The sequence below is a fragment of the Natronobacterium texcoconense genome, assembly GCF_900104065.1.
In the GTDB taxonomy this organism is placed as follows: domain Archaea; phylum Halobacteriota; class Halobacteria; order Halobacteriales; family Natrialbaceae; genus Natronobacterium; species Natronobacterium texcoconense.
On sequence record NZ_FNLC01000002.1, the window covers coordinates 1,059,346 to 1,245,734 of the forward strand.

Genomic DNA, 186,389 nt, shown 5'->3' on the forward strand with positions numbered 1-186,389 from the left:
CGTTGTCCATCAGGTCCGACCAGTAGTCGAGGTAGTCGTCCTCGCCGAACATGTCGATCGTCCAGAGGAAGAACAGCAGTCCCGTCGTCGAGTCGTGCGGGTTCGAGAGCGCGATCTGTCCTTCGTACTGGTCGCCGAGCAGGTCGTCGAACGTCTCGGGCTCCTCGACGTTCCGGCCGTCGTAGACGATGCCACAGTGACTGCGGAAGACCGGAACTGCGCGGTCGTGTGGGTCGAAGTAGTACTCGTCGCCGATGTCTTCGGCGTTCGAGAGCGCGCTCTCGTCGGTCGTGGTGAACAGGTCGCCGTCGACGCGTTCCTCGACCCGGACGAGGTTCTGTGGCCTGACACCGACGTAGAGTTCGGCCTCGATGTCTACCCCTTCGTTGTGGCGCTCGGCGTAGTAGTTCAGTTCCTGCTCGGGGAACTCCCACTCGAGTTCGACGTCGTAGCGGTCCTCGAACTCGTCTTTGATCCACTCGCCGGGACTGTCACTCGGTGCGTCGACGAACGAGGAGTAGGTACCGACCGTGAGGACTGGGTCCTCGTCGACCGACCCCTCGGTACTGCCGGTTTCGTTGCTCCCGTTGCCGTTCTCGACGTCGATTGCGGAACAGCCCGCCAGTCCAGCCGTGGCGAGTGCCCCACTCGTCGTCAGAAACGTTCGTCGTCTCATTACCGGGTGGTCTCGCCCGGTGATACGTAAGGGGATCGTTTTCGATCGTCGCTATTCGAGTTCGGTTGGAAGCCCGATATGGGGGGCTGTAGGCGTCGAAGCCTCCGAATCAGAAAACTCGAGTCGATCGGTCGCCGCGAGCGTCCGGAGCGCGTAGAAGTTCCGCGACGGTGGAACGGCCTCGAGGAGGTCCTCCGAGAGAGTGCCGTACCACGCGAGCGGGTGGCTACCCGGCTCACCCCACGCCGACCGCGGGGCGAGAAACGGTGGGCTCCAGTCGCCGTCGCGTTCCGTGAACTGTCGTTCGGGCGTGTGCCTGACCAGACTCAGGTGACGCTCGAGCGGCGACAGCGTCCGGTCGGTGACGTCGGCACGCTCTCGCGAACCGTCGGCTGCCCGGGCGTAGTACCGACGCGCGAGTTCGGCGTGGAGTCCCTTCTCCCGTCGCAGGGAGAGCGGAACGCGTTCCCAGGCTCGGACGTACGCGGGATCCCACAGCGGGAGCCACCAGTCGACGCCGGCGTCCTCGTAGGCTCGGAGGTCGCCGTTGGTGAACGTCGACATGCGTCCGCGCCACTCCCAGCGTTCGTACGCCGCAGCCGCCGTCGCTGGATCGGCGACCGATTCGGGCGCTCGAGTCCCCAGCAGTCCCCGTCGGATCCGCTCTCGAGCGGCGTCGCGAAACCGGTCGTCGTCCCACTCCCAGAGCGAGTAGTGGGTCTCGAGGACGTACTCGACCAGTTCGTCGACCGTCGGTTCGGTCGCGGCCTCGTCGACGTCCGAACCTGTGGACCCACAGCCGACCGAAACCGCAGCCGTTCTCTTCTCGTCGCCGACGAACGGCGGCAACCGCTCGCTCGGCGTCGCAACCGTGTGGCCGGGACAGTAGAGCGCGTCCGCCGGAAGTCGGCCAGCGTCGACGAGCGTTCGCAGCGCGGGCCACTCCGCGAGAAACGGGAGCGCGTCGCCGCCGAACGCCCGCTCGCGGTAGCGTCTGCAGTCGTCACCGTGGTACCACTCCCACCAGGCAGACTCGTCGTAGGGGACGAACTCCCAGTCGATACCGAGTCGGGACGCGACCTCGCGGCTCACCTCCACGTCGGGGTGGCCGGATCGACCGAAGGTGTAGCCGACCACCTCGCGACCGCGTTCGGCCAACGCCGAAGCGAGTAGCCGCGAGTCGTACCCACCCGACAGCGGCACGACGATCGGACGCGCGCCGGCGACGCGCTCGAGACGATCGAGCGCGGTCTCGAGGGCGTCCTCGAGTCGCTGCAGGTGATTGGTACGGCTGGCTCGGGACTCCGAAGAATTTCGATCCTCGGGTCCGGCCGGCCAGTACTCGCGATACGTCCGCCTCGAGATTTCGTCGTCGTCGATCCGGACGACTTCGCCCGCCTGCGTGCTGTAGACGCCACGCCAGATCGTCTCGGGACCGGTCACGTACCGCGTCAGCAGAAACTCGCTTTCCGTGACGGGATGCGTTGCTGTCTCGAGGCGCTCGCGGACGAGTCGCCCCCGATCGGAGACGAACGTCCCATCGACGCTGTAGTACAGCGGTATCGAGCGTGCACCGTCGGCGACCAGAAACGTCTTCCCGCCGTGAACGGCGGCGACAGCGTAGAACCCCTCGAGAGCGGCGGCGACGGTCGCGACGGCCTCGAGAGAGGACGCGTGTTCGGCCGCTCTTTGACCGTCGTCCGCCAGCGCGTCGCGAAACCGCCTCGCGAGGTCGGAACCGGCGAGGACCTCGTCACCGTCGAACGCCCGGCCACGGACTGCGACTCCGTCGACGTCTGTCCAGTCAGTCGCTCGCAGGGCCGTTTCCATACCCGTGCTTCCGGCGAGGCGTATATAGAGTCGGCGGTGGGGAGACCGCAGCCTGTCACTCCCGGAGTAAATTTCAAGAGTCGGACAATGGAACGCCCAAATATGGGGATGTCTGGTTCGATCGATCCCGCAGTCGTACCGGTACTGCTTCAGATCGACGCCACGATCGCAGTCGCCGCGATCGTGACCGTCGCAATGGCCGCCTTCAGCGTGTTCCTGCTGTATCTCGCGTTCGGGTCACACGCACGCTCGCTCGAGAGTCCGACTGACCGCAGCGGGGCGTCGGTCGACGAGGACTCGAGCGACTCTCCCGAAGACGTCGCGGACGCCGAGACGGAGACAGAGCCGGTAAACGAGCGCGGCGACTCGGCCGGCGGGGACTAACGACGGGACCGGTCTTCGACGGACGTGTCTCGAATTGGAATGTCCACCGTCGACGTTTCGTCGAAGTCGGCCTCGAGGCCGATCGTCGAGGGAGTCGTCGGCTCTTCGGTGGCGTGTCCGATTCCGTCGTCGGGTTCGACCCGGCGCCGTTCGGCCGCGTCGTAGGACGAACCGAGCGCGATCAGGAAGCCGGTCATCGCGGTTACGAGGGCGACGCTTCCGATGGCGACGATGGCGATCGATACCAGCGCGCCCGAGAGCACCTGTCCGGCCGTCAGGAGCGACACCGCCGTCACAGCCGCGATCAGGGTCAGGAGGCGGGCGAGCCGTCCCGTATCGAGGCCGTGAAACTGCTTCTCGCCGGTTGTGTCGCGCAGCACCGACAGGATCCCATCGTAGCTGCCACCGGCCCGTGCGTTCCCGAGCGAGTGGATCGACTGGGCGATCCACACGCCGGCAGTGAAGTTCAGCAACGCGACGAACGAGACGACTCCGAGCTGGCCGTCGACGAACAGTCCCGCTGCGATCGCACCTGCGAGTGAGAGCGCCATGATACCGTGGGTCAAGAGCGATCGGGTACCGAAGTCTTCGAGGCTGTGAGCGTATCCGGAATTCATACTACACTTAGGTTCCCGAAGAGTATAGTCCAGACGCCTACCAGTGCAACAGTTCGCAGGTCGGAACGGTCGTCGGTACCGACCTCTCCGGTGCGGGGACAGTAACGAGAGCCAATACCAAGCACCTTGGTGTTGGATACCGAACACGTGACCATGGCGCTCCCCGCCTGGTTCCGAGACCTTCCGACGTGGGCAGCCGTCCTGAGTGGACTGCTCGGCGTGCTCGTCCTGATGACGGGACTATCGATGGTTCTCGGGGTCGTCTTCGCCGGCATCGCCGTCGGCATCGAAATCGGGAGTCTCGCGGTCGGCGTCGTCGCCGCACTCCTCGGCCTGACCATCGTACTCGCTCCAGTCGTGGCGGCCGTACTCGCACTCTCGAGTGACGATGCTGGCGAGAGCGAACAGTTCGACGGCGAACGTGAGAGCACCGATCCTCGAGTCGAGACGCTGCGCGAACGGTACCTGTCGGGCGAACTCGACGAGGAGACGTTCGAACGGCGACTCGACGACCTACTCGGCGACGCCGGTACCGACCACCGAGACTCCAACTCGGAGACCAGCACTTCCTCAGAACGGTCGTTACTGGACGAACGCAACGGCTAACACCGGATTTTCAGGAACGGTTCGGTACCCGAACGTGGCTGGTTCGTCGCGACCGGAGAAAATGTGACTAGCACAATAATAAATGAGATATTGATAGATCCCCACCCCAAACAATCACTAGCTATTATATATGGAAATAATTTCGAGATATTCATGTGCCTTGATTGCAATGGGCATGGAACTGGCGAACGGCACTCCGAACGAAACGGTGACTCCAGATCGACCGCAGAGAGCGACGGGACGAACTGGAAACGCCGGTCGCTCCTGCAGGCGACGGGCGTAGCTGCCGGGACTGGCGTACTTCTCGGTAGCCAGTCCGATCGCGTCTCGGCGTCACACACGGAGTGTGATTCCGCGGATCGCTGGGTAGAGGCGGCGAACCACAGCGCTCGAGACCACGGCATCGACTGGATCGTCATTCACGTCACTGCGGGTGCGTACCAGGGCGCGTTGAACACGCTGACGAGTTCGGACTCGGGCGTTAGCTCCCACTACCTCGTGAAAAACTACAGCTGGACGGACGGACCAGAACCGGGCCACGTCGACCAGCTCGTCCACCACGACCGGGCGGCCTGGCACGCACGATACATCGCGAACCATCGGTCGATCGGGATCGAACACGAGTGGTTCGACGACAACGGCATCACCGACGCCTGTTACGAGGCCTCGGCGGAACTCGTCCGCTGTATCGCCGACATGCACGACATCCCGCTCGAGTTCTACACGAGCAACACCTGCATCCAGAACGAACCCGGCGGGATTATCGGGCACACGCACGTTCCGGACGGCGACTGTAGCAGTTTCCACCACGGCGGGCGGACCTGTCCATACCCCGATTGGGACATGGACCACTTCGCGGATCTGGTTCGCGACGGCGACGGCGGCGGCGGTGGCAACGGGTTCGAGGACGGGGATACCGTCGAGACGACGGTCGATCTCAACGGCCGCGAGGGGCCGGGACTGCACTACGACGTCGTTCGGACCTATCCGACCGGGACGACCGGAGAGATCATGAACGGGCCGGAAACCAGCGACGGCTACACCTGGTGGGGAATTCACTTCCCGAGTTACAACGAGTGGGTCTGGTGTGTCGAGCAGTACCTGACCCACGCCTGAAACGGGTAGTCCCCGCGGTGTAGTCCGCGAATAACAGCACCTTTTAGCGGGCCGCCCGGTCTGGGTGGGGTATGCAGATCAAAGACCGGGAACAGCTCGAGGGTGGGCGCGAACGGATCACCGCCGTCCCCGAGAGCGTCGACGATCCTGCAGTATCGATACACCACCGAGTCCGGTGATTGGGCCGACAACAGTGAGTTCACGAAGGTTGTCGCCCAGCAGTTGTGGAACGGCCCGACTCAGGTACACTCGCTAACGCACGTGCCACAGATGACAGACGGCGTCCCGCAAGTGTGAACTAAACAAAGTACACAGCCTGTGACACCGATACCCGTCCCGATGACGCCAACGCACATTCCAGCGCAGGCCCCGCAGATCGTCGCTGTCGAGACACAGTTCAAACAGAGCGTCGGGCAGGGTCCGGCGATTTGCGTTTCGACGACTTCCCTCGCCTCAGTGATGTCGGAGTCAACCTGATAACGGGTGGTCGGATTTGCCTCACCTTCTGCTTCGGCGTGGGTACGACTTCCATCGTCGGCCTCGTCGTCCTCTCTGTGCACTACCCTGTAGCCCTCGGTGCGAGTATCGGACGTCGCTATAACGGCATCCGGACGCACATCAATGACGGCTGCAATTTCTCTACGCTCGTCGGCGGTGACGCTGTGGGAGAACACCGTCTCCCCATCAGCCGCGATCAGCACCGGATCGAGCTCCGGAGAGATGTCGTGGATCAGTTCCGGATACGCCGAGTCGTCGTCGAAGAGGAGGTACGCTTCGTCGTGTTCCCGTTCGTAGTGAACCGTTCCTTCCGACGCCGAGAAGCTAACATACTCTATGAGTAGTTCGCCATTTGCATTCCGTACAGTCGTCTGCGTCGCATCTTGGGGACTCGGATTGAATTTCACTCCGGCTTCACTGTTGCCACCGTTTCCAAGCTGTGGCCGCTTCAGTTCGCGTTTAATCGCCTTGACTGGTTCTGAACGCAACGCTCGGCTGATTAAACGGCCGGAAGCGTCGTTCGCACGAATCCGAACGTCTCCCTCCGCTGCAGCACCCACACCGCTGGCAAACCCGCCGACTGAAGCCGCTGGGACACCTGCACTCGCCGCTTTCAGTACTGTTCGTCGATCAACCTCATTGTCCGTTTCGTTCGACATTCCATTTGTGCTCAATATCAATTTAGAATAAATATCTTGGGCGACCGCCAGTTAAATTGCATCATATATTCTGGTCGAATATACCGGAAAACTCTTTCGTAACCATATTTCATTCTGAATGTAAATGGAAATAGCAAACCTCGGGGTCAATGCACTGTATATAGCCCTGTTCTGGGGACCATTTATCGTCGGTATTTACGCCCATGCGCGCCGGCGTGGAATCGCACGGCCGTTCCTGCGGGCGATCCTCTTCGGTGCGTTCGGACCGGGCGGAGCGGTAGTCTACTGGATACGACACGGACAGAACGATCCGGTATCCGATAAGTCGTCCGAGGCGAGTCAGTAGCTGCTGGAGGATCGCAGCCCACTTACCGACACCGTTCGAACCCGTTCTCATGCAGATCAAAGACCGGGAGCAGCTCGAGGGCGGGCGCGAACGGGTCACCGTCGTCCCCGAGAGCGTCGACGACCTCTGGCACCTCCAGTACGTCCTCGAGCCCGGTGACCGCGTCGCGGGCGATACGACCCGACGGATCCAGCGCAACGACGACCAGATGCGGGATACGGGCGGCGAGCGCGAACACATGTGGGTCGCCATCGCCGCCGAGGACATCGAGTTCCACCGGTTCGCCAACCGGCTGCGGGTCGGCGGCGAGATCGTCGCCTGCTCGCGCGAGGATCAACTCGGCTTCCATCACACGCTCAACGTCGAGGAACGCGACGAGATTTCCATCGAGAAGTGGTTCAAGCCCGACCAGGAGGCTCGCCTCGAGGAGGCCGAAGAAGCCACCGAAAACCCCGACGTCGTCATCGCGACCGTCGAGGAGGGGAAGGCTCACGTCCACACGGTCGCCCAGTACGGCGCCGAGGAGCGAGCGTCGATCACGGGCCCGACCGGAAAGGGCGAGTACGCCCGCGAGCGTTCGGAGCTGTTCGCGGAACTGGCCGACGTGTTGAAACGCCAGGACGCGGACGCGATCATCCTCGCCGGCCCCGGATTCACCAAACAGGACGCCCACAAGTACGTCGAGGACGAGTACCCAGAGGTCGCCGAGAAGATCACGATGGTCGATACGGCAAGCGTCGGCGACCGCGGCGTCCACGAGGTGCTCAAACGCGGCGCCGTCGCGGACGTCCAGCAGGAGACACGCATCGAGAGCGAGGCCGAGTACATCGACGAACTCACCGAACGCATCGCCCAGGGTGCGAAGGCAGCTTACGGTCCCGACGAGGTCCAGAAAGCCGCCGAATACGGTGCGATCGACCAGTTGCTGATCCTCGACGACCGACTCCGCAAGGAACGCGGTCCCGACGGCGAGTGGGCTATCAACGTCGACGAAATCGTTCGCACAACCGAGCAGAAAGGCGGCGAGGTAACCGTCTTCTCGAGCGAGTTCCCGCCGGGCCAGCAACTCTCCAATCTCGGCGGCATCGCGGCGCTGTTGCGGTACCGACTCGAGTGATAGTGTGACCCCCGAGGCGACGCTCCTGTGGCTGCTCGCAATCGGGTTCTACGGCGTCGGCGACCTCGTGACGACGGCCGTCGGGATTCGGCTGGGACTGGCGGAGGGACAGCCGTTCGTCCAGCGAATACTCGGTGAGTCGCCCACACTCTGGCGGTTCGCTCTCTTCGGAGCGTTCAAAGCCGGGCTACTGGGCGGGTTCTATCTCGGATACGTCGCGCTCGAGGGTGTCCGATACCGAGTCGTGGTTCCGGCTGGCATCGCCGTGATCGGACTGTACGTCGTGTATCGCAACGGTCGCGCGATTCTCGGAGTAGTGAATCGGTAGCCGAGATCGTCTATCTTCCCGCTGCTCGTTCTTCGTCGGTCTCGAGCGGATCGATCTCGATGATCCCGTAGCTCTTGACGGTGATCTCGTACTCGAGATACTGGAATGCGACGACGCAGTCACCTGTTCTGTGGCTGGTGATCTGGGTTCGTACTAGAGCATCGAGTGCCCCCGGATCGATGGCCTCGTAGAGCGATGGCTCGACGTCCAGTGGCTCGACGCCGCGTATTGCGGCTACCGCTTCGACGACCGCGACGCTGGGAGCGAGTTCCGTGCTGTCGAACGTCGCTTTGTACGTGTTCGTCTCCCGATCGTACTCGACCGAAACCGTCGTGCTGCCGTCTCTAGTCAAGATCATCCCTCTCTACGAGATGCTGTCCGAAGTGGCTGAACGGCTGTGTATAGGTCTCCTTGATGATTTTCGTATTGATGACTTCTAACCCGATGTCGCTGAGTTCGTCGGTGATACGGGCGACGTCGTCGGATTCCGTCCCGACCGCGTCGATCTGTACGTTCTCCTGTCCGTTGAGTACTTCTCGTAGAGCGATGACGCCGTTTACGTTCCGCCCCTCCTTGACGAGCCGTTCTCGTTCGGGGTTGGGAGCACTACAGATTATTTCGACGTACAGTTGGAGCCCCGCCTTGTCGTAATCGACGTCGGGATAGTAGCCACGGATGATCCCTTTCTTTTCCATTCGATTGATACGGTTGCGGACGGTGCTCGCCGAGACGCCCACCTGCTCCGCCATCTCCTGGGTAGTGAGACCGCGGGCATCGCGCTGGAGTAAATAGAGGATTCCTTTGTCCGTGCCGTCCAATTCCATAATCCGAAATTGAACGGCGTTCTGTTATCTTTTTCGCAATGATACGACCATCAGAAGCTAAAACAGCATACGCGAATGAAAATATACTAAATTAGCAAATCCAGCTGGATAAAGAGAAAGTTTCTAACCGATAGTTGCGAAACTAATAAATCACTGTGTGAAGTATTATCACAGGGGTATGGCCAGGACGACTATCGGACACCTCCCGAAAAAGTATGCCCGAATCTGACGCCGATTCAGTCGATTCCGTTCTCGAGGCGGTAGCCGAACAGCACCGACGACTGACGCTCCGATACCTGGAAGGGGCAACGGACGGAGTCGCGTCGATCGAGGAAATCGCGGAGTACGTTGCTGCCGAGAGTTCGAAACACCGAACCCCAGAACGAGCGACGATACGCCTGCATCACGCCACGTTGCCGGCGCTGGAGAACGCGTCTCTCGTCACGTTCGATCCCCACAGTGGAGCGGTTGAGTATCATCGCGACCCCCTCGTCGAGAAAGTGTTGGCCAGTATCGACGACGATAGCTGACTGTCGGTCCCCCGCTACTCGTCGGTCACTTCCTCTCCTGCTTCGATCAACTGAACCAGCACCGACGCGAACAGCGACCCCGAACTCCAGATTGCCGTCTCCGTCCCGTCGTCACCGACCACGCTCAACAAAATGCTGTCGTCGTCCGCGATCACGATCCGACCCGAACGCTGGTCGCTCTCCCGGTAGACAGGCGGTGAATCGATCGTCACTCCCTCGAGCGCGCCGAGCCGATTTCGGACCCGAGCAGCGCGACTAACCGCGGTCACCGTGACGTCGTCGGTCGCACGCTCCTCGAGCGTCCGTTCGATTCGTTCCGTGACGAGTTGGGGGAGTCGCGTCCCGAAGACGATCCGGTCCTCGGCTCCCGAGAGCAGGTCGACGACGCGGTCGTCGACGCGATCACGACCGCGAACCGTCCAGATATCTTCCTGAGTTTCCTCGACGGTCGATTCCTGCCGGACGTCGTCGACGTACTCGAAGGCACGGTCGCGTTCGCACTCGAACCGCTCCTGCAGCGTTTTCTGGGCCTCCTCGAGACTCACCGGCCGATACCGGATCGGACTCGACTGCTGGAGTTCGAGCAAGCCCCGGTCTTCCAGGCTCTCGGCGACGCTATATACCTGGGAACGGGGTACGTCGGCGATGCGAGCGACGTCGCGTGCAGTCCCGGTTCCCAGCCGGTGAAGCGCGATGAACACCTTGGCCTCGTAACTGGTGAGTCCGAGGCGTTCGAAGGCTTCGACGGCCTCGTTTTCGTCGACGGTCATCGTCGATCACCCTCGTTGTCGATGCGGTCCGTGTCGTCGGTCTCGGGAGTGTCGCCGGGCTCGCCGGTGACCTCGGGCGTTCCACCGTCGCTCGCGGTCGTCGCCGGCGGTCTCGTTCGCTGGCGAGCGAAGGAAACGTCCGGCCCGAAGTAGCGCGTCCACAGCACCAGAAGCGTCGGGAGTACGACGACGCTCGCCAGGAACGCGTACGCGATCGTTAGCCCGGTGATGATCCCGAACTGTCGGAGAACGGGCAAGATCGCGAACGCGAGGGTGCCGAATCCGCCGATGGTCGTCGCGGCACTTCCCAGGAGTGCACCGCCGGTACCGGTGACCGTCGTATGCAGCGCCGACCAGACGTTGCCCTGACGCTCGAGTTCGAGCGTGTAGCGGGCGCTGATATGGATGCTGTAGGCGACGCCGAGGCCGATCGTGAGGCTGGTGATCATCCCGGTCAACACGTTGAACGGCATGCCGATGAGGTACATCGTCCCGAGGATCCAGCTGGTCGCGAACGCGACGGGCAGCAGGGTGACGGCTCCGAGCGTGGCGCTGTTGCCCGTCAGCCAGTAGGCTCCCGTCAGGAACGTGAAGACGGCCACGAGCGTGACCATGAGGCTCTGGAGGACGGTGTCGAACAGATCCTGTTCGACGATGTAGTTGACGATCGGATCGCCGGTCGCGATCGCGACGAGTCCGTCGTCCTCGTGCTCGCGGTCGTCGCCCACGTCGCCGTCGTCGATCGTCGCTGCAATGTCTCTCATCTCGGTGGTCGTCTCGTCGAAATCCGCGTCGCCCTGGGTAGCGACGAGCAGTCGAACGGAGTCGTACTCGCCATCGTCGGTACGGTGGATGACGTCGCGTGCAGCGTCTTCGTTGACGTCGAACAGTTCGTCGTATAACTCCTCGACGTTCTGGTCCGGGACGTCGTTACCCGTCGTATCCGCGTCAGTGAACGATTCGTTGAACGACTCGTTCTGGGCCGCCGTCTCTTCCATCACCGAAATCGGTCCCTCGACGTCGGCCTCGCCGTCGGGGAGCGTGTAGACGACGTCGCTCTCTGCGGCTTCGTCCTGTGCGGCCTCGAGGCGCTCTAACGTCCCGTTTTCGGCGACCGGCCCCTCGACGAGTAGCTGTACCTGGAGGTCGTCACGCTGGAAGTTCTCGTTGACGTAGTCCAGGTTGTCGGCTGCCTGGTACTCGCCGGGAGCCATCGGTCCGGGCAGGGAGTTCGTCCAGTCGGGTGGACTCTCCGCGAGGAAGTCCTCTTCCTCGAAGCTGGTGTCGATCTGGCTCGCGCCGTAGACGCCGCCGGCGGTCAACAACAGGACGGCCACGAGGAGGACGATCGGGATTCGTCGCGCGGCACCGGAGCCGATTGTGAGGACGCTGGCGAGGCGACCACCGCCAGTCCCGAACGCCCGCCTGTGACGGTCGAACCCACGGGACTCGAGGAACGCGTCGATCTCGACTTTGGCCGCGGGAATCAGTCCGCCGAAGACGATCAGTGCCGAGAGGATACCGACGGCGCTGACGACGCCGAACTCCTGGATCGGACCGATCGGACTGACGAGATTCGCGAGGAAGCCGATCGCCGTCGTCGCCGTCACCCAGACCAGGGCGACGCCGACGCCGGCGAGTGCGATGGCCATCGAACCTCTGACGCCGTTTCTCGTCGCGAGTCCTGCCGAATCCCCGTCCGCATCTGATCGGTCCTGCCTCTGTTCCCGGTGGCGCATGAACACGTGTATCGCGTAGTCGATCGAGAGCCCGATCAGTAAGACGGGAACCGCGACGAACATCTGGTTGAACGCGATATCCGCCCAGCCCATGAAGCCGAACGTCCAGATCAACACCGCGACGATACCGGTGACCCCGAGAACGATGTCCAGCGGATCGCGGTAGGCGATCAGCAACGCCGCGACGACGAACGCAAGCGCCAGCGGTCCGACGATCGCCAGACTGTCACCCATCGACCGGTCGATCTCGTCGGTGATAATCCCGGCCCCGAAGACGATCTGATCGTGGTCGTGTGCGGACGCGAGATCGCGCAGATCCAGCTGTGCCTCGATCACCGCGTCGTCGCCCGCCCCCATCTCGAGACCCTCTTCACCCGCATCCTGGCTGACCGCGGTCATTCGAGCGTCGGCTTCGGTCGAGCCCGGATCGTACTCCGACGGCATGAACGCGAGTCCGGCCCCACCGTCGTCGTCCGACAGGGTGTCCTCGAGGGCGTCCTCGAACTCGTCATCGTCCAGCCCCTCGAGGATCTCGATCTGTTCGTCGACCGATGGTCGCTCGTCGTCCTCCTCGAGTTCCGTCCAGTCGTCCTCGAGTCGCTCCTGATCGGCCTCGAGTTCGTCGAACTCGTCTTCGAGTTGCTCCTGGTCGTCCGCTAACTCCGCGGAGTCGTCCTCGAGTTGTTCGTATTCGTCCTCGAGGACGCCCATCGTCGCGCCGGTGTAGATACCCTCGAGTTGTTCGTTCAGTTCCTGATACTCGGGAACGTCCTCGGGGTCATCGGTCGTCTGCTCTATCTCGAATAGCTGAGACTCGATCTCCTGGGCCTGGCCCGCAAGCTCCTCGTACTCGGCGGCCTGTTCGTCGTCGAGACCGGCAGTGACCTCCTCGAGGAGCGCGTCGTACTCGGCCTCGAGTTCGGCGGTTCCTTCCTGGTACTCGGGGTCGTCCTCGTCGTACTCCGCGCTCAACTCCTCGTATTCGCGCTGGAGGTCGCGCGCTTCGTCGATTCCGGTCTCGAGTTGCGCGCTGGTCGCGTTCAGTTCGGCCTCGCGCTCCCCGAGTTCCTCGCCACGCTCTTCGAGTTCGTCAGCGCGTTCCTCGAGTTCCTCACCACGCTCCTCGAGGTCGTCGCCGCGTTCCTCGAGTGCCTCTATTTCCTCGTTCGTCTCCGCCGTCATCGCGACGAGGTTCTCGACGCCGGTAATCGCCTCCTCGTCGACTAACGTCTCGTTTATCGACTCGTTGTCCCTGATCTCCTGCTGGAACTCGAGTGACTCGATCAGCGACTCCTGGGTGAGGACGTTCTCGCCTCTGGTTATCAGTTGAACGCTCGTCGTGTTCTCGTCGTCGTCGGTGCCGAACCGATCCTCGATGTCCTCGAGCGCCTCGGCTTCGGGCGAGTCGGTCTCGAACTGCTCGAGCGAGGAGTCGTCGTCGACCATCGGCGCGCCGGCACCGACCAGCGCGGTCGCAAGCAGGAGGACGACGAGCACGATCCGTGACCGACCCGTGACGACGTCGGCGATCCGTTCCGGAACGCTCATTCGACCGTCACCACCGGCTGTCCGTCTGCTGTCGTGGGGACCATGCTGTTGTTATGATCCTACAAAATCCCCGCGCTTATACGTGTTAGGAGGTTTATACTTTTGTGAACGTCGTCGGTCGTAACCAGTTAGATCGCCAACGAACCGACCAAAACCGAAAGCAAGAGAAGGAATCGAGGATGGTTTCTCGAGGCACTACGCGATCGGAAACACGTCAAGAAAGCGTACGGTCGTCATTCGATACTGATCGTCTTCAGGTCCTCCGCGAACCGGACGTCGCCGTCGTAGTGGGTGCCGATCGACTCGAGCATCTCCTCGTGGCGATCGTCCGTGTGTGGATAGAGGTGCGTGAGGTAGACGCGGCCGATGTCGCGGCCCGAAAGAGCCTTTCCGAGCGTCTCGGGCGTCGGGTGGTTCGAGACGTCGACGTCGTCAGGGAACGAACAGTCGTGAGCGAGGATCGCCGACTCGTCGGCGAAGTTCGCCAGGCCGTCGAAGGCCTCGCTGTCGCCGCTGAAGGTAAAGCGGTCGTCGAATCGGTAGGCCAGACACGGCAGCGAGTGACGCGTCTCGTAGGCCGAGACGTCGAATCCGGCGACGGCGAACTCGCCGGCGACTATCTCCCGAATCTGCAGGTCGATCCGACCCTGCATGTAGTCGTGGACAGAGAGCAGGTCGTCGACCAGCCCCTTGGTTCCCTGCGGGCCGACGATCTCGAGGTGTTCCTCGCCGGCGAGCCATCGAGCCTTCATCAGCGGCAGCAGGTCCGCCACGTGGTCGAGGTGGTGGTGAGTCAGCAGGACCGTCGAGACGTTCTCGTAGCCGACGCCGGACTGCTGAAGTCGGTGCAACACACCCGAACCGCAGTCGATCAGCAGGTTCCGGCCCTCCTCCTGGACGAGGATACCGGTCTGGAACCGCTCGCCGGTCGGCATCGCACTCCCGGTGCCGAGAAAGGTGACGCGCATGCGAGAGCGTGTGCCCGGACCGGGCAAAAGGATTGTGCTGGGCGGTAGCGACTCAATTCGCACTCGAGTGGCCCCGATCAGCGAACGAGCGTCAACATCTCACACGAGAGTGCGTCATCGCCGTCGTCGGTGATCAGTCGCGTATCGTACCGAACGACGCCGCCTGCGACGGGATGGTCACGAGGCTCTTTCTCGAGCAGTTCCGACTCCGCGTGGACGGTCGTCCCCATCGTCACGGGTTCGGTGAACCGGAGCGAGTCGACCCCGTAGAACGCGACCACATCGGGACGTTCGTGGCGATACTGCCAGAGCAAGCCGGACGTGACCGCGAACAGGAGCGCGCCGTGAGCGATCGGTTCGCCGAACTGGGTGTCCGCCGTGTACTCCTCGCTCAGATGTAGTGGGTTGAAGTCGCCGCTAACGCCCGCGAAGTTGCGGACGTCGGCCTCCGTGATCGTCCGCGAGTGGGTGACGACCTCGTGGCCGACCTCGAGTTCGTCGAACGTCGGTGCCATCTCAGTTCACCCCTGGTAGCTGTGACATAGTCGCACACTCTCGCGGGAGCGAGTTAAGCGTTTACCACTGTTAAGACAGCGTCAGCTACAGCGGTTCGTCGCCGTCGATGATCCGTTTCGCTCGCGCAGCCAGCGCCGGCACGCGGTCTTCCATCAGCGGATACATCGGATCGTCGCTGTTACCCTCGAGGTAGCGCCGGAAGAACATCTCGCCGAGTGCGGCAAGTTTGTAGACGGCGAGCGCGCGGTAGAACCGGTCGTGTTCGAACGTGAAGCCGGTCTGGGACTCCCAGCGGTCGACCAGTTCGCGACGGGCCGGATAGCCGTCTCCTTCCATGAACGTGGTGGTCAGTTCGGGAATGACGGGCTCGGGATCCTTCGAATCGCGCCAGTACGAGAGCATCCAGCCCAGGTCGGCCCGCGGGTCGCCAAGCGTCGCCATCTCCCAGTCGAAGACGCCGACGAGTTCGGGGAGGCCGTCCGCGTCGGCGGCGTACATGACGTTGTCGAGCTTGTAGTCCCCGTGGACGAGGGTGTGGGGGTGGTCCTCCGGGACGTTCTCCTGGAGCCACGCGCCGACGTCGTAGAGGTCCGACACTTCGCGTTCCTCGGTCGTGACGTCGAACGCCCACATGAGCTGCTGGCCCCAGCGTTCGACCTGTCGCTCGGTGTAGCCGGGCGGGTGGCCGAAGTCCTCTAGCCCGACCGCCTCGTAGTCGACGTCGTGAATCGCGGCCAGGGTGTCGACGAGTTCCTCGCCGATCCGCTGGCGCGAGTCCGGGTCGCCAAACTCGTCGGGTTCGGACTCGCGCAAGACCGCTCCCTCGAGTCGGTCCATCACGTAGAAGTCGCTGCCGATGACGTCGTGGTCGTCACAGGCGAGGATCGGTTCGGGGACGGGCACCGCCGTCTCGGCCAAGGCGTTCGTCACCCGGTACTCCCGGAGGACGTCGTGAGCGGTGTCGGCCGTCTCGCCCGGCGGTGGGCGGCGAACGACGAGTTCGCGGTCGCCCCACGTGACGAACAGCGTCTCGTTGGAGTGGCCCTCCTGATGACGGTCGACGGCGTAGTTGTCGACGTCGCCGAGGTGCTCGCGCAGATAGTCGGCCAGCGCCTCCTCGTCGACGAGTCGCTCGTAGTAGTCCTCGCTCATCGTTCTCGCTCGTCGTGCTGGGCAGTTTCGGCCCGAACGCGGGCGGACGATACCATCGAACTCGAGGGCGCGTAGCTAGCGGTCGGCATACTCGATACGACACACTGACTCGCCCTTAACGAAAATAGTTACGACGAATATATCCCTTACAATGTATGGGCATAATGGCGAGAACAGCGACCGCCGTCGGTTAGCGTTCGCCGACGATATCGAGCACTTCGGGCGGTGACTCGATCCGATAGGCCACCGCTGGCCCGTCGTCGGCCCCGAACGCGACGCCGTGTATCCCGACCTCGTCAGCCCCTCGGACGTCGTGGTCGTAGCGGTCGCCGATCATCACCGCTCGTTCCGGAGCGACGTCTGCCTTCTCGAGGGCGGTCTCGAATATTTCGGGATCCGGCTTCGTCCGGCCGACCTCCTCGGAGGTCGTGATCGAATCGAACGCCCCACGTATGCCGAACGACTCGAGCATCCGCTTGCCCGCGCGGTCGTCGACGTCACTGACGACGCCGACGTGGAGGTCAGCGTCGGCGAGTCGCTCGACAGTCTCGACCGCGCCCGGAACGGGTTCGATCGCTTCTTCGACGTACTCGTCGAACGTCGGCTTCCACTCCGACTCGGGAACGCGTTCGCCAACCAGTTTGGCGACGCCTTTCGCGTACCCCTCGCGGGCGGACCGGAACGCGGTTCCCTCGCGTTCCCGGAAGTGATCCCCGACGGTCGTCCGCCAGATATCGACCGCCTCCTCGCGGTCGTGGTCGAGGTCGTACTGCTCGAGTAACTCCCCGACGAACGCCGCGTGAGCGCGCTGGACGGACTCGAGTTCGAGGATCACGCCGCCGATGTCCCAGAAGACGGCTTCGAACCCGGGCTGGCCACGTTCAGCGGGCTTACCGCCGTTCATCGCTTCCCTCGTCGCGTTCGGTGCGACTCTCGTCGGACCTTCCGGATACCGTTACTGACGCACATTTTTATTAACGATGTGTTCGTATGGTCGTGTATAACTAACGATGGTAGTATATCGATCCGAAACGGGTGACTCTGCATGAGTACGGCCCAGTTCAGCGTCGACGGCAACGTCGCCGTCGTCACCGGTGCCTCGAGCGGAATCGGGGAATCGATCGCGAAGACGTTCGCCGACGACGGCGTCGACGTCGTGGTCTGTTCGCGCGAGCAGGAGAACGTCGATCCGGTCGCCGACCACATCGCGGAGAGCGACCGACCGGGCGAGGCGCTTGCGGTCGAGTGTGACGTCACCGACCGGGAGGCAGTCGACGCCCTGATCGAGGCGACCGTCGAGGAGTTCGGCGGCCTCGACGTACTGGTCAACAACGCCGGCGCGTCGTTCATGGCCGGCTTCGACGACATCTCCGAAAACGGCTGGAAGACGATCGTCGACATCAACCTCCACGGCACGTACAACTGCATTCAGGCGGCTTCCGATCACCTCAAAGACGGCGGCGGCACCGTGATCAACTTCGCGAGCGTTGCCGGCCAGCAGGGAGCACCGTACATGAGCCACTACGGGGCGGCCAAGGCAGCGGTCGTCAACCTCACGACGACGCTTGCCCACGAGTGGGCCGGCGACGACGTCCGCGTCAACTGCATCGCCCCCGGTTTCGTCGCCACCGAGGGCGTCGAGAGCCAGATGGGGATCTCTGCCGACGACGTCGACCGATCCGAGGTCGAACGTCGGATGGGGACCGTCGAGGAAATCGCCGACCTCACGCAGTTTCTCGCCAGTCCAGCGTCGTCCTATATCGTCGGCGAGACGATTACGGCGAGAGGCGTGCCGGACGTCATGGAATCGCCGGAGGTCTAACAGATCGGAGAACGGTCCAGATACGAAACTGGTCTGGCGTCTGGATCGCCTCAAAAGCGGGCGTCAACGACCAAACCGAATCAGGACAGGTTACCGCTCGTCGTCACTGGACCCCGAGTACACGCCGGCAGCGAAGAGCAGCGCGACCATAAGCAGGGTCGGCAACACCAGCGCGACCGTCAGTCTGAACGCCAGTTCTGCCTGATCGGGGCCGGAAAACAGGTACGCACCGGCGATACCAAGCCCAGGGATCAGTACACAGCCGACGATCAGGGCCACGAGAAGCGAGTTACCGTCGTCGCCGGGGAGAAACTGGGACGTCATAGAACGGGTACTCGACATTTGTTCACTGGGTCAGTGAACATCAACTGGCAACAGTGTTTCGATTGGAAACGAGTTCGTCACAGCGAACGACGTCGACAGCTACAAACCACACATCGTTCCAGTAGTTCGTATGCCCGGGAAGGTACCACCCGACGAGTTGTTCGCACACGTCTTCGAGCGAACGGGGGACGCCGACGTCGACGAGACCGTCCTCCAGGGACCCGCGGACGGGGAGGACGCCGCCGCAATCGACTGGCCCGGCGGGGATCTCGTCGTCAGTTCCGATCCCATCTCGCTTGCAGCCTCGCAGGTCGGCAACCTCGGCGTCCACGTCGCCTGCAACGACGTCGCCGCGTCGGGTGCCGACCCCCGGTGGCTCACCGTCGTCGTCTTGCTCCCCGACGAGGAGGCCGACCTCGAGATGATCACCCGCGACCTCGACGCCGCAGCCAGCGAGGTCGGCGCGTCGATCGTCGGCGGCCACTCCGAGTACGTCGACCAGCTCGAGCGGCCGCTCGTCTCGCTAACCGCGATGGGCGCGACCGAAGGGTTCGTCCCGACCGGCGGCGCGGAACCGGGAGACACAGTCTTGCTCACCAAAGCGGCAGGCGTCGAGGGGACGGCGATCCTCGCGGCCGACTTCGGCGACGACCTCGAGGTCGAAGCCGACGTCGTCGACCGGGCGACGGGATTCCTCGAGGAGATCAGCGTCGTCCCCGACGCCCGAGCCGTCCGGGAGTACGCTACCGCGATGCACGACCCGACCGAGGGCGGCGTCGCCGCTGGATTGCTCGAACTCGCCCGCGCGTCCAGCGTCCGGATCGAGGTCGACCGCGAGGCCGTCCCCGTCCGCGAGGAGACCGAGCGCCTGTGCGACGCGGCCGACGTCGATCCGCTGCGGATCTTCGGTTCGGGTGCCCTGCTCGCGACCGTCCCTTCGGAGGACCGGGAGGACGCACTCGAGGCACTCGAAGCAGCCGGACTCGAGGCGGCGACGATCGGGACCGTGGCCGAGGGAGAGCCAAAACTCACACTCGACGGTGAGTCGATCACGGAACCGATCGCGGACGATCTCTACCCGCTGTGGGAGTCGTTTGACGCAGGAGAGTAAGTCACTCCGCCGCCGGCAGGGGAAACGAGAACGTCGATCCCTCGTCCGGAGTGGAGTCGACCGACACGGCGGCGAACTGCCGGTCGACGATCTGTTGACAGACCACCAATGATAGTTACACGGTAACAGCGCGAAAGCCCACGAGTTTACTTGTGGGATGAAGCACGTAAGCTTTAACCAGACTTTGTACAATACTACCACGTGCCGAGGTCGAGGTAAGGATACGCACCCATATGGGGTAGATGAAGCCCGCTATCTCGACCGGGGGTCGTACTGACCCGACTCAGAACGCAAGTCGTTTGAGCACTCGAACGGACTTGCGAACCTCCCCACTTGTGGGACCCCCGTCCGTGACGGGAACCCCACGACTTCAGTCGTGGGAGGAGGTCAGTCTTCGTTCTCGTCGTCTTTCCAGTCTTCGAAGAAGAGACGGATCCCCATTACCGGAACGAAGAGGAAAAACATCAACAGCACGGCACCTGAGGAGACCGAAAAGACGAACTCGGCCGAGGCTTCGATCGGTCGAAGCCAGGCTGCGATCAGTAGTCCAAAGAACAGCGATACGACGAAGAGTGCGACGAGGTCCTTCGGGTAAACCGGAACGTCGTCGCCCGGAGTCGCCTGGGACATATCGGCTCTTGTGAGACCAGGTATATAATGTTGCTCACGCAAGCCGAGTAGCGAAAGTGGAAAGAGAAGCGGATGGACGGTTACAGAGACGGCGTTACTCGGTGACGACGGTTCGTTCGTCGGCGTACTGCTGATGGCTCTCGTAGGTCAGCAGACTCACGACGATCAGTGTGGCGATCGTGGGCGGCCAGACGAGGATCGGGAAGAGGTCGGGGAAGACGTAGAGGTTTCCGATCGATGCGTTCACCACGACCGCTCACTGACGCGCCCACTCGAGCATGCGACGATACACCGGATCCGACTCGAGCGCCGCCGGATCGCCGACCAGCACCAGTCCCCGTTTGGGCCGGGTCAGCGCGACGTTGATCCGCCGGTAGTCCTCGAAGATCGGTCCCTCGAGCGATCCCGTCGCGGTGAAGGAGACGACGATCACCTCCTGGCTCGAGCCCTGGAACCGGTCGACGGTGTCGACGGCGACGTCGTCGGGGACGTGGTTCGATATTTCGGACACCTGCGCGCGGAACGGCGCGATGATGCCGATCTCCGAGCGCTCGAGGCCGGCGGCCTCGTAGGACTCGACCAGTTCGGCGATCCGGGCGGCCTCCTCACTGTCGGTGTACTGGCCGCCGTCGCCCTCGACGGGGACGAACGAGACGGAATCTTGCAGGTGCTCCGGCAGGTCGGTTCGGGCGACGCCCTCGAGGTCGTCGAGCGTTCGACTCGCCACTTCGGGTTTTGCTGGCCTGAGTTTCCCGTCGTAGAACTCCCGGGAGGCGAAGGCCTGGATGCGCTGGTTCATCCGGTACTGGCGGTCGAGCATGATGCCGGCGTCAGGGTGGAGCTCCACGAGGCGTTCGAACAGCGATTCTGTGAGATCGTTCTCCGCGCGAACGACCGGCGGCAACTGTTCGTGGTCGCCGACGAGAACGAACCGGTCAGCGAGGTTGACCGCCGCACACGTTCCCGGCTCCGTCAACTGGGCCGCCTCGTCCACGAGCGCGACGTCGAACGCCTGCTCTTTCATCACCCGCGAACCACAGGTCGCGGTCGTCGCCGCGACCACCTGTGCCTCCTGGAGTTTCCCGACGCGGTCGCTGGGTTCGCCCGCCCGCTCGAGTCGATACGGCTGCATGTCCTCGCGGACGCCGCTCTCGGAGCCGACGCGGACGATCCGCTCGGGGTCGACGACGTCCTCGAGTTGCTCGAGCAAGGCCTCGAGGACGTTGTCGACGGCTCGATTCGTGAAGGCCGACAGCAGGACGCGTTCGCCGCGTTCGACCATCGCACGGACGGCGCGGGCGATGGTGTAGGTTTTGCCGGTCCCCGGCGGCCCGTGGATCAGCGCGAAGTCCTCGGCACCCACTGCCATCTGTACTGCCTCGTTCTGGGCGTCGTTGTTGCCGATGAACGTCTCGTCGGGGAGGTCGAACGCAGGCTCTTTCCGGCCAAAGAGAACGTCTTTGCGCCGTTCGTCACCTTTCAGTAGGGAATCGTGAAGCGCTGCGAGCAGGCGATCGGTAGTCAGTTCGGAGGGATAAACGTCGAGTCTGGTGACCTCGACCGGTTCGTCGGCCGTCAGAACGACTTCCTCCCCTAACCGCTCGATCCGTGCCAGTTCCGAATTTCCGGAGACCGGATCGCCGTCGCTTGCAAGCACCAGATCACCCTCCCGGAGCTTCGAGGTCGCACCTCCCTCGCGGCACGCCCGGAGTTCCCAGCGGCCGCCCTCGAGTTCCCGCATCTCGGCGAACTCGAGGTCGATCAGCGCGCGGTCGTCGTCGGCCCGTTCTTCGGGCGTTTGCTCCCAGAGTTTGGCGTACTCGCGGTGGACCTCGCGGCGTTCCTCCTCGATCGCGCGGTAGAATCGTTCGAAGTACTCGCGTTCGTCCTCCGGCAGAGGCGTGCCGATCTTTCCGGCTTTCGACTCCTGATCGAGTCGGCCGGAGACGACCATACAGGTGTCCTGCTCGAAGCAGTACTCGCACTTGGCGTCGCCCTCGTACCCCGTCGGGATCTCTCCCTGCATCTCCATCGCGGCGATCTCGTTGCGAAGCCGAACAACGAACTTCAGGAGGCCGTTGCCCATCGAGAAGTCCTTCGCGGGGGTGAGGTCGCCCGTCTCTTCGTTGCGGTCCAGCGCGGAGTTCTTCGTGTACAGCAGGGTGCCGGTGTCGACGTCGCCGCCGTGTTCCTCGAGCAACAGCGCGTAGCAGGCAGCCTGTACCTTGTCCTTGAACCGGGGTTCCTTCTTCAGGTTCTTGCCCGTCTTGAGTTCGACCGGCGCACCTCGCCGAATGGCGTCGGCGCGGCCACGGATGCCGAAGGTCTCGCTAATGAGGAGTTGTTCGGAGCGCCAGCTATCTTCGTCCGTGAGTCGGCCTTGCTCGAGCCAGCCCTCGATTGCCGCAGCGTTCTCCCGGACGTCCTCGGCCACGCTCTCGCGAGTTTCACCCAGCAGGCCGAGTTCGAGCCCGCGTTCCTCGACGCGGTCGTCGATCGACGCCTCGAGATCGCGACCCCGCAGCAGGTCCCCGAAGACCTCGTGGACGATGGTCCCTTTCACGACGGGGTAGTTCAGCGGGATTCCGGAGAGTTTGTTCAGGTAGTAGAGACGCGGACACTCGACCCAGTTGCGGATCGACGTCACGTTGACGAGGAAACTCGGCTCGACGACGACGTAGGAATCGCCGGTCGTCTTGTACTGCGTCTCGCCTCTGTACTCGTCTTCCTCGGCGTTCGTCACCAGCAGTTCCATCCCGGGCTCGAGCAGTTCGGCGGATTCGGTCCACTTGTTCCAGAGCGTGACGGTCGTGGTCTCGTCGCCGTCGTCCTCGCGTCGAAGCGGCACTTCGGCCAGGTCGCTCTCGCCGTAGCTCGTCGACACCGACCGCACCTCGACTTCGCCCGCGACGGTTCCGCGTACGTGCACGACTACTGGTCACGGGCCGAACGATCAAAAACGGTATCGATCGACGCTCGAAGCGGTGACACACACCGCGAGTTCACGCTACCTCACCTTACTCCCTGTAATTGTCGATTACTCCCGTCCTCCAGCCGAGGACGATCGAAACGGTCGCGGTCGCTTTTACGAACTCGAGGGGTACTGGAACCCGCATGAGTGATCCGAACGACGACCGCCGAAGGAGGGACACGGGGACGGACGCCAGCGATGGTCCGACCAACCACGAGGAGGAAGCGGCGGCCGACGTCAACTCCGGAACCGGCGTCGGGGACAATCCCCGCGTCGACGACCGCGATCCGGGCAACGAAGCCACCCAGATCGCATCCGAAGAACGCCGACGGAAGACGTCGGTCGTCAGCGCGATCGTCGCCATCATCGGTGCGTGGGTCGCTCTCTCGGTGTTGTTCTACGGGGTCAGCGGTGCGATACTGTGGAACAACGTTCTGGTCGGGGCCACCGTCTTCGTCGCGGCCGGCTACAACTACTACCGGCTGGCAAACGACATCCCGCTCAGCGCCGGCGTCGCATCGCTGGTGGCAGTACTCGGTATCTGGCTGATCATCTCCGCCGCGCTCCTGGAGATGCCTGCTGGAGCAGGACTGGCCGACAGTCCGTTCTGGAGTACGCTCGTCTCCGGATTCCTCATCGCCGGACTGTCGGGATACAACGCCTACGAAGCCCGCGAAGCGCGCTCGGTCGCAACCGAACCCGAAACGAGCGCCTGAGCCGACCAGTTCAACGACCTCGCTTACCACTCCGACTCGAGTCGCTCGAGTCGGTACTCGGCGGCGTGATGGCTCATCGCCACGGCTGCAAAGCCGAGCATAACGACGGCGAAGCCGATCGCCACGACCGGAGAGACGCCGTTGAGATAGCTGTTGAGCAACTGTCCGAGCGCAAGCGCCAGCGGCCCGAGGGTAAGCAGACAACTGGTCGCCGGCGTCGCGCGAAACAGTTCGACGAGCGGGAGTGATTGGCGGACAGACATGGGGAAAGAGACGGTTACGTGTAATGTCGGCGGGGTCGTCGTATTCCTTTTGGTTCGGCGGTCTCGTTCGTGGCAACCGATACGTTCTTTCCGACCACGATCCAACCACAGAACATGCGGATTCGCGAGTGGCAGGACATACTCGAGGACGTCACCGAGCAGGACGTCGATCCGGAGGACTGGCGCGCCGTCGCCGGTGATCGGGCCGGCGGCGTCGGTGAGGATATGTACCTCGCGCATCCCCGTGGCGGCGTCTACTTCCTGAAGACGTACGCGAAGAACCCCTTCGAAGTGCGAGGCGTCGGCACACAGGTCGCGCGCAAACTCGACGACGAGATCGGCTCGTTCTTGCCCCACGACCGGGAGGCCGGCCGCTTCGCGGTCCAGTCCCCGCCAGAGGACGAGGACCACGCCGAATCCGTCTCGAAGCGCCTCGAAACTGTTCTCGAGACCCACGCCGATGCTCCGACGACACCCCAGGATCTGTTCGACGACGTCATGGAGGCCATGGAGAGCCCCGCGTTCGGGCCGATGGAGTACGACCAGTACGATCGCCCCGACGAACTCGAGGAACTCGCCGATCGGTTCGAGGAGGCCGAGGACCTGCTGAACGCAGAACTCGAGGACCTGATCGAGACCGACGAAGTCGATCGCGGCTTCATGTGACCTGCGTTCGCGTCCGGTGGACCTATAGCCGTTCGAGATGCCAGTACGAGCATGAGCGAAGCTGCCGAGACGGTCGTCCGCGAGTACTACGAGACGCTTCGCCGGAACGACCCCCTCGAGCCGTACTTCCTCGAGGACGAGTCGACCGTGAAGTTCGGGATCAGCGAGTCGGCGTTCGGGTACGACGAGGTGGAAACGGCGCTCCGGAGCCAGCAGGAGACGACTCGAGAGTGGACCGTCGAGAGCGAGAATCTGCAGGTTTCGGAGCACGAGTCGTTCGCGACGTTCGCGGACGAGGTACGGATGGCGTGGACGACCGACGGCGGCGACGAGAAGTCGTTCGACACTCGCTGGAGCGGGACACTCGTGCCGGCCGAAAACGACGAGATGCCAGCGTGGTTGTTCGCGTCCATGCACGTCAGCACAGCCCACGAGATCTGAGACGATGAGTAGACGACGAACACGCAACTCGAGCGACGAGAACGGAAACTACAGACGGATCGGTGCTGCGTTCGTAGCACTGGTTGGACTCTCCGGCGGAACGATGGCACTACAGGGTGATGCGTCGATGTCGATGGTCGGACTGGCGACGATCGGCAGTCTGCTCGCCGGCGGCGTGCTTGCGTGGTATCTCGCCTGGATCGTCAGTTGACGGTCAGCGGTCGACGCGACGGATCCACGCCCTCGGCGCGTCGAGTTCGTCGTGACTCGGGAGATACTCCGGCCCCTCCCAGACCAGACTCGCCGTCTCGAGGTCCTGGACCTCGACGACCGTCTCGAAGAAGTGTTTTCCGCGTTCGTACTGGCGTTTCTTCAGGCCGAGGCCGAGCAGTCGACGGAGTAGCTGCTGGAGCGGCCCCCGTCCCTGTCGGCGCTCGTCGAGTTTGCGCCGCAGGTCCTCGTACTCGTCGTCGAAGGCGTGGTCCATCAGCAGTTCGGCGTACCCCTCGACGACGGTCATCGCCGCGTCCAGTTCCCGGAAGGCCGCCCGGTCGAACGACCCCTCGGACAGCGCCGCGATACCTTTCTCCATGCGCTGTTCCAGGTGGTCCGAGAGCCACGGAGCGGCCCCGAACTCCGCGGCGTGAGTCACTTCGTGGAAGGCGATCCAGCGGCGGAACCGATCGGGATCGACCGCAAGCGAGTCCGCAGCCTTGAGGATGTTCGGCCGGACGAAATACAGCGCGTGGTCTTCGTCGGGGGCGTCGGCGAGTAACAGCGGATCGTACTGCCCGAGGACGTTCCGACCCAGAAACGACAGCAAGACGGTCATCGTTCCAGTGTTGATCGTCTGGGCGACGCCCGGAAACGCGCCGGAGTGGGCGTGTTTCTCGAGCGTTCCCATCACGCGTTCGAACGTCGCGACGTTGGCGTCGATCCAGTGGTGGCGGTTCTGGATCTCGACCGTCGTCGGCACGTCGAACTCGAGGCCGGAGACCGAACGGACGCCGTCGCGGGCGTCGCGAACGTCGCGAGCGTAGGCTTCCCGCTCGCCGGCCTCGAGGGTGATCGATCCGGGATCGGTCGCGGCTTTCGCTGCCTCGGCTGCCGACCGCCAGTCGATCATATCGTCACCGGACGCCCCGGCAACTGCCCGAGCGCTACGATAGAGATTCACGGACGTAGGTACGAGAAGCGGACGCAAAAGCGTTCGGTCGGGGTAGTGGCGATCCAGGCCCGATTTGCTGGGTGAACCCGGTTGTACGGTTCACCCACCGGTCGACGCCTGGAACGGTATTAGTTGACGATGACGTCCGGCTCTTCCTCGTGCGCTTCGGCCTCCTCCTCGTCGCCGCCACGATACTTCCGGACCGCGACGCCGGCAGCGACGAGGACGGCGAGTGCGATCACTGCGCCGATCGCCTTGCCACCGCCGCTCTCTTCCTCTTCGTCGTCCTCGAGGTCGAAATCCGTCTCCTCGTCTTCGACCGACTCGGTCTCGGAACCGGTTCCCGTCTCGGGGAACGGAAGGGCGTCGAGCGTTCGGGGACCGAACTGTGTGTCGCCGTCCAGGTGCAATTCGATGAAAGTAAACTTCTTCTCTCCCATATTCGCGGGGTCAACGACCGGCCACTTAGCCGTTTGGTTCGGCTTACATTCCTGCGGCTGGGGGTTTTGGTCGTCCTCGAGTGTAACTTCCCCCGGGCCCGTCCGACGATTAGCCTCGAATTGAACCCCGGTCGGCGGCGGCAGGGACCGGTACGATTAAGTAGCCGTCAACAGCCGTCTTTCGTATGAGTGGACGACCGCTGGACGTCCTCGAGGCGTCGCTGGGTGAACGGGTTTCCGTACGGCTCAAGAGTGGCGACGAGTACGTCGGCGATCTCGCCGGCTACGATCAGCACATGAATCTCGTGCTGGAGGACGTGACGAGCGCAGCCGACGGATCCGTCGAAGACGAGGAGCCGATCGAAGACACAACCATTATACGCGGCGATAACGTCGTTTCGATCACTCCATGACTGGTGCAGGAACCCCGAGCCAAGGAAAGAAGAACACGACGACCCACACCAAGTGTCGTCGCTGCGGAGAGAAATCCTACCACACCAAGAAGAAGGTCTGCTCGTCGTGTGGCTTCGGCAAGTCGTCGAAGCGACGCGACTACGAGTGGCAGTCGAAGGCCGGCGACAACTAACGCAACTCCTTACTGCGAGTCGGTCTCGACCGATCTTCTCACTGTCCGTCTTCGGTCTCTCGAGCAACGCGTCTTCGTGACCACTGTTTTCGAGTAGGGTCCGACAGGCCAGTGATCGGCCGACGCGAGCGATTAGCTGGCAGCGTTTCGATACACTGGCGGCTGGGTAGTGTCCCGTCTTAGCAGGAATAGTTTCCACAGCCTGCGAGGTTAGTCATTAGATACGAGGCAATCTCGTCGTCGTCGAACACGCCGATACTGGTCGACGACAGATTACAGTCGAACGCCCAACACGGAACTCTCACGGCGTGTTCTAACTCCGACTCGGGCGAGCGTACGTTCACGACGTACTTCGACGGCGTCAACAGTTCGATGGCGAGTCGCTCGTCGTCGGGAATTCGGTGGCGGTTGCCGTGAACGACGGTCTTACTCAGGACGTCGATTACGCCGATCTCGAGTTCGGGGTCGCTCCCGAAGTTCGACACCAGAACCGTGTGCGGGCCGTATTTCTCGTCGACGCCGTCCCCACTCCCGATCTCGATTTCCTCGCGTGTTTCCGCACCAGAGAAGTCGGAAATCTCCTGGTTTCCGAAATCGTTGATCGGAACGTCGTCCGGCGACTCGGGGATTTCGAACTCGAGATCGGAGTCGTCGACTGCGTCTCGATCGTCGGTATCGCCACTGGCGGCCGATGGTTCGACGCTGGAAACAAAATCAGCACAACCAGCGATCGAACCGAGAACTGCAGGGCCTGTCGTAGCGAGGAGGGCTCGTCGTTTCATTTCAGAAGAATGTCGTGGGATAGTTCAAGTATCTTCTGTGAACGAAAACTGTTCTTATCGTCGCAGACTCCGGAAGGCACTGAGCCGACCACGGGCCTGACTCTCGATAGCCACATACGTCAGAAATTGGGCTCGAGGAACGCTTATACCCGGATCGAGCGTACAGTATGTAGACCACGCCGGGAGCAACGGCAGTCGGTCGAGGAGTCACCATGCTATCCGAAGCGATCAACTATCTGAAAGAGAGCGACGACGTCTGGAAGACGACCATCCTGGGTGGCGTCTTCCTGTTATTTAGCTTCCTCCTGATCCCCCTGTTTTTCGTCTGGGGATACGTCGTCCGCGTGCTGGACCGAACGGCGAACGGAAACGACGAGCCGCCGGTGTTCGACGACTGGAGCGAACTGACGGTCGACGGGGCAAAAGCGTCCGTAATCCTGCTCGCGTACGCGCTAATTCCCATCGTCGTCGGTATCGTCCTCGTCGCCGCCGTCGCGGGAGTTACCGGCGGAGAACCCGGCTCCGCGGGCGCGGCTGCACTGGTACTCGCCGGCCTCGTCACGCTCGCCGTCGCCGTCGGCGCGGCCTACGTCGTACCAGCGGGACTGGCCAACTTCGCGTCCGAGCGCCGGATCCGTGCCGGCTTCCACCTCGAGACGCTACGTCCGGTGCTCTCGAGTGGCCGGTACGCGGCTGGCTGGCTACTGGCGGTCGGGATCGTCGTCGTGGGTTCGTTCGTCTCCGGGATCCTCTCGCCGATACCGTTCCTCGGTCCCGTCCTCGGTGCGATCGTCGGCTTCTACGCCCTGGTCGCGGCCTACTACGTCGTCGGCCACACCTGGGACGACTGCCGGTCGATCGTCGTCGACGAGGGCGATCCGGAACCGTCGGGCGAGCGACCCGCGATTTGATCGGTACTTCTGTTCTCGTCCGAATACAGTTACTCCAGTAGAGTTCAGTCGTCGAAAACCGTACGTTCACGTCCGGTATTCACTCGTCGTCGGGCTGATACCGATTCAGGTACCTGATCTGTAACACTTTGATGACGGCGAAGATCACACCGACCACGACGATCAGGGCCAGCGCGATCGCTTCAGCTAGCGACATGCGACGTGGTTCCAGCCGTACTGACAAGTAACTAACCGCTTCTGGCGCTCGTATCCCGACCGTTTCCCGATGGACAACCATTAGTCCCGCGCCGCGAACACTCGAGTATGGAGACGACAGCCGCTTTCGAGGGCCTCGAGTGCGTCGACTGCGGAACGACGTTCGACGCCGCCGAGGAGACCCATCGGTGTCCCGAGTGTAGTGGGATTCTCGATCCGACCTACGACTACGACGCGATTGACCTCGACCGCGAGACGCTCGCATCGCGGCCGTTCGACTCGATGTGGCGTTACGAGGAACTGCTGCCGTTCGAGCGGGAGTCGGCGGTCACGATGGACGAGGGGACGACGCCGCTGGTGGAGTGTCCGAACCTGGCCGACGAGATGGGCGTCGGGCGCGTACTGATCAAAGACGAGGGACGGAACCCGACGGGGACGTTCAAGGACCGCGGACAGACGGTCGCGGTGACGGCGGCGACCCAGCACGGCGCGAGCGACGTCGTCCTCGCCTCGGCCGGCAACGCGGGTCAGGCCGCCTCTGCCTACGCAGGACGTGCAGGACTGGACTCGCACGTCTACCTGCCATCGCGTTCGGGCTTTACGAACAAGGCGATGGTCAACGTCCACGGCGGCGACATGACCGTCGTCGGCGGACGGATCGGCGACGCGGGTGCAGCCTACGAGGAAGCCCGCGAAGAGAACGACGACTGGTACCCGCTGCAGACGTTCGTCACACCCTACCGCCACGAGGGGAAGAAGACGATGTTCTACGAAATCGTCGAACAGCTCGACTGGGAGGTCCCCGACGCGATCACCTATCCGACCGGCGGCGGCGTCGGCCTGATCGGGATGTACAAGGCCGCGACGGAGTTCCGTAATCTGGGACTGATCGACGACCTCCCGGGACTGTACGCAGCCCAGGCCTCGGGCTGTGCCCCCATCGTCGAGGCCTACGAAGAAGGGTGGGACGAACACGACCCCGTCGAAACCCCCGACACCATCTGCGGGGGTCTCGAGATTCCCGACCCCGGCGCCAGTCCGTGGGTCCTCGAGGCGCTCCGCGAGACCGACGGCGGCGCGGTCGCGACCGACGACCCGGACATCTTAGAGGCGGGCGTTCAGGTCGCGAAGCACGAGGGCCTCGAGATGGTTCCAAGCTCTGCGGCCGCGGCGAGCGGCGCGTGGGAACTCGCCGATCGAGGCGAGTTCGACGGCGACGAGACGATCGTCATCATGAACACGGGGACCGGGAACAAGGAAGCGGACGTGCTGCGGAGCCACCTGATGAGTCAGGGCGTCTAAGGGAGACCGAGCAGCAGTCGACGCCGGAACGCCACGACGAGAACGAGATACTCCGGTGGACGACTCGGACGATCTACTGCGCAAGCGTACCTCTCCTGCAGTTGTGTCGGTACTGGCGGACAGCAGTCCGTCTCACTCCTCCGCGACGGGGGCGACCATCGTGTGTCTGGAGTGTTCGAAGCCGAGTTTGTCGTAGAACGCGAGGGCGCGTTCGTTCTCCACGTCAACCTTGAGTTTGAGTTCGTCACAGCCAGCCTCACGAGCCTGTCTTTCGGCACGCTCGATCAGTTCGCCGGCGAGACCAGTACCACGGTACGGTTCCGTGACGTAAATATCACAAACGACGAGTCGGTCGGGTCGATCGAAGACGGCCGGTGCCTCGTCCACCTCGGTCGCGACGAACCCCACAAAGTCACCGCTGCTCTCTGCGCCGTTCGATCCGTCAACGGCAACCCATACCCGGTACCCATCGGTTTCGTGGCGCTCAAGTCGGTATTCGAGTTCCTCGGAGACGATGTCGACGTCGTCGGCGAGCGAAAAGTCATCCAGCAGTTCGCCGAGTTCGCGGTTGTACGGAAGCCAGAGTTCTTCGAGGTAGCGACGGACCGGTTTCTCGTCGGCAGGGAGTCGACGGATCTCCATGGACGCTCGTCACAGTCAGATGACTTCTGTCTGGTGTACCAGACTGACATGTGTCGAAACGAACGTCTCGATCCGAGGTTCTCGAAGAAATAAATCAGACGATGAGTGGTGTAACACCCCGAAATTCGACCGCTACTCGAGCGGGGAATACGCACGCCGAACATTCGTAGCGTTTTTGCCGTCTGTCGGGAAACGGAGGGGTATGACTACCTCTACTCCGTGGGAAGACTGGGATCACGTTCTCAAGATCGACCCCGACAAGGAACTGCCGGAGGGCGTCACCTACGGCGATCTCTGTGCGACCGGGACCGACGCTATCGAGATCGGTGGCACGATGGGGATCACCGAGGAGAACATGGCCGACGTCATCGAGGCCTGTGCCGAACACGACGTGCCGCTCTACCAGGAACCCTCGAGTCCCGACGTCGTCCTCCGAGACGACGCGCTCGAGGGCTACCTCATCCCGACCGTGCTCAACGCCGGGTCACCGTTCTGGATCACCGGCGCACACAAGGAGTGGGTCCGACTCGATGGCGACTTCGACTGGGAGCGGACGACGACGGAGGCCTACATCGTGATGAACCCCGAGGCCGACGTCGCGACCTACACCGAGGCCGACTGTGACCTGGACGCCGACGACGTCGCCGCCTACGCGACCGTCGCCGAACGGATGTTCGGCCAGGAGATCGTCTACGTCGAGTACTCCGGGACGTTCGGCGACGAGGAGATCGTCGAGGCAGCAGGCGAGGCAACCACCGAGTCGACGCTGTTCTACGGTGGCGGTATCCACGACTACGACTCGGCGCGGACGATGGCCCAGTACGCGGACGTCGTGGTCGTCGGTGACCTCGCACACGACGAAGGCGTCGAGGCAGTACGGAAGACCGTCGAGGGTGCTTCGGACGCCTAATCGTTGGAATTAGGGCGCTTCGAGGCTGAAAAAGGCCAGTTGGCCTAAACTGTTTTGCGTCTCCGGTCACCTCCGGATACTATGGCTCTCCTCGCCGAGTTCCAAGCGGCGTCGCCGAGGCTGGTCCTCGGACCCACCCTCGAGGCGATGCCGTCACTCGACGTGGAACTCGAACGCCAGTACGCGATCGATCCGGCACAGCCGATCGCGTTCTGCTGGGCTCGCTGTAGGAACTTCGAGCAGTTCGAGCGTGCGCTGTCGACGGACCGAACGGTCGCAGAGTTCGAACAGATCGACCGCGGAGACGGCCGATCGCTGTACCGGATTCAGCGCAGCGACTCGAACGTCGTCCACGCCTACCGTCGCTGGGTTTCGGTCGGCGGCGAACTCCTCGAGTGTCGCGGCTCGAACGGCCACTGGGAGATCGAGATGCGGTTTCCCGACCGGGACGCGTTCGCTCGCTATCACGAGTTTCTCGAGGACGAAGAGGTCGAGTTCACTCTCCATCGGCTCGCCGACGCCGAGGACGTACCCGCGTCCCGCCGCGACGACCGCGTTCTCACCGACTCCCAGCGGGAAGCGATCGAACTCGCGTTCGAGTACGGTTTCTTCGAGGTACCTCGGGAGACGGACCTCGCGACGATCGCACACGATCTCGGCGTCTCGAGTCAGGCAGTCAGCGAACGGTTGCGCCGGGGACAGGCGCGACTGGTCGAAGAACAGCTATTCGGTAGTACCAGCTGAAACGAGTTGCACACCGATCGGATGTGCATCGAGTGTCAGCGGCTACGATAACAGCTCTCGGAGCCGTGGCACCGTCTCGGTGACGTCCTCGCGCTGAATCACGTCCGCGACGTCGTCGACGGGCGTCGACTCGAGGTTGACGACGCCGACGGTCGCCCCGCTCGAGGCGGCCTGACGGGGCAGCGACGCGGCGGGTTCGACGACCAGCGAGGAGCCGATTGCGAGAAAGACGTCGCTCTCCTGGGCCAGCGACCGGGCACGCTGGATGGCCGCACCCGGAAGCTGTTCGCCGAAGAGGACGACGTCGGGTTTGTAGATTCCGCCACAGTCACAGGTCGGCGGGCGCTCGCCCTCGGCGGCGCGTTCGAAGATCGGATCGCCGTCGCGTCGCTTCCCGCAGTCGACACAGCGGACCCGGCGGGCGTTGCCGTGGAGTTCGAGAATCGTGGCGTCGTCGTCCGAGTCGCCAACGGTGTCCGCCGCGTCCTCGTGTAACCCGTCCGTATTCTGTGTGAGGATGGCGTCGAGGTATCCTTCACGACTCATCGCGGCCAGCGCGTCGTGGGCGGCGTTTGGCTCGTAGTCGTCGCCGAACATCGCCTGCTGTAGCTCGATCCGGTCGGCCCAGAACCCGTCCGGATCGCGCTGGAACCGGCCGTAGGTGAACTGTCCCTCGTCGAACCGGTCCCAGACGCCGTCGTCGCCACGGAAGGTCGGAACGCCGGACGGAGCCGAAATTCCCGCGCCCGTGAGAGCGACGACCGTCGCGTCCCGATCGATCTCTGCCGCGAGTCGCTCGAGGTCGTCCATACCGATACCGAGGCGTTCGATAGACAAAAGCGACGAGGACCGTCACCGGACCGACGACGCGTACGCGTCGGCCAGCTTCGCCTCGATTCGCTGGAGGTGTTCGCTGACGGTCCCCGGCGCGAGACCGAGCTGACTCGCGAGTTCGCGATGGGTCGTTCCCCGGGGCACCTCGTAGTATCCCTCGCGAACTGCCAGTTCGAACAGTTCCCGCTGGCGAGGCGTCAGCGCAGGTGCAGTCGGATCCGAACCGGGTTCGTACTCGCCCGTCCGTCGGAGATCGAAGCCGACCGCCTCGGGAAGCGCCGCGACCGCCCGCTGGATCGACCGGTCGGGGCCGACGATCGTCACCTCGAGACCACGGTCGCCGTACCCTTCTCGTCCCGTGTCGACGTACTCCATCGGCCAGTCGACGACGATATCGTGTTCGTGAAGGATCGAGAGGAGGTCGTCGACAGGGTCGACGGTCCGACACTGAACGTAGGCGATACCGTGACCGTCGTCGCCGGCGACGTCGTATTCGGTCACGTCGGGCGCGTCCGCGAGTAGCGAGCGGGCACACTCGAGGTCGCCTCGTAACTCGAGCAGTTCGGCGTACCGATCCTCGTCGAGGGGGTTCAGGTGGCGAATCGCCTCGATGAAGACCGCATCGCTCCGGGCGAAGGTCGCGTCCCTCGTGGTGAGTTCCCCTTCGGACCAGCACAACACGACGGTTACGTATCTCATCCTCGTATTCTGCAAGTAGGGGATCGTGTTGATAAATACGGCTAGCATGCTCGGGTACAGAAGAACGCGTCTGGAGATGGTGACAGCGACACATGGCCGACGTTCCCGCGAACGAGGATCGACCGTCAGGTCCCGACGGACTGCCGGTGCTCGGTAACCAGCTTGCCTTCCTCCGTGATCCTTACGGATTTATGACGGAAACTGCCCGCGAGTACGGTGACATCGCCCACTGGGAGGACCCGACCGGTCCCGTCTACCAGCTCAACCATCCCGACTACATCGAGCAGGTGCTGGTCCAGAACAACGAGAACTACGTCAAGGGCGACCGGTTCCAGCACATTCTCCGACCGATTACGGGCAACGGCATCCTGAACAGCGAAGGTGCCGTCTGGCGGCGCAACCGCCACCTGATCCAGCCGGCCTTCCGGCCCGACCGAATCCAGGAGTACGCGTCGATGATGACCGACTTCACCGGCGAAGCCCTCGAGGATTGGACCGACGGCGAGACCCGACTCGTCCACGAAGACATGATGGAGGTAACGCTTCGGATCGTCGCGCGAGCGCTGTTCGGCGCGGACGTCGACGACCACGTCGACACCGTCGGTGCGGCCTTAGAGGAGTTCATGGCCGCGACCGAGAACCTCCCGCATCTGATCCTGCCAGCGGGAATCCCGACGCCTGCACGACGACGTATCGAGCGTGCACGCGAGGACCTCGACGAGGTCGTCTACGGACTGATCGAGCAACGGAAACGGAACCCGACGGATCAGGACGTCATCTCGAAGCTACTCGAGGGCGACGGGAACAGCGACGACCCGGCGAAGACGGCGATGGCACCCGACCAGATCAGAGACGAGGTCGTTACACTCCTGCTGGCCGGCCACGAGACGACGGCGCTCGCGTTGACGCTTACCTTCTATCTCCTCTCGAAGAACCCGCAGGCCGAACAGCGACTGGTCGACGAACTCGAGGAGGTCCTCGACGGCGAGACGCCGACGATGGAGGACCTCTCGAAGCTGACCTACACCGAGAAGGTCGTCAAGGAGTCGATGCGACTCTACCCCCCGGTGCCGGGAATCGTCCGCGAGCCGGTCAAGCCCGACATTATCGGCGGCTACGAGATTCCGCCGGGAGCGACCGTCCGCATGCACCAGTGGGTCGTCCACCGCGATCCGCGGTGGTACGACGACCCGCTCGCCTTCCGACCAGCGCGCTGGACCGACGAGATGGAATCGGAGCTACCGAAACTCGCCTACTTCCCGTTCGCCGCGGGACCCCGGCGCTGTATCGGCGACCGCTTCGCGATGCTCGAGGCGCGGCTCCTGCTGGCGACCATCTACCAGAACTATCATCTCGAACTCGTCCCCGGGACGGGGCTGGATCTGCGGGCGACGATCACCGCACGGCCGAAAGAGGAGATTCCGATGACGGTGTACGAGCGGTGACGCAAACACTTACTGGGCTGGGTTCGGTAGGACGTTCTAGGATGACCGATCCGTCCGATCCCGGTGCTTCCGACGAGACCAGGCCAGACGCCGCGGACCTTCGCGAGGAGACGTTCTACGCCGATGCCGCCCCTGCCGATCCGGCCGTGCTGAACGAGGGCGGAGACGGTGATCGGACGCTCGACGAGTTGTTCTAACCGGACAGTCACCACCGCTTTCTCCTTCCGGCCGCGAACGATTGCGCTTAAGTTCCGGCTACGTGAATCGGGAGGTATGCAGGACAGAACCTACACTGAAGACGCCGAGCCGGGCGACGACGTTACCGTTGCCGGCTGGGTCCACGAGGTCCGTGACCTCGGCGGCATCGCATTCTTGATTCTGCGGGACGCAACCGGCAAGATCCAGGTCAAGTTCGAGAAAGACGAGATGGACGACGACCTCGTCGAGACCGGTCTCGACGTCGCTCGAGAGAGCGTCATCCGCGTCTCCGGTAGCGTCGAGGAAGAGCCGCGCGCGCCGACGGGCGTCGAGGTCACGCCCGAGGAACTCGAGGTCGTCTCGGAGGCCGACCCGGAACTGCCACTCGACCCCTCCGGCAAGGTCGACGCCGAACTCTCGACGCGACTGGACAACCGGACGCTGGACCTCCGCAAGGGGGAAGTCCAGGCCATCTTCGAGATTCGCGCCGAGATCCTGCGAGCCGTTCGCAAGGAGTTCCGCGCGTTCCGCGCGACCGAGATCACCACGCCGAAGATCGTCGCCACCGGAACCGAGGGCGGCACCGAACTCTTCCCGATCACCTACTTCGGCGAGGAGGCGTTCATGAACCAGAGCCCACAACTGTTCAAGCAGCTGATCGCGGGCTCGAACGTCGAACGCGTCTTCGAGATCGGTCCGATCTTCCGCGCCGAAGAGCACAACACGCCGCGTCACCTCAACGAGGCGACCTCGATCGACTTCGAGGGCGCGTTCTGTGACGCCCACGACGCGATGGACGTCGCGGAAGGCATCGTGAAGGCGGCCTACGAAGCAGTCAACGAGAACTGCAGCGAGGAACTCGAGGCGCTCGGACTCGAAGACGAGTTCGAAGTTCCCGAGGGCGACTTCCCGCGCATCAGCTACGAGGAGGCCATCGAGCGCATCAACGCGACGGGCGAACTCGACGAGCAGCTGGTCTGGGGCGACGACCTCCCGACCGAGGCTGAGAAGGCGCTCGGCGACGACGTCGGCGGCCACTACTTCATCACGGACTGGCCGAGCGAGATCAAGCCGTTCTACATCAAAGACCACGACGACGACGAACAGCTCTCGACCGGCTTCGACCTGATGCACCCGCGCATGGAACTGGTCTCGGGCGGCCAGCGCGAACACCGCAACGAACACCTCATCGAAGGCTTCGAACAGCAGGGGCTCGACCCCGAACAGTTCGAGTACTACACGAAGATGTTCAAGTACGGCATGCCGCCCCACGCCGGCTTCGGTCTCGGCGGCGAGCGCCTGATCATGACGATCCTCGGACTGGACAACATTCGGGAAGCGGTTCTCTTCCCGCGAGATCGTCAACGTCTGAGCCCGTAGGCGAAGACGTTGAGAGCGCGTGGAAACCACGAGCGCGTAGCGCGAGTGCGTTTCCTCGAGATCGCCAGCGTCTGTCGCCCTAGGCGACAGACCTGGGAGCCAGCAAGGCGTGGCGAGCGTGCGAGCCACGTCTTGCAGGACCGTCAACGTCTGAGTCCCTGACGAAGACGCTGGGGGCCAGCGAGACGAGGAAACGAGTCTCGCAGGAGCGTCAGCGGCTGAGCCCGTAGGCGAGGTCGCCGTTGTCGATCGAGAGCCAGAGAGACGAACGAAGTGAGTCTCTCGCTGTTCCCGAGGAACCGGCAGCACCTGTCTCCGTAGGCGAAATTCTTCCTACGATTGCACCCTCGAAAACGCGATTGATAACGGTACAGTCACCGATCGGGAGAACAGGACCTCAGTCAGAACCGATATTTTCTCACATACTACAGCCAGGTAATAATATATGTTTGGATAGAACACAGTTCTGTATTCGTGACCCTCGACGATTCAAGCACCTCCCCGTTTGCGGACGGTTCTGGAAGGTTTTCGAATCGGGCCGTCATCGCACTCGGAGTCGTCCTCGCACTGACTGTAGTCGGGTTCGCGCTAGCGGCTTTTGTACGGCGTATCGTCTTGCAAGCGGTCGACGTCACGGCGGGCCCCGCTCCGTTGATACCGTTCGAAGCGATCGCTAGCCTCCTGACACTTGTTACAGTCGGATTGGCGTACGTTCTGGTGACGGACGCTGTCGACGTATCGATAGACGTTCCAAACGCCCGCGAGGGGGTGATCGTCGGTCTCGGTTTCCTCAGTACACTCCTCGTCTACGCCCTCGCGTTTCTCCCTTCTGGAGAGTTATTGCCCACGTTTGCCGGTGAATCCTCGATTTCGATAACGTGGCCGATCGTGATGATCGTATACTCGCTGTTCATCGTCGCACCAGCGGAAGAATACTTCTTCCGCGGCGTCTTGCAGGGACGGCTCAGGATAGCGTTCGGTCCAGGAGTCGCAATCGCACTGGCCAGCGTTATTTTGGTGTCTTCCACGTTTACTGGTTTGTAGGACAATTACTGCAGGGTCCCGAGATCACCTGGGCGTACGTCGCACACTCAGTCGTCTATCACACCGGATGCGGGGCAGTGTTCGGGCTCTGTTACGAACGAACCGAAAACCTCACCGTACCGATCCTCGTTCACGGACTGTTCAACAGTATACTGTACCTGACAGTTTATTTCCCTCTGTGACGGTAGCGGAGGCTCTCCAGTACCCGCCGCTCTGGTGGTGAGCGTATTTACACGATCGGATTCGACGAGGTTCGGGAAATCGATCCTCACCACCTACCTATTCGCGGAGGAACGTCTCGAGCCGGGTACCGATCGAAAACTGGGGACGAAGCGAGTTCCAGGTGGCCGGAAAACGCAGTCGTACCCGACGTCGAGCAGCCAGCGATGGACCGACGCTACCGGAGACGTGGTCACCGACCACTCGTCGGTCGGATTGGGTCAGAAGATACCGTCGTCGGTATCGCCTTCCTCCGTCGAGTCGAGGTTCTCGGCGAGGTTCTCGCCGACGACGTCGTCGCCGAGGAATCCGAGGTGGCTGCTGACGCTGTCGGTGACGTCGACGTCGACGTAGTTTTCGGGCGTGTCGTCGGGACAGCCCGAGCCGTCGGTACCGAGTGCGGCACCACCGATACCGCCGTAGGCGCTGCCAACGGTCGAGTCGTTCTCGGAGTGGTAGTTGCGCACGACGCCGGCGCCCTCGGCGATGCCGTCGTACCACTCGCCGCTGCCGATGAAACTGCCGTCACAGACCATGTCGCCATCGGCGGCCGCACCCAGGGGTGCGATCGTATCGATCTCGTAATCCGAGTCGATCTTGTTCGCCGCCCACAGCACGCAGCGGCCACCGAGCGAGTGGCCGACCAGCCGAATGTTTCCACCGCCGTCGTCGTAGAAGTCCTCGACAAGCCCGGCTGTCACTTCGCCGACGTCTTCGGTATCGCCTTCGGCACCGAAGAAGTTGATCGTCGTCGCGGGCCACTCGAGTGCGACGGCCTCGTCGGGTTCGTAACCGCCATCTTCGACCGACTCGAGGACGTCCTCGGCCTGGCTCTCCACGGTGGTGTCGCCGAACCAGCCGTGGATGAAAACGAACAGTTCGTCGGCGACGGGGAGACTGTCGTCGGCTTCCCAGCCGCCGACGAGACCGCCGTCGTCGATCTCGATGACCTCGACGTCGCTGAACCACTGTGCGGACGCAGAGCCGGTGGTCGAAGCCATCCCCGCACCGCCGACGATCGTTGCTCCGGCGGCTTTCAGCATCGTTCGCCGCGTCGTCAGTGAGTCGTCCGATTCTGCCGGCCATTGTCTGTTATTGTCTACCATTTGCGGCCGTAGCTACGGACGCTGCAGAGAATATATTCGATTCTTCAGTTGTGAATTTATTTATTTGAGGGCCGGTAACATGTTACCGTGACAATTATTAGAGGCGACTGATCGTGTGGATTGTAATTTGATTCCGGTCTCAGCCGGGGTGAGTTTGCGATATTGTCACGATAACGGCGTTCAGTCCAGCATTCGTTTTAGCGGAAATTTTTTCACCATGGATAACACCTAATGGTAATATGAAGAGAGTGACCTACGTTATCACCCCTCATGGAGGTTGCTTCGATCCGACGGAGCACCGATTCCGGGAGCACGACGTCGAACTCAGGGCTATCCACGAGGCCGATATCCTCGCCGACGGAACGGTAAACGTCCTCCTCGAGGTGGTGAGCACGCGGTCACAGATTTTGACGAGTTTCCCCGATGACCCACAACGACTCGTCGATTGCGAGATCAGCGCGGGCGGAGAGACGACGATGGTTCAACTCCGATACGAGCCGACCGAGCGCAACCGAAAGTTCCTCGAACCACACCGTACGTACGGCGTGATCGTCCGGTATCCGATGACGGTCGTCGATCCCGATCGGTCGACGCTTCGGGTGACCGTCGTCGGCTCCGAGACGGCGGTCCAGAATCTGGTTCGCGAGACGCGGGCACTCGGCGATCTCACCGTCGAAACCGTCACGACCGGTTCACCGTCGGTGAACCAGCAATTCGATGATCTCACCCAACGCCAGCAGGACGTGCTCGTGACGGCCTACGAACACGGCTACTATGAGGATCCTCGCGAAGCGACCTACGAGGACATCGCAGCCGATCTGGACTGTTCCGCGAGTTCGGTCGGCCAGATCCTCCGTCGCATCGAGTCGACTCTCGTTACCGAGACCGTCTCGGACCGTTCCTCTCGGTCGTAGTCGGGCGTCTATTGTACCAATTGATCGCCGCCAATCGAGTGTCTCGTCGCTCGGACTCGAGTCTTCGACTGTCCCGCGTTTCGCCTCGTTCTCGAATCGGTCGCCGACCCCGCTGGGTTATCGTCGGTCGACGGTGGTTCCTTCCCCGCCGACCGCGACCGATCGCTCGGCACTGATCGCGACGCTCTCGAGTGCAATGTGGCCCGACTTCCTCGAGGCCGGACCAGGAGAGGGGCGGATCGAGTCAGGTATCGACGCTGACGCGACGTCGGTCGGTCACCGACAGTGCGACCAGTCCCGGGGAGCGGAACGCGAGTCGTTGCCGGTGCTGCCCGGCTTCTCTTCAGGGAAACACTCCTCGCTACAGTAGTGGCGCTCGAGGGTCCGGTCCCGGTCCTCGACAACCCAGCTAATCCGGTAGTCGCTCGGGCCGATCGTGGCCCCACAGGTGACACACGAAATCGCGTCGGGAACGGACTCGACGACGCGAGCGGGATCGTCGACCCCTTCGAGTCGTGGCTCTCGCTCGTCAGTGTCGGTACTCACCGTCGCCTGAATCGGCTCCGCCGGAGACGGGTCGGTGTTCGGGGACATAGTCGGACGTCCACGAGACGCTACAAATACCCTCCCGTGACATTCAGTGGCTGATGACGATCAGGTCGTCGGGAAGATCAGGGTCGCCGACGAGAGCACTACCGCGGACCACAATTTCTTGACTATTGACCTCCCAACCTGGGGTATGCAGTACTACGAGGACCTCGAGGTCGGCGATACCCAGGAGTTCGGCGAGTACCACGTCACCGGAGAGGAGATCGTCGAGTTCGCGGAGCAGTACGATCCACAGCCGTTTCACATCGACGAGGAGGCAGCCGAGGAGTCCGCGTTCGGCGAACTGGTCGCGTCGGGCTGGCACACGGCGTCGATGTGTATGCGCATGCTCGTCGACGGGCCGCTCGGCGAGCAGGCCAGCATGGGTGCTCGCGGCGTCGACGAACTCCGGTGGAAGAAGCCGGTCAAACCCGGTGACACGCTCTCGGCCCGGACAGAAGTACTCGACAAGCGCGTTTCCGAGAGCGACCCTCGGCGCGGCTACGTCGACGTCCGTTTCGAGGGACTCAACCAGGACGACGAGGTCGTCGTCTCCTGGATTTCGCTGGCGATGATCGAGCGGCGAACGCCCGGCGAGTGATCGGCGTTCCGGTGGGCACAGCCCACCTCCCACCCCGCGAACGTAAGCGAGTGTGACACCATCAGGTCGTCGAAGCCGAAAATCTTCAACGTTTTACCCGTCGGCCCGAAACTCCGGGTAATGCGCGACGAGGCGACAGCGTTCGTCCCCGGTCACATTACGGGCTTTTTCAGTGCACACCCACACGAGGACCCGACGAAGGCGGGCTCACGCGGAGCGGGTTTGACGCTTACCGACGGCGTCGAGGTGACGGTCGAACCCGCGTCGGAATCGACGGTCGTCCTCGACGGCGAGGAGATAGCAGTCGAGCCAGTGACGACCGTGCTCGAGACGCTCGAGGTCTCCGCACGCGTCGAGGCGGAGTCGGAGCTGCCGCTCGGTTCAGGCTTCGGCATCTCGGGTGCGATGGCGCTCGGAACGGCACTGGCGGCAAACGACGTCTTCGGGCGGCGACTCTCGACGAACGAACTCGTGACGATCGCACACGGGGCCGAGGTTCAGGCCGGGACGGGACTGGGCGACGTCGTCGCTCAGGCTCACGGTGGGATTCCGATCCGACTCGAGCCTGGCGGACCGCACGAGAACGTACTCGACTCGATCCCTGCACGCGCTCGCGTCGAGTACGTTTCCTTCGGCGAACTGTCGACGGCCGACGTTCTCTCGGGGGAGACGGACAGGCTGACCGATGCCGGTCAGGAGGCGCTCTCCCGGGTCGTCGAGGAGCCGACGTTGCCGTCCTTTATCTACGCCTCGCGGCTGTTCGCTCGCGAAGCCGGACTGTTGACCGGCCGAGTCCAGGAGGCGATCGAGGACGTGGCCGCAGTCGACGGGCAGGCGTCGATGGCGATGCTCGGGGAGACGGTGTTCGCGCTCGGAACGGGGCTGTCCGACGCCGGCTACGAACCTTCTGTTTGTTCGACACATCCGGCCGGAGCGGTACTGAAATAGCGTTCATATAACGAACATTACATAGCTGACTGCGCTCGGATTCATCACGCCTTGGTTCGTGAAAATATGTTCTGAATTTTCCATCTACGGGACGAATTACGCGAACCAGCCATATAGATGTCATTTCTCATTGGGTTGGAAATGGTGTCTTGGAGCCCTAATGCGTTCGAATTCGGAACTTCTCGAGATAGTTAGCCGACGGCAGACAGTCGTGAACTATCTTGTCACCCACATATTATACAGCACACATAAAAAATAAAATAGTTGGCCGAAGGTTTATTATATCACATCATAGTTATGCGTCCGAGTTACGAATGTCAGCGCCAAGCGAAATTCATCGAAGCCTATATCGGCTGTACGAACGATACGTGGGGGAACCGGATTCGGGGAAAGACGTCTACGGCTACTGGTTGTTCATCCTCGGTTACGCTATCGGGGCTGCGGGCATCGTCGCGTTCATCGTCGGCTACGGTGGGAATATCGCCGAGACGGAGATGATCCACATCTCGGGTGTTACGGCCTCGGTCGGTCTCGCGCTCTGTTTGTTCGGAATCGGGTTGATGCTGCCGGTACGAAAACGAGGGATTCAGGCGAGCGTGGTCGGGCTGATGATTTCATTAGTCGGAGTCGCGATGTTTGGAGTGGCCTACCCCCAGGACTGGCGAGAGCGGGGAATGCAACTCGACGTCGAAGTGATTTCGGTCTACGCCGCCGGAATCGCGATTATCGCCGGCGTTGCGGTCCTCGTCCCCGTGTTGACCGGCCGGAAAGGAATGTTCGTCGAGGAGGAAAAAGAAAGCGAGGAAGCGCCGATCCTCACCGGTAACGCCCTCGAGGACGCCCAGTTCGCGGTCTTCCGGGACGAACACGGCGACTGGAAGTGGCACGTCCTCCACCGTGAGGCGCTGGCCGAGAGCAACAGTAGTGCAGTTACTCGTCCCGAAGCACGGGAAGGAATCGACCGGGTCAAGTCCCAGATCAGTTCTGCAGGCCTGATGGAACTGACGACCTCGGCGTTCCGACTCTACGAGGACCGAGACGGGTCCTGGCAGTGGACGCTCGCGCGCGACGACGGGAGCGTCGTCGCTGACTGCGGCCGCGAGTTCGATCGACGCGACGGCGCAGAGAAGTCGGTGAGTTTCCTCAAGGATCGAGGGCCGGACGCAGACGTCATCGAGATCGAAGGGGCCGCGTTCACCTACACCGAAGAGCGCGGGAAGTGGTACTGGAAACTCGTCGACGACGACCACGCGACGCTGGCCGTCGACGAGGTCGGCCACACCGAACAGGACGACGCGGAGGAGGCTGCCCGGACGTTCGCCGAACGGTTCGCGGACGCCCGACTGCTCGATATCGACCACTTCGGCGTCGAACTCTACGAAACAGACGGCGAGTGGACCTGGCGATTCGTCGACGATGCGGACGACGTCGTCGCCGATGCCGCCGACACCTACGACACGCGACGCGACGCCGAGGAAGCCGCCGAAGCACTGTTGCCGGCACTCGAGTCCGCGTCCGTCACCGTCGCCGGCGAACCGACCTACGAACTCTACGAGTCCGGCGAGGAGTGGCGCTGGCGACTCGTCGACGAAGCCGAAGACGTCGTCGCACGGACGCCCGGAACGGAGACCGACGAGGAACGGATCGAGTGGGAGACCACACAGTTCGGCGACCACGCCGACGATGCCGACATCATCGAAATCGAGGCAGCCGAGTACGAGGTCTATCCATCCGACGAGAGCGCCGACGCCTCCTCGAGCGAGGACGACCACCTGCCGAAAGCGGTCGACGAGCCGGCTGCGGCCACCGACGGCGGAACGTCCGTCACGTTCGACGAGGGCGAGGGGCCGGACGAACCGGAGGGGCCGGATTGGCACTGGCGGCTCGTCACCGAAGACCGCGATATCGTCGCCGCGAGTACCGAGCCACACCCCGACGCCGATACCGCGACGTCGGCGATCGAACGCGTGCGCGAGCAGGCGAACGAGGCCGACCTGATCGAGTTCGAGCAGTCGGCGTTCCAGGTCTACGAGGCCGACTCCGGCGAGTGGCGCTGGCGGCTGATCGACGAGGACGGCAACGTACTGGCCGACAGCGGCGAGGAGCACACCTCTCGTGGCGAGGCTGCCGAGGCGATGATGACGCTGAAAGAGCGAGCACCCGACGCCGAACTGCTCGAGATCGAGACTGCCGCGTTCGAACTGTTCGTCAACGAGGACGACGAGTGGGGCTGGCGGCTGATCGACGAGGGTGGCCAGCTCGTCGCCGAGGACCCGGCGACGCACCCGACTCGCGACGCGGCACGGGACGCGATGAACCGGCTGCTCGAGCACCTCGACTCGGACGTCCGGACGATGGAGGACGCTGCCTTCCAGACCTACGCCGACGAGGACTGGCACTGGCGGTTCGTCCTTCCGTCGGGCGAGACGGTCGCGGTCGACGACGAGCCGTCCCCGACGCGTGACGATCTCGTGGACGAACTCGAGTCGATCCGACAGGCAGCGTCGGCGGCCCGGCAGTCGACGATCGGCGACGCAGCAGTACAGCTCTACGACAACGGCTCCTGGTCGTGGCGCTTGCTCGATCGCGACCGCGAAGAGATCGCCGACGCTGCCGTCTCCTATGCCGACCGAGACGGCGCGCTCGAGCAGGTCGACGAGTGTCGTACTCACGCGACCGACGCACCGATTTTCACCATCGAGGAGGCCGCGATCCGCCTCGAGGATGGAGACGACGACGGCTGGTGCTGGGATCTCGTCGACGACGAACGGACGGTCTACGCGAGCGGCGGCACGGTCGCCGACACGAAAGCGGACGAACTGGACGAGATCGACGAGATTCGCCAGCTCGCTCCGATGGCGGGCCGGGTCGACTTCGACGTTGCGTCCTTCGAACTGATCGCGAACGACGACGACCGCTGGCAGTGGCGGCTGATCGACGAGGACGGCCGACCGGTCGCGACGGGTACCGAGACCTACGAGTCGAGCGAGGCTGCTCGAGAGGCGCTCGACGACGTCCGGACGCTCATCGGGAACGCGAGCATCCTCGAAATCGACAGCGTCTCGTTCGAACTCCACACCGACGAGGACGGCTGGGTGTGGCGGCTTGTCGACGAGTTCGGCTCGACGATGGCCGAGAGTACCCAGACCTACGAGAACCGTACCGAGGCTCGCGAAGCGATGAACGCGGTGAAGTCTCACGCCCCCGACGGCTGGCTCACCTTCACCGAGTAATCGGCGACGCCTCGATCGCAACGACTGCCGACTACCGACTACCGTTTTTTGGAGATGTAGACGCAGAGCGGCTGGATACCGTCGGTCGTATCGAACCACGATATATAAAAAGCCGATAGGCTTCGCGAGAAGTACCTCGTCGGTGGCAACTCGAGTCAGCGTATGGAACGTCAGTCACGCGAGACGGTGTCCGGGGAAACGAACGAGACGCCGAACGACGGGGCGTACGAGCGTCATCTCGAGCGGAGTCGGACGATGTGGAATCGCTGGAGCGATTACTACGGGATGAGCGAACGGGACTTCGAACCGATGCGCGAGGACCTGATCGATCGGCTCGAGATTCAGCCTGGCGACCGGGTCCTCGAGGTCGGCTGTGGACCCGGCGTGAACCTCGAGCGCCTTCGGAACGACGTCGGCGAGGCTGGCGAAGTCGTCGCCGTCGATTACAGCCCGGAGATGGTCGGGAAAGCCAGAGAGCGGATCGAGGACGGCGGCTGGGAGAACGTGACCGTCCGGTGTGAGGACGCGACGACGGCGACGTTCGACGAACCGTTCGATGCGGCGCTCGCGTCGCTCTCGCTGAGCGTCATGCCCGACGCACGGGCGACGGTCGAGAACGTGTACGGGTCGCTCGACGCGGAGGCACCGTTGGGCGTCCTGGACGTGCGGCCATTTCCCGAGGGACCGGGGCGAATCGTGAATCCGTTCGTCCGCCGGTTCCTGCAGTGGTACGCGAACTGGAATCCGGAGAACGACGTCCTCGAGTCGCTCGAGGCCGTTTTCGAGGAGAGCGACGTCGTCGAGACGCACCTCGGTGGGTTCAACTACGTCGTGCTCTGTCGGAAAGAGACAGCAACGGACTGACCGTCGTCGTCCGTGGCACGATCAGGGGGGAACTGGTCGCGGCGGGCGGCCGCAGGACGCCGGTTCGAAGCGGCTGCGAGTGCAACCGTGTGGCCCATGCAGGAGACTTCAGGTCAACGCCGACGAATCGGTTTCAGTGTGGTGATACAGACCGATAGCGCATACCTCCGTCTTCAGGCGGAGGTCAAGCGATAGGCATAGTGTATCAATCCATGAATCCCGCTATTACTGGATTTCCCACACCTTAACGAAGGCATTAAAACACTGACGAACAATAGTGTACAATACGGATGAAGACCACACGGCATGCGACCTACAACCTCAACTACCACATAGTGTGGTTGCCGAAGTGCCGTCAGTCGGTACTCGTCAACGAGGTCGCCGACCGTGTGCGAGACATCCTCCACGAAATCGCCGACGACAAGGGCTTAGAGATAATCGACCTGACCGTTCAACCCGACCACATCCACCTGTTCGTCAGTAGTCCACCGAAACACGCCCCATCCCTTCTCGCCAACTGGTTCAAAGGCATCTCCTCGCGCAAATACAACCATCGCTACGCCAACAACGACGGCGAGAAGATTCGATGGGCGCGGGGCTACTACGCAGGAACGGCGGGCCACGTTTCCAGCGAAACGGTTCAGGACTACATCCAGCGTCACGAGGGGGGAGACACATGACGGAACTCACCAAAACGCTGGAACTGAAACTGGTAGACCCGAACGCCCACAAGCGGAAGAAACTCCGCGAAACTCGGGACGCCTACCAACAGGCCCTTCAGGATGCGTTCGACGCTGGTTGTACCACCCAAACCGAAGCGAACGATGTAGTGGTCAATTACGACTTGTCGGGGTACGCGAAGAACGCCCTCAAGAAGTACGTCCCGCAGTTGACGACGACGTACAATGCAGGCGACCTACACGACGACCACCCCGTTCGGTTCACCAACGAGGGGCTACGCCTCGACCACAAGCCCGAGAACGCAATCGAGTGGTACGTCAAAATCCCGCATCATGAAGACTATCATCTCTGGATGCCAGCACAACCGAATCCCGACCAACGGGACTGGCTGGAAGCGTTAAACGCTGGTGACGCCGAGATGGGAGAGAGTCGGCTGTTACAGCGGAACGGAACGTGGTATCTCCACGTCACCGCCACCCGCGACGTGGAGGACTGTTCCGAGGCGTCCGTCGATGAACAGATGCCTATCGGAGTGGACATTGGGGAAGCGTCACTCGTCACGGTGTGTCACCGCGACGACTACGGTTCTCCAACCCGCCCCGAACTGTGGGCCGACGAAGGCAAGACCGTTCGCCAGCTACGCAAAACCTACTTCACCGCCACGCGACGGCTTCAGGAACGCGGAAGCGAGCGTCTCGCCGAGTCGTTCGGTGACCACCTGTGGACCCAGATAGACGACGTGTTCCACCGTGTCACCCGCGAAGTCGTGGAGTACGCCGAATCCGTCGAGAACCCCGTTCTCGTTCTGGAAGACCTGACGTACATTCGGGAGTCGATGGACTACGGCGAATACATGAATCGCCGTCTTCACGGGTGGGGATTCGCCAAACTCCACGCGCAGATACGGTACAAGGCCGTCGAGAAGGGGATTCCCGTCAAGACGGTGAATCCACGCAACACCTCGAAAGAGTGCCATGCGTGTGGTAAAGTGGGGTATCGTCCAAAGCAGGCGACGTTCAAATGCACGAACGATGACTGTTGGATGGGCGAATACCAAGCGGACGTGAACGGGGCGATAAACATCGCAGACCGCTACCTCAGCGGAGAGAGTCGTTCCAGAGAACACAAGAACGACGATGACTCGGCTGAGGATGGGGCGCGTTTGACCGCGCCACAAGACAGCCAAGCCGATGCTGAAATCCAGCAGGAGACGCTTGGAACGTATGCGTCTTGAAACCACAGGGTCGCTGCACTCGACCTGAAATCCCGTGGCGGGATTCCCGCGTCTTCAGGCGCGGGAGGAGGTCAATGTTCGGTGTTGGATTCCGTGTTGGGCTAGGATCGAGAGTCACCTTCGGGGTCTGACTCCTCTTCAGTATCCGATCGCTCTTCGAGTTCCGGCGCGGTCGCCGCTGTATCCGGATCAGTCCCGGAGTCGCCGTCTCCGTCGGGTGCCGTCTCGCGTGCTGGCGGGTCGCCCCCGTCCGACTCGCCGTCGAATTCGACGGACTGGTCGCCAGTTCCAACGACAGGTTCGGAAGACTCCTCGTCGAGAGTGGGAAGATCCTCGAGTGCGGGGGCCGGCTCGTCCGCACCGAGCAGTCGCGGGAGGGCAGTGTCGGCGAACGTCAGCCCGACGACGAGGATGATCGGGGCGAGAAACAGGCCGTGGAAGCCGAAGACGACGGGGCCGAAGATGTACGCGAGCATCAACAGTCCGACGTGAGTGCGCTTGCCGCTCAGGTACGGTCGGACGACGAGGTCCGGGATGGTGTCGACGACGACGACCGCAAGCAGGAGGAAACCGGCGACGTAGGCGAGCATTCCGAGGTCGCCGTTCATCGCGACCGGGACTGCCGCGGCGATCGCGACCGGGACGTAGACGATCTTCATTCCAACGACCGGAATCAGACTCGCGATCCCGGTAAGTGCGCCCGCGAGCGCGGGGTACGGGATCTCGACCGCTGACGGAGCGGCCACGTTGTACCCCATGAACGTCACCACTGCGACGACGGAGATGAGGATCACGTTCAGCAAGTTTCCGAAGAGGACGGCCTCGAGTTCCTCGTCGACGGCCTCCAGATACTCGCGGACGATCGCGTCGTCGTCGAACCGCAGGAGCCACTCGTGGACGTTCGAACCGTCGATCAGCAGGTAGTAAGTAACGACGACGGTGATCAGGAGGTTAAGCAGAAACCCTGCTACGAGGTCGGCTAGGAAGCCGGTGTGGTCGACGGCGTAGTCGATGAGTGGGTCGAACGTTCCGGACTCGTAGGCGGCGAACAGCCCCTGGAGAGTCAACTCGGGTGGGTTATCGAGCGCCTCGATCCACTCGGCGTCCTCGGGGACGGAATCGGTGACCTGGTACGTCTCGACGAAATTCTGCAGTTCGACCGCGAGCAACAGAACCGTGTAACTGAGCAAGCCGAGCAACGGCAGTGCCAACAGCGAGAGGACCAGTACTGCCCGAACTCGATCCGGGAGTTTGAACCGCTCGAGGAAGTGGTAAAACCGTCGCGTGGAGTAGTAGAGAAAGATCGCGACCGTGAGCGCGGCAACGAAGCGATAGGCGACGTAGGCGGTAACAGCGGCGACGCCGACCCCGAACAGGGCAACGACCGTGCGTTTCTCGTTCATTCGTTGGCCGATAACTACCCTTATTTTAAATAAATTTATCAACTGGTGTGTCGGTGTGCTCACAGTCGTCGTCTGTTCACTCGACACGTGGAGATCGGTCCCCTTTTTATCGGTCACCGCGAGTGATCGATCGTGAGCGACTACGACACCGTCTCGGCCGACGTCGAACACGAGGAGGAGATCCCGGAGGACCATCCCCGGTACCAGGATCTGCTGACTCGCCACCGGATCGAGAACGGCGTCGAGAAGGGGATCACCCACCTGCAGGGAATGCACGCTGAAGGTCGCGGCAGTGCTTTCGACTACCTGCTGGGCGAAGAGACGATCCCGTCCGCCGACGCCGCCGAACGCGCCGCCGCTGCACACCTCCTGCTGGCGGACCACCCCGTGCTCTCGATCAACGGCAACGTTGCGGCGCTCGTCCCCGGCGAGATGGCCGACCTCGCAGACGCGACGGGTGCCGACCTCGAGGTCAACCTCTTCAACCGAACGCCCGAACGAATGCAAGCGATCGCCGACCACCTCCGCGAGCACGGCGCCGAGGACGTGAAGGGACTCGAGGCCGACGCGCGCATTCCGAACCTCGACCATCAGCGCGCGAAAGTCGACGAGAACGGGATCTACGAGGCAGACGTCGTGCTCGTTCCCCTCGAGGACGGCGACCGTGCGGAAGCCTTAGAGGAGATGGGCAAGACCGAGATCGTCATCGACCTCAACCCGCTCTCGCGGTCGCCTCAGGTCGCCGACGTCCCGATCGTCGACAACATCATCCGCGCGGTACCGAACATGACCGACCACGCCCGGGAACTGGCCGACGCCGACGAGGAGATGCTCCGGGAGATCGTCGACGAGTTCGACCGCGAGCGAGCACTCGAGACGGCCGAAGAACGGATTCGAAACGGGTTCTAGCCGGTTGTCGGCCGAGACGGTTGCGTTCGACCCCCTAAGACTGCTTCTCGATTGCTGTACCTGTTTTCCGGCCCGGTGACCGTACGACCACCAAGCGAAATTCGATATATGTCCAGAATGTAAAATCGAACCCCGAGAACGTATCAATACAGCATAGATAAAATAAAATGAGGGTCGCGTATATTCTACGGCAGTGTCGGCCGATATCGATAGAGAACGCTGGAAACGTGAGCGATCCTCCGTCGTGACGAAAAGTCGTTACTCGAACGGTAAACCTGGCGCGTCAGGCCAGATGGAGGGTGTCACGACCGATCGAATCACCTCGAGTGCCCGATTCGAACGTGTCCCAGTTGCGCCGTAACTCCGCGGGTCGAGTAGGGACTAACTCGAGGACACGGCCCGTCCACAGACGGCCAGTGACGCATATCAACGATTCATACATTTTGCCATAGTTTTTTCTATCGTGAATGAGAAACTATCCTGAACGACATGCAAGAACAAGTAACCCTAAAATGCGTTTCGTGTGACACATCGTTCGAACCGGGACCGAACGGCGGCTTTTGTCCGAGCTGTGACACGCCGCACCCGGACTACGCGGGTAGCGACGGAGATGGGGACGAGGAAGCGACGGAAGACGACTCCGAGTCGACGGGAGTGGAGGACGACGAGTCGGAAGACGTAGTCGACGAAGCGGAAACGGACGAGAGCAAGGTCGACGACGACTCTGACGCGGACGAACAGGAAGAAGCCGTCGAGGGGGCCGAACCGGACGGCGAGTCCGCCGAAGACGACGAACTCGAAGAAGAAGCCGCCGAACCGGAAGCGGAGACGGTCGAAGACGATGCTGACGAAGACGAATTGGAAGAAGAGGCCGCCGAACCCGACGTAGACGAGAGCCAGGTCGACGACGAGTCCGAACCGGACCAGGCTGACGAAACAGCGGCGGACGAGGACGAACCCACGGCCGACGAGACCTGCCACTCGTGTGGCGCGGAGGTCGACGCGTCGATGGCGTTCTGTCCCGACTGCGGAGCCGAACTCGAGGAGGACGACGAGCCGGAGCTCACTGCCTGTCCGAGCTGCGAGAACCCGGTCGACGACGAGGCGTACTGCCCGAGCTGTGGACTGCATCTCGACCCGATCCGGGAGGGCGAGGAGTCCGCGGACGACGCGTCCACGGCGGACGTCCCCGAGGAAGTCACGCTCGTCATCAACGGCGAGGAGTACACCTTCGGCGACGGCGACACGTTCGGCCGGCAGGACGGCGAGTGGCTCGAGGATCTCGTCGAGGCAAGCGGCGGCCGCGACGAGGTAACCTACGTCTCGAGCGAACACCTCGAATTTTCCGTCGAGGACGACGGCATCTACGCGGTCGACGTCAGCACCAACGGGACCAGACACAACGGAACGGAGATCGACGGCACGTCGGCGAAACTCGAGGACGGAGACTCGCTCGAACTCGCCGATCGTGCGGAACTCGAGGTGAGCCTCTAGATCGACGGACGGAGAGCGGTCTGGTCGGACGCACGATCCGACGCTCGACCGTCCGGCAACTCGATACGAGGGGGCGGACGGATGGCGAGCGTTGCGGATCGGCGACGATCCGTCAGGCGGTCGGCGTCCTGTCACCGCTGTCTCGTGCACTCACTCGAACGAATCTGAACACACAATCCAACTGATCACATGACGACGACAATCTCACAGACGATAAACAGGCCGTACGTACCCGAACGAGGAGGTGGCATCTCCTGCGAGTTCGTCATCGAGCCGGAGGAGAGCGACGAGACTGCCGAACGCCACATCTCGATGTGCGTCGACAGCAGTGGCTCGATGGGCTACGGGAAGATGCGCCAGGTCCGCGATGCGGCGGGGCTGGTCTTCGGTCTGCTGAACGACGACGACTACCTGAGCATCGTGACCTTCGACAACGAAGTCGAAGTCGTAATGGACGCGACCCGCTGGGGCGATATCGACCGCGAGGAAGTCCACGAACGACTGGACGCAGTCGAGACCCGTGGCGGCACCGACATCTACGCCGGCGTCGAGACCGCGAAGAAGACGCTGCGGGAACTCCCCGAGGGCGACCAGATATCGAAGCGGATCCTGCTGCTTTCGGACGGTCGCGACCTCAATCGAAAGTCTCCGGAGTTCGAGCCGCTGGCGAAGGCGGTCGCCGACGGCGGCATCTCCATCTACTCCGCGGGTATCGGGACCAACTACGACCAGGACATCATCCGCACGCTGGGCGAACACTCCCAGGGGCGGTGGACGCACGTGGACAAACCGGTCGACATCAGGTCCTTCTTCGGCGACGTCGTCGAGGAGGCCTCGACCGTGATCGCGAACAACCCGCGGCTGGTGATCGATCCGATCCCCGGCTGTGAAATCGCCGAAGCCTACCGGCGACGACCACAGGTCCAGCAGGTCGACCTCGAGTACGACGGTGACTCCGTCGTCGTTCGGCTGCCGGACCTCCAGAACCACGAGGAACAGAAGATCGTACTGAAGATGGACGCGCCCGGCCACGACGTCGGGACGACGGAAGCGGTCGCCGACGTCGAGTTACAGGGGCTCTCCGAGACCGTCTCGACCGCCGTCGAAGTCAGTTACACCGACGACGAGGAGAAACTCGCCCAGCAGCAACCCGACACGTTCCTCGCCTATCGCGACACGAAGATCCGGAGCCAGCTCGCACAGGCCGACTCGGAGTCCGAACTCGAGGAGGTCAAAGAGCTGATCGACGAGACCGAAGTTATCACCGAGGAGACGTCGGTCGTCGACGACCTGCGACAGGACGTGACCCGGATCGAGGGCGGCGACGAGGAGAAGGTTCGCAAGGTACAGGAGAACACGACGGTCGTCTACGACGGCGGTCGATTCGACTGACCATGTGGATCCGACAGCGTCGAGTCGGGCGGTCGAACGGCTGTCGGCGTAACACGTCCCAGTCCATCACATGACCGAGTGGGAAACCGGAACCACACTCGCGGATCGGTACACCCTCCGCGAGGAAGTCGGGAAAGGCGGGTTCGGCGTCGTCTGGGCGGCGAAAGACGACGATCGAGACCGACTCGTCGCACTGAAACACCCCAACTACGGCGGCCAGGCACCCGACGACCTCGTCGACAAGTACTTCGAACGCGAACAGGACGTCCTCGAGGACATTCGCGAGGCGGGCGGTCATCCGAACATCATGGCCTATCACGGCCAGGCGCGTGCGAACGGGACGTCGTTTCTCGACGTGGAGTTGATCGACGGCGACGAACTCGGCGAGGTCGTCGAGAACGAGGATCCCATCGGCGATCCGGACGAGGTTCGCGAGATCGGTATCGGGATCTGTGATGCGATCTCGTTCCTGCACGATCACGACATCATCTACCGGGACCTCAAGCCCGACAACATCATGATCGACGGCGCTCGCGAGCCGAAGATTATCGACTTCACCACGGCCAAGGGGTTCGTTCCCGAACGAGGCGCACCCCAGTTTACGACCGGAGAGGGCGAGAGTTCCTCCTCGGGCGGCGATTCGACCGTTCCCGGCGAGTTCAAACCGCCGGAACTGAACCGCGGCTCCGAACAGCGACAGGGACCCTGGAGCGACGTCTACTCGATCGGGAAGATCCTCTGTTATCTCCTGGTCGGCTGGGTTCCGAAGGATCACGGCGTCTCGCCGGCTGATTTCGGCGTCGAGAGCGACGACTATCTGAACGAGATCGTCGAGACGGCGACCCAGCACGATCGGTCGGATCGGTATCCGAACGCGTCGGTGTTACGGCGCGCCCTGGAGGATCGGGACGCGACGATGCCGACCCAGGCGGCGATCACCTGGCTCGGCCGCGACGAACAGTGGACGATCAGTCCCGGAGACACCATCGGACGGCGGACCGAGGACGGCCCTCGGCCGTCGCTGATGCTGTCCGACGACCGCCACAAGGCGCTGTCGGCAGTCCACTGCCGGTTCGACGTGGACGACGACGGCAACTGGTACGTGGTCGACACCAGCCTCAACGGGACCTACATCAGCAAACACGACGAACGGAAGTGGCGCTTCCTGCTCTCGGAAGCCGGCCAGGGGCGCCAGCAGCAGGCCGGCGAGTCGGTTCCCGACGACGTCGAGACCCGGGCCCGTCTGGAGGTCGGGGACACCATCGCACTGGTCAGCCCGAGCTATCCGGAGCGATTCTACTTCCAGTTTAGCACGCAGCACACAGAGACCAATGGAACACGCTAGTACAGTCGACATCGGCGAACGAAAGCGACGGAGTGGCGGCATCAACGAGGACAGTATCGCGACGGCGGTGTTCGAGAACCACCACCGATCGGAGAGCCGACCGGTGGGTATCTTCGTTCTCGGCGACGGCGTCGGCGGCGAGACGAGCGGCGACGTCGCCTCTTTCCTTGCGACGACCGTGGTTCGCAAGCGACTCACGGAGGCGCTGTTGGGCGCCGGAACCGATCTTCTGGAACGATTCGAGGTCGACGCCTACGATGGACCGCCGCCGACCGCTTCGGAACGCGCGGCGTCCGCGCTGTCGCCCCGTCGCATCCGCACGGCCATCCAGGAGGGGATCGACGACGCCCATCAGTACGTCCAGGAGTACGCCCGCGAAATCGACGGCCAGCCCGCGACCACGCTCGTCGTCGGCGTCTACGTCGACGGCCGACTCCACTACGGCTGGGTCGGTGACAGCCGCATCTACCTCGTCAACGAACGCCACGAGGAGATCCAGCAACTCACGACGGATCATGCAGTCACCAACGAACTGCTCGAGCGAGGTGAGATCGAGGACGAGGTCGGCGCACGCATCCACACGCGCAACACGGCGATCACGAACGCCGTCGGTGGCTCGCCACACGGCAAACCGACCGTCGACGTCGAGTTCGGCTCCGTCGACGTCTACCGGGACGACGTTCTCTTGCTGACCAGCGACGGCCTGATCGACGCCTATCCCGACGTCGCACCCCTCCGTGACGAGTACGAACGGGCCGACGACGCCGACACGGTGCGCGAAGAGATCCTCGAGACCCTGGTCACCGACGACGAGATCAGGGACATCGTCCTCGAGGCCGCGGACCTCCAGACGGGCGTCGAGGACCTCATTGCGTTCGCCAACGATCGCGGTGGGAAGGACAACCTCTCGATTACGCTCGCACAGGACCCGAACGCCGACCCATCGCCGGAGACGGTTGCGGATCGGCTCTCGGCGACCGAACCCGACGGTCTGGCCGACCAGGAGACGGTCATCGAGACGCCGGGATCGAACCTCGAGTCCGGGGCCGAATCCGATCGGGATCCGGAGCAAGCGGCGACCGACCGCCGCGAGTCGACGGCGTCTCCAGACGTCGTCTCGGCGACCGAGCCCGAACTGGCTACTGCGGCGATCAAGATCGCAGGGACGGAGACGATCTACGAGATCGTCGACGGCGTCACGATCGGCCGAGACGACGACGAGGCCGAGGGCGCCGGACCGAACATCTGTCTCGTCGTCGACGACGAGGCCGTCGAACGACACCACACCCGTATCGAACGCGACGAGAGTGGCGACTGGTGGCTCCGCGATACCAGCGACGCCGGTACGTTCGTAGAAGACGACGGCGAGTGGATCCATCTCCGGTCGACGGACGACACGAGCGACGACGAGACGTACGACCCCGACGACGCCCGGTTCGTCAGTGACGGCCCCGAAGCACACCGGCTTCGGGACGGCACGACGTTCACGCTCGAGGACCCACGCGAGACCGATCCGATCGCGTTTCGCTTTTTCGGCGGCGTCGAACTGGCCCAGGAGCCGACGGGAGAAGACGAATCGGCGAACGAGAGTCTCCTCGAGCGATTCCGATCGTAGTCGGATCTCACGAGCGTCTCGAGCGGAACCCACGGAATCTGGTTTTCGGCGGAAAATTCGGTGTCCGGTGGCGTTTAGAGTTCACAGCCACAGAGCGGGCAGAAGGTGTAGGCGCCGTCTGACGGGATGTCCTCCCCACAGTCGGGACACACCTCTGCAGGATCGGCGTCCGCGTCGTACCCGCCGAAGTCGCCGGCGAAGATGCGCGTATCGGATGCGAACTCTTCGGTAGATTCGACGTCGTCCGTCTCTCCCTGGCCGTGTGAAGTCGAGACGACCGCTGGCTGGCCCTCGCTCTCGTCGGAATCAGCCGTCTCCTCCTGGTTGTCTTGGTCGGACTCGCTCCCGTCGGCCGCCGAGTCGCTGGTATGCTCGCTCGAGTCGTCCTCGCGTTCGGTATCGATCGAGTCACTGACGTCGGAGTCGGTCGCTCGGGGCGAGCGCGATCCGCTACCGGAGGGGCTCGAGGGGACGACCGGCCCTTTCCGTCGCGGCCGTCTGTTGACTGTCGCCGCTCCGCTCGGAGCGCGTTTCGACTTCGCTACCGCTTTCTCGGAGTCGTCCGTCGACGGCTCGGTCTGGCTCGTCTCCGACTCGGACGCTCGAGTATCCTCCTCGTCGCTCCGGATCGACGGGACGATACTGGCGAGTCGTTCGCCAAGCGCCGGCGAGTCCGACGTCTCGCGGCCTGCCTGCAGGAACGCGAGCCCGTAAGCGGTCGTAACCAGCAGCGGAGCGGCGACGAGGAACGCGCGGTCGAACGGCATGCCGGTCTCGGGAACGACGGCGAGCAGGAGCTGACTGAGCGGTCCCGCTCCCACGACAGGGTAGTCGCTCGCGAGGGCGACGACGACCGCGAAGGCAGGTAGCCCCGTAATCGCGCCGGCCAGCATGTTCGTCCGGATCCGGTTCCCTCGCAGCGATCCGACGGCGATCGTTCGGAACGCGAGTGCGTGTGCTGCGACCACGACGAGGACGAACGCCCACAGCGGAAGCGCCAGCGCCTCGGTCGTCGCCACCACGTAGCCGACCGGAGCGACGATAGCGACCACCGGGACGACGGCCAGCGACAGCGGACGAACGTCCTCGAATCGCGACTCGAGAACGCGACGGTAGCCGACCACCGCGAGCGCGCCCCCGGAGACGACCACGAGCCCAGTAGCGACCGCCACGGCGATCCGCCCGGCTTCGAGGCCGATCTCGCTTGCCCCCGCGAGTACGCCCACCGACTGCACCATACTGTGAGCGGCCGCGCCAAAGAGCAGTATGGCGACTGTCGCCAGTATCGAGAGAGGGACGGCGATAGCCTCGAGGACGGTAAGGACGCCGTGGTCGTACGTCGATCTATTCAGCAATTCCATGCTATACTAATCGTTAAATATGACGTAAATAAGTAGCGGTCGGTTCAGGCGTCGTAACGGTCTGGACTATCGTGAACTGTCACTCGATGCAGCAAACAGTGGGAGGGCGTCGGTTAGTCCGTGATCCGCGGCGAGACCGTGTCTCGTTCACCGTTTCGGTCGACTGTCAGAGACTCGTCGATGCCGACAGACGGAAGCCGGGATTTGACGTTCTCGAGCAGTTCTTCTACCCGATAGTAGGACAGCGAGAGATACTCGCTCAACTTGCGACTCGCGGTCGCGTCGATTTCGTAGCTGATCCCGCGTGAGCCGTTCAGTTTCTCGTCGTCGTAGTTGACCAGTACTCGGCGTGCCAGTTCGACGCCCTTCTCGGCGTCGTACCCCCGTGCGACGTAGTGTTTGTAGGGATGTCGGATCCACGAACACTCCCAGTGAGCGTAGACGTCGACCTTCTCGGCGTCGTCGAGTTCGTGAATCACGATGTGTAGCTGGTCGTCGGAAAGCGGCGACTCGCGCCACACCCACGACCCCTCGGAGGTGTTACCATCCATCCGGACCTTCAGCGAGGCGATCGGGTTCCGCGAGAAGCCGAGATCGGCGAGGATCTCCTCGAGTCGGTCCTCGGAGCAGTGAGCCGTCAGTGCATACTCGTCTTCCGTCGTGTGGCTGACGGCGTAGCCCCCGAAACTCCCCTCGATCAGGTAGTGTAGCTGCGGGATGAAGCTCCGCCGGACGGCGTTGACGAAGTCCTCTGTGTACCCCATAACTGGGTACGTCCACGGGACGTAACCGATTGAGCGTTGGGCAAGCAGGTGCCACTCCAGTCTGTCGTCCCAACGATTATTTCGCGCCACCTCGAATTCGGAGGTATGCCATCGCTCGAGCCACCGTGTCTGCGATCGGAACATGCCTCCAAGGGAGCGGCCGAAGGAGCGAAACTGGGCGGGAAAGTCGGCGGCGTCGCCGGTCCCGCTGGCGGTGCGGTCGGTGCCGGCGTCGGTGCGGCGACGGGCTACCTCGCGGGGACGGCCAGAGACCGCGTCGAGTCCGTACTGAAACCGTTTTGAGCACGTCGCCCACCGTAGAGCTGCCGGGGCCATCGGTGTCACCCGCTGTCGAGGGTGATACCGCGAGCCTAAACGTGGGACGGCCCTAGAAGCCATCATGACCGTTGGCACCGAGACGACGCTCTACGAGGCTCCGCCGACGAACGTCTTCCAGGATCAGGGCTCCTTTCGAACCTACTTCAACTTCCCCGGACGGCTCCACCCCGATCACGACGATCACGGCTACGGACCGCTCGCGACGGTCGTCGAGTCGTTCATGGACCCGGATACGCTGATCTCGATGCACCCCCACCAGAACGACGAGATCGTCTCCTGGGTACCGGACGGCGTGATGCGCCACGACGACCGAGAGGACAACAAACTGGTGACCGACCCCGAACACCTGCTCGTGATGAACTCCGGGAGCGGCTTCTGGCACGAAGAGCGAACAGATGCGGACGACCCACCGCTTCGGATGCTCCAGATATTCGTCCGCCCGCACAGCCTCGACCTCGAGCCGACCATCCAGCACGGCCCGATTCCCGAATCCACGACCAACGAGTGGCGACACCTCTTCGGTCCCGAAGGCGGCGACGCCCCGTTTGCCGTCCGGAACGAGGTCGACTTCTTCGACGTCCGTCTCGACGCCGACTCGAGCGTCGACTTCCCTCGCGCCGACGGACGAGACGTCTACTTCTACGTCTTCGAGGGAGCGATCGAGGCCGACGGCACCCGATTCGACGAACGAGAACAGGGACTGATCGTCGACGGCGGCGAGGTGACGGCTACCGCGCTCGAGGAGACGACGCTCGTCGCCTTCCTCGTCGATCCGGACGCACCGGTGACGCGACAGGGGACGATCGGTCGATAACAGAGAGAGTCTGTCGCATCCCGAACGGCATTCACAAACGCATAAATCCGTTCGTTGATTCCACACGAACAGCGATGGATACCTACGACCTGATTACGCGAAACGCCGAGGAGGTCGTCACCGAGGAGGAGGTGCGCGAACTGGCCGACGATCCCGACGGAAAGCGGGTCTACGTCGGCTACGAGCCCTCCGGCGTGCTCCACCTCGGACACCTGCTGACGGCGAACAAACTCATCGACCTCCAAGAGGCCGGCATGGAGGTCGTCGTCCTGCTCGCCGACGTCCACGCCTACCTCAACGGAAAAGGCACCTTCGAGGAGATCCGCGAGACGGCCGAACAGATGAAAGCCCAGTTCATCGCGTACGGCTTAGAGGAGGACAACACCGAGTTCGTCTACGGCTCCGAGTTCCAACTCGACGAGGAGTACACCCTCGATCTGCAGGAACTGCAGGTGTCGACGACGCTCAATCGCGCCCAGCGCGCGATGGCCGAAATCGCCGGCAACGAGACCGCGAAGGTGAGTCACGTCGTCTACCCGCTGATGCAGACGCTGGACATCGAGTACCTCGACCTGGATCTGGCGGTCGGCGGCCTCGACCAGCGCAAGGTCCACATGCTCGCCCGCGAGGAACTGCCTGAACTGGGCTACGACGTTCGCCCCGCGCTCCACACGCCTATCGTCGCCGACCTCACCAGCGGCGAGGGGAAGATGTCCTCGAGCGAGGGCGTCACCATCTCGATGGAGGATTCGACGGAAGAACTCGAGGAGAAGGTCAACTCGGCGTTCTGCCCGCCGACGCGGGATCCCGAGGACGACCTCGAGAATCCCGTTCTCGAACTGTTCGAGTACCACGTCTTCCCGCGGTTCGAGGAGATCGTCGTCGAACGCCCCGAGAAGTACGGCGGCGACCTCACCTACGAGGAGTACGAGACGCTAGCCGAAGACCTCGAGTCTGGCGAACTCCACCCTGCGGACGCAAAGAGTACGCTCGCGACCTACCTCGACGAACTGATCGAACCGGGCCGCGAGAAACTGCGAGAGATCCGGGACTGATCGCGAACGGACCGAAAACCGTTTTACACACTCGTTCGTTTCGATTAGTCAATAGGTCCGCCGGACGGCGGACAGTCCCTCCATGACGCTCGTACTAGCACTCGTCGACGTCGGAACGACGCTCGAGAACGCGACCGGGTTCGGACGATACCTGCTGGTCTTTCTGCTCGCGATGATTCCGGCGATCGAACCCTTTATCGTGATCCCGGTGGCGATCGGGCTCGGTCTCGATCCGATTCTCACGGGTATCGCCGCGTTCGCCGGCAGCGTCACGGCGGTCGCGGCGATCGTCGTCGCTCACCAGCATATCACCGCGTGGTGGCGACGACGGACGGGCGCCGATCCGACGAACTCGAGCGACCGGTACAGCCGAGCACGCCGGATCTGGAAACGATACGGGCTCCCCGGACTCGCCTTCGCCGGCCCGATACTCGCGGGCATCCACCTTACGGCGCTCCTGGCGACGGCCGTCGGGTCGAACAACCGCGTCACGATCGCGTGGCTCACCGTCGGACTCGCGGCCTGGACGGTCGCGCTCGTCGCCGGTACGGTCGGTGGACTGTCGCTGCTCGGCGTTCCGTAAGCCCTCGAGATCACTGTAATCAGCTTGAAGTGCGAGTGCTCCCCTCGAGTACGTATGAACGAGACGCGACGCGCGATCCTCGAGGAACTCTCCGACGGCCCGGCCTCGGGGCCGGAACTCGCCGATTCGCTTTCAGTCTCGCGGGCAGCCATCTGGAAACACGTCGAGGAACTCCGCGACGCCGGCTTCGACATCGAGAGCGAGCCGACTGGCTACCGGCTCGAGGAAATTTCGGCCTACAGCGGCCCTGCCGTCGAGTTCGGGCTCGAGGCACCGTTCGAGGTCGACTACCACGATTCTGTCGGAAGTACGAACGACCGTGCACGGGAACTCGCGACAGAGGGTGCCGAGGACGTCGTCGTCCTCGCCGACGAACAGACCGGTGGTCGCGGCCGCCTCGAGCGGGCGTGGGCGGCACCGCCGGGTGGCGTCTGGGCCAGCGTCGTCATCCGGCCGTCGATCACGCCCGCGCGGGCACCGCTGTACACGCTGGCCGCGGCGGTCGCGATCGCTCGAGCGGTCCGCGAAGCGGGCGTCGACGCCGGAATCAAGTGGCCGAACGACGTGATCGTTCCCGGCGACGAGCCGAGCGAGTACCGAAAGCTCGCCGGTATCCTCACCGAGATGGAGGGAGAGACGGACCGGATTTCGTGGCTCGTCCCCGGGATCGGCGTCAACGCGAATATCGACGCCGATGACCTCCCGGACGGCGCGACCAGCATCCGTGCCGAGGCGGGCGACGTCGACCGACGGCGGTTCGTCCAGCGGCTCTTGGAGGAGTTCGACCGGTACCGGAACGACCTCGAGGCGATCGTCCCGGCCTGGCGTGAACTGTCGGTGACGCTCGGCCAGCGCGTCCGAGTCGATCGACCGGACGGTGAGGTCGTCGGCGAGGCGGTCGACGTGACGGAGAGTGGGGCGCTCGTCGTCGAGACGGACGACGGGGAGCGGACGTCGGTAACTGCGGGTGATTGCGAGCACCTTCGGCCCGTCTGAGCGCGATTTCTGTTGCTACTGTTCGGTTCGATCCGTCGAAATCCAGAATCTCGTTACTCGATCGGCGTTCCGCGGTTCCGCATGTCCGTCCCGCAGTCCGGACACCGACCCGGAGCGGCCGCAGTCACGATCGTCCCGCAGTTGAAACACTCGTACGTCGATTTCTCGCCGGGATCGAGCTGGACGTCTTTCATGACCGGGATGCCTCAGTTAGCATTTAGGAATAATATGGATAGTAAGATTAGTGTGCTTATCACTATCCAGTCATTTCTGCCGTCGAAAGTTGCGATGCAGTCGACACCGGATTACGGCTCGAGTCGCGCCTCGAAGAACGCCCAGGGTTCTTCGTCGTTCGATTCTTCGTCGTCGTCAGCGTCGTCCTCGTGGGACACATCCTCGTTCTCGCGCAGTGACTCCGCCGGGACGCCCCAGCTTTCGACGACGTCGAAGCCGGCCGCCTGCAACTGCGATCGGGTTCGTTCCGCGCCGGCGATGTTCCACTCCATCCTGACGCCCGTCTCGAGCCAGTCGGGGTTCTCGCCACACCACTCGTCCGTCCCCTCACACAGCAGTACGCGCCCGCCTGGGCGTACCACGCGCGCGAACTCGTCGATCACCGTCCGGTGATCCTCGAGCGGCACGTGGATCAGCGACCAGTAGGCGACGACGCCGTCGAACGAGTCATCGGCGAACGGGAGCGACGTCATGTCTCCCTGGGCCAGCGCAGCTTCTGGAACCGCGTCGGTTGCCAGCCGAAGCTGTTCGCGCGAGAAGTCGAGGCCGATCGGCGTGGCTCGTCCCGCGTCCAATCGTTCCAGGACCGGTTGTCCGCCGCCACAGCCGGCGTCGAGCACTCGCGGGGACTCCGGCAAGGAAGCGAGAACGCTCTCGAGAAGTTCCGTTCCGCGGTCGTCCTCTTCCCGGCGGTCGGCGTAGGCGGGCGCCAGTTCGTCGTACCCTCGGCGCACGCCGTCTTTCTCTACCATAATACGTGTCTCTGGCGTGACCTGTTCAATCTTCGGTCGCGGGTGGTTCGACCGACAGTCTCGAACGCGACTTTACCGTAGCGTACCAACGGTCGGTTACGGGATGACTTTCAGAGGGATCGACGAGGAGGCGGTCGACGCCATCGCGTCGCTCGGCAACCGGCAACGCCTCGAGATACTGCTCGCGCTGGCCGAGCGGGAACACGAGCTGCAAGTACGGGGAAATTCGATGTCGTTTACCGAACTGTACGACGCGGTCGAGGTCGGGAGTTCCTCGCAGTTCTCCTATCACCTCGAGCGACTCGTCGGCCAGTTCGTCGCGGAGACCGACGACGGGTATCGACTCACGTACAGCGGCGACAAGATCGTTCGAGCAGTGCTCTCGGGGCTCTACGAGGAGATCTCCGAGTTCGAAGACGAGCGAATCTCCGGCGCGTGCGTGTTCTGTGAGGAATCGGGGCTTCTCGCGACGCTGGACGACGAACAGTTCGTCGTCCGCTGTGAGACGTGTGACTCGCGGCTCCTGACCGACTTCTTCCCGCGAAGTCAGGCGAGAGACCGGACGCCGTCAGCGATCGTCTCGAGTTTCGGCACCCGGATCTGGGGGTCGTACGTCATGCTCCGCGGCGACGTCTGTCCCGAGTGTTACGGGCCGGTAGATACGACTGTCGAGGCCATAGAGCAAGACGACCGTCCGCCCTATCTCTCCGTTAGCACCTGTCGAGAGTGTAACCGCGTGATCTCGTTCCCAGTCGAGGTACTCGCGGCCTTCCACCCCGCGGCCGTCGGCTTCCTGTGGCGACACGGTGTCGACCTATTCGACCTTCCGCTCTGGGAGTTCTTCGAGTATGTCGTCTCCGGCCGCGTGACGACTGATCCCGTCTCCGTCGAGCCGTTCGAGGTACTCGTCACGTTCACAATCGACGACGAGAGGCTTCGGCTCGAGGTCGACGGAACCGGCTCGGTCGTACCGGTCTGAGACCTCGCTCGATTTCGCTCAAACGAATTTGAGTAACGCCGCTGTCAATATGTTAGGAAAGAAACAATACTTATCGTCGGTCGCCGTCTATGGGAGTTCATGCTCTTCGTAACGAATCCACAGGACGTCACGATCGACTGGAGGGGCGACGATGGCCGCGATTGAGATCGACGGCCTCACGAAACGGTTCGGCGACGTCGTCGCCGTCGACGACCTCGACCTGACCGTCGAGGACGGCGAAATCTTCGGCTTTCTCGGCCCGAACGGAGCGGGCAAGTCGACGACGATCGACGTCCTGCTTGACTTCATCCGACCGACCGACGGTACCGTCACCGTACTCGGCCACGACGCACAGCGAGAGGGCGAGGCCGTCCGCCGACGCACTGGCGTCCTCCCCGACGGCTACCACGTCTACGACCGACTCACGGGCCGCCAGCACCTCGAGTTCGCCATCGAGATGAAAGACGTCGACGACGACCCCGACGCCCTGCTCGAGCGGGTTCGCATCGCCGACGCCGCGGACCGCAAGGCGGGTGGCTACTCGAAGGGGATGACCCAGCGACTCGTCCTCGCGATGGCGCTCGTGGGGGATCCCGACCTGCTGATCCTCGACGAACCCTCCACGGGACTGGACCCGAACGGTGCCCGTGAGATGCGCGAGATCATCCGCGAGGAGAACGCCCGCGGAACGACCGTCTTCTTCTCGAGTCACGTCATGGAGCAGGTCGAGGCGGTCTGTGACCGCGTCGCGATCATCGACGACGGCCGACTCGTCGCCGTCGACACGATCGACGGGCTTCGCGACGCATCCGAGACGGGCGAGACGCTGTACGTCTACACGCAAACGCTCGAGGACGGCATCGTCGACGAGGTGGCCGCACTCGAGGGCGTCGGCACGGCGTCGCTCGACGAGGATCGACTCCGGGTGACGGTCGACGGCGTCTCCAAGTTCGCGGTTCTGCACGCGATCGATTCCGACGTCGTTCCGGTCCAGGACTTCTCCGTCGTCGAGTCCTCGCTCGAGGACCTGTTCGTCCGCTACACGAACGAGCCCCGGGAGGTGGAAGCATGACCTGGGGAACGATCGCGAAGAAGGACTTCCGGGACGCCGTACAGTCGCGTGCGCTGTGGGCGATCGTTACCGTCTTCGTGCTCGTCTCGCTGCTCTCGACGTACGCCTACGTCGAAGTGCCCGAGCTGTTCGGCGAACCGGGCGGCGCGACGTTCGCCGGACTCCTCTTTTTCACCTCCGGACTACTCGCGCTATTCGTCCCGCTGACGGCAGTCGTCGTCTGCTACAAGAGCCTCGCGGGCGAACGCGAACTCGGGAGCATCAAACTGCTGCTCGCACAGCCGACGACCCGACGCGACGTCTTCGTCGGGAAGGTCGTCGGTCGAGCGGGCGTCCTCGCTGCCGGACTCGGCGTCGGAGTCGTCGTCGGTCTCGGCTTCGGAGCGGCGCTCCTCGGCGCGCTCGAGACTGCCGCCGTCGTGACGTTCGTTCTCCTGACGCTCGCGTTCACCGCTGTCTACGCCGCGATCGTGGTCTCACTGTCGGCGACGACGGGATCGACCACGCGTGCGACGACGCTCGCGCTCGGTTTCTTCGTCCTCTTCGAACTCCTCTGGGACGTCGTCCCCGTTGGCCTCCTCTACGTGGTCAGTGGCTTTTCGTTCCCGGCGGAGATCCCGGACTGGGTGTTCACCGTGACGCAGATTTCGCCGTCCTCGGCGTACTTCTCGTCGCTCGTCGCACTGTTGCCCGACCTGGCCGGTCAGGTAGGGGCCGATCCCGGAATGGATGCCGGCGTCGGCGTCGAGGCGACGACGGAGTCCGGTACCCTCTACGCGAGCCCCGAGATCGGACTGGTCGTTCTGGTGCTGTGGCTACTCGTTCCGACCGTCGTCGGCTACTACCAGTTCCGCATCGCGGATCTGTAAGTCCGTCAGGCGTACTCCGACCACACCTCGTGCATCGGCACCCACTCCTCTTCGGGGTCGACCCGATCCGCTAGCACGGCGTTGAGGACGGCACCCAGCAGGAGACAGAGCCCGCCCAGGTAGACCCAGGTCAAAATCAACAGGACGGCACCGGCGATTCCGAACAGCGCGACGCTTTCGGAGGTGACGACGTAGATCCGGAAGCCGACGGCAAGGACGGTCCAGGCGAGCGCGGCGAAAGCAGTCCCAGGTAGCACCTCCCGGATCGAAACGTCGGCCTGCGGGAACAGGTAATACATCGGGAGAAAGACCGCGACCAGGAGGCCCACGAGCACGACGCTGCTGACGACCGCCGCCGCGAGACCGTCGGCGAGAACGGAGATGCTCACCCCGAGGACGCTCACGAGCGCGACTCCGACGGCAACCGTCGCCGTCAGGAGGACTGTCTCGAGTCCCGTCACGAGCGCCACCGTCACCGCGTTCGTCGCGTACGACTGTTCCTCCCGAGAGTCGTAGACGTCGGTAAAGGCACTGTTTACGGCCTGGAACAGTCTCGTGGCGCTCCACAGCAAGATGACGAACGCCAGCAGCGCCGCCCGCAGCCGATCGACGGTACCGCCTGCCATCTCGTCCATTCCACCGTCGGTCACCGCACCCTCGAGTCCGGTCGCCCCCTCGAGCGTCTCGACCAGTGGCTCGAGGGCGTCGACGAGCGTGATCCCGACGAGTGCAAGGATGACCAGCGGGACGAGCGTGTTGAACGCGTGGTAGGCGAGGCCGGCGGATTTGACGCTGATCTGGCGTTCGCGGGCGACGGCCGTGACGTCCCGGAGGAGCGTCCCCAGCGTCGAGTTCGTCGAGGACATCGCGTGTAGCGTCGTCGACGATGCGAGGGAAGTAGCTTCGGCCGGCAGCGTCGATTTCGGCGAAAACGAACCCCGTTATTCGTCGTGGACGACCGATTTCACGTGGCCGACGGTGCCGTTTTTCAGTTCGACCTCCGGACCGTGAGGGTCGTCCTCGTAGATCGTCGCGACCTCGCCGACGATCGGTTCGCGGTCCTCGGACTGGACGTCCTGATCGCCCTGAACGATCTCGACGGTGATCCCCTGGCGAAGTTCTTCCGCGGTCGGTCGTTCGTTCGACATAGACGGTGGTGGGCCAGTGGCGTCGAAAAGATTGCTGCCTGCAGGCGCGTCGCGAGTGTGCGTCACTCCTCGTCGAACTCGAGGGCGGCGCTGTTGATACAGTAGCGTTTCCCGGTCGGTTCGGGGCCGTCCTCGAAGACGTGGCCGAGGTGACCGTCACACTCGGCACACAGGATCTCGGTCCGGCGCATCCCGTGGCTGGTGTCGAGTCGCGTCTCGATGCGGTCGTCGTCGACGTCGTAGAAACTGGGCCAGCCACAGCCGGAGTCGAACTTGGTCTCGGAGTCGAACAGTTCGGCACCACAGCCGGCACAGGCGTAGCTGCCGTCGTCCTTGTGGTCGACGTACTCGCCGCTAAAGGGCGGTTCGGTGCCTGCCTCACGGAGAATTCGGTACTCCTCGTCGTCGAGTTGCTCCCGCCACTCCTCGTCGGTTTCGGGGAGATCCTGATCGGTCTCGGCTGGCTCGTGGTCCATACCCCCACTATGGTGGGGATCGTCAAGAGTCTGTCCGGCGGCGGTCGGGTTATCGTCCTGTGATGATGTCCGTACTCTCACATTGCGGACATTGCGTCATCCGGCCCAGTTTCGGCACCTCGAGTCGCAGCCACTCGTCGTCGCCGCCGGGAGCTTCGAAACCACAGTTTCGACACTGCGAGCGATCCGTCGTGACTGGTTCGTTGCTCATGCAATCACCTATGCTACCGTGTGTCATATATGTTGCCCGCACCCGGCGAAACGAGAGTCAGAACGTGTGAGGACGCCGTCACTCGGGACCAGGCGACGACTCCAGTTGGCCGTCGAGTGACCTGGTCCGACGAGACGGCTGGTCGGAGATCGCTGCGTTCGATCCCGCATCCGGATCAGTTTCCGTTCGACGGTCGCCGTCGAATCGCAGTACCGTGTTCGTATCGGCTGCAAGCGCCTCGAGTCGGTCGAACACGTCGATCGTTCGCTCTCCGTCGCGACAGGGAGCGACGTGGCACAACTTCTCGCCGTCGAACTCCGCAAGCGCGACCGTCGGTGGTCGCCAGACTTCGTGTGTCTCGTCCGTGATCGTCGATTCGACGCGACGGCGGCGGAAAAACGGTTCGAGCTGCCGTTCGACGTCTCGCGCCCAGTCCTCGAACGACTCGAGTCGTCGTTCGATGCGCTCGAGCTGTGGAATCCGGAGGGGACGGGTCGCGTTTCGCTCGATCTCCGTTCCCCAGACGTGGACTGCGGCGTCTATCGCCGTGTGCTCTTCGAGTACGGCGACGTGCTCGAGTGCGCGCTCCTGGGTCGGGCCGGTCGAAACCGGGGAAAACGAACGGATCCACAGCTCGACGCTCGTTGGACTGAATTGGGTGCGATTCACGGCTGATCTCCGTCATGGCTGTCAACGACACTCTACAAAAGTGTTGTCCGGTATATCAGATTCCCTGAACAGATTCCCCCGACGCTTGCTTGCGTTTTTCGACCCTCTACTGCGCCCGAATCCGGTCGCTGTTGCCGGTTTTGTCGATCGAATCTGGTCGCTTCGATCGGACAACACTCATCGACAGGGAGTCGCGATGACAGCCGACGGACACCATCGTCGTCGGTCGATCCCGTCCGTTATTACGTTTCAATTCCTATGCGCCGGTAATGGTCACTCGGGACGCACTCGCTGAGGCGGCCCTCGATACACTGCCGATTACGGTCGCCATCCTCGACGGCGACGGCGAAATCTTGCTGACGAACCAATCGTGGAAGGAGTTCGCTCCGGACCTCGACGTCGACCACGTCGGCGTCAACTACGTCGCGACTGCACGGATGGCCGACGACGACTACGCTCGACGAGCGGTCGAAGGGCTCGAGGCCGTCCTCGAGGGTGACCGCGACACGTTCGCGATGGAGTACCCCTGTCACACCCCCTCCGAGAAACAGTGGTTCCTGATGCGAGCGAGTCGGTTCGCCGTCGACGGGGACGTCCGGGTGTCCGTCGTCCACCTCGAGATCACCGAGCGAAAGTTGGCCGAGATAGAGGCCGACGAAGCAGTAGAGCGCCTTCGTGAGGAACAGCGGAACCTCGAGCACGTGCTCGAACGAGTCGACGGACTCGTCCGTGACGTGACCGACGCCGCCGTCGGCGCGGCGAGTCGCGACGAGATCGAACGGCAGGTCTGTCGACGACTCGCAGCGACCGACCCCTATGTCCTCGCCTGGATCGGCCGGGTCGACGTCACGACCCGCCGAATCTCGCCCCGCGAGTGGGCCGGACGGGACGACGTGCCGCTGGAAAACGACGAACTCGTCCTCGCCTCGGACGAGAGTCACCCCGCCGTCAGCGCGCTCGAGGCGGGCGAATCCCGTGTTATTCAGAACGTTGCTGACTTCGAGGACGCCGACCGGTGGTGGCCGACCGGCGCGGACGAGTGGCTCCAGTCGGTCGCCGCGATTCCAATCGAGTACGGCGACGTTACCTACGGCGTCCTCGTACTGTTCGCCGATGAAGCCGACGCCTTCGACGACCGGGAACTGCTCGTCCTCGAGTCGCTCGCGGGAACGGTATCGACGGCGATGAACGCGATCGAAACCCGGCAGATGCTGACGACCGAAACAGTCGTCGAACTTCAGGTCGAGATCGAAGATCCCTCGCTGTTCGTGAAGGCACTCGCGAACGACCTCGAGGCTGCCGTGACCTACCGCGGCCTAACGTACGATCGGGATGGAACGGCACTCGTGTTTTTCTACGTCGATCGAACCGATAGTGTCGCCGATGCTGCAGTCAGTCTCGACGGTATCGAGTCGGCGACGGTGCTTTCGGAGTACGACGATGGGACGCTGCTCGAACTCTCGGTTTCGGACGACGTCGTCGTCGCTATCGCGGACCACGGTGGCGTCGTCCAGCGATTCGATGCGGAGCCGAACGGTCGCACCGTGGATGTGGCACTTCAGTTGCCAAACTCCCAGTCGACCCGTTCGATCTACGACCTCCTCGAGCAACGGTACGACCGGGTCGAACTGCTCAGCTACCACGAGTCCGACCAGCCGACGCGGACCCCGCGAGACGTCCTGGCGGAACTCGACTCGGAGCTAACCGATCGACAGCAGATGACGCTCCAGAAGGCCTTCTACGCAGGCTATTTCGAGTGGCCACGCACCGTTTCGGGCGAGGAACTGGCCGAATCGATGGGCGTCTCGCGGTCGACGTTCCACCAGCACCTCCGGACCGCCCAGGGGAAACTGCTCGCGGAACTGTTTGCCGCCGACCCTACTAGTGAGGGGTAGCTGTTATATACGCATCTGTTGTACGACAGACACCACGGCGCTACGCGGCGTCTCCGGGCTAGCAATGAAACGGGAACACGTAGACGAAGGGAAGGCGATCCAGAAGCGTACCGGAAAGACGTTCTACCTCGCGACCAGGTTCCTTCCGGAGCGAGTCCGTCACGCCACGCACGTCCTCTATGCGTTCTTCCGGATCGCCGACGAGGTCGTCGACGACGCAGACGGCGTCTCGCCGGCGGACCAGCGGGCCGAACTCGAGTCGCTCCGCGCCCAGGCACTCGGCGAAACCGAACCCGAGGACCCCGTCCTCGAGGCGTTCCAGGAGCTGAAATCGCGGTACGACATCACCGACGAGGAGGTAAACGAGTTCGTCGACGCGATGGCGACCGACATCACCCGGAGTCGGTACGATACCTACGCCGACCTCGAGTCGTACATGCGCGGGTCGGCCGCGTCGGTCGGCGTCATGATGACCGCGATCATGGAACCCGAGATGGAGGAGACGGCGCTTCCCCACGCGGTCAAACTCGGCGAGGCCTTCCAGCTGACGAACTTCCTGCGCGACGTCCGGGAGGACGTCCTCGAGCGCGACCGGATCTACCTCCCACAGGAGACGCTTCGTGAGTACGGCGTCGACAGCGAGGAAATCGAGAACCTCGAGTATTCGGAGGCGTTCGCACGGGCGATGAAGGCCGAACTCGAGCGCGCCGAGGAACTCTACCGGGAAGGCGTCGCGGGCATCCGGTATCTCCCCGAGGACTGCCAGCTGCCCGTGCTCCTGGCGGCGGTGCTGTACGCCGAACACCACGCGCTCATCCGCGACCAGGAGTACGACGTTCTCTCTGCGGAGCCGTCGCTGTCGACCTCCCGAAAACTGTGGTGTCTCGCGAAGACTCGCTGGCACTGGCACTGGAACCGCGACCCCGAAGCGGTGTTCCAGCGAGTCTCGGCGGTGCCGGCAGCCGAACGCGAGTGGCCCGGCCTCGAGTCCGGTGAAGGAGTGCCGACGCGATAGGCAGCCGTCACGCCGCTTTTGCCGGCCGACCGCGACAGCTACTCGAAACCAACCGACAGCATCGACGACGGAACGTTCTCCCTGATCCCGTCGACGACCGCGTTGCCGTCGTCAACGTCAAGCGGCGGTACCGTCGCGACCTGCGTCCCCGTCATCCGCTCCAGTTCCGAAGGGTTCGTCCGCTCGGCCAGCGTCGCTCCGTCGTACTCGTTGAGAACGATCCCGTCGACCAACAGACCGCGATCCTCGAGTGCAGCCACCGTCAGGGCGGTGTGGTTCAGCGTTCCGAGCCCCGAACGGGCGACGACGATGACGGGAAAACCGAGGTCGGTGGCGAGATCCAGTACGTCACGGTCATCGGCGAGAGGTACCCGAACGCCGCCGATTCCCTCGACGATCGCAACTTCCTCGTTCGCGGCGACCGAGCGACACGCAGCCGTGATTTCGTCGTAGGAGAGCGATTCACCCGCTACTGACGCCGCAACTCGAGGTGCAAGCGGTGGCTCCAGCCGCCGGAGACACGTCGATGCAGTCGGATCACCACAGACGTTTGCGACCGTGCGCGCGTCGTCGTCGTCCGGTGCACCCGTCTGTGCCGGCTTGATAGCGTGTGCATCGATACCCTCGCTTCGAAGCCAGCCCGTCAATCCGGCGGTGACGACGGTCTTGCCGACGCCGGTTCCGGTACCAGCGACGAAGACACCGGCCCCAGGATCGAACCGACTGCTCACCGTGACAACACCCCGACTGATCGGCCGGCATCCTCGAACGCCTCGAGGCAGGCGTCGACATCGTCTCGGTCGTGGGTTGCCATCGGCGCGATGCGAATTCTGCTGGTTCCTTCGGGAACGGTCGGCGGCCGGATCGGTGGCGCAACGATGCCATGCTCGCGGACGCGTTCGGCGAGTTCGATCGCCAAGTCGCGTTCTCCAATCAAGACCGGAAGGATCTGTGAACTCCCGAGTACCTCGTATCCCATCGCCTCGAGACCGTCACGGAGGATTTCGACCGTCTCCCAGAGGTCGTTTCGTCGGTCGTCTTCGCGAGCGATCCGTAACGCTTCGCGGGCCGCACCGACGGCTGGCGGGGCGAGTCCGGTGGAGTAGACGAACGAACGTGCGTCGTTGAGGAGATACTCCACGAGAGCGTCGCTTCCGGCGACGTACCCACCCTGGCTGGCAAGCGCCTTCGAGAGCGTGCCCATTTGGACGTCGACGCGGTCGCTCAATCCCTCCCGCTGGACGACACCACCACCGTCGTCGAACAGGCCGGTAGCGTGAGCCTCGTCGACCATGAGCCACGCTCCATACGTTTCTGCGATCGCACAGAGCGACTCGAGCGGCGCGACGTCTCCGTCCATGCTGAACACCGTATCGGTGACGACGAGCCATTGTTCGTCAGGATCAGCCTCGGCGGCAGCCGATTCACACTTCGCGGCGAGGTCGTCGGGATCACAGTGATCGTAGACGACCGTCTCCGCGTCCGTAAGCCGACAGCCGTCGATGATACTGGCGTGATTGAGTGCGTCCGAAAAGATGCGATCGGGCTCGAGGGAAGCGATCGTCCCGACGTTGGCGGCGTAGCCGGACGGAAAGACGAGCGCCCGTTCCGTGCGCTTGCACTCCGCAATGTCGCGTTCTAGCGCGCGATGCAGGTGGGTGTCTCCGGTTACGAGTCTGCTGGCTCCAGCACCGGTACCGACGCTTCGCGTGGCTCGTTCTGCGGCACGTTGGACGCGTGAATCCCTCGCCAGCCCGAGGTAGTTGTTCGAGGCGAAGACGAGTTTCTCGTCGTCGAAATCGACGCTCCCACCGCGAGGATCGGGTGCAAACCGCGTCCGTGGGTCGACCGCCTCGGCTGGCTCGAGGGTGCGGCGCAGATCGTTCGTCTCGCGCGTTTCGAGTCGCTGCCGGAGATCGAATCCGTGTTCACTCATTGCACTCGTCGAACGATCAGAACCGTGGCAGCAGCTCGGTGGGACCGTAAACGCCGTCGTCGCCGACGCGGTGACGCATTACGCCCGCTTTCATGTAGCCCAGTGCAGGACCGTTCACGTTGGCCGCCATGCTCGTGTCGTCGTCGAGTTGGAACGTATTGGTCGCCGTCTCGCCATCGAACGTCGTCCCTGTCACGCTGACGGTCGTCGTAGTCGGTTTCTCGTCCGAACGGACGTCGAGCACTCCGCCGACGGTGACGTCGTCGGCGTCACAGACGCCTGCGCGTTCGAGCAGGACGTCGTCAGCGTGCTCCATATCCTGAAACTCCAGTACGCCGTCGTGTTCGTCGATTATCTCCTCGATTTCCGTTTCACTCAGGGATCGAGCAGTTTCGATATCGTAGCCGTCGAGATGAGCGATGTCCTCGCGGACCGTCCCACGGTTGTCCTCGTAGCCGGACTTGAGGCCGACACCCCACCAGATGTCTACCTCCTGTACCTCCACAAACGATTGGGCAGCGAGCGCCGCTGTACCCGTCAGGAAACCGGGCGTCGCACCGGCACCACATACGAACGTAATGCCAGCATCCTCGAACGCCTCCTCCCGCTCGTCCAGCATGCCGATGACTCGCGAACGTTTGAGCACGTCCACGAGCACACCGGAATAATCGGCCTCGACAAAGCGGTCGGCGACGCGAGGAATGAAGTCGTGCTCGAGATTCGGCAGCGCGATGAGGACGGCATCGATGGCGTCGGATTCGGCGATCACGTCGTCGATCGGCGTCTCGGTCGGCTCGCCCTGTGCCGATGCGACGATGCCCGCGTCGTCTCCAGTCTGTTTGACGCCGCTGCTCGCTGCGACGCCGCCATCGGTCGCCGCATCCGAGCTACCAGTCTCCCCGCGCCCGTCGCCCGCGATATTTCCTTCCGTCGCCTCGAGTAGTTCGTCGACGTCGAGACCGTCGTGATCGACGGCGATCCCGTTCCGGTCGCAGGCTGCGACCGGCACGAGACCGTCAGTGTGCTGGCTGACCTCGAGCGTTCGTCGTCCGATACCACCGGTGCCGAGTACTGCGAAGGTGATGTCCGTCATAGTGGATCAGTCGTTTCGTTCGGTTCCGTCGCTGCGTCGATACCGGATCGGTCACGCTCACGAGCAGAGTCGTCGGCTCGTTCATGCACCGCATCGGGATCGAACTCGTTTACGTCCATGTTCGGCTTCAGGCCGGCGCGCTCGATGATCTCGAGGTCGGTGCCGGGTGATTGTCCGTCGGTCGTGAGGTAGTCGCCGGTGAGAATGCCGTCGGCACCGGCTTCGAGTGGCAAGTGCTGTTCGTCGGGTTCGAGGTTTGCCTCTCGGCCGCCCGTCAGGCGGACCCTCGCTTCCGGATGGAGCAGTCGATACACTGCGACAGTCTTGACGAGTTCCGGGGTCGAGATATCGGCCGAGCCGTCCAGTTGGTCGGCAAGTGGCGTTCCCGAAACGGGGTTGAGGACGTTGACGGGAAGCGACGAAATTCCGATGTCCTGCAGTGCAATCGCCGCCTCGACGCGGTCGGTCGGCGTCTCTCCCATGCCGAGAATGACGCCCGCACAGAGGTCCATGCCGGCTTTTTTGGCGACCTCGAGCGTCTTCACGCGATCCTCGAAAGAGTGCGTCTCGACGATCTCCGGAAAAAAGCGTGGCGAGGTTTCGATGTTGTGGTTGTAGTGGTTGATCCCTTCGTCGGCGAGGATGGTGGCCTCTTCCTGGGTTAGGATGCCGAGCGATGCGTCGACCGCAACGTCGGTTTCGTCCCGAACCAGCCGAATAGCCCGGATGACGTCCTGCCATTCGTCGGGGCGTTTCTCCCTGGAGACGCCTTTCTCCGCGACGACGATACCGAATCGCTGCGCACCATCGCGTTCGGCACGTTTTGCGGCCTCGAGGATCGCTTCGGGTTCGAGAAATCCGTGGGTGTCGATACCTGTGTCGAAGTGTACGGACTGCGCACAAAAGCCGCAGTCTTCGGCACAGTTGCCCGCCTTTGCGTTGACGATCGAGCAGGCATCGACCGTGTCGTCGCCGAACTGCGCGCGGACGTAATCCGCTGCTGCGGCGAGTTCGTCGACCGGCTGTGCGATCAACGCCAGCCCGTCGGTACGGTCGAGCGAGTCACCGTCGAGGACGCGCGACACGGCGTCGTCGATCACTCGATTCTTCGTTTCGTAAACCACGATCTCTAGACCAGTTTACGAGATATTAATTGTTTCGACGACGACAGTAGTGGAGAGATCACTACAGGGTGTTGTCGCTCCCTCGATCGAGAACAGATTGCTGGAGCGAACGGCACTCGGACGAAGACAGCCGACGAGAACTGGAGAAAGAGCCTCAACTATTTTCGACTGTCGACGCCTCCTGGTTGCTCCAGGGCAGCGCCGTCAGCACCATCTCCCTGTCGTACCGATCCGTGCTGAACAGCCCGAGACAGAACAGCCCGGCGACGGCCGCGGCGAGCCAGTTGCCGTAGAGGACGTTGATCGACCCCCACAGCAACACGAAGCTCACCAGGTCGTCGAGGACGAACTCGCACTCGCGGACGCGTTCGAGCAGGGCCTTCCGGTCGAAGGCGAGGTCGACCAGCGCGACGGCGACGGTGCCCGAGATCACCCAGCCGCCGTAGTTCGAGAGAGGAACGCCGTAGAAGCCGCCGGAGTCGAACGCCCAGAAGCCGATCGCGACAGCCGCGGGGTCGAGCACGACGTCGATCGCAACGACGGCGACGATCGCGACCGGGACCCTGACGAGGAGCCGCTCGCTCCAGTCGCCGAATACCAGTAACGTGAGCAGGTAGGCGTTCAACACGAGTGGAATGAAAAACAGCGGGAGCGCGATCGGGACCTCGCCGAAGAGCATCGGCCCAAGCTGGATCGTGTACTCGAAAGCGCCGTAGGGCCAGTCGGTCCGGACGCCGATCATCTCGATCGCGTACGTGTAGGCGGTCAGGACGCCGAGACAGCCCAGCGCCCACCAGCCGATCCGGGGCAGGAGCCCCACGATTAGCGGCGAGCGCATAACCATCGTCCCGAACAGGATCAACAGCGGGTTGTACGCCAGCGGCTCCGGGAGCCACCCCTCCGCGCTTGCAACCAGCGTCACCGCGCCGATGACCGGGAAGACGACGGCGATCGTGAACCGATTCTCCCGGATGATCTCCTCGAGGCGGCGCTGTACGGCCCCACGCCGCTCGCTCACGTTCCGCTGTTCGTGGTCAGTCGCGTCGGTGTTCGGATTATCCATGGACGATCCTCCAGAGCCCACCCATCGTCAGTACGGCACCGACGACGGTGTTGATCGCCGGGAACCACCAGTAGGCACGATCGACGGCGACGCTCGAGGCGACAATCGCGACGAGCACGGGATAGACGAGCATGACGACCCCGAGCCGGTAGTCGAGCGCGCCGAACGCGACGGCGCTCGCGAGCCAGCACGCGCCACAGTAGGCGTACGTCCGGCGTTCGCCGAGTACCGTCGCGGTCGTTCGGATCCCAGTTGCACGGTCGGGTTCGATGTCGGGAATAGCCGAAAAGGTGTGCATTCCCATCGCCCACAGCCAGCCACCCAGGATTGCGAGCGTTGGCGGCTGCGTCCCGGCGACGGCTGCGTAGGCCGCCACGCCGGGCGCGACGTAGAGCCCGTTCGAGACAGAATCCAGCAGTGGCGTCGTCTTGAACCGAAGCGGCGGCGCGCTGTAGGCGGCCCCCAGAACGAGGAAGACGACGATCCACGGCCAGGCCGCCGTCGGAACGATTGGCACGAAAAGCAAGGGTAACGCACCACAGACCGTGGCGACGGCGGGGACGTACCGCTGCCCTCGATAGCGTGTCTCCCGATCGTCTTTCTTCGGGTTTTCGGCGTCGATCTCGCGGTCGTAGACGTCGTTGACGCCGTAGAGGAAGACGTTCGCCGGGACGAGAAAGTAGGCGAACAGGACGACGGCTGCGGGCACGAACAGCTCCGCAGTGGTCTCGGCGGCGTAGGCGACACCGACCAGTACCGGTCCCGCAAGGTAGAGCCAGAACCGCGGCCGCGACAACACCAACAGGTACCGGAGGTGGGCGACCAGTCGGACGTCACCTTCCGTAGACGCGGTTTCCGTCATGATCAGCTCGCTCGCGCTCGAGCGGTCGGGCCCCGATTCATCCGTGGTCCTCGAGTACCTTCTCGGCTGTCACCTCGCCGCTGATGAGACACATCGGGACGCCGATGCCCGGCGTCGTGTCGCCGCCGACGAAGTAGAGTCCGTCGACCTCCTTCGAGCGATGCGGTGGCCGAAAGAGCGCGGTCTGGCGAAGCGTGTGGGCGAGACCGAGCGCCGTCCCCTCGTAGCTGTTGTATCGACTGGCGAAATCCTCGATACAGAACCGTTCCTCGAGGACTATGCGATCCCGGAGGTCGGTGCCGGTGTTCTCGGCGAGATCGGCCAGCACCTCGTCGCGATACCGGTCGCGGATTTCGGGTGTGTCCTCGAGGCCGGGTGCGATCGGTACCAGCACGAACAGGTTGCTGTGGCCCTCGGGTGCGACGTCGTCGTCCGTTTCGGAGGGGACACAGACGTAGTAGGCGGGGTCGTCGGGCCACTGCGGGTCCTCGAAGATCTGATCGAAGTGGTCGTCCCAGTTGGTGGGGAGGACGAGGGTGTGGTGGGCGAGTTCCTCGACGTCGCCCTCGACGCCGAGATACAGCAGGAACGCGGAGGGAGCGTACGTCCGCGACTCCCAGTAGTCGGCGTCGTAGCCGCGTTGTTCGGGCGCGAGCAGGTCCTGCTCTGTGTGTGCATAATCCGTGTTGCTGACGACCAGATCGGGCTGGAGCGACCCGTCGGGTGTCTCGACGAGGAAGGCCCCCTCGCGACCCTTGATCGCCGTCGCCGGCCGGCCGGTATCGTACTCGACGCCCAGTTCTCGCCCGAGGTCGGCGATGCCGTCGATGACGCTCCCCATCCCACCTTCGGGATACCAGACGCCGAGGTTGAAGTCGACGTGGCTCATCAGATTGTACAGCGCCGGCGTATTCTTCGGCGAGCCACCCAGAAACACCAGCGTGTACTGCATGACTTGCTGGAGCTTCGGGTGGTCGAAGTAGCCCTCGACGTGGCCCTGCATCGATCCCAGCAGCGAGAGGCCCCGAGCCTGTCGAGCGACGTCCAGGTCCAGGTAATCTCGGAGCCGTTCCCGGTCCTCGTAGACGAAGTGTTTCATCCCGACCTCGTAGTTCTCCCGTGACGTCTCGAGGTACCGCTCGAGGGTCTCGCCCGCGCCTGGTTCGTACTCCTCGAAGACCTCCTTCGTTCGCTCGAGATCGGGCGTGACGTCGACCTGATCCCCGTCTTTGAAGAAGATTCGGTAGTGCGGATCGAGATGGGTGAGTTCGTAGTACTCCGACGGATATCGGTCGAAGTCCGCGAAGAACCGCTCGAAGACATCAGGCATCAGGTACCACGACGGCCCCATGTCGAACGCGAACCCATCCTGCTCGAGGCGACTCGCACGACCCCCCAGCTGTTCGTTCTTCTCGATGACTCGAACGTCGGCACCGGCGTCGGCGAGGTAGCAGGCCGTCGAGAGCCCCCCGATACCGCCACCGACTACGACGACCGAGTCACCGGCCAGCGATTGCATAGCTCGATTGAATATTGCAGCAGTGAAAAACGTACTTCCTAACAGAGGTATCCGGGATGCGAGACAGCCCAGGGTTTCCTGTATATCCCGCCCATACTGGGTTGTATGGACGGAACAGTCGTCGTCACCGGTGGAACACGAGGAATCGGACGTGCCGTGGCCGACGCGTTCGTCGCGGACGGAGCAGCGGTCGCCGTCGGCGCTCGAGACGGCAACGACGTCGAGCAAACCGTCGACGAACTCGAGTCGGCGGGTGCGACCGCGACGGGCGTTCGAACCGACGTTCGCGACGAGTTCGACGTCGAGCGACTGGTCGAGACCGCCTCGCGGACCGGCGACGAGGGAATCGACGTCGTCGTCGCTGCAGCGGGCGTCTACCACGGCGAGTCCGGCGGGACGCCGACCGACGACGACTCCTACACGGCGTTCGACGATCACTGGCGGACCAACGGCCGGGGCGTCTTCGCGACGATTCGGGAGTCGTTGCCCCATCTCAACGAGGGTGCGCGCGTGCTCGTCCCAACGGGTTCCGTTGCCCGTGACGCTCAGCCGGGGTACGGATCGTACGCAATCTCGAAGGCGACCGCAGAGGCCGTGGTCCGCGGGTTCGCGGCCGACACCGAATACGTCGTGGGCTGTCTCGAGCCGGGACGGGTCGCGACCGACCTCTCGGGCGGCCACGGTCGGGATCCCGATGACGTCGCCGAGATGTTCCTCTGGGCGGCGACCGACGCCGACGCGGACGAACTGGACGGGAACGTACTCGGACTGAAAGAGTGGAAGAAAGCGACCCGGTGAGAGAGCTACTCGTTCTCGTCTCCCTCGAGTCCGAGCACCTCGTTCAGTCCCAGATCGACGTCCGACCGGGACCGCGCGTAGGCGTACGACGCGACGAGCAAGACGACCCCGAGAACGAGGAAGGACAGCGTTCGTGCGACGGTATCCAGGTCCATGGTGTCGACGAGAAACACTTTCGCGGTCGCGAGGCCGAACACGCCGATCGCGAGCATCCGGAGCCCGCGAACCTCGAGTGCGAAGCCAGCCGCGAGCAAGGCAAGTCCGAGTAACACCCAGGCGATCGAGACGCCGACGCCCGAGAACTCGAGTGCAAGCACGAGGACGGCCAGCACGGTCGCCGCGGTCGCGTAGGCACCCTCGAGCGGCGGCAGGAACCGCTGTTCGGCGTCGGCGAGCGTCGATCGCCCGCCTGCGAACCACCACGCCAGTCCGTAGAAGGCCGCGATCGTGAGGGTGAACGCGACCGGACGGCCAGTTAGCGTCGCCAGCGGCTCGGCAGCGTCGAACGCCGGCAGTTCGCTCGCGTCGACGGCGAGCAGTTTGAGGATCGTCGCCCCGGCGACGACGTGGCTTCCATACCGGAAGCCGGGTTCCTCGAGCACGTTCGCTGCCGTGACGCCGGCACAGACGATCGCGAGCGCGCCGACCGTGCCCGCGAACGTGTCGGCGACGACGACGACGCCGAGAGCGAGGAAGACGACGGCGCCTGCCGCAGCGGTGCCGTCGGTGCGCACCGGTCGACGGTCGGTGACGGCGTAGGTTCCCCCGAGGAGGACTGCGACGGCGACTGCTCCGAGCCCCAGTGCGTCGGGAGCCACGTCCTCGACGGCGTTCTCGAGGAAGAGCGTCCCGAACGCGGCGTTGACGATCGGCAGAGCGATCACCCGGGCACGATACCAGCGGTTCTCGATATCGTCGGCGCCGCGTAACACGTAGTCGCCAGTCTGGTAGACGACGAGCGCGAGGACGGCGACGGCGGCGATGGTAGTCGCCGACGGCTCGAGGTCGAGGAGCCACAGGAGCAGGACGCCGTAGGTGGCGAACGTACTCGAGAGAACCAGCCGACTCCAGGGTTTGACGGTCGCGATTGCAACCAGCCCGCCCGCGAGCAACAGGACGTAGGCGGGCGTCAGGACGAGCGTCGCGGCGTCGGTACTCAACGCGGCGGTGACGTAGCCAAGCAGGAACGCCTCGCCGACGACCAGCGGCGCGCCGTCCCGGATCGAGAGCAGCGCCGTTCCAGCGACGAGTAGCGTCAACGCCAGGAGGACGGCCCACAGCGGCGTTCCGATCGCCTCGCGGTAGCCCTCGAAGCCGTAGGCGGCGTAGATGCTGAGGTACGCGATCGCCATTCCCGCGCCGGCGGCGATCCGGCCCCAGCGGACGTACCCCTGGCGCGTCGCGGCGTACCGCCCGCCGCCGAACAGCGCCAGGCCGCCGAGCGTTCCGATCGCGACGCGACCGAGCGGGCCGAGCAGTCCGGCTTCGATCGCCAACTGGACGAAAAAGGCGACGCCGATTACGAGGGCGGCCGCACCCGCGAGTCCGAGCCAGCGGATTCCGACGGCGAGTTCCCAGTCGCGACTCTCGTCGACCGTCGGTTCCTGTCCGTCAGTCTCGCTCTCAGCGGTCAGTGCATCCTCGGCAGGCGAGTCGGCCGTCGCTTCCACTCTCGTTTCCGTCGAACGCTCCTCTGGTCGTCTCTCGCTCGAGTCGAGTCGTTCCTCGACGGACTCGAGTCGACGGTGGAGGGCGTCGACGTCGTCACGGAGACGGCGGACTTCCTGTCGAAGGTCCTCGTCGTCCTTCATAGACAGGTACACGTCACACCGATAACATATAAATCGAGGGGAGCGTCGTCCGGATCGGTACTGGCCATATCGGAGCCGTCGCTCGAGAGGGAGGCAGGTGCTACGAGCGTCGCTTCAGAAGAATGGTCTCTCGTACGACAGTACTACCGCGAACTCGACCGCAAATGTAAATCAGTCGATATGGCCTTCGCGCCGGAGCTGATCGGCGTCCTGGCTGGTGTAGCGCCACTCGATGGTGGCCTTCTCGTCCTGCCAGTCCCAGGGTTCGGCGACGACGATGTCGTCTTGCTCGATCCAGGTTCGGTATTTCATCCGGCCGGGAATGCGGCCGAGACGTTCCTCGCCGTCCTCGCAGCGGAGCTGGACGTGGTTGCCACCGAGGTGTTCGGTTACGACGGCGAATACTTCATCGCTGTTGGGCATACGGAGGTTCCGTCGCCCGGAGTCTTCTGTCACAATCTACCTACGAGCGGAAGACGTTTAAATGGTCGGAGAGTCGTGGTAGCACGACACAGTCACCGTCACAGCTCCCGGTCCGACTCCGGATTCTCGAGTTCCCACAGGAGTTCCGGCAGGAACGCCTCGAGATTGTCGATCACCTTGCGGTCGCTGACGTCCAGTCCGTCGCAGTGATCGTGGGCCGAATCTCGAATGTCGACGTGGAGGTCTCCGTCCTCGAGCCAGACTGCAAGCGGGAAGACCGAACACCGCGTCGGTTTCCAGTCTTCCTCGAGATGGAGCGAACAGAGGCCGTCCTCCCGCAGGAAGGCACAGGCACAGCCGTCCTCGGCGACGTGATCGTCCCGATCTTTCTCCTCGCGAGTGACGAACTTCTCGCCGCGGAAGTCGGTCGTGTTCTCGGCGAGGTTGGCTCGCTGGGCGAGTTCGAGCAGGTCTCGATCGTACAGCAAGACGCCGTGGTGACAACACCAGGTACAGTCGTCGACGCACTCGAACGTGAGGTCCGGATCGAACTCGACGACGACCTCTCGATCGGGGTAGACTTCGACGCGTGTGGGGACCTCAGTGCTCACGTCAGCGGGGAGGGGCCGGGGTCGGAAGTGCCTTTCTCCCTGTAGTGAGTCACTCGATCTCGAGAGCACCGTACATGAACCCTGCGTGGGGCGAACAGTAGTACGGCTGGAGGCCGGACTCGTCGGCTTCCCACTCGACGGTATCGCCCTCGCTCGCGAGCGTCTCGTCGAACACGTCGCCGCCGCCGGAGCGATTCTCGAGGTCGTCCGTCGACGTAACCGTATGGAAGACGCCGTCGGTGTTGACCCACTCCACGGTGGTTCCCGCCTCGATCGTGACGAATGCGGGATCGAAGACGAAGTCAGGTTCGTCGTCCTCGCCTTCACGGGTCTCGATCTCGACGCGATCCTCGCCGGTCAGGTCGACGAACTCCTCGTCGACCTCGTCGCGTGCGTCGTCGTCCTCGCCGTCTACCTCGGCGGGATCCTCGTGTATCTCCTCGACCGCTTCGAGGTCCGCCTCGTCGACGTCGCCGACGACGAGAGTACCGATCATGAACCCGACGTGGGGCTCGCAGTAGTAGTGCTGGATGCCCGCCTCGTCGGGCGTCCACTCGAACGTCTCCCCCTCCGAGTCGAGCGTCTCGTCGAACGCCTCGCTCGGCGTCCGCTCCTCGAGCGAGTCGGTCGCAGTCACGGTGTGGAAGACGCCGTCGGTGTTGACCCAGCGGACGGTAGTCCCGGGCTCGAGTTCGGCGACCGTGGGGTCGAAGACGAAGTCGGGTTCGTCGTCCTCGCCTTCGCGGGTCTCGATCTCGACGACGTCGTCGCTGTCGGCGTCCTCGTTCTCCGCGCCGTTTCCGTCTTCGTCCATCGACTCGTCGCCGAGACAGCCGGCGACCGTGATCGCGAGGCTACCACCGGCGATCGCCAGCAGCCGCCTTCGGCTCGAGCGGTCCGGAGACACGGTCACTCCAGCGGCGTCGGCATGAACTCCCGATCGATCCCGACCTCGACCTCGCCCCAGGGCATCTCGTGGTCTCGCGTCGCGTGGTGGACGAGCCACGTGCCCCACTGATCGGGGTCCTGGCCGCCGTGACCGGCCTCCCAGCTGTCGGCCTCGTGTTTGTGGAAGTGGGTGAACTCGTCCTCCTGGCCCGCCGGAACGTCGTCGCTGGTGAACTGGCCGCGGACGCCCATTCCGAAGTAGATGAGGTTCTCGGCTTCCTCGACGGCCGGCTCGTCCCAGTGGAGGAAGATGAACGTCTCCTCGCTGACCCACTTCCAGACGTGTGCGGGCGTGCCGTGTGGAGCGTCGTCCTGACCGGTCGTCCAGCTATCGTCGAATATCTCGAGGAGTTCGTCGCGGTCCTCGTCCTCGAGGTCCCCTTCGCCGGCGTCGGGGGCCTCCCAGTCGACGTCGTGACCTTCGCTTCCCTCCTCGGGCGGCGTCGGCATGAAGCCGTAGTCGACCTGGGGTTCGATCGGCTCGTCGTGGAAGGGGTACTCGATCTCTCGAACCGCGATGTGGGTGAGCCAGTACCCCTCGTCGCCCGTCTCGCCGCCGTGGCCACCCTCCCAGCTATCGGCCGTGTGCTGATGGAAGTGGGTGAACTCCTCGCTGGGTTGGCTCTCCTCCGTAAACAGTCCCTTCTGCCCGATCGTGATGTAGTCGAGTTCGGTCGCTTCCTCCGGGTTCGGATCGTCGAAGTGGAGGCCGATCAGGTTCTCGTCGCTAACCCACTTCCAGACGTGTCGTGGCGTGTAGACTCGTTCGTCGCCTTCGACCTCGTGTTGTCCCTCGCTCATCGGCTGATCGTCGAAGGCGTCGACCAGCGCGGCGACGTCGTCCTCCGAGAGCGACTCCCCCTCCGGAGTCGGCTCGAGGCTCGCGAGGTCCGCGTCGTCGCCGTTCTCCGTTTCGTCTATGGGCTCTTCGTCGCCGTTCTCGTCGGCCGCTGCCTCGTCGTCACCGAGACAGCCGGCGACTGCGACGGCACCGCCGGCCCCCAGTAGTTGTATCGCGCGTCGTCGGTTTATCGTCCGCAGTCGGTCGGGTGACATACGTACTACGCTAGGGGCGACTTGCTGATGGTGCTATGGTGGTTGTGCACACCAAACACACTTGGGGCGTAGATATATGCCGAAGGAACCGTACCGAGCGGCGGTAGCAATCGATTTTCGAAGTCGATACCGGCCCGTCCCACGACGACATCGCCCAATAGTAACAACTGCAACTAGTTACACACTGATCGCACAGCTGTCGTGCGGTCAGGTGTGCAGTAACTTGCAGTGGCTACTATAGTAACCGACGCGAGCCTACGGACCGAACTCGTCGATGCGTTCGTGAACCGTCTCGGCCCACTCGTCGACCGCCTCGTGCATCTGCTTCTGGGCCTCGGGGATCGGAACCGCGTAGTACTGGTAGACGTACCCGCCACCGTCGAGCAGTCGACGTTCGCGCTCGACCAGGCCCTTCTCCGACAGCGTCGACAGCGACCGATTCACGTTGCTCCTGTCGCGCTCGAGGTCGTCCGCGAGTTCGGAAACCGTACTTCCCTGGAGTTCGAACAGCCGAAAGTACGTACGCGTTTCGTGGGGCTGTATCCCGAATACACACTCCATGATCCGCTCGAACTCCGGACTGTCGACGAGCATGAGGTCCTCCATTCGCCGTTCGGAGTCGGACATACGTCCTGTTTCCGACGGGAATCGACCTATAGTTTGGGAGCAAGGCCGAAACAAAAGCAGTTGGACTCGAAACGCTTCGTCGCGTCACTGACAGCGATCGTTCGGTGACGGAGCCCCCGTCGTCGACGGCGACCGTTACTCGCTGGCGGAGGGTCGAACGTCGTCCTCCGTCTCCTCGACCGACTCCGGCCTTGCGAGCCGGTACCGCTCGAGACAGGCCTGCATCTCCTCCTCGGACTCGAACGTGAGCAGTTTCATCGGCGTATCGCAGTAGTACGTCCCCTGCTGTCTCCGCAGCGCCATCCGCAGCGTCTTTCCGAGAACGTCGACCTCGATGATCACGCGGTTGCCGCTGTTGAGATTCTCGAGAATCTGCCTCGAAGTGAGGTCTTTCCTTTCGACGTAGATCGTTTCGGTCATTGGTTAGATAAACGGACGCCAGCGTCAAGAAGCTACGTTACCGGAAGCAGAATTCTCCACTCAGTCCTTCGAGTCGACGACCGTGTTCCGGAGCGTTCCGACTCCCTCGTAGGTGATCTCGACGCTGTCGCCGGGTTCCACGAGTCCAGGATTGGCGGGGCTGCCAAAGGCGACGACGTCGCCCGGTCGAAGCGTGAAGCGCCTCGAGAGGTAGGAGACGATTTCGTAGGGGTCGAACAGCATCAGTTCGGTGTTGGCCTCCTGGCGGCGCTCGCCCGCCACGTCGGTGTACATGTCGATTTCGCGGGGGTCCAGATCGGTCTCGAGCCACGGCCCCAGCGGCCCGGAGCCGTCGAAGGCCTTGCGCGCGGTGCGGCCCTGCTGGTCGAGCGCGTCGACGTCGTTCATGATGGTGTAGCCGCGGACGACCTCTGGAACCTCGTCTTCGGCGATGTCGCGACAGCGCTTGCCGATCACCGCGGCGAGTTCGCCGGCGTAGGTCAGTTCGTCCGTAAACTCCGGGTACAGAATCGGCTCCTCGTGAGCCAGCAGCGACGTCGGCGGCTTGATGAAGAAGTCCGGTTCCTCGGGCCGTTCGTACTCCATTTGCTCGAGCGTCTCGGCGAAGTTTCGCCCGACGCAGTACAGCGCCGACGGCTCGCAGGGTGGCAGCAGTCGGCCGTCGGCACCGACCTCGTACTCTCCGTCGTCGGCGTGGACGACGCCGTCCTCGTACCGTCCCGATACCGGTCCGTCGGGTGTCAGCAGTCGTGCGAGTCGCATAGGCTCTGGCTCCCGCTCCTCGCTCGAGGGTGTTAGCGGTGCCGGTCCGGCGTCGGAGAGACCGACCACATTGGCCCCTGCTGTTAGCTATTTGTATCCGCTCGTGGGCCGCACGAACGTATGACGGAGTACGACACCGACGTTCTGGTTTCGGCGGACTGGGTAGAAGACCACCTCGAAGAGTTCCAGTCGGAAGATCCCGACTACCGGCTGGTCGAGGTCAACAGCCCCGAGTCTCCGGACGAGGGTGAGTTCCCCTCGCGGTACGACGAGGGTCACATTCCCGGTGCGATCGGACTCCAGTGGGACGAGGATCTCTCCGACCAGAATCAGCGCGACATCCTCAAGAAGGAGGGCTTCGAGGACGTCGTCGGCGAACACGGCATCAGCGAGGACTCGACGGTGGTCTTCTACGGCGACGGCTGGATTCCAAACTGGTTCGCGCTCTTCGCCTACTGGGAGTTCAAGTACTACGGTCACGACGACGCCCGCGTTCTCGACGGTGGGAAGGACTACTGGGTCGAGGAGGAGTATCCGCTGACCGACGAAGAACCCGACTTCCCGTCCCAGGAGTACACCGCGAAAGGGCCCTTCGAGAGCATCCGCGCGTACAAGGACGACGTGGACAAGGCCCGCGAAGCCGGCATCCCGATGGTCGACGTCCGCTCGCCCGAGGAGTTCTCCGGCGAGATTATCGCGCCCGAAGGGCTCCGGGAGACCGCCCAGCGCGGCGGCCACATCCCCGGCGCATCGAACGTCCCCGTCAAGACCAACCTGCGCGACGACGGCCGGTTCAAGGGTCCCGACGAACTCGAGGACCTCTATGGCGACGAGGGAATCGACGGCGACGAATCGATCGTCACCTACTGCCGCGTGGGGGAACGGTCGGCGATTGCGTGGTTCGCGTTGCACGAATTACTCGAGTACGAGGACGTGCACAACTACGACGGCTCCTGGACGGAGTGGGGGAATTTGATTCGTGCGCCGATAGAGAAGGGGGAGGTCGAGTGAGCGTAGCGATCGAGACCTCCGAAAAGCGAGCGGTGAACGAAGTGAACCGTGAGAGAGGCGAGAGTGGCGAATAAGTGAAACGAGTGAGTCACTCTCGAAAATGCGAACGGGGAACGGATGTGACCCGTGAGCAGGGGAGGTCGAGTGAGCGTAGCGATCGAGGCCTCCCAAAAGCGAACGGGGAACGGATGTGACCCGTGAGCAGGGCGAGTGAACGAGCCCTCGAAAGCGCGAACGGTGAATGAAGGGGTCACGAGCAAGGAGATTCCAGACACCGCAGAGGTAATCAAGCGGCAGATCGTGAAAAGAAAGTAACCTGCACGAACTTACAACTCAATTGGTTCGTCAAGACCCGGGTCGGTACCGATGATCGCGGATAGATGGGGCTGTAGCTGGTCGAACTGTTCCGTTGGTTCCACGAGTTGCCGTGCCGAATCGTATTCGATAACGCCTGCCGATTCTAACTTTGGAATGTGCGTGTGGGATAGTGAGGACTGAATTTCCGTTAGCATCTCTTCAGAAGCGTCGATAACTGGCGTATGATGATTATAGGTGAGAATCGTACCTCTGAGGTCCCTCACCGTCAATGAACGCTGTTCCTCGGCGAGTACTGCGAGGATGATGCGGCGATGCTCATCTTCACACAGATTGAGCACCGTATCGAACGTGATAGGATTCTCGCTCATTACACCCTCTTCGGAGACCTGCCCGGATTACTCGTACTTTTTAGTACCCAATACGCTTTTATCCCCGCTATCGAGAGGGAGCCGAGACGTCGGATAGCGTACTGCCGAGGATGTGCTTGATTCCGCGCCGAAGTCTGGAGGCGACGGCCTGTTGTGTGATCCCGAGTTCGTCGCCGATTTCTTTCATCGTCGTTTCGCGCGGGGATTCGAAGTAGCCGCGCTCGTAGGCCAGCACCAGCGCCTCTTGCTGGGTATCGGTCAGCGCCGCCTCGGTCGCCGTCTCGACCGGCGTGAGCGCGTGCAGCTCCGTGAGCGTGATCGGGATGTCCACCTCCCGACACCGGGATTGAAAATCAGCAATATCGCCACGGGCGTCTCCACGAATATCGAACGTCCACTGCTTGTTCGTCCCGATGGCTTCGATGAGCGCGACCTCCGTCTCCGTCAGCGTGGTTAACACGTCGTCGTGATCCATTGCCCACTCAACGCGCAACAGATGCTCGTCTTCGACGGAGTCGATGAACTGGATTCCCTTCACGCCCGGATGCTCCGAGAACGCCCCCTCGACGTCGTCAACTCTGGTCCCCCGAACCCAAAAGTAGGGGATCACCACGTCTTGGGCGGGGATAATCCGCTCCAGTTCGACCGACACATCCGGTAGTTGCTTGAACACCGTCCCCAGCGAGAACTCGTTCGACGGTACCGTGAAGGTAGCCTCTGTAGCCATCGTCCAATCCGTGGTGCCCTAAGCGGAAATACCCTCCACAGGACCGTGCAACTAAGTCACGGACAGATTTCGCGTTTCTGTTCGGCACGGACTCAGTATGTCTTTACCCTGTGCTGAACGTTCGACCTTCCGCGTTGATCGCTCCTCAATTCGTACAACATTCGCGCTCTCTATTCAGCACAACTGCTGAAACGCATCACTGGATGAGAGTTCCAACAGAGGCTGACAATCGAACACTCGAGGCACACACAACCGACCGCCCGGCGACTGCAAGCGGCGCTCGTTTCGCGCCGGTTCCCGTTTTCTCCGATATGTCCACGAAAGGTGTACGCGACCGTTCGAACCTGCTGAAAAACGCCGGCGTCGTGACGACGCTGGTCGACGCCGCTATGGAGTTCGCAAAGGGACGACGGAAGAGCGGAGCCCTGCTGCTCGGCGCTGCCGCGGTCTCGTCTCGGATTCCGGGATTCGGAACCGCCGTTTCGCTCCTGATTCGGGCGTACCGGCGACTCCGATGAACGATCCCGTTCGAACTCCGATTCTCGCTCAGCGTAACACACCCTCGAGATTCCGATACCGAATATCCGCCCAGGCCTCGAGGTCAAGGTCGAACCGCTCGAAGAGGTCGAAGTGAGGAATCTCCTGATCGGGCGAGAGGTAGTCGGTCCCGAAGACCAGTTGTTCGTGGTGGTCCTCGAGAAACGACTGAGCGTACTCCTCGTCGCGGGTGAGCGCATTCCAGCCCGAGAGCCCAGAGAGGTCGCCGTAGAGGTTATCGTACTCCGAAAGTAGTTCCGGGACGCGACCTCCAGGTTCGACCGGTCCCGACGGGTACGCACCCCGATCGTCGGAGTCGACGTCCGCGGAGATGTGCACCCACCACGCGTGGGCGTGTGCGAGGAAGTCCACCTCCGGGTACGAGGCCACGACGTCCTCGAGTCGCGGGAGTCCGACCTCGTCCATCATCGCCTTCTCGTCGGTGTGAAAGAAGATCGGCAGTCCGTGGTCGGCACACAGTTCGTAGAGTGCCTCGAGTCGGTCGTCGTCTATCGGCAGGCCGGCTTTCAGTTCGCCGAAGCCACGAGCGCCGCGGTCGACGTACTCCTCGAGCAGGTCCGTGACGGCGCCGAAGTCCTCCTCGTAGACGAGCGTGCGGGGATCGACCGTACAGAACGGGAGCAAGCGATCGGGGTGGGCTTCGACCTCCTCGAGTACCCACCAGCTCGGCGCCTGGACGGGGTAGCTCTCGGGTGAATCCAGCGCGAGGACGACCGCGCGATCGACTCCGTTGTCGTCCATCCACGCGACGAGTTCGTCGGCGGAGAGTGGGTCCCTGTCGAGGGTTTCCGCCGGGATCAGATGCGTGTGGGCGTCGATCAGCGGGAGATCGTCGACGTCGTCCGGCGACGCGACTCCGTCCCGACGAACTGACGCTTCTGCGTCGGTAGCACCGACCGAACCGGTGAGTCCGAGAACGCCCGCGGTCCCGGTTCCGGCGAGAAATCGTCGTCGGGTCGCGCTCGAGCGGTCGGACGAGGACGAACGAGCCATAGCACCGCTCCCACCCGCCGGCTGAAAGTCGACGGGGGGAACGGTCGCCGATCCGACCGGTCGACGGCATCCGAAGTACTGAGGGTGTCGACCACCGTAGCGTCGGGCGTGTCCCACAACGCGCTCGTCACTGGTCCACCCCGGAGCGGCAAGACGACCGCGATCGAACGGGCCGTAGACCGGCTTCGCGCGGATGGGTACGCGGTCGGCGGCATCGCCTCGCCCGAGATCCGCGAAAACGGCGACCGCGTCGGCTTCGAAATCATCGCGGTCGACGGTGACGCCCGGGAGGTGATGGCTCACGTCCAGTACGACGAACCGACAGTCGGCAAGTACGGGGTCGACGCTGGAGCCATCGACCGACTCGCAAAAACGCTCGAGTCGGCCACGGACGAGGCCGACTGCGTCGTGGTCGACGAGATCGCGCCGATGCAACTCGAGAGCGAGCGGTTCGTTTCCACGGTCGAGGAGATACTCGAGTCGCCAGTTCCGACTCTCGCGGCGATTGCGGACGGTGACCGCGGGGTTCTCGGCGAAGTAAAATCGCGATCCGACGTCGAAACGTTCGGGGTAACCGACGAAACGCGGGACGAGCTTCCCGAGCAACTGGTCGCGTTCGTCGAAGAGCGACTCTAATTACTCCTCGAGAACGAGGAACGTCCGCGAGCCGCGGTGTTCGAGCGAGACGCGGTCGGTAGCGACGCTCCCCTCGACGAACTCCTCGATACCGTCGGCCCGTAGTTCCGTGACGTCGATACGGCGTCGGCCGGGGTCCTCGAAGCCGTCCGATTCCGCGGATCGATCGTCGGTCGTGTCGCCCTCCTCGGCCTCTACGATCAGTTCCATACGTGTCGATCGAACGGATACCACGTCAAACCGATCCGTCCACGGTGAAAGTGAAAGTGCCCGAAAGAAACGGTGTCCACTATGTGACCGGCACTCACTCGAGTCGCTTGACTTCGATCTCGTGAGAATCGTCGGTCTCGAGTGTCACCGACTCGACGATCGCATCGCTGGCTCGCGCTCGCCACTGCTCGACGGCTTCGGCGTGGCGTTTCCGGAGCCGTTCGGCGTCGTCCTCGTCGACCGACTCGAGGTTCTCCTCGAGTTTTGGGTACTCGTCGAGGACGTCGTCGGCGATGACTGCATCGGGCGAGATGTGGACGGCACCGGTGAGGTGGGTGTCGTCGATCCGGTAGACGTGGATGCGAGCGCGCATTCGGCCGTGGAAGGGTGGCGTCGCTCGCAGGACGGCCTCGCCGGGGTTTTCCTGCGTGTAAACGTAGGCGTCGACGGCGTCTTCCGCCGATATCGCGATCGATCGAATCGCGGACGGATCGTCCTCGGCCATCGGGCGACGTTCGTGCCGGACGGACATAATTGACGTGACCGACCGATCAGCGCTCGTTTGGAACGCTCTCGACCGACGGCTGGAAGACGGCAGCCCGAACGTCCGTCGAGACGCCGTAGGATGCGTCGTCGACGGATTCTGGCAGGGAGAACTCGCCGTCGTCGTAGTGGGCCTGGAGCGACGCCCGAACTGCCTCGCGAACGCAGGCCCGCGTCGCCGCGCCGACCTCGGTTGCGCTGCCAGTGAACTCGACGGATTCGCCCGCCGGATCGTGCCCGACGACGACGGCGTCGGTGGTCGTCCCCGGAAAACCGGTCTCCGCGAGCAGCGTCGCCGCTTTCGCTTCCGCGGCTACCGCGACCAGGTTCGCGAGCGCCCCGGGAGCGAGCGCCCGCGTCGTTCCGACGACGACATTGACGGTCCCCGCCTCGAGAGTCGAGACTCGCCCGGGGAGCGAATCCCCTTCGGCGTCTGGCTTACCCTCGGGATCCATCGGTAACGCCGCGGGATTCGAGATACCGGCGGTCGCGTACGCGGTAACGGGCCCACAGCGGGCACCGCGAGCGTCCTCGATATCGACCCCGGTGAGCAACGCCGGACCACTGTCGTCCCCGCCGAACCCTGCGCGCTCGAGTCGGTCGTCGACGTACTGCTCGAGGTCCGTCCGCTCCCAGTCGTCGGGGACCGAGACGTTGTACACACAGTCGGCGCGCTCGCGGCCACCGTTCCAGCCGGTCGAGAGCCACTCGGTGTCCGGACGAGTGATTCGAAGCACGCCGTCGCGCCGGACCGCGTCGTACGCGGGGTCGGAGCCAGGCCCGTCGTCCGTCATTCGCCGGTCTCCCCTCCGTTCTCGAGTACGTCGAGCGCGGCGAGCAGCCGATCGTTCGACTCGCGGTCTTTCACAGCGACCCGGACGTGCGAGTCGAGTCCTCGGAACGTGGTAGCGTCGCGGATAGCAATACCGTCCTCGCGGGCCGACTCGAGGACGTCCGCAACCGAACGGTCGCCGACGTCACACAGCAGGTACGGCGCGTCGGAGGGGGAGACGTCGAACCGCCGCTCGAGAGCGTGTCGCATCCGCTCGCGTTCACTGACGACTCGTTCCCGCGTATTCCGAACGAACGCCTCCTGTTGCAGGCAGTACGCACCGACTCGCGCGGCCGGCGTCCCGAGCGACCACGCACGGCGGGCCGTCTCGAACGCGTCCCGCCGCTCACCACTTGCGACGGCGAATCCCGCCCGAAGCCCGGGCAGGCCGAACAGTTTGGTAAGCGAGCGCGCGACGATCACGTTCTCCCGATCGAACGTCGCCGCCGACCGCAGGTCCGTGAAGCCGAGAAAAGCCTCGTCGACCAGCAGCGTCGTCTCGGCCTCGTCACAGCGAGTTGCAAACGCCTCGAGCGCGTCCGGGTCGGCCGCCTCCCCAGTCGGGTTGTTCGGCGTGCAGACGACAGCGAGTTCGACGCCCTCGAGGAGGTCGGTTCCGACCTCGAGCAGTTCGTCGTACCGGACGAACTGCGGCGTCGCACCCTGCAGTCGAATCTCGCGAGCGTACTCGCCGAAACTCGGGTACGGGACGAGTGCCGCGTCGCCGGCCTCGAGAGTGATCTCGACCGCGAGTCGGATCGCGGCCAGGCCGCCGGGCGTCGGGATCACCTGGTCCGGTTCGCAGTCGACGAACTCGGCCGCGGCCGCCCGGAACTCGAGGTAGTCGTCGTCGGGGTAGCGTCGGGATTCCTCGAGCGCCTCGGCGTACACCTCCTCGACGCCGTCGGGCGTCCCGGGATTCGTGTTCGCCGAGAAATCGAGCACCTCCTGGTCGGATTCGCCGCCGTGGGGGACCCGCTTGCCCCGTCTCGCTGCGTCAGGGAGCACCGTCGTTCGCCCCGTTTTCGTCGATCCCGAGTCGTGTACACACTGTCTCGACCCGGTCTCTGACCTCGTCCATCCGGCCCTCGGGGACGAGCGACAGTGACCCACCCATCCCGACGCCCTCCTTGGCCTCGCCAGCACAGTACCGTTCCATCGCACAGTGTGCGCGCCGGTCGAAGCCGGGATCGGTCACCGTCAAATCACAGTTCAGGCGGTCACAGGCCTCCTCGAGGTCGTCCTGACCGTCGGCGACGAACGAGGTCGTCGCGATCGACAGCGGCGCGTCGATCCCGGCATGACGCAGGAGTGCGGCGACGGCGACCATCTGGGTTCCGCCGGCGAGCGTGACGTCACTCCCCGACTCGAGCGCGCCCGCGGCGATACCGGCGACCGTCGGCTGGACCGGGTCGCCGACGGCGCGGATCGCCGCCAGTGGTTCGTCCGCGCAGTCGCCACCCTCGAGGTCGCTCGCGTCGAGTGCGTCGTCGACGACGCGGTGTTTGCGCTCGATCGGGTTGTCGGGCAGCGAGGAGGAGACGCCCGCGGGTTCGCCGAGTGCTGTCAACACGCCGAGCGCAGTCGTCGTCCCTCCGGGCACCGTCTCGCCGATCATGACCTCGTCGTCGGGCAGGCTCGAGCCGTAGCCGTGTGCCCGGTCGTAGATCGCCGCCGCGTCCGGGACGGCTTCGGCGCCGCGGATGTCGTTTCCGGGTTCGACCCCCAGATCGACGGTCGGTGCGTTCGTCGGCTGGGCGAGGCCAGCGTCGACGACGGTGACGTCGAACCCGACGACCTCACGGACGGCACGGGTGATCGCCGCCGGCGTCGGACACCCCGTCGGACTCACGGGCGTGACCGGAGCGGCGGTCGGGCGGCCGTACTCGAGAATTTCGACGTCCGCCGAGGGGGTATGTTCCATCAGTTCCGGCGCAGCACCGGCGGCGCTGATGCCGTCGATCAGTGCCGTCTCGGTCGTTCCAGCGGGGAGGATCACTCGCATCCGTTCCCCTCCAGTTCCGTGGCAGTGTGTGCGTCTTCGAGGCGATTCACGTTGACTGCGAGTCGTGGGTCGTAACTGACGTACATGGTCTCGTGGTCGTTGCCGACGACGTTGACCCCGGTCGGCGCGAGGTGGTCGGCCGGCTCGAGTCGCGAGTCGACGCTGACGTCGAGCCGGCGCTTGAGCGTTACTGGGACACAGACCGTCCGGGAGCGGTCATCATCGCCGTGGACCGCGAGTATTCGATCGACGACGGACTCCTCGAGCAACGGAAGATCGGCTGCGACCGTAAGTACCGGCGGCGAGACGGCCGGCGACTCGAGGATGGCCACGAGGTCGGCGACGTAGCCGTCGCCGGCGGTTTCGATCGTCCGAACGCGGTCGTCTCGCTCGAGGTGGTCACGGGTTTCGGGTGCGTTCGGCGAAACCGCGGCGTAGGTCGTCTCGACCGCGCTGCTTGCGAGTGCCGCCACGACGCGATCGACCATCGCGTCCCCTGCAATCGGGTGCAACGGTTTCTCGTGGGAGCCCTCGAGACGCGTCCCCTCGCCGCCACACATCACAACAGCGTCCACGCGATCACCCCCGCGTGGACGCCGGCGACGCGTCCGATCTCGTTTGCCGCACCGAAAATGTCGCCGTTGATCCCACCGAGATGGCGGTTCGCCCAGTACCAGGGGAGGACGATGCCGGCGACGGCTCCGGGCAGGGCGACCGCGGCCGGATGTGGCCAGGCGAGTGCCATCGCCGCGAGGACGACGACAGCCAGCGGGACGAACGCTCGAGGCGTCGACTGCTCCGTGAACTGCCGTCCCATCCCCTCGTAGCTTGCTGTTCCGAGACAGGCCATCGCGGCCATCCCGAGTTTCGTCCCGACTTCGGCTGCGATCGCGACGCCGACGGCCGCGAGTGCCGGGAGCCCGGCGAGGCCGAGCGCACCGAGCGCAAGGGCGGCGACGGTGACCGACACTGCGAGGACGGCCCCTACACCGGTCGTGGTGTCTTTCAGCACCTCGCGGCGGCGCTCGCGGTCGCCGTGGACGACCAGCGCATCACCCAGATCCGCGACGCCGTCGACGTGGTGGACGCCCATCACCGCGTAAACGGCAAGCAGATACCCGAGTGCGACGGTCGGCGCAGCGAGAGTTTCGACCGCGAGAAGCGGAATCGCCGCGAGCGAGCCAGCCACGAGACCGACGACCGGGAACGCCGCCGGCGTCGTTCGGAAGGCCTCCCAGTCGCCGTCGTGGTGGCCGACCGGGAGCCGCGTCAGGAAGCCAATCGCGCCGCGGGTCGCCCGGAACCAGCGGCCGACCGTCACAGTCTCACCCCCGAAACGGCGGTCGTCTCGAGTTCCGCCGCGAGAATTGTCGTCGCAGTCGCGAACACGAGAGCGACGATTACGGCGACGGCTGCTGCAAGCGCGACGAGCGTGACCGTGCGCTCGCCGTCCTCGAGCGTCGGCAGCTCCTCGCTGGGGTTGACATCGTACGCGTCCGGCTTCCGCAGTCGAACGGAGAGGACGCAGGCGAGCGTCGCCATCGGCCACCCGGAGTTCGGCGAGGCCGGAACCCGTGCCCATTCGCTGGCTCGCCGGAGTGCGCGCGGATCGCCGGCGGCAACGGCGATGGATGCAGCCGTAATCCTGGCGGGCAGCCACATTACGAGGTCGTCGAGCCGGGCGCTCGCGGTCCCGATCGGCTTCGAGGGATACCCCAGCATCGAGTCGAGCGTGTTGACGCCTTTGACCCACGCTGCAGCGGCTGCGGCGGCGGGAAGCGACAGCGGCGCGAGCAGGGCGAACGGGATCAGGGTCGCGACCAGCCCATCCGAGAGGTTCTCGGCGGCACTTTCGATCGCCCCGCTGCGGAGTTCCGCAGGCGAAAGCGTCGATGCGTCCCGGCCGACGAGCCCCCGGATGCGTTCACGGGCCGTCTCGAGGTCGTTTTCCGTCGCGACGACGACCTCCTCGGTCAACTCGAGCAGCGAGCGCAGACTCATCGTCAGGAAGAGCACGGTGCCCGCAACGACAGCACCGGTGACGGCGTGGACCTCGCTTGCGGCGAAAACAGCTCCAGCGGCGGCCCCGGCAGGAACGAGCGGTGCGAGTACGGCGACGAAAACGCCAACCAGTCGCTGGCCGGTCGGCGAATCAGTCCACTCCCGGTCCAGCCAGCCGACGAGCGTTCCGAACCAGGCGACCGGATGTGCGGCGGTCCGAGGCTCGCCCACCAGCAAATCGAGGGCGAACGCGAACCCGATCAGTGCAACCGTCGTCAACGCCACTTTTGGTCACCCCTCCTCCTGACTTTCGGCCTCGAGCGTCTCCAGTTCGGCCGGTACGTCCTCGAGCGGCGTCTCCTCGAGAAGGATCGCCTGCCCACCGACGTCTTCGATCCCGCCGTCGGTCCGCGGGTCGTCGCCGACGTGGATCAGGTCTTCGGGGGAGACACCGAGTTCGTCGGCGGTCTGCTCGAAGATTTCGGGAGCCGGCTTGCGCCAGCCACAGCCGACGCTCGAGACGATAGCGTCGAAGTCGTCGCGGCCGAAGTCGGCCCTGACGAGCGTCCGGCCAACGAGTTCGGGGACGCTACAGTTCGAGCAGAGCGCGACGGGGCCGTGCTCGCGGGCGGTTTCAAGCGCCTCGTGTGTGCCTGCTCGAGTTTCGACGACAGGGTCGAACGCGGAGACGACGGCCCGTCGCGGGACGTTTCCAGAGGGGTGGACGCCGCGGCTCGCGAGTGCGCGGGCGACGTGGGCGTGCAACGGCACCTCGGCACCCTCGGGCGCGTCGACGTGGGGCTCGCGGTAGGCGTCGTCCCAGTCGTCGGGGACGGAAACGCCGCGGGCCTCGAGTTCTGCGGCGACGGCTGCCGCCGGATCGTCGGGGGTGTCGGCGCGAACGAGGGTTCCGAAGAGGTCGAACGATACTGCCACGCTCGTGTGATTAGCACAAGTGAACTTTAGGTTCGCGGTTCGCTCGAGCGGTGTTCAGCAACGAATCGAAACAGACCGTTCCGTCCTCGATCAGCCGTCGCCGTCGTCCGACGGCAGATAGTGCTCCCGGTGGACGACCCAGGACTCGTCTTCCTCCTCGTCGATCGCAGTCACGACGATCTGATCGCCGTCCGTATCGTAGGGGATGTAGAGCGTGTGACCACCGTCCCAGGTAGCGGTGAACTCGTCGTCCTCGCGGTCGTAGGCACCCGTGGACGCCCCTTCGATGGTGGTTTCGATCTCGATACGGTTGGCCTCGACGCCGCGTTCCTCCGTGATTTCGACGGCAGCCTGGGGAACGTCACTCCTCGGACTGTCGTACTCCCAGTCGACCTCGACGACCACGTCGTCGTCTTCGTCCTCGATCGGTTCGTCGAACGCTTCCTCGGGATCGTCCGGCGTGTCGTCGACTGCCGCCGCGAACAGATACCGCCAGTCGCCGTCCTCGGTCGCAAGCACCCAGATCATGTCGTCTTCCGTCGGCTCCTCGGCGCCAACCTCGACAGTCGCCAGCTCCTCGCCCTCGAGCGTCTCGGCGAGGTCCTCTTCCTCGAACCAGAACTCCGCACCCTCGAGTTCGAACACGTCCTCGACCGTGGCATCGTCGTCGCGTACCTCCATCTCGACCTCCTCGAGTGCTTCCTCGTCGCCACCGCCGCGGAACTCCCAGCCTTCTTCGACCCAGGCAGCGGGATCTACGGGATTGTCCGAGTGAGAGAGTTCGCTCATTCGGTCGAGGTCTTCGTCGACGGCCGCTTCCAGATACGCGTAAACAGTGGCTAGCGGGCCGTCGTCCGGATACGGATCGCCTTCTTCGGTTGATTCGTCGCCGTCATCGGTCCCGGTATCGCTGTCGTCGCCTGAATCGACAGCGAACCCGTCACCGAGACAGCCCGAAAGCGAGACGGTAGTGACGATGCCGGCCTGGAGTGCGTGACGTCGAGAAATCGTAGAATCCGCAGTGCTCTCGTCGCTATCGCTCCGTTGAGAGGGACTATCTCTGTCGGAGACCATACCATTGATACGTGAATTGGATTATTTAGCGTTTTGAAATGACGGAATTCGTGGAGAACGTCGGCAAGACTGAGGTCAGTATACCGAACGAACGGCGACGAGACGGCCCACTACTTTTTGCGCAGCCATCCTGCGTATTCCGGGTTTCCGAGTATATCACTCCAGTAATAGAAGAGTAAGACGATAACCGCCATCAGAACCCCCATCGAACACCGGATACGAGACTATCGCCGGAGAGAACAGAGACGAGACCGATCGTCGCCGGAAGAAGCACCAGCAGTGCAATCGACTGCTTGAGAGCAAGCGTCGTCCCTATCTCACTCACTGTCCGATACGTTCCGTCTACGTCTATTCCCTTTTTCGATCAACGAACAGGTCGAACCGCATCGACCACGATCACTCGAGCGGTACGATATTCGACTCGAGGTCCCGCGGATAGTAGGTCAGCCACTCGATACCGTCCTCGGTGACGGCGATGGTGTCGGAGTGACGGTAGCCGTAGGTGTCGGTGTAGATGCCGGGTTCGATCGTCCAGACGTGGCCGGGCTGCATCACGGCGTCGGCTTCGTCGTAGTTCGTGTGCTCGCTCTCGCAGTGATCGGCCCACCCCTCGTCGATGTACGGCGGTTCGTGGCCGCCCATGCCGATGTTGTGGCCGACGTGGTGCTGTGCGAGGTCGGCGACGCCCTGCTCCTCGAAGTACTCCTCGACGACGCGGTCGACGGCCGCGATGGGGACGCCGGGGCCGAGTTCGTCGATCGCGATCTCCTGAGCCTCGAGCATGATCTCGAAGTAGTGAACCTGCTCGTCGTCGGGGTCGCCGACGAACATCGTCCGCTCGAGTTCGGAGTAGTAGCCGTCGACGTTCGCGCTCGCACCCGTAACGAGCACGTCGCCTGCCTCGAGTCGGCGGTTCGCGGTGTGGCCGTGGGGAAGTCGTGTCTGTTCGCCCGTGATGTAACCCGCGTGGACGGGCCCGTCGCCGCGGGTGCGGGCGACGTACTGGTCGCCGAGGGTGTCGAGCATCGCGCGCGAGGCCTCCATCGAGGCTCGCTGGCTCACCGTGGCGGGATGGGCACCGGGTTCGGTGTACTCCGCGAGGTAGCGGTGGCCGAGGTTCGCCCACTTCGCGGACTCCCGGATCAGGTCGAGTTCGACCTCGGACTTCTCCCAGCGCATACGGGCGACCCAGCCCTGGCTCTCGAGGTCGACGAACTCCGACAGCGCGGGGCCCTGGTAGCCCATCACGCCCGGGGCACCGTCGGCGTCGGCCGCGACGCTCTCGACGCCCAGTTCCTCGAGCATCGAGACTGCGGTCTCGATCGGTTCGCCGCCGGGATAGTCCCGGTAGTGATAGACGGCGTCGATCCGCGGGTTCGACTCGATGCGCTCGACCTCGAGTCGGGGAACGGTGATCGCGATGCGTTCGTCCGTCACTGCGAGGACGACCGGGCGTTCGGTCTGGATGTGATCGAACCCGGTGAGATACTCGATGCTCGTCGCGCCGAACCAGACGCCGGCGTCCGCGTCGGTTTCGGCGAGTCGGTCGCGAACGGCCTCGAGGCGGTGTTCGAACTCCTCGACCGGAAGCTGTGTCGACATACGGCTAGGTCAGTCGGGACCGGGACAAAAACGTTCAGGAGGGAACCGTACGCTGCCGGTTCTACGTGGGTCGAAAGAAAACGGGAAACGAACTCGGCTCAATCGAGACGGGCGAACGCCAGGTTGCCCGAAATGTTCTTGATGTAGATGTCGACGACGTCGCCTTCCTCTGCGCCAGGGACGAAGATCGTGTACTCGCCTTTCTCCGCGACACCATCGCCCTTGCGGCCCGTGCCGGTGATCTCGACGGTGTAGGTCTTGCCTTCCTCGACGGCTTCCTGCTGTTGTTGCTGCTGGCTGCTCGTCGAGCGCTTGGTGACCGGTCGGAACGCACCACAGGCGTCACAGCGAAGCATCGGCGTGCGGTCCTCGCGGACGAGTCGGGTGTCCGGCAGGCCACACTCCGTACAGAGGACGTACTCGTCGACGTAGGCGTCGACGGCCGCGTCGAAGTCCTGCTGGGAGAACGTCCCGTTGTACCGGGCGCGTCCGTCCTCGAATTTCCCGCTGGTCCCCAGTTCGCGCTGGATGAACCGGTGGAGGTGTTCGGCCTCGCGCGAGAGGACGTCGGCGATGTCGTCGACGTTCGTGAACCGGGTGAAGGCACCGTCCTTCTGGGCCTCCGCGTCCGGAATCTGTAACCGCTGTTCGTCGCCCCCGATGTCGGGGACGTCCTCCATCGCTCGGTCGAGACTCGATTCGTAATCCATACACGAACGAAGACGACGGGAACGTAAATCCGTTCTGCTATCACGATCCGCCCGATAGCGACCGGTTCGATCGCGGGCCGCTACGGACGGCTATCGGAGGGAACGTCGCTCGAGCGAGAACTCGAGACCGACGCTGTCGTCACGTCAGAGGGTTTCGCTTCCGCTCTCGCCCAGCGACCCCTGCTTCTGGTCGTCCAGTCGTTCGAGGTCCCGTTCGGTGTTTGCCTCGTGATGGTCGCCCGCCTCACCAGTGATCTCGCCGTACACGGCCTCGCGAACCTCTTCAGGAGAGTCGTACTCTTCGCCGGCGAGTCGGTCGAAAACGCTGCCCAGCGACTCCGTCTCGTTGGGCATGTCGATCGGTTCGTTACCGTACTCGGCAGCGATCTCCTCGCTCGTAGTCGGGTACTCGAGTTCGCCGAGATGCTGTTCGACGTCCTCGAGGATGGACTCGGTCCGATCGGCCCGGTCGGACTTGCGCTGTTCGGCGTGGTCCTGTGCACGGTCGCGACTCCGATCGTTTCCACTCATAGGTGACGTTTCCCGGACCCGCGGGAAAAGCGACCGGCAGGCGTTTGCGCGTTCGGCAGCCTCGATTTCGAGAGACGGCGACACCATCGCCGGTGTCTCCTTGGAAGGCTTGCACACTATTCAACCACCGTTTATGTGTCTCCGGTCCCAACTCGAGTACGACCCTGGCAGGTGGCGCGTTGCCCGACGGCTACCTCTTCCCAGGGTCGTTCGATTCTCGAGGCCCGCTATCGGTTTCTACCGACCGTCAGCGACGCGACCGCAAGCGAGAACCGGCCGACAACGGCGACCGAAACGGACAGCGCCTGCCACTGCCAGCTATAGCGTTTTATACGAGTGTAATCTGTCCCACATATGGCAACGAGAGTCCCGATCGAATGTCCGATCTGTCACGACGTAATGCACAAAGGCCAGCAACTCGAGCAACATCTCTACCACGACCACGAGAAGCGCAAACTCGCGAAGTTCGTCGTCACCGAGACGATGGCGATGGAAGCACACGAAGTCTCCGAGTAACCGCGAATCGCGTCGTTTACAGAAGGTACAGGCGAAAGCCCACGGCTTTAGCCGTGGGGATGAAGCCGTCACTGCTGCATCGTTCCACGTTTCACAACAAGCTGGATATTCCACGTTGCACGATCCATACCTTCAAGTAGGTTTCTCTACATAGGTTACGTATGGCGAAACAGGCCGTCACTCGTACCTACACTGCTTCCATCAGGAACCAGCAACAGGTGTCTGACGACCTTGACTCGCTCGGGTTCGCCGCCAGTAAACTCTGGAATGTCGGACGGTGGACAATCAGTCGTGTCTGGGACGAAATCGACTATATCCCTGAACACGACGAACTCACCGCGTACCTCAAGAGCCACGAACGCTATGATGACCTCCATTCTCAGTCAAGCCAGCGAGTCCTTCAAGAACTCGCTGAGGCGTTTAACGGCTGGTACGGCAAACGACGCAACGGAGATACGAGAGCGAACCCACCCGGCTACCGCAAACACGGCGACGACCACCCACGAAGCACGGTCACGTTCAAAGCCGCTGGCTTCAAACTCGACACCCAGTACGACCGCGTTCGACTCTCAAAAGGGTCGAATCTTAAGGAGTACTGGTCGGACTTCATCCTCTGCGAATACCAAACTCGCCCCGACGTTGACTTCTCCACAGTCGAGAGCGTCCAACAGGTACGAGCGGTCTGGACAGGTGACGGGTGGGAACTCCACTTCGCGTGCAAAGTCGAGGTCGAAGTGTCCGAAGCACCGGGTGAGAAGACCGTGGGTGTTGACCTCGGCATCAATAACTTCGCTGCACTCGCCTACGAAGATGGCCATGCCGAACTGTACCCGCTGAACTGCCTGAAGCAGGACGACTACTACTTCAGCAAGCGGATTGCCCGGTGTGACGACGCTGACTCCAAGCAAGCGACTCGGTTGCATCAGACGAAGTCGGCTCGCCGAACCCACTATTTCCATACACTCTCGAAACACATCGTCCAGCGGTGCGTTGAGGAGAGGGTTGGAACGATTGTAGTGGGGGATCTCTCCGGCATCCGCGAAGATGGGGAGAACGGCGACTCAAAAGACTGGGGTACGCACGGCAACCTTGACCTGCACTCGTGGGCGTTCGACCGCTTCGTCGACCTGCTCGAATACAAGGCCGAGATGGAAGGCATCACGGTCAAGCACGTATCCGAGCGAGATACGTCGAAGTCGTGTTCGTGCTGTGGCCGGGAGCGCAAAGCAAACCGTGTTGAACGCGGCTTGTACGTGTGCGATGACTGTGGGGCAGTGATGAACGCGGACGTGAACGGTGCAGAGAACATTCGACAAAAAGTATCTCCGAGTCTCACCTGTGATGGGGGAGATAGGAGTAACGGCTGGTTGGCACAGCCATCGACGTTCCTGTTTGACAAGGAAACTGGTGCGTTTGCACCTCAAGAACAGATCACGTCGTAAACCACAATATCCCAACGAGGAATCCCACGGCTTCAGCCGTGTGGAGGATGTCAAAGGGTTTCCCGGCTCTCGAAGCGTCGGTTGCGTACTGGTTCATCCGTCTCGTTCGCGTCTGAAACAGGCGAAAACGGAGCGCTATGGACGACGACTGGAGCGACGCCATCGATAGTAGCCACTGCAAGTCAATGCACACCTGATCGCACGAAAACTGTGCGATCAGTGTGTAAATAGTTGCAGTTGTTATTATAACGCGTTCGTTCACCACAAGACACATGTGAAATACCTCACAATTGCTGCAAGTGACGATAGAAAACCAGGTGCAGGTGCTCGTCGTCCTCGGCCTCGTCGTTCTCGTCGTCTCCCTGCTGTTTCCCGTCTGGAGCCTGTCTACCTACTCCGCTCACGTCCAGTCGATCGGATCACCACCCGACGACGCGACCGTCATCGACTCGAACGAACTCACGCCTCGAGAGCAGACGGTCGTAGCGGAAGGTAAAGAGCGGAGTGACGCCGTCGAAATCTACGGCTACTGGGGATCCCACCAGCACGAGGACAGCGCGTTACCGTTCTCGGGCCACTGGTTCGATACGCACACCGTCGGCGCGGTCGTCGACGACGGCAGTGACTACTACAGGGTCGAATACGATCCCGGCGGTGCACCGATCATTACCTACGCGGTCACCGGTTTCGGCTTCGTATCGGGGCTCGTCGTGTACGCACTCGGCGTCGGTGCCAGGGCGTCGGTTTCTCGAGGATGGTCCGATCGACTTCCCCAAATTCTCGTCGTCCATGGACTCGTCCTCGGCGTCGCGACGCTACTCGGTCTCCTGTGGATCGGTAACGCGAGTGGGTATCTGTGGCCGGTTCAGTGAGTATCCGTGACGGCGGACACATCTGCCGTACCTTCGGTGGTTCGACTCGAGCGTTCGAACGACCGCTTTTACCCTCTGGTTTCGGGTAGAATTCTCAGTTGCTGAAGCGGAGCGACCGACGGTCGGAGGTATCGAACGGCGTCTCTCGACCAAAACAGCTACTACAGATCGTTCTCGAATACTGACAGCATGTCTCGAAGAGACGAGAGGCTGAAACAAATCCTCCTGATGCTGTTCGCGATCCAGGTGTCGATTCTGGTCGTGATCTTTCCCAGCCTCTACCCGCTGCTCCTGATCGTGCTCGTCCTCGTTTCGACGGTGCTCTTCATGGAGTTCACGCACTGGTTCGACGAATACACGTGGGGAGGGTGAGCCAGGGCCTCCAGCCCGATCTTTCGAAGATCACGCCGAACAGGTTCGCCGCCCTGAGAAGCAGCATCGGTATTCGGTTGGCGGTTGCGACCGAGACAGCTCACAGCGGCATCTGAACGAATCGCCTGCTCGAGCGTTGCGGGGGTGTGTGAGAACCGTCTATGACGGCCTTGTACCGAGGCGGTCAGGAAGATGTGCTGTCAGGACCGCGCGGGACGTCCGCTATTTCGAATCGAAATGGATTAAAACCGGCTAGGTCAACAGTCTGATCCGAACTACCCTTCGGCCCCGTCTATGCGCCTTCGCCTTTACGCTCTCTGTACCGCAATCGTTCGCACCGTCTTGAGGATTCTTCACAACCCGGTCAAGGCCGCGTTGTGGTACGTCGGTGCCGCACTCGCACGGGCAGGGGTCGTCGAACAGCACCGCGTCGACCGCACGACGGACCTGGCGTGGCCGCGGATAGTAACCGGGATCGCTCGGACGTCGAAATCCGCCGCGGACGTCGCGATGATCGGAATCGCGGTCGGGACGGCGGGGGTTGCAGGCGTCGGGATCGCGACTCCGCTGGCGTTGCTCGGGGCGACGCTGGGGGCTGGCGTCGCGGGCGGGACGATCAGTCTGGTCTCACAGCGATTCGGTGCCGAACGCTACGACGAACTCGATCTCGTCGTGAAACAGAGCGTCTGGTTGACCGTTCTCATCTGTTCACCCCTCGTCGTTCTCTTCTGGACGTACCCGGTCGAACTCGTCAGCCTCATCTCGAACGACCCGGAGACCGTCCAGCACGCCGCGACCTATCTCCAGGTGATGAGCGTCGCCACCGTCTTCATCGGTCTCAACCTCGTCGGAAGTCGCACGCTCATCGGCGTGGACGACTCCTACAGCGCGATGATCGCCCGCGGTGGCGGAGCGATAGTGAACATCGGACTGAACGCCGTGTTCATCTTCGGGCTCGGAATGGGCGTCGCCGGTGCCGCACTCGGGTCGGTGATCGCGAACGTGGTCACGACCGGGCTGTTCGCGTACGGGCTCCTCGGCGGACGATTCCCCTACGTCGGAACCTTCCCCGTCACGCTCTCCCTCTCGGGGCCGTACTTCGACGCGTCGCTCACTCGCGACCTCGTGGAGATCTCGTCACCGATCGCGGTCAAGAACCTGGTACACCGGACGGCGCAGTTTCCCCTCCTCGCCATCGCCGCCTCGTTCGGGCCCGAGGTCGTCGCGGCCTACACCATCGCTCGACGCGTACGGGACCTGACTGACACGCCGAGCTGGGGACTCAAACTGGCCTCGAGCAGTCTCGTGGGGCAACATCTCGGCCGGTCCGACGAAACGGGTGCTACGGCGTACGGGTGGGACATCCTCCGGATCACGATCGCGATCTACGTACTCGTCGTCGTCGGCGTCATCGCGTTCGCCGAACCGATCGCCGGCGTCTTCGTCGACGATCCTGCGACACTCCCGACGGCGACGGTGTTCGTTCAGGTCTCCGCGATCAGCGTGTTCTTCTTCGGCGTCGGCGGATCGGCTGCAGGTCCGCTCAACGCCGCCGGAGACACCCGGTGGCCGCTATACGCTCGGGTGTTCGGCCTCTACGCGTTCGCGATCCCGGTAGCGTACCTCGGCACAGTCGCGCTGCCGGTGCCCGTCGCCGGTACGGTCACGCTCGGAATCACCGCACTGTACGCCTCGTTCGTCCTCGAGACGCTCGTGCCAGCACTCGTGTGTTTCTACCGATTCGCCTCCGGAAAGTGGAGGGTCGTCAGCCGGGCGTACCGTCCCGAAGCGGCGACTGCGGACTGAGAGCACTGCTGTGTCGAAGCGGCGAGAGTCGAGAAATACACTCCGCTGGCCGAACGTCGAATTCGACGATCCCGGGCACGAGCCGCCGATGCCACGGCAGGTTGTGTAACGCTGTATTACGAGGATGGACAGGCTGATCTCCAGTTGCTAGAATCGGCTTGAAAGTAGGTTCGCCCTCCCCGATTTGAACAGATGGAAGACGGTCCGCCTCGCTTCGCTCGGCGGCTGCGACTTCCGTGTTCAAATCGTGTCGGGATCTCCTTTTCGTGATTCCGGCGACTCGCTTCGCTCGTCGGTTGGAATCACGAAAAGTCCGCCCTCCCCGATTTGAACGGGGGGCAAGTCGATCTACAGTCGACTGCTCTACCAGTCTGAGCTAAGGGCGGTTGCACTCGTACGTAGCCGCCGAGGGAAACATAAGGGTTATCATTCGCAGGCGGCGCCGGCATGTAACGAAAGGTGAACGACAGAAGGATTGATATGGCCCGAAACGCTATGTGGTGTTATACCGCCTCATGAGTAAAATCACGTTCCGCGCCGACGACGAGCTCGTCGATGCGCTCGAGTCGCTCGAGCTCTCGAAGAGCGAGGCGATGCGGCAGGCGCTCCGGGCCTACATCGACGAGGGGCCGGATCGCGAACGTGAGACGGGAGGTTCGTCGACGTCCGTCGACGACGTCGTCCGCGAGCGCGTGGACGAACTCCTCGAGGAGCGGCTCCGCGAGGAGCGACGCCGAGGCCACGCGCCGGCGTACGACGATCATCCGCGCTCTCGCGCACACACGCGAGCACAGCAACCACAGGACGTAAACGTCTCCATCTCGCTCGAGGGAGGCCAGCTCCAGGCGGACGAGCAGGATTCCGAGCCGGAGCGAGCGCGGGATACCACCCAGACCGAACGTCCGGACGTCACACACCGATCGCAGCCGGAGCCGAACGCGTGTGGACAGTGTGGCGAACACGTTGCCGACGATCACGTCTACTGCCCCAACTGTGGGGAGAAGGCGTCTCGGCGACTGTTCTGTGACTGTGGCGACGAACTGCGATCGGACTGGGCGTTCTGTCCGAGCTGTGGTCGTCGGACGCCGTCAGCGGACGTGCTCGAGCCGAACTCCGCACGAGACGGACAGTCGTAAGACACGAAAAGTCCAGATCGGCGGAACTTTTATTACACTGGACAGTATTCGGTTCACTCGCGTAAGACGGTCGTCTTACAACGGAGCGAAACTGCGAAAATCGCCCGATGTCGGGCCGCTCCGGTGTAAGACACGCGCGTCAGACAGGGACGCGCGCCGTCTTACCCAACGGGGAATACAACCATGGAGCGTGTGACACTGCGAATTCCGAAACAGCAGATCGAAGAGGTCGAACAACTAGTCGATTCGGGTAAGTTTCCGAACCGTAGCGAAGCGATCCGATCGGCCGTGCGAGAGATGATCAACGAAGAATACGACGAGCAGCCCGAGCAGCAGCCCCGCGAACGCAACTGGGCGAAGGTGTAACGATGCAGGATATCGTTCAGGACGCACTCGACAACGCGGAAGAGGAACAAAAGCAGATGGACATCGAACTCGACAGCGACGAGTTCGGTGATCCACGCATCGTCATCGTCGGCTGCGGTGGCGCGGGGAACAACACGGTCAACCGACTGTACAACATCGGCGTCGAGGGTGCTGACACCGTCGCGATCAACACGGACAAACAGCACCTGAAGATGATCGAAGCCGACACGAAGATCCTGATCGGCAAGTCGCTGACCAGCGGTCTCGGCGCGGGCGGCGACCCCTCGATGGGTGAGCGCGCGACCGAGATGGCACAGGGGACCATCAAGGAGGTACTTGGGGATGCGGACCTCGTGTTCGTTACTGCAGGGATGGGTGGCGGCACCGGGACGGGTGCCGCTCCCGTGGTCTCGGAGATCGCCAAAGAACAGGGCGCGATCGTCGTCGGCATGGTCTCGACGCCGTTCAACGTCGAGCGTGCGCGGACGGTCAAGGCCGAAGAAGGCCTCGAGCGACTGCGCGAGCAGGCCGACTCGATCATCGTCCTCGACAACAACCGGCTGCTCGACTACGTGCCGAACCTTCCGATCGGCAAGGCCTTTTCGGTCATGGACCAGATCATCGCCGAGACGGTCAAGGGTATCTCGGAGACGATTACACAGCCCTCGCTGATCAACCTGGACTACGCGGACATGTCCACCATCATGAATCAGGGCGGCGTCGCCGTGATGCTCGTCGGGGAGACACAAGACAAGAACAAGACCGACGAAGTCGTCAAAGACGCGATGAACCACCCACTGCTCGACGTCGACTACCGTGGAGCGTCGGGTGGCCTGGTCCACATCACCGGCGGTCCCGACCTCACACTGAAAGAGGCCGAAGGGATCGCCGACAACATCACCGAACGCCTCGAGGCCTCCGCGAACGTTATCTGGGGCGCTCGCATTCAGGAGGACTACAAGGGCAAGGTTCGCGTGATGGCGATCATGACCGGCGTCCAGAGTGCACAGGTACTCGGCCCGACGACACAGAAGCAGGCAGACCGCTCGCGTGCCAGCATCGAAGGGCTCAACGACGCCGACTTCGACGCGAGCAACCACGTCGAAGACGTCAACTCGGCTTCGACCTCGCAGTCGCGTACTCGTTCGAACACCGACTACGGAGCCCAAAGCGACGGAGGTCGAAACGAGGTCGAACAGCAAAACGGCGTCGACGTGATCCGGTAACTGCACTCGAGGCCGTCTCGGATTTTGCCGATTTTCTTGAACCGAAAGCTCGTAAGCCAGTGGCAACTGAATCCGTATATGCACGCGCTCGTCTTCGCAGCCGGCCGCGGGAGCCGTTTACGGCCGTATACGGACGAAACGCCAAAGCCGCTGCTCGAGGTCGCGGGCGAACCCATGCTCGTTCGACTATTACGGTCGATCGCCGACGCAGGGATCGAAGAGATCACCGTAGTCGTCGGCTACGGACGCGAAGCGATCGTCGACCGAGTCGGCGACTCGCTCACCGGCACGCCGATTACGTACGCCGTCCAGCACGAGCGAAAGGGGTTAGCTCACGCACTCTATACGGCCCTCGAGGACGGGTACGGTGTCTCGTTGCCCCGGCTGGACGTTCGGAACCCCTCCCTCCCGCCGCTTCCGGAGTCGGTTCCCGAGAACGTGTTGACGGTAAACGGCGACAACGTCTTCGAGGACTGTGATCTCTCGCGATTCGTCGAACGCCACTGTGAGACGGACGTCGACGGCACTCTCCTGCTCGATCGCGTCTCGAGAAACGAGGCCGAGACCACGGCACGCTGTGTCCTCGACGACGATGGAACGATCCGTTCGATCGAAGCTTCGACCGATGGCGCGCAACCGGGATACGTCGCGGGTGGCGTACAGACCCACGACACTGCGTCCCTTCTCGAGGCCTGTCTCTCCCTCGAGCGTGCCGACAGCGGCGAGTACGAACTTGCCGAGGCGCTCGAGTCGCTCACCAGTCGTAACCGCTACGTCGGCATCGAACTCGAGGGTTGGCATCTGAACGTCAATACGCCCGCGGATCTCGAGCGAGCACGCCGACGGCTCGACAGTGTGTGACACGAACTCGCGCTATACGCATCTATCGTCGTACAAAATACAGTCAAATCCGCCGCCGTCTGCGTATGACGCGTCGTACACGCTGACGACACGCGACCGGCACAACAGACTGACTCAGGCGAGCGACTCGAGCAGGGAGCACTTCCGGCAGACATCTCGCGTCGTCGTCGACCCGCATTCGACGCAGTCCTGAAGATCCGCTCCGTCGTCGCCGCTGTACTTCTCGGCGGCGATGCCGGCGAGTTCCTCGTACCCCGAGATGATCGAGTGACGGGTTCCGGGATGGTTCTCCTCGAGTTCGTAGAGTAACTGCTGGATCTCGCCGCGATAGGCTTCGCTAGCGTGTGGACATTCGGTGATGTGTGCCGGCAGATCGTCGATGTGAGCGTAGAGGGCGACTTCCTTCTCGGGGACGTCCCGCAGCGGCTTCGCACGGGGGACGAACTCGTCCTGGTCCTCCCGGTCCGAGAGCGGGCCGAGGCTCGCGTCGAAGTGTTTCGCGATCTGTTCGACATCGCCCTCGAGGAAGTTCATCAGCGCAGTCTGGGCCTCGTCGTCCAGGTTGTGGCCCGTCAGCAGGAGGTCGGCCTCGAGTTCGTCGGCGTACCGCGAGAGGACGTCCCGGCGGAAGACCCCACAGTAGGCGCAGGCGGCCATGTTCTCCGGATCATCTTCGACGACGTCGTCCATCTGAATCCCGAACTCCTCTTCGTAGCCGACGACCTCGTGGCGAATTTCGAGGTCTTCGGCCAGTTCGACGCAGGCATCGACCGACTTGTCCCGGTAGCCGTCGATCCCTTCGTGGATCGTCAGCCCGACGAGTTCGATGCGCGGGTCCTCGGCGAACGTGTCGTGGAGGATCTTGGTGAGGACGACGCTGTCCTTGCCACCCGAGAGGCCGATGACCCACGTCTGGGGGTCGTCGGGTGTCGCGTCCTGCGGGACGAGGTCGTCGCGCCGGACCCGGCGGCGGACCCGCTTTTCGACCGACTCGCGGAAGTGATCGGCACAGAGGTGCGCCCCCGAGTAGGCGGCGTGCATGACCGCCTCCTCGCCACACCGGTTACAATCCATCACCGAGGCGTTGTCGACGCGTACTCATCACGGTTTCGTCTGCAGACCGGCCCGAGGCCAGCACAGACGCGATCGAGTGACTACGATCGAGGACCGGGAGCCGGCGCGAGGTCGTCGACGAGGTGCTCGAGGGTGCGATCCATCTTCTGGATTTCGTCGGTCTGCGACTGGACTTCGCTGGCGATTTCCTCGGTCTCGTCGGCAATGTTCTCGGCGCTGGCGACGGTCTGGTCGATCATACTCGCGACCTCTTCGGTGCTCGAGGCCTGCTGGTCGGTCGCGGCTGCGACTTCCGTGATGCCGTCCGAGACCTCGTCGACGGTGTCGTGGATCTCCTCGAGAATGTCGGTCGCCTGGTTGACCGACTCGATTCCCTGTTCGATCCGGTCGTTGTTCTCCTCTAAGCTGTCGACGGCCGTCGCCGTGTTCTCCTCGACGTCGTCGATCATGCGTTCGATCTCCGCCGCTCGCTCCTGGGAGTTCTCGGCGAGGGTCTTCACTTCGTTCGCGACGACGGCGAACCCGTCTCCGGATTCGTCCGCGTGTGCGGCCTCGATGGAGGCGTTCAAGGCAAGCAGGTTCGTCTGGTCGGCGATATCGTTGATCACTTCGACGACCTGGTCGATCTCCGTGACGCTTCGCTGGATCGCCCTGACGTCCTCGGAGACGTCCATCGCAGCCTCCTGGATCGATTCCATCGCATCCCCGATATCGGTCGCCGAGTCCTGACCTGACTCGGCGAGGTCTCGAGCCGTCTCGCCGGCCGCAGAGACTTCTTCAGCCGAAGATGCGATCTCTTCGACCGACGCGGAGAGATTCGAGGTTTCGTCGGCTACCTCCATGACCGCCTCGTACTGCTCGCGGGCTTCGACGTTGATTTCCTCGAGTCGGTCGCCGATCTGGTCCGTGCTCTGGCCGAGTTCGGCGATCGACTCCTGCATCTCGTTTGCGGCCTCGTTGTCGTGATCGACGTCCGTCTCGAGGTCGTCGACCTCAGAAGTGTCTACCTCGTTACTTATGTCCTCGCTGTCGAGCGTGGTTTTTCCCATACAGTCCCGTCCCAGAGGTGGTACTTAGCAATTACTGCCAACATTACAGATTATATTATCCAGTGGTCGGTCGGAAAACACAGTTCGGTAGCGCCACCACGATAGTGGCTCGAGGAAGCGTCGGTGGCCGGACTACTGGACCGGAACGATAGCCTGCTCCTCGACCGCCTTCGCGCCGTCCTCGAGCGACTCGAGGACGAGGTCGACGTATCGCTCTCGAGCGACTGAGGAGAACAGTTCGTGGCCGCCGTCGTAGAGTACGACGTGTTCGGCGGGGACGCGCTGGCCGATCTCTCCAAGGTCGATAACTGGGTCCCGGAGCGAACAGAAGACGACTGCGTCGTGGTCGATGGTCAGCAACGATTCTTGGGCGTGGCGGGTCTCACGGACGAACGCCGGAGATATCCACCGGGGTGTCGTCGCTATCTGGTGGTCGGTCGCCTTCCCGCCTAAGACGTCCCGGCCCATCTCGCCGACCGGCAGGAACGGAAACGCTATCGGAAGCTTCGAAACGGCCTCGAGTGCGAGGTCGGGATACTCGTTGCCGTACCCCCACCACGGGCTCAAGTAGACGTGGTTGTCCGCGCCGTCTAAGGCCTGCGCGACCAGTGCGCCCGCACTGTGGGCGAGTAGCTGGTACTCCTCTACGTCGAGGACGTACTCGGCGATCGGCTCGAGCCAGTCGGCCTTGAAGTCCTCGATGTCCGTCGGGAGTTCGAAGGCGTGAACCCGGTAGCCGGCGTCGGTGAGTTTCCCGATGAGCCAGCTGACGTTCTCGTGGGTCCAGCGGTTACCCCAGCCCATGACGAAAACGAGCTCTTCGTCGCCGTCTTCGTTGAAGACGCGGTGTCGCATACAATCAGCTTCGACGGGGATCGATAAAAACCTGTACTCTTGACAGGACGTGTCGTGGCCTCGCTACTCTCGGCAACCGTCAGTCACTGAACCGACGTTTACCAACGGTTTTGGCCGTCGACGTCCGACTTGAGCCATGTTCGACGCGCTCCGTGCCCGACTCTACCGGCTCGGGTTCAACCTCTTTCCCGCCTATCGCGGAACCGGTGGCCGCGTCACCTACATCGCACCGGACTGGCAAGAGATCCGGATCAAGTTACCTCACTCCTGGCGAACCCGAAACTACGTGGGAACGACCTTCGGCGGGAGCATGTACGCCGCTGTCGACCCGTTCCACATGATGATGTTGCTGAAGACGCTCGGCGACGACTACGTCGTCTGGGACAAGGAAGCCGAGATTCGGTTCAAGAAACCGGGCCGTGACACGCTGTACGCGACGTTTACGCTCTCCGACGAGGAGGTCGACGCCGTGAGAGCCGAACTCGAGAGCGAGGACACCGACGCGGTCGACCGTCACTACACCGTCGACCTGGTCGACGACAAAGGTGCCGTCCACGCGACTATTCGGAAGACGGTCTACGTGACGACCGCGTAACGAGAACCGTTTTGCGCCTCGAGCCCACAGTTTTGCCAATGAGTGGATTTGACCGTGCGGACGCGGTCGACCGACTCGAGGAACTCGTCGACACCGTCGAGGACGAACGGATGCCGGTCCCGATCCGGGAGGTGTGGGCCTTCGGCGACGTCGCGCTGGGACTCGACCCCGTCGAACGGCTCGACGTCTACGTGACGAAGGACGTGTTGATGCGCGACGATAGCCCGTCCGGAGACGACTCGAGCGACGAGGACCCCGAAACCCGGTTTCGCGAGTCCCACGGTATCGAGGGCGTCGGCAAGTCCGTTCGTTCGGACTGGGCCGCAGAGTACGCCGAGTACCTCCGGGCGAACGCCGCCGGCCACGCCGCCCCCGAAAAATGTCTCGCCGCCCACCTGCTGGGCGACGACGAATCGGAGCCGGTCCACCTCGAGGTCTGTAACGCCTCCTTCGAGGACAACGTCACCCAGCGGTTGCGAGGCGCACAGCTACGAGAGGACTACACGCAACTGCTCGATCCTCGCGGCGTCTGCCTCTGGGCCGACGGCGTCCGCAGCGACGAGGCGTTCCGGAAACTCCGCGAGAGCGAACTCGCCCTCCCGACACTATCGTCGGCACTCGAGATGCTCGGGATGGGCGACGACGAGGCGGCCGAGGCCGCCAGAGAACTACACGCCTGGCGAGAAGAGCAGGAGGGTGTGACGGTTCGCGGAGACGTGGTCTAAGCCCAGTTAGACATCTCGCCGCCGGAACCAGATCGCACTCGCCGCGAGCAAAACGACGATCATCGCGACCAGCACGGCGACGTTGACGAGGTCGTACGTGCTCTCGAGCAGGATTTCGTTCGGATCGTAGTACCGCGCCGGCGAGATGGCGCCGAACGCCTCGTAGTCGGTATCGATCAGCAGCGACTCGATCAGGAAGAGTCCGAACGTGACGCCGATAGCGGCCCGCTGTGCGATGCCGGTCCGGTCGACGATCACTGACGCGAGCAGTCCGATCGCGCCACAGGCGAACAGGTACGGAATCGACAGCAGGTGTACTGCCAGCAGGTCCACCGCTGCGATCGGTTCGTCGATCAGGTGGCCGCCGACGTAGACCACGATCGGCGTGAGCACGTTGACCGCGACGATCGGCACAGCGAGTCCGGCGAATCGCTCGAGAGCGACCTGCGCCCGCGAAATCGGCATCGCGAGGACGATGTCCATGCGCCCGCGTTCGACGTCGTCGGCGATCGTTCCAGCCCCGAGGTAGGCCACGTAGAGGCCGAGCAGGATGATCCAGCCGAAGACGTAGAGTTCGAACGCCAGGAATCCCTCGAGGCTGGCCATCGTCTGGACGTCGAACACCCGGATCATCGCCTCCGGCAGCGCCTCCAGAATCTCCTCGTCTTCGCCGAACGCCTCGCTGTAGGACGGGAAGATCCAGACCATAAACCCCGCGAGGACGGCCATCGCGACCGAGAGGTAGATGCTCCCCCGAATGCGGTTTCGACCGTCGTAGCGGGCCAGATCAAGCATCCTCCTCACCTCCGTAGAACCGCAGGAAGACGTCCTCGAGTGGCGCTTCCTCGATCGAGAGGTCGACCAGCCGATGCTCGCGGAGTCGCTCGACGAGATCGTTGACGTCGCCGGTGAACGTGAAGGTACACTCGGTAAACACCGTCTCCTGTTCGGTGGCTTCTCGATCGACCGACTCCGCTTCGAGGCTCGTCTCGAGGTCGTAGACGCCTTCGATGTCGACTGCCGTCCGTGGAATCGGTTCGTCGGCTCGAAGCCGGACGACCTTGCCGCTGCGATCGAGCAACGCTTCGACCGGTTCGACCGCGACGAGTCGGCCGTCCCGGATGATGCCGACTCGGTCACAGAGCCGTCGGACCTCGCCTAAGATGTGCGAAGAGAGAAATACCGTCACGCCGCGTGCCTTTTCCGATCGGACGAACTCGGCGAATCGCTGCTTCATCAGGGGATCGAGCCCGCCGGTCGGCTCGTCGAGGATCACCAGATCCGGATCGTGCATGAACGTCGTCACCAGGCCGAGTTTCTTGACGTTCCCGTGGGAGTACTCGCGGATCTTCCGATCCAGCGGCGGGTCGAACAACTCGAGTAACTCCTCGCTTCGCTCGTCGCCTTTGATCCGTGCGTGTAACTCGAGGACGTCCCGGCCGGTCACCGACTCGTCGAACGCCGGACTGTCGGGCAGGTAGCCGATCCGACGTTTGCCCTCGAGCAAGTCCTTCTCCTCGGTAACCTCGTGTCCCAACACCCGTGCCGTCCCCGCGGTCGGGGAGATGAAGCCGAGTAACGTGCGGATCGTCGTCGTCTTCCCGGCACCGTTCGGTCCGAGGTAGCCGAACGTCTCGCCCTCTTCGACGTCGAACGTGACGTCGTCGTTTGCGAGGACTTCCCCATAATCTTTGGTCAGCCCCTCGAGTTCGATAACGGACATGTCGAGTCGTTGGAACGGAGTGCTTATGTAACCCATTGCTGATTTTCGTCGAGAGAGCCCGACGATACCGCTACTACGCGACCGACTTCGCGCGGCAGCCGTCCGAATGCTCGATCAGTGAGGGGAAACCTCGTATCGGAGTTCGACGATTCCAGATTCACGAGTCTCGGTCTCGAGGTGGTGAAGCCGCCGTCGGTCGCCGCTGCCGTCGAAGAGCGAAATGCCATCCCCCAGGAGGATCGGAACGATAGAGAGCCTGAGATCGTCGATCTGGTTCGCGCGCAGGAAGCTTCGAGCGAGCCGTGCACCTCCGACCAGCCAGATTCGGTCGTACTGCTGGTCGAGTTCGGCAGACAGATCGGTCACGTTCCCATCGTAGAATTCGACCGCGTCGGTGGCACGCGGAAGGTCCCGGCGAGTCAATACGTATGCCGGCCTGTCCTCGTAGGGCCACTCGCCGAACGAGCGTATCTGCTCGTACGTGTTCGATCCCACGACGAGGCAGTCGACGTCGGCGAAGAACGCCTCGTAGCCGTCGCTCGCCCCGTCGTCGAACTCCTCGAGCCACTCGACCCCACCGTCCTCGTCGGCGATGAAGCCGTCGACGCTCGCTGCAATGTAGAGGATGATCCGTCCGACCATCTCGTCCCTTCGACGGCTGGAGACTAATAGCCGACCGGAGAACCGTCTCCCTGCAAGTTCACGATCGAACGCGACCTACAGTGACGAAAAACGGAACGCACTCCTCGCGTTCGTACTCTCGGGACGCCATCTGATCGATTACGTCCCGCCCCATCTCGCGCCAGTCACTGCGGAGTTCGTCGTACTCGGATTCGGTCAACTCGCCCGACAGCATCGTCTCACGGTCGTCGGCCAGTCCCGCGCCCGACGCTTTCCGCCGTGCGGCGACGACCGAACGCTCGTCGTACGGCGGTTCGATCGTCCGGACGTGGTCGTACTGACGCGTCTCGAGTACCTCGAGTCCGGCAGTTTCGAAGGTCTCGCGGGCGTCGGCACCGAGCGCGACGTCTGTCTCGATGCCATCGAGGTAGGCTCGCCGCGCTTGCCGCTCGAGGTCGCCCTCGGTCTCGACGCTCGAGTCGACCGAGACGGCGGCGTTATTGGGTTCGACGGCCGCGACGAGGTCCGAGGAGACCCGTGCGAACTCCGTGATCGCGGCCGCAGGTTCGGGCAGGTTGATCAGAAGCGCCTGACAGACCACCAGGTCGAAGGCGTCGTCGGGAAACGGCAACTGGTAGGCGTCGCCGGCGACGACGGGGACGTGGTCTCCGGCGGCCTCGAGCAGGCGAGGATCGACGTCACAGCCGATCACGTCGGCCTCGGATTCGGCTGCGAGCACGCGACTCAGTTCGCCGGTGCCACAGCCGACGTCGAGAATACGCTCGCGGGACTCGAGTTCGAGCGGGGCGAGTGCTTCCCGCGAGTCGTCCCACATCCCCTGGCGGGTCCGGCTGAGGTAGTCTTCGGAGAACTCGCGCACGCGCTGTCGTTGTGCGGTCTCGAGTAAAAACGGGTCGGTCTCAGTCGGCGAACAGGTCGCGAGCGACGACAGCCAGCAACACCAGTCCGATCAGGATCATCGATCCCTGGGCGACGGCGGCGATGGTCGAGTCGACGGCACCGCCGGTCAACAGAGCGAGTACGTCGGGAACGCCGCGTACGGACCCGAGAACGCCGAGCAGTGCGAGTACTCCGATACCGTAGACGGCGATCCGCTGGCGGTCGGTCTGTCGGCCGACGATTCCGAGGACGGCGATGACGACGCCGAAGATGGCCGGGATGAGCGCCGTGACGCTCGCGAAGTCGGACAGTACGTAAGCCACGATGCCGACGACGACGAGAACTGCGCCGAGCACGATTCCGAGCGTGGGCGTCGTTTCGGTGGAGTCCATACGGACCGCTACTGGTAGCACATCCTATACGTTTCCGGTATCGTCGAGAGAAACGTTCGATCCGGCCGCGATTACTCGTCTCGGAGCTCTTTGACCTTCTCGATGTTCCAGGCGAAGCCGCGGCCGTCCTCCGTCGGCGTCTCGAGCGCAAAGGGCAGATCCCGCAGGTCTGGGTGGTTGACGATGGCCTTCATGCCGTCCTCGCCGATGTAGCCCTCGCCGATGTGGGCGTGTTCGTCCTTGTGGGTGCCGACGTCGTGTTTCGAGTCGTTGAGGTGGATGTACTCGAGATACTCGAGGCCGACGACGTCGTCGAACCGCCCGACGGTTTCGTCGACCGCTTCGGGCGTCGTGAGGTCGTTGCCCGCGACGAGCGTGTGCGCGGTGTCGATACAGATGCCGATGTCCGTCTCCGTGCGGTCGATGATCCCCGCGAGGTGGTCGAACTCGCCGCCGAGTTTGGTGCCGCTGCCCGCGTCGGACTCGATGAGGATCTGGACGCCCTCCGGTACGTCGAGGTCGTCGATGACGCCTGCGGCGTTGTCGAGACCGCCTTCGACGCCTGCGCCAGTGTGGGCTCCGAGGTGGACGTTTACGTACGGAACGCCCAGTTTGTCGGCGGCGTCGAGTTCCGCCTGCATGCTCTCTTTGGACTTGCGACGAAGGTCCTCCTTCGGCGTACAGAGGTTGACAAGGTACGAGGAGTGGATCACCCACGGGCCCTCGAGTTTCTCGTCGCTTTCCCCGCGGAACCCGTCGGCAGCCTCGTCACTGATTTCTGGCTGTTGCCAGACCTGCGGCGAAGTGGTGAAGATCTGTCCGCAGTTGCCGCCGAACGCCCGCTGGCGGTGAACCGCGTTGCGGATGTCGTCGTACGGCGGCGTTTCGTCGTCCGAAGAGACGCGTGAGCCGGAAATCGACACGTGTGCGCCGACCTTCATGGTCATGCGTTCCAGTCAGTACCGGTTCGTGATAGATACTTCGGACCGACCCGAGAGTTACTGCTCGCCTGCTTCGAGTGCTTCGCGATTTCGAATCCACGAGTCGGCTCCGTACTTCCGATCGGCGAGTTCCCCGGCGGCCTCGAGTTCGTCACGTTCCCAGCCGCCTTCGTCGGCGTCACACCAGTCACCGAGCGCGTCACCGATCGTCTCGAACGCCTCATCGCGGTCGATTCCGGCCTGTTCGCGGATGCTCGTCACTCGGTCAGCGAACGTCTCCGTCCCGATCGGATCCTCGGGATCGAAGACGCCGACGTGGTGGTCGGGCTCGAGATCGTAGCTCAGGGAGCCATGTTGGATGACGACGTCGCGCTGTCGGTACTGGGCGTTGCCGCTGATCTTCTGGGCGTCGGCGTCCGCACTCGCCGGTGCGACCACGTCGTGGGCCGGGTTGATATCCCGCAGGTAACACGACGGATAGTAGATCGACTCCTGTTTCGCTGCGGCGAAATCCGCGTCGACGCCCATGCGGTCGAACGCCTCGAGGATCGGCTCACAGAACAGTGCGTAACAGTCCATCAGGTCGCCAGGCACCTCGTCGGCGGGTGCGACGATAGTATAGGAGATGTCGGCGTACCGGTCGTGGTAAATCCCGCCGCCACCGGTCTGTCGCCGGGTGACGTCGATTCCCTCGCGGTCGCAGTACTCCCAGTCGACCGACGCAGCGTCCTGCCGATACCCCAGTGAAAGCGTACTCGGCTCCCAGGAGTAGACCCGGACCGTCCGCAGGTCGTCCTCGAGCGCGCGGCGAGCAGCGACCTCCTCGAGTGCCATCTGAGTGGCTCCATTCCGGGGGTCGTCCCGGATCAGCCGCCACTCGCGGTCGGCGAGTTCCGTCATGGTACGGCCCACGCGAGCGACGTGCAAATCGATTCCGATGGGTGCTCGAGGCCCCCGTGACGGCCGCAGTCACTGTCCGTTCGTGGTGGTCGTCACGACCGGGACGTCAGCGTTGAGAATGATCGATTGAGCGATGCTTCCGAACACGGCCTTTCCGGTCGGGGAACGTTTCCGAGAGCCGACGACGACGTAACGAGCGTCCTGTTCGTTGGCGTACTTGAGGATAGTCTTTGCAGGCTCCCCGACCAACCCCATCGTTTCCGATTGGACGGTGAGGTCGCCCGCCGCATCCTGTGCCACGTCCGCTGCCGCCTCTCGGACCTGTTCCATGCTAACCGATTTCCCTGCTTCTTTTTCCGCAGTTCGACCCATATCGAGAAAATCAGAGCGAGTCAGGACGTGGACGACGTGTACGGGATCGTCGAACGCTGTTGCGATAGTCTCCGCCTCTTCGATGACAGTACTCGCTCGCTCCGATCTGTCGACAGCTGCAACAACTACCATGAACATTCATTCTTATACAACCATTTAGGAATTACTCTATTTTTCTGATTTATATTTTCTCTTATACAAAATTCAGATGCCGTGTATAGGGCTTTGAAGTCGGACTTTAACAGAGAATAATCGGCAATCGACTAAGAGAACCGAATTCCTATTCCCTCATGATAATTATACCTTGATTGATATGGTGTGGTCCGCTCGAGAGGATCAGCGACCGATCCGAAAACGAGGTCTACAGACAGTCGTTTTCGAACAGGGTATCGATCGCATCGTCGTCGTATCCCAGCGCCCGAAGGACGGGCTCGGTGTCCGCACCGAGTTCGGGCGGATCGCTGGGTTCTACGGGGGAGAACGCCGACGAGCGGAGCGGGAATTTCGGGACAGAGACGTTTTCTCGATCGCCAGTGGCAGTCTCGATTTCGGTGAGTGCATCGGTTTCACGAAGATGGTCGTCCTCGCAGACTTCCTGGGCGTCCTGGACCGGTGCGACAGGAACGCCCGCGTCACGGAGTCTATCTATGAGGGTACTGGCGGTATAGTCGTCAATAGCTTCCTGAAGTGTGGAATCGAGCGCCGATTCGTTCTCCCGTCGGTCCGCAAGCGTTGCGAACCGATCTTCGTGGTGAAGTTCGATCTCGAGGGCCTCACAGAGCTGTTCCCACTGTGCCTGTGACGACGGACCGATGAACACCCACTCGCTGTCGGTCGTTCGATAGACGTTGTACGGGGCCCAGTTGTTGTGACCGGCACCCAGTGGATCGGGGGCTTCGTTCTCTGTCTGGGCGTAGACCAGCCAGTAATTCATCAGGGTGACCGTGCTCTCGAACAGCGGTGCGGTAATGTGTTGCCCCTCGCCCGTGTGTTCGCGCTGACGCAGTCCGGCAACGACGCCGAACGCACCGAAGAGAGCAGCGGTCATGTCCGAGACGCTCGTTCCGGCGCGTGCAGGCGGACTATCCGGGTGGCCTGTAACACTCATGAGCCCGGAGAGCGCCTCTGCAACGGGATCAAGCGCAGGAAGATCTTGGTACGGCCCCTCGTTGAATCCCTTGATAGAGCAGTATACGAGTTCTTCGTTCACCTCGCGGAGATCGTCATAGCCGATACCTAGCTTCTCCGGTGAACCCGGTCGAAGATTCTCGACGAAGACGTCCGCCTCGGCGATGAGGTCCGTGAACGCTTCGTGACCGCCGCTCGTTTTCAGGTCGAGCGTTACCCCCAGTTTGTTTCGGTTCAGAGCGTTGAATATACTGTTTCCAGCAGCAGAGCTGTCTCGAACGGAGTCACCGCCGCTCGCACGTCGTTCGACCTTGACCACGTCGGCTCCGAGTTCTGCAAGCAACAGGGTACAGAAGGGGCCGGCTGCAATGTGGCCGAGTTCGACGACGGTAACGTCTTCCAGTGGGCGATCCTCCGGTTGGGTAGTATCGTGTATCATGTATTATATTACGTCTCATTGGTTACTTCGCGAGCTATACGGTACGCACTAATTTCGGCATATGAGCGAGAAATAGTGGCTGGACGGCCGATCACGCCTCATCACCGTGGCGCTTGACGTACCAGCTCTTGAGAGGCGGGCCGAGGAGAATCAGTGCAACGGCCACGACCAACAAGCGGGACGGCCAGCTCTCGACGAAGATCCACCACGATCCATCCGACAACTGTAACGATCGGAGGAAGTTCTCCTCTGCAATCGGCCCCAGAACGATTCCGAGGATGAAAGCGATTACAGAGTAGTCGTGTTTGAACATGTAGTAGCCGACTGCGCCGAGGAGTAAGATCGTCGCGACGTCGAACCAGTTACTCCGGAGCGTGAACCCGCCTGCAATAGCCAGAACGATGATAACTGGTATCAGATAGTCGGTGTTCACTCGAGTGAGATACTCCGTTTTGGTGATCAGCGCCAGTCCGACTGACAGAATGAGGATATTACCGACGAACAGAGCGATAAACACGCTGTACGTGAGGCTGAGTTCGGTCTCGAATAGCTCCGGGCCCGGCTGCAGGCCGTGCATCAGCAGGCCACCGAGCAGTACGGCGGTCGCACCGGAGCCCGGAATCCCGAACGATAGTGCCGGGATGAGAGAGCCACCGACGGTGCCGTTGTTCGACGCTTCGGCAGCAATGACGCCAGTAACCTCCCCGTTTCCGAACTTGTCGGATGCGGAAGAGCGCACCGCTTCACCGTACGCGACGAAGTTCGAGACTGCCGCACCGGATCCCGGGAGTGATCCGATACCCATTCCCAGGAACGCGGATTTCACCAGCGTTACGGGTCGATCGATGACTTCCCGGATACCAGTTCTCACGTCACCGGACGTGTCGACGTCCGATCGAGCGATCCCGCCGGACTCTCCGACGAGTTTCAACATTTCCGCGATAGCGAACAGTCCCAGGATCGCTGCTACGAAGGAGATCCCGTCGAATAGGGCGAGAGAACCGCCAGTAAACCGGGTCTCGGAACTCATCGGGGCAATTCCGATCGTCGTCAACAACAGGCCGAACGCGCCAGCAACGAGTCCCTTTACCATCGAGCCTCGAGCGACGATGGTGATCATCGAGAGGCCGAGAACGGCGACCAGGAAGTACTCCGGCGACCCCATCATGAGCACGATGGTCACGATGAGGGGAGAGATGAGGATCAGTAGCGCTATCGTCATGAATCCCGCGAGCGCGGACGCGACAGCCGATGACGAGAGGGCAGTCGCCGCCATCCCCTGTCGCGACATCGGGTACCCGTCGAACGTGGTCGCTGCAGCGGCTGCAGTACCTGGTACGTTGACGAGAATGGCTGCTATGGAGCCACCGTACATCGACCCGGAGTAGATACCGACGAGCAGGATGATCGCGTTCGCCCCGCCGAGTGGGATCGTAAGCGGAAGGACGATCGCCATTCCGAGGTTGGGTCCGATCCCCGGGATGGCACCGACGAAGATCCCTAGTAGGACACCGACAGCCATCCAACCGATAGTCGGCCAGGAGAACACGATGTGGATCCCCTCGACGAACGCTTCGAACGCCATCTTAGAGCACCCCCCGCGGCAGGAGTAGCCCTCTATCGAGCGGTGCGTTCGCCAACGAGATGAACGCAAAGCAGATCCCGATAGAGACGACGATCAGTACTGCAGCGTAGAGCGGTCGCTGGTCGTTCCAGTACGCGTACGCTGCGACGAATATCGGTGTTGCAATCAGTACACTAACGACGTACGCAAGGCCGACGTAGCCGGTGATCGAACCATAGAGGAATTGACGGCTCGTAAGTAACCGTTCTTCTCCCGCTTCCGTTCGATCCTTCCCGTCGTCTTCACCGGTGGTTTCGAATTCCTCTTGGTCGACTAGATCGACTGGTTCGGCCACGACTCGTTGGAGGACCGGCGGCAGGTAGTCCTCGAACGCGATCAACGCAACGCCGACGATGACGATGGCGCCGGTCAGCCGCGGGAACAACGTCGCCGATCCCGAATCGAATGTGGCAGTGAGAGCAACGAAAACGACCGCCACAGCGAGAAACACGACGAGAAGACCGGCTTCAGAACGGGACTGAATAGACATATGAACGAGCTATTAGGAATCGTCTTGAAGGTCGTCGATGTCGACGACGTCTGGAATATCACTCCAAATCTGTTCAAGGACGTCGTCGGCTTCTTCCGGCGGACCGTAGGTCATGGTGTTCCCGGTTTCGTCGGCCCACTCCTGTATGGTATCACTTTCGACAGTCGCTTCGACAGCCTCAGTGAGAGTTTCGAGCTGTTCTTCGGGCGTTCCCGGTGGAACCCACATGGAACGAGTGATCTGGCCAATGAAGTCCATGTTTTCGTATCCGAGTTCCGTAATGACGGGGGCATCGGGGAAGATTTCACTACCGTTACTGGTCAGCACAGCCAGAACGTCTACTTCGTCGCTCTCGGCAGCAGGCAACGCGCTACCGTCAGTGTTGAAAGCTGCAGGGATTTCACCGGACGCAACTGCCTGGTTGATCGGGCCACCGCCGGAGTACTCGACGTAGTTCTCCCAGCCCATTCCGTACTCCTGTTCGAAGAACGCTGCGTTCGGGAGGTAGCTCGCTCCGAGACCGCCGATGTTTCCGAACTCTCCGTCGTTGTATCGATCGATCAAGTCGGCGACATCGTCGAACTCCTCGTCAGGGTCACCGATGAGGACGATCGCGTTGAGGCCGATCGTGGCGAGCCCCTGCAGGTCCTCCATGTCGAAGTCTGGCGGATTGACCATCGCCTGTACGGACGTAGTAAACGGATTGAATTTACCGATAGTGTACCCGTCCGGTTCTTCGCCCAACAACTGACCGATTCCACGCATCGCACCGGCCCCCGGGACGTTCTCGATGTGGATGTCCGTCCCGAGTTCTTCGGACAGCGGGTCCGCCATCTGACGAAAGATGTTGTCTGCACCGCCACCTTCGTCGTAGGGGATAATCGACGTGATCGTATCGGCGGGGTACTCACCGTCACTACCGAGACACCCTGCAAGAGAGGCGGTCAATGCGATACCCGACGTCTTTACGACATTTCGGCGTGAAATTCTTCTTGTCATGGTTACACATGCGATCCGATCATCGATCGACCACGAACTGTAGTGGAGCGGTAACGACTGTCGTACTGGCACCAAGCACCCCCCACTGGTTCTTGATGATCGTTAGTCCGGATCACGGATCAGAAATGAGGAGTACGTTGAATATCGTTTTAGCCTATATCAGTAGGCTATTTATATACCACCATTGTGAATAAACTGACAAAATATTCATAGCGGTTGTACTGTACATCCGATTATGCTCCGAAGCACCGTCCACATAGACCTGAATACTGACTACGTACTCAACGAGGTGACCACGTCGATCGGCCATCCGATCACGATTACCCGGGGTGAAGTCCACAGAGATGGAACTCTGACGTTCATCGCCGAAGTTCCCGACTCGCGTGACGAAATTGCACTCCAGATGGAAGAATCGGACGTCGTCGACCGAGTCGGCACCATCGGTGACAACGGTCTGTTGGTTCGGAAACCCTCTAGCGGCGCCACGCCCATAATATGCAAGCACAATGGCATACTGTTCGGGATAAACGTATTCGGCACTAAACGGATAATTGATGTGTTGACGTTTTCGAGAGCGGACATTCGGCACATGGTACAAGAGTTCGAAGAACTCGGCCAGGTAAATCTCGGAAAAATTACACAGGTGTCCAACAGGCCAGCAGGACTATCAAAGAGACAACAAGAAATCGTCGAGAAAGCACTTCAGGAAGGATACTACGACTGGCCTCGAGAAACGGACGCCGAAGAGCTCGCGGCGGAATTCGGAATAACCCACCCGACGTTGGCAGAACACCTTCGGAAAGCAGAAAAAAAGCTAATCGAGCAGGCACTCCACACGTCTCAGGGCGAAATATTCGAAATTCCGATCGAATAAGGGGACCGGACTGCCCGTTCCATTTGATTGGTTCTCGAACGAGTAGGTATAAACGACCAACCTGTGATGGCCGAATCTACTTTCGGAAATACCCGTTTCTCGTCATAAGAGCTGATCTAACGATGAACGCGAAAATACCCCCAGAAGGGAGGCAGATCTGTACTCGAGCGGCTGGGGGAGAAGCATGATCTTGAACGATGTTACTCTCCGGGAAGGCGAACAGATGCCCGACCGGAACTATACCGTCGAACAAAAGGTCGAGGCTGGCCTCGAACTGTCCGAACTTGGTGTAGAATCCCTGGAAGTCGGATTTCCAGTGACTGGCGAAAAGGACCGCGAAGCGATACGGACGCTCGCAGTGGAAGCCGAAGCAGACATCGTCGGTCTCGCTCGTGCCGTCCCGGGTGACGTCGAGGCTGCGGCGGATGCGTCTGCGGACGTCATTCAGGTGATGGTGCCGACGTCCGACTACCAGCTAGACCACGTACTCGACAAGGATCGCGAGTCGGTGCTACAGATGGCTCGCGAAGCGGTCGATCTGGTCGTCGACCACGGAGCGGTTCCTCATCTCATCCTCGTCGATGCGTTCCGAACGGAAGTCGAGGAGATTCGTACCGTCGCTCACGAGTTCGACGGCGTCGAATGTATAACGCTCGCCGACACGGTCGGCGCGCGATTGCCGAGCGGTGTACAGCGGTTACTCGAGAAACTCGAACCGAGCGTCGATCTCGAGCGGTTCGGCGTCCACTTTCACGACGACCTGGGGGTCGGGACGGCGAACGTCCTCACCGCCTACCAGGCTGGTATCGGCAAAGCCGACGTGAGCGTCGCGTCGCTGGGAGAGCGGGCAGGAAACTCGTCACTGGAGGAGGTCGTCGTCGGGGGCGTCCTGGAACACGACGAGGATTTCGGCGTCGAGACGGACGAACTGATCCCGAAGTGTGAACGCGTGCTCGACGTACTGGGCGAGCAGGACGCTATCAGCGACAGAAAGGCGATTCTCGGTTCGGAAGTGACGAAACACGAGTCGGGGATCCACACGGCAGCGATGCTGAACGAACCGAAGACGTTCGAACCGTTCGATCCCGGGGATTTCGGTGGAGAGCGGGACCTGCTGTTCGGCGAAGGGACCGGTACCACCGGCGCCTCGATACTGTTGTCCCGGGCTGGAGTTACACCTACCGACGAGCGGGTGGAGTCGTTCCTGTCGGTACTCGCCGACGAGGGGCCGGTCGATACGGAAGAAGCCGTTTCGATCGCCGAGGCGAACTTCCAGGCATAAATCGTCGAGAAGAAGCTGGCAGGCCAACTAACTCTCCAGCTTCTGTCTCGAGGTCGATCCGGTAGAAGACGCGGGTTTACTGTACCGACCGCCGCTGGAGTGGTGGCACTCGTCAGGTCGCATCACCCATCAGGGTTCGCAATAACAATTATGTGACTATATTGACGACTGTCGTACAGGACACGATCGGACCACGGTGACGACCCGCCAGTGGTCTCGACGATCGTGACGAACAAACAGATGCATTCGAACGCTCCAGCAGTTACCACCCGAGACCGACAGTATCGTTTCCGATCACCAACCCTGGTTCGCGGTCCGCGAGGTTCGACTGGAGTCCAGCCGACGGCGCCAACCCCGGTGCTGGGAACGAAGCCGAGCCTGACGACTCGAGCAGGTGGTCGGCAGTGATCGAACACGGAACCCTATTTGCGCTCTCGAGTGTCTTACTCGGGGGGATGATGCTCGCATTCGTCCTGTGGACGATACGACTGTCAGCGGGTGCCCGACCGTACGGATACGCGGTCATAGTGGCCTGTGGGTCGATGAGCGTGGCCTACGGATTCATGTCCGCAGAGTGGCTGACGGTCACGACCACCGGCCGGACGGAATCCGTCGCCAGGTTCCTCGGATACACGGTCAGCTGGTCGGCCGTCTGTTTCGTTCTCGGTGCAATCGTCGACGCCGACCGGCGGACGACGCTTGCGCTTATCGGATTCGTCCTCGCCGCGCCCTGGGCGACCCTCGCAAGCTGGATTTTCGACGGAACGGCCGGAACAGTCGCCTCCGTTGCTCTCCTCGTCTCCATCGGCGGGGTGGCGTACGTCTTGCTGGGGCCGCTCTCGACCGTCGCCGAGACCGTCTCCGGAGAGCGATCCCTGCTGTACGAGAAAGTGAAGAACCTGGTGCTACTCGTCTTCGCAGGCCTGATCCTGACCGGTGCGGTTTCCGAACAGAACCTCGGTCTGACGGGGGCCTTCGTCGGTCAGACGGTCGCGACGTACCTCGACCTGATCTGGCTCGCCGGGTTCGGCGCAATCGTGCTCCGATACGGCGACGTACTCGAGGCCGAAGAGGTTCCGTCGCCACTCGCGGCTGTCACGAGTGACGGCCGTTCCGCCTGATCGCGTATAGCCCGGTTTCATCACTGTTTTCGGACAGATTGTCGACCTCGAAAGCGGCAAGCAGGCGAGAGTGAGGACCAGTCGGTCTCTGCGGGGATTCAGTGGAACCCAGAGTCCGACGAATGCGAGCTGCCCGCCTTAGCTCGGCTCCGGTCTCGATTCTATCACGAGAGTCGCGCTGTCCCGTTCCTCGAGTACGAACCATCGAGAACCGACGAACCGATCCGGTCAAAAAGATATAGCGTTATTTGATTTACTCGCTCTCTATGGCTCACAGCGGGTTTCCGACTCTCGGACCGTGAAAGAGTTGAATTCGCCGTATAGCAGACCACTGTTGGACTTTTCGTGCGGCGAGGATCGGACGACGTTCCCGTACGTCCTCGACGGTCGTCTCGACGAGCACAGTTCGCGTTATCGAATCGAGACGGGCGACGATCGGTGCCGTCGGGAGTGAGACGTGACACTGGTACCTCGAGCAGCAGCCAGTAACCGGTCGGGCATCTCGATCACCGTCGGTCCCACGGCCGGGCAACGACAGAACGATCGGGCAGACCTCTTACGAGGAGCGACAATCAGAGTACGTACCCCAGGGGTGAACCCCGCCGAACAGGGTTCGTGATCGAGCCGAGATGCTCGCTCGAGTACCGGCCGTCGACGATCGTGTGTGAGGCGGTCCGGTTCTGAACTGATAGCAGTGGACGGTCGCGTCCCCTGTCGTGCGTACGAGCAGACGCCACAGCCCACTCGACCAATAGATGCCCGTGAACCCTGAGAGGCCTCGAGTGGCAGCTTTCACGCGAGCAACCGCCTTCAGTCGACTGGGTAGATAATCGCCAGCAGCCGCCGCTCGAGCAGCAGTAACAGCCGAGTGACGACCCAGGTCTGACCTGCAGGGTCGAATTGGTGCGGTTCAGTTCACCCTGCAGTCGACGCCTGAAGCGGTACTACCCGATGGAACACCGGCCCGCCACCGCTGTCGCCGCCGTGGATGTCTTACTCCGAAACGCATCCAGCCCGTGGCCACTCACCCCCACCCGTGTCGCTGGTCCGGTGTCGAACGAAGGTCTCGAGTACGGGCTCCAATGTGTAGAGAGCGACGACAGCCCTTCGATAGCCAGCCGAGCGGTCGAGACCCCTCGAACTGCCGTTACTTCTGGATGGGGTCACGAGTGTCTCCGAGTTCGATTCGTTCGAGTCTTACCGGCCGTTTCCGATTCGGACGATCTGGCACGGTCGAACCGTCGACCCAGGACTCTGACGAAACGTCTCCCTCGAGTGTACCGCAAACTGCCTCGGTGCCGCCGTCTTTGGTCTTCGACGAGTGTACCGGTCGGCCCTCGACGAGGCTGATCGGTCACGCCGGAGACTCGTCCATCGAACACTGCTCGACGGTCGTGTTGAGTTCGGTACTCGACGCCACTCGCCTGACGTGTGACCTTCGGGGTTGACGGGGTGGGACGGTGCAAGACGAGAGTGAACCCGACTCGACGAGACCCATACGCTCTTCCGAACACGCATTCTGCCCCAATTATACCGATATAGGGCCACACAGACCCTTAGAACCAGCTTTAACTATCTGGCAAATTCGTTGCTTGAGTCGTTTGTCCACTACACGACAACCGATTAAGCAATAGTTTTACGTGACTGTCATAGATACATGACTGTAGGAAATGACGAGCATCGAATCAATCGAGGTCAAACGACCGTTCTCGCGAGTGGCTAAAGCCGGACGCAACCCCTGGGGTCGAACCGGTGAGAACGGGCATCCATTCTCGGGTAATCGGCCCCGATTTCGTCGAAATCGGATCGGCGTTGGGAGGGGGCGAGCAACGACGGACGGGTCCCTCGAGACCGTCGCCAGTGGGGGCGACCGATGAGCGGCGGCCAGACGACAATCCGCTGGTCGCGGATGTCCCTCGAGGAACTCCAGTCGTTCTGGACCGACGAGATCGAACCCGCCCTCGAGCGTGCCGGCGTCGACCGCGAGGAACGGCCGGCCTACCAGCAGGTCGCCGACGCTGGTTACTCGGGGATCGCCTATGCCTTGCGGGAACATCACGACATGACGCTGACCGACTTCCTCGTGACGGTCGGCTACGAGGAACCCGGTTCGTCGGCGTCCTACCAGTGGGGGATCGAGGACGAGACCACCATCGACGAACTCGAGTCGTACCTCGAGACGCTCGATCGGCGGCGACAACTCGCGAGGTCGACGGTCCAGACCAAACAGTCGCGGCTCGCGACCTATGCCCGTATCTATCGGGAGGTTCACGGTCAGGCCGACCTCGTCGACCGCGCCGCCGACGCGACGAACGAAAGCGACGAAATCCGGCGTGCGCTGGTCGTATTCGACGAACTCAACTACGAACTCGGAACCGACGCCTCGAAACTCCGGTATCTCAGCGACGTCAGCCAGTTCTACGAACATCTCGGTCGGCGGGCCAAGGCTGCGTTCAACCCCGTCGAGCACATCGACGAGGAGTACAACTGGTCCCGCGAGGAGCCGGACAACGCCGCTCTCGCGGGCAGACAGGTGAGTCGGCTGTACGACGCTGCAGAGTCCCAGAGCAAGGAACTCGTAGTCCTCGCGCTCTGTGCGTGGGGACTGCGACGAAACGAGGTCGCGGCGTTGCACACCTCGCAACTCGTCCTCGAGGGCGAGGACCCACACATCGAATTCGGCGACGAGCGAAAGAACGGCCCGGGCACTGTTGCGTTGATCTACGGTGTGTCGGATCTCTCCGACCGAATCGATCGACTCGAGGAAGACCCCGGGTGGTCCGGCTACCTGTTTCCCTCGAGTCGGTCCTCGAGCGGCCACATTACGGGCGAGACGGTTCAGGCACGCTTTCAGCGACTCGCCGAAGATGCCGGCGTCCGCGTGCAGGGAGAGCTGCCGACCTCGAAGATGGGGCGGCGGTTCTGGTATACGACCTACAACCAGGCGATGAAGAACCTGCGGGAGAACCTGGACGTGATCGCCGCCGAACAGGGCAGTTCCGACTCCTCGGTCGTCATGAAAAACTACCTCTCGGAGGAGGAACGACGGCAGTACCGTCGAGAGTTCATGCGAGAGCAACTCGAGGACGTCTTCGAGGGGTGACTGTCCGGATCGATTCGACACCGCCTCGCGGGTCACGACGTTTTTACGTACTCACCGGTTACTCCGGGCTATGGTGCGGAACGTCGCCGAGTTGCTGCCGGAACTCGAGGAGGAGGACTTCTATCTCCTTTCGGGAGTCGAACAGGGGATGCGCTTCTCGGAGTGGGTCCAGCGAGAGAAGCTCCCGAAGTTCGCCGACCTCACCGAAGAGGAGATCGATTACCGCCTCGAGCGCTGTCTCAAGCGCGGCCTCGTCGAGAAAAAGACGATCCAGTACGAGGGCTATACCCTCCAGTTCGAGGGGTACGACGCTCTGGCGTTGCGGACGCTGGTCCAGCGAGATACCATCAGCGAGTTCGGCTCGCCGCTGGGCGTCGGCAAGGAAAGCGACGTCTACGAGGTTCGCTCGTACAAGCCCCTGGCGCTGAAGTATCACCGCGAGGGCTATACGAACTTCCGCGAGGTCCACAAGGAACGAGACTACACCGCAGACAGAGAGCACGTCTCCTGGATGTACACCGCCCGGAAAGCGGCCGAACGGGAGCACGACATCCTAGAGGAGCTGTATCCCGACGTCTCGATCCCCCGGCCGATCGGCCAGAACCGCCACGCTATCATCATGGAGAAGATGGACGGCGTCGAACTCTCGCGGGCGAAACTCGAGGACGAGCAGGTCCTTGGCGTGCTCGATCTGCTGGTCTCGGAACTCGCTCAGGCCTACGAGATCGGCTACGTCCACGCCGACATGAGCGAGTACAACGTCTTCGTCGGTGAGGATGGGGTGACGATCTTCGACTGGCCCCAGGCGGTACCGACGGACCACGAGAACGCGAGCGAATTCCTTCGGCGGGATCTCCGGAACCTGATCGGGTACTTCCGCCGCAAATACCCCCAGATCGTTCCCGACGAGATCGACGAGGAAGGCGTCGCGGCGGCGATCGAACGCGGCGCGTTCGAGACGGTCGAAGCACACGCCTGATACCGACGAAACCGGCAGCCGAAATTCGCGAGTCCTCCTCCGAGAGCCGCTGATCGTGGCGAGTAGCTCGGTTTCGACGACAACCGTTGTACGGGTCAGTAGGTGACTCGAGTGTCGCTGTATCGTTCGAATCCGTCGTTGTTCTCCCTGTGGTAACATTCTCGCCGATGGGTCGTCTGAGGTGGTCGGTCCAGTGAACGAGAGACCGGTATTGAACATCGACCTGTTTCTCTTCGATTTGGACGTTATATGGAGATAGTGGCGCTCATACAGCCGTTTGTGAATGAGGCGAACCACACTGATAAATCAAATACAGCTATATAGAAGATGGCGGGTGACCCACGAGCGGCATCGAAAGGCGACTGGTGGGAAACGCCACGAGAACGGGCTCTACTGATCCGTCCAGACCGAAAACCGAACACCCTCGAGAACGAAATCGGTCCCATGCCGAAGATCGGAATCAATCTCTACAGCGTCCGCACCCTCGAGGAACCGCTCGAGTCAGTCCTCGACCGCGTGGCCGAGGCGGGCTACGACGGCGTCCAGTTCGCCGGTCCGTACACGCCGCTCGAGGGTGATGCAGCCGAGATAGCGGCCGAACTCGAGTCTCGTGGGCTCGAGGCCGCGCCGCCACACGTCGGTATCGACGCGCTCCGGGACGAGGACGAACGTGAGCGTATCCTGGCTGCATACGACGAGATCGGTGTCGATGGCGTAGTCGTTCCCTGGCTTCCGCCCGATCGCTTCGAATCGGCTGCTGCAATCGACGACGCTGCGGCCGAACTCGAGGAACTCGCGACCGTACTGTCTGCGACAGGACTGGAGCTGCACTACCACAATCACGACCACGAGTACACCGAAATCGACGGCGAGTGGGCGTTCGATCGACTGCTCGAGGGAACTGGGATCGGAATCGAACTCGACGTCGGGTGGGCACTGGCCGGCGGCGACGATCCGGCCGCACGGATTCGGGACCACGGTGCTCGAGCGAATCAGGTGCATCTGAAGGACCTCGAGCTGGATGCCGAGCCTGGATTCGTCGAGATCGGTGCTGGCGACGTCGACGTGTCGGCGTGTGTCGAAGCTGCGGAGGCAGCGGCCGTCGAGTGGCTGGTCTACGAACACGACGACCCCGACGATCCCGCTGCGGCGATCGATCGCGGCGCTGCATTTTTGCGGTCGAGCTGAGGACTGGCCGAGCGACGACGCACCATCGACAGTTCGAAGCCCTTATACTCGAGAGTTGGATAGAAAGCGATAGACTCGCTGGGTCGCGGGCGACAGCGGGCACCTGTACGGCTTTGCCACAGGTCGGGATGTGATCCGCGGGGCCTTCGCCTCGTTCAGGATTGAACCAGGAAACGCCCGCAGGTGATACATATGGCAAAAAGCTTCTACTCTCACATCAAGGAAGCGTGGAAAGACCCCGACGAAGGCAAGCTCGGGGAACTGCAGTGGCAGCGAAAACAGGAGTGGCGCAACCAGGGCGCGATCGAACGGATCGAACGCCCGACGCGACTCGACAAGGCACGCGAACTCGGCTACAAGGCCAAGCAGGGCATCGTCGTCGCTCGCGTCTCTGTCCGCAAGGGTACCGCCCGCAAGAGCCGCTTTACGGCCGGCCGCCGTACCAAGCGTCAGGGCGTCAACCGCATCGGCCGTCGCAAGAACATCCAGCGCATCGGAGAGGAGCGCGTCTCCCGGAAGTACCCCAACCTGCGGGTGCTCAACAGCTACTGGGTCGGTGAAGACGGCTCCCAGAAGTGGTTCGAAGTGATCCTCGTCGATCCGAACCACCCGGCTATCGAGAACGACGACGACCTCAACTGGATCTGTGACGACTCCCACCAGAACCGTGCGTTCCGCGGCCTCACGAACGCCGGCAAGGACAACCGCGGTCTCAACAACCGTGGCAAGGGCGCAGAGAAGGTCCGACCGTCCAACACGGGCGGCCAGGGCCGCGCGAAGTAAGCCGGAAGCGACGACGATTCTCGCATTTTTCGTAATTCCCGACGAGCGGTAGCTGTACCCGAGACTTAAACAGGAATGCGATGTACCGGTAGGTATGACGAACCACGTCCTCGTCCCAGTCGACGAATCGGACCGATCGAGCCAGGCCCTCGAGTTCGCGTGTACGGAGTATCCCGACGCCGACGTAACTGCGATCCACGTCCTCGATCCCGGCGACTTCTACGCGGCGACGGGAATCGAGGGCGGCGCGATGGCCAACTACGACGAACTCCGGAAACATCACGAGACGCAGGCGGAGAACATCCTCGAGCAGGCCCGACGAGAGGCCGACGAGTACGGCCGAGAGATCGAAACAGAACAGGCAGTCGGCAGCGTCTCGCAGTCGATCGTCGACTACGCGGCCGAACACGACGTCGACCACATCGTGATCGGAAGCCACGGCCGGACGGGAGCGAGCCGAATCCTGCTTGGAAGCGTCGCCGAGACGGTCGCCCGCCGGTCGCCGGTTCCGGTGACGATCGTCCGATAGCCGGGTTCGATCCCGCGGGAGGTACGTACCACTCTATAGCTCACATACCAACCGTTAGGTACGATCCCAGCCTCCCCTCGAGTATGAGCGACACCGACACGATTCGGATCGCGTTCGTCTGCGTCCAGAACGCGGGTCGAAGTCAGATGGCCACTGCCTACGCGGAACGGGAACGCGCCGAACGCGGTCTCGAGTCCGTCGAGATCCACTCGGGCGGAACACATCCCGCCGACGCCGTTCACGACGTAGTCGTTGAAGTGATGAGTGAGGAGGAGTTCGACCTATCCAGTCGGACACCCACGGAAATATCGACGGAAACCCTCGAGTCCTGTGACTACGTCGCCACCATGGGCTGTTCGACGCTCGAACTCGAGGCCGACACCGACGTCCGCGACTGGGATCTATCGGACCCACACGGAGAGGACCTCGAGCGGGTACACGAGATCCGTGAGAGCGTACGAGAACGCGTCGAGGCGTTGTTCGACGAACTCGAGAACGAACTGGCAGCGGAGAAGAACGCCGACTAACCGATCCCAGTCAGGCCGAGAGGGACTGACTTTCTCGTTCGGCCTCCGAGGAACGCATATCCAGGTCGGCACGGAGCGCCTCGATTGCCTCCTCGGGATCGGTCTCGGAGTCGAAGACTCGATCGAAGCCGAGTTCCCGGAAGAACTGTCGCGTCTCCTCGAAGTCGTCCTGTCCGACCGCGAGGTTGCCGCCGATGTAGGTGGTCACGTCCTCGAGGTCTGCGTCCGCGATTCGCTGGTGGAATCCCTCACAGTCCTGTTTGGCGTGGCCGTACAGCGAGGAGACGAGTACAGCCTCGGCGTCGTGGGCGGCTGCGGCCTCGACGAACTCGTCCTGGGAGCTCTGAACGCCCAGGTTGACGACGTCGAAGCCGTTCGCCGAGAGCGCCTGTTCGAGGATGGTGATCCCGACGACGTGTGCGTCGGAACCGATCACGCCGAGGACGACTGTTCGGGTCATGTGCGTACAGCCACAAACAGGCGGCATCGCCATAAACCTAATGATTAATAATGTGGTAGTGGTTCACACAGTTTCCACGGCGACATCCAGAACCGAACTCCCCTATACGGTCGTCAACGCTCCGATCGGTGCGTCTGTACGTTCTCGAGCGCGCTCGATGCCGTCCTCGCCGGCGGCGATGAGCGCGAAGACGCCAGCGACCTCCGCGTCTGCGGTGTCGACGATGTCCAACAGGAGTTCTTGGGTCTCGCCCGACCGGATGAGGTCGTCGACGACCAGCACCGAGTCGCCGGCGTCGATGGCCTCTGCGGGGAGGTAGTAGGTGAGTTCGATCCCCGACTCGAGGCGTTCGCGGGCCTCGATGAAGTCCTCGACGGCGGTCTCTTTTCGTTTTTTCGCGTACGCACATCGGGTGCCGTAGTAACTCGCGAGCGACGCGGCGAGCGTGATGCCGTCGGTTGCGGCCGTGAGGACGACGTCGGGCCGACCGAAGTCGAACCCGTTCGCGACGACGGGCGCCACGAGGTCGAGAAACGGCTGATCGAAGACCGTCCCGGAGTTGTCGACGTACCCCTCGTCGTCGACGCGAAGCCGTTCGTCGAGTTCGTCGGCCAGCGCCTCTCTGCCGAACTCCTCGACAACCCGCTGGGCGCGTTCGGTTCCCGGAAGCACGTGGCCGTTGACGTACCGGTTGAGATCGCCAGCGGGGAGGTCGGTCGTCTCCTCGAGTTCCTCGTAGGTTCGCGTCTCCTTGAGCATCCGCAAGACGTCCACGGCCCGCAACTGGAGGGCCGCTTTCTCGGCTCTGTTCATACAGATATGCACGATTCCGCAAGTATGGGTATTTCGATCGTTCTACGCCAGCCGGTACCCACACACGTGGTTGTTACAGACGAGAACGACGCTCCAATCGTCTGCCAAGTTCGACCGGCGAAAACAGATGCGAGGCTATCCCTGCAGGAAGTCCGGCTCCGTCCGCTGCTCGTCGCGCTCACGCCGGAGGTGCTGCTTGAACTCGTCGATCTCGACGTCGTACTCCTGGTCCTCGAAGCGGTCGCGGACCGAGATGTTGCCGTCCTCTTCCTCGTTGTCGCCGACGATGATCTGGTAGGGGACGCGGTCGTCGTGGGCCGCACGGATCTTGCGCTCGAGGGTACTGTCGCGGTCGTCGACCTCGACGCGGAACTCGTCGAACTCGCTTGCGACCTGGTAGGCGTAGCCGAGGTTCTCGTCGGAGATCGGCAGGACACGGACCTGCTCGGGGGCCAGCCACAGCGGGAATCGGCCCTCGTAGTGCTCGATGAGCATCATGAAGAACCGCTCGTAGCTACCGTACAGCGCGCGGTGGATCATGACCGGGCGATGTTCCTCGTTGTCCTCGCCGACGTAGGAGAGATCGAACCGCTCGGGCATGTTGAAGTCCAGTTGCACGGTGGGGCCGTCCCACGAGCGGCCGATGGCGTCCTCGAACGCGAAGTCGATCTTCGGACCGTAGAACGCGCCGTCACCCTCCTCGATCTCGTAGTCGTGATCGCGGTCGTCGAGGACGCTCTCGAGTTGTGACTCGGCTTTCTCCCAGATTTCGTCGCTCCCGACGGACTTCTCGGGTCGCGTCGCCAGGGCCATCTCGTACTCGAGGTCGAACGTCTCGAGGACGTCCGTGATCATGTCCATGATCTCCTCGACTTCCTGTTCGATCTGGTCGGGTCGGATGAACAGGTGGCCGTCGTCGATCGTGAAGGCCCAGACTCGCGAGAGACCGGAGAGTTCGCCGCGCTGTTCCTTGCGGTAGACCTTCCCGTTCTCGGCGTAGCGGATCGGAAGGTCGCGGTAGCTCCAGGATTGGTCCTGGAAGATGGCGGCGTGGCCGGGACAGTTCATCGGCTTCAGGCCGAACTCGTCGTCGCCGACGTCGAAGATGAACATGTCGTCGGCGTAGTTCTCGTAGTGGCCCGAACGGTGCCAGAGATCCGTCTTGAAGACGTGCGGCGTCTCGACGTAGTCGTAGCCCGCGTCCTGGTTGAGGTCCTCGACGAAGTCTTCGAGTTCTTTCAGCACCGTCTTCCCCGGCGGGTGATAGAGCGGGAGTCCCGGCCCCGTCACGTCCTGGATCGAGAAGAGGTTCATCTCCGACCCGATCTTCCGGTGATCGCGCTCCTCGGCCTCCCGACGACGTTCGAGGAACGCCTCGAGATCGTCCTCGTCTTCGAACGCCGTCCCGTAGATGCGGGTCTGCATCGTGTTCTCCTCGTCGCCACGCCAGTAGGCGCCGGCGATCTCGAGCAGTTCTACAGCGCCGATCTCGCCCGTCGACTCGACGTGGGGGCCGGCACAGAGGTCCTCCCACTCGCCCTGTTTGTAGAACGTGACGGTGTCGTTCTCGTCGGCGAACTCCGCGAGCAGTTCGAGCTTGTAGGGTTCGTCCGCGAGACGCTCCTCTGCTTCCTCGATCGAGAGCTCCTCGCGTTCGATCTCGTAGTCTTCCTCGACGATTGCCTCGATTTCGGCCTCGAGGTCCGCGAGGTCGTCTTCGTCGACGTCTAAGTTGTCGAAGTCGTAGTAGAACCCGTCGTCCGTCGGCGGGCCGATAGCGAGTTTGACCTCGTCTTCGTCGAACAGGCGTTCGACCGCCTGGGCGAGACAGTGCGAGGCCGAGTGGCGCATCACGCGCAGGTAGTCCTCGCCGCCGTCGTCGGTGACGATCTCGAGTTCCGCGCCGTCGTAGACCGGCTCTTCCTTGGCGACGAGGTCGCCGTCGATCCGTCCGGCGACCGTGTCACGTCCGAGTCCGGGGCCGATCTCGTACGCGCAGTCTTCGACCGTCGCGTCGGCGTCGACCTCGAGTTCGGATCCGTCTGGCAGTACGACCGCGATCTGTTCCTGTGAGTTTGATTCTGACATGGCTATAGCTGGTCGGTGAACTTCGACGAGAAGTTCGGTCGGTGGTCCGCGTGCCGCTCGCTGTGGTACGTTTCGAACACAGCCAGCGGTAGGTGTGAGTTAGAAGCGGGCGAAAGCCCCTGTAAAGCGGACACCTACCATCGTGGATACGCGTAGTCTCGAGTAGGTTAAAAGCGTTGTGATGACGTGCCCCCCTGGGAAGCTGAAACCACAGTTTGGCCGTAGAGAAGACACTTATCGGGTCCGACTCGAGTACCCAGAAATGAAACGTCGAACGCTGCTCGCCGGCACGGGGGCAGGACTCACCGCTGCCGTCGGCGGCTGTCTGGGAAGTGTGAGGGGTGGACGTCGGTACGAACAGTGTACGGAACCGTTCGTTCCCCTCTCGGAACTGCCCGACCGGGCCCGAAGCGAAGTCGAGATCGCCCTCGAAGACGGGAGCTACAGCACCGTCCGTACCCTCGCCTATCCCGACCTCGTCGGTGACGACTCGCTACTGTGGGCCGAATCGAACAATCGGTATTACGAACACCGACTCGAGAACGCACTCCTGAACGTCAGAGAGACGCTGACCTTCGAACCGGTAACGCCGGAACGTGAGTCGCCGGCCGAACTCAAACTGAGCAACCAGACCGAGGAGACCCTCGAGGTGGACGTCACGATCTCGAGTCAAGACAGAGAGACGCTCGTCGACGAAGAGAAGAGCGTCGAACCGGCCGAAGGGATCGACGCCGTCGAGTCGATCGCCAGCAGCGAATACGCCGGGGATCAGGAGGCGGCGGAAGGGCTGCCCGGAGTCGCCTTCCCCGCAGCGATGCGAGACTACGAGATATCGATCGCCGTCGAGAAAGGCGAGTCGCTGCTCGAGAAAACCGACGTCGTGAGCGTCGATCCGTGGCTGCTGTACTACTGGGTGCAGATAACGAAAGACGGCGTCCTGATGGGAAAAGTCGGCGAGAATCACGGACTCTTCTCGGAGTACCTCGACAGCAAAATGGGACTACACTGGGCGTGTCACCAGCCTCCCGGAGGGTGGCCGACCTCGAGCTGACGGATAGCTGCTCGAGTGGTCGACTCCTCGGAGAGTGGATCCGTTCTCCATCCGTACAGTAAAGTTGTTACTCTTTCAGAAGGCCCCGCAACTGGGCGACGTAGGGCTGTGTTCCCAGCTTCGATAAAACAGACTGCTGTGAGCAGCGCTACGCGTCGAACGGGTCGAGTTTCCGGACGAACCGCGTTACGATTCCTCGCCGTCACATGGGAGCCGTGCAGCGGACAACCAGAAGTCCTCGAACGCACGGAGCGTCTCTTCGAACTCGTCTGGACTCGAGTTCTTGGAGAGACAGGCGTTCGCGTTCAGTTCGTAGGCCTCGCGTACTTCCCGGTCGGACTGAGAGCCGGTCAGAACGATCACTGGAATGTGATCGTGGTTCGGATCGTCGTTCAATTCCGTCAGGATCCCTTTCCCCCCTTTTCCGGGGAGGTGCCAGTCGAGAAGAACGAGATCTGGAGCAGGTGCGTCCGCGTACTCGTCACGCTGATCGACGAAGTCCAGTGCTTCGCTCCCTGTATGGACGGTGTGGAGAGTGTCGGCGCGAACCGGATCGCTGAGGGCTTCTTCGACGAGACGTGCGTCGCCCGGATTGTCTTCTACGAGGAGGATTGTGTGGAAAGAGGATCGAGATAGTTTCGTTTCCGGCGATTTCATTCGTATGAAACTGTAGGCGTCAGTGATCGACGTTCGGTTCTTCGCGAACAGCGGTCACCTCTGACTTTTCGATAGCTCGAAACTCCGTCGATCCGCATTGACAGCCGTTTTTCGTACCGATCGGCTGGACTGTTCCGTCGGGCCACTTTTGAACCGCATAGCCAGCACCGCAGCTGACACATTCGGCGACAGTGCGTTTGCTCCCTCCATCTGGCGTCATACCCTCTAGAAGGACACCGAGTGGTATCAGATTGGCTCGGTATATACAAAACTGTTTTTAGTATGCTATCGGCCTGGGACCTCCGTTTCGGACAGTGTACTTCCGAGGACGTTTTTGATCCCCCGCCGGAGCCTGGAAGCGACGGCCTGCTGTGAGATGTCGAGTTCGTCGCCGAGTTCTTCCATCGTCACTTCACGTGGGGTCTCGAAGTAGCCCCGATTGTAGGCGAGTACCAGCGTGTCCTGCTGGGTATCGGTCAGTGATGCCTCCGAGTCCGTCTCGAGCGGTGTAAGCGCCTGTAACTTCGTCAGTGTGATCGGAATGTCTAGGTCTCGACAGCGCCGCTGGAACTCGGAGATATCGCTTCTATCGTCGCCGCGTATCTCGAACGACCACTGCTGTGTCGTGCCGACGGCTCTGATAAGCGGAATCTCCGTCTCCACCAGTGTGCTCAACACACCGGAGTATTCAACTGCCCACTCGACCCGCAGGAGGTACTCGTCCTCGACGGAATCGACGAGACGAATGTCTTCCACTCCAGGATGGTTGGTAAACGCCCCCTCGATATCGTCGACGAGGGTTCCCCGTACCCAGAAGTAGGGAACGACCACGTCCTGTGCAGGAATAATCCGCTCCAGTGTAACCGTCACCTCCGGTAATTTCTCGAACACGGTTCCTAACGGGAACTCCTCCGACGGAACCGTAAACGTCGCTTCCGTAGCCATCGTTCGGACTGTCGCGCTCCCGTCGTAAAAAGGCAATACGGCTGTGCGGTCCGAACAGCCGTGTTACTCTCGAGACAGCCGCCCCGGCGTCCACTCCGCGTCGAACTCCTCGTGGAGGTACGGCTTCGCGTCCTCGCCGGCGTAGGTCGCGACGAGTTGCCCGTCGCCCTCGAGGTGGTACTTGTACGTCGTCAGCCCCTCGAGACCGACGGGGCCGCGGGCGTGGATCTTTCCGGTGGAGATGCCGACCTCCGCGCCGAGGCCGAACCGGTAGCCGTCGGCGAAGCGCGTCGAGGCGTTGTGGAAGACGCTCGAGGCGTCGAGGCGACGCATGAACTGCGCAGCTCGGTCGGAATCCTCGGTGACGATCGACTCCGTGTGTTTGGAGCCGTACTCGGTGATGTGCTCGATCGCGTCGGCCAGCGAGTCGACGACCTTGATCGAGAGTTCGAGGTCGCCGTACTCGGTTTCCCAGTCGTCGTCGGTTGCTTCGCCTACGTCGACGACCTCGCGGGTGGCCTCGTCGCCGCGTAGTTCGACGTCGGCGTCCTCGTAGCGAGAGACCATGCCGGAGAGGAAATCCGCGGCGACGTCTTCGTGAACCAGCAGCGTCTCGACGGCGTTGCATACGGCGGGATACTGGACCTTCGCGTCGAAGGCGATGTCCTCGGCCATCTCGAGGTCGGCCTCGCTGTCGACGAAGACGTGACAGACGCCCTCGGTGTGGCCGAGCACGGGGATGCTCGTGTTGTCCTGGATGTAGGAGACGAACTCGGAACTGCCGCGGGGCATCAGCAGGTCGATCGAGTCGTCCATCTCGAGCATCGCGGTGACGTCCTCGCGGGCCTCGATCAGTTGAGCCCACCCATCCGGCAGGTCGGCGGTCGCCTCGCGGATGATCTCGTACAGTACCCGGTTGGAGTTACTGGCTTCGCTGCCACCCTTCAGGATGACGGCGTTGCCGGACCGGAGTCCGAGCGCGGCGATCTGGACCAGCGCGTCCGGCCGGGACTCGAAGACCGTTCCGACGACGCCGATGGGGACGGCGACCTTGTACAGTTCCAGTCCCTCGTCGAGCCGTCGCGCCTCCAGGGTCTTCTCGAGCGGATCCTCCTGGGCGGCGACGCTGCGGACCATCTCCGATATGTCCTCGAGTTTCGAGGGGGAGAGTTTCAGCCGGTCGACCAGCGCCTGGCTGTACTCACCTGCCTCGAGCATCTCTTCGGCCTCGGTGACGTCTTCTTCGTTCGCCTCGAGGATCTCGTCGTGGCGCTCGTCGATCGCGTCGGCGATCGCCTCGAGGCCCGCCCGCCGTCGGTCGTCGGACAGCGTCGCGAGTTCGAGGGCCGCGGTCTGTGCCTCGTCGACCTTGGTTTCGATCGTCGGTTCAGTCATCGGTGACACCGTTTATGGGAACGAATACCGTCCCCACGGGCTTGCCAGTAGCGATTTTTTCGAGGACGTTCGGCTCGGTCGAGCGGGCGATGATCGCCGGCTTCCCGTGTTCGCTGACCTCGCGTGCGCCCTGAACCTTCGTCTGGATGCCGCCGAACGTCTCGGTCGAGCTGCCGTCGATGATCTCCAGGACCTCGTCGTAGTTGTCGCCGACGGCCTCGATGCGTTCGGCGTCGTCGTCCTCCTTCGGATTTCCCGTGTAGACGCCGCCGACGTCGGTGAGCGTCACCAGCAGGTCGACGTCGACGCCGACCGCAAGCGACGACGAGAGCATGTCGTTGTCGCCGATCCGGATCTCTTCGGTCGCGACCGCGTCGTTCTCGTTGATGATCGGGACGATGTCCCACTCGAGCAGCGTCTCGATCGTGTTCCGGAAGTTGGTGAACCGGTCGGTGTTCTCGAGGTCCTGCTGGCTCAGCAGGATCTGGGCGACCTTCGTGTCGTAGCGCTCGAAGCTCTCGGTGTACCGGCGCATGAGGTGGCTCTGCCCGACGGTCGACAGCGCCTGTGACTCCTCGACGGTTTCGCCGGTGTAGCCGACTCGCCCCTTGCCGGCACCGACCGCGCCCGAAGAGACGAGGATCACGTCCTTGCCTCGTTTCCGGAGGTCAGCGACGTCGTCGACGAGTTTGTCGAGTTTCTCGTCGTCGAGATTCGAGGAGTCGTCGGTCAGCGAGTTGGTTCCAGCCTTGACGACGACGCGTTCGGCTGTGGCTGCCTGCTCCCGCGCCGCTTCGACCGTCTCGGCCCCCATCGCGTCACTCATCTTCTGCCTCGCGTGCGAGTTCCGCAGAACGTTCTGCCGCCGCCGTCACCGCTTCTGTCACGGCGTCGTCTGCCTCGCTCTCCCAGAGGACGTCCATTCCTTCGATGGTCGTTCCCTTGGGCGAACAGACCGCGTCGATCATCTCGTCGATCGGCCGCTCAGTTCGCAACACGGTCTCGGCGGCTCCCTTGAACGTCTGTGCTGCGAGCAGTCGCGCCTGATCCGGTTCGAGACCGCGGTCGACGCCGGCCTGGGCCATCGCGTCGAGAAGATAGTAGACGAAGGCAGGGCCACTGCCGTTGACGGCGGTCGCGACGTCCATCCGATCCTCGTCGATCTCGACGAATTCACCGACGTCGTCGAGCAGTTCTCGTACCTCGTCGGTGACGCTGTGTTCGGTCACTGCCGCGGCCATCGTCCCCGTCTCGGCCGCGAGGTTCGGCATCACGCGAACGACCGTCGCGTCGGTGTACTGCTCGACGAACTCCGTCGAGACGCCCGCTGCGATCGAGACCAGCGTCTGATCCGCCGAGAGGTCGATCGACTCGAGGACGGCTCCGACCACGTCCGGTTTCACCGCGACGACGACGACGTCGGCCTCCGTCGCCACCGCGGGATCGTCCGTAGTATGCGAACTGTACGCCTCGACCGACTCGAGTGCGTCCGGGTCCAGGTCACACGCCGTCAACGTGTGTTTGCCGGACGCGGCGAGCCCCCGTATCAGGGCACTCCCCATGTTCCCACAGCCGATGACGCTCACATCTGTCATCCTACTCGAGTTGAAGTGACGAGGCGGTCATACACCTTTGGTTTCGGGCACGTACTGACGGTGCGGGGCTATTCCCGATCGGCGAGCAGTTCGCTTGCCGTCACCAGTGCCTCCATCTCGACGTCGGCGTCTTCGACGTTCTCGCGACCGCCTTCTTCGCGGTCGACCACGACGAGCGCCCGGTTTACGGTCGCACCGGCCTCTCGAAGCGCCTCGATCGCGTCGACGAGGCTCGTCCCCGTCGTCACGATGTCCTCTAAGACGACGACCTCCTCGCCCTCCTCGAGTCTGCCCTCGATCAGGTTGGCCGTGCCGTACTCTTTGCGCTGCTTGCGCGCGATGACGTAGGGAGCACCTGCCGCGACGCTCGTGGCCGCCGCGAGCGGAACCGCACCGAGGGCGACGCCGGCGAGTTTGTCGTCTTCGTCGACGCGCTCGGCGAACGCCTCGGCGACGACCTCGAGGCAGTCGGGGTCGGTCTCGAAGAGGTACTTGTCGACGTAGTACTCGCTCGTGCCGCCGTGTGAGAGTTCGAACTCGCCGAACTGGACGGCGTCAGCCGCACGCAGGGCGTCGATGAGTTCCTGATTCGTCATTGCTCGAAAGGGCGGGGTCCACCGAAATAAGCGGTGTGGAAAGGACCAGCGAGCCATAGCTTTTTGCGCCGACGTGAAAATAATTCGACCAATGTCGCTACCGCGTGCGGACGAGCCCCACCCCGACGTCCAGCAGTTCCTCGAGATGTACGAATCGGTCGACGTCCCCGACTTCGGGGAGGTGTCGCCCGAGACGGCACGCGAACTGTTCGACCAGTTGCGCGTTGGTAAGGAGGCGGAGTTCGACCTCCACGCCGTCGAGGATCGGACGATCGACGGCCCCGACAGCGAGATAGCGATCCGGTATTACGAGCCGCGAGCCGATCCCGCCAACGACCCCCTAATTCTCTACTTCCACGGCGGTGGCTGGGTCATCGGCAGTATCGAGACCCACGACGTGACCTGTCGCAAACTCGCGGCCGAATCGGGGTATCCCGTCGTCAGCGTCGACTACCGGCTCGCGCCCGAACACCCCTTTCCCGCAGGGCTGGAGGATTGCTACGCCGCACTCGAGTGGGCGAGCGAGAACGCGCCCGAACTGGACGCCGATCCCGACCGGGTCGTCCTCGCCGGCGACAGCGCGGGCGGGAATTTGGCGACGGCGGTGGCGCTGCTCGCCCGCGACCGCGACGGTCCGGAACCCGCCTATCAGACACTGATCTATCCGAGTACCGGAGACGTCACCGAGACGCCGGCTTACGAGGAGAACGCCGAGGGGTATTTCCTGACCGACGACGAGATCGACTGGTTTGCCGATCACTACCTCGAGCGCGAGATCGACCGAGGAAACGTCTACGCCTTCCCCCGACGCGCCCACGACCTCTCGGGGCTCCCGCCGGCGACGATCGTCACCGCCGGTTTCGATCCGCTGCGTGACGACGGGGGTGCCTACGTCGACCGACTCGAGGCGGAGGGCGTTCCCGTCTCCCACCACCATTACGACGACGTCGTTCACGGCTTCTTCGGGATGGTCGGCGGTCCGATCGACCTCGAGCGCGCTCACGAGGCGTACGACGACGTCGTGTCCGATCTCCACGAGACGCTCGAGTGACAGACGGTCGTTCGGCCAATATTCCGCAATGTTTTTGTTGTGTATTTTTCAATAGTGGCTATGAATCGACGATACGCTATCGTCGGGGTCGTCGCCCTGCTTGCTCTCGCTACGACCGGAACGCTCGTCGCCTACTCCCCCGCCGACGCGACCGCCGGCTCGCCCGTCGAACCGTCCGAACTCGAGGGGTCCTACACAGTCTCCGAAGCAACTACCGTCGACGGAGACCCGTTCTTCTCGCGGGAGTCGACCGTCGACGCCGAGACGGGCGAACAGCGAACGACCCTCTCGTTCGAGGCGATCACGTACGACCACTACTGGACCGAAGACGGCGACCGATACACGAAGATCACGGCAGAAAGCGAGGAACGACTCGCCGACCGACTCGAGGAGTCCGACCGCGAGACGGTCGTCCGGGAGTACGAGGCCGAACCGAGCGTCATCGTCGAGCCGACCGAAGACACCAACGCGGACGACGGACCGGCCGGCGATGCGTTCCCGGATACGCTGACCCACTCGCAACTCGCGATGACCGCGTTTACCGAGACGGGAACGACGACCGTCGACGGAACGACGGTCGAGACCTACGAGCCACACACTGGCTGGATCGACGTCGGTGACCTGGCGGACGACCGCGACACGATGTACGTCGCCGACGCCGACGGCGAGGTCCACGTCGGGCCGGACGAACAGTTATACCACGCGAACGTCACGCTCGAGCGAATCGACGCGGAGACGTGGGGTGGCTACCTCCTCGAGCGCGGCGACTCGTCGACGACGACCTTCGAGTACGACGTCACCGAGTCGGCCGAAAACGTCAGTCCTGCGTGGTTCGACGACGCCGAAGAAACGTAGCGCGGACGACTACCAGGGTTCGTCCTTCAGCCCGAGTTTGTACGCGATGGCGTTCGTCGTCACGTGCAGGACGGGCGTGAGCACGACGACGACGAGAATCACGTCCCAGGTGAACCACTCGAAGAACCACTCGGTCGCGAGCAGTGCCGTCAGCGGCAAGGAGACGACGACGAAGTCCAGCTGATCGAGGCCGGGGAACATCGCGCCGCGTTCGCGTCCCGTTCGACGCTTGAGGAACGAGGCGAGGATGTCCCCGAGCATCGCTCCGGCCGCGAGACCGAGCGCCGCAAGCGGCTCGAACGCAGGGACGGAGAACCCGAGGGCCCCGCTGACGTCGTCCGCGAGAAGCGTCAAAACGCCCGCGAGTGCGAGTCCCGCTGCGATTCCGGCGGCCGTTCCGCGCCAGGTCTTGCCGTCGCCGAGTACGCGCTTGTCGTCCCAGGTCCGGCCGCCGTCGATCGGTTGGCCGCCACCGGCGAGCACTGCTGCGTTGTTCGGTACGTAGGCAGGCAACATCGCCCAGAACGCGATCACGACTGTCTCGAGTATTGCCATATCCGGCGGGACGAACCGACGTACCTTAATCGAGGTGGTTCCGTCGCTCGACGGCGATCTCCTCGAGCAGTCGATCCGGACGGCTCCACTGGTCCGGGTCCACGACGACGTTCTCGAGGTCGTCGCCGTCTTCCTCGAGGACTTCGACGTTGTGTGCGACGACGTCGGCCAGACGATCCCAGTGTTTGGGCGTATGACCGCCGGTGTGGGGCGTGATGAGGCAGTTTTCGAGGTCCCACAGCGGGTGTCCGGGCGGGAGCGGTTCCGGATCGGTGACGTCGAGTGCGGCCCCACGGATCGCGTTTCGCTGGAGCGCGTCGACCAGGGCGTCGGTGTCGACGACGCCGCCGCGAGCGACGTTGACCAGGACGGCCTCGGGCGGCAGCGTCGCGAGTTCGGCCTCGCCGACGAGCCCTCGAGTCTCGTCGGTCAGCGGACACGCGAGCACGACGTACTCGCTGCGGGCGAAGGCGTCGTGGAGCTCCCGTTCCTCGAGGCCGACGACCTCGTCGGTCGGACCGCCCTTCAGCGGTGTGTACCGGACGCCGATCGTCTCCACGTCGAACCCCTCGAGACGCTTCGCGACCGCCGTGCCGATCGACCCGAGGCCGACGATAGTGACGGTACTCCCCTTGAACTCGGTCGACTGGAAGTGACGCCACTCACCGCGTTGTTTCCGTCGCCATCCTTCGTGGAGTCGTCGGGCGAACGCGAGCACGTTCCCGATCGCTTGCTCGGCGATGCCGGGCGCGTGAATCCCGCCGGCGTTGGTCACGGTGATCCCGCGGTCGGCGAGTTCCGCCGTCGGCAGGTGTTCGGTGCCGGCGAAGGCACACGCGAACAGCTCGAGTCGAGTCGCGACCGCGAGCAGGTCCTCGTCGATGCCGACTCCCGTGACGACGCGGGCAGTGGAGGCGAGTTCGCGTTCCTCCCGCGGCGTTCGCGCGCATTCGACGGTGTGATCCGGCAGCCGTTCGCGCAAGGCCGCGGCGTACGACTCCATCGACAGTCCTTCGGTACCCTCCCGAAGGACGACGACGTCTGCATGGCTCATACGACATCGTCCGGAACAGTACGGCTTTGCGTTACTGGCCGACCCCGACGTGTTGGACGGGAACCACTCGTTGCCGGGAAACGTCTCGAGTTCGGCGTCGATGACCGACTCCGTCCATCAGTGGCTGACGAATTATACCAAATCTCTTATAACTGGCGGCCGACGGATCGGCTATGATCCCACCGATCGCGAACAGATTCGTCGCCGGCGAGACCCCAGCAGAGGTGCTCGAGCACGTCCGGACGATCAACCAGCGAGACGTCAAAGCAATCGTCAATCTCCTGGGCGAACACTACGACGAGCGGCCGCCGGTCCGATCCGACGCCGCGGAGTACCGCTCGCTCGTGGAAGACGTCGCGGAGTCCGACCTCGAGGCCTGCGTCTCGATCAAACCCTCCCAGCTCGGACTCGACATCGGCGAGGACGTCTTCCGGGAGGAACTCGAGTCGATCGTCGAGACGGCGGCGGAACACGGCGTCTTCGTCTGGATCGACATGGAGGATCACACGACGACCGACGCGACGTTAGACGCTTACGAGGAGTTCGCACGGGAGTACGACGACGATGGCGGATCCGACTTCGGCGTCGGCGTCTGCGTCCAGGCGAACCTCGAGCGGACCCGCGACGACGTCGAACGACTCGCCGACGTCCCCGGCAAGGTGCGGTTCGTCAAGGGAGCCTACGACGAGCCAGAAGCCGTCGCCTACACCGATCGGGAGCGGGCCACCCAGGAGCTGAAGGACTTGCTCGAGTACGCGTTCGAACACTACGACGGCGGCATCGGCGTCGGGAGTCACGACCCAGAGATAATCGACCACGCCATCGAACTCCACGAGGAATACGGGACGGACTTCGAGTTCCAGATGCTCATGGGCGTCCGGGAAGACGTCCAGTACGACCTCGCGGAGGAGTACGAGGTCTACCAGTACGTCCCCTACGGCGGTCGCTGGCTGTCGTACTTCTACCGCCGCGTGATGGAGCGCAAGGAGAACCTCCGGTTCGCGCTCCGGGCCGTCCTCGGCCGCTAAAGGAAAGCGCTCTTTATCCCCTGGTGTGAGGTGTCCTACATGGCTTCGTGGAAGCGGGACTTCGCGAGCGGGTTGATCGTTCTCGGCCCGATCCTCGTGACCCTCTACGTCATCTACTGGCTCTACGGGCTCGTCGCGGGTATCACACCCCCGGTCATTCTGGAAGCCGACGCCCTGCCACCGTTGCCAGGCGAAGGGACCCAGGAACAGGTCGCAGCGTTCCTTCGCGTCATCGTCGTCCTGACAGTCGTAACGATCCTCACGTTCTCGGTCGGTTACCTCATGCGAACGACGGTCGGCGGCCTCGTCGAACGCGTCGTCGACGGCGTCGCCAACCGTGTCCCCGTCATTCGGGTGGTCTACAACGCGTCCAAGATGGCTGCCGAAACCGCGCTGGGCGAACAGGAGTCGCTCCAGACGCCCGTCAAACTCGAGGTCTGGGACGGGCTCCGGATGACGGCGTTCAAAACCGGGAAGACGACCGACGACGGGCGGGAAGTCCTCTTCCTGCCGACGTCGCCGAACATTACGACAGGATTCGTCATCGAGGTCCATCCCGATCGATTCGACACGCTCGACGAAAACGTCGAAGACGCACTCACCCGCGTCCTGAGTGCCGGCTTCGGTGACGCCGAGCGACGCGGGATGGACGCTGGCGTCCCGATCGACGTCATCGACGAGCGGACGGTAAAGCAGTCGGACAGCGACGATTAGCGGAGTTCGATTACCGCTCAGGATAGGTCGGCGCGTCGAATCCGCCGCGAACCAGCGGCTTCGCGACGTGTCGGCGGGCACACGGCGGCACTTCGTACCAGCCCGGCTCGAGGTCCCGCTCGAGGTCGACTTGCCGTTTCTCCGTAGCACTCGTGTTGCAGTCCCGACACCGATATCCCTGGTCCCGACCGGCGCTTTCCATCGTCCGCTCGCAGTCCGGACAGACCGGCGTCGCGGGTTCGGTCCGGACGAGTTCTCGAACGGCGAACTTCTCGAGTTTGACCGTCCCCTCCGACAGTTCGCCACACGCGGTGATCAGATCGCCAGCCCGAAGCGACCGAACCCGATCACGGAACCGTTTCGTCGGCTCGAAGGCGGCACACTCGAGCCGCGAGTTCCCTGATTCGGCCTCGAGTTCGAAGAAGACGTGCCCGCCACGACGCGTCTCGGGATCGGACGCGACGCGTCCGTCGAGCCGGTAGGCTCGCCCCTCGCGAGCTTCGGCGATCGTTCCATCCCGGAGGTGGGCGTCGGTTCCCTGGTTGGTCACGAACAGTTGACTCGAGTCGACGGGTTCCCCGTCGATCCGGTCTGTAACCGCCCGGACGCTCTCGGGGTCGTCGCCACGGATACCGTACAGAATCGGCCCGGGCGTGTGCGGGACGCAGACGGTCTCGTCCTCGTCGCGGTCGACCGTATCCCACACCTCGGGGTAACCCCAGTTGGCCGCCGTGAAGACGCTCTCCTCGTCGACTTCCCGTGGCGTTCCCCAGCGATCAGGCTCGCGGTAGGAGATGTGTTCGTAGGTCCACTCCTCGAGTGCTCGCGGCGCACCGATCGCAGCCAGCGCGCCGATGCGCCCGCGCCCGTTGCCGGCGTACCACGAGCGGTAGCCGTGGTCGTCGATCCGGTCGACGGCGTCGCCGATCTCGAGTTCCTCGCGGAGCGCGCGTTCGGCGAACGTCGCCACGTCGTCGGGGACGGTGCCGACGTCGGTGTCGGCCACCACCAGTCCGGGATTCGTTCGGTCGTCGGCCGTCTCCGCGAGCGACGCGAGAAGATCGGTGGCAACCTCGAGTGCGCGGACGGGGTCGCAGTCGGTTTCGATGGCGAGCGCGGCGTTGCCTCGAGTCTTGTACTCGACGGCAGGGTTGAGTCGGACGAGAAAGAGTCGGCCGACGGACGCCCCGTCGCGGCGCAGTCGCTCGGCGACCTCCCTCGCGACGTAGGTCGTGCACATCCCGCGTTCGCGGGAGTCGGTATCGTCGATCCCGACGACAGTCATCGGTTCGTCTTGGTGTGGCGACGTGTAACGCCTTTCGGGACGCCGGTGGTCGATCGACGGATACGATTCCGGCAGGTGACGATAGTAACCCCTATAAAAGTATACTGCTGGTATGGCCCGAAATCGCTACACAGCAGACGGACATGTCGGGGAAAACCTCTTATAGGAGGAATAGCTTACATCCCCGTATGTCCCGCTCCGCACTGGTCGGCAACGTGACCGCGATGTTAGAGGACGCGGGATTCGCTGTGAGCGATCGGTGTGCGATCCGGCCGAAGAGCTTCGACATCGCCGCTCGACGCGGTAAGGACCTGATCCTGGTAAAAATCCTCGGCAACATCGACGCGTTCAACGAGGCGACCGGCCACGAGATGCGTCGGCTCGGTACCTATCTCGAGGCGACGCCGGTGGTGATCGGATTGCGCAGTCGCGACGAGGACCTGAAACCCGACGTGGTCTACTTCCGTCACGGCGTTCCCGTCCTCAGTCCAGACACGGCGTACAATCTCTTCATCGAGGAGGTACCGCCACTGATCTACGCTGCACCGGGCGGTCTCTACGTCAACATCGACGGTGACCTGCTCGCCGACGAACGGCAGGAGCGCGATCTGAGTCTCGGACAGCTCGCGAGCGAACTCGGCGTCTCTCGGCGGACGGTCTCGAAGTACGAGGACGGCATGAACGCCTCCGTCGAGGTCGCGATGGCGCTACAGGAGATGTTCGACGCACCGCTGACCAGCCCGGTCGACGTCCTCGACGGCGCCGACGAGGTACACGAAACCGAGTCGACGCCGGAGGATCCCGAGGCCGACCCCGACGACGAACAGGTCGTCGCGGTCTTCACCCGGGCGGGCTACAAGGTCCATCCGACGCTCCGATCGCCGTTCAAGGCGGTCAGCCGCGAAACCGAGGACGGCGAGGACGAAGGCGAGGAGGACGTCGTTCTCACCGGTCACTCCGAGTTCACCAAGGCCGCAAAGAAACGTGCCCGGATCATGAGTTCGATCGGCCACGTCACGCACACGCAGTCGGTCTACGTCGTCGACCGGGCGAAACGCGACTCCGTCGACGGCACCGCGCTCGTCGAACGCGACGAACTCTCCGAGATGCGCAACGCCGAAGAACTCCGCAAGGTCATCCGCGAACGAGCGGAGCACGAAGAAGCGGCCTGATTTTCGGAACTGATTCTCTTCGATCCAAACCGTCGTCAGGCGTACGTCTCTTCCAGATACTCGACGATATCGTCGCTCTCGTGCATCCCCTCGACGCCCTGGGCCTCGTCGGAGATGACAGGGACGCCGGTCTGTCCGCTCACTTCCTCGACTTCGGTCCGCTCGGCGTGGGTCCGCGGGACCTCGATCACGTCGTACTCGAGGTCGAGTTCGTCGAGTTTCGAGCGGACTTTTGCACAGTACGGACAGCCGGGAAGTTCGTACATCGTAATGTCGGCCATGGTCGACGTAGTCGACTGAGACCAAAGAGGCCACCGGTCGGCTGTCAGGTTGCCGGAACTCGCGAAGAAAAGACGCTGTTCTAGAAGACGATCATGCCCGCTTCGACGGCGAAGTAGACGACGAAGTAGACGATGAAGGCACCGGCGAGCGCCCACTGACCGAGCGAGACGTCTCGAGCGTCGCCCATCGCAGCCTTGACCAGCGGATAGCTGATGATACCTGCTGCGAGACCGTTCGCGATCGAGGTCGTTAGCGGCATGATCGTGATCGTCAGTCCGGCGGTGATCGCCCACGCGGGGTCCTGCCAGTCGATGTCGGCGACACCCTGTAGCATGATGATCCCGACGACCACCAGTGCGATGTAGGTCGCATACTGGGGAATCGCGGACATCAGCGGGACGACGAGCAGGGAGAGGAGGAACATTCCGCCGACGACGAGCGCGGCAAAGCCGGTTCGACCGCCCTCTTCGATTCCGGTCGAAGATTCGATATATGTCGTCACGGTCGAGGTGCCGATCATCGCACCCGCCGTGGTCCCAACTGCGTCCGCCATCAGCGGCTTCTCGATCTCGGGCAGGTCACCCTGCTCGTCGAGGAAGCCGGCAATCTGGGAGACGCCGATGAGCGTTCCCGCGGTGTCGAAGAAATCGACGAAGAAGAACGTGAAGACGACCAGCAGGAAGACGAGTGGATCGTCGGCGATCATCCCGAGTCCCTCGACGAATCCCCAGAACAGCGGCGTGAAGTCGTACTGGACGCCACCGAACATCGCGGCGATACCCTCGGTGGTCACCTGATCGTACGACCCCTCCGGGGTGAGCACGTCGGGTGCGACGACGCCGACGAGCGTGAGCAGCCACCCCGCGACGGCCGTCGTCAGAATCCCGATCACGATCGACCCGCGAACGCCGCGGGCGTACAACAGCAGCGTCACCGCGAGACCGGCAAGCGACAGCGCCGCGATCGGACTCTCGAGGACGTTCCCGAGCGTAACCATCGTACTCTCGTAGGGGACGACGACCTGAATCTCCTGAAGACCGAGGAACAGCAGGAAGACACCGATACCGGCACCGACGGCGAACTTCACCGGCTCGGGGAACAGTTCGATGATGTACTTTCGTGCGCCAACGGCGGTCAGCGCGATGAAGATTATTCCTTCGACGAAGACGGCCGCGAGCGCGAGTTGCCACGGGACGCCAAGGATGAGGACGACGGTGAACGTGAAGAAGGCGTTGAGCCCCATGCCAGGTGCCAGCCCGAACGGTCGCCTGGCGTAGACGGCCATTACGATAATCGCGATGATCGACGCGATGATCGTGACGACGGTGAGCATCTCCACGACCTCCCCCCAGTAGTACATCTCGCCCGCAATTTCCGTCTGATCGTCAGCCGCGATCTCGCCCGGCGGCCGGCCGAAGATCGCCGGTGCGAGGATTGTCGGATTGACGACGATAATGTACGCCATCGCGAGGAACGTCGTGATTCCCGCGAGGGTTTCGGTTCGATAGTCGGTATCGTGATCACCGAAGTCGAAGTAATCGGCGACCGTATCAGCCACACCCATGTTGGACGGTCGAGCATAGATACAGCGTTAAGTTAAAGTTTCCCGTCTTGATCGACGATTAGTTATACACACATGTGTATAGTTTGGTGTAGGTCCGGACTCGAGTTCCAGTGGGACCGTCGCCACGCATCGGCGTCAGACGGTCTCGAGTCGTCACGACGAGACCAACGTATTTCACCCCGGAAGGTGTACACATGCACCATGAAATTCGTCATCGTGGGGTACGGACGGGTCGGCTCGAGAACGGCGCGTATCCTCGCGCAAGAGGGACACGACGTCGTCGTCGTCGACGACGATTCCGATCGCGTGGAACGTGCCGAGTCGGACGGGTTCGAGACCGTCCACGGCGACGGTGCCGACGAAGCGGTGCTTCTGGAGGCAGGGGTCGACGACGTGGACGCAATCGGTGCTTTCACCCCCGACCTCAACGCCAACTTCGCGGCCTGCATGGTCGGCAACCACCACGGCTGTCGGACGGTTCTCAGGATCGACGAGGACTACCGCGAAGACATCTACGAGAAGTACGCCGAAGACGTCGACGAGATCATCTACCCGGAACGGCTGGGTGCTGCCGGTGCAAAGACCGCCTTGCTGGGCGGTGACTTCAACGTCGTCGCCGACCTCGCCACGAACCTCCAGTTGACCGTCCTCGAGGTTCAGGAGGGTTCGTCAGCCGTCGGAAAACGGGTAACCGAACTCGACCTGCCGGCGTCGGCCCGGATCTACGCACACGGCCGCGAACGCGAGTCGCTGTCGATTCCGTTGCCGGGGACCGAACTCGAGGCCGGCGACGAAGTCGCGGTCATCACCGAGACGGATCGGGCAGAGGACGTGCGTGCTGCGCTGTCGACGGAGACGACCAGCGCCCAGTGACGTACCGTCTTACAAACTCGGCGAGCTGTAACTACCGCTTTCGACCGATGTCTCGACGTATTCTGACACGGAGCAGGTGCTGAACGGGAAAGCGGAAAGCATAGTGAAGAGGTGACGCGCAACCGGATCAGTTGGGATGGGGGGTGGAGAGGGGATGGGGAGTGCGCGTCAACTACGACGACGAACGGGGACATGATAAAATCCCGTCAGACGATCGACTGACGCGAGTCAGACAACGGCGATTATCGGTCGTCCCGCCGGAACACAAGCACGTTCTGGTGGACCATCGACGGAACGAACGAGAACGGATAGCCGTAGACGTGCAGGTCCTTCGTCGGATCGTACCAGATCAGGTTCGCCGCGAGCGTCACGGGCGCCGTCGATTCGATCGCTCGCGCGAGGTCCGCAGACAGGAACTCGTAGGACTGCTCGCGGTACATGTCGCCGATGAAAACGACCAGGTGGCCCTCGTCGGCTACCGCGTCGGCGAACCGGTCGAACTTCCCGGCCATGTCCTCGAGCCACTCGTCTTTGCTCTGACCCTCCACACTCGAGTCGTCGTCGAACGAATCCAGTTTGCTCTCCCTGGTCTCGCGTTCGTTTCTGGTCTGCTCGAGTTCGTCCATGTGCCAGTAGGGGACGTCGGTCAGCAGGAGGTCGACGGAGGCGTCGGGGACGTCCTCGATCAGTTCCGCACAGTCGCCGTGGCGCATCTCCTGGGTGGAAAGCGGTGGCTCGCCGCGGGCACGTCGCTCTTCGTTTTCGTGTTCGAGGACTTCCTCGTAGATTTCGATCCAGCGTTCGTTGCGCTCGAAGCCGATTGCCTCGCGCAGTCCGGTCCCCTCGTGTTCGCAGAAACTCGCGCCCAGTAAGGTGCCGCCGACGCCGGCGAACGGGTCGAGGACGGTGTCTCCGGCCTTGCTGAATCGCCCGATCAGTTCCGCACAGAGCCTCGGCGGTTTCTGGCCGCCGTGTTCGCTGCGCAGGTCGTGCTGGACGTCCGGCGGATACCCCTCGGCGATGACGGACTTCGTGGCGTACTTCCACTCCTTTCCGGTGAGGTCGTTGAGCCGGTTGCGTTCGTCGTAGATTCCTCGTCCCTCGACGTACCGCTGGTGGTCCGCGAGGTCGTCCGTGTCGACGACCTCGCCGTCCTCGATCGGTAGCGACTCCTCGAGTGCACGGTCGGCGTCGAACTCGCCGTCCTCGTCCGTAAACAGGCGACTCTGGCGGTGTCGATCGTCGTCCCCGTCCGCTGGCATATATTCCGGTGGTCACCGTGAGCGCATAAACGCTTGTGACTCCGACCGGGGACGAGACGAGAACCGGTGACATCGGGGTTAGCGAGCCCCTTTCAGTCTCCGTCCCCTCCGTTCGACTATGAACATGCTCGTCGACGGCGAGTGGCGAACAGACGCGTACGAAACGACGAGCGAAGACGGCTCGTTCGAGCGCCAGGAGACGACGTTCCGCGACCGGATCCGCGACGATCCGGACGCACAGTTCCAGCCCGAAGCGGGACGCTACCACCTCTACGTCTCCTACGCCTGCCCATGGGCCCACCGAACGCTCGTGACGCGGGCGCTGAAGGGGCTCGAGGACGCTATCTCGGTGTCGGTCGTCGACCCCTACCGCGACGAGGACGGCTGGCAGTTCACGCCCGAGAAGGAGGGCTGTACGCGCGATCACGTCCACGACACCGACTACCTGCGGGAACTGTACGTCGAGGCCGATCCGGACGCGACCTGTCGCGTGACGGTGCCGGTCCTCTGGGACACGGAGGAAAACACAATCGTCAACAACGAGTCCAAGGAGATTATGCGGATGCTCGACACCGAGTTCGACGAGTACGCCGAGCGGGACGTGGACCTCTACCCCGACGGGAACCAGGAGGAGGTCGACCGGATCATCAACGAAATCTACGAGCCGATCAACAACGGCGTCTACCGTGCCGGCTTCGCGACCGAACAGGAGCCCTACGACGAGGCCGTCGACGACCTCTTCTCGGCGCTGGACCACTGGGACGACGTACTCGCGGACCAGCGCTACCTCGCCGGCGACCGACTCACCGAGGCCGACGTCGCGATGTTCACGACGCTGATCCGGTTCGACAACGTCTACCACACGCACTTCATGTGTAACATCCAGTACATCCGGGAGTACGAGAACCTCTGGCCGTATCTGCGGGACCTCTATCAGACGCCAGGGGTAGCAAAGACCGTCGACATGGACCACATCAGGGAACACTACTACACGACCCACCCGGACGTGAACCCCCACGGAATCGTCGCTCGAGGACCGGACCTCGACCTCGAGGCACCACACGACCGGGACGAACTGCCGGGCGAGCTACCGGCGGATCTCGTCACACCGGCGGACGACTGACGAAAAAGTAGAGAGTCAGGCTTCGGCTTCCGCTTCTTCTTCCGTCTCTTCTTCCTCTTCCTCGAACGGTGGCTCCAGTCGCTTGCGGTTCGGATCGTTTCGCCAGGTCTCGTAGCTCGATTCCATCTCCTCTTCGCTGACGAAGACGCGCCAGAGGATCCACGCCAGGACGAGAATCGGCAACACTGGCAACATAACGATGACCAGAACCGCCGCGATGACGTACCCGAACGCCGACATCTGGACGTTCGGCACGTAGCCCGTCGACTCCGAGACTTTGGTTGACATGTGTAGCGGTACGAACGTCCCGATATTCGGTCTTTCGATCCCGAGAGCAGCAGGCGGTCGCGGGTCGGACTGCCTTACTTCGCCTCGAGCCCGTCCTGTCCACCGCCGTCGTCCTCGAGCACGTCCGAGGAGTCGTCCCGCGGGCGGTAACCGAGTTCGAGCATCGTCTCGGTAAGCGAGAGGAACCGCTGGGTGTTGTTCGAGATGCCGTGGGCGGTCAGCGGCGTCTGCGCGAGCGAGGCGGTCGTCGCAGCCTCCATCAGCCGCTGGCAGTCCTCGGGACTGAGCCACATCGCGCGGGCGTATCGTTCGCCGGCCCCGTCTCGATCCTGAATCTCCGAGCGGAGTTCGTCGCGAGAGAGGAGCCAGCCGATCCGCAGGTTGACGACGTCGAGTCCGTGGCGTTTCGCGTAGTACGACCCCATCGCCTCGCCGAAAACCTTCGTGACGCCGTAGTAGGTGTCGGGATCCATCGCGTCGTCGGGTCGAACCACGTCGGGCTTGCCGACCGTCGACTCCGGCCGGATCCCCGACACCGCGTTGTCCATGTTGACCGCGTGGTTCGAACTCGCGAAGACGACGCGCTGGAGGTCGTTCTCGACAGCAGCCTCGTAGACGTTGTAGGCCCCGTCTATATTCGGCCCCCGGACACCCTCCCACTCCGCTCGCGGGTCGGGGTTAGCCGCGAGGTGAATCACCACCTCCTGTCCCTCGAGAGCGTCGTCGACCTCGTCGTAGTCGGCGACCTCGAGCGGCGTCGTGTCGAGGTCTTCGCTCTCGCTATGGGAGAAGAGTTCGAGTTCGACGTCGTCACCGGAGAGCGCTTCGATGGTTTCCCTGCCGACGCGTCCGGACGCACCGGTGATGGCGATGTTCGTCATGAAGGCGTCGACATCGACAGGGCGGAAATAGGTCGGGCGTGCGTCTTCCGGGACGGCCGGCCGACGATTTCAGAGGTCGACTGTCGTCCCGACGTCGTTCGCCTCCGCTCGTTCGACGACGGAGGCGGCAGTGGCGGCGTCGAAGACGGCCGAACCGACGCTCTCGACGACCAGGATCTCGTCGTCGGCCCGACGACCGGACTCGCCCTCGAGGACCTCGGCGAACGGGACGATATCGTCCTTTCCAAGGTCCGTTGCGAGCAAATCCCCCGTGTCCGTGACCTCTTCGGGGACGTCCGCGAAGGTCCGACTGGCCCGCTCGAACGTGGTCCGATCGAGCTCCTGCATCTCGGGGGAGAACGCGCCGACGGCGACGACGAGGGTGCCGGGCTCGAGCCAGTCGCCGTCCAGAACCGGCGACTCGGCCGGTGTCGCCGTGACGATGGTATTGGCACCCTCGACGGCTGCCCGCGCGGTGTCGACCGGTTCGACGGTCGCCTCGAGTTCGTCGTCGAGTTCGGTCGCACACGCGATTCGCGAGTCGCTCGGCGAGTAGATTCGGACGCGCTCGAGGTCGGTAGCCGCCGCGATCGCCCGCGTTTGCCAGCGTGCCTGCGTTCCTGCGCCGACGACCCCTAGCTCGACCGGTTCCGTCGCGAGTTCGCGTGCAGCTAGCCCGCCAATGCAGCCGGTTCGCATACCGGTGATGTGGGTGCCGTCCATTACGGCGACCGGGAGACCGGTCGCGGCGTCGTTCACCACGATCTGTGCGTTGATCGTCGGCAGGTCGTGCTCCGAGTTCTCCTCGAAGAAACTGGCTAGTTTCGTCGCGTAGTAGTCCGATCCGTGGACGTAGGCGGGCATGGTCAGTCCCGTGCCGAGTGGCTCGTTCGGCCGGTCGGGATCGATCCCTTCGCCGACCGGGAAATGCGGGCGCTCAGGTCGAACTACCTCACCGCGGCCCTGCTTGATCAGCGCCGTCTCGATCACCGATAGCAGGTCCTCGACGTCGAGTAGCGACGCCACCTGCGGTGCTGCGAGGATCCGTACCATTGGTCGGAGTGATGGGAGCCTCCGTGATAGGTATACGCGCTCCTGGTCGGCCCCGTATTCGGCATCCGACCTGACCTGTCACCTGCTTCTCTCGTCGTGGCCGCGCATCACGAAAACGCAGGACCCTGGACGAGACGTAATAGAGGAATGCACGGCCTGTGCCGCCGAATGTCGCGGTTCAGTAGATGCCGACCTCGAGACCACCTCCCGGCGAAAAGAACAAGTCTTCGACACGGTTTCCCTGGTACCGTATTGTAAATAAGAAAGTCAAAATGACAAATACAAGACAATATTAAGGGGCTGGTGTTCGTTTCTGTTACTCTATGACATGGGACAACCAGGACTGGTGGCCGGATCTGTTGCGAGTAGACGTTCTCGACGATAACACCGTGGACGCCAGTCCGTATGGCGAGGAGTTCGACTACGCTGAGGAGTTCCAGAAACTCGATTACGGGGAGGTAAAGGAAGACATCGAGGAGATCATGACGACCTCCCAGGAGTGGTGGCCGGCCGACTACGGACACTACGGGCCGCTTTTCATCCGGATGGCGTGGCACAGCGCCGGCACCTATCGCACGCTCGACGGCCGTGCTGGTGCGTCCGGCGGCCTCCAGCGTCTCCCGCCGGAGAGTAGCTGGCCGGACAACGTCAACCTCGACAAGGCCCGCCGTCTGCTCCAGCCGGTCAAGGTGAAGTACGGTCGTCAGCTCTCGTGGGCCGACCTGATGGTGCTGGCCGGCAACGTCGCCCTCGAGTCGATGGGCTTCGAGACGTTCGGTTTCGCGGGGGGTCGCGAAGACGCGTACAAGTCCAACGAGGCCGTCGAGTGGGGTCCCGAAATGGAGTGGGAGACCACCTCGCCCGAACGCTTCCACGAGGGGGAGGTTGGCGACCTCAAAGACCCGCTCGCGAACACCGTGATGGGACTCATCTACGTGAATCCCGAGGGTCCGTACGGCGAACCGGACCTCGAGGGCTCCGCGAAGAACATCCGCAACGAGTTCCAGCGCATGGCGATGACCGACGAGGAAACGGTCGCGCTCATCGCCGGCGGCCACACCTTCGGGAAGGTCCACGGCGCTGACAACCCCGACGAGATGGTCGGCCCCGAGCCCGAGGCGGCCCCCATCGACCTGCAGGGCCTCGGCTGGCAACACAAGGAAAGCGAAGACAAGATCGGCGGGCTCGAGGTCATTACGAGCGGGATCGAAGGGCCGTGGAACGCCACGCCGATCCAGTGGGACATGGGCTACGTCGACAACCTGCTCGAGCACGAGTGGGAGCCCCACAAGGGTCCCGGCGATGCGTGGCAGTGGCGGGCGAAAGACGAGACAGAGCTCGAGGAAGCGCCGGACGCTCAGGACGAATCGGAGACCCAGCTACCGATGATGCTGACGACGGACGTCGCCCTGAAACACGACCCCGACTACCGGGAGGTCTTAGAACGGTTCCAGGAGAACCCCAACCAGTTCCGGGAGGCGTTCGCGAAGGCGTGGTTCAAGCTCCTCCACCGCGACATGGGTCCGCCCGAGCGGTACCTCGGGCCGGAGGTCCCCGACGAGACGATGATCTGGCAGGACCCCATCCCCGACGCCGACCACGAACTGATCGGCGAGGAGGCGATCGACGAACTCGAGACGGAAATCCTCGAGTCGGATCTCTCCGTCCCGCAACTGGCCAAGACAGCGTGGGCGTCGGCGTCGACCTACCGCGACAGCGACAAGCGCGGCGGCGCGAACGGCGCGCGTATCCGCCTCGAGCCACAGCGAAATTGGGAGGTCAACGAGCCCGAGGAACTGGAGACGATCCTTTCGACCTACGAGGAGATTCAGACCGAGTTCAACGACTCACGCGACGACGACGTTCGGGTCTCGCTCGCCGATCTGATCGTGCTGGGCGGCAACGCGGCCGTCGAACGGGCGGCGGCCGACGCCGGTTACGACGTGGACGTACCGTTCGAACCGGGCCGCGCGGACGCCGTACAGGAACAGACCGACGTCGAGTCCTTCGAGGCGCTCGAGCCGAAGGCCGAGGGCTTCCGGAACTACCTCGGTGGCGAGTACGACGACCTGTACGACTCACCCGAGGAGCGACTGGTAGACCACGCACACCTGTTGACCCTGTCGGTGCCCGAGATGACGGTGCTGGTCGGTGGCATGCGCGCGCTGGGTGCAACCTACGAGGGTCGGAGCGCCTTCGTCGACGAATCAGGTCTCCTGACGAACGACTTCTTCGCGAACCTGCTCGATATGGACTACGAGTGGGAGCCAGTCTCGGAGGACGGAGAACGCTTCGAGATACGCGACCGCGACACCGGCGACGTCGAGTGGGACGCCACTCGCTTCGATCTCATCTTCGGCTCGAACGCTCGGCTTCGAGCCCTCACAGATGCCTACGGTGCCGCCGACGGCGAGGAAACGTTCGTCCGTGACTTCGTGGACGCCTGGAGCAAGGTGATGACGCTCGATCGCTTCGACCTCGAGTGACTGTGGGTATACGGACTCGGCGTCCTAGGTGACCGGTGCGTACGACTCCGTGGTCGTCGATCTCGGGAATGCGAGATCAACCCTGCAGCCCACTTCGTCCGAGGCGACCCGGCGACCCACCGTACTCGACGAACCGCCGTTTCAACGCCCACCCGGAAGGGGTCGAGGCCGAGTTCATGGACAAGCCCACCCTCCACGAGCGAATCCGTCAGGGTGGACGAAGTAGGGTTGGGTAGTTGACCGACAGCACCTAACCGAACGACCGCCGCTCGAGCCGTCCAGTCGGTCGGAAGAGACGTCCGGACGTCGACGATGCGGACACTATTTTGTAGGACGTGTAACTATATTCGAACCAATGTCATCCAGAACTACTGCCGCGAGAGGGATCGTCGTACTAACCGTAGTGGGTCTCGTCGGCGTCCTTCTGTATTACCTGCCACAACCGGGATACGGTCCGTTCCGGCTCGTTCTCTTCGGACTCATTGCGGGCGCTGCGGTGCTCGGTGGCATCGGGGTCGTCCGTCGTCGCCCAGCGTTTACGATCGGCGGCATCGTCGGACTGTTCCTCCTCGGGTTCTGGCAGGCCGTCCTCAGCGTGTTTATTTTCCCAGCGATCGGTCTCTTTCTGCTGGCACTGCTCCTGGACTACGACGCGTACGATCGAACCGCAAGGCCACGATAGCTACCGGTAGTCGCATACGCCCCCAGGTGTTACTCGATAGCATGAACCATATCGAACTGTTCGCAGAAATCGACGCGCCGCCGGCGGTCGTCTGGGAGGTGTTACTCGAGTTCGACAGTTATCCGGAGTGGAATCCGTTCGTCCGGGCGATCGAGGGCGTTCCGGTCGAGGGCGAACGGCTTCGAGTTCGAATCCGGCCACCCGGATCACGCGCCGTGACGTTCCGACCCAAGGTGACCGCCATCGAGGAGAACCGACGGTTCGTCTGGCAGGGACGGCTGGGGATCCCCTTCGCGTTCGACGGCTACCACGAGTTCCACCTCGAGCCGATCGATGGCGGCAAGCGAACGCGACTACTCCACCGCGAGACGTTTCGCGGCGCACTCGTCCCGCTGCTGTTCGATCGAGAGCGACTCGAGCGAGGATTCCGGGAGATGAACGAGGCGCTCGGGGAACGGGCCGAGCGACGGGCAGCCGTCGAAGCCTAGACGAGATCCGTGAGTGCAGAAAGCGACGCGATCTCGTACTCCGGTTCGACCGATAGCTCGTAGTCGATCCGATGCTCGCGGCGGATGAAAGCCGAGTCGATCCCGGCGTTGTCGGCCGCCAGCACGTCGACCTGACTGTCACCGACGTACAGCGGATTCGACGCCCCCAGATCGTCGATCGCCGATTCGAGGTAGTACGGCGTCGGCTTCTTGCGTTCGATCCCCTCGACGCTCGGCTCGCGGCCGTACCAGACCTCGAACCCTTCGAAGTCGAACTCCTCGAGGATGTTCTCGATGGTTCGGTGCTGGTTGTTGCTGACGATCGCAGTCGGCGTCTCGAGGTCAGCGAGGGCGTCGATATCGTCGTACGGCCGTTTGCGGCCGGCGCGCATCTCCTCGAGCTGGGCCTCGATCGCCGCGCGTTCGCGTGCATTCCACAGTTCGTCGGGTTCGAGACCGTGATCGTCCGCGATCCGTCGAAGCGAGGGGACGTCGGGACTCAGCAGCGTCTCGACGTGATCGGTCGGCGGTTCGTGGACGCCGACGGTCTCGAAGGCGTCGTGAACTGCGTCGACCAGTACGTCGTAATCGGTCGGTGTCGTCAGCACGCCGTCGTTGTCGAAGACGATGGCGTCGTATGCGGTTCCCATTCGTTTTCGAGAGTATCTAGGTCGGCGGGGGTTTTCGTCGTTGCGACCGACTCGAGTCCGCGGGTTCAAGTACGGACACGCGTCCAATGCCGGCGATGTACGACACGACCCCCGCTTGCCGTGTTCGGACGGCGGTCAGCGCCCCGTCTCAACCGAGAGAGCGACGGGACGAGTTCGGAGAGACAGATGGGACATAGGGCGCTCGTCGCCTACCGGCGACCCGACCACCTCTACGACCTTCGGTACAGTCACTGGGGTGGTGACGACCTCGCGCTCGTGGACGGAATCGACGCCCAGACCCCACTTGCGGACGGCCGCGTCGACGGCGACCTGCTCGCGGACTCGATCGCACGCGAACGGATCCTCTCGGATCACCTCGACCCACGGACCTACGAGGCGCTGTACCTCGTCGCACCTGGGGAAGAGTACGTCGTCGACGCCTACCAGGTCTGCTGGCTCGAGTGGGGCGACGGCCGCGACGGTAGTCGCGGTGCGATCGTCGCGGTCGAGCACGAGGACGACCGTGCGGTCCGGATCTGGTTCCGGGCGACCAAGACGGTCCTGGGTGACGCCATCGAGATGGGCGCGCTCTCGAGACGAGCGGCACAGGCCTATCTCGAGGCGCGAGTTCGAGAGGATCGAGACGGAACGATCTACACCTACGGAACGGACGAGTACGAACCGCCGCCGGATTGCTGGCCCGACGACGATCCCGAAAACGGGGTGCAGTGAGCGTACTCCGGGGTCAATCGTCGCTCTCGCCCCAGCGGGCGTCCGCCAGCGTCCGCTGGACGACCTCGGAACCGACCGCCTCGCCCAACGTCTCGAAGCCCGCACGCTCCTGGCCGTCGCTCGCGTTCGCGACCAGCCGCGAGACGATGAACTCCGGCGTCGACCGGCCGACGGTTCCGAACCGGGGCTGGTAGTCGACGCGCAACTCGAGGTCCGGATTCAGCCCTTCGGCGAAGATGCCGTCGACTCGAGCCTCGGGTGGCAACGGTTCCAGGTCGTCCGCGAGGTGGGTGACGAAGACGCCCATCGCGTCCCGGTCGACGGTCAGCGTCACCAGTCCGTGCAGCAGGTCCGCCGCGCTCCCGGGTTCGGTGATCGCCTCGAACTCGTCGACCAGCATCAGCGTCCGTCCGCCCGAGGACAGCGGCGGGACGATCGAGCGCAGCGTCGACTCGAGGACGCCGGCGTTGAAACTCGCGTGCCGACGGTGGAACACCAGCGAGTCGACCGTCGTCACCTCGGCGCGTTCGGCGGGAACGGGAAGCCCCATCGAGGCCAGCAGGACGACCTGACACAGCGTCTCGAGCAGCGTCGTCTTCCCGCCGCTGTTGGCCCCAGTGAGGACCGCGACGCGTTCGGTTCCGGGGTCGTCGGCCTCGGCCGGAGTCGTGACCACGTCGTGGTCGCCGAGCGCGTAGGTGACTGGCTGGACAGATTCCTCCCGGTGAGCGGCGAGGGTGAGGTTCCGTGCGTCGACGACGGAGACCGCGACGTCGTCGCCCTCGCGGAACGTCGGGCGGGTACAGTCGTACTCGAGGGAAAACCGGGCGAGCGACAACTGAAGCGCGATGTCGTCGACGGCGTCGACGGCCCGGTCGACGGCGTCTCTGGTCTCGATGAGCGTTCCCCGGAACTCGCGCGCGACTGCCCGCTCGCGCTCGTCGATCGCTTCGGTGAGGTCGTCCCGCAGCGCCCGCAGCGTCTCCCGGACGAAGTCGGTCGCGTCGACGGCGTCGCCCGGCATCGCCGCCCGCACCCGGTCGACGGTCGCGTCCGTCTCGCCCACGAGGTAGTCCGCGAAGGCTTCGCGAAACTCCGCGACGTCGCGGACGCCCGCCGATCGAAGCTGTTCGATCACCTCGAGGGCGTTCGCGTTCACGTCCTCGATCGCTCCGAGCGTCGCCCGAAGGCGGTCGAGTTCCTCGTCCGCACCATCTCGCACGCGGACGCCATTGCTTCCCTCCTCGAGTGCCGCCAGTGCCTCGGCAGCGGCCTCGAGTCGCTCGGCCTCGAGGCCCGCGATTGCGGCGAACGGACCGGAGTCGACGCCCGCCTCGAGAAGGGCGAGTGCGGTCTCGACGGCCGCGAGTTCGCTCCCGTCGCGGTCGTCGTACTGGTCGTAGGCCTCGAGGACGGTCTCGCGGTCGTCGTCGGGGAGGTCGGCCCAGGCGTCCCGCGCCGCGAGCACGGCGTCGAGCCGATCGGTCATCGCCTCGCGGCTCGAGAGGGGCGTGAGGACGCGGATTCGATCCGCCGCACGTCGAGTGACGGCGTGTTCACTGGCGATCTCGAGCAGGTCCTTGTACGCGGCGCGGGCGTCGCTCGTCGCCAGCAGGTCCATTCCGTCGCCGCCGGTCGCCCGCCGAAGGATACGCGTCGCTCGACCACGGGAGAGGCCGGCGTCCGTGAGCGCCCGGACGTTGCCGTTCTCGAGCGCCCGGACCGCGCGTTCCTCGCCCAACTCCTCGTCCAGCGTCTCCCGCGTCTTCGGACCGACGCCCCAGTACTCCTCGAGTCGCATACTCGAGAGGTTCGGAGCAACCGTCTTGAACACTTCGTGACGGTTGCGGTATCCGACACTGTATTTACCCGAAGCAACCACGGACTACGCATGGCACGGCTCGAGCGCATTCGGATTTACCCGGTCAAGGGGCTCGACGGAATCGAACTCGAGGAGGCGTCGATCGTCGATGGCGGAACGTTGGCCCGCGACAGGGAGTTCGCGCTGTTCGACGCGGACGGCGAGGTGGTAAACGGGAAACGGACCGATCGGGTCCACGACCTCGAGACGGACTTCGATCCCGAGACGGGCGAGTTACTGGTCGAGACGGATGGCGAGAGCCGGCAGTTCGACCTCGAGAGCGCCGACGAACGCGAGCGAGCGGCCGACTGGTTCGGCGACGTCTTCGACCTCGAGGTAACCCTCGAGCGCGACCGATCGCTGGGCTACGTCGATCGCCGCGAGATGGGGCCGTCGGTGATCAGTACGGCGACGCTCGAGACCGTGGCGTCGTGGTTCGACGACCTGACCGTCGACTCGGTTCGCCGGCGAATGCGGGCGAACGTCGAGGTGTCGGGAGTCCCGGCGTTCTGGGAGGACCGGTTCGTCGGCGACGGCGCACCGTCGTTTCGCGCCGGCGACGTCCGGTTCGAGGGCGTGACGCCGTGTGGCCGCTGTGTCGTTCCACAGCGCGACCCCGACACGGGCGAGCCGTTGCCCGAGTTCCGCGAACGGTTTATCGAAAAACGCCGGGAGACGTTCCCCGAGTGGGCCGACGGGGAGGCGTTCGATCACTACTACACGCTCATGCTCATCGCTCGAGTACCAGAGGCGGATCGGGAGAACGTTCTCGAGGTCGGAGATCCGATCGAGATCGTCGATGGCGGAACGGCGAGAAGGGAGTGAAACGGCTTACGTGTCGCTTTCCGACCCGCTCTCGAGGTCGTACTCCCATTCCCGGTAGCCGCCTGCCATGCTCGCGACGGCGTCGGCGTCGACGTCCTCGTAGCTCCCGATCAGTCGGGCCGCCTGGATCGAACTCTGGCCGATCGGACAGGCGACGACGACCTCGTCGCCCCAGTCGTACTCGTCGATCCGCGAGGGGAGTTCGTTCATCGGGACGTTGATCGCGCCCGGAACGTGTCCGCGCTCGTACTCCGGTTCGGAACGGATGTCGACGACCTGGACGTCCTCGCCGTTCTCGAGTTTCTCCTTGAGTTCCTCGGGCGGAATCTCCTCGACCATGGCGACCCGTTCGTTCTCCCGAGAAAAAACGTCGTTGGGTCGTCGGTCGTTACAGAGGGAATCGGGAGGCGTCCTCGAGCGTCTCGCACACCCGAACCCGCTCTCCTTCGAACGTCTCCTCGTCCTCGCGCCAGCGCCACGACCCGACGTAGGGGTAGCCATCGAGCGCGACGATGACGTAGGAGACGTCCGGCCAGGTCGCCCGTTCCACGTCCCTCGGCGTCGGTTCCGTCGGGCCCGCGGGGTGGGAGTGATAGAAGCCAGCCACCTCGAGGCCCTGCGCTTCGATTTGCTCGATGACCTCGAGTTGCTCCTCGGGATCGATCTCGTACCGGATTTCGGGTGTCTCGGCGACGTTTTCGGTCGGGTAGACGTCGGTGACGACGGTGTGGTCGTCGCCGCGGTCGCCCGCAAGGACGCCACAGACCTCGCGGTCGTCGCCGTCGTAGGCCCGGTAGACGAGTTTGTCGTACGCCGTTCGCGGTAGTTCGATCATCGGGTGATCGTCGTCCGACCATACGGACCGAGGGGGTTCGAAACTGTCGACGTGACGACCCCGACCGACACTGTTTTTCACCAGTCGGTCGACCATTGGTGTATGCCAACGGACACCAGTCCCGGGCGAATCGACCACGACCGTCGATCCTTCCGGTACTACCGCAACGCCGTCGAGCGCCACTGGGACCCCCACGAGATCGATCTCGAGACCGACCGCGAGGCGATTCAGGACGTTCCGAAACCGGCATTCGACGGCCTTCGTGAGACGCTCGCGCTGTTCGGTGCCGGCGAGGAAGCCGTCACCGAGGACCTCTCGCCGCTCGGGGTCGTCCTCGAGGACGTCGCAGATCAGCTGTTCGTGACGACCCAGCTATACGAGGAAGCCAAACACGCCGACTTCTTCGATCGCTACTGGGGATCGATTATTACACCCGAAGAAGAACGTCGTGGGCTCGAACCGACCGCGCCGACCGACGAGCGGTGGTTTCCCGACCCCTACGAAGAGCTGTTCGAGCGCAACGAGGAAGCGATGCACAAATTGTTGCTCGAGGATACTCCCGAAAACCGCGCGCTCGCGTACTGTCACTACCACATGGCGATCGAGGGGATCCTCGCCCAGACGGGCTACTACGGCGTCCAGACGAACTTCAGTGGCGAGTACGAGGAACTGCCACGGCTTCCGGGACTCGTCGAGGGGTTCTCCCGCATCCGCAGCGACGAGGGCCGACACGTCGGGTTCGGGATGTGGAAGCTCAAGACGCTCGTCCAGGAGGAAGGTGTCGACCCAGGTTTGATCGAAGAGACGATCGGTGAACTCGCGATGCTCGTCCAGCGAATCGTCGGCGATTCGGCGGAGGAGGATGCAATCGGCGTCGACGACGACTCCCTCGTGAGCTACGCCGCAGCAAAACACCACGACCGGATGGCCCAGATCGTCGACGACGACAGCGAGTTGCCCGCCGTCGAGGAACTGGTCGCACTCGAGGAGTAGTCACCGTCGCTCGCTCGAGACAGGAGTAATGACAGTAGCTCCTATTATATCACCGACAAATTTATTTGTTAGGTAGGCAACAACACGTGTATGCGCTACAATCAGCAGAGTACGTTCGGTCTTCCATCGACGTGGCTCGAACTGAACGTCCGTGCGGAAGCACTGCTGTTCACCGTCACGCTACTTATCGGCTCGGTGTCCCTGCTTGCGGTGGCGAGCGGAGAGCCCGAAACGATGGCGCTGGTCGCACTGACTGGACTTGCCGTCGTCGTTCTCGGAACGACGCTCGTCCGCCTGTCAGAACGTCTCCGCACGAGCAGGTAGTTCGGTGAAAGAGACTCAGACTGGGATCGCTGAACGCGAGGACGGGTTTTCGGAACTGTTTCTGCCAGACCGTGAACGCACGAGCGTTCCGTATTTCGCTCGAGCACGACCCCGTCTGGTTCGCTTCGGTACCGACAGCCGTATAGCTCGGTATCCAACCGAGTGCCTCACGCTTTCTGACGCGGTGAGACGGCCTGTGCCTGAATAGGGGGTGGACTCCGTTCTTGCAGCTGGTCGCTCGAGTCGGCAGCTATACGGTGTACAGCCGCATACGGACAGCAGCCATAGATATACACATACGTGTATAATTATGTGTATGGGAATGGGTGTTGAAAGCACAAACACGGGGATTTTTATCCACTCGAGACGCTACGGTCGACCATGACTGATGGGCGGGGCGAGACTCCCCGGCGAACAGGGATGACCGAGAAGTGTGGCGTCGTCGGCGTCTCACTCGATGGTCGATCGGCGGCGCGACCGTTGTACTACGGACTGTACGCGCTTCAGCACCGCGGCCAGGAGTCGGCCGGGATCGTCACCCACGACGGCTTCCAGCAACACAGCCACGTCGAGATGGGGCTCGTGGGCGACGCCTTCGACGAGGACGACCTCGATGGGCTGGCTGGCTCGGCCGGAATCGGCCACGTCCGCTATCCGACCGCCGGCTCGGTCGACACTTCGTGTGCCCAGCCGTTCTCCGTCTCGTTCAAGAGCGGTTCGCTGGGGCTCTCGCACAACGGCAACCTCGTCAACGCCGACGAGATCCGCGAGGAACTCGCCGCCGTCGGCCACGCCTTTACCAGCGACGGCGACACCGAAGTCATCGCCCACGACCTCGCGCGCAACCTGCTCGAGGAAGACCTCATTCGGGCGGTCAAGCGCACGATGAACCGGATTCACGGCTCGTACTCGCTGACGATAAGCCACGACGATACGGTCCTCGGGGTTCGGGACCCACAGGGGAACCGACCGCTCTGTATCGGAGAACTCGAGGACGGCTACATCCTCGCCTCGGAGTCGGCGGCGATCGACACCCTGGACGGGGAGTTAGTCCGGGACGTCCGACCCGGCGAACTGGTCGTCCTCGACGACGACGGACAGGGGTTCGACTCCTACCAGCTGGTCGAAAACGAGAATACGGCGCACTGCTTCTTCGAACACGTCTACTTCGCACGGCCGGACAGCGTCATCGACGACACGCTCGTCTACGAGGCACGCCGGAATCTCGGGCGCAAACTCTGGGAGGAAAGCGGCGTCGAGACCGACGTCGTGATGCCGGTTCCCGACTCTGGACGGGCCTTCGCCTCCGGGTACGCAGACGCGGCGACCGAAACGACCGCCGACGGCGACCCCCGTGCCGAGGACGACGACGGCGTCGAGTTCGCCGAGGGACTGATGAAAAACCGGTACGTCGGCCGGACGTTCATCATGCCGACCCAAGACGAACGCGAACGTGCGGTGCGGCTGAAGCTCAACCCGATCAAGTCTACCGTCGAGGGCAAGACCGTCACGCTCATCGACGACTCGATCGTCCGCGGGACGACCTCGACGCAACTGGTTCAACTTCTCAAGGACTGCGGAGCCGAAGAAGTCCACATGCGCATCGGTGCGCCGGAGATCGTCGCTCCGTGTTACATGGGAATCGACATGGCCACCCGCGAGGAACTGATCGCCGCGAACAAAACCGTCGAGGAGATCCGCGAGACCATCGACGCCGACAGCCTCGCGTACCTCTCGACCGACGCCGTCGCCGACGTGCTCGGAAAGGAACGAATCGATCTCTGTCTGGGCTGTGTCACCGGCGAGTACCCCTACGACATCGAGGGCGAAGAGACCGACCGGGACGTCAGTCGACCCGAACTCGAGGGAGCGACGATGGCGGCTGACGACTGAGCGCCCGGCGAGTCGACTCGAGTTCTCCCGTCAGTAAACCACGTGCAACAGCACGTAGACGACGATCCCCAGCGTAAACGAGATCAGCCACAGACTCGCCGCCAGCCGTCCGAACCGCGCGTGACTCGTCCGCCGGAGTTCTTCGACGGGATAGGCAAAGGCGAGCAAGAGCGCGTAATAGACCAGCGGCACGCAGACGACCGCGAGGAAGATGTGGATCGCGAGTAACGGCAGGTAGACGAACTGGTAGGCCACGTCGGGGCCGGGGAACGGCTGCGGGCCGCCCGTGGCGACCAGCCGATAGAGGTACAGCACCAGAAACGCCGCGAACAGGCCGAACGAGGCCAGCATCGCGATGCGGTGGTTATCGACGTTCCCCCGACGGATCGCCCGCCAGCCGAACGCGATCGTCGCGATCGCGGTCGCACTGATGACGACGTTGACGTGCGGGATCAGTTCCAGGAACCACTGCGGCGCGGCCGGAACCGTCGACGGCGGGATCCGCCCGCCCGCGGCCGCAAAGACCACCGCGAGCGAGACGACGCTCAAGACGACGGTCAGACTGGTAACTCGCTCTCGAGGAACGTACTCCATGTCTCGAGGTTCGACCGAGATGGGAAAGGGGTTACTGTCCACCGTGGAGGCGCCTCTCGAGACGCTGAAACGGAACCAGAAGTAGCAACGAAGCCGTCGCTATCTGGTGTAGTTCTCGGAAGGAATTATGCGTGGGTGATGTCCTCGAAGGGAGATCACCTGCATCGTTGTGTGGCGGATAAACCGCCGTGCGATGCGTGGGACCGGATTCGAACCGGCGGACCCCTACGGGACAGCGCCCTCAACGCTGCGCCGTTGGCCTGGCTTGGCTACCCACGCTCGCTCTGTCTTTCTCCGCATTCACTCGTATCCAGCGTGATTATAAAAGACCTTTCCTTTCGGTCGGTGCCTGCGTCGGGGTCACACGCACATCGGGGGAGATTCGCTCTCGAGGGGAGCCGACCGACCCGTGAACTCCGCGCTGTGGCAAAGTTGAAATGCTCCAGTTGCCAATTTATCGCATGGCCAAGTACTCGACCGGTTCGTCCTCCGGCGGCGGTGGGACGAACTGCGAACTCTGCGGTGCAGAGAGCGATTCCCTCGAGCGCGCGTCGGTCGCGGGGGCCGAACTCGAGGTCTGTCCGGACTGTGCGCCCCACGACGACCAGAAGCGCACGCAGTCCCGCAGCAGCAGCGATTCGGGCTCGAGCGGCCGCGACGACGACGAACCGAGCCGCAAGCAGAAGGCCGCCCAGAACGTCGCGAAGGCGAACCCGGTCTGGGATGGCGACTCCGAACACTGGGAGAAAGAGGGAACGAACTACGACGACGACCCGCTGCCGTACCTGGTCTCGGATTACGGCGAGAAGGCGACGGAAGCGCGACAGGAGGCCGGCCTCCAGCGCGAGGAACTCGCCGAAGAACTCGGCGCGCGCGAGAAGGACCTGCTCGCGGTCGAGCAGGGACGAGCGACGCAAGCGGGCGTCGGTGGCGGCCTCATCGAGGCGCTCGAGGAGCGACTGGACGTGACGCTCGCGGAGTGACAAAACGTAGCAGGGACAGGTTCGGCGAGCAGACTTTTACTCTCTGACGATCGATTGCAACCGATGAGCGGGCAACTGGCGGCAGCGGAGCCGTACGCCACGCGGTTCGATACCGAAGTGACGTCGATCGACGGCAATCGAGTCTGGCTCGAGCGCAGCTACTTCTACGCCGAGAGTGGCGGCCAGCCTGCCGATCGCGGCACGATCGACGGCATCGACGTCGAAGACGTACAACTCGTCGACGGCGATCCGGTTCACGTGCTGGCCGAGGAACCCTCGTTCAGGGTCGGCGCACGCGTCCTCTGTTCGATCGACTGGTCGTTCCGGATGTACTGTATGCGTGCCCACACCGCCAGTCACGTCCTCTACGGTGCTGGACGGCAGTTGCTCGAGGACCTCGAGTACGCCGGAATCGACATCGGCGAGGAGAAAGTACAGGTCGACCTCGAGACGAATACGACGATCGGCGACGAGACGCTGATCGAACTCGACGAACTCGTGAATCGGGCCGTCTGGGAATCTCGGCCGGTCAATTGGGACGATGCGCCGATCTCCGAGGTTCGAGAGCGCGACGACGTCGTGTTCGACGAGGCGGGCGAAGCCGGCGCAGTCGAGAAGGGCCGCGTTCGACTCGTCACGATCGGTGGCGAGGAGGACAACGGCGGGAACGGACTCGCGAGCGGGACGACCGTTACCGTCGCCGGCGATGCGGCCGAATCACGGGACTCGTGGGACGTCGCGGCCTGTGGCGGAACGCACGTCCGGAACACCCGCGAAATCGGACCCGTGACCGTCCTCGACCGTTCAACACCCGACGCGGGAACGACGCGAATCGAACTCGCCGTCGGCCCGCGGGCGATCGAACGCCGCGAAGCCGAGAAGCGCGCTGCACTCGCCGCACAGCGGTTGCTCGACGCTCCGCTCGAGGAGGCAAGCGACGAACTCGCCCGACTGGATGTCGAATCCGACGCGGCCGAACGAATCCGGTCGCTGGTCGGCGGGTTGAAGCCCGACGCGAGCGGATAGACTCCGCGACACCCGACGGCTGACGACGCTGGCCCTACTTATTACCGAGGTGGCGGCGAAGGAGCGCCCATGAGCATCGACTACTCGAAGCTGCGTGACCCGAACGCGGAGTACACAATGCGAGACCTCTCCGCGGAGACGATGCAGGTCACCCGCGAACGCGGGGGCGGACGCGACGTCGAGATCACAGACGTCCAGACGACGATGATCGACGGCAACTTCCCCTGGACGCTCGTCCGAATCTACACCGACGCCGGAATCGTCGGTACCGGTGAAGCTTACTGGGGCGCGGGCGCACCCGAACTCATCGAGCGGATGGCGCCGTTCCTCCGGGGCGAGAACCCGCTCGACATCGACCGCCTGACCGAGCACCTCGTCCAGAAGATGTCCGGTGAGGGCTCGATCGGCGGCGTCACCGTGACGGCGATCTCGGGAATCGAGGTCGCGCTGCACGATCTGGCCGGGAAAATTCTCGAGGTGCCTGCGTACCAACTGCTGGGAGGCAAGTACCGCGACGAGGTACGCGTCTACTGTGACTGTCACACCGAGGAGGAGGCCGATCCGATCGCCTGCGCGGACGAGGCCGAACGCGTCGTCGACGAACTCGGCTACGACGCCCTCAAATTCGACCTCGACGTTCCCTCCGGTCACGAGAAGGATCGAGCGAATCGCCACCTCCGTCCACCCGAAATCGAGCACAAGACCTCGATCGTCGAGGCCGTCACCGAACGCGTGGGCTCCCGCGCCGACGTCGCCTTCGACTGCCACTGGTCGTTCTCCGGAGAGAGCGCAAAACGGCTGGCGAAACGGCTCGAGGAGTACGACGTCTGGTGGCTCGAGGATCCCGTCCCGCCGGAGAACCACGACGTCCAGCGGGAGGTCACCCAGTCGACGACGACCCCGGTCGCCGTCGGCGAGAACGTCTACCGAACCCACGGCCAGCGACGGCTACTCGAGGAACAGGCGGTCGACATCATCGCACCGGACATGCCAAAGGTCGGCGGCATGCGCGAGACGAGCAAGATCGCGGACCTCGCGGACCTCTACTACGTCCCCGTCGCGATGCACAACGTCGCCTCGCCCGTCGCGACGATGGGAAGCGTCCACGTCGGCGCATCGATCTCGAACATGCTTGCCGTAGAGTACCACTCCTACGAACTCGAGTGGTGGGCGGATCTCGTCGAAGAGGACGTCATCGAGGACGGCTACATCGAGGTTCCGGAGGAGCCGGGACTGGGGGTGACGCTCGATATGGACGTCGTCGAGGAGCAGATGGTCGAGGGTGAGGAACTCTTTGACGAAGCATAGCTTCGTCAAGCTCGCTGAGCTCTGCTCAGCGTAGTTCGACGAGGCGTAACAGTTTGCAACGCGAGAGGAAAGCAGGCGGGAAAGAGAGAGCGTTAGCCTTCCATGCCACCGAAGGAGAGTCCGCTCTCCACGTAGTTCTGTGCGGCGAAGTAGATGATCGCGATGGGGAGCGCGAACAGGATCGCGAAGGCCGCGAACTCGGTCCACGGCGTCTCGTACTCGTCGGTTGCGAGCGCGTAGAGTTCGACAGAGAGAGTGTAGTTCTCCGGTTGCAACAGTGTCTGTGCGATGATGAACTCGTTCCATCCGGCGAGGAACGTGAAGATCAAGATCACGGCGATACCTGGCTTCGAGAGCGGCAGGATGACCTCGCGGATGACCTGCCACTGACTCGCGCCGTCGACGATCGCTGCCTCCTCGTAGGAGACGGGGATGTTGTCCATGAACGTCTTTAGCAGCCAGGTGTTGAACGGGATCGCGCCCGCGGCGTAGAACAGCCCGAGCACGAACAGGTTGTTGCTCAACCCGAGGTTGACGAACAGGGCGTAGAGCGCGACCAGCGTCGCGATCGACAGCCCGGCGCCGACCTGGGTGAACAGGACGTAGCCGTAGAGGACCTTCTCGCGACCCTCGAAGTTCCGTCTCGAGAGCGCGTACGCGCCGGGAATGATGACGGACAGTGAGACGCTGACGGTCACGAAGACGACGATCAGGCTGTTGAACAGCGCGCCCGGTTCGCCGAATTCGCCGTTCTGCCAGATGAAGTTCGACTCGAACAGCACCCAGCGGTAGGCGTCCAGGTTGTACGTCGAGGGATCGGCGAACAGCCCCTCGGAACTCAACAGGGCCGTTCCCTGGGAGAACGAGGCAGAGACGATCCAGTACACCGGGAACATCAGCAACACCACGAGCAGAGTGGCGCCGGCGCTGCCGGCGACCGTCTTTCCGACGTCGAGAACGCTCCGTCGACCGGTTCGAACCTGCTCGATAGTCTTCTCTATGTCGTCGATCATTCGTTGCTCACCCCGTCAGCGAGGTTACCCTTCTTCACTGCAATCCACATGAACATGCCCACGAACACGAGTGCCGTGACCATGATCGCGGACGAGAGCGCGTACTCGTTGAGCTCGATCGCCTCGCGGAACCCGTAGACGAGGATGAGCTCGTTGTCTCGGGCAGGCCCACCGCGGTTGAACACCCACGGAACCAGGAACTGCTGGAACGAGGCTGCCGCGGTGAGAATCGAGGCGAACATCACCGGACGTTTGATCGCCGGCATCGTGACGTGCCAGAACCGATGGAAGTAGCCGGCGCCGTCGACTTTCGCGGCGTCGTGAAGCTCCATCGGGACGTCCTGGAGCGCGCTGACGATGATGATCACCATGAACGGGTATGCCAGCCAGACTTCGGTCGTGACGTACGACGCGAAGGTGCTCCAGCGGCTCCCGAACCATGCAACCGGGATGTCTACGAGCAGGAACTCGGGTGCGTTTATCGTCACGAAAAAGAGTAGCCAGTCGATTACGCCGACGATACTCGCCACGGCGCTGTTGTACATCGAGAGTATCTCGTTGAACGGTCCAAACCGGGCGCTGCTGAACATCCCTCGCCAGACGGTGATCGAGAAGATCTCCGGGAATCCAAGCGGGACGATTACGAGGGCACGCATGTACCGTTTCCCGCGGACGCGAGCGTGCGTGAGGACGAGCGCGATGGCAACACCGACGATGATCTTGGCCGTGACGCTCACGGCGAGGAACAGCCAGGTGACTCCGAGGGAGTTCCAGAACTGCGTGTCCGTAAAGAGCTGGACGTAGTTGTCGATCCCGATGAAGTTCGCTTCGCCCCCGATGACCGTTCCGGTGTGAGTCGCGTCCGTAAAGGAGAGGTAGATTAGGAACGCGATCGGGAACAGCATAAACGAGAGGAACAGTACGATCCCCGGTGCAACGAGGAAGAACGCAAGCCAGTCGCGATCTTCCAGGAAGCCGGGGAGCTGCTGCTGGCCGCGGTCCGAGAAGCGTTCGAAGAATGACGTGGACATAATTAAGCGACTAACTGGTGGTTAGCTCAGTCCCAACGAGACCGAATCTCTTCGGCAGCCGCGTCCATCGCGTCTTCGGCACTCTCCTGATCGTTGAACACCTGTTCGAGGGCGTCCTCGACCGGGTTCCAGACCTGATCCATCCGCTCGTGGGCAGGCATCTGGATCCCCATGCTGACGGTCTCGGCGAACGCCGCGACGTCGTCACCGAGGTCGTCGTCGTCCGCGTACTCCTGATGGACCGGGATGGAACCGTGGTTCTGGGCGTTCGAGACGATCGCGTCCTCGCTGGTCGCGTGCCACTCGGCCCACTCGACGGCCGTCTCGACTTCTTCTTCGGGTGCGTCCTCGAGGTTGCTGGTGAAGTACCAGAGCTGGATGCCGGTGTACGGCGTCGGGTCGCCGCCCTCGATGTCGGGCATCGAGGTGACGGTGACGTCGATGTCCGAGTCGCGGAAGCCGTCGACTTCCCACGGCCCGTTGATTGCGAACGGTGCGTTGCCGTCGGCGAATACGGGAATCTGTGCCTCGTATGCAGGGTCTGCCGGGACGTACGGCCAAATTTCGTTCTGAAGCAGTTCGACGCCCTCGACGAAGTCGTCCTCGTCGATGTGGGTGTCTTCGGTCTCGGAGTCGAAGAATCGGCCACCGAACGCCTGCGCGAACGTACTGATGAAGTACGGGTCGGCCGGTGGACAGGAGAGACCGTACATCCCCTCTTCGGGGTCGTGGTACTCGTCCATGATCTCGACCATCTCGTCGAGCGTCTCCGGTGGCTCGTCGACCATGTCCTCGTTGTACATGAGCGTCACCGCTTCGGATGCGTACGGGATACCGTACACGCCACCTTCCCACTGAGCGGCCTGGACTGCAGCCTCGGTGAACGTTCCCTCGAGGTCGATCGAGAGGTCGTCGGACGCGTCGTAGATGAAGTCCCGGTCGTAGTAGGTGCCAACCCAGTCGTGGGCCCAGCCGAACGTCTCCGGGCCTTCACCGGACGGAATCGCCGTGTCGAGCTGGTCGACGATCTCCGGGACCTGTTCGACGTTCAGCTCCTCGTCACGGTCCTCATTGAACGCAGCAACGTGATCTTCGAGGTCCGACTGCTCTGCGTCCGTGAAGTCGTGCCACAGGGTCGTTCCCTGGTCGTCGCTGCCCCCGAGACAGCCAGCGACCGACATCGTCGTTAGCCCTCCGATCCCCGCCAGAACTTGCCTGCGTTGCATTGGCATGAAACTAGTTACGAATTATGTCTTCATATATTTAATCGTTAGGGTCGGCGGTCCACAGGTCATCAATTCGAGAAGCAGTGGGTGCGAATCGAGACGTTCCCGACGTGAGTGGATTTTAGAAACAAGTGGTGAAATATTACATCCTCAATTGACGTTTTTGGGAAAGACTTTATATCGTGGAGACGAACTGCTGCCAAATGGCACGGGTCACCATCGACTCCCTCCGAAAGGAGTACGACGTCGGACGGGTCGTCGCGGTCGACGACCTCGACCTCGAGATCGAAGACGGCGAGTTCGTCACCGTCGTGGGACCGTCGGGCTGTGGGAAGACGACCACGCTTCGAATGTTAGCTGGCCTCGAGAAGCCGACCTCCGGCACCATCGAGATAGGCGGGGAAGACGTCACGGATGTGCACGCGAAGAACCGTGACGTCGCGATGGTCTTCCAGAACTACGCGCTGTACCCGCACAAGACGGTCTTCGAGAACATGGAGTTTGGGCTCCGAATGAGCACAAGCATGAGCAAAGAAGAGCGGGAACGCCGGGTCGTCGAGACTGCGGAGATGATGGACATCGACGAACTCCTCGAGGACAAACCGGACGAACTCTCCGGCGGGCAGAAACAGCGCGTCGCGCTCGGGCGTGCGATCGTCCGCGAACCGGACGTGTTCCTGTTCGACGAACCGCTCAGCAATCTCGACGCGAAGCTCCGCACGACCATGCGCGCGGAGATTCAACGTCTCCAGGAAGAACTCGACATCACCGCCGTCTACGTCACCCACGACCAGGAGGAGGCGATGACGATGGGCGACAAGATCGTCATCCTCAACGACGGCAAGCTCCAGCAGGTCGGCGCACCGAACACTGTCTACAACGAGCCGGCAAACAGGTTCGTCGGTGGGTTCATCGGTTCGCCGTCGATGAATTTCCTGGAAGTGGCCGTCGAGCAGTCCGGGGACCGACTGATGCTGGACGACGGCGATGGGTTCCGCTACGAACTCTCCTCGGAGTACTCGACGAGCCTCCCGGTCGGCGCCGGGGATTCGGTGATCCTCGGTATCCGCCCCGAGCACATTTTCCCGGCCGACGGAGACGGAATCGAGACGACTGTCAAAGTCGTCGAACCCGTCGGCAGCGACAACTACCTCTACCTCGACCTCGGCGAAGACGTAGACGAGTTCATGGCTCGCGTCCCGGCCGACTTCAAACCCGAACCAGACGAGTGCATCGAGATCACGCTCGCTGATAGAGACATTCGTCTGTTCGACGCGGAAACCGGCGACTCCCTGCTTCACGAGGACGAGCCGGTCTCGACACCCACGCCCTGATATCGGCCGAAACTGGGACCTGCCGATGAGAGATGTTTTGAAATCATGGTGAAATAGTTCTTCGTCCATAAACGATAAAGCGACGCCTCTCCTTCGGATCCGTATGCAACAGCCGGGTCCGCCACGTTTCTGTACCGTCGGCGAATCGATCGAACTCGCACCTCGCGATCCCGACCCCAACGCAAGCTACGAGTGGTCGGTCCACGAGAAGCCGACCCAAAGTGAGCTTTCTACGCCCGAGGAAACGGTCTGGCACGTCGAACCCGACGTTCCCGGCATCTACAGGTTCGAACTCGAGACGCCGGACGGCCAGTACGTCCAGCGCGTCCGTGCCTTTCCGGACGTCCGTCGTTTGACGAGTTTCGACCTCGAGCGAGGCCGACTCCCCGACCACGACCCCGACGACGTCTCGCTCATGGGGCCGTTCAACGAGCACCTCTTCGACCGGGAACATCCGACACTCGAGGATGGCATTTACCAGTATGAGATCGACCTCCCGCCAGGAACGCACCGCTACGGCTACATCGCCGGCGACGACTTCGAGAACGCCGTCTGGGAGGAGGTCGAGGTCCCTGGTCCCGGCAAGCCGCGGGTCTTCCTCGAGGGACCGGACGACCCTGTCGACGGCAGCGAGACGACAATCACGGCAGACACGACGCCGGGTACCGACAGCGAGTACGATGCAGACGAGCTCGCGGTCGAGTTCTACGTCGACGACCGAGACGAGTTGACCGATGATGACCTCGAGGTCGATAGCCAGGAGGCCCGCGTGCCGATTGCCGACCTCGAGGGACCCGTCCGGATCCACGCCGTCGCCGTCGGCGAACGCCACAGTATCGCCGACTGCGTGATCGTCCACCCGGACGGACGCGTCGAGCGGCGCAACGACCCGCCGGAGTGGGCCCGGGACGCCGTCGTGTACGAAATCTTCGTTCGCTCCTTTACCGACGAGGCGACGTTCGAGTCGCTCGAGCGCCGAATTCCCTACCTCGAGTCGCTGGGCGTCGACTGTCTCTGGCTGACCCCTGTCCTCGAGAGCCCGACGAAGCACGGCTACCACATCACCGACTACTTCGACACCGCGTCGGACCTGGGCACGCGCGAGGAGTTCGAGTCGTTCGTCGACCGCTGTCACGAGAGCGGGATCCGCGTGGTCTTCGACCTCGTAATCAACCACACCGCACGCGAGCACGCCGCCTTCGACATGAGCGCGGCCTGCGTCCCCGAGTACGAGGACTGGTACGTCTGGGAGAGCCTCGAGGAGAGCGGCGTCGACCCTGACGAACTCGCACCCGAGATCGGATCGGAGAACCCTCGCGAGGACTACGCGCCGCCGGCGCGGACTACCCCGGACGGAGAAACGGAGGTCGCCCAGTACTACTTCAACTGGCGTGGCATCCCGAACGTCAACTACGACTCCCTCGCCGTCCGGTCGCTCTTCCTCTCTGTCGTCGACGAGTGGGTCGACGTCGTCGACGGCTTCCGCTGTGACGTCGCCTGGGGAGTCCCCCACGGCTTCTGGAAAGAAATCTACGAACGCGTCAAGAGTCAGGATTCGGAGTTCCTCCTGCTCGACGAGACCGTTCCTCGAGAGCCGGAGTACGCCGAGTCCGAGTTCGACGTCCACTACGACACGACACTGTACTCCGCGCTGCGGGACGTAGGCAACGGCGACCGGTCGGGCGACGCCGTCCTCGAGGCCGCGACTGCGCCTCGCCGGGAAGGGTTCCCGGAGTGGTCGCTGCACATGCGCTACGTCGAGAACCACGACGAGACGCGCTACCTCGAAGAGTGTGGTCCGCAAGCCCAGCGAGCAGCGGTGACAGCCGTCCTCACGCTGCCGGGCGTGCCGATGATATACTACGGGCAGGAACGCGGTGCGACCGAGTACCGACAGCTCATGCCCTGGGAGGGCGATGGCGAGGCGACGACGTTCCACCGACGTCTCGTCGACGCACGCCACGAGTCGCCGGCGCTCTCGCGTGGAGAACTCGTCGACGTCGACTGGGAGGTCGTCTCCGAAGGCGATTCGGACGCGGTCGTCGCGTACGCCCGCGAGACCGACGACGAGACCGTCGCAGTCGTGCTGAATTTCGGCGCAGATCCCGTGCACGTTCGAGTGGACCGCGACCTCGAACCGACCGACCTCGTAACCGGCGAGGAACGGGATCTCGAGCGTGCCGACGAGGGAACCGTGCTCGAGGTCGAGGACGCTGCAGTCGTTCCGGTTCGGTCGGATAAATAGAAGCTATTTGGCTGGTTCACTTCGGTCAGAGACGCGTTCACGCTCTTCCCTTTTACTCGGGTTCGACGCCGCCGAGAGTTTCGGGGGCGAGTAGTTCGCCGATTCGTCACTCGAGTCGTTCGACGGTGTTCAGCGCGTTGACTCTCCCTGCACCGAGTTCCGGGTCGCCACGGTTGTCCCCGACCTCGGCTCCCTTTCGGACTGCCTGGAGTACCTGCTGGGGATTCGCGCCCTCGTCGAGTTCGCGAGCGAGGGCGGCGAGGCCGGTGACCTGTGGGGCCGCCATCGACGTGCCCGCCAGCCAATTGTACGGGGCAGGACCCTCCTCGGCCTGCGTCGAATACGTCGAGAACACCAGGTTGAGCGGGTAGGGCCACTCGACGTCGGCTTCCGGATCGACCGTCTTCTCTTCGGTTTCGTAGCCGCCGCCGGGTGCGCCGACGTCGACGTCGTTGCGTCCCCAGTTCGAGTAGAACGTGAGTTTGTCGTTCGGTCCGGTGGCGCTGACGCCGATAACACCGGACAGGCCGTTCCAGAGGCGGAGCCAGCCACCCTGCAGGTCGGTCTCGTCGTTACCGGCCGACCCGACGTACAGCGTTCCCTCCCGCCGTCCGTAGTTCGCGACTGGTTCGAACAGCTGGCGGTAGACTCCCACGTTGTCCTCGAATTCGGCGAACTCCTGTGGAGCCATCATGAAACCGAGGCTGATGTTCGCGGCATCCGTGCCGACGTCGGCGGCGTACTCCATTCCGAGCATGATGTCACCCATAGTGCCGGTGCCGTGACCCAGCACGTCCACGGAGACGAGCGTCGCATCGGGCGCTGTCCCCGTCATGAGCTCGTCGCCCGTCGCGGCGGCCGTCCCCGCGACGTGGGTACCGTGTCCGTTGGGATCACCCTGGTGGGGTGCGATCTCACCGTCGACGACAGCGACGCTGCCTTCTACGTCGAGGTTCGAGAGGTCGGGGTGGGTCTCGTCGACTCCCGTGTCGATGATCGCTACCGTCGTCCCCTCGCCCGTCGCGTGTGCCTGTGCCTCGCGTACGTTCTGAACCTGCTTGTCCCAGAGCAGTTCGTCGTAGACGGCGTCGGGGTCGTCCGGAATCTCGTCGTGCTCGTCCTCGAGGACGGGCGCGACCTCGAGCGCGAGGTCCGGTACGGCAGCGGTGACGCCGCCGACGGCCTCGAGGTCGTCGGCCGCGTCTTCGGGGCCAGTTACCAGTGAACCGCCTCGGGGTCAAGCCCCGAGGCTTCCCGTGGTTTAGTCGGACACTCCCACCTGACCATCGGCCTGATAGCCTCGAACGGTCGGGTGGGTCACGGTCGGGGCGTCCACGGCCCCCGATGCCTGCCGTCGCACCTTCCGAACAACGGGAAGGCTGTTGAGAGCAGGCACATTCCAGTCCTGATGCTTCTCGATGCCTTTCACGGCAATATTCACGCTTGCACCCCGGTCGCTGTGGTCTTGATGCCCACAGTCCCGACACTTGAACCGCTTCTTGTTACGATTCGCACGCTCCGTATGCCCACACATCGGACACCGCTGGCTGGTGTACTCGGGGTTAATCCACGCAGTCGGAATCTCCTCGAATGACGCCTTGTACGACGTGTAGTATTGGAGAGCGCGGAACGGGAGGTGGTGCAAGCGTCGGTTCATCCGCGTGCCGTAATCGATACTGTCGCGCATCTCTTTGAGGTCTTCAAAGACGATGCACGGCCTCTCGAACTGACGGCTCCACTCCACGATGTGCCGAGATACCTTGTGGAGTCGGTCGCGGACAAACCGTTCCTCACGCCCTTCGAGCGCATCGTGGATACTGTCCTTCCCCGCGCTCTGGACACGTTTCCGCATCGTGAAATAGCGGTGCCGCTCGAACTTAATTTCGGGAAAGTCAATGACTAACGTGTCCTCAACCCCATCCTCGGAGAGCGCAGCCAGAGCCACGTTGTCCTCGTTCACGTCCACGCCGACGACTGTCCGCGAGTCCTGTTTGTCTCGAACGGTCTGCTCGGTGTTGGTGACGTTGACGTGCAACTCGGCGTTCCCGTTGTGGAACAGGGCTTCTGCTGTGCCAATATTCCACTCGTCGCTTTCGAGCGCGGTCTTGAGAATTTCGAAGTGGGCGTCGTCGCCTTCAAGGACGCCTTTGATGTGCTTGTACGGCTTCGCGCTGATGCGGAACGCCACGTCGCCGTCGTCAGTAAGCGATAGGTTGTACCCTTCCTCGTAGTTCGCACGAAGCGGGTACGTGCCGTCCTTGGTATGGCTCGGTTGGCCGAAGTCGTCGTACTCGTAGTAGTTCTCCATCGCACCAAGAGCCTTCGCAACGACGCGCTGTGTCGTGTTCTTCACGAGATCGGCGTCGTCGGCCACGCGGTCGGGAATGGCGTTCCAGTCTACGCCCTCTTTGGCGAGACGGATGGTTTCGTTGTACGCCGACCGTGCTTCGAGGCAGGCGTCGTACAGCAGGCTCTCGTTGTCACTCTGTATGTTGAGTTGGAAGTCCAGCGTCTTGGTGAGAGCCTGTGCGTCGGTCATTCGTCGTCTTGTTCGGTGGGTTCTGAGGTTCGGACGACTTTCACGTCGGCTCCACGCCAGCGTTTGGGGACGGTGACGTGGGCGCTGTTCCCGAACGGCTTGACCTCGCCGTCGAGGACTTCCTCGCCGTCGATTTCAAAGCGATTCGCCATACTTTCGTATATCCTTTGGATATACTTAATTGTGTTGGTGGAGTGGGTTCGATATGGGCGAGGAACGGTCGAATCACACGGTGTACAACGTCAACTACCACTTCGTGTGGTGCCCGAAGTATCGCCATGCGATTCTCGAACCAATCGAGGAATCACTGGAAGCGAGTTTCCGCGATGTGTGCGACGAGTACGGCTACGAGATACTAGCACTCCACATTTCTCCCGACCACGTACACCTGTTTCTGTCAGCCCATCCGAAGCACTCACCGAGCGAAATCGTGCGGACGGTTAAGAGCATCACGGCACGGGAGATGTGGGAACAGCACGAACCGTTCTTGGAGGAATACCTGTGGGGTGGCGGATT

The 186,389-nt window shown here is 63.0% G+C and carries 198 protein-coding genes, 2 tRNA genes and 3 pseudogenes (1 of these 203 running past the window's edge); 91 read left to right on the forward strand and 112 right to left on the reverse strand.

Annotation, left to right across the window (positions count from 1 at the left end; genetic code table 11):
* Positions 1-676, reverse strand: the 5' portion of a protein-coding gene (locus tag BLR35_RS12575; protein WP_090382372.1) for a thiamine ABC transporter substrate-binding protein. 431 nt of this gene lie to the left of the window's left edge; the window shows 676 of its 1,107 coding nt (coding positions 1-676); its start codon is at positions 674-676; its stop codon lies off the left edge, out of view.
* Positions 677-727: 51 nt separating this feature from the next.
* Complete coding sequence (locus BLR35_RS12580) at positions 728-2,506, reverse strand: asparagine synthase-related protein (protein ID WP_090382374.1); 1,779 nt, start codon at positions 2,504-2,506, stop codon at positions 728-730.
* Positions 2,507-2,608: 102 nt separating this feature from the next.
* Between BLR35_RS12580 and BLR35_RS12585 the strand changes: the two genes are divergently transcribed.
* Positions 2,609-2,890, forward strand: a complete 282-nt coding sequence (locus BLR35_RS12585; protein WP_090382378.1) for a hypothetical protein — start codon at positions 2,609-2,611, stop codon at positions 2,888-2,890.
* Here BLR35_RS12585 and BLR35_RS12590 read toward each other — a convergent pair.
* Positions 2,887-3,507, reverse strand: a complete 621-nt coding sequence (locus BLR35_RS12590; RefSeq protein ID WP_090382380.1) for a hypothetical protein — start codon at positions 3,505-3,507, stop codon at positions 2,887-2,889. The two genes, BLR35_RS12585 and BLR35_RS12590, sit on opposite strands and share 4 nt — an antisense overlap.
* A gap of 153 nt (positions 3,508-3,660) precedes the next feature.
* On the opposite strand from BLR35_RS12590, the gene BLR35_RS12595 reads away from it, so the two are divergent.
* Both BLR35_RS12595 and BLR35_RS12600 read left to right on the forward strand, forming a co-directional pair.
* Entirely contained in the window at positions 3,661-4,113 is a 453-nt protein-coding gene (locus tag BLR35_RS12595) for an SHOCT domain-containing protein (RefSeq protein ID WP_090382383.1), read from the forward strand.
* A 153-nt stretch (positions 4,114-4,266) separates the two neighbouring features.
* Complete coding sequence (locus BLR35_RS12600) at positions 4,267-5,229, forward strand: N-acetylmuramoyl-L-alanine amidase (protein ID WP_090382385.1); 963 nt, start codon at positions 4,267-4,269, stop codon at positions 5,227-5,229.
* Positions 5,230-5,468: 239 nt separating this feature from the next.
* On the opposite strand, the gene BLR35_RS12605 is transcribed toward BLR35_RS12600, so the two are convergent.
* Positions 5,469-6,386, reverse strand: a complete 918-nt coding sequence (locus BLR35_RS12605) for a hypothetical protein (protein WP_139169288.1) — start codon at positions 6,384-6,386, stop codon at positions 5,469-5,471.
* A gap of 395 nt (positions 6,387-6,781) precedes the next feature.
* On the opposite strand from BLR35_RS12605, the gene BLR35_RS12610 reads away from it, so the two are divergent.
* Entirely contained in the window at positions 6,782-7,849 is a 1,068-nt protein-coding gene (locus BLR35_RS12610; RefSeq protein WP_090382390.1) for an mRNA surveillance protein pelota, read from the forward strand.
* A gap of 4 nt (positions 7,850-7,853) precedes the next feature.
* Positions 7,854-8,177: a DUF5658 family protein gene (locus tag BLR35_RS12615; protein ID WP_170831024.1), complete on the forward strand. Its 324-nt coding sequence runs from the start codon at positions 7,854-7,856 to the stop codon at positions 8,175-8,177.
* Positions 8,178-8,187: 10 nt separating this feature from the next.
* Here BLR35_RS12615 and BLR35_RS12620 read toward each other — a convergent pair whose 3' ends face one another.
* On the reverse strand, positions 8,188-8,535 hold the full coding sequence (locus BLR35_RS12620; RefSeq protein ID WP_090382396.1) for a HalOD1 output domain-containing protein: 348 nt from the start codon (positions 8,533-8,535) through the stop codon (positions 8,188-8,190).
* The gene (locus tag BLR35_RS12625) at positions 8,522-9,001 is read right to left on the reverse strand and encodes an Lrp/AsnC family transcriptional regulator (RefSeq protein ID WP_090382398.1); all 480 of its coding nucleotides are present in this window, start codon (positions 8,999-9,001) and stop codon (positions 8,522-8,524) included. Before BLR35_RS12625 ends, BLR35_RS12620 begins: the two co-directional genes overlap by 14 nt.
* A gap of 215 nt (positions 9,002-9,216) precedes the next feature.
* On the opposite strand from BLR35_RS12625, the gene BLR35_RS12630 reads away from it, so the two are divergent.
* On the forward strand, positions 9,217-9,531 hold the full coding sequence (locus BLR35_RS12630; protein WP_090382401.1) for a DUF7344 domain-containing protein: 315 nt from the start codon (positions 9,217-9,219) through the stop codon (positions 9,529-9,531).
* 14 nt (positions 9,532-9,545) lie between these two features.
* On the opposite strand, the gene BLR35_RS12635 is transcribed toward BLR35_RS12630, so the two are convergent.
* The 6 genes from BLR35_RS12635 to BLR35_RS12660 all read right to left on the reverse strand — a co-directional run bounded on the left by BLR35_RS12635 (position 9,546) and on the right by BLR35_RS12660 (position 17,128).
* Positions 9,546-10,301 (reverse strand): TrmB family transcriptional regulator, encoded by a 756-nt coding sequence (locus BLR35_RS12635; protein WP_090382402.1) that lies wholly within the window; start codon positions 10,299-10,301, stop codon positions 9,546-9,548.
* On the reverse strand, positions 10,298-13,588 hold the full coding sequence (locus BLR35_RS12640) for an MMPL family transporter (protein ID WP_090382405.1): 3,291 nt from the start codon (positions 13,586-13,588) through the stop codon (positions 10,298-10,300). The genes BLR35_RS12635 and BLR35_RS12640 overlap by 4 nt, the downstream gene beginning before the upstream one ends.
* 233 nt (positions 13,589-13,821) lie before the next feature.
* Entirely contained in the window at positions 13,822-14,556 is a 735-nt protein-coding gene (locus BLR35_RS12645; protein WP_090382408.1) for an MBL fold metallo-hydrolase, read from the reverse strand.
* 77 nt (positions 14,557-14,633) lie between these two features.
* Positions 14,634-15,071, reverse strand: coding sequence for a MaoC/PaaZ C-terminal domain-containing protein (locus BLR35_RS12650; protein WP_090382409.1), 438 nt, complete (start codon positions 15,069-15,071; stop codon positions 14,634-14,636).
* An 85-nt stretch (positions 15,072-15,156) separates the two neighbouring features.
* Positions 15,157-16,224: a phosphotransferase family protein gene (locus BLR35_RS12655; RefSeq protein ID WP_090382411.1), complete on the reverse strand. Its 1,068-nt coding sequence runs from the start codon at positions 16,222-16,224 to the stop codon at positions 15,157-15,159.
* Between the two features lie 190 nt (positions 16,225-16,414).
* Positions 16,415-17,128 carry an HAD family hydrolase gene (locus BLR35_RS12660; RefSeq protein ID WP_090382414.1) on the reverse strand — a complete coding sequence of 238 codons (714 nt, stop codon included), beginning with the start codon at positions 17,126-17,128 and terminating at the stop codon, positions 16,415-16,417.
* Between the two features lie 141 nt (positions 17,129-17,269).
* On the opposite strand from BLR35_RS12660, the gene BLR35_RS12665 reads away from it, so the two are divergent.
* Complete coding sequence (locus BLR35_RS12665) at positions 17,270-18,046, forward strand: SDR family NAD(P)-dependent oxidoreductase (protein WP_090382417.1); 777 nt, start codon at positions 17,270-17,272, stop codon at positions 18,044-18,046.
* A 90-nt stretch (positions 18,047-18,136) separates the two neighbouring features.
* On the opposite strand, the gene BLR35_RS12670 is transcribed toward BLR35_RS12665, so the two are convergent.
* On the reverse strand, positions 18,137-18,370 hold the full coding sequence (locus tag BLR35_RS12670; protein ID WP_244510238.1) for a hypothetical protein: 234 nt from the start codon (positions 18,368-18,370) through the stop codon (positions 18,137-18,139).
* Between the two features lie 130 nt (positions 18,371-18,500).
* On the opposite strand from BLR35_RS12670, the gene BLR35_RS12675 reads away from it, so the two are divergent.
* On the forward strand, positions 18,501-19,481 hold the full coding sequence (locus tag BLR35_RS12675; RefSeq protein ID WP_090382421.1) for an AIR synthase family protein: 981 nt from the start codon (positions 18,501-18,503) through the stop codon (positions 19,479-19,481).
* A gap of 387 nt (positions 19,482-19,868) precedes the next feature.
* On the opposite strand, the gene BLR35_RS12680 is transcribed toward BLR35_RS12675, so the two are convergent.
* From BLR35_RS12680 to BLR35_RS12685, 3 genes are all read right to left on the reverse strand, one after another.
* Positions 19,869-20,111, reverse strand: a complete 243-nt coding sequence (locus BLR35_RS12680; RefSeq protein ID WP_090382423.1) for a hypothetical protein — start codon at positions 20,109-20,111, stop codon at positions 19,869-19,871.
* Positions 20,112-20,205: 94 nt separating this feature from the next.
* Positions 20,206-20,358, reverse strand: a complete 153-nt coding sequence (locus tag BLR35_RS20710) for a hypothetical protein (protein WP_170831025.1) — start codon at positions 20,356-20,358, stop codon at positions 20,206-20,208.
* Between the two features lie 9 nt (positions 20,359-20,367).
* Positions 20,368-23,040: an AAA domain-containing protein gene (locus BLR35_RS12685; RefSeq protein WP_090382426.1), complete on the reverse strand. Its 2,673-nt coding sequence runs from the start codon at positions 23,038-23,040 to the stop codon at positions 20,368-20,370.
* Between the two features lie 185 nt (positions 23,041-23,225).
* On the opposite strand from BLR35_RS12685, the gene BLR35_RS12690 reads away from it, so the two are divergent.
* Positions 23,226-23,798 carry an SPW repeat domain-containing protein gene (locus BLR35_RS12690; protein ID WP_090382428.1) on the forward strand — a complete coding sequence of 191 codons (573 nt, stop codon included), beginning with the start codon at positions 23,226-23,228 and terminating at the stop codon, positions 23,796-23,798.
* Positions 23,799-23,821: 23 nt separating this feature from the next.
* Here the strand turns inward: BLR35_RS12690 and BLR35_RS12695 are convergent, their stop codons facing one another.
* A complete protein-coding gene (locus tag BLR35_RS12695; protein ID WP_090382431.1) occupies positions 23,822-24,061 on the reverse strand; it encodes a hypothetical protein in 240 nt (79 codons plus the stop codon).
* Positions 24,062-24,175: 114 nt separating this feature from the next.
* Between BLR35_RS12695 and BLR35_RS12700 the strand changes: the two genes are divergently transcribed.
* The 3 genes from BLR35_RS12700 to BLR35_RS12710 are packed head-to-tail and all read left to right on the forward strand — an operon-like array spanning position 24,176 to position 25,379.
* Positions 24,176-24,727 (forward strand): hypothetical protein, encoded by a 552-nt coding sequence (locus BLR35_RS12700; protein WP_090382985.1) that lies wholly within the window; start codon positions 24,176-24,178, stop codon positions 24,725-24,727.
* Positions 24,728-24,778: 51 nt separating this feature from the next.
* Positions 24,779-25,168, forward strand: coding sequence for a nuclear transport factor 2 family protein (locus BLR35_RS12705; RefSeq protein ID WP_090382433.1), 390 nt, complete (start codon positions 24,779-24,781; stop codon positions 25,166-25,168).
* Between the two features lie 4 nt (positions 25,169-25,172).
* Positions 25,173-25,379: a hypothetical protein gene (locus BLR35_RS12710; protein WP_090382435.1), complete on the forward strand. Its 207-nt coding sequence runs from the start codon at positions 25,173-25,175 to the stop codon at positions 25,377-25,379.
* A 3-nt stretch (positions 25,380-25,382) separates the two neighbouring features.
* Here the strand turns inward: BLR35_RS12710 and BLR35_RS12715 are convergent, their stop codons facing one another.
* Positions 25,383-26,345 (reverse strand): zinc-dependent metalloprotease, encoded by a 963-nt coding sequence (locus BLR35_RS12715; RefSeq protein ID WP_090382437.1) that lies wholly within the window; start codon positions 26,343-26,345, stop codon positions 25,383-25,385.
* 119 nt (positions 26,346-26,464) lie between these two features.
* On the reverse strand, positions 26,465-26,776 hold the full coding sequence (locus BLR35_RS12720; RefSeq protein WP_090382440.1) for a hypothetical protein: 312 nt from the start codon (positions 26,774-26,776) through the stop codon (positions 26,465-26,467).
* 185 nt (positions 26,777-26,961) lie between these two features.
* Between BLR35_RS12720 and BLR35_RS12725 the strand changes: the two genes are divergently transcribed.
* Both BLR35_RS12725 and BLR35_RS12730 read left to right on the forward strand, forming a co-directional pair.
* Positions 26,962-27,189, forward strand: coding sequence for an LSM domain-containing protein (locus tag BLR35_RS12725; protein WP_090382443.1), 228 nt, complete (start codon positions 26,962-26,964; stop codon positions 27,187-27,189).
* Entirely contained in the window at positions 27,186-27,362 is a 177-nt protein-coding gene (locus BLR35_RS12730) for a 50S ribosomal protein L37e (protein ID WP_090382446.1), read from the forward strand. Before BLR35_RS12725 ends, BLR35_RS12730 begins: the two co-directional genes overlap by 4 nt.
* Before the next feature lie 179 nt (positions 27,363-27,541).
* Here the strand turns inward: BLR35_RS12730 and BLR35_RS12735 are convergent, their stop codons facing one another.
* Complete coding sequence (locus tag BLR35_RS12735; RefSeq protein WP_090382449.1) at positions 27,542-28,144, reverse strand: hypothetical protein; 603 nt, start codon at positions 28,142-28,144, stop codon at positions 27,542-27,544.
* Between the two features lie 212 nt (positions 28,145-28,356).
* Here BLR35_RS12735 and BLR35_RS12740 point away from each other — a divergent pair, with 212 nt between their 5' ends.
* Positions 28,357-29,055: a DUF4013 domain-containing protein gene (locus BLR35_RS12740; protein WP_090382452.1), complete on the forward strand. Its 699-nt coding sequence runs from the start codon at positions 28,357-28,359 to the stop codon at positions 29,053-29,055.
* Between the two features lie 303 nt (positions 29,056-29,358).
* Positions 29,359-30,552, forward strand: coding sequence for a threonine synthase (locus BLR35_RS12745; RefSeq protein ID WP_090382454.1), 1,194 nt, complete (start codon positions 29,359-29,361; stop codon positions 30,550-30,552).
* Positions 30,553-30,684: 132 nt separating this feature from the next.
* On the opposite strand, the gene BLR35_RS12750 is transcribed toward BLR35_RS12745, so the two are convergent.
* Entirely contained in the window at positions 30,685-31,194 is a 510-nt protein-coding gene (locus BLR35_RS12750) for a GNAT family N-acetyltransferase (RefSeq protein ID WP_090382457.1), read from the reverse strand.
* Positions 31,195-31,396: 202 nt separating this feature from the next.
* On the opposite strand from BLR35_RS12750, the gene BLR35_RS12755 reads away from it, so the two are divergent.
* The gene (locus BLR35_RS12755) at positions 31,397-32,104 is read left to right on the forward strand and encodes a phosphoglycerol geranylgeranyltransferase (RefSeq protein ID WP_090382460.1); all 708 of its coding nucleotides are present in this window, start codon (positions 31,397-31,399) and stop codon (positions 32,102-32,104) included.
* Positions 32,105-32,185: 81 nt separating this feature from the next.
* Complete coding sequence (locus BLR35_RS12760) at positions 32,186-32,848, forward strand: helix-turn-helix domain-containing protein (RefSeq protein WP_090382464.1); 663 nt, start codon at positions 32,186-32,188, stop codon at positions 32,846-32,848.
* 42 nt (positions 32,849-32,890) lie between these two features.
* Here BLR35_RS12760 and BLR35_RS12765 read toward each other — a convergent pair whose 3' ends face one another.
* Complete coding sequence (locus BLR35_RS12765) at positions 32,891-33,658, reverse strand: SIR2 family NAD-dependent protein deacylase (protein ID WP_090382465.1); 768 nt, start codon at positions 33,656-33,658, stop codon at positions 32,891-32,893.
* 42 nt (positions 33,659-33,700) lie between these two features.
* Positions 33,701-34,381, reverse strand: coding sequence for a helix-turn-helix domain-containing protein (locus tag BLR35_RS12770; RefSeq protein WP_090382467.1), 681 nt, complete (start codon positions 34,379-34,381; stop codon positions 33,701-33,703).
* Between the two features lie 92 nt (positions 34,382-34,473).
* On the opposite strand from BLR35_RS12770, the gene BLR35_RS12775 reads away from it, so the two are divergent.
* The 4 genes and pseudogenes from BLR35_RS12775 to BLR35_RS21255 all read left to right on the forward strand — a co-directional run bounded on the left by BLR35_RS12775 (position 34,474) and on the right by BLR35_RS21255 (position 38,630).
* Positions 34,474-35,826, forward strand: a complete 1,353-nt coding sequence (locus BLR35_RS12775) for a cytochrome P450 (protein WP_090382470.1) — start codon at positions 34,474-34,476, stop codon at positions 35,824-35,826.
* Positions 35,827-35,867: 41 nt separating this feature from the next.
* Entirely contained in the window at positions 35,868-36,023 is a 156-nt protein-coding gene (locus BLR35_RS20715; protein ID WP_170830989.1) for a hypothetical protein, read from the forward strand.
* Between the two features lie 76 nt (positions 36,024-36,099).
* Positions 36,100-37,404 (forward strand): aspartate--tRNA(Asn) ligase, encoded by a 1,305-nt coding sequence (aspS, locus tag BLR35_RS12780; protein WP_090382472.1) that lies wholly within the window; start codon positions 36,100-36,102, stop codon positions 37,402-37,404.
* 891 nt (positions 37,405-38,295) lie between these two features.
* A pseudogene (locus tag BLR35_RS21255) lies at positions 38,296-38,630 on the forward strand (CPBP family intramembrane glutamic endopeptidase).
* A 258-nt stretch (positions 38,631-38,888) separates the two neighbouring features.
* Here BLR35_RS21255 and BLR35_RS12790 read toward each other — a convergent pair.
* Positions 38,889-39,773: an alpha/beta hydrolase family protein gene (locus BLR35_RS12790; RefSeq protein ID WP_090382478.1), complete on the reverse strand. Its 885-nt coding sequence runs from the start codon at positions 39,771-39,773 to the stop codon at positions 38,889-38,891.
* A 239-nt stretch (positions 39,774-40,012) separates the two neighbouring features.
* Between BLR35_RS12790 and BLR35_RS12795 the strand changes: the two genes are divergently transcribed.
* On the forward strand, positions 40,013-40,687 hold the full coding sequence (locus BLR35_RS12795; protein WP_090382480.1) for a helix-turn-helix domain-containing protein: 675 nt from the start codon (positions 40,013-40,015) through the stop codon (positions 40,685-40,687).
* Between the two features lie 276 nt (positions 40,688-40,963).
* Here the strand turns inward: BLR35_RS12795 and BLR35_RS12800 are convergent, their stop codons facing one another.
* Complete coding sequence (locus tag BLR35_RS12800) at positions 40,964-41,281, reverse strand: DUF7576 family protein (protein ID WP_090382483.1); 318 nt, start codon at positions 41,279-41,281, stop codon at positions 40,964-40,966.
* A gap of 145 nt (positions 41,282-41,426) precedes the next feature.
* Here BLR35_RS12800 and BLR35_RS12805 point away from each other — a divergent pair, with 145 nt between their 5' ends.
* The 6 genes from BLR35_RS12805 (at position 41,427) to BLR35_RS12830 (ending at position 48,836) form a co-directional block, all read left to right on the forward strand.
* Positions 41,427-41,876 (forward strand): MaoC family dehydratase, encoded by a 450-nt coding sequence (locus tag BLR35_RS12805; protein WP_090382988.1) that lies wholly within the window; start codon positions 41,427-41,429, stop codon positions 41,874-41,876.
* 120 nt (positions 41,877-41,996) lie between these two features.
* Positions 41,997-42,824, forward strand: coding sequence for a pantoate kinase (locus BLR35_RS12810; protein WP_090382484.1), 828 nt, complete (start codon positions 41,997-41,999; stop codon positions 42,822-42,824).
* A gap of 314 nt (positions 42,825-43,138) precedes the next feature.
* Positions 43,139-46,057 carry a DUF1508 domain-containing protein gene (locus tag BLR35_RS12815; RefSeq protein ID WP_090382487.1) on the forward strand — a complete coding sequence of 973 codons (2,919 nt, stop codon included), beginning with the start codon at positions 43,139-43,141 and terminating at the stop codon, positions 46,055-46,057.
* 162 nt (positions 46,058-46,219) lie between these two features.
* On the forward strand, positions 46,220-46,921 hold the full coding sequence (locus BLR35_RS12820) for a methyltransferase domain-containing protein (RefSeq protein ID WP_090382490.1): 702 nt from the start codon (positions 46,220-46,222) through the stop codon (positions 46,919-46,921).
* Between the two features lie 290 nt (positions 46,922-47,211).
* The gene (gene tnpA / locus BLR35_RS12825; RefSeq protein ID WP_090382492.1) at positions 47,212-47,601 is read left to right on the forward strand and encodes an IS200/IS605 family transposase; all 390 of its coding nucleotides are present in this window, start codon (positions 47,212-47,214) and stop codon (positions 47,599-47,601) included.
* Positions 47,598-48,836, forward strand: coding sequence for an RNA-guided endonuclease InsQ/TnpB family protein (locus tag BLR35_RS12830; RefSeq protein WP_090382495.1), 1,239 nt, complete (start codon positions 47,598-47,600; stop codon positions 48,834-48,836). Before tnpA (BLR35_RS12825) ends, BLR35_RS12830 begins: the two co-directional genes overlap by 4 nt.
* A gap of 347 nt (positions 48,837-49,183) precedes the next feature.
* On the opposite strand, the pseudogene BLR35_RS12835 reads toward BLR35_RS12830, so the two are convergent.
* Positions 49,184-50,239 (reverse strand): annotated as a pseudogene (locus tag BLR35_RS12835) (AI-2E family transporter); the annotation flags it as partial.
* 132 nt (positions 50,240-50,371) lie between these two features.
* Between BLR35_RS12835 and BLR35_RS12840 the strand changes: the two are divergent.
* The 5 genes from BLR35_RS12840 (at position 50,372) to BLR35_RS12860 (ending at position 56,994) form a co-directional block, all read left to right on the forward strand.
* A complete protein-coding gene (locus BLR35_RS12840; RefSeq protein ID WP_090382499.1) occupies positions 50,372-51,148 on the forward strand; it encodes a 4-phosphopantoate--beta-alanine ligase in 777 nt (258 codons plus the stop codon).
* Positions 51,149-51,637: 489 nt separating this feature from the next.
* Positions 51,638-52,642 carry a double zinc ribbon domain-containing protein gene (locus BLR35_RS12845; protein ID WP_090382502.1) on the forward strand — a complete coding sequence of 335 codons (1,005 nt, stop codon included), beginning with the start codon at positions 51,638-51,640 and terminating at the stop codon, positions 52,640-52,642.
* 189 nt (positions 52,643-52,831) lie between these two features.
* Positions 52,832-54,034 (forward strand): vWA domain-containing protein, encoded by a 1,203-nt coding sequence (locus tag BLR35_RS12850; RefSeq protein ID WP_090382504.1) that lies wholly within the window; start codon positions 52,832-52,834, stop codon positions 54,032-54,034.
* 70 nt (positions 54,035-54,104) lie between these two features.
* Positions 54,105-55,379: a protein kinase domain-containing protein gene (locus BLR35_RS12855; RefSeq protein ID WP_090382507.1), complete on the forward strand. Its 1,275-nt coding sequence runs from the start codon at positions 54,105-54,107 to the stop codon at positions 55,377-55,379.
* Positions 55,366-56,994, forward strand: coding sequence for a protein phosphatase 2C domain-containing protein (locus tag BLR35_RS12860; protein WP_090382510.1), 1,629 nt, complete (start codon positions 55,366-55,368; stop codon positions 56,992-56,994). The genes BLR35_RS12855 and BLR35_RS12860 overlap by 14 nt, the downstream gene beginning before the upstream one ends.
* Positions 56,995-57,068: 74 nt before the next feature.
* Here BLR35_RS12860 and BLR35_RS12865 read toward each other — a convergent pair whose 3' ends face one another.
* The gene (locus BLR35_RS12865; protein WP_090382513.1) at positions 57,069-58,355 is read right to left on the reverse strand and encodes a hypothetical protein; all 1,287 of its coding nucleotides are present in this window, start codon (positions 58,353-58,355) and stop codon (positions 57,069-57,071) included.
* Between the two features lie 113 nt (positions 58,356-58,468).
* Positions 58,469-59,119: a hypothetical protein gene (locus tag BLR35_RS12870; RefSeq protein ID WP_090382514.1), complete on the reverse strand. Its 651-nt coding sequence runs from the start codon at positions 59,117-59,119 to the stop codon at positions 58,469-58,471.
* A 105-nt stretch (positions 59,120-59,224) separates the two neighbouring features.
* On the opposite strand from BLR35_RS12870, the gene BLR35_RS12875 reads away from it, so the two are divergent.
* The 5 genes from BLR35_RS12875 (at position 59,225) to BLR35_RS12895 (ending at position 62,906) form a co-directional block, all read left to right on the forward strand.
* Positions 59,225-59,422 carry a hypothetical protein gene (locus BLR35_RS12875; protein ID WP_089789024.1) on the forward strand — a complete coding sequence of 66 codons (198 nt, stop codon included), beginning with the start codon at positions 59,225-59,227 and terminating at the stop codon, positions 59,420-59,422.
* A 97-nt stretch (positions 59,423-59,519) separates the two neighbouring features.
* Positions 59,520-60,272, forward strand: coding sequence for a pirin family protein (locus BLR35_RS12880; RefSeq protein ID WP_090382516.1), 753 nt, complete (start codon positions 59,520-59,522; stop codon positions 60,270-60,272).
* A gap of 74 nt (positions 60,273-60,346) precedes the next feature.
* A complete protein-coding gene (locus tag BLR35_RS12885; RefSeq protein WP_090382518.1) occupies positions 60,347-61,327 on the forward strand; it encodes a tyrosine--tRNA ligase in 981 nt (326 codons plus the stop codon).
* An 82-nt stretch (positions 61,328-61,409) separates the two neighbouring features.
* Positions 61,410-61,910: a small multi-drug export protein gene (locus BLR35_RS12890; protein ID WP_090382521.1), complete on the forward strand. Its 501-nt coding sequence runs from the start codon at positions 61,410-61,412 to the stop codon at positions 61,908-61,910.
* Positions 61,911-61,964: 54 nt separating this feature from the next.
* Positions 61,965-62,906 (forward strand): biotin--[acetyl-CoA-carboxylase] ligase, encoded by a 942-nt coding sequence (locus tag BLR35_RS12895; RefSeq protein WP_090382524.1) that lies wholly within the window; start codon positions 61,965-61,967, stop codon positions 62,904-62,906.
* Positions 62,907-62,959: 53 nt separating this feature from the next.
* Here BLR35_RS12895 and BLR35_RS20330 read toward each other — a convergent pair whose 3' ends face one another.
* Both BLR35_RS20330 and BLR35_RS12900 read right to left on the reverse strand, forming a co-directional pair.
* Complete coding sequence (locus tag BLR35_RS20330; protein WP_139169291.1) at positions 62,960-63,100, reverse strand: rubrerythrin-like domain-containing protein; 141 nt, start codon at positions 63,098-63,100, stop codon at positions 62,960-62,962.
* Between the two features lie 111 nt (positions 63,101-63,211).
* A complete protein-coding gene (locus BLR35_RS12900) occupies positions 63,212-63,892 on the reverse strand; it encodes a class I SAM-dependent methyltransferase (protein ID WP_090382527.1) in 681 nt (226 codons plus the stop codon).
* 103 nt (positions 63,893-63,995) lie between these two features.
* On the opposite strand from BLR35_RS12900, the gene BLR35_RS12905 reads away from it, so the two are divergent.
* The 3 genes from BLR35_RS12905 to BLR35_RS12915 all read left to right on the forward strand — a co-directional run bounded on the left by BLR35_RS12905 (position 63,996) and on the right by BLR35_RS12915 (position 66,812).
* Positions 63,996-64,871 (forward strand): ArsR/SmtB family transcription factor, encoded by an 876-nt coding sequence (locus BLR35_RS12905; RefSeq protein WP_090382529.1) that lies wholly within the window; start codon positions 63,996-63,998, stop codon positions 64,869-64,871.
* Positions 64,872-65,022: 151 nt separating this feature from the next.
* Positions 65,023-65,943: an ABC transporter ATP-binding protein gene (locus BLR35_RS12910; protein ID WP_090382531.1), complete on the forward strand. Its 921-nt coding sequence runs from the start codon at positions 65,023-65,025 to the stop codon at positions 65,941-65,943.
* Positions 65,940-66,812, forward strand: a complete 873-nt coding sequence (locus BLR35_RS12915) for an ABC transporter permease subunit (RefSeq protein ID WP_090382534.1) — start codon at positions 65,940-65,942, stop codon at positions 66,810-66,812. Before BLR35_RS12910 ends, BLR35_RS12915 begins: the two co-directional genes overlap by 4 nt.
* A gap of 5 nt (positions 66,813-66,817) precedes the next feature.
* Here BLR35_RS12915 and BLR35_RS12920 read toward each other — a convergent pair whose 3' ends face one another.
* The 5 genes from BLR35_RS12920 to BLR35_RS12935 form a co-directional block, all read right to left on the reverse strand.
* Positions 66,818-67,678 carry a YihY/virulence factor BrkB family protein gene (locus BLR35_RS12920; protein WP_090382536.1) on the reverse strand — a complete coding sequence of 287 codons (861 nt, stop codon included), beginning with the start codon at positions 67,676-67,678 and terminating at the stop codon, positions 66,818-66,820.
* A 75-nt stretch (positions 67,679-67,753) separates the two neighbouring features.
* A complete protein-coding gene (locus tag BLR35_RS12925; RefSeq protein ID WP_090382539.1) occupies positions 67,754-67,960 on the reverse strand; it encodes a DUF2196 domain-containing protein in 207 nt (68 codons plus the stop codon).
* Between the two features lie 62 nt (positions 67,961-68,022).
* Entirely contained in the window at positions 68,023-68,436 is a 414-nt protein-coding gene (gene msrB, locus BLR35_RS12930; protein WP_090382542.1) for a peptide-methionine (R)-S-oxide reductase MsrB, read from the reverse strand.
* Positions 68,437-68,485: 49 nt separating this feature from the next.
* On the reverse strand, positions 68,486-68,647 hold the full coding sequence (locus BLR35_RS20720) for a hypothetical protein (protein WP_170831026.1): 162 nt from the start codon (positions 68,645-68,647) through the stop codon (positions 68,486-68,488).
* A gap of 78 nt (positions 68,648-68,725) precedes the next feature.
* Positions 68,726-69,316, reverse strand: coding sequence for an HTH domain-containing protein (locus BLR35_RS12935; protein WP_090382544.1), 591 nt, complete (start codon positions 69,314-69,316; stop codon positions 68,726-68,728).
* Between the two features lie 269 nt (positions 69,317-69,585).
* Here BLR35_RS12935 and BLR35_RS12940 point away from each other — a divergent pair, with 269 nt between their 5' ends.
* Together BLR35_RS12940 and BLR35_RS12945 are read left to right on the forward strand one after the other, a co-directional pair.
* A complete protein-coding gene (locus BLR35_RS12940) occupies positions 69,586-71,211 on the forward strand; it encodes a bacterio-opsin activator domain-containing protein (RefSeq protein ID WP_090382547.1) in 1,626 nt (541 codons plus the stop codon).
* A 64-nt stretch (positions 71,212-71,275) separates the two neighbouring features.
* Positions 71,276-72,226 carry a phytoene/squalene synthase family protein gene (locus tag BLR35_RS12945; protein WP_090382550.1) on the forward strand — a complete coding sequence of 317 codons (951 nt, stop codon included), beginning with the start codon at positions 71,276-71,278 and terminating at the stop codon, positions 72,224-72,226.
* Positions 72,227-72,264: 38 nt separating this feature from the next.
* Here BLR35_RS12945 and bioD read toward each other — a convergent pair whose 3' ends face one another.
* From bioD to BLR35_RS12980, 7 genes are all read right to left on the reverse strand, one after another.
* The gene (gene bioD, locus BLR35_RS12950) at positions 72,265-72,957 is read right to left on the reverse strand and encodes a dethiobiotin synthase (protein WP_090382552.1); all 693 of its coding nucleotides are present in this window, start codon (positions 72,955-72,957) and stop codon (positions 72,265-72,267) included.
* Positions 72,954-74,162: an aminotransferase class I/II-fold pyridoxal phosphate-dependent enzyme gene (locus tag BLR35_RS12955; protein ID WP_090382555.1), complete on the reverse strand. Its 1,209-nt coding sequence runs from the start codon at positions 74,160-74,162 to the stop codon at positions 72,954-72,956. The genes bioD and BLR35_RS12955 overlap by 4 nt, the downstream gene beginning before the upstream one ends.
* A gap of 16 nt (positions 74,163-74,178) precedes the next feature.
* Positions 74,179-75,255: a (S)-8-amino-7-oxononanoate synthase BioU gene (locus tag BLR35_RS12960; protein ID WP_090382558.1), complete on the reverse strand. Its 1,077-nt coding sequence runs from the start codon at positions 75,253-75,255 to the stop codon at positions 74,179-74,181.
* A complete protein-coding gene (gene bioB / locus BLR35_RS12965; RefSeq protein ID WP_090382561.1) occupies positions 75,252-76,379 on the reverse strand; it encodes a biotin synthase BioB in 1,128 nt (375 codons plus the stop codon). Before bioB ends, BLR35_RS12960 begins: the two co-directional genes overlap by 4 nt.
* 154 nt (positions 76,380-76,533) lie before the next feature.
* Entirely contained in the window at positions 76,534-77,442 is a 909-nt protein-coding gene (gene cruF, locus BLR35_RS12970; RefSeq protein ID WP_244510239.1) for a bisanhydrobacterioruberin hydratase, read from the reverse strand.
* Positions 77,435-78,304: a prenyltransferase gene (locus BLR35_RS12975; protein WP_090382564.1), complete on the reverse strand. Its 870-nt coding sequence runs from the start codon at positions 78,302-78,304 to the stop codon at positions 77,435-77,437. The genes cruF and BLR35_RS12975 overlap by 8 nt, the downstream gene beginning before the upstream one ends.
* 37 nt (positions 78,305-78,341) lie before the next feature.
* On the reverse strand, positions 78,342-79,823 hold the full coding sequence (locus BLR35_RS12980) for a phytoene desaturase family protein (protein WP_090382566.1): 1,482 nt from the start codon (positions 79,821-79,823) through the stop codon (positions 78,342-78,344).
* A gap of 105 nt (positions 79,824-79,928) precedes the next feature.
* Between BLR35_RS12980 and BLR35_RS12985 the strand changes: the two genes are divergently transcribed.
* Positions 79,929-80,621 carry an SDR family NAD(P)-dependent oxidoreductase gene (locus tag BLR35_RS12985; RefSeq protein ID WP_090382569.1) on the forward strand — a complete coding sequence of 231 codons (693 nt, stop codon included), beginning with the start codon at positions 79,929-79,931 and terminating at the stop codon, positions 80,619-80,621.
* 5 nt (positions 80,622-80,626) lie between these two features.
* Here BLR35_RS12985 and BLR35_RS12990 read toward each other — a convergent pair whose 3' ends face one another.
* The 8 genes from BLR35_RS12990 to BLR35_RS13025 form a co-directional block, all read right to left on the reverse strand.
* Positions 80,627-82,432: a DUF2339 domain-containing protein gene (locus BLR35_RS12990; protein ID WP_090382571.1), complete on the reverse strand. Its 1,806-nt coding sequence runs from the start codon at positions 82,430-82,432 to the stop codon at positions 80,627-80,629.
* 171 nt (positions 82,433-82,603) lie between these two features.
* Positions 82,604-82,888, reverse strand: coding sequence for a translation initiation factor eIF-1A (locus BLR35_RS12995; RefSeq protein WP_076738713.1), 285 nt, complete (start codon positions 82,886-82,888; stop codon positions 82,604-82,606).
* A 65-nt stretch (positions 82,889-82,953) separates the two neighbouring features.
* Positions 82,954-83,466: a YkgJ family cysteine cluster protein gene (locus BLR35_RS13000; protein ID WP_090382573.1), complete on the reverse strand. Its 513-nt coding sequence runs from the start codon at positions 83,464-83,466 to the stop codon at positions 82,954-82,956.
* Between the two features lie 49 nt (positions 83,467-83,515).
* Positions 83,516-84,373: a cupredoxin domain-containing protein gene (locus BLR35_RS13005; protein ID WP_090382575.1), complete on the reverse strand. Its 858-nt coding sequence runs from the start codon at positions 84,371-84,373 to the stop codon at positions 83,516-83,518.
* 2 nt (positions 84,374-84,375) lie between these two features.
* Entirely contained in the window at positions 84,376-85,470 is a 1,095-nt protein-coding gene (locus BLR35_RS13010; protein ID WP_090382577.1) for a hypothetical protein, read from the reverse strand.
* 255 nt (positions 85,471-85,725) lie between these two features.
* Positions 85,726-86,097 carry a helix-turn-helix domain-containing protein gene (locus tag BLR35_RS13015; RefSeq protein WP_090382579.1) on the reverse strand — a complete coding sequence of 124 codons (372 nt, stop codon included), beginning with the start codon at positions 86,095-86,097 and terminating at the stop codon, positions 85,726-85,728.
* 135 nt (positions 86,098-86,232) lie between these two features.
* Positions 86,233-86,517 (reverse strand): DUF8001 family protein, encoded by a 285-nt coding sequence (locus BLR35_RS13020; RefSeq protein WP_090382582.1) that lies wholly within the window; start codon positions 86,515-86,517, stop codon positions 86,233-86,235.
* A 60-nt stretch (positions 86,518-86,577) separates the two neighbouring features.
* Positions 86,578-87,300 (reverse strand): fumarylacetoacetate hydrolase family protein, encoded by a 723-nt coding sequence (locus BLR35_RS13025; RefSeq protein WP_090382586.1) that lies wholly within the window; start codon positions 87,298-87,300, stop codon positions 86,578-86,580.
* Between the two features lie 120 nt (positions 87,301-87,420).
* Between BLR35_RS13025 and BLR35_RS13030 the strand changes: the two genes are divergently transcribed.
* On the forward strand, positions 87,421-88,311 hold the full coding sequence (locus BLR35_RS13030) for a sulfurtransferase (RefSeq protein WP_090382588.1): 891 nt from the start codon (positions 87,421-87,423) through the stop codon (positions 88,309-88,311).
* A gap of 326 nt (positions 88,312-88,637) precedes the next feature.
* Here BLR35_RS13030 and BLR35_RS13035 read toward each other — a convergent pair whose 3' ends face one another.
* A complete protein-coding gene (locus tag BLR35_RS13035; protein WP_090382591.1) occupies positions 88,638-88,997 on the reverse strand; it encodes a DUF7344 domain-containing protein in 360 nt (119 codons plus the stop codon).
* A gap of 67 nt (positions 88,998-89,064) precedes the next feature.
* Complete coding sequence (locus tag BLR35_RS13040; RefSeq protein WP_090382594.1) at positions 89,065-89,724, reverse strand: helix-turn-helix domain-containing protein; 660 nt, start codon at positions 89,722-89,724, stop codon at positions 89,065-89,067.
* A gap of 311 nt (positions 89,725-90,035) precedes the next feature.
* Between BLR35_RS13040 and BLR35_RS13045 the strand changes: the two genes are divergently transcribed.
* Positions 90,036-90,242, forward strand: coding sequence for a hypothetical protein (locus BLR35_RS13045; RefSeq protein WP_090382596.1), 207 nt, complete (start codon positions 90,036-90,038; stop codon positions 90,240-90,242).
* Between the two features lie 28 nt (positions 90,243-90,270).
* Here the strand turns inward: BLR35_RS13045 and BLR35_RS13050 are convergent, their stop codons facing one another.
* On the reverse strand, positions 90,271-91,275 hold the full coding sequence (locus tag BLR35_RS13050) for an amidohydrolase family protein (protein ID WP_090382599.1): 1,005 nt from the start codon (positions 91,273-91,275) through the stop codon (positions 90,271-90,273).
* Between the two features lie 84 nt (positions 91,276-91,359).
* Between BLR35_RS13050 and BLR35_RS13055 the strand changes: the two genes are divergently transcribed.
* Positions 91,360-91,911: a nucleoside-triphosphatase gene (locus BLR35_RS13055; protein WP_244510240.1), complete on the forward strand. Its 552-nt coding sequence runs from the start codon at positions 91,360-91,362 to the stop codon at positions 91,909-91,911.
* On the opposite strand, the gene BLR35_RS13060 is transcribed toward BLR35_RS13055, so the two are convergent.
* The 13 genes from BLR35_RS13060 to BLR35_RS13125 all read right to left on the reverse strand — a co-directional run bounded on the left by BLR35_RS13060 (position 91,912) and on the right by BLR35_RS13125 (position 102,355).
* Positions 91,912-92,121, reverse strand: a complete 210-nt coding sequence (locus BLR35_RS13060; RefSeq protein WP_090382603.1) for a hypothetical protein — start codon at positions 92,119-92,121, stop codon at positions 91,912-91,914.
* Positions 92,122-92,215: 94 nt separating this feature from the next.
* Entirely contained in the window at positions 92,216-92,626 is a 411-nt protein-coding gene (locus BLR35_RS13065) for a DUF8009 family protein (RefSeq protein WP_090382993.1), read from the reverse strand.
* 46 nt (positions 92,627-92,672) lie between these two features.
* Positions 92,673-93,458, reverse strand: coding sequence for an adenosylcobinamide amidohydrolase (locus tag BLR35_RS13070; RefSeq protein WP_090382606.1), 786 nt, complete (start codon positions 93,456-93,458; stop codon positions 92,673-92,675).
* Positions 93,455-94,504, reverse strand: coding sequence for a threonine-phosphate decarboxylase CobD (gene cobD, locus BLR35_RS13075; protein WP_090382608.1), 1,050 nt, complete (start codon positions 94,502-94,504; stop codon positions 93,455-93,457). The genes BLR35_RS13070 and cobD overlap by 4 nt, the downstream gene beginning before the upstream one ends.
* Positions 94,494-95,501, reverse strand: coding sequence for a nicotinate mononucleotide-dependent phosphoribosyltransferase CobT (gene cobT / locus BLR35_RS13080; protein ID WP_090382610.1), 1,008 nt, complete (start codon positions 95,499-95,501; stop codon positions 94,494-94,496). The genes cobD and cobT overlap by 11 nt, the downstream gene beginning before the upstream one ends.
* Positions 95,492-96,061 carry an NTP transferase domain-containing protein gene (locus BLR35_RS13085; RefSeq protein WP_090382612.1) on the reverse strand — a complete coding sequence of 190 codons (570 nt, stop codon included), beginning with the start codon at positions 96,059-96,061 and terminating at the stop codon, positions 95,492-95,494. Before BLR35_RS13085 ends, cobT begins: the two co-directional genes overlap by 10 nt.
* Complete coding sequence (gene cobS, locus BLR35_RS13090) at positions 96,061-96,822, reverse strand: adenosylcobinamide-GDP ribazoletransferase (protein ID WP_090382614.1); 762 nt, start codon at positions 96,820-96,822, stop codon at positions 96,061-96,063. The genes BLR35_RS13085 and cobS overlap by 1 nt, the downstream gene beginning before the upstream one ends.
* On the reverse strand, positions 96,819-97,787 hold the full coding sequence (cbiB, locus tag BLR35_RS13095) for an adenosylcobinamide-phosphate synthase CbiB (protein WP_090382617.1): 969 nt from the start codon (positions 97,785-97,787) through the stop codon (positions 96,819-96,821). The genes cobS and cbiB overlap by 4 nt, the downstream gene beginning before the upstream one ends.
* A 6-nt stretch (positions 97,788-97,793) precedes the next feature.
* Entirely contained in the window at positions 97,794-98,438 is a 645-nt protein-coding gene (locus tag BLR35_RS13100) for an HAD family hydrolase (RefSeq protein WP_090382619.1), read from the reverse strand.
* Between the two features lie 90 nt (positions 98,439-98,528).
* On the reverse strand, positions 98,529-99,512 hold the full coding sequence (locus BLR35_RS13105) for a hypothetical protein (RefSeq protein WP_090382621.1): 984 nt from the start codon (positions 99,510-99,512) through the stop codon (positions 98,529-98,531).
* 396 nt (positions 99,513-99,908) lie between these two features.
* Positions 99,909-101,114 (reverse strand): M24 family metallopeptidase, encoded by a 1,206-nt coding sequence (locus BLR35_RS13115; protein WP_090382624.1) that lies wholly within the window; start codon positions 101,112-101,114, stop codon positions 99,909-99,911.
* Positions 101,115-101,212: 98 nt separating this feature from the next.
* A complete protein-coding gene (locus tag BLR35_RS13120; RefSeq protein WP_090382628.1) occupies positions 101,213-101,824 on the reverse strand; it encodes a translation initiation factor IF-2 subunit beta in 612 nt (203 codons plus the stop codon).
* Between the two features lie 144 nt (positions 101,825-101,968).
* Positions 101,969-102,355: a DUF5789 family protein gene (locus BLR35_RS13125; protein ID WP_090382632.1), complete on the reverse strand. Its 387-nt coding sequence runs from the start codon at positions 102,353-102,355 to the stop codon at positions 101,969-101,971.
* Between the two features lie 354 nt (positions 102,356-102,709).
* Here BLR35_RS13125 and BLR35_RS20725 point away from each other — a divergent pair, with 354 nt between their 5' ends.
* The 5 genes from BLR35_RS20725 (at position 102,710) to BLR35_RS13145 (ending at position 107,363) form a co-directional block, all read left to right on the forward strand.
* Positions 102,710-102,871 carry a hypothetical protein gene (locus BLR35_RS20725; protein WP_170831027.1) on the forward strand — a complete coding sequence of 54 codons (162 nt, stop codon included), beginning with the start codon at positions 102,710-102,712 and terminating at the stop codon, positions 102,869-102,871.
* Positions 102,872-103,032: 161 nt separating this feature from the next.
* Positions 103,033-104,313: an RNA-guided endonuclease InsQ/TnpB family protein gene (locus tag BLR35_RS13130; RefSeq protein ID WP_090382635.1), complete on the forward strand. Its 1,281-nt coding sequence runs from the start codon at positions 103,033-103,035 to the stop codon at positions 104,311-104,313.
* A gap of 299 nt (positions 104,314-104,612) precedes the next feature.
* Entirely contained in the window at positions 104,613-105,185 is a 573-nt protein-coding gene (locus BLR35_RS13140) for a hypothetical protein (RefSeq protein ID WP_139169292.1), read from the forward strand.
* 189 nt (positions 105,186-105,374) lie between these two features.
* Positions 105,375-105,557, forward strand: a complete 183-nt coding sequence (locus BLR35_RS20335) for a hypothetical protein (protein WP_139169293.1) — start codon at positions 105,375-105,377, stop codon at positions 105,555-105,557.
* Positions 105,558-105,851: 294 nt separating this feature from the next.
* The gene (locus BLR35_RS13145; protein ID WP_090382643.1) at positions 105,852-107,363 is read left to right on the forward strand and encodes an MATE family efflux transporter; all 1,512 of its coding nucleotides are present in this window, start codon (positions 105,852-105,854) and stop codon (positions 107,361-107,363) included.
* A 312-nt stretch (positions 107,364-107,675) separates the two neighbouring features.
* Here the strand turns inward: BLR35_RS13145 and BLR35_RS13150 are convergent.
* Positions 107,676-107,749, reverse strand: a tRNA-Tyr gene (locus BLR35_RS13150).
* Between the two features lie 129 nt (positions 107,750-107,878).
* Between BLR35_RS13150 and BLR35_RS13155 the strand changes: the two genes are divergently transcribed.
* The 4 genes from BLR35_RS13155 to BLR35_RS13170 all read left to right on the forward strand — a co-directional run bounded on the left by BLR35_RS13155 (position 107,879) and on the right by BLR35_RS13170 (position 110,952).
* Positions 107,879-108,499: a double zinc ribbon domain-containing protein gene (locus BLR35_RS13155; protein ID WP_090382646.1), complete on the forward strand. Its 621-nt coding sequence runs from the start codon at positions 107,879-107,881 to the stop codon at positions 108,497-108,499.
* A gap of 183 nt (positions 108,500-108,682) precedes the next feature.
* On the forward strand, positions 108,683-108,865 hold the full coding sequence (locus BLR35_RS13160; RefSeq protein ID WP_005579652.1) for a ribbon-helix-helix domain-containing protein: 183 nt from the start codon (positions 108,683-108,685) through the stop codon (positions 108,863-108,865).
* Between the two features lie 2 nt (positions 108,866-108,867).
* Positions 108,868-110,091 carry a cell division protein FtsZ gene (gene ftsZ / locus BLR35_RS13165; RefSeq protein WP_090382648.1) on the forward strand — a complete coding sequence of 408 codons (1,224 nt, stop codon included), beginning with the start codon at positions 108,868-108,870 and terminating at the stop codon, positions 110,089-110,091.
* A 78-nt stretch (positions 110,092-110,169) separates the two neighbouring features.
* Positions 110,170-110,952, forward strand: coding sequence for a nucleotidyltransferase family protein (locus tag BLR35_RS13170; RefSeq protein WP_090382652.1), 783 nt, complete (start codon positions 110,170-110,172; stop codon positions 110,950-110,952).
* A 114-nt stretch (positions 110,953-111,066) separates the two neighbouring features.
* On the opposite strand, the gene ncsA is transcribed toward BLR35_RS13170, so the two are convergent.
* From ncsA to BLR35_RS13185, 3 genes are all read right to left on the reverse strand, one after another.
* On the reverse strand, positions 111,067-112,026 hold the full coding sequence (ncsA, locus tag BLR35_RS13175; RefSeq protein ID WP_090382654.1) for a tRNA 2-thiolation protein NcsA: 960 nt from the start codon (positions 112,024-112,026) through the stop codon (positions 111,067-111,069).
* An 80-nt stretch (positions 112,027-112,106) separates the two neighbouring features.
* Positions 112,107-113,075 carry a methyl-accepting chemotaxis protein gene (locus BLR35_RS13180; RefSeq protein ID WP_090382657.1) on the reverse strand — a complete coding sequence of 323 codons (969 nt, stop codon included), beginning with the start codon at positions 113,073-113,075 and terminating at the stop codon, positions 112,107-112,109.
* Between the two features lie 132 nt (positions 113,076-113,207).
* Positions 113,208-113,930: an alpha/beta hydrolase gene (locus BLR35_RS13185; RefSeq protein WP_090382659.1), complete on the reverse strand. Its 723-nt coding sequence runs from the start codon at positions 113,928-113,930 to the stop codon at positions 113,208-113,210.
* A gap of 136 nt (positions 113,931-114,066) precedes the next feature.
* On the opposite strand from BLR35_RS13185, the gene BLR35_RS13190 reads away from it, so the two are divergent.
* Together BLR35_RS13190 and BLR35_RS13195 are read left to right on the forward strand one after the other, a co-directional pair.
* On the forward strand, positions 114,067-114,525 hold the full coding sequence (locus BLR35_RS13190; protein ID WP_090382662.1) for a DUF4442 domain-containing protein: 459 nt from the start codon (positions 114,067-114,069) through the stop codon (positions 114,523-114,525).
* A 38-nt stretch (positions 114,526-114,563) separates the two neighbouring features.
* A complete protein-coding gene (locus BLR35_RS13195; protein WP_090382664.1) occupies positions 114,564-115,250 on the forward strand; it encodes a DUF7095 family protein in 687 nt (228 codons plus the stop codon).
* A gap of 6 nt (positions 115,251-115,256) precedes the next feature.
* Here BLR35_RS13195 and BLR35_RS13200 read toward each other — a convergent pair whose 3' ends face one another.
* The 12 genes from BLR35_RS13200 to BLR35_RS13255 form a co-directional block, all read right to left on the reverse strand.
* Positions 115,257-116,045, reverse strand: coding sequence for an ABC transporter permease (locus tag BLR35_RS13200; protein WP_090382666.1), 789 nt, complete (start codon positions 116,043-116,045; stop codon positions 115,257-115,259).
* Complete coding sequence (locus BLR35_RS13205; RefSeq protein WP_090382669.1) at positions 116,038-116,973, reverse strand: ABC transporter ATP-binding protein; 936 nt, start codon at positions 116,971-116,973, stop codon at positions 116,038-116,040. The genes BLR35_RS13200 and BLR35_RS13205 overlap by 8 nt, the downstream gene beginning before the upstream one ends.
* Positions 116,974-117,087: 114 nt before the next feature.
* On the reverse strand, positions 117,088-117,615 hold the full coding sequence (locus BLR35_RS13210) for a dihydrofolate reductase family protein (RefSeq protein WP_090382672.1): 528 nt from the start codon (positions 117,613-117,615) through the stop codon (positions 117,088-117,090).
* A gap of 58 nt (positions 117,616-117,673) precedes the next feature.
* The gene (locus BLR35_RS13215) at positions 117,674-118,474 is read right to left on the reverse strand and encodes a class I SAM-dependent methyltransferase (protein ID WP_090382675.1); all 801 of its coding nucleotides are present in this window, start codon (positions 118,472-118,474) and stop codon (positions 117,674-117,676) included.
* 40 nt (positions 118,475-118,514) lie between these two features.
* Entirely contained in the window at positions 118,515-118,886 is a 372-nt protein-coding gene (locus BLR35_RS13220) for a hypothetical protein (protein ID WP_090382678.1), read from the reverse strand.
* 71 nt (positions 118,887-118,957) lie between these two features.
* Complete coding sequence (locus tag BLR35_RS13225) at positions 118,958-119,827, reverse strand: deoxyribonuclease IV (protein WP_090382995.1); 870 nt, start codon at positions 119,825-119,827, stop codon at positions 118,958-118,960.
* A gap of 57 nt (positions 119,828-119,884) precedes the next feature.
* On the reverse strand, positions 119,885-120,727 hold the full coding sequence (locus BLR35_RS13230) for a lipoate--protein ligase family protein (RefSeq protein ID WP_090382680.1): 843 nt from the start codon (positions 120,725-120,727) through the stop codon (positions 119,885-119,887).
* 69 nt (positions 120,728-120,796) lie between these two features.
* Positions 120,797-121,231: a universal stress protein gene (locus BLR35_RS13235; protein ID WP_090382998.1), complete on the reverse strand. Its 435-nt coding sequence runs from the start codon at positions 121,229-121,231 to the stop codon at positions 120,797-120,799.
* A 229-nt stretch (positions 121,232-121,460) separates the two neighbouring features.
* Positions 121,461-122,666: a CaiB/BaiF CoA transferase family protein gene (locus BLR35_RS13240; protein ID WP_090382683.1), complete on the reverse strand. Its 1,206-nt coding sequence runs from the start codon at positions 122,664-122,666 to the stop codon at positions 121,461-121,463.
* A 91-nt stretch (positions 122,667-122,757) separates the two neighbouring features.
* Positions 122,758-124,251, reverse strand: a complete 1,494-nt coding sequence (locus tag BLR35_RS13245; protein ID WP_090382686.1) for a tripartite tricarboxylate transporter permease — start codon at positions 124,249-124,251, stop codon at positions 122,758-122,760.
* A gap of 1 nt (position 124,252) precedes the next feature.
* On the reverse strand, positions 124,253-124,780 hold the full coding sequence (locus BLR35_RS13250; RefSeq protein WP_090382689.1) for a tripartite tricarboxylate transporter TctB family protein: 528 nt from the start codon (positions 124,778-124,780) through the stop codon (positions 124,253-124,255).
* Positions 124,781-124,792: 12 nt separating this feature from the next.
* Positions 124,793-125,728 (reverse strand): Bug family tripartite tricarboxylate transporter substrate binding protein, encoded by a 936-nt coding sequence (locus BLR35_RS13255; RefSeq protein WP_244510241.1) that lies wholly within the window; start codon positions 125,726-125,728, stop codon positions 124,793-124,795.
* A 286-nt stretch (positions 125,729-126,014) separates the two neighbouring features.
* Between BLR35_RS13255 and BLR35_RS13260 the strand changes: the two genes are divergently transcribed.
* The 9 genes from BLR35_RS13260 to BLR35_RS13300 all read left to right on the forward strand — a co-directional run bounded on the left by BLR35_RS13260 (position 126,015) and on the right by BLR35_RS13300 (position 136,165).
* The gene (locus tag BLR35_RS13260; RefSeq protein WP_090382694.1) at positions 126,015-126,653 is read left to right on the forward strand and encodes a helix-turn-helix domain-containing protein; all 639 of its coding nucleotides are present in this window, start codon (positions 126,015-126,017) and stop codon (positions 126,651-126,653) included.
* Between the two features lie 184 nt (positions 126,654-126,837).
* Positions 126,838-127,935 carry a LeuA family protein gene (locus BLR35_RS13265; protein WP_090382695.1) on the forward strand — a complete coding sequence of 366 codons (1,098 nt, stop codon included), beginning with the start codon at positions 126,838-126,840 and terminating at the stop codon, positions 127,933-127,935.
* A 542-nt stretch (positions 127,936-128,477) separates the two neighbouring features.
* Positions 128,478-129,056 (forward strand): rhodopsin, encoded by a 579-nt coding sequence (locus BLR35_RS13270; protein WP_342027639.1) that lies wholly within the window; start codon positions 128,478-128,480, stop codon positions 129,054-129,056.
* Positions 129,057-130,929: 1,873 nt separating this feature from the next.
* A complete protein-coding gene (locus BLR35_RS13275) occupies positions 130,930-132,159 on the forward strand; it encodes a site-specific integrase (protein ID WP_090382701.1) in 1,230 nt (409 codons plus the stop codon).
* Positions 132,160-132,229: 70 nt separating this feature from the next.
* Entirely contained in the window at positions 132,230-133,138 is a 909-nt protein-coding gene (locus tag BLR35_RS13280) for a serine/threonine-protein kinase RIO2 (protein WP_090382703.1), read from the forward strand.
* Between the two features lie 444 nt (positions 133,139-133,582).
* Positions 133,583-134,326, forward strand: a complete 744-nt coding sequence (locus tag BLR35_RS13285) for a sugar phosphate isomerase/epimerase family protein (RefSeq protein WP_090383000.1) — start codon at positions 133,583-133,585, stop codon at positions 134,324-134,326.
* 192 nt (positions 134,327-134,518) lie between these two features.
* On the forward strand, positions 134,519-135,109 hold the full coding sequence (locus tag BLR35_RS13290) for a 50S ribosomal protein L15e (RefSeq protein WP_090382705.1): 591 nt from the start codon (positions 134,519-134,521) through the stop codon (positions 135,107-135,109).
* Positions 135,110-135,203: 94 nt separating this feature from the next.
* Positions 135,204-135,638, forward strand: a complete 435-nt coding sequence (locus BLR35_RS13295; RefSeq protein WP_090382708.1) for a universal stress protein — start codon at positions 135,204-135,206, stop codon at positions 135,636-135,638.
* A gap of 83 nt (positions 135,639-135,721) precedes the next feature.
* Entirely contained in the window at positions 135,722-136,165 is a 444-nt protein-coding gene (locus BLR35_RS13300; RefSeq protein ID WP_090382710.1) for an arsenate-mycothiol transferase ArsC, read from the forward strand.
* A 10-nt stretch (positions 136,166-136,175) separates the two neighbouring features.
* Here the strand turns inward: BLR35_RS13300 and glmS are convergent, their stop codons facing one another.
* The 3 genes from glmS to thrS form a co-directional block, all read right to left on the reverse strand.
* Positions 136,176-136,625: a methylaspartate mutase subunit S gene (gene glmS / locus BLR35_RS13305; protein WP_090382713.1), complete on the reverse strand. Its 450-nt coding sequence runs from the start codon at positions 136,623-136,625 to the stop codon at positions 136,176-136,178.
* Between the two features lie 102 nt (positions 136,626-136,727).
* Positions 136,728-137,438, reverse strand: coding sequence for a phosphoribosyltransferase family protein (locus BLR35_RS13310; RefSeq protein WP_090382715.1), 711 nt, complete (start codon positions 137,436-137,438; stop codon positions 136,728-136,730).
* A gap of 135 nt (positions 137,439-137,573) precedes the next feature.
* Positions 137,574-139,526, reverse strand: a complete 1,953-nt coding sequence (gene thrS, locus BLR35_RS13315; RefSeq protein ID WP_090382718.1) for a threonine--tRNA ligase — start codon at positions 139,524-139,526, stop codon at positions 137,574-137,576.
* A 262-nt stretch (positions 139,527-139,788) separates the two neighbouring features.
* Here thrS and BLR35_RS21000 point away from each other — a divergent pair, with 262 nt between their 5' ends.
* Positions 139,789-140,577: a hypothetical protein gene (locus BLR35_RS21000; protein ID WP_244510242.1), complete on the forward strand. Its 789-nt coding sequence runs from the start codon at positions 139,789-139,791 to the stop codon at positions 140,575-140,577.
* Positions 140,578-140,763: 186 nt separating this feature from the next.
* Here the strand turns inward: BLR35_RS21000 and BLR35_RS13330 are convergent, their stop codons facing one another.
* From BLR35_RS13330 to pyrE, 6 genes are all read right to left on the reverse strand, one after another.
* The gene (locus BLR35_RS13330) at positions 140,764-141,234 is read right to left on the reverse strand and encodes a response regulator (protein WP_090382721.1); all 471 of its coding nucleotides are present in this window, start codon (positions 141,232-141,234) and stop codon (positions 140,764-140,766) included.
* Between the two features lie 285 nt (positions 141,235-141,519).
* Positions 141,520-142,179, reverse strand: a complete 660-nt coding sequence (locus BLR35_RS13340) for a helix-turn-helix domain-containing protein (protein ID WP_090382724.1) — start codon at positions 142,177-142,179, stop codon at positions 141,520-141,522.
* A gap of 63 nt (positions 142,180-142,242) precedes the next feature.
* Positions 142,243-143,574 carry a glutamate-5-semialdehyde dehydrogenase gene (locus BLR35_RS13345; RefSeq protein WP_090382727.1) on the reverse strand — a complete coding sequence of 444 codons (1,332 nt, stop codon included), beginning with the start codon at positions 143,572-143,574 and terminating at the stop codon, positions 142,243-142,245.
* A complete protein-coding gene (proB, locus tag BLR35_RS13350; RefSeq protein WP_090382731.1) occupies positions 143,567-144,400 on the reverse strand; it encodes a glutamate 5-kinase in 834 nt (277 codons plus the stop codon). Before proB ends, BLR35_RS13345 begins: the two co-directional genes overlap by 8 nt.
* Positions 144,393-145,169, reverse strand: coding sequence for a pyrroline-5-carboxylate reductase (gene proC, locus BLR35_RS13355; RefSeq protein WP_090382733.1), 777 nt, complete (start codon positions 145,167-145,169; stop codon positions 144,393-144,395). The genes proB and proC overlap by 8 nt, the downstream gene beginning before the upstream one ends.
* Positions 145,170-145,237: 68 nt before the next feature.
* Positions 145,238-145,765, reverse strand: coding sequence for an orotate phosphoribosyltransferase (gene pyrE, locus BLR35_RS13360; protein WP_090382734.1), 528 nt, complete (start codon positions 145,763-145,765; stop codon positions 145,238-145,240).
* A gap of 91 nt (positions 145,766-145,856) precedes the next feature.
* Here pyrE and BLR35_RS13365 point away from each other — a divergent pair, with 91 nt between their 5' ends.
* Together BLR35_RS13365 and BLR35_RS13370 are read left to right on the forward strand one after the other, a co-directional pair.
* The gene (locus BLR35_RS13365; RefSeq protein WP_090382736.1) at positions 145,857-146,816 is read left to right on the forward strand and encodes an alpha/beta hydrolase; all 960 of its coding nucleotides are present in this window, start codon (positions 145,857-145,859) and stop codon (positions 146,814-146,816) included.
* A 60-nt stretch (positions 146,817-146,876) separates the two neighbouring features.
* The gene (locus tag BLR35_RS13370) at positions 146,877-147,671 is read left to right on the forward strand and encodes a hypothetical protein (RefSeq protein WP_090382738.1); all 795 of its coding nucleotides are present in this window, start codon (positions 146,877-146,879) and stop codon (positions 147,669-147,671) included.
* 9 nt (positions 147,672-147,680) lie between these two features.
* Here the strand turns inward: BLR35_RS13370 and BLR35_RS13375 are convergent, their stop codons facing one another.
* Positions 147,681-148,226: a CDP-2,3-bis-(O-geranylgeranyl)-sn-glycerol synthase gene (locus tag BLR35_RS13375; protein ID WP_090382741.1), complete on the reverse strand. Its 546-nt coding sequence runs from the start codon at positions 148,224-148,226 to the stop codon at positions 147,681-147,683.
* 25 nt (positions 148,227-148,251) lie between these two features.
* Positions 148,252-149,280, reverse strand: a complete 1,029-nt coding sequence (locus BLR35_RS13380; protein WP_090382743.1) for a D-2-hydroxyacid dehydrogenase — start codon at positions 149,278-149,280, stop codon at positions 148,252-148,254.
* A 173-nt stretch (positions 149,281-149,453) separates the two neighbouring features.
* On the opposite strand from BLR35_RS13380, the gene BLR35_RS13385 reads away from it, so the two are divergent.
* Both BLR35_RS13385 and BLR35_RS13390 read left to right on the forward strand, forming a co-directional pair.
* A complete protein-coding gene (locus BLR35_RS13385) occupies positions 149,454-150,308 on the forward strand; it encodes a proline dehydrogenase family protein (protein WP_090382745.1) in 855 nt (284 codons plus the stop codon).
* A gap of 39 nt (positions 150,309-150,347) precedes the next feature.
* The gene (locus BLR35_RS13390; RefSeq protein WP_090382748.1) at positions 150,348-151,022 is read left to right on the forward strand and encodes a DUF502 domain-containing protein; all 675 of its coding nucleotides are present in this window, start codon (positions 150,348-150,350) and stop codon (positions 151,020-151,022) included.
* A gap of 10 nt (positions 151,023-151,032) precedes the next feature.
* On the opposite strand, the gene BLR35_RS13395 is transcribed toward BLR35_RS13390, so the two are convergent.
* Complete coding sequence (locus BLR35_RS13395; protein WP_090382750.1) at positions 151,033-152,307, reverse strand: tRNA(Ile)(2)-agmatinylcytidine synthase; 1,275 nt, start codon at positions 152,305-152,307, stop codon at positions 151,033-151,035.
* A gap of 188 nt (positions 152,308-152,495) precedes the next feature.
* On the opposite strand from BLR35_RS13395, the gene BLR35_RS13400 reads away from it, so the two are divergent.
* Positions 152,496-153,479, forward strand: coding sequence for a transcriptional regulator (locus BLR35_RS13400; protein WP_090382751.1), 984 nt, complete (start codon positions 152,496-152,498; stop codon positions 153,477-153,479).
* 35 nt (positions 153,480-153,514) lie between these two features.
* Here the strand turns inward: BLR35_RS13400 and BLR35_RS13405 are convergent, their stop codons facing one another.
* Positions 153,515-153,760, reverse strand: coding sequence for a glutathione S-transferase N-terminal domain-containing protein (locus tag BLR35_RS13405; protein WP_090382753.1), 246 nt, complete (start codon positions 153,758-153,760; stop codon positions 153,515-153,517).
* A gap of 80 nt (positions 153,761-153,840) precedes the next feature.
* On the reverse strand, positions 153,841-155,325 hold the full coding sequence (locus BLR35_RS13410; RefSeq protein WP_090382756.1) for an NCS2 family permease: 1,485 nt from the start codon (positions 155,323-155,325) through the stop codon (positions 153,841-153,843).
* A gap of 201 nt (positions 155,326-155,526) precedes the next feature.
* Here BLR35_RS13410 and BLR35_RS13415 point away from each other — a divergent pair, with 201 nt between their 5' ends.
* A complete protein-coding gene (locus BLR35_RS13415) occupies positions 155,527-156,198 on the forward strand; it encodes a potassium channel family protein (protein ID WP_090382758.1) in 672 nt (223 codons plus the stop codon).
* Positions 156,199-156,440: 242 nt separating this feature from the next.
* Here BLR35_RS13415 and BLR35_RS13420 read toward each other — a convergent pair whose 3' ends face one another.
* Complete coding sequence (locus BLR35_RS13420; protein ID WP_090382761.1) at positions 156,441-157,460, reverse strand: DNA methyltransferase; 1,020 nt, start codon at positions 157,458-157,460, stop codon at positions 156,441-156,443.
* A gap of 118 nt (positions 157,461-157,578) precedes the next feature.
* Between BLR35_RS13420 and BLR35_RS13425 the strand changes: the two genes are divergently transcribed.
* The gene (locus BLR35_RS13425) at positions 157,579-158,583 is read left to right on the forward strand and encodes a glutathione S-transferase family protein (protein ID WP_090382765.1); all 1,005 of its coding nucleotides are present in this window, start codon (positions 157,579-157,581) and stop codon (positions 158,581-158,583) included.
* A gap of 15 nt (positions 158,584-158,598) precedes the next feature.
* On the opposite strand, the gene BLR35_RS13430 is transcribed toward BLR35_RS13425, so the two are convergent.
* The 3 genes from BLR35_RS13430 to BLR35_RS13440 form a co-directional block, all read right to left on the reverse strand.
* Positions 158,599-158,871: a DUF7535 family protein gene (locus BLR35_RS13430; RefSeq protein ID WP_090382767.1), complete on the reverse strand. Its 273-nt coding sequence runs from the start codon at positions 158,869-158,871 to the stop codon at positions 158,599-158,601.
* Positions 158,872-158,945: 74 nt separating this feature from the next.
* Positions 158,946-159,752 (reverse strand): NAD-dependent epimerase/dehydratase family protein, encoded by an 807-nt coding sequence (locus BLR35_RS13435; protein WP_090382770.1) that lies wholly within the window; start codon positions 159,750-159,752, stop codon positions 158,946-158,948.
* Positions 159,753-159,821: 69 nt separating this feature from the next.
* Positions 159,822-160,805: an ornithine cyclodeaminase family protein gene (locus BLR35_RS13440; protein WP_090382772.1), complete on the reverse strand. Its 984-nt coding sequence runs from the start codon at positions 160,803-160,805 to the stop codon at positions 159,822-159,824.
* Between the two features lie 323 nt (positions 160,806-161,128).
* Between BLR35_RS13440 and katG the strand changes: the two genes are divergently transcribed.
* The 3 genes from katG (at position 161,129) to BLR35_RS13455 (ending at position 164,461) form a co-directional block, all read left to right on the forward strand.
* On the forward strand, positions 161,129-163,291 hold the full coding sequence (katG, locus tag BLR35_RS13445) for a catalase/peroxidase HPI (RefSeq protein ID WP_090382774.1): 2,163 nt from the start codon (positions 161,129-161,131) through the stop codon (positions 163,289-163,291).
* Positions 163,292-163,646: 355 nt separating this feature from the next.
* Complete coding sequence (locus BLR35_RS13450) at positions 163,647-163,973, forward strand: hypothetical protein (RefSeq protein WP_139169294.1); 327 nt, start codon at positions 163,647-163,649, stop codon at positions 163,971-163,973.
* 41 nt (positions 163,974-164,014) lie between these two features.
* Positions 164,015-164,461, forward strand: coding sequence for an SRPBCC domain-containing protein (locus tag BLR35_RS13455; protein ID WP_090382778.1), 447 nt, complete (start codon positions 164,015-164,017; stop codon positions 164,459-164,461).
* Here the strand turns inward: BLR35_RS13455 and BLR35_RS13460 are convergent.
* Entirely contained in the window at positions 164,458-165,111 is a 654-nt protein-coding gene (locus BLR35_RS13460) for an HAD family hydrolase (RefSeq protein ID WP_090382781.1), read from the reverse strand. The genes BLR35_RS13455 and BLR35_RS13460 overlap by 4 nt on opposite strands.
* A gap of 186 nt (positions 165,112-165,297) precedes the next feature.
* On the opposite strand from BLR35_RS13460, the gene BLR35_RS13465 reads away from it, so the two are divergent.
* Positions 165,298-165,843 (forward strand): DUF6735 family protein, encoded by a 546-nt coding sequence (locus BLR35_RS13465; protein ID WP_090382783.1) that lies wholly within the window; start codon positions 165,298-165,300, stop codon positions 165,841-165,843.
* A 13-nt stretch (positions 165,844-165,856) separates the two neighbouring features.
* Here BLR35_RS13465 and BLR35_RS13470 read toward each other — a convergent pair whose 3' ends face one another.
* Entirely contained in the window at positions 165,857-167,644 is a 1,788-nt protein-coding gene (locus BLR35_RS13470) for a MutS-related protein (protein WP_090382786.1), read from the reverse strand.
* 90 nt (positions 167,645-167,734) lie between these two features.
* Between BLR35_RS13470 and BLR35_RS13475 the strand changes: the two genes are divergently transcribed.
* Positions 167,735-168,529: an MOSC domain-containing protein gene (locus BLR35_RS13475; protein WP_090382789.1), complete on the forward strand. Its 795-nt coding sequence runs from the start codon at positions 167,735-167,737 to the stop codon at positions 168,527-168,529.
* Positions 168,530-168,535: 6 nt separating this feature from the next.
* On the opposite strand, the gene BLR35_RS13480 is transcribed toward BLR35_RS13475, so the two are convergent.
* Positions 168,536-168,868: a rhodanese-like domain-containing protein gene (locus BLR35_RS13480; protein WP_090382793.1), complete on the reverse strand. Its 333-nt coding sequence runs from the start codon at positions 168,866-168,868 to the stop codon at positions 168,536-168,538.
* A 49-nt stretch (positions 168,869-168,917) separates the two neighbouring features.
* On the reverse strand, positions 168,918-169,364 hold the full coding sequence (locus BLR35_RS13485; protein ID WP_090383005.1) for a desampylase: 447 nt from the start codon (positions 169,362-169,364) through the stop codon (positions 168,918-168,920).
* Between the two features lie 102 nt (positions 169,365-169,466).
* Here BLR35_RS13485 and BLR35_RS13490 point away from each other — a divergent pair, with 102 nt between their 5' ends.
* The 3 genes from BLR35_RS13490 (at position 169,467) to purF (ending at position 172,574) form a co-directional block, all read left to right on the forward strand.
* Positions 169,467-170,357, forward strand: coding sequence for a ribonucleotide-diphosphate reductase subunit beta (locus tag BLR35_RS13490; RefSeq protein WP_090382796.1), 891 nt, complete (start codon positions 169,467-169,469; stop codon positions 170,355-170,357).
* A 90-nt stretch (positions 170,358-170,447) separates the two neighbouring features.
* Positions 170,448-170,681 carry a hypothetical protein gene (locus BLR35_RS13495; RefSeq protein WP_090382799.1) on the forward strand — a complete coding sequence of 78 codons (234 nt, stop codon included), beginning with the start codon at positions 170,448-170,450 and terminating at the stop codon, positions 170,679-170,681.
* Between the two features lie 420 nt (positions 170,682-171,101).
* Positions 171,102-172,574, forward strand: coding sequence for an amidophosphoribosyltransferase (gene purF, locus BLR35_RS13500; protein ID WP_090382802.1), 1,473 nt, complete (start codon positions 171,102-171,104; stop codon positions 172,572-172,574).
* Positions 172,575-172,604: 30 nt separating this feature from the next.
* Here purF and BLR35_RS13505 read toward each other — a convergent pair whose 3' ends face one another.
* Both BLR35_RS13505 and BLR35_RS13510 read right to left on the reverse strand, forming a co-directional pair.
* Positions 172,605-173,168 carry a DUF420 domain-containing protein gene (locus BLR35_RS13505; protein ID WP_090382805.1) on the reverse strand — a complete coding sequence of 188 codons (564 nt, stop codon included), beginning with the start codon at positions 173,166-173,168 and terminating at the stop codon, positions 172,605-172,607.
* Positions 173,169-173,362: 194 nt separating this feature from the next.
* Positions 173,363-173,447, reverse strand: a tRNA-Leu gene (locus tag BLR35_RS13510).
* A 182-nt stretch (positions 173,448-173,629) separates the two neighbouring features.
* On the opposite strand from BLR35_RS13510, the gene BLR35_RS13515 reads away from it, so the two are divergent.
* The 3 genes and pseudogenes from BLR35_RS13515 (at position 173,630) to BLR35_RS13525 (ending at position 176,485) form a co-directional block, all read left to right on the forward strand.
* Entirely contained in the window at positions 173,630-174,151 is a 522-nt protein-coding gene (locus tag BLR35_RS13515; protein ID WP_090383007.1) for a helix-turn-helix domain-containing protein, read from the forward strand.
* Between the two features lie 63 nt (positions 174,152-174,214).
* A pseudogene (locus BLR35_RS13520) lies at positions 174,215-175,144 on the forward strand (alanyl-tRNA editing protein); the annotation flags it as partial.
* A gap of 102 nt (positions 175,145-175,246) precedes the next feature.
* Complete coding sequence (locus tag BLR35_RS13525; protein ID WP_090382810.1) at positions 175,247-176,485, forward strand: mandelate racemase/muconate lactonizing enzyme family protein; 1,239 nt, start codon at positions 175,247-175,249, stop codon at positions 176,483-176,485.
* A gap of 92 nt (positions 176,486-176,577) precedes the next feature.
* Here BLR35_RS13525 and BLR35_RS13530 read toward each other — a convergent pair whose 3' ends face one another.
* Genes BLR35_RS13530 through BLR35_RS13540 form a run of 3 tightly spaced genes read right to left on the reverse strand, consistent with a single transcriptional unit; the run spans position 176,578 to position 179,755 of the window.
* Positions 176,578-177,498 (reverse strand): sugar ABC transporter permease, encoded by a 921-nt coding sequence (locus BLR35_RS13530; protein WP_090382812.1) that lies wholly within the window; start codon positions 177,496-177,498, stop codon positions 176,578-176,580.
* On the reverse strand, positions 177,495-178,529 hold the full coding sequence (locus BLR35_RS13535) for a carbohydrate ABC transporter permease (RefSeq protein WP_090382815.1): 1,035 nt from the start codon (positions 178,527-178,529) through the stop codon (positions 177,495-177,497). Before BLR35_RS13535 ends, BLR35_RS13530 begins: the two co-directional genes overlap by 4 nt.
* Positions 178,530-178,555: 26 nt before the next feature.
* Complete coding sequence (locus BLR35_RS13540; RefSeq protein ID WP_170831031.1) at positions 178,556-179,755, reverse strand: extracellular solute-binding protein; 1,200 nt, start codon at positions 179,753-179,755, stop codon at positions 178,556-178,558.
* A gap of 203 nt (positions 179,756-179,958) precedes the next feature.
* On the opposite strand from BLR35_RS13540, the gene BLR35_RS13545 reads away from it, so the two are divergent.
* Both BLR35_RS13545 and BLR35_RS13550 read left to right on the forward strand, forming a co-directional pair.
* Positions 179,959-181,089 (forward strand): ABC transporter ATP-binding protein, encoded by a 1,131-nt coding sequence (locus tag BLR35_RS13545; RefSeq protein ID WP_090382819.1) that lies wholly within the window; start codon positions 179,959-179,961, stop codon positions 181,087-181,089.
* Between the two features lie 103 nt (positions 181,090-181,192).
* Positions 181,193-183,334, forward strand: coding sequence for an alpha-amylase family glycosyl hydrolase (locus BLR35_RS13550; RefSeq protein WP_090382822.1), 2,142 nt, complete (start codon positions 181,193-181,195; stop codon positions 183,332-183,334).
* A 106-nt stretch (positions 183,335-183,440) separates the two neighbouring features.
* Here the strand turns inward: BLR35_RS13550 and BLR35_RS13555 are convergent, their stop codons facing one another.
* A complete protein-coding gene (locus tag BLR35_RS13555) occupies positions 183,441-184,331 on the reverse strand; it encodes a S8 family peptidase (protein WP_342027640.1) in 891 nt (296 codons plus the stop codon).
* On the opposite strand from BLR35_RS13555, the gene BLR35_RS21005 reads away from it, so the two are divergent.
* Positions 184,215-184,559, forward strand: coding sequence for a hypothetical protein (locus BLR35_RS21005; RefSeq protein WP_244510243.1), 345 nt, complete (start codon positions 184,215-184,217; stop codon positions 184,557-184,559). The genes BLR35_RS13555 and BLR35_RS21005 overlap by 117 nt on opposite strands.
* A 36-nt stretch (positions 184,560-184,595) precedes the next feature.
* On the opposite strand, the gene BLR35_RS13560 is transcribed toward BLR35_RS21005, so the two are convergent.
* The gene (locus BLR35_RS13560) at positions 184,596-185,873 is read right to left on the reverse strand and encodes an RNA-guided endonuclease TnpB family protein (protein ID WP_090382829.1); all 1,278 of its coding nucleotides are present in this window, start codon (positions 185,871-185,873) and stop codon (positions 184,596-184,598) included.
* The gene (locus BLR35_RS13565; protein WP_090382832.1) at positions 185,870-186,025 is read right to left on the reverse strand and encodes a DUF2080 family transposase-associated protein; all 156 of its coding nucleotides are present in this window, start codon (positions 186,023-186,025) and stop codon (positions 185,870-185,872) included. The genes BLR35_RS13560 and BLR35_RS13565 overlap by 4 nt, the downstream gene beginning before the upstream one ends.
* Positions 186,026-186,078: 53 nt before the next feature.
* Between BLR35_RS13565 and tnpA (BLR35_RS13570) the strand changes: the two genes are divergently transcribed.
* The coding region (tnpA, locus tag BLR35_RS13570; RefSeq protein WP_090382834.1) for an IS200/IS605 family transposase at positions 186,079-186,389 on the forward strand (311 nt) is incomplete at its 3' end.

Coding starts and splice junctions, on each gene's coding strand:
- BLR35_RS12580 (WP_090382374.1), bottom strand. CDS start 2,506: ATGGAAACGGCCCTGCGAGCGACTGACTGGACAGACGTCGACGGAGTC.
- BLR35_RS12585 (WP_090382378.1), top strand. CDS start 2,609: ATGGGGATGTCTGGTTCGATCGATCCCGCAGTCGTACCGGTACTGCTT.
- BLR35_RS12590 (WP_090382380.1), bottom strand. CDS start 3,507: ATGAATTCCGGATACGCTCACAGCCTCGAAGACTTCGGTACCCGATCG.
- BLR35_RS12595 (WP_090382383.1), top strand. CDS start 3,661: ATGGCGCTCCCCGCCTGGTTCCGAGACCTTCCGACGTGGGCAGCCGTC.
- BLR35_RS12600 (WP_090382385.1), top strand. CDS start 4,267: ATGTGCCTTGATTGCAATGGGCATGGAACTGGCGAACGGCACTCCGAA.
- BLR35_RS12605 (WP_139169288.1), bottom strand. CDS start 6,386: ATGTCGAACGAAACGGACAATGAGGTTGATCGACGAACAGTACTGAAA.
- BLR35_RS12610 (WP_090382390.1), top strand. CDS start 6,782: ATGCAGATCAAAGACCGGGAGCAGCTCGAGGGCGGGCGCGAACGGGTC.
- BLR35_RS12620 (WP_090382396.1), bottom strand. CDS start 8,535: ATGATCTTGACTAGAGACGGCAGCACGACGGTTTCGGTCGAGTACGAT.
- BLR35_RS12625 (WP_090382398.1), bottom strand. CDS start 9,001: ATGGAATTGGACGGCACGGACAAAGGAATCCTCTATTTACTCCAGCGC.
- BLR35_RS12630 (WP_090382401.1), top strand. CDS start 9,217: ATGCCCGAATCTGACGCCGATTCAGTCGATTCCGTTCTCGAGGCGGTA.
- BLR35_RS12635 (WP_090382402.1), bottom strand. CDS start 10,301: ATGACCGTCGACGAAAACGAGGCCGTCGAAGCCTTCGAACGCCTCGGA.
- BLR35_RS12640 (WP_090382405.1), bottom strand. CDS start 13,588: ATGAGCGTTCCGGAACGGATCGCCGACGTCGTCACGGGTCGGTCACGG.
- BLR35_RS12645 (WP_090382408.1), bottom strand. CDS start 14,556: ATGCGCGTCACCTTTCTCGGCACCGGGAGTGCGATGCCGACCGGCGAG.
- BLR35_RS12650 (WP_090382409.1), bottom strand. CDS start 15,071: ATGGCACCGACGTTCGACGAACTCGAGGTCGGCCACGAGGTCGTCACC.
- BLR35_RS12655 (WP_090382411.1), bottom strand. CDS start 16,224: ATGAGCGAGGACTACTACGAGCGACTCGTCGACGAGGAGGCGCTGGCC.
- BLR35_RS12660 (WP_090382414.1), bottom strand. CDS start 17,128: ATGAACGGCGGTAAGCCCGCTGAACGTGGCCAGCCCGGGTTCGAAGCC.
- BLR35_RS12665 (WP_090382417.1), top strand. CDS start 17,270: ATGAGTACGGCCCAGTTCAGCGTCGACGGCAACGTCGCCGTCGTCACC.
- BLR35_RS12670 (WP_244510238.1), bottom strand. CDS start 18,370: ATGACGTCCCAGTTTCTCCCCGGCGACGACGGTAACTCGCTTCTCGTG.
- BLR35_RS12675 (WP_090382421.1), top strand. CDS start 18,501: ATGCCCGGGAAGGTACCACCCGACGAGTTGTTCGCACACGTCTTCGAG.
- BLR35_RS12680 (WP_090382423.1), bottom strand. CDS start 20,111: ATGTCCCAGGCGACTCCGGGCGACGACGTTCCGGTTTACCCGAAGGAC.
- BLR35_RS12690 (WP_090382428.1), top strand. CDS start 23,226: ATGAGTGATCCGAACGACGACCGCCGAAGGAGGGACACGGGGACGGAC.
- BLR35_RS12695 (WP_090382431.1), bottom strand. CDS start 24,061: ATGTCTGTCCGCCAATCACTCCCGCTCGTCGAACTGTTTCGCGCGACG.
- BLR35_RS12700 (WP_090382985.1), top strand. CDS start 24,176: ATGCGGATTCGCGAGTGGCAGGACATACTCGAGGACGTCACCGAGCAG.
- BLR35_RS12705 (WP_090382433.1), top strand. CDS start 24,779: ATGAGCGAAGCTGCCGAGACGGTCGTCCGCGAGTACTACGAGACGCTT.
- BLR35_RS12710 (WP_090382435.1), top strand. CDS start 25,173: ATGAGTAGACGACGAACACGCAACTCGAGCGACGAGAACGGAAACTAC.
- BLR35_RS12720 (WP_090382440.1), bottom strand. CDS start 26,776: ATGGGAGAGAAGAAGTTTACTTTCATCGAATTGCACCTGGACGGCGAC.
- BLR35_RS12725 (WP_090382443.1), top strand. CDS start 26,962: ATGAGTGGACGACCGCTGGACGTCCTCGAGGCGTCGCTGGGTGAACGG.
- BLR35_RS12730 (WP_090382446.1), top strand. CDS start 27,186: ATGACTGGTGCAGGAACCCCGAGCCAAGGAAAGAAGAACACGACGACC.
- BLR35_RS12735 (WP_090382449.1), bottom strand. CDS start 28,144: ATGAAACGACGAGCCCTCCTCGCTACGACAGGCCCTGCAGTTCTCGGT.
- BLR35_RS12740 (WP_090382452.1), top strand. CDS start 28,357: ATGCTATCCGAAGCGATCAACTATCTGAAAGAGAGCGACGACGTCTGG.
- BLR35_RS12745 (WP_090382454.1), top strand. CDS start 29,359: ATGGAGACGACAGCCGCTTTCGAGGGCCTCGAGTGCGTCGACTGCGGA.
- BLR35_RS12750 (WP_090382457.1), bottom strand. CDS start 31,194: ATGGAGATCCGTCGACTCCCTGCCGACGAGAAACCGGTCCGTCGCTAC.
- BLR35_RS12755 (WP_090382460.1), top strand. CDS start 31,397: ATGACTACCTCTACTCCGTGGGAAGACTGGGATCACGTTCTCAAGATC.
- BLR35_RS12760 (WP_090382464.1), top strand. CDS start 32,186: ATGGCTCTCCTCGCCGAGTTCCAAGCGGCGTCGCCGAGGCTGGTCCTC.
- BLR35_RS12765 (WP_090382465.1), bottom strand. CDS start 33,658: ATGGACGACCTCGAGCGACTCGCGGCAGAGATCGATCGGGACGCGACG.
- BLR35_RS12770 (WP_090382467.1), bottom strand. CDS start 34,381: ATGAGATACGTAACCGTCGTGTTGTGCTGGTCCGAAGGGGAACTCACC.
- BLR35_RS12775 (WP_090382470.1), top strand. CDS start 34,474: ATGGCCGACGTTCCCGCGAACGAGGATCGACCGTCAGGTCCCGACGGA.
- BLR35_RS20715 (WP_170830989.1), top strand. CDS start 35,868: ATGACCGATCCGTCCGATCCCGGTGCTTCCGACGAGACCAGGCCAGAC.
- aspS (WP_090382472.1), top strand. CDS start 36,100: ATGCAGGACAGAACCTACACTGAAGACGCCGAGCCGGGCGACGACGTT.
- BLR35_RS12790 (WP_090382478.1), bottom strand. CDS start 39,773: ATGGTAGACAATAACAGACAATGGCCGGCAGAATCGGACGACTCACTG.
- BLR35_RS12795 (WP_090382480.1), top strand. CDS start 40,013: ATGAAGAGAGTGACCTACGTTATCACCCCTCATGGAGGTTGCTTCGAT.
- BLR35_RS12800 (WP_090382483.1), bottom strand. CDS start 41,281: ATGTCCCCGAACACCGACCCGTCTCCGGCGGAGCCGATTCAGGCGACG.
- BLR35_RS12805 (WP_090382988.1), top strand. CDS start 41,427: ATGCAGTACTACGAGGACCTCGAGGTCGGCGATACCCAGGAGTTCGGC.
- BLR35_RS12810 (WP_090382484.1), top strand. CDS start 41,997: ATGCGCGACGAGGCGACAGCGTTCGTCCCCGGTCACATTACGGGCTTT.
- BLR35_RS12815 (WP_090382487.1), top strand. CDS start 43,139: ATGTCAGCGCCAAGCGAAATTCATCGAAGCCTATATCGGCTGTACGAA.
- BLR35_RS12820 (WP_090382490.1), top strand. CDS start 46,220: ATGGAACGTCAGTCACGCGAGACGGTGTCCGGGGAAACGAACGAGACG.
- tnpA (WP_090382492.1), top strand. CDS start 47,212: ATGAAGACCACACGGCATGCGACCTACAACCTCAACTACCACATAGTG.
- BLR35_RS12830 (WP_090382495.1), top strand. CDS start 47,598: ATGACGGAACTCACCAAAACGCTGGAACTGAAACTGGTAGACCCGAAC.
- BLR35_RS12845 (WP_090382502.1), top strand. CDS start 51,638: ATGCAAGAACAAGTAACCCTAAAATGCGTTTCGTGTGACACATCGTTC.
- BLR35_RS12850 (WP_090382504.1), top strand. CDS start 52,832: ATGACGACGACAATCTCACAGACGATAAACAGGCCGTACGTACCCGAA.
- BLR35_RS12855 (WP_090382507.1), top strand. CDS start 54,105: ATGACCGAGTGGGAAACCGGAACCACACTCGCGGATCGGTACACCCTC.
- BLR35_RS12860 (WP_090382510.1), top strand. CDS start 55,366: ATGGAACACGCTAGTACAGTCGACATCGGCGAACGAAAGCGACGGAGT.
- BLR35_RS12865 (WP_090382513.1), bottom strand. CDS start 58,355: ATGGAATTGCTGAATAGATCGACGTACGACCACGGCGTCCTTACCGTC.
- BLR35_RS12870 (WP_090382514.1), bottom strand. CDS start 59,119: ATGGGGTACACAGAGGACTTCGTCAACGCCGTCCGGCGGAGCTTCATC.
- BLR35_RS12875 (WP_089789024.1), top strand. CDS start 59,225: ATGCCATCGCTCGAGCCACCGTGTCTGCGATCGGAACATGCCTCCAAG.
- BLR35_RS12880 (WP_090382516.1), top strand. CDS start 59,520: ATGACCGTTGGCACCGAGACGACGCTCTACGAGGCTCCGCCGACGAAC.
- BLR35_RS12885 (WP_090382518.1), top strand. CDS start 60,347: ATGGATACCTACGACCTGATTACGCGAAACGCCGAGGAGGTCGTCACC.
- BLR35_RS12890 (WP_090382521.1), top strand. CDS start 61,410: ATGACGCTCGTACTAGCACTCGTCGACGTCGGAACGACGCTCGAGAAC.
- BLR35_RS12895 (WP_090382524.1), top strand. CDS start 61,965: ATGAACGAGACGCGACGCGCGATCCTCGAGGAACTCTCCGACGGCCCG.
- BLR35_RS20330 (WP_139169291.1), bottom strand. CDS start 63,100: ATGAAAGACGTCCAGCTCGATCCCGGCGAGAAATCGACGTACGAGTGT.
- BLR35_RS12900 (WP_090382527.1), bottom strand. CDS start 63,892: ATGGTAGAGAAAGACGGCGTGCGCCGAGGGTACGACGAACTGGCGCCC.
- BLR35_RS12905 (WP_090382529.1), top strand. CDS start 63,996: ATGACTTTCAGAGGGATCGACGAGGAGGCGGTCGACGCCATCGCGTCG.
- BLR35_RS12910 (WP_090382531.1), top strand. CDS start 65,023: ATGGCCGCGATTGAGATCGACGGCCTCACGAAACGGTTCGGCGACGTC.
- BLR35_RS12915 (WP_090382534.1), top strand. CDS start 65,940: ATGACCTGGGGAACGATCGCGAAGAAGGACTTCCGGGACGCCGTACAG.
- BLR35_RS12920 (WP_090382536.1), bottom strand. CDS start 67,678: ATGTCCTCGACGAACTCGACGCTGGGGACGCTCCTCCGGGACGTCACG.
- BLR35_RS12925 (WP_090382539.1), bottom strand. CDS start 67,960: ATGTCGAACGAACGACCGACCGCGGAAGAACTTCGCCAGGGGATCACC.
- msrB (WP_090382542.1), bottom strand. CDS start 68,436: ATGGACCACGAGCCAGCCGAGACCGATCAGGATCTCCCCGAAACCGAC.
- BLR35_RS20720 (WP_170831026.1), bottom strand. CDS start 68,647: ATGAGCAACGAACCAGTCACGACGGATCGCTCGCAGTGTCGAAACTGT.
- BLR35_RS12940 (WP_090382547.1), top strand. CDS start 69,586: ATGGTCACTCGGGACGCACTCGCTGAGGCGGCCCTCGATACACTGCCG.
- BLR35_RS12945 (WP_090382550.1), top strand. CDS start 71,276: ATGAAACGGGAACACGTAGACGAAGGGAAGGCGATCCAGAAGCGTACC.
- BLR35_RS12955 (WP_090382555.1), bottom strand. CDS start 74,162: ATGAGTGAACACGGATTCGATCTCCGGCAGCGACTCGAAACGCGCGAG.
- BLR35_RS12960 (WP_090382558.1), bottom strand. CDS start 75,255: ATGACGGACATCACCTTCGCAGTACTCGGCACCGGTGGTATCGGACGA.
- cruF (WP_244510239.1), bottom strand. CDS start 77,442: ATGGATAATCCGAACACCGACGCGACTGACCACGAACAGCGGAACGTG.
- BLR35_RS12975 (WP_090382564.1), bottom strand. CDS start 78,304: ATGACGGAAACCGCGTCTACGGAAGGTGACGTCCGACTGGTCGCCCAC.
- BLR35_RS12980 (WP_090382566.1), bottom strand. CDS start 79,823: ATGCAATCGCTGGCCGGTGACTCGGTCGTCGTAGTCGGTGGCGGTATC.
- BLR35_RS12985 (WP_090382569.1), top strand. CDS start 79,929: ATGGACGGAACAGTCGTCGTCACCGGTGGAACACGAGGAATCGGACGT.
- BLR35_RS12990 (WP_090382571.1), bottom strand. CDS start 82,432: ATGAAGGACGACGAGGACCTTCGACAGGAAGTCCGCCGTCTCCGTGAC.
- BLR35_RS13010 (WP_090382577.1), bottom strand. CDS start 85,470: ATGTCACCCGACCGACTGCGGACGATAAACCGACGACGCGCGATACAA.
- BLR35_RS13015 (WP_090382579.1), bottom strand. CDS start 86,097: ATGTCCGACTCCGAACGGCGAATGGAGGACCTCATGCTCGTCGACAGT.
- BLR35_RS13020 (WP_090382582.1), bottom strand. CDS start 86,517: ATGACCGAAACGATCTACGTCGAAAGGAAAGACCTCACTTCGAGGCAG.
- BLR35_RS13025 (WP_090382586.1), bottom strand. CDS start 87,300: ATGCGACTCGCACGACTGCTGACACCCGACGGACCGGTATCGGGACGG.
- BLR35_RS13030 (WP_090382588.1), top strand. CDS start 87,421: ATGACGGAGTACGACACCGACGTTCTGGTTTCGGCGGACTGGGTAGAA.
- BLR35_RS13035 (WP_090382591.1), bottom strand. CDS start 88,997: ATGAGCGAGAATCCTATCACGTTCGATACGGTGCTCAATCTGTGTGAA.
- BLR35_RS13040 (WP_090382594.1), bottom strand. CDS start 89,724: ATGGCTACAGAGGCTACCTTCACGGTACCGTCGAACGAGTTCTCGCTG.
- BLR35_RS13045 (WP_090382596.1), top strand. CDS start 90,036: ATGTCCACGAAAGGTGTACGCGACCGTTCGAACCTGCTGAAAAACGCC.
- BLR35_RS13050 (WP_090382599.1), bottom strand. CDS start 91,275: ATGGCTCGTTCGTCCTCGTCCGACCGCTCGAGCGCGACCCGACGACGA.
- BLR35_RS13060 (WP_090382603.1), bottom strand. CDS start 92,121: ATGGAACTGATCGTAGAGGCCGAGGAGGGCGACACGACCGACGATCGA.
- BLR35_RS13065 (WP_090382993.1), bottom strand. CDS start 92,626: ATGGCCGAGGACGATCCGTCCGCGATTCGATCGATCGCGATATCGGCG.
- BLR35_RS13070 (WP_090382606.1), bottom strand. CDS start 93,458: ATGACGGACGACGGGCCTGGCTCCGACCCCGCGTACGACGCGGTCCGG.
- cobT (WP_090382610.1), bottom strand. CDS start 95,501: ATGCGAGTGATCCTCCCCGCTGGAACGACCGAGACGGCACTGATCGAC.
- BLR35_RS13085 (WP_090382612.1), bottom strand. CDS start 96,061: ATGTGTGGCGGCGAGGGGACGCGTCTCGAGGGCTCCCACGAGAAACCG.
- BLR35_RS13105 (WP_090382621.1), bottom strand. CDS start 99,512: ATGGTCTCCGACAGAGATAGTCCCTCTCAACGGAGCGATAGCGACGAG.
- BLR35_RS13115 (WP_090382624.1), bottom strand. CDS start 101,114: ATGTCGACACAGCTTCCGGTCGAGGAGTTCGAACACCGCCTCGAGGCC.
- BLR35_RS13120 (WP_090382628.1), bottom strand. CDS start 101,824: ATGGATTACGAATCGAGTCTCGACCGAGCGATGGAGGACGTCCCCGAC.
- BLR35_RS13125 (WP_090382632.1), bottom strand. CDS start 102,355: ATGAGTGGAAACGATCGGAGTCGCGACCGTGCACAGGACCACGCCGAA.
- BLR35_RS20725 (WP_170831027.1), top strand. CDS start 102,710: ATGGCAACGAGAGTCCCGATCGAATGTCCGATCTGTCACGACGTAATG.
- BLR35_RS13130 (WP_090382635.1), top strand. CDS start 103,033: ATGGCGAAACAGGCCGTCACTCGTACCTACACTGCTTCCATCAGGAAC.
- BLR35_RS20335 (WP_139169293.1), top strand. CDS start 105,375: ATGTCTCGAAGAGACGAGAGGCTGAAACAAATCCTCCTGATGCTGTTC.
- BLR35_RS13145 (WP_090382643.1), top strand. CDS start 105,852: ATGCGCCTTCGCCTTTACGCTCTCTGTACCGCAATCGTTCGCACCGTC.
- BLR35_RS13155 (WP_090382646.1), top strand. CDS start 107,879: ATGAGTAAAATCACGTTCCGCGCCGACGACGAGCTCGTCGATGCGCTC.
- BLR35_RS13160 (WP_005579652.1), top strand. CDS start 108,683: ATGGAGCGTGTGACACTGCGAATTCCGAAACAGCAGATCGAAGAGGTC.
- ftsZ (WP_090382648.1), top strand. CDS start 108,868: ATGCAGGATATCGTTCAGGACGCACTCGACAACGCGGAAGAGGAACAA.
- BLR35_RS13170 (WP_090382652.1), top strand. CDS start 110,170: ATGCACGCGCTCGTCTTCGCAGCCGGCCGCGGGAGCCGTTTACGGCCG.
- ncsA (WP_090382654.1), bottom strand. CDS start 112,026: ATGGATTGTAACCGGTGTGGCGAGGAGGCGGTCATGCACGCCGCCTAC.
- BLR35_RS13180 (WP_090382657.1), bottom strand. CDS start 113,075: ATGGGAAAAACCACGCTCGACAGCGAGGACATAAGTAACGAGGTAGAC.
- BLR35_RS13185 (WP_090382659.1), bottom strand. CDS start 113,930: ATGCGACACCGCGTCTTCAACGAAGACGGCGACGAAGAGCTCGTTTTC.
- BLR35_RS13190 (WP_090382662.1), top strand. CDS start 114,067: ATGTTCGACGCGCTCCGTGCCCGACTCTACCGGCTCGGGTTCAACCTC.
- BLR35_RS13195 (WP_090382664.1), top strand. CDS start 114,564: ATGAGTGGATTTGACCGTGCGGACGCGGTCGACCGACTCGAGGAACTC.
- BLR35_RS13200 (WP_090382666.1), bottom strand. CDS start 116,045: ATGCTTGATCTGGCCCGCTACGACGGTCGAAACCGCATTCGGGGGAGC.
- BLR35_RS13205 (WP_090382669.1), bottom strand. CDS start 116,973: ATGTCCGTTATCGAACTCGAGGGGCTGACCAAAGATTATGGGGAAGTC.
- BLR35_RS13210 (WP_090382672.1), bottom strand. CDS start 117,615: ATGGTCGGACGGATCATCCTCTACATTGCAGCGAGCGTCGACGGCTTC.
- BLR35_RS13220 (WP_090382678.1), bottom strand. CDS start 118,886: ATGGACTCCACCGAAACGACGCCCACGCTCGGAATCGTGCTCGGCGCA.
- BLR35_RS13225 (WP_090382995.1), bottom strand. CDS start 119,827: ATGAAGGTCGGCGCACACGTGTCGATTTCCGGCTCACGCGTCTCTTCG.
- BLR35_RS13230 (WP_090382680.1), bottom strand. CDS start 120,727: ATGACGGAACTCGCCGACCGCGAGTGGCGGCTGATCCGGGACGACCCC.
- BLR35_RS13235 (WP_090382998.1), bottom strand. CDS start 121,231: ATGGTAGTTGTTGCAGCTGTCGACAGATCGGAGCGAGCGAGTACTGTC.
- BLR35_RS13240 (WP_090382683.1), bottom strand. CDS start 122,666: ATGATACACGATACTACCCAACCGGAGGATCGCCCACTGGAAGACGTT.
- BLR35_RS13245 (WP_090382686.1), bottom strand. CDS start 124,251: ATGGCGTTCGAAGCGTTCGTCGAGGGGATCCACATCGTGTTCTCCTGG.
- BLR35_RS13250 (WP_090382689.1), bottom strand. CDS start 124,780: ATGTCTATTCAGTCCCGTTCTGAAGCCGGTCTTCTCGTCGTGTTTCTC.
- BLR35_RS13260 (WP_090382694.1), top strand. CDS start 126,015: ATGCTCCGAAGCACCGTCCACATAGACCTGAATACTGACTACGTACTC.
- BLR35_RS13265 (WP_090382695.1), top strand. CDS start 126,838: ATGATCTTGAACGATGTTACTCTCCGGGAAGGCGAACAGATGCCCGAC.
- BLR35_RS13270 (WP_342027639.1), top strand. CDS start 128,478: ATGAGCGTGGCCTACGGATTCATGTCCGCAGAGTGGCTGACGGTCACG.
- BLR35_RS13275 (WP_090382701.1), top strand. CDS start 130,930: ATGAGCGGCGGCCAGACGACAATCCGCTGGTCGCGGATGTCCCTCGAG.
- BLR35_RS13280 (WP_090382703.1), top strand. CDS start 132,230: ATGGTGCGGAACGTCGCCGAGTTGCTGCCGGAACTCGAGGAGGAGGAC.
- BLR35_RS13285 (WP_090383000.1), top strand. CDS start 133,583: ATGCCGAAGATCGGAATCAATCTCTACAGCGTCCGCACCCTCGAGGAA.
- BLR35_RS13290 (WP_090382705.1), top strand. CDS start 134,519: ATGGCAAAAAGCTTCTACTCTCACATCAAGGAAGCGTGGAAAGACCCC.
- BLR35_RS13295 (WP_090382708.1), top strand. CDS start 135,204: ATGACGAACCACGTCCTCGTCCCAGTCGACGAATCGGACCGATCGAGC.
- BLR35_RS13300 (WP_090382710.1), top strand. CDS start 135,722: ATGAGCGACACCGACACGATTCGGATCGCGTTCGTCTGCGTCCAGAAC.
- glmS (WP_090382713.1), bottom strand. CDS start 136,625: ATGACCCGAACAGTCGTCCTCGGCGTGATCGGTTCCGACGCACACGTC.
- BLR35_RS13310 (WP_090382715.1), bottom strand. CDS start 137,438: ATGAACAGAGCCGAGAAAGCGGCCCTCCAGTTGCGGGCCGTGGACGTC.
- thrS (WP_090382718.1), bottom strand. CDS start 139,526: ATGTCAGAATCAAACTCACAGGAACAGATCGCGGTCGTACTGCCAGAC.
- BLR35_RS21000 (WP_244510242.1), top strand. CDS start 139,789: ATGAAACGTCGAACGCTGCTCGCCGGCACGGGGGCAGGACTCACCGCT.
- BLR35_RS13330 (WP_090382721.1), bottom strand. CDS start 141,234: ATGAAATCGCCGGAAACGAAACTATCTCGATCCTCTTTCCACACAATC.
- BLR35_RS13340 (WP_090382724.1), bottom strand. CDS start 142,179: ATGGCTACGGAAGCGACGTTTACGGTTCCGTCGGAGGAGTTCCCGTTA.
- BLR35_RS13345 (WP_090382727.1), bottom strand. CDS start 143,574: ATGACTGAACCGACGATCGAAACCAAGGTCGACGAGGCACAGACCGCG.
- proB (WP_090382731.1), bottom strand. CDS start 144,400: ATGAGTGACGCGATGGGGGCCGAGACGGTCGAAGCGGCGCGGGAGCAG.
- proC (WP_090382733.1), bottom strand. CDS start 145,169: ATGACAGATGTGAGCGTCATCGGCTGTGGGAACATGGGGAGTGCCCTG.
- pyrE (WP_090382734.1), bottom strand. CDS start 145,765: ATGACGAATCAGGAACTCATCGACGCCCTGCGTGCGGCTGACGCCGTC.
- BLR35_RS13365 (WP_090382736.1), top strand. CDS start 145,857: ATGTCGCTACCGCGTGCGGACGAGCCCCACCCCGACGTCCAGCAGTTC.
- BLR35_RS13370 (WP_090382738.1), top strand. CDS start 146,877: ATGAATCGACGATACGCTATCGTCGGGGTCGTCGCCCTGCTTGCTCTC.
- BLR35_RS13375 (WP_090382741.1), bottom strand. CDS start 148,226: ATGGCAATACTCGAGACAGTCGTGATCGCGTTCTGGGCGATGTTGCCT.
- BLR35_RS13380 (WP_090382743.1), bottom strand. CDS start 149,280: ATGAGCCATGCAGACGTCGTCGTCCTTCGGGAGGGTACCGAAGGACTG.
- BLR35_RS13385 (WP_090382745.1), top strand. CDS start 149,454: ATGATCCCACCGATCGCGAACAGATTCGTCGCCGGCGAGACCCCAGCA.
- BLR35_RS13390 (WP_090382748.1), top strand. CDS start 150,348: ATGGCTTCGTGGAAGCGGGACTTCGCGAGCGGGTTGATCGTTCTCGGC.
- BLR35_RS13395 (WP_090382750.1), bottom strand. CDS start 152,307: ATGACTGTCGTCGGGATCGACGATACCGACTCCCGCGAACGCGGGATG.
- BLR35_RS13400 (WP_090382751.1), top strand. CDS start 152,496: ATGTCCCGCTCCGCACTGGTCGGCAACGTGACCGCGATGTTAGAGGAC.
- BLR35_RS13405 (WP_090382753.1), bottom strand. CDS start 153,760: ATGGCCGACATTACGATGTACGAACTTCCCGGCTGTCCGTACTGTGCA.
- BLR35_RS13410 (WP_090382756.1), bottom strand. CDS start 155,325: ATGGGTGTGGCTGATACGGTCGCCGATTACTTCGACTTCGGTGATCAC.
- BLR35_RS13415 (WP_090382758.1), top strand. CDS start 155,527: ATGAAATTCGTCATCGTGGGGTACGGACGGGTCGGCTCGAGAACGGCG.
- BLR35_RS13420 (WP_090382761.1), bottom strand. CDS start 157,460: ATGCCAGCGGACGGGGACGACGATCGACACCGCCAGAGTCGCCTGTTT.
- BLR35_RS13425 (WP_090382765.1), top strand. CDS start 157,579: ATGAACATGCTCGTCGACGGCGAGTGGCGAACAGACGCGTACGAAACG.
- BLR35_RS13430 (WP_090382767.1), bottom strand. CDS start 158,871: ATGTCAACCAAAGTCTCGGAGTCGACGGGCTACGTGCCGAACGTCCAG.
- BLR35_RS13435 (WP_090382770.1), bottom strand. CDS start 159,752: ATGACGAACATCGCCATCACCGGTGCGTCCGGACGCGTCGGCAGGGAA.
- BLR35_RS13440 (WP_090382772.1), bottom strand. CDS start 160,805: ATGGTACGGATCCTCGCAGCACCGCAGGTGGCGTCGCTACTCGACGTC.
- katG (WP_090382774.1), top strand. CDS start 161,129: ATGACATGGGACAACCAGGACTGGTGGCCGGATCTGTTGCGAGTAGAC.
- BLR35_RS13450 (WP_139169294.1), top strand. CDS start 163,647: ATGTCATCCAGAACTACTGCCGCGAGAGGGATCGTCGTACTAACCGTA.
- BLR35_RS13455 (WP_090382778.1), top strand. CDS start 164,015: ATGAACCATATCGAACTGTTCGCAGAAATCGACGCGCCGCCGGCGGTC.
- BLR35_RS13460 (WP_090382781.1), bottom strand. CDS start 165,111: ATGGGAACCGCATACGACGCCATCGTCTTCGACAACGACGGCGTGCTG.
- BLR35_RS13465 (WP_090382783.1), top strand. CDS start 165,298: ATGGGACATAGGGCGCTCGTCGCCTACCGGCGACCCGACCACCTCTAC.
- BLR35_RS13470 (WP_090382786.1), bottom strand. CDS start 167,644: ATGCGACTCGAGGAGTACTGGGGCGTCGGTCCGAAGACGCGGGAGACG.
- BLR35_RS13475 (WP_090382789.1), top strand. CDS start 167,735: ATGGCACGGCTCGAGCGCATTCGGATTTACCCGGTCAAGGGGCTCGAC.
- BLR35_RS13480 (WP_090382793.1), bottom strand. CDS start 168,868: ATGGTCGAGGAGATTCCGCCCGAGGAACTCAAGGAGAAACTCGAGAAC.
- BLR35_RS13485 (WP_090383005.1), bottom strand. CDS start 169,364: ATGATCGAACTACCGCGAACGGCGTACGACAAACTCGTCTACCGGGCC.
- BLR35_RS13490 (WP_090382796.1), top strand. CDS start 169,467: ATGCCAACGGACACCAGTCCCGGGCGAATCGACCACGACCGTCGATCC.
- BLR35_RS13495 (WP_090382799.1), top strand. CDS start 170,448: ATGCGCTACAATCAGCAGAGTACGTTCGGTCTTCCATCGACGTGGCTC.
- purF (WP_090382802.1), top strand. CDS start 171,102: ATGACCGAGAAGTGTGGCGTCGTCGGCGTCTCACTCGATGGTCGATCG.
- BLR35_RS13505 (WP_090382805.1), bottom strand. CDS start 173,168: ATGGAGTACGTTCCTCGAGAGCGAGTTACCAGTCTGACCGTCGTCTTG.
- BLR35_RS13515 (WP_090383007.1), top strand. CDS start 173,630: ATGGCCAAGTACTCGACCGGTTCGTCCTCCGGCGGCGGTGGGACGAAC.
- BLR35_RS13525 (WP_090382810.1), top strand. CDS start 175,247: ATGAGCATCGACTACTCGAAGCTGCGTGACCCGAACGCGGAGTACACA.
- BLR35_RS13530 (WP_090382812.1), bottom strand. CDS start 177,498: ATGATCGACGACATAGAGAAGACTATCGAGCAGGTTCGAACCGGTCGA.
- BLR35_RS13535 (WP_090382815.1), bottom strand. CDS start 178,529: ATGTCCACGTCATTCTTCGAACGCTTCTCGGACCGCGGCCAGCAGCAG.
- BLR35_RS13540 (WP_170831031.1), bottom strand. CDS start 179,755: ATGCAACGCAGGCAAGTTCTGGCGGGGATCGGAGGGCTAACGACGATG.
- BLR35_RS13545 (WP_090382819.1), top strand. CDS start 179,959: ATGGCACGGGTCACCATCGACTCCCTCCGAAAGGAGTACGACGTCGGA.
- BLR35_RS13550 (WP_090382822.1), top strand. CDS start 181,193: ATGCAACAGCCGGGTCCGCCACGTTTCTGTACCGTCGGCGAATCGATC.
- BLR35_RS13560 (WP_090382829.1), bottom strand. CDS start 185,873: ATGACCGACGCACAGGCTCTCACCAAGACGCTGGACTTCCAACTCAAC.
- BLR35_RS13565 (WP_090382832.1), bottom strand. CDS start 186,025: ATGGCGAATCGCTTTGAAATCGACGGCGAGGAAGTCCTCGACGGCGAG.